Here is a 228,929-nt window from a genome sequence, read left to right as displayed (position 1 = left end):
GCCAGGACGCCGTCGACCCGGGCCGAAGCGGCATTCAGCCGCGTCATCATTTCACGCGCCTCGCGCACCACCGACTGCACGTCCTCGGCGCTCTGGCTGAACTTGTCGATCACATCGGAGTTCTTGGCCAGCGCATCGGTGAACTTCTTGGTGTTGTTGACCGTATCGACCAGCGGCCCCTTCACTTCGGTGATGAAACTTTCGATCGAGCTCATCGCCGTGTTGACGCGTTCGAGAATGTCCTGCGCCTTCTGCAGAAGGTTGTTGACCACCGACGGATCGGCGTCGATACGCGCGACAGCGCCATCCTTGTCGGCCTCTTCAAGCAGATTGGGTTCATAGACCTTGCCGCCCTTAAGCTCCACGAAAGCCAGACCGGTCAGGCCGGTAAAGCCGAGCGTTGCCTGGGTCGAGCGGGTGATCGGTGTCGTGCTGTCGATTTCCGCGGTGGCGATCACCGCGTCGGGATTGGTCTTGTCGATATTCAGGCGCCGCACGGTGCCCACCTTGATGCCGTTGAACAGCACCTGGCTGCCCTCGGCCAGGCCGGTAACCGAACCGGCAATACGGATTTCCAGCGTCGTCATTTCCTGCCTGTCGCCATAGCGGGCGATCCAGTACACGAAGACGAACGCCGCGACGCAAACCGCAAGCGTGAAAATCCCGACCAGAACGTAGTTGGCTTTGGTCTCCATCGATTATTCCACCTAACCCTGTTCCTTCAGCAACGGCCCGGATTGCCGGGCGCTTTGCATGCGATCAGACTTTCGCCTGCTGCTGCCGTTCGGCACGATCTGGCGCGCGCGCTTGCCATGAAAATATTCCTGAACCCACGGGTCATCAAACGTCAGCATGTCGTCGATGGTTCCTTCCACAAGAACCCTTTTCTTACCCAATACCGCGATTCGGTCGCAAACGGCGAACAGGCTATCGAGATCGTGCGTGACCATATAGACGGTCAAACCCATCGTATCGCGCAGATTTGCGATGAGTTCATCGAAATCGGCGGCGCCGATGGGATCGAGCCCCGATGTCGGCTCGTCGAGAAAGACGATGTCCGGATCAAGCGACAAAGCGCGGGCGAGCGCTGCACGCTTGATCATGCCGCCGGACAGTTCCGACGGAAATTTTTCGGCCGTATCCGGTTTCAATCCAACGAGATCGATCTTGAGGCGCGCCAGTTCGTCCATCAGGCTGTGCGGAATGTCGAGATATTCGCGCATCGGCACCTGGATGTTTTCGAGAACCGTCAGCGACGAGAACAGGGCGCCGTGCTGAAACAGAACGCCCATGCGCATGTCGACGCTGAGTTTTTCCTGTTCCGTCGCACGGTCGATGTCATGGCCGAAAATGCTGATATTGCCGTGCTGTTTCTGATTGAGACCGAGGATCGTCCGCATGAGGACAGACTTGCCTGTCCCCGATGCACCGACAAATCCCAGTATCTCGCCGCGATAAACATCGAGATTCAGGTGCTCCAGCACCGATGAACGGCCGAAGGACACGCTGACATCCTTGACCGAAAGGATGATATCGCCGGGCTCCTGCTCTCTGCTCTTGCCGTTGTCTGTCGAATTCATTCGCCTCGGGCGTCCCTGGATCTGAAAATCAGTACATAAGGCTTCTTAACCGCTGGCACCATCCACGCGTGCTCCGCATGACGTCCCGTAGCCTTAGAAGCACTTGAATTGTTTGCTCTATCAGTCAACATCCCCACACATATCGAGTCTCTGACTTGATGTCACTGTAGCAATTAGAGCCTTTCCTGCTTAAATAGAACCAGTTCTGTTTCCCGGATGGCGAGACAATCCACGCGGAAGGCAGCGAGGCCGATGTTTACCCATCGGACGACGCTGCCTGACAAAGTGGGTGTCCGCCAGCCGGAAACCCGGAGGGCCGGGTGAATTTGGCCCAATCCCATCGGGCTTCGGCTTCGCCCGATGGAAAGGCATCGGTCTCGCCAAACCCCTCGACCTTGAACCAAATTCCCTCCGGCAGAACGATTCTATTTAAGCAGGAAAGGCTCTAAGGCGCACATAATGACTGTTAATATGGAGATTACCGTTGAACGCTGGCCCATTGCCGGAACGTTCACCATCTCGCGGGGTTCCAAGACGGAAGCAGCCGTGGTGGTTTGTACCCTGCGCGACGGACCATATACCGGGCGCGGCGAATGCGTTCCCTATGCCCGCTATGGCGAAAGTCTCGATTCCGTCTGTGCCGAAATTGAAAAACTGCGCAGTGCACTTGCCGCCGGTGCAACGCGCGCTGACATTGCCGGCCTGATTGGCGCTGGTGCTGCCCGCAATGCCGTCGATTGCGCCCTCTGGGATCTCGAAGCCAGACGGGCCGGCCGGCGTGTTGCCGATCTCGTCGGTTTGCCGCCGCTCAAAGCCCTGACCACGGCCGTGACCGTTTCCTTCGGCGATGCGCAAACCATGGCTGCCTCGGCCCGTGCCCTGTCCGGCCGTCCGGTCATCAAGGTCAAGGTCGGCGGCGAGGATGACGAGGAACGCATATGGGCCGTGGCGCAAGCCGCGCCCGACAGCCGCATCATTCTCGACGCCAATGAGGGCTGGACCGACGAAAATATCGTCCGGCACATGCTGGCCGCCGCAAAGGCCGGGGTCGTGCTCATCGAACAGCCGCTTCCGGCTGGCAAGGACGGCATTCTCTCGGCAATCCCGCACCCCGTCCCCCTGTGTGCCGACGAGAGCGCCCACGGTACGGACGATCTGCACACCCTTCTCGGCCGCTATGACAGCATCAACATCAAGCTCGACAAGACAGGCGGGCTGACCGAAGCCCTGCGCATGCAGAAACGGGCGCGCGAACTCGGGTTCGGCATCATGGTCGGCTGCATGGTGGGCACGTCCCTGGCCATGGCGCCGGCTATGCTCGTGGCACAGGATGCCGACTTCGTCGATCTCGACGGCCCGCTGATCCTGAAAGAGGACCGCCAGCCCGGCCTCGTCTTTGAGGGCAGCCACGTGTCGCCGCCGCAATCGGAGCTTTGGGGCTAGCGCTCGCGCTGCTCCAGCTTCAGCGACACATTGGCAAGAACAAGTCCGGCCGCCGCCAGCACCACCATGGCATAGAAGCCATAGATGCCGGTGGCGCTGTACAGCGGTCCGGACACCATGGTGATGATGGCCAGCGACGTGCCGATGAAGAAGGTGGATATGCCCTGCGCCGTTCCACCCTTCTCCTCGGGAATGGTCATGGCGATCATTTTCTGCATGCCGAGGAAAGACAGGGCGAACGAGAAGGCGTGCAGGCTCTGCACGACGAAAAAGCCGGCGACGCCGAGACCTGCCGGCACGATCAGCGGGAAGACCGTCCAGCGGAATATGGCGACGGCTGAGCCGATCATCAGCACGCGTGCCGGATGCAGGCGTCCGAATACCCGGCGAAAGCAGGTGAACATGATCACCTCGGCCACCACGGCGATGGACCACAGCGCCCCGATCACCGTCTCCTCAATGCCGATGGACTTCCAGTAGATGGCCGAAAAACTGTAACCATAGGCGTGGCTTGCCTGGGTGATCCCCGTGGCGATCAGGAAGGTGACGAAGGCCGGACGGCGCAGCGCCCTGCCCGCATCGGCCATGTCGATATCCGACAGCGGCGACAGGCGGCGCGGCTTGCCGATGCGCGGCACCACGAAACTCATGCCGCATGCGGCAACCAGCGCGCCCAGCAGCACCGTCGGGATGATCCACTCGCCCGTATGCTGGATCAGCACGCCGCCGGCAAAGGAAGCCAGCAGGAACGCGATGGACCCCCACACGCGCATCCTGGCGAAATCCGCGCCGTAGCGGCGCACGCCCGAAAGCGCAATCGTATCGGCCAGCGGAACCTGCGATGTCCACGGTGCGGCAAGCAACAGCGACACGACCAGAATGCCGAAGAAATTGAACGGCAGAAAATAGAACGCCGCAACGATCACCGCCAGAATGGTGGCCATGGTCAGGATATGTGCGCGGTCGCTGGACTGGTCGGCCAGAATGGATACCAGCGGTGCGGCGATGACGCGCACGAACAGCGGCATGGACAGGACGATCGATATTTCCGTCGGCGACAGCGAACGGAATTCCAGCCACAGCGGAAAGTAAGGCAGATGCAGGCCGCTTGAGATGAAAATCGCAAAATAAGCCAGAGCCAGCCGAAACTCGAACCGAGACGGCTTGTCGTGAAAAGTGTCCGCAGTGGCGGCTGTCATGGAGGGACTTTCGGAGGATCGAGGAGCGGCGCACGAATATCAACTAACCGTATTCCGAAATATCACGATTTGCCGCAACTGCCTAGAAACACTGGAAGTTTTCCAACTCAATTATCATAAACGCAGAAAATATAGATTAGCCGGCAGACGCAATGCGCGCCGCCTTCGCTTCGTGGCCGAGCTGCGGCTTGGCACCGGCAATCGCCGTGAGAATATCCTCGAATATATCGGCGCAGGCTTCCCAGCTGAATCCCTGGAGAGTGGTGTCGGGATCGACGCTCCCCATGGCCAGGGCGCCCAGCGCCGCCTCGTGCAGATCGGCCGACAGAACGCCCGCGCCCGTCGCGCCGATGACATCCTTCGGCCCCGCCACCGGATAGGCGGCGACCGGCAGCCCGCAGGCAATCGCTTCCAGCAGCACCAGGCCGAACGTGTCGGTGCGGCTGGGGAAAACAAAGACATCGGCGCCCGCATAGTGGCGGGCAAGCTCCTCGCCCTCCTTCTTGCCGGCGAACACCGCGTCGGGGAATTTGCGCTTCAGCTCATCCATATCCGGCCCGTCGCCGACGACAAGTTTGGTACCCGGCAGATCGAGCGCCAGAAAGGCTTCAAGATTTTTTTCCGGCGCAACGCGGCCGACGCACAGGAAAACGGGATGCGCAAGGCCGAGATCGACATCCGCCTGCGGCCGGAACAGGTCGCGGTCGACACCGCGCGTCCACACGCGCAGCGTGTCGAAGCCGCGCTCGGTCAGTTCCTCATAGATGGACTGCGTCGGGACAAGGCAGGTTTCGGCGGCATTGTGGAACCGGCGCAGAAAGCCATAGGTCCAGGCCAGCGGAATGGGCAGGCGCTCGCGCAGATATTCGGGAAAGCGCGTATGAAAGCTGGTGGTGAAGCGCCACTTGTTCTTCAGGCAGGCGCGGCGCGCCATGATGCCGAGCGGGCCTTCCGTGGCGATATGCACGAAGGCAGGCTGCAATGCCTCGATCCGGGCCTTCACTGCGGCGGGATAGGTCAGTGCCAGACGGATTTCCGGATAGGTGGGACACGGAGCCGAGGGATAGTCCGCGGGCGAGATGATCGTCACCTCGACGCCCCGCGCCTCCATCTGCTCGCGCAATTGGGTCAGGGTGCGCACCACGCCATTGACCTGCGGATGCCAGGCATCGGAGACGATGACCAGCCTGTTCATCGGATCGATCCCTGCAGGAGACGCCATTCAGGCCGCATTCGCCGCCTTGGGACGCTTGTCCTCGAGTTTGACGACAGGCGCAAAGCCGGCCTTTTCCCCGATCAGATGCGTCCAGGAGATGAGTTCCATCTTGCCGTCGTGATGTTCGGCAATGGCGGTGCAGCTTTCAACCCAGTCGCCGGTGTTGATATATTCGATGCCATCGATTTGTTCGATGGTGGCGTGGTGGATGTGGCCGCAGATGACGCCATCGGCGCCGATGCGCCGGGCCTCGTCGGAAACGACGGTCTGGAAGGAACCGATGAAGTTGACGGCCTTCTTCACCCGGAATTTCGCCCAGGCGGAGAACGACCAGTAGCGCAGCCCGAGCATGCGCCGCACCTTGTTCATGATGGTGTTGATGGCCAGCGCCGCGTCATAGGCCCAGTCGCCGAGATAGGCGATGTGGCGGGCATTGCGCACGACGACGTCGAACTGGTCGCCATGGATCACGAGAAATTTACGGCCGTCAGCGGTTTCGTGCATCGTACGGTCCATGACCTCGATGCCGCCGAAATGCGTGCCCTGGAAATCGCGCAGGAATTCGTCGTGGTTGCCGGCGATGTAGAGGATGCGGGCGCCCTTGCGGCTCTTGCGCAGCAGCTTCTGCACGATGTCGTTGTGCTCCTGCGGCCAGTGCCAGCTGCGGCGCAGACGCCAGCCATCGACGATATCGCCGACCAGATAGATCGTATCCGCATCGTGATATTTCAGGAAGTCCAGGAGGAAGGTCGCCTTGGCGCCTTTGGAACCAAGATGCACATCGGACAAAAAGAGCGTGCGAAACTTACGTGTCTCTGGCTCAACCATGAGGCTGATCTCCGTTCAGCGCCGGTACGCATCGGTACCTCTGGCCTGACAGAAACCTGATTCATGTCACAGTCTTATGACGCCGCTAAAAAGTCTATGGTTTCCTGCGATAAACACTTGTAACAAAATGGACTTCATTTATGGCTCTTCATGTCATTTATGCATGCTAAAAAGATTGAATCGCAAATCCCAAGTTGCGACCAGCCAATTTCCGGAGGATCTTATCCATGGCCAAGGACAATTCGCCCAACCAGTCCGACCTCGAAGAAAGCGCCCTGTTTTACCACCGCTTTCCGCAGCCGGGGAAACTGGAGATCCAGGCGACGAAGCCGCTTGGAAATCAGCGCGATCTTGCCCTTGCCTATTCTCCCGGTGTCGCCGCTCCCTGCCTGGCCATTCATGAAAATCCCGCCACGGCAGCCGATTATACCAGCCGCGCCAATCTCGTCGCCGTCATCTCCAACGGCACCGCCGTCCTTGGCCTTGGCAATATCGGGCCCCTCGCCTCTAAGCCGGTGATGGAAGGCAAGGCGGTTCTGTTCAAGAAATTCGCCGACATCGACGTCTTTGACATCGAGATTGACGCGCAGGAGATCAACAAGATCGTCGATGTCGTTGCCGCGCTCGAACCGACCTTTGGCGGCATCAACCTTGAGGACATCAAGGCGCCGGAATGTTTTGACGTGGAGGAGATCCTGCGCGCCAGGATGAACATTCCGGTGTTCCACGACGACCAGCACGGCACGGCGATCATCGTCGCCGCCGCCATCCTCAACGGCATGGAGCTGGCCGGCAAGGATCTGTCGAAAGTCAAGATCGTCGCGTCCGGCGCCGGTGCGGCGGCGCTCGCCTGCCTCAACCTGCTGGTCAAGCTCGGCGCCAACCGCAACAACATCTGGGTCTGCGATCTCGACGGCGTCGTCTATGACGGCCGCAACACCCTGATGGACCGCTGGAAATCCGTCTATGCCCAGAAGACCGATGCGCGCGTGCTGGCCGATGTCATTGGCGGCGCCGACGTGTTCCTCGGCCTGTCCGCCGCAGGTGTCCTGAAGCCGGACCTTTTGAAGCAGATGGCGCCGAACCCGCTGATCATGGCGCTGGCCAATCCCAATCCGGAAATCATGCCGGAGGAAGCACGCGCCGCACGCCCCGACGCCATGATCTGCACCGGACGCTCCGATTTCCCCAACCAGGTCAACAACGTCCTCTGCTTCCCCTATATCTTCCGCGGCGCTCTGGATTGCGGTGCGCGGGCGATCAATGAGGAAATGAAGATGGCGGCGGTCAAGGCCATCGCGGCGCTTGCCCGCGAGGAGCCATCGGACGTGGCGGCGCGCGCCTACTCCGGCGAAACACCGACCTTCGGCCCCAATTATCTCATTCCCTCGCCGTTCGATCCGCGCCTGATCCTGCGCATCGCGCCTGCGGTGGCCAAGGCCGCCATGGAAACCGGTGTGGCCGACCGCCCCATCGAGGATTTCGAGACCTATCTCGACAAGCTGAACCGCTTTGTCTTCCGCTCCGGCCTGATCATGAAGCCGATCTTCACCGCCGCACGGACTGCCGAGAAGAAACGGGTGATCTATTCCGATGGCGAAGACGAGCGCGTTCTGCGCGCAGCCCAGGTCGTGCTTGAGGAAGGCACGGCCATCCCGACGCTGATCGGCCGCCCGCAGGTCATCGAGACACGTCTCAAGCGCTACGGCCTGAAGATCAAGCTCGGCACCGATTTTGACATCATCAATCCGGAAGACGATCCGCGCTACCGCGACTATGTCGACCTTCTGGTGAACCTCACCGGGCGGCGCGGCACCACGCCGGAAGTGGCACGCACCATGGTCCGCGCCAGCGGCACGGTGATTGCAGCCCTGGCCATCATGCGCGGTGAAGCCGACGCGATGATCTGTGGTCTCGAAGGCCGTTTCGAGCGCCATCTGCGCAATGTCGACCAGATCATCGGCAAGCTTGAAGGCATCCGCAATTTCTCGGCACTCAGCCTTTTGATTTCGCAGCGCGGCGTGCTGTTCCTGACCGATACCTATGTCAGCATCGATCCGACAGCCGAAGAGATCGCGGAAAAGACGGTTCTGGCTGCCAATGAAATCCGCCGCTTCGGCATCGAGCCCAAGGCAGCCCTGCTCTCGCATTCCAATTTCGGTTCGCGCGATTCCGAAAGTGCCGCCAAGATGCGCGCCGCTTCGGAAATCCTGCGCTCCAAGGCACCGGATCTGGAGCAGGATGGCGAAATGCATGGCGACTCCGCCCTGTCGGAAATCCTGCGCGAACGTGTCCTGCCTCATTCCCGCCTGAGCGGTGAAGCCAACCTCCTGGTCTTCCCCAATCTCGATGCGGCCAACATCACGCTCAACGTCGTCAAGACGGTCACCGATGCACTGCATGTCGGGCCCATTCTGCTCGGCGCCGCCAAGCCGGTGCATATTCTGACGCCGTCGGTGACATCGCGCGGTATCGTCAACATGACGGCTCTGGCCGTGGTCGAGGCTTCGCAGCGCGTGGAATAGCGCGCTGCCGTCTTATTGCTGCCGCACGTTCATGGATGGTTCATGCGCAGTCAGCCAGTTTGGCTGCGCATGATCTTGCAGGACTAGACGCTATGAAACGGTTCATACACTTCGCGGCACTCGCCATGGGCACGCTGCTGTTGTCAACACAGCTCGCGGCGGCCAAATCGGACGTTTGCAGCCGCATGGAACAGCGTCTGCGCGAACTCGACAATGATTTCGTCACCGACGAGTATGAGCTGAACCTGCGCCGCGACCGGGTGGAAGCTGCCATGGACGCCAACAATTGCTCGGCATCCTACGAACCCGACCGCGAAGTCCTGCCGCGTGAAGTCATGCCGCGCGATGCGGAGCCCCGGCGCCGTCCCTATGAAGTCCTCGGAGGTCAGCGGCCGGTTGAAGACGAACCGCTGGAGAGCACCGCGCCGGTCTATGGCGGGCAATACCAGACGCTCTGCGTGCGCACCTGCGACGGTTATTATTTCCCCATTTCCTATGCAACGGGCGCGGAGAATTTCGGCCGCGACGAGGCACAGTGCCAGGCGCAATGCCCGGGCGCCAAACTGTTCTATCATTCGACCACCGGCGAAACCGTCGATCAGATGATTTCCCTGCGCGGTCAGGCCTATACGGATATGCCCAATGCGTTCAAATTCAGGAAAGCCGGCGCCAACGGTACACCGCAATGCTCCTGCCAGCGCACGGCAGGCAATTACACCACGCTTGGAAATCCCAAGGAAATAGCCAAGCAACCCGCACCGGCGGCCCCCGCGAGCAAACCGGCGCCTGTACAAACACAGCCCGCGCTCAAACCAGCGGAACCGATCAAGCCGGTCGAACCCGTCAAGGCCGAACCGTTACCCCCTGCGGGGCCAGCGAAAAACCCCGAACCGGTCAAGCCGGCGGCACCGGCCGAGGCAAAGGCCGAACCGGCGGCGCCTGTGGTAGAGCCGGAGAAAAAACCGTCATCGATTATTCAGCTGGGCACACCCGCCGTGCCGAAAGTCGAAGCGGAACAGCCGAAGCCGCTGTCGCCGGACAGACCGATCGATCCCAACCGCAAGGTCAGGGTCGTCGGGCCAACGTTCCTTCCCGACCAAGAAGGGGCAGTAAATCTGCGAGCTCCGGGCCAGAAGCCAGCCCAGTAAGGGCAATGCGCAGGGGCATGAACAGCGGCTTGCCCTTGCGTCCGCTCTGGGTCTTCACCGCCTCCGTCCACTGCTTCCAGGTCTCGCGGTTCCATGGCTCCTGCGGCAGAACATCGAAGGCGGCCGCAACGAAGTCATGATCTTCTGCAGCCAATGGCTCGTCACTGACGGGACCGTCCTGAATGACCGTCCACCACAGCGCCGCATCGGCAACGCGCGTGAGATTGCCGCGCACCGCCAGCCAGAAGGCTTCGGCCTTGTCCCCGTCAATGCCCATCTCCCGCAAACGCTCCGCGGCCACGTCAAACGGCATGGCATGGATCAGCGTGCGGTTCAGCGTGTCGAGTTCCGCCGGATCGAATTTCGACGATGATTTCGATGTCGCCTTCGGATCGAAGACTGCGGCGAGCGACGCCATGTCGGGCATGGCGACCACATTCTCCGACGTTCCCGTCAGCACGGCGAGACTGACCACGGCCATCGGCTCATAGCCGTCGCGGCGCAGGCTGCCGACGGACAGGGCGCCGGTGCGCTTGGACAAGCCCTCGCCCGACACTGTCGTCAGCAGGTTATGATGGCCAAGCGCCGGCGCCTTCGCCCCAAGCGCTTCGAAAATGGAGATTTGCACGCCGCTGTTGGTGACGTGATCATCACCGCGGATGATGTGCGTAATGCCCATGTCGATATCATCGACCACGGAGGTCAGCGTATAGAGATAGGTACCGTCTTCGCGCACCAGCACCGGATCGGAAAGCGAAGCAAGATCGACGGTTTCCTCGCCGCGTACGATGTCGTCCCAATGCACAATCGTGCGGGCGGGCGCGAACGGATCGTCCTTGAAATTCGGAAGCAGGAAACGCCAGTGCGGGCGATGCCCCTCCGCCTCCAGCTTGGCGCGATCCTCCGCCGTCAGTTTCAGCGCGTCGCGGCCATAGACCGGCGGCAGGCGGCGCGCAAGGCGCAGCTTGCGCTTGCGTTCAAGCTCGTCCGGGGTCTCGTAGCAGGGATAAAGCACGCCGGCCGCTTTCAGCGCCGCGACGGCGGCATCATAAAAGGCAAAGCGTTTCGACTGGTACTCCACCCGCACCGGCTTGATGCCTAGCCAATCAATGTCAGCGGCGGTCGCTTCGGCATATTCGGCCTTCGAACGCTCCACGTCGGTGTCGTCGAAACGCAGGATCAATTGGCCATTGTGCTTCAGCGCGAACAGCCAGTTGAACAGGGCTGTGCGCGTGTTGCCGATGTGGATGTAGCCGGTCGGAGATGGTGCAAAACGGACGGTGATGGTCATGCGTCGGGCATATCGGAACGGCGCGTGAAGATCAATATGGGCCGCGCTTTCGCGCGGCCCACAGGATCAGTCGTCGGCCAGAACCAGGCCCTTGGTCAGTTCCAGCGCCTGCCGTTCGAACAGGCTGCGGTAGATACCGCCGTTCAGGCGGATCAGGGCTTCGTGATTGCCCTCTTCCACGATCTTGCCATGGTCGAACACCAGCAGCCGGTCGAGCGCCCGCACGGTGGACAGCCGGTGCGCGATCACCAGGGTCGTCCGGCCCAGCATCAGCCGTTCCATGGCCTGCTGGATCAGCACCTCCGATTCCGAATCGAGGCTCGACGTTGCCTCATCCAGGATCAGGACCGGCGCATCCGCGAGGAAAGCCCGGGCAATGGCCACGCGCTGACGCTCGCCGCCGGACAGCTTCACACCGCGTTCACCCACCAGCGTGCCATAGCCCTTCGGCAGGGCCATGATGAAGTCATGCGCGCTGGCCTGCCGGGCCGCTTCCTCGATCTCGCTTTGCGTGGCTGTCGGCCGCGCATAGGCGATGTTCTCGGCCAGCGTCCGGTGGAACAGGATCGGCTCCTGCTGCACGATGGCAATCTGCTGGCGCAGCGATGCCTGGGTGACATCGGAAATATCCTGACCGTCGATCAGGATATGCCCTGCCTTCACATCGTGCAGGCGCTGGATCAGCTTGACGAACGTCGTCTTGCCCGAGCCGGAATGGCCGACAAGGCCGACGCGCTCACCCGCCCGGATCGTCACCGAGAACCGGTCATAGAGCGGTGCCCGGTGCGCCCCGTAGTGGAACGTCACATTGTCGAACACGATCTTGCCATTGGTGATCTGGATCGGCTTGGCGCCGGGCCGGTCATCAATGCCGAGCGGCTGACTCTGGATGTCAACAAGCTCTTCCATATCGTTGATCGAACGCTGCAAATTGCGGATGTGCATGCCGACTTCCCGCAGGTAGCCCTGCAAGATGAAGAACGACGTCAGCACGAAGGTGATGTCACCCGCACTTGCCTGCCCCCTGGACCACAGCCACAGGGCGAAGCCGATGACCGATGCCCGCAGGATGAGCAGCAGCGAGCCCTGCGTCGTGCCGTTGCGGGTACCGCGGATCCACGTGCGCCGCGTCCGGTCCTGCCACTTGGCAAGAACTTTCAGCAGCCGTGCGTCCTCGCGCTTTTCCGCGCCGAAACCCTTCACCACCATGTTGCAGCTGACCGCATCCGCCAGCGAACCGCCGAGCTTGGTATCCCAGCGGTTGGCAAGGCTTGCCATCGGCGCGACATAGCCGAGCGACATCGCCACCGTGACGCCGACGAACACGAGGGATCCCAGGCCGATGATGACGCCCATCATGGGCCAGTACCAGGCCATCAGCACGGTCGAGCCGACAAGCATGACAACCGACGGAAACAGGGCCACCAGCAGCGTATCGTTGAGCAGGTCGAGCGCCCACATGCCGCGCGTGATCTTGCGCACCGTCGAGCCGGCAAAGCTGTTGGCATGCCAGTCCGTCGAGAAGCGCTGGACACGGAAGAAGGCGCCGGAAGCAATCTCCGACATCATTTTCAACGTCAGCTTGACGATCGTCATGAAGGTGACGTGCCGCAGGATGATGGCGCCGAGCGACAGGGCCATCAGGGTCCAGAACGCAGCCATCGCCGCATCCCAGGCGATGGCATCCGTTGCCGCGCCATTGACCACCGCGTCGACCAGCCGCCCCGAATAGAGCGGTGTCAGCACGTCGGCCAGTGTCGAGAGCAGCACTGCACCAAGAATGATAGCCAGACGCACCGGCTGCTTTTGCCAGTGAACCCAGGTGAATCCGAGAACGCTGCGGAAGGCTCCGCCGCGCAAGGCGTTACGTAAAAATGCCATGACGATCGTCCGGTGCCAAAACGCACCGGCCTCAAATATGAATTTCAGATGAGAATGCCGCGCAACAGAACGATAAAATCAATGCGGCATAATTGGCTTGGCGACTCGCCTGAATACAGGAAAGGCCAATATCGGCGATGAGTGTTCTTGACCGGTGAAGTCAATTGAAAAGCCTTGAGGCTTTTCATCATCACGTGTCAGGAACGGACGCCGCCCCGAGGGGACATTGGGAAAGCTGCCATTCTAAACCTCCCGGGCTTGATTGCCGGAGAGATGGCTTATAGGTGAATCGCCATCGGCCGCCAAGCGCCTATTTTTTGTGCAGCCGCTTTTCAAAATAGAGTGAGGCGCGATTGCAACACTAGACTTAAGTCGTAGTCAAAAACGATGGTTGCAGGGCGATCAGTGCGTGGTTCGAACCACGCACCCGGCACATGCAATCAGCCCTACCCCCGATCGCGGAACTTGTTGGTGATGGGATAGCGCCGGTCGCGGCCGAAGTTCTTGCGCGTCACCTTCACACCCGGCGCCGACTGCCGGCGCTTGTATTCGGCGAGATAGAGCAGGTGCTCGATCCGCTCGACCGTCTTGCGCTCATGACCGCGCTCGACAATCTCGTCCACGCCCATCTCGTTCTCGACGAGGCATTCGAGAATATCGTCGAGCACCGGATAGGGCGGCAGCGAGTCCTGGTCCGTCTGGTTTTCCCGCAGCTCGGCGGACGGTGCCTTGCTGATGATATTTTCCGGGATGACGATACCCGATGGACCGAGGCCGCCGGCGGGCACATTCCCGTTGCGCCATTCCGACATGGCATAGACCTGCATCTTGTAGATGTCCTTGATCGGGTTGTAGCCGCCGTTCATGTCGCCATAGAGCGTGGCATAGCCGACCGACATCTCCGATTTGTTGCCCGTCGTCACCACCATCGACCCGAACTTGTTGGAGATCGCCATCAGGATCGTGCCACGGGCCCGGCTTTGCAGATTTTCTTCGGTGATGCCTTCATTGGTGCCCTCGAACATCGGGCCCAGCGCCTTCAGGAAGCCTTCCACCGGTTCGAAGATCGGCACGATGTCATAGCGGCAGCCCAGCGCCTTGGCGCAGTCCTCGGCGTCCTTCAGCGAATCCTTCGACGTATAGGTATAGGGCATCATCACGGCGCGCAGACGCTCCTCGCCCAGCGCATCGACGGCCAGGGCCGCGCAGATCGCCGAGTCGATGCCGCCGGAAAGGCCGAGCACCACATCGTTGAAGCCGTTCTTGTTGACGTAGTCCCGCAGCCCCAGCATGCAGGCGCGGTACTGCGCCTCCTCACCCTCGGGGATTTTCGACATGGGGCCTCCCGAACAGGACCATCCGCCCTCGCCGCGCCGCCATGTCGTGACGATCAGTTGCTGTTCGAACTGCGACATCTGGAAAGCGATGGTCTTGTCCGGATTGAACGCAAATGACGCGCCGTCAAAAATCAGATCGTCCTGACCGCCAAGCTGGTTGGCGAAAATCAGCGGCAGACCGGTCTCGATCACCTGGCGCAGCACCACCTGATGGCGCACATCCACCTTGCCATTGTAATAGGGCGAGCCATTGGGCACGCACAATATCTCCGCGCCGCTCTCGGCCAGCGTTTCACACACACCAAGGTCGCCCCAGATATCCTCGCAGATCGGAATGCCGATGCGGATACCGCGGAAATTCACCGGTCCGGGCATCGGCCCCTGCTGGAATACCCGCTTCTCGTCGAACTCGCCATAGTTGGGCAGGTCCACCTTGAAGCGCTCAGCTATGACCTTGCCACCGTCCAGCACCATGACCGAATTGTGCAGGCCGCTGTCGCGCCGCAGCGGCGTGCCGATAATCACGCCCGGCCCGCCATCCGATGTGTCAGCCGCAAACGCCCGTACTGCCTTTTCACAGGCTTCGATGAAGGCTGCTTTCAACACCAGATCTTCCGGCGGATAACCGGAAATGAACAGCTCCGTGAACAGGATGAGATCGGCGCCCTGCCGCGCCGCATCCGCGCGCGCTTCGCGCGCTTTTGCCAGATTACCCTTGATGTCACCCAGGACAGGATTGAGCTGGGCGATGGCGATACGGAGGATGTCAGGATTTTTGCTCATATTGAACATATATCATTTCGCTGGAGATTGAACAATGCGACTCACACGCGGTTTCAGGAAAAAAATACGTGCCAGAGCGTATAGAACCAGACGATGGCGACGAGAACAACCGAGATCAGCACAGCCAGAGATCCACAATCCTTGGCGATCTGGATGTCGCGCTGGAAATCCCGCGACACGGCGTTGCACGCCGCTTCAATGCCGGTGTTCAACACCTCGATCATGATCAGGATAAGCACCGAGCCGGTCAGAATCAGGAAAACCAGCACGGACGGCGCGATGGCAGCTGCGATGGGGATCGACAGGATGAAAAGGATGAGTTCCTGCTGAACCGCCTTTTCATGCACCGCCAGATGTCTCAGTGCCCGCATGGAATTGACGAATGCCAGTATTAGCCGCTGCATGGTGTGCTCCCGTCCGTCCGTAACGGCAGCTATAAAGCCAGATCGGGCGGCGTCAATCCTTCACGCGTTCCCGGCCCCTCAGTCGCCTGCAACCACGATGCCGCCGCCGCTCGCCACGTATTTCGGCAGATCGTCGCCGATTTCGTAATAGTCGCCCTTGTCGCCGACGAAAATATGCACTTCTCCCTTGAGACTGGTCGGCTTGTCGAACGAACCGGCCATCACCGAGATGTAATCGAGATCATGGTGTTTCCAGAACATCACCGATCCGCAATTCCGGCAGAAGCCGCGCGCCGCATATTCGCTGGCGGCATACCATTTGATGTTTTCCTCGCCCGTGATGGTGATGGCATCCTTCTGTACATTCGTTGCCGCATAGAAATGGCCGGATTGCTTGCGGCACTGCGAACAGTGGCAATAGACAATCCCGCGCAGCTCGCCATGCGTCTTGAAGCGGATGCCTCCGCACAGACACGATCCATTATGCAATTCCGGCATCAGAACAGCCTCCCGCTCAACACGAAAAAGATCAGCTCTAGGCCTGGCGCCGGACGGTGCCTTGCGCAATCACGCCTTCGGCGCCCGCACCAGCGACACGCGCAGAAGCGCCGCGCCAATCACCGCCGACAGGAGCGATCCGAGCAGCACGCCCAGCTTTGTTTCATCCTGCAGCAAGGGCGAATTTGCATAGGCGAGAAGGCCAATGAACAGGCTCATGGTGAAGCCGATGCCGCAGAGCATCGCAACCCCGTAAATCTGGAACCAGCTTGCACCCGCCGGGCGCTCCGCCAGCCGCAATTTGATGGCAAGAACCGCGAAGGCAAAGACGCCGATCTGCTTGCCGGCGAACAGGCCTGCCGCCACCCCAAGGGGGACGGGATCGGCAAGATTGGACAGCGAGACGCCGCTGAAGGACACGCCAGCATTGGCGAAACCGAAGATCGGAACGATGGCGAAGCCCACCCAGGGCTGGATGGCATGTTCCAGTTTGAGCAGCGGCGATTCGGCCGAAGCCTGCCCATTCTTGGCCCCGCGCATCGGAATGGTCAGCGCCAGGAGGACACCGGCCACCGTGGCGTGAATGCCTGATTTGAACACCAGAATCCACAGGATGACGCTGAGGACGAGATAGGCCCAGAGCCGCACCATGCCGAGACGGTTCATGGCCATCAGGATGATGAAGACACCGGCGGCACCGGCAACGGCGGGAATATTCAGCCCTTCCGAGTAGAAGAGCGCAATGATGAGAACCGCACCCAGATCGTCGATGATGGCAAGCGCTGTCAGGAAAACCTTCAGGGACAAAGGCACGCGCGAGCCAAGCAGGGACAACACGCCGAGCGAGAAGGCGATATCCGTTGCCGACGGAATGGCCCAGCCCCGTGCCGTTTCGGTACCGGCGTTGAAGGCAAGGAAGATGGCGGCGGGCACCACCATGCCGCCGACCGCAGCGAAGCCCGGCAATGCGCGCCGCGACCAGCTCGACAACTGGCCACTGATCATTTCACGTTTGATTTCCAGCCCGACCAGCAGGAAGAAGATCGCCATCAGCGCATCATTCACCCAGTGAAGAATACTCAGGCCGCCGACATAGGTCTTCAGAAGGCCGAAATAACCGTCACTGAGCGGTGAATTGGCAATGACCAGCGCCAGCGCGGCCACCACCATCAGGATGATGCCACCGGAGGCTTCGCTCTCGATGAAGGAACGGAAAGACGCTGTCAGACGGATTCGGCGCGAAGGTTTTGTTGTCATGGAACCTTGATAGAATCCAAAGACATAAATTTCCAGCCAAAACGGCCCGGCGTTCTGACAGATGCGTGATCAGGCCGCCGCGGTCGCCCCATCGCCCAAAACGAAGGGCGGCCTTGGAAAGACCGCCCCTCACATTTCTTGACTGCCGTTCAGACGGATCAGCCGTTAACGGCGATCTTCTGCGGATGCGCATTGCGCTCCTTCTTGAGAAGCTCGGCAACGAGGAACGCCAGTTCCAGCGCCTGGTCGGCGTTGAGGCGCGGATCGCAATGGGTGTGGTAGCGGTCGGACAGATCTTCCGCCGAAATCGCCCGTGCACCACCGGTGCATTCCGTCACGTTCTTGCCGGTCATCTCGATGTGGATGCCACCCGGATAGGTGCCTTCCGCATGATGAACGGCGAAGAAGCCCTCGACTTCCTTCAGGATACGGTCGAAGGGCCGTGTCTTGTAGCCATTGGCCGTGATCGTGTTGCCATGCATCGGATCGCAGGACCAGACCACGTCGCGGCCTTCCTTCTGCACGGCACGGATCAGCTTGGGCAGATGGTCGCCCACCTTGTCATGGCCGAAACGGGCAATGAGGGTCAGACGGCCGGGCTCGTTCTCCGGGTTGAGCAGATCGATCAGCCTGATCAGGCCATCGGGCTCCAGCGAAGGGCCGCACTTCAGGCCAAGCGGGTTCTTGATGCCACGGCAGTATTCCACATGGGCATGGTCCGGCTGGCGCGTACGGTCGCCGATCCAGATCATATGGCCTGACGTGCCATACCAGTCGCCGGACGTGGAATCCACGCGGGTCAAGGCCTCTTCATAGCCAAGCAGCAAGGCTTCGTGGCTGGTGTAGAAATCCGTCTCGCGCAGCGTGTGGTTGGTTTCAGAGGTGATGCCGACGGCGCGCATGAAGTCCATCGTATCGGAGATGGTGCGGGCGAGTGACTCATAGCGCTCACCCTGCGGGCTGTCCGAAACGAAGCCGAGCATCCACTGGTGCACGTTCTCCAGGTTGGCATAGCCGCCCTGGGCGAAAGCGCGCAGAAGGTTCAGCGTTGCAGCCGACTGGCGATAGACCATTTCCTGGCGGTTCGGATCAGGAATGCGGGCAGCCTCGGTGAACTCCATGCCATTGATGATGTCACCGCGGTAGACCGGCAGCTCGATGCCATTCTTGGTTTCCGTATCGGCCGAGCGCGGCTTGGCGAACTGACCGGCAATGCGGCCGATCTTCACGACAGGCTGCGATGCACCGAAGGTCAGGACAACCGCCATCTGCAGGAACACGCGGAAAAAGTCGCGGATATTGTCTGCGCCATGCTCGGCAAAGCTCTCGGCGCAATCGCCGCCCTGCAACAGAAAACCCTGCCCTTTGGACACGGCTGCGAGCTGGCGCTTCAGCTTGCGCGCCTCACCTGCAAAAACCAGCGGCGGATAGGTACGAAGACGGCCCTCGACATCGCTCACAGCCTGAGCGTCCGGATAGAAAGGAGCCTGCTTGATTGGCTTGCCTCTCCAGGAAGTCGGTGTCCAGTTCTTCGTCATTATTGCACCTGTTTTCTATTGTCCGCACTGGGTAGCGGTGGTTTGCGTTTTCCGGTTGCTCCGGAAGGCGCTCATATAGTGGAAATATCCCCAATATACCAGTCCCGTTAAGGTTTGTGGCGCAAACACGAAATCGAGATTGTCGCTGGCGGCTTTTTGATTTACGTTAACGTCAAAGTCAAAATTGGAGCGGCCGATGCGCGACGTTGCCTTTCAAGCCTCTGATGGCTTTCCCCTGCATGGCAGCATGTTTGACGGAAATGGCGACGGGCCTGCCGTCCTGATCTCGTCCGCCGCTGCTGTTCCCAACTCGTTTTACCGGCACTTTGCCCACCAACTGCTCGATTGCGGCGCCTCCAGGGTGCTGACCTATGATTATCGCGGCGTCGCGAAATCCAGAACGCCGAAGGGATGGACCCCACGCCTCGGCATGAAAGACTGGGGCGTGCTCGACTTTCCCGCGGCGACCGATAGTCTCAGGCGCGCGGCCGGCGACCGGCCGCTGGTGGGCATCGGCCATTCCTATGGCGGCCTGGCGCTTGGCCTCAGCAACCGGTCTTCCGACTTTGCCCGCTATACATCGCTTGCCTCGCTCTCCGGCTATTACCGCTATACGGCCGAACCGTTTTCCGTCTTTGCCAAGATGAACTTCCTTGCCCTGCCCCTGGCACTCTCGCTCGGACGCGTGCCCAAATGGAGCGGCATCGGCGAGGAACTGCCCGGCAGCGTCTTCCAGGACTGGGCCCGCTGGTGCCGCAATCCCAACTTCCTTTTCGGCGATGCGAGAACACCGGAGTCGAAGCATTTTCACGCGGTGCGCACGCCCCTTCTTGCCGTCGGACTGACCGACGATCCCTGGGGAACGCCGAAGGCAATCGATCACCTTTTGACCCATTACAGCAATGCGCCGACAAACCAGCTGTGGCTATCCCCCGAACAATCGACCGGCGGCGCAATCGGTCACCTCGGCTTCTTCCGCAAACACCATGCCGCGACCCTGTGGCCGCCCGTCATCGACTGGCTGCTTCACGGGAAGGTGCCGCACGGCGCAACGCACCGCGCCGAACAACGCGTTGCCTGAAAGAACGGCTGTGCTTGTTCAGGCGTAGGGCGTGCCTGCCATCGCGGCTTTCAGGCCGAGGGTTCCCTGGTCGACAAGCCCGAGGAAGACGGCCGTCGCTTCCCGCGCATCCTGTTTCAACTGAAAGGAGCGGTGCGCCTGGACGAAAGCCGTGGTCCAAGTCGCCAGAAGCAGCCCGGCGGCCAGATCGGCATCGGGATCGGCTGGTTCCCGCCCCGCGCTCTCGGACAGGGCCAGACTGATGGTCTGCGCAAGCTCGTCGCGGATCGCCCTTGCCCGGGCCTTCAGGGTTTCACTGCCCTCGATCGTCGCCATGAAGGCCTGGCTCCTGACCGAAAACCTCAGATAAGGAACGTCCTCCGCAGCCAGCCGGTGTGCCAGCAGGCGCAATGTCTCGACCGGAGTGACGCCCGGCTCGCGCCGCTGCAAAGCATTGCGCAGCATCTCGCGCCCCTCTTCCTCGCGGTCGAAGAACATATCCTCCTTGCGGGGAAAGTGATTGAACACGGTCATCCGCCCGACATCGGCGGCAGACGCAATCTCGTCCACCGTCACATGATCGAAGCCGCGCTGCATGAAAAGCCGGGTGGCAGCGATGGAGATGCTTTGGCGGGTGGCGAGGCGCTTACGGGATCGGCGGTCGGATGGCACTGTCATGGCTGTGCTGATAGCACGATTTGTATACTGAGTACAATTTTGTATTGACACGAAGCGTCGGTTGATCCCATATAAATGTACTGAGTACATATTAGGATCAAGTATATGAAACATGCCATTGATGTTGTGGTCGTGGGCGCCGGACCCGTCGGGCTCCTAACCGCCATCGAACTGACTTTGGGCGGTGCGCGCGTTCTCGTTCTGGAGCGCCTGCCCAAGCCGAGCCTGGAAATGAAGGCCGGCGGGCTCGGACCATTGGGGCTTGAGGCGTTGCAGCGGCGCGGCATGACGGCCGCCATCGCCGCTGCGGAGGCGGCCAGTTTCGCCGCGATGGCGCAGTCCGGACTGGACCCGCGAGCCAAGGGGTCGAAATATAGCGGCCATTTCGCCGGCCTCTCGCTGATCCGCAAGGACGCGCAGAGCGAGCCGGAACGCCGCGCCCGCCCCGTGGACCAGCAGGCCCTTGAAGCCATGCTGGCCGACCGCGCATGTGCGCTTGGAATCGATGTCCGCCGCAGCTGCGATGTCACCCGCTTCATCGCGCAGACCGACGGCATTGACGTGGAATGGACATCTCCGGCAGGCGTGGACCGCATTCGCTGCGCCTATCTCGCCGGTTGCGACGGGGGACGCAGTTCGATCCGCAAGATGGCCGGTTTCGATTTCCCCGGAACGCCGCCCTCATCCACCTTCTACCAGGCTGTTGCCGATATCGATCATCCGGGCCGCCTGGCCCCGATGGGCTGGCGGCACACACCGGGCGGCATCTTCTCCTACGGGCCGTTCCCCGGCCGGCTGGTGATGATCGAGTTTGCAGGTCCGCCGCAGGACCGGCAGGCGCCGGTCACGCGGGAGGAGATCGAAGCGGTTCTGCGCCGTGTCAGCGGTGCCGATGTCCGCGTCAAGGCACTCGAAAGCGGGAGCCGGTGGACTGACAACACGCGGCTTGTCGACACCTACCGCAAGGAGCGGGTGCTGCTGGCTGGCGATGCCGCGCATATCCATACGCCATTCGGCGGTCAGGGCTTGAGCCTCGGGCTGGTGGATGCCGCCAATCTCGGCTGGAAGCTCGCCGCGGTCATTCGCGGCGAAATGCCCAAAAGCCTGCTTGATACCTATACGGATGAGCGGCGCCCCGTCGCCGAAGCCGTTCTGGCGAACACGCTTGCCCAGATGGCCATCATGCGGCCCGATCCGCAGGCGGGCGCGATGCGGGACATCATCGTCAAGCTCTTGCAGTTCGACGACGTCAACCGCTTCATCGGCGCGATGATGAGCGGCCTTTCCATCCGTTACGATCTCGGATCGGAACGGGACGAGGTAGGCCGGCTGACCGGCGACCGGCCGGTCAGCCACGGCAACGCCGGTATCGCGCTTTACGATCTGATGCAGGATGGGATGGGCGTTTTTCTCGATGCATCCGCCGGCGGCAAGGCCTCCAGCCTCGTTGCCGCCCGCACAGGAAGGGTGCGGTGCATCGCCGCCGATGCGGGGCCTTCCCTGCTGATCCGTCCGGATGCCTGCATTGCCTGGGCAGGTGATGGCGACAGCACGGATGGGTTGGAGCAGGCACTCCAGCGCTGGTTCGTGCCGCCGCTAGCGTGACCCCGTGAGCCTTGACCGGCGCAAGGCTCGATATCAGCCGGCACGCACTCCGTCGACGATCCGGTATGTCGGCTTGTACATCGTCACCAGTTCCTCGGCGGCCGTCGGGTGCACCGCCATGGTGCGGTCAAAATCGTCCTTGGTGCATCCGGCTTTCATGGGAATGGCCAGAAGCTGTGCCATTTCGCCCGCATCGGGCCCAAGAATGTGCGCACCAACCACTTTGCGGCTTGCCGCGTCGACAATCAGCTTCATCAGCATCTTTTCGGTACTGCCGGACAGTGTGTTGCGCATCGGACGGAACACGGCCCGGTAGACTTCGATCTCCTTGAACTGTCGTGCCGCATCCTGCTCGGTCAAGCCAACCGTTCCGATCTCCGGCTGCGAAAACACCGCCGTTGCAATCAGCGCGTGATCCGGCTGCATCGGGTTGTTCTTGAAGGCGGTCTCAAGAAAGCACATGGCTTCATGAATGGCGACCGGCGTCAACTGCACCCGGTTGGTGACATCGCCAACCGCCCAGATGTTTTGCCTGCTCGTGCGCGAGTAGCCGTCCACCTTGATTGCACCCGTCTCGTCAACGGTAACACCGGCAGCCTCGAGGCCGAGTGATGCCGTGTTCGGCACGCGGCCGATGGCCAGCATCACCTGATCGGCAACAAGGGCATCCCCGCCCGACAGATGCACCAGTTTGCGTCCGTCGTGCTGGCGTTCGACCTTGGTGATGATTTCCGTGCAACGGATATGAATGCCCTTCTCCGCCATGGCCGCATGCAGCATCTGGCGCAGATCCTGATCGAAGCGCGACAATATCTCCCTGCCGCGGTAGACAAGCGTCGTATCGACGCCAAGGCCATGGAAAATATTGGCGAATTCCACCGCGATGTAACCGCCGCCCTCGATGACAATGGCTTTCGGCAGTGTATCCAGGTGAAACGCTTCATTCGAGCTGATGCAGAATTCATTGCCCGGCAGCGAGGGGTGCGGGCTGGGATGGCCGCCGACAGCGATCAGAATCTGGTCAGCGGTCACCCGCTTGCCGGTCTTGAGGATTTCAATCGTGTGATCGTCGATCAGCACAGCGCGGCTTTCGAAAATCTCCACGTCGGAGTTTTCCAGCCCCTTGCGGTAAAGCCCTTCCAGACGGGCGATCTCGCGATCCTTGTTGGCGATCAGCGTCGGCCAGTCGAAGGTGCTCTTGCCGACGGTCCAGCCATAACCGGCCGCCGCATCGAAATGCTCCTGGAATTGCGAGGCATAGACAAAGAGCTTCTTGGGCACGCAACCGCGAATGACGCATGTACCGCCCATGCGGTATTCCTCCGCCAGCCCGACCCGCTTGCCCATGGCTCCCGCCAGGCGTCCCGCGCGGACACCGCCGGACCCGCCGCCGATGACAAAGAGGTCATAGTCATAGGTCGCCATTTACACGCACTCCGAATCTGTTCTGCTGCCGGTCACTTTACATGGGTTTTATCCCGTCGCTTTAAAAGAACAAAGCCCGGCTTTGACACCGGGCTTTGCAAACAGTCAGGAAGACAAAAGGATCAGGGCTTCGGCTTGGCAGGGGCTGCCGGCTTGGCCGGTGCCTTTGCCGGGGCCTTGGCAGGCGCTTCCGGCGCTGCCGGTGTTTCTGGCGCTGGCGTTACCGGTGCGGTCGCTGCGGCGGCTGCGACAACTTTCTCGGCGACGGCCTGCGCAAGATCGCGGGCAATGCCATTGCGCCAGATGGTGGCAGCCTTCATGACTTCGCGCGTCGCGATCGGGCCTTCGGACAGAAGCTTCTTGCCGGCCGGCGAATTGTAGAAGCCGGTGATGGCATTCAGCTCTTCCTCGGAAAAGGAAACGGCGTAGGCACGGGCGGCTTCATTTTCGAGATCGACACGGCGGGCGGCCAGGGCCAGAGCCTGCTCGTCAACGGTGGAACTGATGATGGACTCAAGATTGGGGTCCTTGTCGATCAATTGCGCTTTCAGGTTCTGCGCCGCGTCCGGCAGAATCGAGTCGAACGCATCGGTTGCCTTGATCGCTGCGATAGCGGCACGGGCAGCGGAGAGATGCGATGCGGTGATTTCCTGCGCCTGTGCAGTGTAAAGACTGCCCAGCATGATCGCGACAGACAGAGGTGCAATCAAACGGCGAAAGCCAGTTGCTCGGTTCATGGATTTATTGCTCCGTTTTTCTCAAGACTTTGCCTGTTAAGGCTGTGTTCGTGTTCGTATGCCGTCAGCACCGGCCAGAATAGCCACGCGCGCCAGCCCCAGAAATAGTCCATGCTCCACAACGCCCGGTATGGCGTGCAGAGCGTTTGACAACGCTCTTGTATCCGGAATGCGGCCAAAAGATGCATCCAGGATCAAATGCCCGCCGTCTGTAACAAATGCTTCGCCTCCCGTCATCCTCAATGTAAGGGAACCGGACAGATCAAGCGCGGCAGCCGCCTTTTCGATGGCGATTTTCGTTGCCGCAAGACCAAAACGGTTCACTTCGATCGGCAGCGGGAACTTGCCGAGCACCTCGACATTCTTCGACTCGTCCGCAATCACAACCATTTGCGCCGACGCGGCAGCCACGATCTTTTCGCGCAGCAGCGCGCCGCCGCCGCCCTTGATCAAGGCAAGCTCAGGGCCGATCTCGTCGGCGCCATCGATCGTCAGATCCAGAACCGGCGTTTCCTCCAGCGTGGTCAGCCTGACGCCAAGCTCCTGGCACAGCGCCGCCGTGCGTTCCGATGTCGGCACGCCGATGACATCAAGGCCAGCGGCGACCTTTTCCGCCAGAAGGCGAACAAACTCTTCAGCGGTGGAGCCGGTGCCGATACCCAGGCGCATGCCATTTTTCACATAGGTCAGCGCTTCGGCAGCCGCCTTGATCTTCAGTGTCCTGGCATCCATCCTCGGCGCCCTCTCCCTGCTTTGACTTGACACCAGTGGTCCGATTCTGACATTCGCATATGGTGCGTGATGTCAAAATGGGATGCGAATGTCACATTCGTTCCATTTGGCTCCCTAACACGTCAGACAGACGGGTCAAGGCTCGATACATGATTTCGCCCCAGACATTAGCGGATCGTACCACGCCTGAAATGCATAAATCGCTGATATCCTCATTCGAACCTCAAATTTGCAGGTGCACTTAATGTCCAAACCTATTGTTGTTTTCGATCTCGATGGCACCCTGGTCGATACCGCCCCGGACCTGCTCGACAGTCTCAACCACTGTCTTGAAGCGGCCGGCATGCACAAAGTCGATCCGGTTGCCCTGCGCCGCTACGTCGGCCAAGGCGGACGCGTGATGATCGAGCGGGCATTCGAGGCACAGCAGAAAATCCTCAGCCCGGAACAGCTCGACTGGCTGGTCGGTCTCTTCCTCGAGCACTACGGCAAGCACATGCCCGGTCATTCCGCGCTCTACGAGGGCGTGGAGGACGTGATGAACAATCTTGCCAAGGCCGGTTATCTGCTTGCCGTGTGCACGAACAAGTTCGAGGGCCTTTCCGTCAGCCTTTTGACAGCGCTCGGGCAGACGCAGCGCTTTGCCGCCATCTGCGGATCGGACACGTTCGCGTTCCGCAAACCCGATCCCCGCCACCTTTTCGAGACCATTGCCAAGGCGGGCGGCGACCGCGACCGCGCCCTGATGATCGGCGACAGCCGGACGGACATCGACACCGCCAAGGCCGCTGGCATTCCCGTGGTTGCCGTGGATTTCGGCTATTCGGACCTGCATGTGTCGAGCTATGGGCCGAGCAAGGTCATTTCACACTATCGTGAATTGAATGTTGACCTCGCCGAACGTCTGATCAATGCGGTCAACGCCTGATTTTGCTTGAATCGGAAAGACTTAGCTTTCTCGCCGGCACATTGTCCGAAGATTGCGAATGGAACAAAGTCTGCAATCATGCGTTGCATACTTTGATCGATACTACGCCAATAGGTGTATTATTTGGAGTTTCCACGCATTCATGAAAACGAGGATACGCATCTTCGGGATTTCAGGAGGAAATATGAGAAAGCTTGTTTCGTTGTTCACTGCCGCCGTCATGTCGGTTGGCATGGTTTCCGCAAGCTCCGTGGCCAGTTATTCCGCCCCTATGGTGCCCCTATCCATCGAAGGCTCGAATCCGGTCAAGGAAGTGCGCGATGGCGGCAATTGGCGGATGCGCCATGGCTGGCGCGGCGGTGGCGGCCATTGGCGCGGTGACCGCGGCTGGCGCGGCAATCGCGGCTGGCACGGTAACAGGGGATGGCGCGGCGACCGCTACTGGTACCGGGGGCATCGCGGATATCGCGACTACCGGCCCGGCTATCGCTATTATAATGGCGCCTGGTTCCCGCTCGCGGCGTTCGCAGGCGGCCTGATCATCGGCAACGCCATCAACAATGACCGCGTTGTCAGCCGCGGCTCGAGCTATCACACACGCTGGTGCTACAACCGCTACCGGTCGTACCGGGCCTATGACAATACATACCAGCCCAATAACGGCCCGCGCCGCCAGTGCGTTTCACGATAAGGCGAAACGGAACAGCTTGATTCACGAACCCGGCCGCATCAGCGGCCGGGTTCACTTTGGTGTGTTGCCGCCTATGCTTTAGACGAAAGCAGCGGCCCATTTGCCTCAAATCCGCAACCATTGCCCATTTTTTGGGCGATTATCCGCGTTGCAGCGTAAATAGCGGAATGTGCTTGCATTTTTTTCCCAACGCGCTTGAATGATCGTGCGTGAAGGGGATTATGAGTGAAGCCATTTGATGAAATGATCAAAACCGGCGGTCAGGTACGCCCGCCATATGAACAACTGCAATGCTGGCTTGATACCCAGAACCCGGAACGGTTTGCGCAGAAAGCGCGCGATGCAGAAAATGTCTTCCGCAAAACCGGGATCACCTTCGCCGTCTACGGCGATGAAGAAGCCGCAGAACGCCTGATCCCGTTCGATATCATCCCGCGCATCATCACCGGCAATGAATGGCGCCGCCTGTCGCAGGGCATCGAACAGCGCGTGATGGCGCTCAATGCCTTTCTCGACGATATCTACCACCGCCAGGAAATCATCCGCGCGGGCCGCATTCCCCGCGAATTGTTCACCCACAACGATGCCTACCTGCCGGAGATGGTCGGCTTCCGCCCGCCGGGGAATGTTTACACCCACATTATCGGCGTCGACATCGTGCGCACCGAAGAAAACCAGTTCTACGTCCTGGAGGACAATGCCCGCACGCCGTCGGGCGTGTCCTACATGCTGGAAAACCGCGAAACCATGATGCAGCTGTTTCCCGAGCTGTTCCAGCAGATCAAGGTGCGGCCGGTCGAGACCTATCCCAAACAGCTGCGCCAATCCCTGGCCGCCGTCGCCCCGCCCGGCTGCAACGGCACACCGACCATCGCCGTCCTGACCCCCGGCATCTACAATTCAGCCTATTTCGAACACGCCTTCCTGGCCGACCAGATGGGTGTCGAGCTTGTCGAGGGCAGCGATCTCAAGATCGAAAATGGCAAGGTGGTGATGCGGACCACGGAAGGCAACCGCGCCATCGACGTGCTGTACCGGCGCGTCGACGACTCCTTCCTCGATCCCCTCACCTTCCGCCGCGATTCAGCGCTCGGCGTTGCCGGCATCATGGATGTCTACCGCTCCGGCAACATCACCATCGCCAATGCTCCCGGCACAGGCATCGCCGACGACAAGGCGCTCTATTCCTATATGCCGGAGATCGTCGAGTTTTATACCGGGCGCAAGGCAATCCTCGAGAATGTGCCGACCCATCGCTGCTCCGAACCGGACACGCTGAAATACGTGCTGGAAAACCTCGCCGACCTTGTCGTCAAGGAGGTTCATGGCTCGGGCGGCTACGGCATGCTGGTCGGGCCGGCGGCCACCAAGCAGGAACGCGAGGATTTCGCGCTGAAACTGAAGGCCAATCCAAAAAACTACATCGCCCAGCCGACACTCGCCCTGTCGACGACGCCGATCATGACGGAAAAGGGCCTGGCCCCGCGCCACGTCGATCTGCGCCCCTTCGTCCTCGTGTCCGACCGCATCCGCATCACGCCGGGCGGCCTGACCCGCGTGGCGCTGAAGGAAGGCTCGCTCGTGGTCAATTCCAGCCAGGGAGGCGGGACAAAGGACACCTGGGTTCTCGACGACTGAGCATTTTGAATGGGCCTGAATGGGGAATAAGGGCTGCCACAGACGGCCCCACCAAGACATAAAAGAGGGATCAACCAAAACATGCTTCTTGGCCGCACCGCGAATGGTCTCTACTGGATGTTCCGCTATATCGAGCGGGCAGAGAATATGGCACGCCTGATCGATGCCGGTTTGCGGATGGCTTTGACGAAAACCTCCGATGCGCCGGAGGAATGGTCCTCCGTGCTGATGAGCGCGGGGGTGAAAATCGGCTATGACGCCAAATATGGCGAATACAATGCCAGCCTGGTCTCGGATTTTCTGCTGCGCGACCTTGGCAATCCGTCGAGCGTGATGTCCTGCATCGAAACGGCCCGGTCCAATGCCCGCATGGTGCGCACGGCCCTGACGCGCGAAGCCTGGGAAAGCGTCAACGAAACCTGGATGATCCTCAAATCGACGCTTGCCGCGGCGGTTCCCGAAACGGATCTTCCGCGCGTCCTCGACCAGATCAAGCGCGAAACCGCCATCATCCGCGGTGCCTTTCACGGCACGATGCTGCGCAACGAGATTTTTAATTTCGCCCGCATCGGCACGTTCATCGAACGGGCCGACAACACGGCGCGCATTCTCGACGTGAAATATTACGTGCTGCTGCCGTCGATTTCCTATGTCGGCACGACACTCGACAATTTTCAATGGGAGTCGATCCTGCGCTCGGTCTCGGCCCACCGCTCCTATCGCTGGGTCTATGACGTCGAATACAATCCGGTGAACATCGCCGATTACCTGATCCTCAACGCGCGCATGCCGCGGTCGCTGAACTTCTGTTACTCGAATATCGTCGACAATCTCAAATTTCTCGCCAATGATTACGGCACGCGGCATGCGTGCCATGACATGGCGGAAAGCATCATGACACGGCTCGAAAACAACGACATCCGCACCATCTTCGACAATGGCCTGCATGAGTTTCTCAGCGACCTGATCTATCAGACATACGGCCTGGGCAGCAAAATTGCCGAAGCCTACAATTTCGATTGAACGCCATGCTCCTGACCATCAAACACACCTCGCGCTATCAGTATGATTTCCCGGTGCAATATGCTGTCCAGCGTTTGCGCCTGCATCCCTCGAGCGCGCCCGGCCAGAAGGTCATCGACTGGACCGTGACGGTTCACGGGGCCGAGCAGGAGGCGAATTACCGCGATGGTTACGGCAACCGGACACAGCTCGTGCGGCTTAACCGCGACGCCACGGAACTGGTCATCGAGGCCGCGGGCCAGGTGGAGACGGAAGACCGTTCCGGCGTGCTCGGCAAGGTCTATAATTTCATGCCGACCTGGCTCTATGAGCGCGAAACGGCACTGACAAGACCGGGTGACGCCGTCCGCCAGCTTGCCGCCAGCCTGAACGTCAAGGGCGACAAGCTGGCGCTCATGCATGAGCTGATGGACACGCTGCACAGTGCCGTCGCCTATACGCCGGGCACCACCAACATCGCCACGACGGCCGAGGAAGCGCTGACGCTGGGAACGGGTGTGTGCCAGGACCACACCCATGTTTTCCTCGCCGTTGCCCGCGTCCTGAAAATTCCGGCCCGCTATGTCTCGGGCTATCTCATGATGCTCGACAGCATCGAACAGACCGCCACCCATGCCTGGGCGGAAGCCCATATTGACGGGCTCGGCTGGGTCGGTTTCGACGCGGCCAACAATATCTGCCCGAACGAACATTATGTGCGCATCGCCTGCGGTTTGGATTACAATGAAGCATCGCCCATTTCCGGCATGCGCTTCGGTCCGGGCATGGAATCACTTGCCGTGGACCTCAATGTAGAGCAGTAATCGCCGGGATTTTTTAAATTCGGGATTCGCGATGACCTATTGCGTCGGGCTTAAATTGGACCGTGGCCTTGTGTTCATGTCGGACACCAGAACGAATGCCGGTGTCGACAACATCTCCACGTTCAAGAAGATGTACACATGGGCAAAGCCCGGTGACCGCGTCATCACGCTTCTGTCCGCCGGAAATCTGGCCACCACGCAGACCGTGATCAGCATTCTCAACGAGCGCACCAAAATCCCGTCCGAGCGCGCGCCATCGATCTTCGACATGCCCTCGATGTTCCAGACGGCCAAGCTGGTGGGCGATACGATCAAGAATGTGATCCACGACGTGGATTCCAACGGCCAGCGCGCCGATTCCTTCGGCGCCTCGATCATTCTTGGCGGGCAGATCAAGGGCGGCGAGCCCCGCCTGTTCCTGATCTATCCCGAGGGCAACTTCATTGAATCGTCGCCCGACACGCCGTTCTTCCAGATCGGCGAACACAAATACGGCAAGCCGATCATCGTGCGTTCCTACGATCCGGCCATGACATTCGAGGAAGCAACCAAACTGCTGCTGGTGTCCTTCGATTCCACCCTGAAATCCAACCTGTCGGTCGGCCTGCCCCTGGACATGCAGTTTTACGCGGCCGACAGCCTCAAACTGGGCTTTGAAAAACGCATCGAGCGCAACGATCCCTATTACGAGGCCATTTCCGACGGCTGGTCGCAGGCGCTGAAACTGGCATTCCAGAGCCTGCCTTCCTTCGAGATCGATTAGCTGCAAACTGGTGCCCTAACCCCTTCCGCCCGCTTCACTTTCCCATTATGGTCCGCCATGAGGCCGGTCGAAACGGATCGGTCTTGGGGCTTCATAACCCCTCCAACAGCGGTCGGTGTCGACCGCAAAGGCACCTCCTCAGCTCTATGGCCGGGGGGGCCTCGGCGTATGTCCAGAGCTTCGGCTTAAAGGCCGTGGCGGTCGTCTGTTGGCGGCTTATGAACCTCCCGGTCACCAGAGGATAACCCTCGGGTGGCCACTTTCCTCGCGAAACAAGGGAGTGAACATGGACAATTACAATTTCTGGTCAAATCTGCTCGACACGTTCCAATCCTCACCCGACTGGATCAAGGCGCTCTGGCTGATCGTCCCGCCCGCCTTTCTGCTCGCCCTCGTGGCGCTGACGCTGCGTTTCCGCATCGAGAGCAGGAAGGTGGAAAGGCGTTTTGATGGTGAACTGGTTTATTCCATCCACCGCGATGCGGGCAACCAGCTGCATGTCGTCAGCCATCTCAAGCCGGCGGGACATAACCCGTCGCTGCTTTTTCTCGATCAGGGCGACGGCGATGCTTTTGAACACCCGCAGGTCGAACCGCCGTCCGAAAACCGGTAGCCTAGAGCTTTGCGGTCGTCTGCGGACCATCCGCCTGGCGGACGGCTGTCGTCTTGACGATGGCCTTCTCCATGTAGAGATCGCGCTGATAGACGTCGTCGAAATACTGGACGGCGCCCGTCCTGGCATCCGGCCACGCGGTGAAGTAGGAGACGTAGACCGGCAGCGGGTCCTTGACCCGGACGCTGCGCTCGTTCTTGCCAAAGTACTGGGTCAGTTCCTCGACCGGCACGCCGAGCACGGCCGCAGCCATGTCGCGCGGACGTTCCAGGCGGATACAGCCGTGGCTGAGCGCCCGCATATCCCGCTTGAAGTAGGACTTTGCCGGCGTGTCATGCATGTAGATGTCATGGCTGTTGGGGAACAGGATTTTCAGCTCGCCCAGCGCATTGTCGAGGCTCGGCTTCTGGCGGATGCCGACACCGCCGCCGCTCGAAGCCACCTGCGCCCAGTCCACCGCGCTTGATGGAATGACACGGCCGGACTTGTCATAGACCTCGTAGCCGCTGTTTTCGAGATAGGAGGGGTTATTGAGAATTTTCGGCATCATCTCATTGAGAATGATGGACCGCGGCACACCCCAGGAGGGGTTGAACACAACGGTCTGGATCGTGTTGTCGAAAAAATAAGTCTGGTTGGTCGGCGAACCCACCACGATGTTCATCGCCAGCTTTTCCGTATTGTCGTCAAAATACTGGGCGCGGTAGGCCGGCTGGTTGATGAAGACGTAGCGCTTGCCGAAATCGTGCGGCAGCCAGCGCAGGCGCTCCATGGAATAGAGAATGCGGTCACGCTTGGAACTGTTGGTCTCGCCCTGCAGCGCACTGATGGTGCCGCGCCCGATCACGCCATCGGGCTTCTTGCCCTGGCTGGTCTGGAAATCCTTGATCGCCTCGACCAGGCTCGGGTCGTAAACCGTCGCATTTTCATGCTCCTGCAGCACCGCCTCGTGCTTGGCGAGGAAATCCTTCGGCGCCTTCGCCTTGATCAAGGCGACCACGTTGCGGATTTCCGGGTTTTCTTCGCCCGGACGGATCATCGTACCGGCGGCAACGCGCACCGTCGGCTCGGAGCTTGCCCCGCCGAGTTCATGCAGATTCTGCTTCAGTTCCGCATACCATTTGTTCTGCGGCTCGAAGCTTTTGAGCAGCGCAGCGGCATCACTGGCCGACGCAAGCTGCTCGATCACCGCACGCGGCTTGACCCGGTCAACGGCGAAATCGTGGAACCCGCTCAGCCGGTTCGGATTGATGCGCCCATCGCCCTGGTCCATGGCATAGCGCAGTGCCCGTGCCGACATGGTCAGTTCGAAATCCGCCAGCTCCTTCAACCGCGCCGGGATGTTGGCCCGGTCATAGTCGTCGCTCGGCAGCTTAACCGCATAGTCCTTCGGATCAAGTCCGGCCTCGCCCGCCGCATTGAACAGCGCCGCGACTGCCTTGGCCTTGGCCGAGACATCATAGGATGAGGTCCAGATGGGCTGCTGTTTCAGGCCATAATAGGCAACGATGGCGTCCGCTATGTCCTTTTCCGCCAGGATATGGGCTTCCTTGATCTGCTCGAACTTCAGGCCGAACTGTTCCAGCGGTATCTGCGGCGCGGAATCGCGGCTCTGGTTGGCCGATGCCGTCAACTGCAGGTCGATCTTGGAAAAGTCCACCCGCACCAGCGCATCCGGTTTGTAATCGTAATTCTTCGGTGCGGTCACCGTCACGCGCTTGACCGGCGCGGCCCGGGCAACGGGCTGCTGCTGCCTCGGCAGATCGGGTTTCGGCGGATAGACCCGCTGGGCCTCGACGCGGCGGCTGCCGAACAGGAACTCCATCAAATTGTCGGCGGCCAGTGCCGGAGACATGGAAATGGCTGTGGCCGACAACATGGCAGCTACAAAAATCGCATGCTTTTTCGAATAGGAATTCATAATGCTCGCCCAGATGGTACAGTCACGCCCGCAACGGATGCAGGCCACGAATGGTGATTCACAGCCAGTTTCGCCGCATCCTATTTACAATCTTTTAACAATAACCCGCCCCCTCGATTTATATTCGCGTGCATCGATCGAACGCCGTCATGTCGGCTTTTGGCTCATTTAACGCGATTCACCGCAGCTTTCACAACGATTCGCACATCACGCCCCGAACACAATCAATTCTTTTGCAGAACATGCAATAATGTCACATCTCAAGTGACGCGAAACATTGACCGGGCGGCGGCATCGTAGAAATGTATCAAAGTAACTTTACTGTTATTTACTATAGCATCTATAAGTACTTCGAGCACACCAGCCAAAGCATATGATAGTCTTCTGGAGAAAATATTTCTACGGGAAAGCCTGAGCGGATAGCGATGCTATTGTCCAGCGGCAGCGATCAATGGCGATGACGGGCCACGGGCTCGCGGCTCAGGCCCTTGGCCGCCAGTTCATCGAGATAGGCCTGCCAGCGCTCATCGCGGTTGCGGCCGAGGTCGATCAGGTAGTCCCAGCTGAAAAGGCCGGTATCGTGCATGTCGTCGAAGGTGATGCGCACGGCATAATTGCCGACGGGGTCCATCTTGGCAATTTCGACATTCATCTTGCCCGGAACCGTGACGCGCTGTTCGGGCGAATGCCCCTGCACTTCCGCCGATGGCGAGGCCACACGCAGCAGTTCCGCACTCAAAGTGTAGCTTTCGCCGGTATCGAATGCGATCGTCAGGGAACGGCGATCCTTGCTTACCCGCAATTCCTTGGGCCAGGCATTGGTCATGGCAGATACTCCTTCATGTGCGCTTCTCTCTATGCGCCCCGGCATTTGGTCGCAAGTGGGCAATCCCCGCTCGCCATAACCCTATAGTGACTGGACAAGCCGCGGCCGCCACCCTATCTCTTCTCAAGGAGGTTGACTTGGACCACATCGCATTGCTTGAGAAACCGGCTGTACAAACACCGATGGTTGATCCTTTCGGCAGAACGATCAGCTATTTGCGCGTGTCAGTCACCGACCGCTGCGATTTCCGCTGCACCTATTGCATGTCCGAGCACATGACCTTCCTGCCCAAGAAAGACCTTCTCACACTGGAAGAACTGGACCGCCTTTGCACCGCCTTCATTGAAAAGGGCGTCAAAAAACTGCGGCTGACCGGCGGCGAACCGCTGGTGCGCAAGAACATCATGCACCTGATCGGTGAGCTGTCGCGCCATCTGCGCAGCGGTGCTCTCGAAGAATTGACCTTGACCACCAATGGCTCGCAGCTTGCCCGTTATGCGGCTGAACTGGCCGGTCACGGCGTCAAACGCATCAACGTATCGCTCGATACGCTCGATCCGGCAAAATTCCACGCCATCACCCGCTGGGGCGATCTGAACAGGGTCCTGGAAGGCATTGATGCCGCACAGGCGGCCGGCATCCGGGTCAAGCTGAATGCCGTGGCCCTCAAAGGGTTCAACGATCTGGAAATACCCGAGATGATCCGCTGGGCCCATGGCCGCGACATGGACCTGACGCTGATCGAAACCATGCCGATGGGCGAGATCGATCTGGACCGGACCGATCAGTATCTGCCGCTGTCCATGGTCAGGGCCGACCTTGCCCGGCAATTCACGCTGGATGACATTCCCTACAAGACCGGCGGCCCGGCGCGCTATGCCCAAATCCGCGAAACCGGCGGGCGCATCGGCTTCATCACGCCGATGACGCACAATTTCTGTGAAAGCTGCAACCGCGTTCGCCTCACCTGCACCGGCACGCTCTATATGTGCCTGGGCCAGGAAGACGCCGCCGACCTGCGCGCGCCGCTGCGCGCCTCGGAAGGCAATGACCTATTGAACGACGCCATTGACGAAGCCATCGGCCGCAAGCCGAAGGGACATGATTTCATCATCGACCGCCGCCACAACCGCCCGGCAGTGTCGCGCCACATGAGCGTCACCGGCGGTTAGAGCATTTTCCGGCCGTATTGATCTATTCTGACGGAGGCATGTTGTGCCAAGATCAAGCAAAGACAGGAAGACCCGCACTCTGCGTGCGGGCGAGTGGCTTTGCACCGAAATTGGCGCAACAGGCCCCGTCCCTTCGGGTTTCCGTCTGGCGGACACCCGCTTTGTCAGGCGCCTTCGTCCGATGAACCACATCGGCCTCGCCACCTTCCGCGCGGATTGTCTCGCCAGACGAGAAACAGAATACGGTCAATACGGCCGGAAAATGCTCTAGCCGTGCGTATGGCAGGGATTATTCTGGCCGGTGGCCGTTCCAGCCGCATGGACGGCCAAGACAAGGCGCTTCTGCCGTTCGGCGCGGCGCGGCTGATTGATTTCATCGCCGGGCGCCTGTCGCCCCAGCTCGAAGCCGTGGCCATCAACAGCAATGGCGATCCCTCGCAGTTTTCCGGCCTGCGCCTTCCCGTCGTCGCCGATAGCGTCACCGGGTTTGCCGGCCCTCTCGCGGGTATCGCTGCGGGTATGGAATGGGCGGCAGGCAGCCCTCTTGCCTTCACCCATATCCTGACCGTTGCCACCGATACGCCATTCTTCCCCCGTGATCTCGCCGCCAGGCTTGGCGGCGCCATCGCCGATGCCCCGGATCACATCGCCGTCGCGGTCTCCGATGGGACATGGCACCCGGTCTTCGGGCTCTGGCCGGTAGCGATGAAGGAGGACCTGAAGCAATGGCTGTGCGATCCGCACAACCGGCGGGTGCGGACCTGGATTGAAAACCACGCGCACCGCACGGTGGATTTTCCGCTGATGACGGCGCAATCAGGCGATTCATTCGATCCCTTCTTCAATATCAATCGTCCCGGCGATCTCGATCAGGCCCGAATGATGATTGCAGAACAGCAGAACGGGGAACCAGGCCTATGACCCACCGCATCTTCGGCATCACCGGCTGGAAGAACTCAGGCAAAACAACGCTGACGGTGAAGCTCGTCACGGAACTGACGCGGCGCGGCTGGAAGATTGCAACCGTGAAACACGCCCATCATGATTTCGACATCGATCAGGAAGGCACCGATTCCTTCCGCCACCGCAAGGCGGGCGCCGGCGAGGTGGCCATTGTTTCCGGCCGCCGCTGGGCGCTCATGCACGAACTGGCAGATGAGGCGGAGCCGACACTTCAGGAGATTGTCGCGCGGTTTGCCCCCTGCGATCTTGTTCTGGTCGAGGGCTACAAGCGCGAAAGCCACAAGAAGATCGAGACACGGCGGCGCGAAGGACGGTCCGGCGAGAACCTGGCCCAGAATGATCCCAGCGTGGTCGCCATCGCCAGCGATTTCCCGGTCGCAGGTGAGCGGATTCCCGTTTTCGACCTCGATAACACGACAGAATTGGCCGACTTTATCGAGCGCGAGATGGGACTTGCACGTTAAACGCGCCATGAAATGACGTTTCGCGCGGAAGCTGCGCAAGAAAAATATAATGCACAAACAATTATGTGGTTTTGCCGCCCTGAATCGCCTGCTGGTAAAAGATTCCCGGTTGCTTTTATCAGAAAACTAGTGGGAATATCGCCGGTCAGGAGCAGCGAAAAAACTGCGACCTTGCCCGGAAGGCTGTCCAAAAGAACAGGGGAACAGCCGGGCCACAAAAGAGAGGTTGAATAATGCGTATCACCAAGCGTCTCGCACTCGGCGTTGCCGCCGTTGCCTTTGCATTGTCCATGGGAGCGGCCCATGCGGAGGACGCCCTGAAGCTGACCATCGCTTCAGAGGGAGCCTACCCGCCCTTCAACAACCTGACGCCGGACGGCAAGCTGGAAGGCTTTGACATCGACATCGGCAAGGCGCTTTGCGAAGAGATGAAGGCGCAGTGCACCTTCGTTACCCAGGATTGGGATGGCATGATTCCCGCCCTGCAGGCCGGCAAGTTCGATGCCATCATCGCATCCATGTCCATCACGGATGAGCGCCTGAAGAAGGTCGATTTCTCCAAGAAGTACTACAACACCCCTCCCGGCATTGCCGTACCGAAGGATTCCAAGCTGAAGGACGTCACGCCGGAATCCCTGAAGGGCAAGACGCTGGGCGTGCAGGCATCGACCAGCCACTCCAACTTTGCCGAAGCCAAGTACAGCGGCGCCGACATCAAGATGTATCCGACCGCCGACGAATATAAGCTCGACCTGGCCAATGGCCGCATCGACGCTGCCATGGACGACTCCGTCGTGCTCGGCCAGTGGCTCGACAGCGATGCCGGCAAGTGCTGCAAGCTCCTCGGCACGATCACGCCGGATCCGGTCATCCATGGTCCGGGCGCCGGTGTAACCGTCAAGAAGGGCAACACGGCCCTGGCTGACAAATTCTCCGATGCCATCGCCGCGATCCGCAAGAACGGCAAGTACAAGCAGATCAACGACAAGTACTTCAAGCTTGACGTTTATGGCGCCGAGTAACTAAGGCTTCTTTTCAGAAGCGGCACTGGAGATGGCGGATTTCCGCCATCTCCGTCGATCTCTAAGTTCAAAATGACGGGCCGGCCCGAAAAATCGGGCACTGGGGAATGGTCCGCAAAAGAATGAAAGAAGCCTATGGGCTCAATTGCGTTGTTGGGATTTGGTGAAGGCGGCTGGGGCCTGAGCATAGCAAGCGGCATTCTGGTGACCGTCACTCTTGCGCTTGCGACATTGCCGGTCGGTCTGCTCATCGGATTTTTCGTAGCTCTCGGCAAGCAGGCCGAAGAACCGTCCATCCGGCTTGCGGCCAATATGTACACCACGATCTTTCGTGGCCTGCCCGAGCTGCTCACCCTGTTTCTCGTCTATTTCGGCGCACAGATCGGCATCCAGAAGCTCGGCGTGCTCTTGGGTTTTGCCGGAACCATTGAAATCAACTCGTTTCTGGCCGGCATGTTCGCCATGGGCGCCGTGTTTTCATCCTATGCCAGCGAGGTTTTTCTGTCCGCATTCCGCGCCATCCCGCGCGGCCAGTATGAGGGCGGTTATGCCATCGGCCTTTCCTACGGCCAGACGATGTGGAAGGTGGTCCTGCCGCAACTGATCCGTGTCGCCCTGCCCGGCCTTTCCAACCTCTGGATGATCCTTTTGAAGGATACGGCGCTGGTATCCGCCATCGGACTGGCCGATATCCTGCGCCAGACGGGCGTCGCGGCGCGCGTGACCAAGCACGCCTTCCTGTTCTACGGCACGGCGTGCCTGATCTACCTGGTGCTCGCCATTCTCTCGTCCTTCGTGATCAATGCCATTGAACGGCGCACGACAGCCAGTGGAGTGCGGCGATGACCGAAAGCTTCCTCAACGCCCGCACGGCCGTCGTGTCGCGTCCGCCTGCCCCGGCGAAACGCTGGACACGGACACGGATCATCGGCCATGTGCTTGTCGCATTCTGGGCCGCGCTGATCATCGGGCTCCTCCTCGATCTCTATGCCGCCTGGGATATCGTGCTCATCCAGACCTATGGCCCGAAATACTGGCAGGGCCTCGTCACCACGCTGACCCTGGTGTTCAGCTCCATTATTTTCGGGGCCATCCTGTCGGTCCCCGTGGCCTATGGCCGGATGACCAAGAACAGGATCGGCTCGGCGATCGCCTATGCCTATGTCTATTTCTTCCGCGGCACGCCGCTGATCGCCCAGGTTTTCCTGATGTATTACGGCGTCAGCGAGTTTCGCGGTTTCCTCGAAACAATCGGGCTGTGGTGGTTCTTCCGCGAAGCCTGGTATTGCGGCTTCCTGGCCTTCGCGCTCAATACGGCGGCCTATCAGGCGGAAATATTACGGGGCGCCATCCAGAGCGTGTCGGTCGGACAATGGGAAGGCGCAGCCTCCCTCGGCATCTCCAAATTCGTCACTTTCCGCAAGGTCATCCTGCCGCAGGCGCTGATCGTTGCCCTGCGCCCCTATGGCAACGAGGTCATCCTGATGATCAAGGGGTCGGCCATCGTCGCCCTGATCACCGTCTACGATCTCATGGGCTACACCAAACTCGCCTATTCACGGACTTTCGATTTCCAGGCCTATCTCTGGGCCGCTATCATCTATCTGCTGCTGGTGGAAATATTGCGTCACATCTGGGACTGGATGGAACGCCGCATCACCCGCCATCTCATACGCTGATTCAACTGACCGAAAAGAAACAATGATGCTGAAAATCTGGGGCCGCGGTAACTCGACCAATGTCAAAAAGGCGCTTTGGGCGGCCGAAGAACTGTCCATTCCCTATGAAAACATTCCCGCTGGCGGTGCCCATGGCATTGTGGCCAGCCCGGAATACCGCGCCATCAACCCCAACAGCCGCGTGCCCGCCATTGAAGACGACGGCTTCGCCCTGTGGGAAAGCAACACCATCGTGCGCTATCTCGCGGCCAAATACGGTGAGGCCCGCCTGCTCATCGCAGACCCCGCCGCCCGCGCCAGCGCCGAGAAATGGATGGACTGGACGACCTCAAGCATAGCCGGCCCCTTCCGCGACGTGTTCTGGAATACCGTCAGACTTGCGCCCGACCAGCAGGATCACGCCGCCAAGGCCAAGGGTCTGGCCGAATGCAGCGCAATGTTCGAAATCGCCGATGCGGCGCTGGCTTCCCAGCCCTATCTCTCCGGGGAAGACTTCGGTGTCGGCGACATCCCGCTCGGCTGTTTTGCCTATGCCTGGTTCGAGATGCCGATCACGCGCCCCGATCATCCGCATCTGTTCGCATGGTATGAACGCCTCAGGGCCCGCCCGGCTTACCGGAAGGCCGTGATGATACCGCTCACCTGACCGGCTTACTGCGGCTTCAACCGCCAGACCCCCAGCAATCCGTCCTGATAGGCCTTTTCGTCCGTCGGGATGGTAATTCCCTGCGTATCGGCCCATTTCTGCGCAAAATCGCGATAATTGGCTGAAAACACATTGCCGGACTGGCCGGTGGTCTGGATATAGGTAGACCGGTTGAGATCGGCCAGATCGAACAGCCCGCGATAGCTGCTGCCATGGGTGGCGCGGTACGGATTGCTTTCATCCGTGAGTTGCGACTTGGCACGGTCGAGCGTGAAAGCCCCGCCGGAGGCCGGTACGTCCACATTGAAGAGGCGGTCAAGCGGGCTGACCTGCGCAAACGGCCGGTGCGCTCCATAGGCATAGTGCAGCGCACCCCAGTTCCATTTCGAGCGGTCCGCGCCAAGGCGCCCGTCGAGATCTTTCAGGGCATCGGCCAGCGCCAGGGCAAGCACGTCGCCACAGCTTTCCTTCTCCGGCGTCCGCCCGTCGTCACACCAGTCGCGCGCCGGATTGGGCCCGAGCCAGCGCAGCATCGCCGATACCCGGACCTGCCAGTAGGTTGGGAACGCTTCGCCGAGATCATCCTCGACAATGCGTTTGGTGGCCGCGCGCAGCCAGGCATTGAACAGCAAGGGCTCGATGCGGTTGCGGTCCTCCACATAATCCCATTGGCTCAACTGTTTGAACGCGGCCTGATCGATGTCTTTTCGCCCTTCGATCAGCTTGAGCATCACCGGCCCCAGCACCGCATAGGCGTTGGAATAGGCATCGCCCTGCGCCTTGCGGTTGCTCTCCATCGATTGTCTGTCCGCGCCATAGATCAGCGCCTTGATCCGGTCCAGCCGCCATGTCTCGTCCCAGTCGAACGTCAGGAAATGCGGATAGGCCGCATCCACCATCTTGGTATTGGCCGTGCCGATGACATTCTCCGGTGGATTATAGCGGCGGGGCAGCTCCTCATAGGGAATAGTGCCCTTCCAGTCATAGGTTGCATCCCAGCCCGGCGACGGCGCACGCCCCATGATCCGGTTGGCCGGATCGCGGACCGGCACCCTGCCCGGTGCGATCAGTCCGATATTGCCGTCGACGTCGGCAATCACGATCGATTGCATCGGCGTGACGAAATCGCGCATCCCGTTCTGGAAATCCGCCACACTGGCAAAGTCCCAGAGTTTCAGGCCAGCCGATATGGTTCTGTCGTCCTCGGCAAGGGCGGTCCATGCCAGCGCTGCCACCGTGTTGTCAGGCAGATAATGATCAAGACCACGGTAATCCGCAGGCAGCACCGGCCCATGCCGCGTGACCAGCCGGTCGAAGGTCACATCACTGCCGCCCTTGACCTTGATGGTGACAGGCTGCCTGCGGAACGGCGCAAAGCCCTCCGGTGTCTGATATTCGTTGCGATTGGCCGGATTGATCCGTTCGACAAAAATATCCTGAACGTCGGCGCCGGTATTGGTGAAACCCCAGGCAATGCGATCATTGCGCCCCAGCAGTACCAAAGGCACGCCCGGAAGCGTCACGCCGACGAGATTCTTGCTGCTGCCATCGGCATTCTTCACTTCCAGATGCGCCAGGTACCAGACGGCAGGCGCCGTCAGCCCGAGGTGCGGATCGTTCTCCAGGATGGGCTTGCCGGTTTCGGTCTTCGCCCCGCCCACCACCCAGTTGTTCGATGCGCCGGTCGACATGACGGCGTTGAGCGAAGCAAACTGCTGTTCGGCTTGCAAAGCGCCTGTCCTGATCGGTCCGCTTGGCAGGCCCAGAAGCTGCTTCAGGTCCGGCAGCGGCGGCGGTGCGTCATCGGCCACGGGCGGCAAGAGATCGGTGATTTCCGCGTCCGTCATTCCCAGCCGGGCAAATTTAAGGCGCGAAACCTCCTGATCGATATTGGCCGCCAAGGTCACGGACATCATCTTCAGCGTCACGATCACATCGGCGGCTGTCCATTCATCCGGCTTGTAGCCGAGAATGACAAATTCAGGCGAATATTTCGAGGCGAACGGGCGCCCCTTGCTGTTGATGAAGGCGTTGATGCCGCGCACATAGGCATCGATGCGCTTGCGGTCGGCCGGATCGAGCGAAGCGGCGGAGGCGGCGGCCGCTTCATAGACGCCGAGCGAGCGCAGAAACCGGTCCGTGGAAACCGTCTTGTCGCCGAACATTTCTGACAGGCGTCCCTGCCCGGCCATACGGGTCACCTCCATCTGCCACAGGCGTTCCTGCGCATGGACAAAGCCGAGAGCGGTCAGGACATCCTCGACATTGCTGCCGACGATATGCGGCACCGCGTTCCTGTCCCGCGTCACCGTGACGGGCGCCGCAAGGTCCGTCAGCACCATCTCGCCGGTGGCCGGGGCCACCGAGCGCGCCAGCCAGACGTAACCCGCGCCTCCTGCGATCAGGGCGAGCGGTATGAGCGAAAAAACAATCCACAATAGGCCTTTGATGATCCGCCGCATTGTCCTAACCTCTCCCGCAATCCTTCGAACACATAGCCTATCTGACAGAGGAAATTACGGAATGGCAACAGTCACATTTATCGGTCTTGGCGTCATGGGTTACCCGATGGCGGGTCACCTGAAGACTCGTGGGGGCCATGACGTCACCGTCTTCAACCGCAATGGCGAAAAGGCGAAGAAGTGGGCTGATGCGTTTCACGGCAACCATGCACCGACCCCCGGAGAAGCCGCTGCCGACAAGGATTTTGTCTTCTGCTGCGTCGGAAACGATGACGATCTGCGGGCTGTCACCACAGGCGAGAACGGCGCGTTCCATACGATGAAGAAGGGCGCGATCTTTGTCGATCACACGACCGCATCGGCGGAAGTGGCGCGTGAACTCGATGCGGAAGCGCGCAAGCGCGGCTTCCATTTTCTCGACGCGCCGGTCTCCGGCGGCCAGGCCGGCGCCGAAAATGGTGTCCTCACCGTCATGGTCGGCGGCGAATCGGACGCCTTCGACCGGGCAAAGCCGGTCATCGAATCCTTTGCCAGAATGGTCGGCCTCATGGGTCCAGCCGGGGCGGGCCAGCTCACCAAGATGATCAACCAGATCTGCATTGCCGGTCTGGTGCAGGGGCTGGCCGAAGGCATTCATTTCGGCAAGAAGGCTGGCCTTGATATCGAGAAGGTCATCGAGGTCATTTCCAAGGGCGCCGCAGGCTCATGGCAGATGGAAAACCGCCACAAGACCATGAACGCCGGAAAATACGATTTCGGCTTTGCCGTCGACTGGATGCGCAAGGATCTGGGCATCTGCCTCGACGAGGCCGACCGCAACGGCGCGCAGCTGCCCGTCACCGCATTGGTCGACCAGTTCTACAAGCAGGTGCAGACCATGGGCGGGAACCGCTGGGATACATCGTCCCTGCTCGCACGGCTGGAGAAATAGCCGGACCGGGACATCGGCCTGAGAGATCGGGCCGATTCCCAGGCAGCGCCTACCGGGCGCGCGAAATATGCGCCGCCAGATCAAGGCAACGGCAGGCATAGCCCCATTCGTTGTCGTACCAGGCGACGAGCTTGGTCAACCCGCCCTCGATCTGCATGCCGGCAAGCGCGTCGAAGATCGACGAATGCGGATTGCCGCGCATGTCGGTGGAGACGACGGGTTCGTCGCAATAGGCGAGAATTCCGGCCATCGCATTCGCCGCCTGCGTGCGGATCATCGCGCAGATGTCCTTGTAGGACACGTTTTCCCTGAGACGGCATGTGAGATCGATCATCGATACGTCAGACACCGGCACACGCACCGCCATGCCGTTGATCCGCCCATTCAATTCGGGCACCACCCTGCCGACCATGCGCGCCGCACCTGTTGTCGCCGGGATGATGTTCTCGAGGATGCCGCGCCCGAAACGCCAGTCCTTGCGCGCCACGCCGTCGACCGTGTTCTGGCTTGACGTTGTGGCGTGAACCGTCAGCATCAGCGCTTCTTCGAGCCCGAAAGCGTCGTTTACCGCCTTGGCGAGTGGTGCCACGCAATTGGTCGTGCACGAGGCGTTCGAGACAATGCTCTGACCGGCATAGCCGGCCGCGTTGACGCCCATGACGAAGACCGGTGTGTCGTCCTCCGGCGGCGCCGAAAGCAGGACCTTGCCCGCACCTGCGGAAAGGTGTCCTTCCGCGGCTTTTCCTGTCAGGAACCGGCCGGTCGCTTCGATGACCAGATCGACACCCGCCTCGCCCCAGCCGATCGCGCCTGGCTCCCGTTCGCTGAACGCCCTGACCGTGCGGCCATTGATATCAAGCGTGCCGTCTGCGGCACTTATGCTGCCCCGGAAACCGCCATGCACGCTGTCATATTTGAGGAGATAAGCAAGATGATCGGTTGGCAGCAGGTCGTTGATCGCCACGATCTCAACGTCGTCGCGCGCCATCGCGGCCCGCAAAACCGTCCGGCCAATGCGGCCGAACCCGTTGATGCCGATACGGATTTTGTCAGTCATCGATTGTCCCTTTTGTCCAGGCGGAGAAATGGCGCGCCTCATCTTTGAAGAGGGATTGCTTTCCGTGCCGCTGAATTTTAGACTACTTCGCATAAAAATATTTGCAACGAATTTATTGCGATACGGTACAGAAATGAAAGAGAAGTCCGCCCGCGGCCGTCCGCGCCAATACGATGCCAAGGCTGCGCTCGGCGCCGCACTGCTCGAATTCCGGCATCGCGGCTACACCGCCACATCGCTCGACCACCTGTCGGAGGCGACGAAAATGGCGCGGCCAAGCCTGTATGCCGCCTTCGGCAACAAGCGCGCCATCTATCTGCGGGCCGTCGCACATTATGTCGATGACAGTGCCGAGCGCTGGAACCGCGCCCTCTTTGGCGAGCGCTCGCTGGCAAAGGCGCTCAATGACTATTTTTTGATGATTGTTGCCATCTATTCGGAAGGTGACGACCGCCCGCTCGGCTGCCCCGTGCTCAGCGTCATCACCGGCGAGGCCACGGCCGACCCATTGATCGGCGCCGAACTGTTTGCTGCTCTCGCACGCACCGACGCGCGTTTCCGCGACCGGATCGCGGCGGCGCGCGATGACGCCCAATTGCCTGACGCGACCGACATCGATGCCATCGCCGACATGCTTGCCGCCCTGCAGCACAGCCTTGCACAGCGCGCCCGCGCCGGGATGATCCGGGCCGACCTTGAGCGCATCGCCCGCAACAGCATCGCGCTGATCCTCAAGGCCGCAGGCGCGACCACGGCGCCGTAGGCGCCATGACGGGCCTATGCGCCTGGGGCGGTCAGGCCGATTCCTTTTCGATGCTCATATAATCGAGCGGCAGTTCCGTCGTGTACTTGATCTGCTCCATGGCAAAGGCCGAGGACACGTCGCGAATGTCGATCTTGGCGATCAGGCGCTTGTACACGGCATCATAGGCGGCAATGTCAGGCACGACGACCCGCAGGAGATAATCGACGTCGCCGCTCATGCGGTAGAACTCGACCACTTCGGGAAACTCCTGCACCACTTCCGAAAAACGCTTCAGCCATTCATTGTTGTGCGCCCCGGTGCGGATCGACACGAACACCGTGACACGCGTATTGACGCGGACCGGATCAAGGATGGCAACGCGGCGCTGGATCACGCCATCCTCTTCCAGTTTCTGGATACGGCGCCAGCACGGCGTCGTCGACAACCCTACCTTCTTGGCGACATCAGCCACCGCAAGCGTTGCATCCTCCTGGAGGAGGCGAAGAATTTTTCGGTCGAGTCTGTCCATGATCTCTTGTCCCTTTGGAATGGGATACTTTATGGTCCGTAATTCCCCCACCGTACAAGAAAATTATTCTAAACTTTATAAATCTGAAAAAAATTTCATCCGTAAACCTGTCAAATTAGAATCCTGACCTTCTGCCGGAGCACAGGGAGAACGTTCTGCTCGAACCAGGGATTCCGCCGCAGCCAGCCGCTGTTGCGCCAGGACGGGTGCGGCAGGGGCAGAATGGCCGGCCCGGACGCCGCATCGAAATAGTCCTGCCAGTGAAAAACCGTATCGGTCATGCTGGCGCGTCGGCGCTTTCCCAGGTGGTAGGCCTGTGCATACTGGCCGATTGTCAGGATAAGCTCGACTTGGCGCATGGCGGCGAAAACCCGGTCGTGCCAGACGTGGCGGCACTCCCTGCGCGGCGGCAGATCGCCGCCATGCGCATCATAGCCGGGGAAACAGAACCCCATCGGCACGATGGCAAATTTGTCCGGATCGTAAAATGCGGCGCGATCAACCCCGAGCCAGTCGCGCAGCCGGTCGCCCGAGGGATCGTTGAACGGCAGTCCGCTGTTGTGAACCCGGATACCGGGCGCCTGCCCGCAGATGACGATGCGCGCGGTCTGCGACAGCACGCAGACCGGATTGGGCTCATGCGGCAAAGGCGGCAGATAATGTGGCGCATCCCGGCACAGGCGGCACGCCTTGATCTGCGCTGCAAGGACGTCAAGCGCCGCCGCTGGCATGTTCAGTGCCTCATGCCTTGGCACTCGGCCGGCTTGCAACGGCGTCGTACCAGCGTTTCACATGGGTGACATGGCCCGGCATCTCAATCCGGGCAGGCTTGAAGAAGTCGATGGCCACAAGCCCGGTAATATCGGCGATGGAATAGTCATCGCCCGCGATGAAAGCGCTGGTTGCAAGCTGCCTGTCCAGAATATCCAGGAATGCCAGGGCCTTTGGCTTGTTTGCTTCGCCCCATGCGGGAATTTGCGGCACCTCCCATTCGATCATCGCCGGGTGGATATGGCGGAAGGCCGCGGCAACGCTGGCAAACAGGTGCAATTCCACCCGCCGCTGCCACATTTCCACCAGCGCCTTGCCAACCGCACCCCGGCCGAACAGGGCAGGTTCGGGATAGATTTCCTCGAAATAGCGGGAGATCGCCACGGACTCGGTGATGACAGTGCCGTCATTGAGTTCAAGCACGGGCAGACGCTGCATGGGATTGAGCGCGGTCACTTCGGCCGAGCGGTGCCCCAGCGCGCCCATGTCGACGGGCACGAGCGGCACCTCGACACCCTTCTCCGCCAAAAATATGCGCACGCGCCGCGGGTTCGGCGCCCGTCCTCCATCATATAGTTTCACCAGATCTCTCCCAATTTCTGACGCACCCAGTCATAGACGCCATTGACGATATCGGCCAGCCGGTTCCGCGCTTCCGGCGGTGTTTCGATGTCCTGCTGGTGCAGTTTCCGCCAATCCTGCGGCCTGTCGAAAGAACTTTTCCACAGACCCTTTCGTTCCGTCCGCGCCTGCATTTCCGCGTCGCGGTAGTCGCCATAGGCAACGGCCTGTCCGGTCTCGACCATGGCGCGGTTGAGATCGGCATCGCCTGCAAAACAGGTAGCGAGATCGCGCCTGTACTTGTCCTTCCCGCTTGTCTCACAGCGGATGAACCGGCCATCGATCAGCCTGACCAGCGCCTGCCGCGCCTCCTGCCCGCAGGCATAGCCGCCCTGCCCTTCGCCGCAACGCTGGGCAAGTTCCGGCGCATCGATCCCCTTGAGGCGGACATGCTGCCCCGTCACGACCACCGTGTCGCCATCGATGACATAGGCCCTGCCGGTTATCTCCCGCACCTCGCGCGGCACCGACAACCGCGCCGCCAACAGCGCCACCAGAGCGAAGAACACCAGCATCAGCAGATAGTCGGCCAGTTTCCTCGCCAGCGAACGCGGCGGCTGCGCGGGACGCCTCCAGCGCTGGCGGTAGCGGCCAAAACGCCCGTTCATCGCAGCCTCACATCCATGCCGGTTGATTCTCCTCGCCGATTTGGCAGATTTGAAGGTCTTTTAATCATTTATGAATAGGCTTGCGATGCAATGCTGCCGGAGTGCAGACAAAACGGCGATCTGGAACGGGGCGCATGGCATTACTCGACGCAATCAGTGCAGACAAAAACATTGTTGACCGGCGAAAACTGCCGCGCAACAAGGATTTGTCCGTTGTGGTTCGCCGTGCCCGCGACCGTTTGATGGAACATGCGGGCATCAGGCATTTCGAACGCGAACTGCTGTTCATGCATACCCGCGCGCTGATCGTCAATGCGGCGATGCTGCCGCTGTTCATCACGCTGATTGCCGTGGCCGGCGTCCTCGCCGGCTTTGGCCGGGACGTGGTGGTCTGGGCCGGCATCACGATTGGCCTCTATGTGATCCTGGGCCTTCTCGCCCGCCGGCTTGAGAAAATCGGCATCACCAATGAACAGGTCAAGAACTGGCAGATCATCTATCTCGGCGGCCACTTCCTCACCAGCATGGGCTGGGCCTATTTTTCATTTCTGAGCTGTTCCACCTGCGGTATCAGCCTGTTTCCGGTCATTCAGGCGGTCGTCCTGATCCTGGCCATGGCCATCACCGCCATCATCTGCTCGGCCCTGCGCGCCGCCATTCTCGCGGCATTCACCGTGCCGGTCATCACCTATACGATCCTCGCCACGAGCCATCTGCAGAGCCCGATACAGGCGACGATGGTTGTCATGCTGTTTGCGGGGCTGGCCTTCTTCTATCTTGTGGCGACACGGCTTAACCGCTCGGTATCCGTCTCTCTTGCCCTGCAGGCGGAGAAGGACGCCCTGATTGCCGAACTTGAAACGGCCAACGCCATGTCCGACGAAGGCCGCCGCCGCGCCGAGGAAGCCAATCTGGCCAAATCCCGCTTTCTCGCCTCCATGAGCCACGAGTTGCGCACGCCGCTCAACGCCATCCTCGGCTTTTCCGAAGTCATGGCCAAGGAAGTGCTCGGGCCCATCCAGAACAGCACCTATCGCGAATATGCCGGGGATATCCATGCCTCCGGCGTCCATCTGCTCAATCTCATCAACGAGATCCTCGATCTGAGCCGGATCGAAGCCGGCCGCTACTCCATCAATGAGGAGCCGCTGCTCCTGACCGACATCGCCGAAGAATGCATCCACATGATGGATCTGAAAGCCCGCAACAAGGGCATACGGCTGCTGCCGCAATTCGAAACCGGCATGTGGCCGATGCAAGCCGATGAGCGTTCGCTGCGGCAGATCATCCTCAACCTTCTGGCCAATGCGGTGAAATTCACCCCGCAGAACGGCCGCATCGACATCAAGGTCGGCTGGACGGCGGGTGGCGGGCAGTATGTCTCGGTGCGCGACAACGGCCCTGGCATCCCGCCGGAGGAAATCCCGGTGGTCCTGTCCGCCTTCGGACAGGGCTCCATTGCCATCAAGAACGCCGAACAGGGCACGGGCCTCGGTCTGCCCATCGTGCAGGCGCTTGTGCACATGCATGACGGCGAGTTCCACCTCTTCTCCAAATTGCGCGAAGGCACGGAAGCGCTTGCGGTTTTCCCGCGCGCGCGGGTCCTGCAAAACATGGATTCCGCACCGAAATCCGCCGCCGCCAAAAAAGTCGCCTAAAACACTCAGGTTCAATTTATTGTCATTTGCGCGTTATACGGCACCCCGCCATTGCTGGCCCATTGCAACAGGTTCACATGGGGAAGCTTTATGAACGCAAATGGAAACAACCGTCCTCTGATCATTCCGGCTCTTGGCGGAATCTACACCGGTCTCGCACAAGTCTCGGAAACCCTTCTGCGCGTCATCACAGGCGGCGCACTTGTCGTGCACGGTTCAGGCAAGATCACCAGCCCGTTCGGCGCCATCGACATGGTCGAGGGGCTGGGCTTTTATCCCGGCGTGTTCTGGTCGCCCTTGCTGGCGGCGACGGAGTTTTTCGGCGGCATCCTGCTGGTGCTCGGTTTGCTGACACGCCCGGCAGCCTTCGCCACCACAATCGTGCTGGCCGTGACGGTCTATTTCCACTGGATCGTGCAGGGACAGGGCTGGGCAGGGTCGGAAAAGTCCATCCTGTGGACGGCAATCCTGTTCTTCTTCGTCATCCGCGGCGCCAGCAATCATTCAGTCGACGCAAAAATCGGCAAGGAATTCTAGCCGCCATTATACCACCGGCACGCGCCTCGCGTGCCGGTGGCATCGTCCCGTTCACTCAGGCGGCAAACCGCGCGATCACCATGCAGACGGCGGTGACCGCCAGCAGACCGGCTGCGATGCGGTGGGATATTTCCGGCCTTCTGCGCAATGCACCCTGCACACCCGCGGCGGCAATGGCGGTGAATATGCCGATCCCGAGAACCGTCTCCGAGCCTGACAGCCAGCTGCCGTGGTAAAGCGCCAGCAGCGTGGCGCCGCTCAGAAAGGCCACGGTTGCCGCGCCCATTTGCGGCCGGAAGAACTGCTGGCTCCCCGCACCGCCGGTGCGCGCAAGCGTAAATGTCGACCCCGCCCAAAAGATTGATGACAAGACGTGAATGGCGAGCAAAATCATCAGAAAGACTGGCATGATGAACCTCCCTGTTGGTGATTGACGCGCTTGGGTACCTTGATGGACGCGTCCGGATAATATATAGATATCTAATCATTCGATGTCAAAGGAATATGATGGAACCCGCGCACACACCCATCGGATTGCTGCTGGCGCGCGCCGCCAAAACCGCCTCCCGTGCCTTCGACGACGCTCTGGCTGCCGAGGGCGGGTCGATACCGGTCTGGCTCGTCCTGCTGGCGCTGATGCGTGGCGGGCACCGGATGCAATCGGAATTGGCCGATGAGGTCGGCATTCAGGGACCGACGCTGACGCATCATTTGAATGGCATGGAGAATGCAGGTCTTTTGCTGCGCCAGCGCGCGCCGGACAACCGGCGTATCCACCGGATCGAGCTGACCGATACCGGGCGCGCCATGTTTCATCGCCTGCGGGGTGTCGCCATGGCCTATGATGCGCGGCTGCGCTCGGGCTTTACGGAAGCGGAACTGGACATGTTGCGGAATTTGCTGGAGCGGCTGGCGGCAAAGCAGGCATCCTGACATGGACCGCTTGAGGACGCCGCACCATGGCAAACCCAAGGGTCAATCTTCATTGCCCTTTGTTTGCTGATTGTGCATTCTTGATCGCGCCCAGTTCATCTGCCCGCCGTGATCCGTAATTTCTACTATCGGGAATAGAATGCGAATACCAAGCACAACCCTAAGCATGTAATTCTATGGATTTTCCGCCACGGACAGCAAAAACGGCGCAGGTTTTTCCAGGTTGCGCTTGAACTTCGCGTACTATTGTGAATTTGTAACTCTAGATTGCATATTACGACTGTTTTCCGATTGTATTTTTCGTTTCGACTGACGCCTGTATTGGGAACAATGTTTACTGGAAGTTATATTTCATGTCTTTTCACGCCGCAGTTGCGACCGTATTCGCACGTTTGACGCGCCGCTTTAGATTTCGCAACCATCTCCTGCACAGTGGATGCGCCGCCTTGCTGCTGGCCGGGTCAGGGGCGATCGCGCGGGCTGACAGCAGAATTGTCGGCATGAACGATGTGCTGCGGATCAATGCCATTGAAACAGCAGAGACCGTCACGGTCAATGCCGGCGGCCAGCTGGAGATTGAAGCTGAAGGCAAAGTCAGCGACGTCATCCTGAACGGCGGTTACACCGGAGCTGCCGGCGAAATCAACAATGGGGATGGTTATGCAGTGATCAGAGCCAAGGGAGCGGCAGAAAGCGTCACCATCAACATTGGCGGCAAGCTGGACGTCGAGGCCGGAGGACAAGCCGGCGACGTTACGGTGAATAGCGGCGATGTGTCTGTCTGGGGCAAAATCGGCACGAGCACGATCTATATGGGCGGCAAGCTCGCCGTCCTGACCGGAGGCATAGCCGACAACGTCATCGTGCACCAAGGCGGCCTGCTTGAAAGCAAGGGTAAAATCAACACGGTTACGATCGGTTCGGGCGGCTTGTTGCGGGTTCTGGCCGGGGGCGTCGTCGATGACATCACCGTGCACGGCGCGGGCGGCGCGTATATCACCGGCCGGATCGGAAAGAGCAGTGTCGATGATAAGGGCGTATTGAAGATCAAGGCCAAGGGAATGGCGGGCTCCATCACGGTCAATCCGGGTGGCAGGTTGAATGTCGAGACCAGCGGCGGGGCGGGCGATGTCACGCTGACCGGCGGCGCCTCAGATACCAATGCGAGCCATGCGGTTGTCAACGGCACCGCGGGCGACATCACACTCGGCGGGAACAGCACGCTCAGCGGCACCGGTCATATCCGCAATCTGCGGGTGCTTGCGGGCGGCACGGTTTCGCCGGGCAATTCGGCCGGGACATTGCATGCGGACGGCAATGTCCATTTTGACCAGCGCAGCACTTTCAATGTCGAGCTGTCGCCAGACCTGAGCCACTCGGACCAGCTGGCCGTAACCGGCAGTGCAACTCTGCTGGGCGGGGTGGTCGAGGTTCGCATGGAAGGCGCCGGGACATTGCTGAGCCAGGAGCAGAGCGAGAACCTCTTCGACAAACACTTTATCATCCTGACGGCCGAAAAAGGTGTGACCGGGCGGTTCGACGCTGTCTTTCCGCATTATAATTACATCACGCCGTCGCTTGCCTATACCGACAAGACCGTCAGCGTGACATTTAAGCTGACAGCCCCCGCCCGTCCCGAAACGGCAGAAAAACCGGCAGTCGCATTAACACCCGAACCGGTGGAAGCTGACGGCTTGAAAGTCGATCTGCAGGAGGCCGAAATCGCCCCCGCCGAGGCAAAGACACAACCGCGCGAGGAGCAGATCAAAAACATCGTTCTTGTCGATGCGGTCACGCCGAACCAGAAAAGCACCGGCCATGCTGTCCTGCAGCTTGGCCTCGGCAACCGCCTGCTTGACACCGTGCTGTTGTCGAAGAAGGGCGACGTGCTCAACTATGACGCCCTGTCGGGTGAAGCCCATGCCAGCCTGCGCGGCGCACTGTTGCAGGATGCCGGGCTGGTCAGCGCAGCAGCGTCCGGCCGGATACGCGCCGTTTCAACCACGGCGCTGTGGGGGCAAGGCTATGGTGGATGGAGCCATGGCGCCAGCGATGGCAATGCCGCAGCCTATGACCGGAACACCGGCGGCTTCGTTACCGGTGTGGATTCTCTGATCGCCGGGACATGGCGGCTTGGCGTGCTCGCCGGTTACGGGTCGACATCGCTGCATGGCGCCGCCTCGTCCACCTCCGCCGACAGCTATCAGCTCGGTGTCTATGGCGGCACCAGCATCAATGCGCTGAGCTTGAGCCTTGGCACCATCCTGGCGCATCACGCCATCGACACGCACCGCAAGGTTGCCTTCGGTACGCTTGATGAGACGGAAAGTGCCGGTTATTCCGCCAACACGGTGCAGCTGTTCGGTGAAGCCGCCTACCGCATCGATACGCCCTATGCCGCCTTCGAACCCTTTGCCGCGGCGGCCTATACCCATCTGAAGACCGATGGTTTTAGCGAAACCGGCGGTATCGCTGCCCTGTCGGCGCCAGCGGCAACGACGGATCTGACCACGACGACGCTGGGGCTGCGCGCCTCACGCGCCTTCACGCTTGGCAATGCCACCACCGTCACCGCGCGCGGCATGGCGGGCTGGCGCCATGCCTATGGCGATGTGGCACCGCAGGCGCAGTTTGCCTTTGCCAGCGGCGGCGAAAGCTTTGCCGTCAGCGGCCAGCCGATGGCGCAGGATACCGCGCTCATCGAAGCCGGGCTTGCCTTCGATGTCGGCAAGGCCACCACCATCGGCCTCACCTATACCGGCGCGTTTTCCGCCCGCGCCAGCGACAATGCCGTCAAGGCTGATTTGACGATAAGGTTCTGAGGCGGGAGCCGAATATCAGCTGTCAATCCCGGTTGCTGACACCCGCCTGGTCGAATGTCGCCATGCCGCTGTGGCAGAGCGCCGCCGCCTTGACGATCCCCGCCGCCAGCGCCGCGCCCGTCCCCTCGCCCAGCCGCATGCCAAGGTCGAGCAGCGGCTTCTTGCCCAGCTTTTCCAGAACCTTGCGATGGCCGGGTTCCGCCGAGACATGCCCGAACAGGCAGTGATCGATCGCTTCCGGGTTGGCCGCATGCAGGATCGCAGCGGCCGAGGTGGCGACATAGCCATCGATGATGACGGGGATTCGTTCCGCACGCGTCGCCAGGATGGCACCGGCCATCGCCGCGATCTCGCGCCCGCCCAGACGGCGCAGCACTTCCAGCGGGTCCTTCAGGTGCGCGCCATGCAGCGCCACCGCCGTGCGCACCGCTTCGGCCTTGCGCTTCATGCCGTCCGTGGTCGCGCCCGTGCCGGGTCCGACCCATTCCTCCGCCGTTCCGCCATAGAGCGCATGGAAAATCGCCGCTGCAATGGTGGTATTGCCGATGCCCATCTCGCCGATGCACAGAAGGTCCGTACCACCCGCGATGGATTCCATGCCGAAGGCCATGGTGGCGGCACAGGTCTTTTCGTCCATGGCCGCTTCTTCGGTGATGTCGGCGGTGGGATACTCCAGCGCCAGATCAAAAATTTTCAGGCCGAGATCATTGGCAATGCAGATCTGGTTGATTGCGGCACCGCCCGCCGCGAAATTTTCCACCATCTGCGCCGTCACCGACGACGGATAGGGCGAAACGCCCTTGGCGGTCACGCCATGGTTGCCGGCAAAAACCGCCACCAGCGGCCGCGTCACCTGCGGACGTGAACGGCCCGTCCATGCGGCCAGCCACTCGACGATCTCTTCCATGCGGCCCAGCGCGCCCGGCGGCTTGGTCAGCGTCGAATCGCGCTTGCGCACGGCAGCGACAGCCGCCTCGTCCGGTCCGGGCAGGGTTTCGATGAGGGTGCGAAAATCGTCAAATGGCAGGCCAGTGGTCATGATATTCCTTGAACCAAGTCTTCATGGCAAATTATCGATGCACGTCCTATAAGCTTTGGCAGACAAAACGCAAAGGCCATCGGGCGGCATTGAATGTCGCGCCCCCGGCCGCTGGCTTTGCTGAACGGGAACAGGTCATGGAACTGGTGAAGGAAACAATGCGGGCGCTGGCCTTTCTGTCGCGCTGGCCCGTCTCGCCGCAATGGTTCGAGGATTATCAGGGGTCACTGCACGACACCGTGCGCGGCTTTCCGCTGGCCGGGGTGCTGATTGCCCTGCCCACCGCGGTGGTCATCCTTGTCGGACACACCCTCGACCTGCCGGAATTCGTCACCGCGCTGTTGCTGGTCACCGTCTCGATCATTGTCACCGGCGCGCTGCACGAGGACGGCCTTGCCGACGTTGCCGACGGCTTCTATGGCGGGAAAACCAGCGCGCGGCGGCTGGAGATCATGAAGGATTCGGCCATCGGCTCCTATGGCACGCTCGCGCTGATCCTCTCCGTGCTCCTGCGCGTTGCCTTCTATATGGATATTCTCAGCGATCTCAGCCCCCTCGCCTCCGTCGCCGTTCTGGTGGTAACGGAGGCGGCAAGCCGGGCCATCCTGGTCAAATTCTGGCAGATGCTCCCCTCCGCCCGCTCCGGCGGCGTTGCCGACAGCGCGGGCACGCCGACCGAAGACGCCGCCAATTTCAGCCTGATCATCGGCGGGGTCATTCTCGTGATCGGCTATGGCGCAGCCGGAGGACCTTTTGCCGTGATTGTTCCCGCCTGCCTGGCCGGATTGGTGTTTTATGGTTTTGCGGCCCTCTGCCGCGACAAGATCGGCGGGCAGACCGGCGATACATTGGGCGCCATGCAGCAACTGGCAACGATTTCGCTTTTGCTCGGGCTTGTGATTGCGGTCTAACTGTACCAAATCTGGGATATGAGCACCATCGAGTCACCCTGCATCCTCGTCTGCGCCATCGACATGAAGACCGGCTATTGTTTCGGCTGCGGGCGCACGCGCGAGGAGATAGGCGCATGGCTTACGATGACGCCGGATGACCGCCGGACTGTCATGGCCGGCCTTCCCGCCCGTCTCGACAGCATCGAACGCCGCCCGCGCCGCGAAACCCGGCGCACCCGCATGGCCCGCGAAAAGGAGGGTGGCATCTGATGCCCCGCCTGTTCTGGATCATCATCGCCCTCATCGCCGGAACGACCCTGCTTCTCATCGCCAACACTGGCAGCGGCACGACGCTGGGGCTGGCCAATGACCAGTTCGCCCGCCTTGCCTATATGAGCATCTGGGGCATCGTGATTGCCGCGGGCCTGCTCGGGTCCGGTATTCCGCTCAGCCATTTCCTGCGCAATATGGCCATGTGGCTGGTTATCCTGATGGCCCTGGTTGCCGGTTACCAGTATCGCTATGAACTGCAGGACATCGGCCACCGCGTCACGGCGGGGCTCGTTCCCGGCAGCCCGGTTTCCGCAAGGGACGGCGATGGCGCCGTCACGGTGACGCTGGCCAAGGCGGAAAACGGCCATTTCGAGGTCAAGGGCTCGGTCAACAGCGCGTCTGTCAGCTTCATGGTCGATACCGGCGCGTCGTCCATCGTGCTCTCCTATGACGATGCGCGGCGGGCGGGCCTTAATCCGGACAGGCTGGCCTACAGGACGCCGATCATGACGGCGAACGGTTCTGCCACCGCAGCCATCGTCATGCTGGATGAAATCCGGATCGGCGCCATCGTGCGGCGCAACATCCGTGCCATGGTCGCGCAGGAGGGCCGCATGGACGGCAGCCTGCTCGGCATGAATTTCCTCAACACCCTCAGCGGTTTTTCCGTGCGCGGCGATCGCCTGATCCTGTCGGAATAGAACGCAATCAGGCGGCCTGATCAGCCGATCCGGCCTGCACGGCCGCATAGGCACGGCGGATGACGCCGCTGTCCGCATCCGGCCTGTTGGCTTCCGTCGACAGAATCTGGCGCCAGCGCCGCGCGCCGGCCGCGCCGTGAAACATGCCGACCATGTGGCGCGCAATATGCGAGACGCGTCCGCCCTGGCGCACATGCGCGTCGGCATAGGCGCACATATGGTCGATGATCGCATCGACCGGTGCCGCCGGACGGGCATCGCCATAAATCGCCCTGTCGACGTCGGCGAGCAGCATGGGATTGTTGTAGGCGGCGCGGCCGAGCATGACCCCATCCACATGATTCAAATGATGAAGCGCCTCATCGAGCGTCTGAATGCCGCCATTGATCCCGATGAATTGACTCGGGTTTTGCCGCTTGAGCCGGTAGACGCGATCATAATCCAGCGGCGGAATATCCCGGTTCTCCTTCGGTGAAAGCCCCTTGAGCCAGGCCTTGCGTGCATGCACCCACAGGGCGTCCGCACCGGCCGCGAACACGCCGCCAGCCAGATCGTCGAGCGCCGGTTCGATATCCTGATCATCGACACCGATGCGGCATTTGACCGTCACGGGAATGGATACCGACCGCTTCATCGCCGCGACGCAGTCGGCCACCAGACCGGGCGTCTTCATCAGGCAGGCACCGAAGGTGCCGGACTGCACGCGGTCCGACGGACAGCCGACATTCAGGTTGATCTCGCGGTAACCGAAGGTCTCTCCCACCCGCGCCGCCTCTGCGAGCTTGGCCGGATCGGAGCCGCCGAGCTGCAGGGCAACGGGATGCTCAGCGCTGGAAAAGCCCAGCAGGCGGTCACGGTTGCCGTGGATGGCCGCATCCGCGACGATCATTTCGGTGTAGAGCAAGGCATGACGCGTGAACTGGCGGTGCAGCGTCCGGCAATGGCGATCAGTCCAATCGATCATCGGCGCAACCGCAAAGCGGTTGTGCGTGTAGCCATTGTTCTGTTCAGCCGTCATTGCCACGTCCGCATGCTCTCGATTGGTTGTCTGGTCTGCCAGCGCAATTCACGATTGCGCGGCGTGGCGTCAAAGGGGCGGGATTTTCGCCGCCGCCGCCACGGTTTGCGCCGCCTCTCATAATGCCCGGCAGCCGTTTTGTCCACCGGAGCACGGCTTTCGCACAGCAGCGCCAGCAACCGGCATCATAATCTTAGTAGCGTGATAAAACCGCAACAAGGTCTATCGAACCGCCGGTTCGGCATTTTTTCAGTTTTACACCGCCGTAAAAAACGGCCTAAAACAGATTTATCGATTTGGATGGAGGTTCTCGATGAACATCAAAGGTTTTCTTCTTGGCTCAGCAGCAGCGTTGATTGCCGTTACTGGCGCCCGCGCAGCGGATGCTATTGTCGTGGCAGAGCCGGAACCAGTTGAGTATGTTCGCGTCTGCGATGCTTATGGCAAGGGCTTCTTCTACATCCCCGGCACTGAAACCTGCCTGAAGATTGGCGGTTATCTGCGTTACGACGTTGGCGCAGGCGACAACGTCTACAGCGGTGGCGAGTTCGGCACCTGGAACAAGCATCTGCGCACCGAAATCCGCTTCGATGCCCGTTCGGAAACCGAACTCGGCACATTGCGCTCCTACATCCAGACCCGTTTCGAATACACCAATGGCGTGAACAGCGGCGGCACCATTCCGCAGGCCTTCATCGAGCTTGGCGGCTTCCGCATCGGTGTTGCCGATGAAATCTTCGGCTCGTGGACCAATTATGCCGGCAACATCATCAATGACGATGTGATCAACTACAACAGCTGGGCAACCAATCAGGTCAGCTATACCTATGCTGCGGGCAATGGCTTGTCGCTGATCGTCGCCGCCGAACAGGGTTCGACCAATGACGGCTATTCCGGCTATGTCATCGACAGCTACCTGCCGCACCTGATGGGCGGTGTGAAGTTCGAGCAGGGCTGGGGCGGCGTCAGTGCCATCGGCGGTTATGACTCCAATGTGGAAGAATTCGCCGGCAAGCTGCGCTTTGACCTCAAGTTCACCGACACGTTCTCCGCTTTCGTCATGGGCGGCTATCAGTCCGGTTACGACACCACCCGCGTCAACCGCAACTTCCTTGCGCCATGGCATGGTGACTGGGCTGCCTGGGGCGGACTGGCCGCCAAGGTTTCCGACAAGGCAACCGTCAATGGCCTCGTGGGTTACGAATCGGAAGGCACCGTCGCTGCGGCTTTGAACGTTGCCTACGAACTCGTCCCCGGCTTCACGATCACGCCGGAAGTGAATTACACCAAGTTTGACGGCGACCGGAAGGACACCTCGCTGGCCAATGGCGGCAAGGATGATGCTTTCGGCGGCACGATCCGCTTCCAGCGCAATTTCTAAGGCGACTGAAGAATAGAAAAACCGGGGGCTTGCCCCCGGTTTTTGCTTTTCTCGATGGCGTCTTGTTCAGATCTGCTCGGAAACGGCGGCAAATGCCGATGATTTCCTCAGCACAGCGACAAAGGCGCTGCCCGCAACGGCAACCTCGCCCGAATTGTCGATCATGACGGCATCGGAGGGATCGCACGGATTGGGTGCTGCCCGCATCAGCCGGCGCTTGATTTCCTCGGCATCCTCGCGGCCGCGCGCGGCCAGACGCTGCGCCAGAACCTCGGGCGACGCGGTAATGTGCACGACGATGAAGTTGGCATAGGACTGGCGCAAGGCGGGCAGCACGCCGCGCGACACATTGGCAATGGCCACTGCGCCCTGTTCCACCTTCTGATCCACCGAGACGGGCAAGCCATAGCGCAAACCATGCGCTTCCCAGCAATGGCAGAACGCCCCTGCCCGCTGCGCAGCCAGAAACTCTTCCTCACCCAGGCTGTCATGGTCTTCCGCATCGACCGTTGACGGCCGTGTCACCACGCGGCGCACGAAATGAAAATCCGGCTGGCCGCGCAGCGCGTCGCGGGCAAAATCCATGATCGTGTCCTTGCCTGCGCCGCTCGGGCCGACAACGGCGACAAACACGCCGTTGCGCAACGGCGCCGATGCCGGGTTGAGTGCGCGCTCGATCGTTGCCGCTGCCATCAGACCACCCGGCGGCCTTCGCGCCACACCGTGCGGACGACCGGAATGTGCTCGTCAACGCGGACCCGCACCAGATCGGCGCGCTTGCCGATTTCGATGACGCCACGGTCGTCAAAACCAACCGCCTCGGCCGGGTTCTTGGTCACCAGCCGCACCGCATCCGGCAGGGTAATCCCCTCGACCACGTCGCTCAGGAAGAATGTCGACTGGATCAGGCTGAACGGAATGTAGTCGGAAGACAGGATGTCGAGGTGGCCATGTTCGACCAGCTCGCGCGCCGAGACATTGCCGGAATGCGAACCGCCGCGCACGACATTCGGCGCGCCCATCAGCACGGCAAGGCCAGCCTGCTTGGAGGCAGCCGCCGCTTCCAGCGTCGTCGGGAATTCCGCCACGTGGATGCCCTGCTCTACAGCCTCGTCCACATGGGCTGTCGTCGCGTCATCATGGCTGGCGAGCACGATGCCGCGCTCGCGGCACAATTCGGAAATGGCCTTCCGGTGCGGTGCGGAATGGCGCGCCGATTCCTCCATGCGCTGTTCGCAGAACACGTTGAACTCGAGATCGGACAGCTTCAGCTTGCGCTGGTAGTAATAGGCATAGGTTTCCAGATCGACGAACTGGCGCTGGCCCGGCGCATGATCCATCAGCGAGGCCAGCCGCACCCGGCTGTCATTGTCGAAGAATTTGAAGCCATCGAGACAGTCGGCCACCGACACTTCGCAGCGCAGGTGGAAATAGTGATCGGCGCGCAGGCGATCCTGCTGCACGCTGTCTTCGATCGCGTCGGCCAGCTTGCGGATTTCTTCGGCGGACATATCAGCATCGCGGTCGAGACCGATGCGCAGCGCATCGAGCACCGTGGTGATGCCCGACGTGGCGATCTGGGCGTCATGGGCGAGAACGGCGGCAATCGGGTTCCAGCGCACGCGCGGACGCGGCGCATAATGGCCTTCCAGATGGTCCGTGTGCAGCTCGACAAGTCCCGGAATGAGATAGTCACCGTCAAAATCTTCACCGCCCGCTGCGGTCCCCGTCGAGATATCGGCAATCTTGCCGTCACGGATCAGCACGGACCCCTTGATGACGTCATTTTCGAGCACGATTTGCGCGTTGTTCAGGATCAATTCGGCGGACATGATCAGGCAGTCTTTCTTCTGTTGGTTCCGGCCAGCGGATGCAGCGAGTGAATTTCAAAGGGGAAGCCCGGCTCGGCTTCCGTAAACAAAGCGAGATTGTTGATTTCGACTGGCTCTTCGAGGACTGGCTCCAAGAATTCACTCAGAATACGTTCGATTTTGGGCCGGTCACGCTCGGGAACCGGACCAGTCAGGGTCATGTGGAAGCGGAAGTCCTCGAAAACATAGGGATAGCCCCATTGTTCCAGATTGCGGCGCTGGGCCGGCGACAGGTTTTCCGGGTTGCGGCGCTTGATTTCGGCTTCGCTTGGCGGCGCGCGGAAACGGTCGAAAGCCACCGTCACGTCATTGGCCAGCTGGTTCAGCTTCTCCAGCGGTTCTTCGGGCACGAGGGCAAAAAACCCGTCAAGATTGGCGATGGTCAACTTGGGGATTTCCACCGGCTCGATCGAGGAGGCAAAATGCATGAGCGCCGAAAGAAGCTCGCGCTCTTCGATCCCCTCAGCCAGATGGAACGGCGCCTTCAGCGTGGCGTGAAAACCGTAGCGGCGCGCCGACTCCGTGAGCTGGGCAAAATCCTCATGCGCCAGATCGCGGATCTGCGGCGGCCGTACCGGCTGGCCGGTAAAGGCGTTGCGGCCAAGCCAGTTTGCAGCCACTTTCAATAGCGGGTCGGCCGATGGCGGCGTGAAATAGATTGCATAGCGCATGGATGATTCCTCTGGAACAGTCTCGCGTTACGCTTCAAATATGACAAGCCTTTGAACGTCGAGATTTAGAGCAAGTTTTATTTATTCGGAGCCATTCTGCCGGAGGGAATTTGGCTCAAGATCGAGGGGTTTGGCGAGACCGATGTCTGTCCATCGGGCGAAGCCGAAACCCAATGGAATTGGGCCAAATTCACCCGGCCCTTCGGGTTTCCGGCTGGCGGACACCCACTTTGTCAGATAGCGTCGTCCGATGGATAAACATCGGCCTCGCTGCCTTCCGCGTGGATTGTCTCGCCATCCGGGAAACAGAATTGGCTCCGCATAAACAAAATTTGCTCTAATGTTGCGTCTTCCCACTTAAACGCGAGCGCAGCGCATTCGATATGCCGTCAAAGATGAATATCACGACGAGGATGAGAACGACCATATAGGCGACATTGTGCCAGTTGGTGTTGGTGCGCATCGCTTCCCACAATTTCAGGCCGATGCCGCCCGCCCCCATGGCACCGATGATGGTGGCCGAGCGGGTGTTGGATTCCCAGAAATACAGCGCCTGGCTGGCAAAAACCGGCAATACCTGCGGCAGGACACCGTAGCGCTGCACATTGGCCGGCGACGCGCCGACGGATTTGACGCCCTCGCGCTGCTTGTCGTCGATGTTTTCAAGTGTTTCCGAATAGACCTTGCCGAGCGTGCCGGTGTCGGTGAAGAAGATCGCCGAAATACCGGCGAGCGGTCCGGGACCGAAAGCGCGGGTGAAGAACAGCGCCCAGATCAGCATGTCAACCGAACGCAGGAAATCAAAGAAGCGCTTGGTGATCTGGTTGGCGAAGACATTCGGCGTGATGTTGCGCGCGGCTATGAAGGCCAGCGGAAACGACAGCAGCGACGCCATCAGCGTGCCCATGAAGGCCATGACAATGGTCTGCAGCAGTTTTGTCCAGACATCGCCGTGCTGCCACGAGGCGTTGAACCAGATATTGTCGAAGGCAAGCGATGCATTCGACATTTCGGGCTTGATGCGCTCGCCGCTGACGATCAGCGAGGCCACCTCGCCGAAGGATTTCCCCCAGAACGGCGAACTCGTATCGAAGACGAAATTCGCCCAGCCGAGGAACCGGCGGCTCACCACGACCCGCTGCGGAATGATATCGGCCTGCCCGGCAAAGCCGAAACTCACCGTCACCTGGTCTTCCTTGAGGGTTGCCCAGCCTGGCAACGGTCCCTGCGGCTTGGCACCGTCTGCCGCCAGCAGCACCGTCAGGGTCTCGCCGCCGCGCGTGGCGATGACGCGCTGATCGTTGATGTCGAGCTTCTTGTCCGAACCGAAGAGGATGGCGACATTGTTGCCGTCCTTCACCACCCAGCTCGGGTTCGGATTGTCGCCCAGCTCGGAGAACCGGGGATAGCTGACGGTTGCGCCCGTCGGCCCCGGCCGAACCGTAGTCTTGATGGCATAGGACACCCAGTCGCGGGCATAGAGTTCGGCACGCTGCCACTGGCCGCCGGCAAGCACGGTGCCGATGGAAAAGAACCACCAGCAATAAAACACATAGGCCACGATGCCGGCTGCAATCAGCACAGGCATGAAACGGCGCCAGAACGGCGGATTGAAAACGGCGGGATACCGGGTTTCGAAATCGGCAATGGTGTCGGCTGTGATAGCGCTCATGATAATATCCTAACCACCGGCAGTGAAGGCCTGCTCGCCAACGAGGCGGCGGCGCAGCCATGCGGAAAACTGATCCACGGCAATGATGGTGACGAACAGGAGCAGGATGATCGCCAGCGTCTTGGCCTGGTGACCGCGCCCGATGGACAGGCGCAGCTCCTCGCCGATACCACCGCCGCCAACGGCGCCGATGATGGTCGAGGCGCGCACGTTGATCTCAAGCCGCAGCAGCGCATAGGACATGAAATTCGGCATGACCTGCGGCACGATGCCAAAACCGACGCGCTCGAACCAGTTGGCGCCGACGGCGCGCAACCCCTCATCCGCCTTCATGTCGGCATTCTCGACCACTTCGAAGAACAGTTTGCCGAGAGCGCCGATCGTATGGATGCCGACGGCGAACATGGCCGGAATCGGCCCGAGCGACAGGATGGCGGCGAAGAAGCCGGCAATGACGATTTCCGGAAAGGCGCGCAGGATTTCCATATAGCGGCGCGCGGCAAACCGGATGAAGCGGTTCTTCACGAGATTCTTGGCCGCCAGAAAGCAGATCATGAAGCCGAAGATGAAACCGGCGAGTGTCGCCAGAATCGCAATATTGAGCGTTTCCAGCATCTTGTAGAAATATTCGGGCATGTAGAAGCTGCCGAAGAGATAGACCCGCCCTTCCGGGTAGTCGTACTTCAGGCTTCCGTCGAAATAGGGCGACGGCAGGTCGAACATGGCGCGCCAGACTTCCCATCCGTCGCGCGGGATCAGATCCCCGGCAAAATCGAAGAGATGCGGCAAACGGTCGAAAAACTTGCCTGCATTGGATTCATTGGCAAACCACAGCGACCCGGCAATCGTCACCAGCAGCCCTATGGCGATGATCCAGCTATAGGCACGGCGGCGCCCGGCAAGCTCCTGCCAGTGCCGTTCGATCTGGATGCCGTCGGACGACAACTCAGGGGAAGCGGTTCTGCTCATTGCACACGTCCTTCAAGGTGCCCGCAAACAAAATCACGGCCAGATCCGCAGAACTGGCCGTGATGATGCGTGACAGGCTTATCCGCCGATCTGCGCTTTGCGGGCGTCGATGATGGGCTGATAGAACTGGGTGTTGACCTCAGTATAGCTCTTGAAATCGCCGCCCATGGTGGCTGCGAAGCAGGCAGGATCGCTCTTCGGCAGGTCGAGCATGAAGGCCTTGAACTTGTTCTTCAGGTCGGCATCCAGCGAGGTGCGGATAACGATCGGGCCGTTCGGGATCAGCGGCGACTTCCAGAGTTCAACGAAATCCTTCATGTCGATCAGACCCTTGTCGACCATCTTGCGCAGATTGCCTGACGTGTAGCCTTCATCGAAGGAACCGACGCCGGAGCCGAATGTCGTACCGGCATCGAACTTGCCGTCCTTGACGGCGAGAACGAGGTTTTCATGGCCGCCGCCAAAACCGGTTTCGGAAAAATACTCCTTGACCGAGGTCTTGATGTCTTTCGGCAGCGAGGTCACCGGAATGAGGTAGCCGGATGTGGAGTCTGGATCGGCAAAGCCGAGCTTCTTGCCCTTCATGTCGGCCAGCGTCTTGATGCCGCTGTCCTTGCGGGCAACCATGATCGAGTAGTAACCGGTTGCGCCATCGGTCTGGACGGTGGTCAGGATCGGCTCGACAGCCTTCGGATTGGTCAGATAGATTTTGGCAAAGCCAGAAGCGCCCAGTTCCGCATAGTCGAGGGTGCCGCCGAGCAGGCCCTGGATGACGCCATCATAATCCGTCGCCGGGAACAGTTTGACGTCCTTGACGCCGAGAACCTTTGGCAGCTTGTCGACGATGCACTGGTAGTTGCGCAGACGGTCTGCTTCGTTTTCGCCGCCGATGATACCGACGCGAAAGGTTTCAAGGTTTTCGGCACGAGCCATCGAGCCTGCAAACATGGCGCTGATTGCAATCGCACCCATAAGGGCTTTCTTAAGCAACATGACTATCTCTCCTGTCAAAGCTTCCAGAGTTTTTTATGTGGACTTGGGCCCGTTACGTGGGCAAGCCGATCCATTTGCTCTGCATTTTCCGGCCTGATGGCCGGAAAATGCTCAACGCGCGGCCAAAATGGCCTCTAATTCGGGGATGGGTGTCGGCGCATGGCGCGCAATGCTTGTCGATGTGATAGCTTCCGAGAAAGCATCCTTCAGGCCATCAGCACCATAGATGCGGCGGGCGGCAGCCTCGGTCAGATCGTCGGGTGTCCCGTCAAAAACCACCTTGCCGCCCTGCATGCCGATGATGCGCTCGCAGAAATGCCGCGCCGTATCGAGCGTATGCAGGTTGGTGATGACGGTAAGACCCTCTTTCTCATTGATATCACGCAAGGATTCCATCACCACCTGCGCATTGCGCGGATCAAGCGAAGCGATGGGTTCGTCGGCGAGAATGACTTTGGGGTTCTGCATCAGCGCCCGGGCGATGGCGACCCGCTGCTGCTGTCCGCCGGAGAGTGTTCCGGCCCGCTGCAGGGCGGTTTTGGCAATATCGAGCCGCTCAAGGGCGGCGATTGCCATGGCACGTTCTTCGCGTGAGAATATGCCGAGAAGGCTTTTGATGGTGGACCGGTGGTTCAGGCGTCCCAGGAGGACATTGGTCAGGACATCGAGGCGGGGAACAAGGTTGAACTGCTGAAAGATCATCGCGCAATCGCGCTGCCAGTTTCGCAGCGCCGGGCCGTTGAGCTTGGCCACATCCTTGCCGTCGAAAATGATCGACCCTTCCGAAGGGTCGATCAGGCGGTTGATCATGCGCAGCAGCGTCGACTTGCCGGCACCCGAGCGACCGATGACTCCGACCATCTGCCCTTGCGGGATTTCAACATTGACATTGTCGATGGCAATATTGCTGCCAAAGCGACGTGTCACGTTTTCAATCTTCAGCATAGGCCAATCCTTGTTGGTATTGCCCTGTCCTAAAGCCCTAGTGTGAAGGTGCGATGGCACTTTTGTTGCACTTACATGACAATTGTTGACAGCAGAAATCAGCCTGAATGTTTTTCGAGAAATGCCTCGATATCGAGGGCGCGAAAATCATCCAGAGCACCACGCAGGCGTGCATGATCCCAGTCCCACCATGCCAGTGTTTGCAGGCGTTCTGCCGTGTTTTTGTCGAAACGGTCGCGGATCTTGCGGGCGGGAACACCGCCGACAATCGTATAGGGATCCACATCGCGTGAAACGACCGCCCCTGCCCCGATCACCGCGCCATTGCCGACGGTAACGCCGGGCAAAACCGTCGCGCCATGGCCGATCCAGACGTCATGGCCGATACGCACCTGATTGGTGCGGCGCCATTCGAAAAATGACTCCTCCGGACCCGCGTCGTCCCAGTAGTCACCGGCACGATAGGTGAAGTGATGCAGCGTTGCCCGCCATGTCGGATGGTTGGTCGCGTTGATGCGCACGCTCGCCGCTATATTGGCGAACTTGCCGATGGTGGCGCACCAGACCGCACCGTCCTGCATGATGTAGGAATAGTCGTCGAGTTTGGTTTCACTGATGCGGCAGCGCTCGGAAATCTCGGTATAGCGGCCAAGTTCGCTGTCCTCGACATGGGCGGTCGCGTGAATGAGCGGTGTTGGGGAAAGCCGGGTCATGCCGCCTCGCTCTGCACGGCAAATGCAGTCACGTCGATGATGCGGTCGGCCACGGCCTCGCGCACATCCTCGTCGTGGAAAATCCCGAGCATGGCGATCCCCGCTGCCTTCTTGCCGCGGATCATCGAAACAACCACTTCGCGGTTTTTGGCATCGAGCGAAGCGGTGGGCTCGTCCAGAAGCAGGATCGGGTGATCGGTGATGAAACCGCGCGCAATGTTGACGCGCTGCTGTTCGCCGCCGGAGAAGGTGGCAGGCGGCAGCGACCAGAGCCGTTCCGGCAGATTGAGCCCGCCAAGCAGGGCCGCGGCCTTGTCACGGGCTTCGGTGCGGTCGATGCCGCGCGCCACCAGCGGTTCGGCGACCACATCGAGCGCCGACACGCGCGGCACGGTGCGCAGGAACTGGCTGACATAGCCGATCATGTCGCGGCGCACGCCAAGAACCGTACGCGGATCGGCGGTGGCAAGATCGACCAGCCGGTCGCCATAGGGCACGATGATCTGGCCATGATCCACGGCATAATTGCCATAGACCATTTTGAGGATCGAGCTTTTGCCCGCTCCGGACGGACCGCCGAGAACGGCGCATTCACCCGCCTTGATGGAAAACGACACATTCGCCACCACGGGCAGACGGATACCGTCGCGCAGATGCATGGTGAAGCTCTTGGCGACATCGGAAACAACGAGAGGTGTTGGCATGATGCTAGACCTGCAGAATGGAGGAAACGAGAAGCTGGGTGTAAGGCGCCTGCGGATCGTCAAGCACCCGGTCGGTCAGACCGGTTTCAACGATATGGCCGTCCTTCATCACCATCATCCGGTGCGAGAGCAGCCGGGCGACGGCGAGATCGTGGGTGACGACGATGGCCGCAAGCCCGAGATCGCTCACCAGCCCGCGCAACAGATCAAGCAGACGCGCCTGCACCGACACGTCGAGACCGCCGGTCGGCTCATCCATGAACACAAGCCGGGGATTGGTGACGAGGTTGCGCGCAATCTGCAGGCGCTGGCGCATGCCACCGGAAAAGGCGCGCGGCTGGTCATCGATGCGGTCGGAGGCGATTTCCACCCGGCCCAGCCAATCCGTCGCCGTCGCACGGATATTGCCATAATGCCGGTCGCCGATGGCCATCAGCCGCTCGCCGACATTGGCGCCGGCGGAAACGGTCATCCGCAACCCATCGGCCGGATTCTGATGCACGAAACCCCAGTCGGTGCGCATGAGAAAGCGGCGTTCCGCCTCGCTCAAGCGGTAGAGATCACGGAACTGGCCGTCGCGCATGCGGTACTCCACCGAGCCCGCCGATGGTGCAAGACGCGTGGCCAGGCAGTTGAGCAAGGTGGTCTTGCCCGATCCAGACTCGCCGACAATAGCGAGCACTTCGCCCGGCCACAGCTCGAACGAGACATTCTGGCAGCCGATGCGGCTGCCGTAGAATTTCGAAAGGTCCCTGACCTTCAAAAGGGGTGTATCGCTCATGATTATTCCGCTGCCTCCGCAGTATCTGCCGCCAGTGCACCGCGGTGCCCCTTGGCCTGCCGGTCTTCACAAAAATCCGTATCCGAACAGACGAACATGCTGCCGCCCTTGTCATCGAGAATGACCTCGTCCAGATAGCTGCCCTTCGCCCCGCACAGGGCGCAAGGCTGGGAAAATGTCTGGATTTCAAAGGGATGATCCTCGAAATCGAGGCTGACGACTTCCGTATGGGGCGGGACCGCATAGATGCGCTTTTCGCGCCCTGCCCCGAAAAGCTGCAATGCCGGGGACATATGCATCTTCGGGTTGTCGAACTTCGGCGTCGGCGACGGGTCCATCACATAGCGCCCCTCGACCTTCACCGGATAGGCATAGGTGGTGGCGATATGGCCGTGGCGGGCAATGTCCTCATAGAGCTTGACATGCATCAAGCCATATTCTTCGAGCGCATGCATCTTGCGGGTTTCGGTCTCGCGCGGCTCCAGGAACCGCAGCGGCTCGGGGATCGGCACCTGATAGACGAGAATTTGTCCCGCCTGCAGCTGCGCTTCGGGAATGCGGTGGCGCGTCTGGATGATCGTTGCTTCAGCTGTTTTCGTGGTCACGCGGACATTGGCGACTTTCTGGAAAAAAGCCCGGATCGACACGGCATTGGTCGTATCATCGGCGCCCTGGTCGATCACCTTCAACGTATCGTCAGGCCCAAGAACGGCGGCGGTCACCTGCACGCCGCCGGTGCCCCAGCCATAGGGCATCGGCATTTCGCGCGAGGCGAACGGCACCTGATATCCCGGAATGGCAATGGCTTTCAGGATGGCGCGGCGGATCATCCGCTTGGTCTGTTCATCCAGATAGGCAAAATTATAGGTCGCTAGATCGGTCATTCTGCTGCCTCTTTGGTTTCGACGCCGGCGAGCCGGTTGCGCTCATGTTCAGCGCGCATGCGCCGGATGAGATCGAGTTCGGCCTGGAAATCCACATAGTGCGGCAATTTCAGGTGCTCGACGAAGCCCGTCGACTGCACGTTGTCACTGTGGGAAATGACGAATTCCTCGTCCTGTGCGGTGGCGGTGATGTCTTCGCCCAGCTCCCTTGCCCGCAGGGCACGGTCGCACAGTGACATCGACATCGCCTTGCGCTCGCTCTGGCCGAACACCAGGCCGTAGCCTCGGGTGAACTGCGGCGGCTGCTTTGCCGACCCCTTGAACTGGTTGACCATCTGGCATTCCGTCACCCGGATGGTGCCGAGCGTCAGCGGGAAATCCAGCTCCGCGACTTCAAGTTCAACCTCGACCTCGCCGATGCGGATTTCACCGACGAAGGGATGGCTGCGGGCATAACCGCGCTGGGTCGAATAGGCGAGCCCCAGCAGAAAACCTTCATCGCCGCGTGCCAGCGCCTGCAGGCGCAGATCGCGCTCCAGCGGGAAGGTCAGCGGTTCGCGGGTCAAATCCCCGGCGACTGCGCCTTCCGGCAGCTCGCCATCTTCCTCGATCATGCCGTCATGGCCAAGAATATCGGTAACCCGCGGCGTGAAAACCTCCGGCTCATCACGCTGGCCGGGTGTTTCAATCGGTGCATCCACGGCAAGCTCAGGATCGAGCAGGCGGTGGGTGTAATCGAATGTCGGGCCCAGAAGCTGCCCGCCGGGAAGATCCTTGAACGTGGCGGAAATGCGCCGTTCGATCTGCATCTGCGCCGTTTCCAGCGCCTTGGTATAGCCGAAACGGGGCAATGTGGTCCGGTAGGCACGCACCAGGAAGATCGCCTCGATCAGATCGCCGCGCGCCTGCTTGATGGCGAGTGCCGCCAGTTCCGGATCGTAAAGCGAGCCCTCGGCCATGACCCGGTCGACGGCGAGCGACAGCTGCTCGACAATCTGGTCGAGCTGGACGGGCGCAACATCCCGGTCGCCGCGGCGCCGGTCGGCCAGAAGCTTGTGCGCATTGCGGATGGCGGCTTCACCGCCCTTGACTGCAACATACATGGTTCAGGCCTCCGTCTTCTTGATGCGCGTGGTGCGGGGCAGCGCGGCAAGCGCCCCCTTGCCGGCGAAGATCAGGTCGACACCGCGCGGGAAGGCCGCGCGGTTGGCGATCCATTGATCGATGAACATTTTCGGCAGCTGGCTGGGAGAGAAGCCCACGGAACCCTTGATCCCCGGTCCTTCGAGAACGAGCGTGTCCGCGCCGTCGAAACCATCGATCTGCAGGATCAGCGTCGTCGAACGGTCGGGATATTCCGACGTGCCGCGGCAGAAGGATTCAAGCGACGGCATGGTTGCCACATCGCTGATCAGGGCAAAATCCGCATCCGCCGGCTCACCGGTCAGTTCGAGACCCGTATGGAATTTCAGCCATCCGGTGCACGCCGCCGAACCGCTGATCGCCCGATCACACCACACAGTTGCGTCGTGATCGAACAGAGTTGCTGCAATCGATGCAGCCAGGGGAGTGAGCGGCGCAGGCGGCACGGCGAGATCATCAACCGCGACAATCCTGCCGGGATTGGCCATCGCATCCATCAGTGCGCGGAAAACGCTCTGCGCGTTGAGCACGCTGTCGCTGAAACCGCCCTCGAAGATTTGTGTGTCCGAATGCATCAGTCGTCACCCCGTACCATTGTGAAAAAATCGACCTTGGTCGCAGCGGTCTCGGCGCGTTTCGACGTGCGGTCGCGTTCAAGACGATCGGCAATCGGCGCAAGCACCGCACGCTCCACCGCATCGCGGCACTCCGGCTGCTGCCACAGCGCATCGAAAACCGCGGCAAGCCGCACCTTCTCGCGGTGGCGGCCAAGCGCATAGGCATGGCCGACGGCACCATTGCCGAGCCGCACCGTTGCGCGCGTCACGGTTGCCTCGCCGAGGTTGAACGGCGCGCCGCCGCCGCCGATGCGGCCGCGCAGCATGACGAGGCCGGTTTCCGGGCCGCGCAGGGTTTCGACATCGGGCTTGTCGCCCCATCCGGCCCACAGGGCCGCTATCTCAGGCGCCGTCGCCTGCGCCAGAAGGGCCATGGCGGCCTTGCGCTGCAGATCCGGGGCGCTGCCGGTTTGCGTGGACTGTATATTTTCTTTGATCATTGACATCTCGCTCATATTTGTCTATTTATCTATACAACTAGACAATAAACATACCTATAAATGCCGTCAATGACAGGAGCATGACAAAACGTGAAATCCGCGCGATTCATCACCCGCAACAGCGGCGTTGCCATCTGGCGGCAGATTGCCGACCAGATCCGCGGCGACATCACCGCGGGAAAAATGCCAAGCGGCGCCAAGCTGCCGCCGGAGGTCACCCTGGCCGAGCGCTTCGCGGTCAACCGCCACACCATCCGCAGCGCCATCGCCGCCCTGACCAAGGAAGGCGTGCTGCGCGCCGAACAGGGCCGCGGCACATTCGTGGCCAACAGCAGGAAACTGACCTACCGCATCGGCGAGCGGACGCGGTTTTCCGAAATCCTGTCGACGCAGGTGCGCGAGACCAGGGGCATATTGCTGGGGCACCGCATCGAGGACGCTGAGGGAGAAGTTGCCGCAGCCCTTGGCATGACCGGCGGCCAGGTGATCAGGATCGATTCCATGCACACGGCGGACGGCAATCCCGTTTCCTGCGCCACCGCATGGTTCGACGCGGCGCGGGTGCCCAATGTGGTCGAGGATTACCGGGTGTCAGGTTCCATCACCGCCGCCCTCAAGGCGGCCGGGATTGACGATTATCTGCGCAAATCGACCATCATCGCCGCGCGCCACGCGGATGCGGAGGATTTGCGGCACCTGCGCCTGTCGCCGGGCGCCATCGTTCTCGTCTCGACGGCGATCAATGTGGATATGGACGGCCATCCCATTGAATACGCCAGAAGCCGCTTTGCCGCCGACCGCATGGAGATCGCAATCGACGGCAAGTCGATGGTCTGACTAATCCGTCACCGACCCGCACCAGCCCGGCAGATAGCCGGCGGCATCGCCCTTGGCTTCCTTGAGGGCACGGTTGAGAGCGGCGTCAAAATCGGCTTCCACCGCCTTGCGGCCTATCCTGCGCCGCAGAAAATCCGCCCAGAGGAACTCGCTGAACGGTGTGGTGTCCTTGGCATAGCCACCGGCACGGCGCAACTCACCCGCAAGGCTGCGGAACGGATCGTCGTCCAGATCCTTGATCGCCTTGGGAATGGCTGAATAGTCACGGCGTTTGCCCTCCGCATCGAAGGGATGCATCCAGCCGCGATTGTCGAGAACCACCATGAACGCGTCCTTCTCAAGGGAAGACAGGTCGCTGACGACAGTCACGAGAATGTCCTTGACCCCCTCCTCATGCAGCGCGCGCGCCAGATGGTGATGGTCGATGACATAATTGCGCCTGTTCGGTCCAAGCACCACCGGGATCATGTGCTCGCCGAGAAACTTGCCGCCCTTCTCACCCTTCTGCTGGCGCCATTTCTTGCGTTTTTCATCCACTTCGCGCATCCCGACGGTGATCTGGGTCGGCCGCAGATCCTTGATCGCAACCGGCGTTACAATGGGTTCTCTTGCTCCGGATATCTGCATCATCGTTCCCCTTGGTTCGGTGCCAGTTTTCGGATGGCATCATCGACACTGTGAAAGATGTTGTCCTGTCCGAGCAAAGCGATAAGCCCGAACTGGGACAAAGCCTTCTGCGCCCGGACGGATTCCAGCCGGGCTATGGCAAATTTCACATCGGCGTTCCGGCAGTAGTTTATCACGTCGGTCAGGGCTTGCGATGCCGTATAATCGATCTCGATGATGCTGCTGGCTTCAAGGACGACAAGGTTGAGCGCCGGTCCGCTCGCATCGATGGTGCTGCACAGACCGCGCTTGAAATCATCCGCGTTGACAAAGGAAAGCGGCGCCTGGAACGCCACGACCAGCACACCGGGTATCTTCTCGCCGTCCTTGGCTGCGCCCGGCGGCCACCAGATCGAACTGCCGGGCACCTTTTCGAACTCGATGGGACGGGCGCGCATCACGGCCCACAGGCCATGCAGCAGCGACAGCCCGATGCCGATGGTCACCCCCGATTCAATGGGCAAGGCGACGATCGCTGCCATGGTGATGAGGATCAGGCCGAATTCGCCCCGCGCTTCGCGGTAGACGGCGATGATCGTCGGCCAGCGGATGATCCTCTGGGCGACAAAGAGCAGGATGCCCGCCAGGGCAGCGTGCGGCACGCTCGCCAGCAGCTGGCCGCCAAACGCCACCAGCGCCAGGACAATCGCCGCCGCAATCAGGCCGCTGACCTGCGATGTCCCGCCGGTTTCCGTGACAATCGCCGTGCGCGGCGGGCTGGCATTAACCGGAAAGGCGCCAAAAAGCCCCGACAGGATGCTGCCCGCCCCCACGCCGACGAAATCGCGGTTGACGTCGGGCGCCTCGCCGTTTTTTGCAACGAAGGAGCGTGTGGTGGCTGCCGTCTGCACCATCACCACCACCGCGACCAGCAATGCAAGGGGCAGCAGGCTGCGCAATTGCTCAAAACCGATTGTAGGCAGGGAAACATGCGGCAGGCTGTTGGGAAGCGGGCCGAGAACCGTCACGCCGCGGCTTTGCAGGCCGAGCAGCACCACCGCAAGAGTGGAGATGACAAGTCCCAGCAGCGCGCCGGGTATCCGTGCGTTGATCCGCTCGGACAGGAACACGATCAGGAACACGCCTGCCCCGATGGCAACGCTGTACGGGTTGATCTGTCCGGCGCTGGCAATGGTTGCCGAGACGCGCTGAAACACATCGCCCGACTGCGCGGCGATGCCCAGGAGGCCGGGCAATTGCGAGATGATGATGTGGATGGAAATACCGGCAAGAAACCCCGTCGTGACCGGCACCGACAGAAGATCGGCAATCCAGCCGAGCCGGAAAATACCGCTTGCCACGACGATCAGCCCGACGAGCAAACCGAGTGCCGCCGCCAAAAGGCCGAATTCGGGCGAGCCGCTGATGGCCAGCAATGCAAGGCTGCCGGCAAAGATCGGCGTGATGGTTGAATCGGCCCCGGCGGAGAGATGTCGGCTGGTACCGAAGATGGCAAAGGCCAGCGAACCGGCAATGAAGGCGAAAAACCCGATCTCGGGGGCAAAACCGCCGAGACGCGCCGTTGCCATCTGCTCGGGGATGGCGATGGCCGCCAGCGTCAGGCCTGCAATGACATCGCCGTTGAGGTCAGACGGCCTCCATCCCGCAAGCGAGCGGAACGGCAGCCAGTTCCTGCCGCTTGTCGCCGTATTGGAGGCACCCGCCTGTTTCATTGAACGCCTCCATTGGATTGATGTGGTCTACCACATGGTTTTGGCTGCGCGTGCGGCCCATTCGCTGTCATAGGTGTCACCGCCCACACGGTTTTCGCTCAGCGCCGCCAGCATCTGGCCCGGCGTCGGGAATTCCTTCGGCGAGCGGAATTTCTCCGGATTCCACAGTTCCGAGCGTATGAGAGCCCGCGCGCACTGAAAATAGGCTTCCTCGACTTCCATGACGAGCACGGAGCGCGGCGCCTTGCCATCCATGATGAAACTGTCCAGCAGCGCCTGATCCGTATCGATGAATGCGCGGCCGTTGACGCGGAACGTCGTGTTGAGGCCCGGTATGAGGAACAGCAGGGCAATGCGCGGATCGCGCACGATGTTGCGCAGCGAATCGATGCGGTTGTTGCCGCGCCGGTCGGGCATCATCAGCGTCCGCTCGTCGTGGATGCGGATGAATCCGGCAAGATCGCCGCGCGGCGAGCAGTCGAGCCCCTCCGGCCCGCTCGATGCCAGCGCCACGAAGGGCGAGCCCTCGATCAGTTGCCTATATTCCGGAATGATGCGGTCTGCCACCTTGGCGGTCGATGCTTCCGCCACCGCCCCATTGCCGTAAATGGCTTCAAGTTCGTCAATTGTCGTAACGCGAGACAACGAAACCTCCTTCTGGATCGTTCAAATGCGTTTGCCGCCTAACATTGCACGATTAAGCTACGATGACATCAGGCATTTTTTACAAATGACACAGCTGCCGCACTCGTATATCAGTCGCACCGAATGCATGTAGAGGAGGTTTTCATGGGCGGGTTTGCAGCCATCGGCGAGTGTATGATCGAGCTGTCGGGAGCCAATGGCGATCAATGGCGCATGGGATTTGCCGGGGATACGCTCAACACCAGCTGGTATGTGCGCGCCCTCACCGACGCCGACTTTGCCGTCGATTACGTCACCGCCTTCGGTGACGATCCCTTCTCGCTCAAGCAGCGGACCTTTCTTGCGGAAAACGGCATCAACACCGCCCATAGCCCGGTTATAACAGGCGCACGCCCGGGCCTTTATGCGATCACGCTGACAGACGCCGAACGCTCCTTCACCTATTGGCGCAACGATTCCGCCGCCCGCCATCTCGGCGACGATCCGCATGCCCTGGCGCTCAGCCTCGATGGGCGCAAGATCATCTATTTCTCCGGTATCACCATGGGCATCTTGAGCCCGAAGAGCCGCCAGAACGTGCTGAACGCCGTCAGCAATGCGCGCCGGCAGGGCACGCTTGTCGCCTTCGACGCCAATTACCGCCCGCGCCTGTGGGAAAACGCCGAGACGGCCAAACAGGCGCTGATCGATGCCTATCACGTCGCCGACATCGCCCTGCCGACCTTCCCCGACGAAAATGCCCTGTTCGGCGACGCGACGCCGGAAGAAACCGCCGTGCGCATCGCCAGCTATGGCGTGCGGGAAATCGTGGTGAAGGATGGCACGGAACCGGCGCTCGTCATCACCGGCGACCGGCAAAGCCGCGTCCCCGCCGTCCGCGCCAATGCCGTGGACACGACCGGGGCCGGCGACAGTTTCAACGGCGGTTACATCGCCTCGCGTCTGGCCGGTCTTGAGCCCGTTGACGCCGCCGCCCGCGCCCACCGGGTCGCGGCGCGGGTCGTTGAGTTCCACGGCGCGCTGGCGCCGATGGGTGAAGCACGCAAGGCATTCAGCAGCTAGAGCGGTTTGCCACCACGCACCACGACCTAAACCTTGTGTTTCCTGAAGGTGTAGCGGGTCATCTGGCTGTATGTGTCGTCCGGCCGCAGAATCGACTGCGGAAAATACGGAAAATGCGTCGAATCCGGCCAGTTCTGCGCTTCAAAGCAGAACCCGGCATAATTGGCATAGGTCTGCCCCGTCAGGCCGAGCGGCGGCCGGCCGCCCAGCGTATTGGCCGCGTAGAACTGCACACCCGGCTCCGTGGTCAGCACCTGCATCTCGATATTGCTGCGCGCACCCTTGGCCGATGCCACCCATTGCAATGGCCGGCGCTGGCTGGATACGCAGAAATTGTTGTCATAGACAACCTGCCTGCCGTCCTCTTCGCGCCGGATCGTCCGGTATGCGCGGAAATCATGCGCCGTTCCCGCCACGGGCAGGACGCGCCCGTCCGGAAGCAGGTCGCCATTGACGGCGAGGTAAGCCTCGGCGCCGATCTTGACCTGATGATCCAGCACGTCGGTCAGGCCGCCATCGTCGAGATTGAAATAGCTGTGATGCGCCAGATTGCAGATCGTCGGCTTGTCGGTCACCGCATCGAGGCGGATGGCCAGAGTGCCCTTGGATTCCAGCATATAGGTGCAGGTAATGGTCAGGTTGCCGGGAAAGCCCATCTCGCCATCGCCGAGCATGATCGTCAGCGTGACGTAGTCAGGACCGACGGCCACGACATTCCAGGTACGCCGCCCCGCCCCCGCATCGCCGCCATGGATATTGTGAATGCCATGGAAATTGCGCTGCAGGGCAAAGGTCTGGCCGTCAATGACGAGTTCGCCATCGCGTATCCGGTTGACCGTCCGCCCGATGGTCGCCCCAAGATAGGGCGAATGGGCGGGATAATCGGCGAAATCCCGATAGCCGAGAACCAGCGGATGATCATGATCCTTGAGGCGCAAATCCTGGATGACTGCGCCCCAGGTCAGGATTTTGGCGGTCAGCCCGCCGCCGGAGATGGTGATGCGGTGAACTGCCTCGCCATCGGGCGTGTGGCCGAAAATTTCGGTATGCATCGGACTTACAGCCCCAGTCCGCCGACGCAGACATATTTGGTGTCGAGATAGTCTTCGATGCCCTGATGTCCGCCTTCCTTGCCGAGGCCGGATTCCTTCAGGCCACCAAACGGCGCTTCCACCGTGGTGATAATGCCTTCATTGACGCCGACCATGCCGTATTTCAGGCCCTCGGAAACCCGGAACACCCGGCCAAGATCCTGCGTGTAGAAGTAGGAGGCGAGACCGAACTGGGTATTGTTGGCCAGATCGATCGCTTCCTGCTCGGTCTCGAACTTGTAGATGGGCGCAACAGGACCGAAAATCTCTTCCGTTGTGAAGAGCATGTCAGGCGTGGCGTCGCCGATCACCGTCGGTTCGAAGAAGCTGCCGCCCAGCGCATGACGCTTGCCGCCGGTCACGATCCGGCCGCCCTTCTCCTTGGCGTCGGCAATGAATTCCTCGACTTTGGCGACGGCCTTGTCATCGATCAGCGGGCCCTGCTGCGTCCCTGCATCGAGACCGTTGCCGACCTTCAGCTTGTCCGTTGCCTCAGCAAATTTCTCGACGAACGCATCATAGATGCCAGACTGCACGAGGAAACGGTTGGTGCATACGCAGGTCTGGCCGGAATTGCGGAATTTGGCCGCGATGGCCCCGTCCACGGCGCGGTTCAGATCCGCATCGTTGAACACGATGAACGGCGCATTGCCGCCCAGTTCCATCGACACCTTCTTTACGGTGTCGGCCGCCTGCTTGATCAGGATCTTGCCGATCTCCGTCGATCCGGTGAAAGTGATCTTGCGCACCAGCGGATTACTGGTGATCTCGCCGCCGATTTCCGAGGCCGAACCGGTGAGAATATTCACGACACCCTTGGGAATGCCGACTTCTTCGCACAGTGCGCCCCACACCAGGCCGGAATAGGGTGTCTGGGTTGCCGGCTTGACCACGGCCGTGCAGCCGGACGCCAGCGCCGGGCCGATCTTGCGGGCAAGCATCGAGGACGGGAAATTCCATGGCGTGATCGCACCGATGACGCCAAGCGGCTCTTTCGTCACGAGAATGCGCCGGTCGGCCCACGGAGACGGCACCACGTCGCCATAGGTGCGGCGCGCCTCTTCCGCATACCAGAGGATATAGGCCGCCGACATGCCGATCTCGCCCTTGGCTTCGGTCAGCGACTTGCCCTGCTCCAGCGTCAGAAGCTCGGCCAGCGCGTCCTGATTGTCGAGGAGGGCGTCGTGCAGCTTGCGCATCAGCTTGGAGCGTTCGAGCACGGATGTCTTGCGCCATGTCTTGAAGGCTTCGGCGGCGGCGTCGATGGCGCGCCGCGTTTCCGCCTTGCCGGAATTGGGGACGGTGCCGATCTTCAGGCCGGTTGCAGGGTTGATGACGTCAATCGTCTTGCCGGAATCTGCGGCCACCCATTCGCCATTGATCAGATTGGCCTGTTTCATGAACTGGCTGGATTTCTGCAACATCATGTTTCTCCCTGAAATGTAAGGCGGAGCGTTTGGTCCACTGATTTTGTGAGTTCCGTGAGCGGCGGCCCGGAATGGCGCCCGTGGCCGTCACCCTGCTCCTTTTTGGCAAAAGCTGCAACAGGCTTTGGCTAACCGAAAACGTGCGTTGCCACGGTCACCCAGAACACCATTGTCACCGCCGACAGCGCCGTGGCAATGACCATGGAGTTGGAAGCCAGGGCCTCGGCCGTCCTGAATTTGGTCGCGATAAGGTACGAATTCACGCCTGCCGGCAATGCTGCCGACACCACGGCGATCTTGGCGGTAAACGGCGGCAGGCCGATGACCAGCGCGAGCCCCAGCACGACCGCAGGCATGACGAAGAGCTTGATCGTCGCAATGACCAGCGACGCAGCGAGATGTCCGGATATGCCGAATTTCTTCAAGCCCATGCCCATGGCGAACAGCGCCACCGGCCCGGCAACGCTTCCCAGAAGCTGCACCAGCGCATCGACGACGGACGGCAGGTGCAGGCCGGTCGAGCGCCACAACCAGCCCGCGAGAATGCCGAGAACGAAGGGATTGCGCAGGAGGCTGCGAAAAAACGAAATGACGACCGTGCGCAGGCTCCCCTCTCCCTGGAACACGCCGTCCCGCCGCAGGGCGATCTCGTGCAGCGTGATCGAGGCGGCCATGACACTTGGCATGTGGATGGCGACGATCAGCGACAGGATGGCAAAACCCTCCTGGCCATAGGCTCCGAGCATGAGCGGCATGCCAAGAAACACCAGGTTGGAAAAGGCGCCGGAAACCCCGGCGACGACCCCCGCCCGGTTATCCCGGCCAAAAACCACCTTGATCGCCAGATCGGACAGCGCCCAGGCGGCGGCAAGCCCGCTGAAATAGGCGGTCCACAGGCCCCACGGCGCCACGCCGTGAAAATCTGCCGTCGCCATGGTGCGGAACAGCAGCATGGGGGCGGCGATCATGAAAACGAACTCGGAAAGCCCGTCTCCCACCCGTTCATCGAGCAGCTTGAAGTGCGCCGCGGCATAGGCGACGGCAATCACTCCAAAAACCACGATGATCGTTTGAACGAGACCCATTGTCTCCGCAATAAGCCCGCCGCACCGGCCGTGCAAGGCAATCAAACTCCTTCACTTTATTTTTTTTGGCCAAAGCCCCATCTCCACTGCTAAGGAGAACGAATGTTGAAGCAATTGCGATTTTACGTCCTTACGTCACTCTCGCTCGTTCTGGGCGTATTCCTGTCCATTCCAACGGCATCGGCAACCGATGCAGCCTGGGCGAGGCTGGCACGCGGCGGCTATACCGTTCTGCTGCAGGGTGCCGATGCGTCGGGCGCTTTGAGCCCCTCGACGGACACCTCCACCGGCTGCGCGCAGGTCCGCACGCTGTCCGACCGCGGCCATCAGCTGGCACAGAAGCTCGGCGCCCGTTTTGCCGCAAAGGCGGTGCGAATCGACAAGGTCCTGACCAGCCCCGTCTGCAATGCGCAGGAAACCGCCCGGCTGGCGTTCGGTGCGGCACCCGTTGAAATTGTCAGCGCGCTTGGACCTTTGGCGGATGACGACGCGGTGAAACAATCGCAGATTGATCAAATTCGCGCTATGATTGCTGAATTCAAAAGTTCCGGCAATCTGGTAATGATGACCGACCGTGCCAATATAACGGCACTGACCGGCATTGTTCCGCGCCCGACGGAAGCGGTGGTGGTCTCGCCTCCCGAAGCGGGTGAAACGGTTCATATTGCGGGCAGGATCATTTTCGACTGACGGCGGAATATGCTGGAGTAACAAGGGACAGGGCAATTCGGTCTTTCCCTTGGCCATGAAAAACGCTAGATACCGCGTCATCAGACATCAGTGCCCTTCCGGGGGCACCGGAAGCAAAAGGAAACTGAATTGACCTCAACATTTGACAAGGTCGCCGATATCATCGCTGAAACCAGTGAAATCGACCGCGATTCCATCACGCCGGAAAGCCACACGATTGACGATCTCGGCATCGATAGCCTTGACTTCCTCGACATCGTTTTTGCCATCGACAAGGCCTTCGGTATCAAGATCCCGCTCGAGCAGTGGACGCAGGAAGTCAATGACGGCAAGGTTCCGACCGAGGAATATTTCGTGTTGAAGAATCTGTGCGCCAAGATCGACGAACTCGTCGCCGCCAAGAAGGCCTGATTTCCGGATATCCATTCCAGTGGTCCGATTCTGACATTTTCGTTCCACTAGACTGATCCCATCCACCTAACCGGGTGCACCGTATAAGCGGTGTTGCGAGACAATGCAGAACAACACCGTCGTTATCACTGGCATCGGACTGATTTCATCCCTGGGTGAAGGCGCCGATGCCCATTGGCAGGCACTGAACGGTTCCGCCGGTCCGCGTATCGATAGCGAGACGTTCAAGCCCTATACGGTTCACCCGCTCGGTGAGGTCGACTGGAACAACCAGATCCCGAAGCGCGGCGATCAGCGTCAGATGGAGACCTGGCAGCGCCTGGGAACCTATGCTGCCGGCCTCGCCCTGCAGGACGCGGGCATCAAGGACGACGATGCCCTTTGCTCGACCATGGACATGGTTGTTGCCGCCGGCGGCGGCGAACGCGATGTCACCGTCGACACCCAGATTCTTGCCGAAGCGCGCGTGCGCAACGATCTCGGCACCATGCTCAACGAGAAGTTGACGACGGAACTGCGTCCGACGCTGTTCCTGGCGCAATTGTCCAACCTGCTCGCCGGCAATATTTCAATCGTTCACAAAGTGACCGGCTCCTCGCGCACATTCATGGGCGAAGAAGGCGCCGGCATTTCCGCGCTCGATACGGCTGCGGCGCGCATCCGCTCCGGCCAGAGCACGCATGCGCTTGTCGGCGGCTCCTATAATTCCGAACATCCCGACATGCTGCTCGGCTACGAACTCAACGGCATGCTGAAGGCCGACGGCTGGGCACCGCTCTGGCAGCGTGAAGGCACGTCTGGCGGCGGCATCGTCACCGGTTCCGGCGGCGCATTCCTCGTTCTGGAAAGCGCCGAGCATGCGGCCAAGCGCGGCGCCCGCGTCTATGCGGCCATCGATGGCATCTACAGCGCGCAGATCCGCCGCAAGCGCGAAGACCTGAAGGAAACCATTGCCAAGCTGGTTGGTGCCGCCAGCGCCGACAGGCCCGCCGGGCTGATTGTATCCGGCGCAACCGGCGCGCACGGCATCACAGCAACGGAAAAGGCAGCGCTCGATGTGTTCGCCTCGGCCGCTGTGCGCGGCGTTGCCGGCAGGATCGGCCATCTGCGCGAAGCACAGTTCCCGCTCGCCGTCGGCCTCGCTGCCCTCAGCCTGTTTCATGGCGCGGTGTTCCCGCCCATCGATGCGGCGAATGAAAAGGCCGCCTCAGGCGGTCTCGACACGGCACTGGCGACTTCCATCGGCGCAACCCGGGGCGAAGGCGTCGCTCGCCTCGTCAAAGTTTGAGAGACTGGCACATGTCCAAATACACTGACCATCTTGGCCGCCCGCTCGTTGCCGTCACCGGTCTTGGCGTCGTCTCCTCGCTCGGACAGGGCAAGGAAGATAACTGGGCCGCGCTGACATCGGGCACATCAGGCATTCACACGATCACCCGTTTTGCCCTCGACAATCTGCGCACGCAGATCGCCGGTACCGTGGATTTCCTCAAGGAAAGCGACGAAGGCGCGTCGGCTCTGTCGGAAAAACTGGCCTCGCTTGCCGCTGAGGAAGCCATTGCGCAGGCCGGTTTCGACACGGAGAATTTCGGCGGACCGCTGTTCCTCGCCGCTCCGCCGGTGGAACTCGAATGGCGCAACCGCTTCGCGCTCGACGCATTGGTGAAGAGCGAGGGCGAGCCGGGCTATGACCTGCTTCTCGCCGCCTGCCGCCGCGGAACGCAGGAAGCCATGTTCCACACGACCGAATTCGGCTACATCGCCGAGCGCCTTGCCGACACGTTCGGCACGCGCGGCCTGCCGATCACGCTGTCGACCGCCTGTGCATCGGGTGCCACCGCCATTCAGCTCGGCGTCGAGGCCATCCGGCGCGGCGAAAGCGACCGTGTCCTGTCCATCGGCACGGACGGTTCGGTCTCCGCCGAAGCGCTGGTGCGCTTTTCCCTGCTGTCGGCGCTGTCCACCCAGAACAATCCGGCCCACAAGGCGGCAAAGCCCTTCTCGAAGGATCGCGACGGTTTTGTCATGGCCGAAGGCTCCGGCGCGCTGGTCATGGAATCGCTGGAATCAGCCATTGCGCGCGGCGCCAACATTCTCGGCATCATGCGCGGCTGCGGCGAAAAGGCCGATGATTTCCACCGCACCCGGTCCAAGCCCGATGGCTCGCCCGCCATCGGTGCGGTGCGCGCCGCGCTTGACGATGCGGGCATCAAGGAAGATGCGATCGACTACATCAATGCGCATGGCACCTCGACGCCCGAGAACGACAAGATGGAATATCTCGCGCTCTCGACCGTCTTCGGCGAGCGCATTTCCACGCTGCCGCTCTCGTCCAACAAATCGATGATCGGTCATACGCTAACGGCTGCCGGTGCGATTGAAGCCGTGTTCTCGATGCTGACCATCGGGACGGGTACCATCCCGCCGACGATCAACTACGACAATCCGGATCCCGCTATCGTTCTCGATGTGGTGCCCAATGTGAAGCGCGAAGCCAGCGTCTCCGCCGTGCTTTCCAGCTCTTTTGGCTTCGGCGGGCAAAATACGTGTCTTGTCATGACGGCAGAACCGCACTAATCCGGGGCCTGAATTAGGAAAACGGATATGCGCGCATTACAGCTGATTGAAGACCGCAAGCTCGAGATTGTCGACATTGCACCCCCGCCCCCGCCCGGTCCCGGTGAAGTAACGGTCAATATCAGGGCTGTCGCGCTCAACCATATCGACGTCTGGGGCTGGCGCGGCATGGCTTTCGCCAAGCGCAAGATGCCGCTCACCATCGGCGCCGAAGCATCCGGCGTGGTCGATGCCATCGGTCCCGGCGTTGCCAATCTTTTGCCCGGCCAGCTCGTGTCGATCTATGGCGCGCAGACCTGCGGACTGTGCCGTCCCTGCCGCGAAGGCCGTGACAATCTCTGCGAGCATGTCTCCGGCGTGCACGGCTTCCATCTCGATGGTTTTGCCCAGGAAAAGGTGAACCTCAAGGCCCGCCTGCTGGTTCCCGCCCCTCCCGGTGTCGACGAGATCGGTGCTGCCGTTGCGCCCGTCACCTTCGGCACGGTCGAACATATGCTGTTCGACAACGCCAAGTTGGAGCCCGGCGAGACCATCCTCGTGCATGCGGGCGGTTCCGGCATCGGTTCGGCGGCGATCCAGCTCGCCAAAAAAATCGGCTGCACGGTCATCACCACCGTCGGCTCGGACGAAAAGATCGAAAGGGCCAAGGCACTTGGCGCCGATCATGTCATCAACTACCGCGAAGACCGCTTTGAAGGCGTCGTGCGCAAGCTGACCAAGAAGAAGGGCGTTGATGTCGTCTTCGAGCATGTCGGTGCCGATACCTGGGCCGGGTCCATGCTGTCGCTGCGGCGCGGCGGGCGCCTTGTCACCTGCGGTTCGACCTCGGGCGTTTCCACCAGCATGAACCTGATGATGCTGTTCCAGCAGCAGCTGAAGCTGCTCGGCTCCTTCGGCTGCCGCATGGAAAACATGGCCGATGCCATGCAGAAGATGGCGCGCGGCCTTGTCCATCCGGTCATCGACACGGAAGTCGGTTTCGATGATATCGATACGGCATTGAAGCGGATGGAAGGCCGGGACGTCTTCGGCAAGATCATCCTGCGCGTCAACTGAGCCGCGCATGAATCTGAAATTCAAACTTGCCCTGTTCCGCTGGGGCCAGAAGCTGAAGACATTCAACTACTGGCTGTCGGCGCATGCGATTTTCGGCGTGCTGTTCCTCCTGCGGCTGCTGCCGGCGAAGGCGGCAACCAATTTCATCGATGCCTCGGCACGCCGCATAGGCCCGCTGATGGGGCGTCATCGTGTCGCCATGACCAATCTGCGCCTGGCCTATCCGGAAAAACCGGAAGAAGAGCTGCAGCTCATCGCCCGCGACATGTGGAGCAGCATGGCCCGCCTCACCGCGGAGTATGTCTTTCTCGATGCAATCTTCGATTATGACCCGCACAGCGACACGCCGGGTCTGATCGAGGTGCAGGGCCGCGAAATCTTTGAGCGCATCCGCGACGAGAGCGACCGCCCGCATATCTTCTTCACTGCCCATACCGGCAATTTCGAGCTATTGCCGATCTGCGCCGCGACGTTCGATCTCAATGTCACCGCGCTGTTCCGCCCGCCGAACAATCCCTATGTCGCGAAGAAAATCCTAAGCGCGCGCCGCACCAATATGGGCCATCTCGTGCCGTCCAAGGCCGGTGCCGCATGGTCGCTGGCCAGCGTTCTCAACACCAATGGCAATGTCGGCATGCTGGTCGACCAGAAATTCCACCGTGGCATAGCCTCGACCTTCTTCAACCGCCCCTGCAAGACCAATCCGCTTCTGGCCAAGCTGGCACGGCAGTATGATTGCGATGTCTACCCGGCGCGCTGCGTCCGCCTGCCCGGCGGCCGTTTCCGGCTGGAGCTGGAAGAAAAGATGGAGCTGCCGCGCGATGAAACCGGCGCGGTCGATATCGCCCGGACGGTTCAGCTGGTCAATGACAAGGTCGAAACCTGGGTGCGGGAATATCCCGGCCAATGGATGTGGTTCCACAAGCGCTGGAACGCCTGAGCGGGCAGCATCAGTAGTAATTCATCACCGCGTGTTTCGCCTCGGCGAAAAACAGCCAGCGCTCGACGAACAGGCCGAGGAGATGGGTGAGAACGGCAAGGGCCGTCAGGCACAGGCCGAGCACACCGCCGACAACCATCGCCGCCAGCAGCGCCAGAACCGGCAGCACAATGCCGCTGGCAAAGGCGATGACCCAGAGTTTTTCAGCGTGTTTGCGCGCAACGCGAAATCCCATTTCCCGGGTGAGATAATTGTCCAGCGCATGCGGGCGTTCGAGCAGCCGCACTTTACCGATACTGCCTAGTCCGGTGGCGCTTTCCGGTGTTGACAGCGGAACCAGCGTCCTTGCCCGCTTGCGCCAGACCATTTTTGCGGCAAGCGCCAGAAGCAGAAGCAGCAGCGCCAGAAGCTGCAGCGGCAGTCCGTTCGCTCCAGAAAAAAGGGGGGCCAGCAGTGCCCCGCCAGCAAGGGAAAACAGCAAGAAGCAGAGCGGTGTCAGCCGCGTATGCCAGGAATCCACGGTTTTCAGCGAGGCATAGATCATCGAGGTGCAATAGACGGTCACCAGCGCGCCGAGCACGGTGATCAGGCCGAGAATGCCATCCTGCCGGTTCATGAAGAGACAGAGAGCAGCGTTCGACGTCAGCGGCACGAAGGTGGCAATCGCCATCACGCCTTCGCGCGACAGCCAGCTTGACCGCCATTGGCTCAGCGCCCGCCACGCCCGCTGCGGGTTGCCGAGATGCAGAAGCGATGCCAGCAGCCCGGTGCTGATCAGCGCGAGGGCCGCGAGATAGGCGATTTTGGTGGTTGGAGCTGATGGGTCGAGAAACCCCAGCCCCAGCATGACGGCAAGGCCATAGCCAAGCCCCGACAGCGTGGTGAAGATAATGATCGAATAGGCCGGATGCATTCAGTGCATCCTCGGGGATGAATATTCACCCCCCTCTGTCCTGCCGGACATCTCCCCCACAAGGGGGGAGATCACATCGGCATCAATGTATGCACTCAACATGCAAGGTTTCAAATTTCGCGGGAGCGGCAATGTAGGCTGATCTCCCCCCTTGTGGGGGAGATGGGCGGTAGCCCAGAGGGGGGTGTCAAAAAACAAATGCATGTTCAAATCCGGTCCAGCGTTTTGTCGAGCCAGGCAAAGAAGCCGCGTGCGCCTTCGGTGTTTTCAGCAAGTGGAATCATCGGCGCGGCGCTGGCCAGCGATGTGCGGGCGCGCGGCGGCAGATATTTGTTGGTCGGCCGCGTCTCCTGCTCCGGCATCAGGTCAAAACCGCCCCGTTCCGCCACCATGACTGACACATGGGACGCGGGATCACCGAGATCGCCGTAGTGGCGGGCATTGGCCGGGCATGTGCGCACGCAGGACGGCACCCGGTCCTCCTGCTGCAGGGTTTCATTGTAGATGCGGTCGACGCACAGCGTGCATTTCTTCATCACGCCCGCCGCCAGGTCCATTTCGCGTGCCCCGTAGGCACAGGACCACGCGCACAGGCCGCAGCCGATGCACTTGTCCTCGTCGACTAGCACGATGCCATCCCCGGCGCGCTTGTAGGACGCGCCGGTCGGACAGACGGTGACACAGGGTGCATCCTCGCAATGCAGGCAGGATTTCGGAAAATGCACCACCCGCGCCTCGCCCGCCTCGCCGATCACCTGTCCGCCTTCAGGCACCACCTCAAAACTATGAATGCGGTTGAGAAAAGTGCCGGAAACATCGTCGCCATAGGGGTGCTGATCCGACAGCGCATTGCCATAGGCGCCGGTGTTCCACTCCTTGCAACTGATGACGCAAGCATGGCAGCCGACACAGACATCGAGATCGATGACAAGGCCAAGTTTTTTGGCACTGCGGGTTTGCGGCAGACTGGTCATGCCGTCCACTCCTGTCCGTAGCGTAGCTGGTCCACCGGTTCCGGCTGGCTGCCGGGCCGATGCAAGGTGCTGAAATGCGGCTCGCTCACCGCGTCCCCCGCCTCCGCCTTCTCGATGCGCACGCGCAAATCGTACCAGGCTGCCTGCCCGGTGATCGGATCGGAATTCGACCAGCGCATGCCATCGGCTTTCGGCGGCAGCAGTTCATGGATGAGATGGTTGAGCAGAAAGCCCTTGGTCGCCTCCGGTGCATTTTTATCAAGCGCCCAGGCGCCGCTGCGCTTGCCGATGGCGTTCCAGGTCCACATGGTCCTGTCGTTCACCGCATCGGTGCGCGCGATCTCGCACTTGATGCGGCCGTGATGCGACGTCACCCAGACCCAGTCACCATCCTTGAGCCCCAGCTCATCGCAAATGCCGCCGGGCACATAGAGCGGGTTCTTCGTGTGGATCTGCCGCAGCCAGGCATTCTGCGAGCCCCAGGAATGATACATCGCCATGGGGCGCTGCGTGATCGCATGGTACGGAAAAGCCCCGGTATCGACACCCTGTTCCTCGAACGGCCGGTACCACAGGGGCAGCGGATCGAAACATTCGAGCAGCCGCTGCCGGTATTGTTCTGGTGCGACCGGCTGGCGGACGCCCAGCGCCGACAGCCGGAATTTTTGCAGCGTCTCCACATAGAGCTGGATCGTCACCGGCTGCGGCGTATCGAAGAAACCGGTATCGATGGCGAATTGCTGGTAGGCGGCATTGTGATGCTTGAAATACAACGCCTCCTCCGGGATATGCTTCATCCAGAAGGCACCGTTATCGATATAGTTTTTCAGCTGGTCCGGGTTCGGCGCACCGCGCCCCTCGCCGGCTCCATCCGTATCGCGCCAACCCGACAGCGGCCCAATGCCCGGCTTGCGCTGGTGATTGACGATGTAGTCGGCGTAATCCTTGTACAGCGCCCCGCCCTGTGCATCGACGAAACCCGGCAATTTCAGCCGCGCACCCAGATCGATCAGCACCGACTGGAAACCGCGCACATTGCGGTCCGGCTCCAGCACCGGCCAGCGGATGGCATCGCAGGCAGCTTCCGGTTCGGAAATCGGCCGGTCGAGCAGCGAGATGCAATCGTGGCGTTCCAGATAGGTGGTGTCGGGCAGCACCAGATCGGCATAGGCGACCATTTCCGAGGAATAGGCATCGGAATAGATGATTTTTGGAATCTTGTATTCGCCGGTCGCCTCGTCGCGCGCTTCCAGCATCTTGATGGTGCCGCGCGTGTTCATCGACGAGTTCCACGCCATGTTCGCCATGTAGAGGAACAGCACGTCCACCGGATAGGGATCGCCCGCATGGGCATTGGCGATCACCATATGCATCATGCCGTGGGCGGACAGCGGCGCTTCCCACGAAAAAGCCTTGTCGATGCGCTGCGGCTTGCCATCCGCATCGACCAGCAGGTCTTCCGGCCCGAGTGGATAGCCGAGATGCGGCCCGGCGAGCGGCTTGCCTGGTGTCACATGCTCCGCCCGTCCGTGCGGGCGCGGATGCGCGGTGGCCGGTTTCGGATAGGGCGGCTTGTAGCGATAACCGCCGGGGCAATCGATGGAACCGATGATGGTCTGCAGCACATGCAGCGCCCGCGCCGACTGAAAGCCGTTGGAATGGGCCGAGATACCGCGCATGGCATGGAAGGTCACGGGGCGGCCGATCATGACCTCGTGCTGCTCACCCTTCATGTCGGTCCACGGCTGCTCGAGGATGATCTCCTCTTCGAACGCCACCCGCGCGATTTCCGCCGCCAGCCCTTTGATGGTGGCTGCCGGTACGCCGGTTTCAGCCGCGACGGCATCGGGCGCGTATTGCGCATCGAGATATTTTTCCGCCATCAGCCGCAGGACGCTGCGCACCCTGCGGCCTGCATCCGTAGTGAAATCGGCGTTGAGATCAGCGATATGTCCGGGCTCGTCAAAACGCACCAGTGCACCGGTTTTGCGATCACGCACCAGCGCCTTGCCGAGATCATCACGCAGGAACAGGCCGTGATCCTCCTTGCCCTCGTCGTCGATCACCAGCCACGGCGCATTGGTGTAGCGCTGGAGATAATCGAGATCGATCTGGCCGTTGCGGAACAGTTCATGGATGATCGCAAGGATCAGCAGCCCGTCAGTGCCGGGCCTGATCCCGATCCAGTTATCGGCAACGGCGGAATAGCCCGTGCGCACCGGATTGACCGAGACGAACCGCGCCCCGTTCTGCTTGAGCTTGGAAATGCCCATCTTGATCGGGTTGGAATCATGATCCTCGGCCACACCGAACAGCACGAACAGTTTGGTCTTGTCCCAGTCGGGCGCACCGAATTCCCAGAAGGCACCGCCGATCGTGTAGATGCCCGCCGCCGCCATGTTGACCGAACAGAAGCCGCCATGGGCGGCGTAATTGGGCGTGCCGAAATTCTGCGCCCAGAAGCTGGTCAGGGCCTGCGACTGGTCGCGGCCGGTAAAGAACGCCAGCTTCTGCGGCGCGCTCTCACGCACCGGCTGCAGCCAGTCGACGGCAAGCGACAGCGCCTCTTCCCAGCTGATTTCCTTGAATTCGCCCGAGCCGCGCGGGCCGGTGCGCAACAGCGGCGCCCGCAACCGTGCGGGCGAATAATGCTGCATGATTCCGGCCGAACCCTTGGCGCACAGCACGCCCTTGTTGATCGGGTGATCGCGGTTGCCTTCGATATAACGGACCTTGCCGTCCTTCAGATGCACATTGATGCCGCAGCGGCAGGCGCACATGTAGCAGGTTGTCTTGGCAATTGTGTCACCCACCGGCGCCGACAGGGCAATGTACGGTTCGGTTTGCATGGGGTGATTGCCTCGCTTGTCACAGAATCCCTGTTTTATAAGAACAATTCCAATCTACCAAACACACTGATGGTCCGATTCTGACATTTGCACGACTTTGATACCAGCTACTCAGGCAAATGTCAGAATCAAAGGACCATCAGCAAGCATATGTTTCTAGAGGAACTTTGAATTTGACATTCGCCTGATGTGCTTGATGTCAAATTCGTTCCTCTGGTGACATTGCACAGGGAAAACGTCATTCGCGATTGCAACAAGTTGCTACTTGCCAAATCGTCGCCAAGGCTGATTTGATATACCAATGGATGAAAAGCTCTCCCGTGCCATTGAAAAACGCCGTGACGATCTTGTCGCGCTGACCCGTGATCTCATACGCTTTCCCACGGTCAATCCGCCCGGCGAAGCCTACACGCCCTGTGCCGAATTTATCGCGCAACGGTTGAAGAAGAGCGGTTTCGAGACCCAGCTGATTCGCGGCGAAGGCACGCCAGGCGACACTGACCGCTACCCGCGCACCAATATCGTCGCACGCTTTGACGGCCGCACGCATGGCCAGACCGTGCATTTCAATTCGCATATCGACGTGGTCGATGCGGGCGAAGGCTGGACGGTCGACCCGTTCGAGGGCGTCGTCAGGGACGGCAAGGTCTATGGGCGCGGCGCCTGCGACATGAAGGGCGGGCTCGCCGCGTCGATCATCGCCGCCGAAGCCTTTCTTGAAGTCTATCCCGACTTTGCCGGCTCGATCGAGATTTCCGGCACAGTGGACGAGGAATCCGGCGGTTTCGGCGGCGTCGCCTATCTCGCCAGCAAGGGTTTTTTCTCAAAACCGCGCGTCGACCACGTCATCATTCCCGAACCGCTGAACAAGGACCGCATCTGCCTTGGCCATCGCGGCGTCTGGTGGGCCGAGATCGAGACCAAGGGCGAGATTGCCCATGGCTCCATGCCGTTTCTCGGCGATTGCGCCGTGCGCCACATGGGCGCGGTGCTCGACGCCTTCGAAAAGGAGCTGTTTCCGGCGCTCGACCGCAAGCAGACCCGCATGCCCGTGGTGCCGGACGGCGCCAAACGCTCGACCATGAACATCAATTCGATCCATGGCGGCCAGACCGATGATTATTCCGGCCTGCCCTCGCCCAATGTGCCGGATTCCTGCCGCCTGACCATCGACCGGCGCTTCCTGCTCGAAGAGGACATCGCCGAGGTCAAGCGCGAGGTGACGTCGATCCTCGACCGGCTGCAATGGGAACGGCCGAAATTCCACTACAACATCCGCGACATCATGGAGGTGCAGCCGCTGATGACCGAGCGCGATGCACCCGTGGTCACCGCCGTTGCACAGGGCATCCGCGACGTCTTCGGCAAGGAGCCGGAATATGTCATTTCGCCCGGCACCTATGACCAGAAGCACATTGCCCGCATCGGCCTGCTGCATGACTGCATCGCCTATGGGCCGGGGATTCTCGACCTCGCCCACCGGCCTGACGAATATGTGGGCATCGAAGACATGGTCGAATCGGCAAAGGTCATGGCGCTCGGCCTGAAAGTTCTGCTATCCGGTTCTATCTAGACCAATAAAAATATGCTGATCTGCATGGGGTTTACCGCAAAGATTTGGGGAGAGTTGAGTGAACACATTCTGGAAGTCGGCCCTTGCGGCCAGCGCGCTTGTCCTGCTTTCCGCCACCGCATCCCTTGCCGCCAAAACCGATCTCGTGCTGGGCGTCGTGCTGGAGCCGCCGCATCTCGATCCGACGGCCGGTGCGGCCACTGCGATTGGCGAAGTCGTCTACGCCAATGTGTTCGAGGGGCTGACGCGCATCAATGCCAAGGGCGAGGTTCTGCCCGCCCTTGCCGAGAGCTGGACCGTGTCGGAAGACGGCAAGGTCTACACCTTCAAGCTGCATAAGGACGTGAAATTCCACGACGGCACGGCCTTTGACGCGCAGGATGTCAAATTCTCGCTCGACCGGGCGCGGGACGACAAATCCGTCAATCCGCAAAAGCCGCTCTTTGCCGCCATCGATACGGTGGAGGTTGTCGATCCGCTGACCGTCAAGGTCACGCTCAAGCAGCCCAATGGCGATTTCCTCTACAATATGGGCTGGGCCGCCGCAGTCATCGTCGCGCCGGAAAGCGCCGACACCAACAAGGAAAAGCCCATCGGCACCGGGCCTTTCAAGTTTGATACCTGGGCCAAGGGCTCACAGATCGTCATCTCCAGAAATCCGGCCTATTGGGGCACGCCGGTTGCCCTTGATAAGGCGACGTTCCGCATCATCCCCGATCCGGCCGCGGCAACGGCCGCGCTGCTTGCCGGTGACGTACAGGCGTTTCCCGTCTTTCCGAGCTATGAGGCCGTACCGCAGTTTCAGGCCGATCCGCGCTTCAAGGTGGTCATCGGCACCACGGAAGGTGAGACCGTCCTTGGCATGAACAACCAGAAGCCGCCCTTCGACAATCTCAAGGTCAGGCAGGCCATCGGCCACGCCATCGACCGCAAGACCCTGATCGACGGCGCCATGTTCGGCCTGGGAACACCCATCGGCTCGTTTTTTCCGCCGCACCACCCCGCCTATATCGACCTGACCGCCGAGTCCGCCTATGATCCCGCACTGTCGAAGAAACTGCTGGCGGAGGCCGGTCATCCCAACGGTTTCAAAACCACGCTGAAACTGCCGCCTCCTGTCTATGCCCGGCGCGGCGGCGAGATCATTGCCGCCGAATTGCGTGAAATCGGCGTTGAAGCCGAGATCATTCCGGTGGAATGGGCGCAGTGGCTGGAGCAGGTGTTCAAGGGCCGGGATTACGACATGACCATCGTGTCGCACACCGAGCCGAACGATCTCAACATTTTTGCCCGCGACAATTATTATTTCAACTACACCAGCCCGGCCTTCCGCGAGGTGATCAAGCAGATCGAGGCGACCTCCGATACGGCCAAACGCACGCAACTCTACCAGCAGGCGCAGAAAATTCTCGCCGCCGATGCGCCGGTCGCCTTTCTCTTCCAGCTGCCGAAAACCGGCATCTGGGATGCCAAGGTCGAAGGACTGTGGGAAAACGGCCCCATTCCGGCCAATGACCTGACGGCCGTGAAATGGGCCGAGTAACCCTGCATGGTTCTTTCACCCCCCTCTGGGCTGCCGCCCATCTCCCCCACAAGGGGGGAGATCAGCTTTCACAGCTGTTTCGAATGGTTCTGAGACATTGCAATATCAGCGAAAGCGCGCGTGCCGATGTGATCTCCCCCCTTGTGGGGGAGATGTCCGGCAGGACAGAGGGGGGTGAGCACCCCTATCCAGGGTCAAAGAGCCCATGCTGAACTACGTGTCGAAGCGGATTCTGATCGGCATCCTGACGCTGCTGGCCGCTTCCATCGTCGTGTTCATCGTGCTGGAAATCGTGCCGGGTGATCCGGCCCGGCTCATGCTTGGCATGAACGCCACCGAGGATGCCGTGCGGGCCCTGCAGCAGCAGATGGGGCTCGACCAGCCCCTGCTCGTGCGCTATTTCAGCTGGATCGGCGGGCTCCTCACCGGCGATTTCGGCAAGTCCTATACCTATTCGGTTCCGGTCCTGAACCTCATCTCCGAACGCGTCGCCGTTTCCCTGCCGCTGGCGCTCATCTCGCTGTTCCTGTCGACAATCATTGCTATTCCCGTCGGCCTGTTTTCCGCGTCACGGCGCGGCACAATGGCCGACAGCGGCACGATGGCGATTGCCCAGGTCGGCGTTGCCATTCCCAATTTCTGGTTCGCGCTGCTGCTGGTCTATGTCTTCGCCGTCAGCCTGCGCCTCGTTCCGGCGGGTGGCTTTCCCGGCTGGAATGCCGGTATCTGGGCCGGGTTCAAATCGCTGATCCTGCCCTCCATCGCGCTGGGCCTGCCGCAGGCTGCCATTCTTGCCCGCGTCACCCGTTCCGCGCTGCTCGACGTGCTTGGCGAGGACTATATCCGCACGGCCCGCGCCAAGGGCCTCACCCGCCGCAAGGTGCTGTACCGGCATGCCCTGCGCAACGCCCTGATCCCGGTCCTGACCATTCTCGGCCTGCAGTTCGCCTTCCTGCTGGCGGGTACGATCATCATCGAAAATGTCTTCTATCTGCCCGGATTGGGCCGCCTGGTGTTCCAGGCCATCACCCAGCGCGATCTCATCGTGGTCGAGGGCGTGGTCATGCTGCTGGTTGCTACCGTCATTCTGGTCAATCTTCTGGTTGATCTCTCCTATGCGCTGGTCGATCCGCGCCTGCGGGGCCGCCCATGAGCGCGCCCACAGAATGGCAGGCCAATATCTCGAAAGCCTTTTCCAACCGGTCCTTCGTCATCGGCCTGATCATTACCGTCCTGCTGGGGTTGATGGCGGCGCTCTCCTTCGTCTGGACACCCTATGCCGTCGGTTCCTTCGACATTCTCGGCAAGCTGAAACCGCCATCCCCGGCCCATTGGCTCGGCACTGACCATTTCGGCCGCGATATCCTGTCGATGATCATGGTCGGCAGCCGCAATTCCATTGCCGTTGCCTTTGTGTCGGTCGTCATCGGTGCCGGTATCGGCGTGCCGCTCGGCCTGTGGGCAGCGGCGCGCGGCGGCATCATCGACGAAGCCCTGATGCGCTTCAACGATCTCGTCTTCGCCTTTCCGGCCCTCCTCTCCGCCGTCATGATCACGGCCGTGTTCGGTCCCGGCGCGATCAACGCCATCATCGCCATCGGCATCTTCAACATTCCGGTCTTCGCCCGCGTCGCCCGTGGCGCGGCGCTGTCGCTGTGGCCGCGCGAATATATTCTGGCCGCCAAGGCAGCGGGCAAAAGCAGCCTGCTCATCACGGTCGAGCACATCCTGCCCAACATGATGAACATTCTTGTGGTGCAGGGCACCATCCAGTTCTCGCTCGGCATTCTGGCGGAAGCGGGCCTGTCCTATGTCGGCCTCGGCTCGCAGCCGCCCATGCCGAGCTGGGGGCGGATGCTGTTCGAGGCACAGACCATGATCGGCATGGCACCGCACATGGCGCTCTATCCCGGCCTCGCCATCGTCATCACTGTGCTCGGGCTCAATCTTCTGGGCGATGGCCTGCGCGATGTTCTCGACCCGAAAATGCGGCGGGAGCGGTCATGAACCTGCTTGAAATCAGCAAGCTGACCCTGCGCAGCGGTGCGTTCGAGGCCCTGAAAGGCATCGACCTTTCGGTCAGGACAGGCGAAATCCGCGCGCTTGTCGGCGAATCCGGTTCAGGCAAATCCATGACGGCGCTGAGCATCATGAAGCTCTTGCCGGGCGGCGCGCGGACCGGCGGCCACATCCGCTTCGACGGCAAGGATCTGCTCACAGCCAGCGAAGCGGAGATGTGCCGCCTGCGCGGCAACGAGATCGGCATGGTGTTTCAGGAGCCGATGACCGCCCTCAACCCGGTCAAGACAATCGGCGAACAGGTAGCCGAAGGCATCAGGCTGCACACCGGCGCAACCCGCGCCATCGCCGAGGAACAGACGCGTGCCATCCTCGACCGGGTCGGCCTGCCCCCGGAAAAATTTCCGCTCAGCCGCTATCCGCATGAACTGTCCGGCGGCCAGCGCCAGCGCGTGGTGATTGCCATTGCCTGCGCGCTCAAACCCCGCCTGCTGATTGCCGACGAACCCACCACCGCACTCGATGTCGTCCTGCAGGCACAGATTCTCGACCTCCTGCAAAGCCTCGTCGACGAGGAACGGATGGGCCTGCTGCTGATCAGCCACGACCTTGCCGTGGTCGCCGGCATGGCCCATTCGATCACCGTGCTGCGGCATGGCGAGGTCATGGACACCGGCGAAACCACGCAAATCCTGAGCGAACAGACGCATCCCTATACGCGCCAGCTGGCACAGGCATCGATGCATGTGCCGGAACGCACCCCGCACCATCTCGTGCACACCACGCCGGATGGGCCGTTATTGGCGATCCGCAACCTCACGCGCACCTATCCGGGGCGCCGCAAGGGACTGTTTGGCCGCGACCCGGATTTCCGGGCGGTGGACGACGTCACCTTCGATATCAAGCCGGGGCAATCCACGGCCCTTGTCGGGCGGTCGGGCTGCGGCAAGTCCACCCTCGCCCGCATGGTGCTCGCCCTTGACCATCCGACGGACGGCCAGATTCATTTCGCCGGGCGGCGTATCGACAAGCTGGCGCCGGACGATCTGCGCCCGGTGCGGCGCAACATGCAGGTTGTGTTCCAGGACCCCTACGGTTCCTTCAATCCGCGCCACAAGGCCGAGCGCCTGATCGCGGAGCCGCTCTATCTGCTCGACCGCGAATTGTCCGATGGCGAGCGGCGCGACCGGGTGCACCGCGCGCTGGAGCGGGTCGGCATCCCGCGCGCCGACAAGGACAAATATCCGCACGAATTCTCAGGCGGCCAGCGCCAGCGGCTCGCCATCGCCCGCGCCATCATCACCGAGCCGAAACTCATCGTCGCCGACGAGCCGGTGTCCGCCCTCGACGTGTCGATCCGTGCGCAGATTCTCGATCTCTTTGCCGACCTCAACGACCGGCTGGGCATCGCCTATCTGTTCATCACCCACGATCTCGCCGTGGCGCGGGCCATCACCGATACGGTCATGGTGATGTCGGAGGGCAAGATCGTCGAGCGCGGCAAGACGGAGGAAATCCTGCGCCAGCCGCTGTCGGAAGCCGGCCGGGCGCTGGTCCGGGCCTCACCCGACCTGCACAAGGCCCTTGCCCGCCGGATCACCGAACAGGGCTAAAACAGTCCAAGAAAAAACAGAACGAGCAACACGCCCATGAAAAGCGCAGTTGCAACGCTGTAGACGCGCAGCGCCGCATCGATGTGCGCGGCACCGGCATCGCGATGACCTGACCCGTTGAGCATCGGCTCGTTGGCAACCACGCCGCCATAGATGCGCGGTCCGGCAAGCGCGACATCGATGGCCCCGGCCATGGCCGCCTCGGGCCAGCCGGCATTGGGCGAGCGATGCAGCCGCGCATCGCGCATCATCACGTCGAACGAGCGGGCGGCAGCCTTGCCGCCGTGCACGATCCATGCGGCCGCGGCGATCAGCAATCCGGTCAGGCGGGCCGGAATCCAGTTGGCGACATCATCGAGCTTGGCGGCAAACCGGCCAAAGTCGCGATGCCGGTCATTGAGATGGCCGATCATCGAATCCGCCGTGTTCAGCATCTTGTAGGCGAGAAGCCCCGGCAGGCCGAGCAGCGCAAACCAGAAGGCCGGGGCAATGATCCCGTCTGACGTGTTCTCTGCAAGACTTTCAATCGCAGCGCGTGAAATGGCCGCCTCGTCGAGCACCTGCGGATCGCGCCCGACGATCATCGACACGGCGCGGCGCGCGCCCACCAGCCCGTCATTGCGCAGCGCGTCGGCAACCCGCGCGACGTGCTCGCCCAGGCTTTTCTGCACCAGGAATATGGCGACGATCAGCGCCTCGATCAGGCCACCGAACGGCGGGATCATCGTCAGCGCCCAATGGATCAGCACGCCGATACCTGCCGCCGCAAGCAGCAAGGCAAGCATGGCGAGGAAACCGTTGCGGCGCTTTTCCTCGTCTGTATGTCCAGACCGGTTGAAGCGCTTGTCGATGAAGCTGATGGCCTTGCCGAACAGCACGACGGGATGCGGCACCCGCTGCCACAACCAGTCGGGATCGCCGACATAACGGTCCGCCAAGAGGGCAAGAAACAGAATCAAAAGGTTGATTTCCATGGATGATTCGATCCCGTTGATTCAAAATCTCAGCTGCGCACAGCGTCCATTGCTATAACGGCCCGCTGCCGGAATGTCTCTGCGTCATTCTCATCCAATGGCAGGCCAAAGCGCAACCACTGCGGCGCATAGGCGAATTTGCGCACCAGTACATGCTGCGCGCACAAGGCCTCGAACAGGGCATGGGCGCGCCCGTGCTCGACCAGCGCGAACAGATCGGTACCGGCGATTTCCTTCAGGCCCACCCCGGAAAAAACCGCGGAGAGACGCGTGCGCCGCCGGGTCAGGCGGGTGCTGAAGGCGCCGAGCGCCGACGTGTCGGTAAAGGCGTGCCGGGCAATCGCCAGCGCCGGACCGGACACAGCCCATGGCCCCATGCGCTGCGTCAGTTTCGCCGCAAGCAGCGGGCTGGTCAGGGCAAAACCCAGCCGCAGGCCGGCAAGGCCAAAAAACTTGCCGAAGGATTTGAGCACGATCAGGCCATCGCGCCCGCACTGCGCGGCAATGCTTGTTTCGGGATGCGGATCGGCAAAGGCTTCGTCGACGATCAGGAAACCGCCGCGCGCCTGCAAGGTCCCGGCAAGCGCCAGCAGCGTGTCCTTTGCAACGATGCGGCCGTCCGGATTGTTGGGATTGACGATGACGGCGACCCGGGCCGAATGCGGGATGGCGGAGACGTCAGCGCACGGCGTTACCGTCCAGCCAGCCCGCTCGAACGAGGACTGGTGTTCCTGATAGGTCGGACCGACGATGGCCACCTCGCCGCGATCCGTCAGTTCAGGCATGATCTGGATCAGCGCCTGCGTGCCGGGCGCAGCGGCAATGCCCGCGTCCGCCGAGGTGCGGTAATAGACGCGGGCTGCCGCGAGCGCCGCAGCCAGCAGGTTTTCATCGGGTAAACGGTTCCACAGATCCGGATGCATGGACGGCAGCGGAAAAACCTCCGGATTGATGCCGGTGGACAGGTCGATCCAGTCTTCGCGCCGACCGCCAAACCGGTCCATGGCGCGATCAAGCGCGCCGCCATGCTCAATCTGCATCATCCGGCCATATCGATCATGTGCATGTAGGACCCCGACACCGAGCCGACCCGCAGACCCGCCTCGCCAAGATCCCCGCCCAGCGCATCGCGGACGCGAAACAGCCGCGCGGCATCGCCTTCGCGCACAATGCTGGCATAGTGGAATTCATGCGCGGTGAAGGGAAACGGGAACGGCGAGGCCGCCAGCGGTTCGATCCGCCGGTAGCCCAGATGCATCCGGCGCTCGGCAAAGCTGGTCTGCAGCGGCAGCAGCCCGAGCATGCCATGGGTTTTCCCGGCGGCATCCTCGATGCTTTCGCCCAGCACCATGTAGCCGCCGCATTCCCCATAGACCGGGATGCCGCGCTGCGCCGCCTGGCGGATACCGGCGGTAAAATTGGCGGCGGCGGCCAACTGTGCCGCATAGAGTTCGGGATAGCCGCCGGGCAGATAGACCGCATCGCTGTCCGCTGCCGGAGCTTCGTCGTTCAGCGGCGAAAAGAAGCTGATCTGCGCGCCGCGCCGCCGCCAGCCATCGAGCAGATGCAGATAGGAAAAGGCGAAGGCATTGTCGCGCGCCACCGCAATGTGCTGGCCGAGCGGCGGCACCCGCGCAATATTGGCCATGGAGGCGGCGGGGCCCAGACGCCCGGCGATCTGCTGCAGCGCGGCAAGATCGATCTGCGCACCCATGACCGCGCCCGCATGGGCCATGAACGCATCGAGTTCGCAATGTTCCCCCGCCTGCACCAGCCCGAGATGGCGCTCCGGCAGATGCAGCCTCGGATCGCGCGCGATGGCGCCGAGAACCGGAATGCCGACCGGCTGCAGCGCGGCGCGCAGCATGGCCTCGTGCCGGGCACTGCCGACGCGGTTGAGCACCAGCCCGGCAATCATCAAGGTGCGGCGGAAATCCCGGAAACCGCTGACCACGGCGGCAATCGAATGCGACTGTTTTGCGCAGTCAAGCACCAGAATGACCGGCAGCGACAGGCGCACGGCAAGATCGGCCGCCGATCCCTTGCCATCCAGCGCGCCGTCGAAAAGCCCCATCATGCCCTCGACCACCAGCGTCTTGCCGCCTTCCGCATGACGCGATGCCAGGGCGCTGATCAGGTCCGGCCGCATGGCCCAGGGATCGAGATTGATGCAGGGCACATCGCTGGCCACGCTGTGATAGGCCGGATCGATATAGTCGGGCCCCGCCTTGGCGGGCGCAATCTTCACGCCGCTGTCGCGCAGCGCGCGCAGCAAACCCAGGGTGATCGTGGTCTTGCCGCTTCCCGAAGCCGGGGCGGCGATGACAAAGCCCTTCATCCCGCATCCTTTTCGCGGCGTGTTCCCAGCGGGTCGACCTGCAGGACGCGCCCGTCGAGCGCCCCCAGCCAGTCCAGCGCGTTGCGCAGCCGCACCACCTCGCCGATGACAACGATGGCGGGCGGGCGCAGTCCCGCCTGCTCCACCGCATTCTCGGCCTTTTCCAATGTCGTCTCCAGCACTGTCTGCGCGCCCGTCGTGGCGTTGCAGACAAAGGCCATAGGTTCGTCCTTCGCGCGGCCCGCCGCCATCAATTTGGCGGCGATGACACCAATATGCTTCATCGCCATATACATGACGATGACGGATGAACCCTTGGCAATGCTCGTCCAGTCCATCGTATCGGGAATGAGGCCCGTCGCGTCGTGTCCGGTCAGGAAGGTCACGCTCTGGTTGGTCTCACGGTGGGTCACCGGAATGCCCGCATAGGCGAGCCCGCCAATACCCGCGGTGATTCCCGGCACGATGCGGAAAGGAATGCCGTGTTCGACCAGTGTCAGCGCTTCCTCGCCGCCCCGGCCGAAAACGAAGGGATCACCGCCCTTCAGGCGCAGCACCCGTTTGCCGGCCTTGGCCAGTTCCACCAGGCGCAAGGAGATATCGCGCTGCTGGGGCGACGGCTTGCCGCCGCGCTTGCCGGCATATTCGAGTTCCGCGTCCGCACGGGCAAAGGAAAGGCATTCCTCATTGACCAGCGCGTCATAGACAATGGCATCCGCCTGTTCGAGCGCATTGACCGCATGCAGCGTCAAGAGCCCAGGATCACCCGGCCCGGCCCCGACAAGCCAGACATGGCCCGCTTCGAACTTCGGCAATTTTGACGTCACTGCGCTCATCGCGCTCCCCGTATCTGTTGCATCGCGCATAGCATAATTTTCCGCGTCGCAAGCATGAACTTATCGGAAAAATCATGCAACTCTATCCCAAGCTGGTCTATAAGACGCGCATGAGCGACGAACCCGATGCCGGATTGCGAAAACCAGACGATGCCAGCCCTGCCCCTTTGCGCCGGGGCTGGACCACGGGCGCCTGCGCCACCGCCGCAACCAAGGCCGCGCTGATTGCCCTGATCACGGGCGAGTTTCCCGATCCGGTCGCCATCATCCTACCGAAGGGCGAGGTCCCGCATTTTCCGCTGGCGCTCGAATCAATCGGCGACGGCTATGCCATTGCCGGGATCGTCAAGGATGCCGGTGATGACCCTGACGTTACCCATGGCGCCACCATCATCTCCACGGTCTATCCTGCGGCCCCCGGCAGCGGCATTCAGTTTGTCGCAGGCGAAGGCGTTGGCACGGTCACCCTGCCGGGCCTGCCGATCCCGCCGGGTGAAGCCGCGATCAATCCCGTCCCGCGCGCCATGATGACCGCGATCTGCACGGAAATCTGCGCCCAGTACGACCTGCCCGCCGATCTTGTCGTGACGATCTCCGTGCCGGAAGGCGAGGAACTGGCCAAGAAAACCTGGAACCCGCGCCTCGGCATCATCGGCGGCATCTCCATTCTCGGCACCACGGGCATCGTCCACCCCTTCTCCTGCGCCGCATGGATCCACTCGATCCATCGCGGCATCGACGTATCGCGCGCCGCCGGGCTCACCCATGTGCTGGCGGCGACAGGCTCGACCTCGGAAGATGCGGCGCAGGCCATCTACGATCTGCCGGACATTGCGCTCCTCGACATGGGCGATTTCGCCGGCGGCCTGCTCAAATATCTGCGGGTCCACCCCATCGACAGGCTGACCATCGCGGGCGGCTTTGCCAAGCTGACCAAGCTGGCGCAGGGCGCGCTTGACCTGCATTCCGCCCGCAGCCAGGTCAGCATGGCATTTCTGGCCGACGAAGCGGAAAAGCTTGGATTCGACAAGAACATGAGGGAGCGGATTCTGAATGCCAACACCGCGCAGGAAGTGCTTGAAATGACTCAAGGGCTCGGCATCGACCTGCCGAAATCCATCGCGGAAAAAGCGAAAGCCGTGGCGCTTGCCACCCTCAAGGGTGCGCCCGTCGAGGTGGAGATGATCGTCACGGACCGCAAGGGAACAATCCTTGCGCGCCTGTAACCGTCCCGTCCTCATCCTCGGCGGCACGGCGGAAGCGGTCAAACTCGCCGCTGCGCTCGTTGCCCTTGGCTACCGCACGATCTCATCGCTCGCGGGGCGCACCAGCAATCCCGGCAGGATCGACGGCGAGGTGCGCAGCGGCGGTTTTGGCGGCGCGGACGGCCTTGCCGCCTATATGCGCGCCCAAGATATCGCCCTGCTCGTCGATGCGACCCACCCCTTCGCCACGCAGATATCGGACAATGCGCGCGCGGCGGCGGATGCTACGGAGGTCCCCTTCGTCCGGCTGGAGCGGCCGGACTGGCAGCGCAAACCCGGCGATGCCTGGACCAGCGTCGCAAGCCTCGACGAAGCGGTTGCCGCCATTCCTGCAAAGGCGCGGGTGCTGCTGGCGCTCGGCCGCCAGCACATCGCGCCGTTCTCCAGACGGCACGACATCCACTTCGTCGTGCGCATGATCGATCCGCCGGAAACGCCGCTGGACCTCTTCGATTTCGAGCTGGAACTGTCCAAACCGGGCAAAAAGGAGGAGGAAGCGGCGTTTCTCACCGGCAAACGCCTCACCCACATCGTGTGCCGCAACTCCGGCGGCGCCGCATCCTATGCCAAGATCGCCGCGGCGCGTGAGCTTGGCCTTCCCGTCATCATGATCGAGCGGCCGCACCGCCCCGCCGGTCACACCCTGCCCGACACACCGGACGTTCTGCGGTTTATCGAGGAAACGCTGGGCTCACTCCGGACGTGACCGCAAGGTATGGCTGTGGTCCTTGTGATAAAGCGCGGAATCGCGGAATGCATCCGCCGACAGGCCCTTGCCGACAAAGATCATGGCCGAGCGCGTCAGGCCCGACTCCCGCACTTTCCCGGCAATATCCGCCAGCGTGCCATGAATGAACTGCTCGTCCGGCCAGCCGACGCGGTAGGCCACGATGACGGGGCAATCGGCGCCATAGAGCGGCGTCAGATCGGTCTCGATCCGCTGGAGATTGCGGATGGAGAGGTGAATGACAAGCGTCGCGCCGGATTTACCCAATGTCACGAGATCCTCGCCCTCCGGCATGGCCGAGGACTTCATCGAGGTGCGCGTGAGAATGATGGTCTGGCACACTTCGGGAACCGTCAGTTCCTTTTTCAGCGCGGCAGCGGCAGCGGCAAAGGCCGGAACGCCCGGCGTCACGTCGTAGTCGATGCCAAGCGCATCGAGGCGGCGCATCTGCTCGGCCACCGCGCCATAGATGGAGGGATCGCCGGAATGCACCCGCGCCACGTCCTTGCCTTGCGCATGCGCCAATTCGAATTCGGCAATGATCTCGTCCAGCGTCAGCGACGAGGTATCGACAACCCGCGCGTCCTCCGGCACTTCGGCCACCATTTCCGGCGGCACCAGCGATCCCGCATAGAGGCAGACCGGGCAGGACTGGATCAGTTTCAGGCCGCGCACGGTGATGAGATCGGGGGCGCCGGGTCCGGCACCAATAAAATGAACCGTCATTGTCTATCTCTTTCTTGCCAATGCAGCCGTTGCATGGGCGGATTTTGTCTTGCCGATCACCAGCGCACCGTCCGGTCCCGCAGCGGCAAGCGCTGCCGCTTCCGCGACGCCGTGGCTGCCTGTCAGTTCGAAGACGCGTCGGGAGGGGTTGGCAAGGCGGGGCGTTTCGCGCTCCAGTGTTGCCGCATCGAAGCACAGGAAAGGCAATTGCCAAAGCGCGGCAAGCGCAACCATCGCCGGTTCATCCGCGCGGGCATCGAGGGAATAGATGCCTGCGAGATCCCGAGGCTCTGCTGCGGCCGCATGCAGGACAGATTCGGCGAGGCTACGCAGTTCCGCCGGATCGCATCCCCGCTCGCATCCAAGGCCCAGCGTGTAGCGGGCAGCGCTCCCCGGTTCTTCAATCATCAATGCTGCTTGTGAAGCTCTTCCGGCGTCACGCCCAGGAGATCGGCGGTGCGGCGGATGAGATTGGCTTCCTTCGGATCAAGATCGTCATCGGCATTGGCGATGGTCAGCAGGTGCCGCAGCAGCATGACCTTGCGCTCGAACGGCACATCGGCAAACGCCAGCGCCGCCTGCTCGCTGGAGGTCTCGTAACCGAAATCCTTCAGATAGTCGGCCACTTCGCCGAATTCGTCTGGCGCGATGCCAAAATCATTGGAGGCAATGCGCAGGATCGCCGCATATTCCGACTTTTCGGTCTTGCCGTCAGCCAGCGCCACATGCATCAGAAGCAGCAGCTCCGCCGTCAGGACCGGGTCATCGGCAACCTTCTGCACGGCGCTCTTGGTGCCGAGAAATGCGGTGATGCGATCAAAGATGCTCTCGCTCATTGTACCCCCAAAACTGTGTTCACGCGATAGATCGCAGCCCCGGCGGCTGAATTCAAGTGCGCAAACAACACACTAGAATGCGATTCGCACAAGCGGATTGGCTCAGCATTGAAATGTTCTCGCCAAACCGGAAATTGTCTCTATGGTCCGGCACGTTCTCCAAAGAGTCTCCCGCCATGTCCGCCTTCTTCGACAATATTCCCATGCTTCTGATCATCGCCGGCTTTGCCGCCGGTTTCATCGATTCCATTGCCGGCGGCGGCGGCCTGATCACCGTTCCGGCCCTGCTTCTGGCCGGCCTCTCACCGGTGGAATCTCTGGGGACCAACAAGCTGCAATCGCTGTTCGGCTCCACCTCGGCAACCATAGCCTACGCCCAGAAAGGCCATGTGAACCTGAAGAAGCAGCTGCCGTCGGCGTTCATGTCGTTTCTCGGCGCGGTGGCGGGCGCCCTCCTCGCCGGCTTTCTGCCCGGCGACGTCCTGCGCGCCTTCCTGCCGGTCCTGCTGATCGCCATCGCGCTGTATTTTGCCCTGAAGCCCAACATGGGCGATATTGACCGCGCCCACCGGATGACGCCGTTCCTGTTCGGTCTCGCAATCGTTCCGCTGATCGGATTTTACGACGGCGTGTTCGGACCGGGCGCCGGTTCGTTCTTCATGCTCAGCTTTGTCTCACTGGCCGGTTACGGCCTGCTGAAGGCGACGGCCCACACGAAGCTGCTCAACCTCGCATCCAATCTCGGCGGCTTCGCCACCTTCGCCTTTCTCGGCGTCATCAACTGGAAGGTCGGCCTGTGCATGGGTGTCGCCCAGTTCATCGGCGCGCGGGTCGGCGCGGGGCTGGCGATGAAGAACGGCGCAAAAATCATCAAGCCGCTGCTGGTGATCGTCTGCCTGGCTCTGGCGACAAAGCTGCTTCTGGACCCGAGCAATCCCATCCGCCTGTGGCTGGCCACGCTGCTTTAGCAACAGCGCGGTGCAGCGGCATGAACATCGCCTTTAAAACTCGATGCCCTTCTGCGCCTTGATGCCGGAACGGAACGGGTGCTTGATCATTTCCATCTCGGTGACGAGATCGGCAAACTCGATGAGTTCGTCCTTGGCACTACGCCCGGTGATGATGACATGTTTCATGTGCGGCTTCTGCTTGAGCACATCGATGATTTCCTCCACCGGCAGATAGTCGTAGCGCAGGGCGATATTCAACTCGTCGCACAGGACAAGGTCGGTTTCCTCATCAAGGATCAGTGTTTTCGCCTGCTCCCAGGCATCGCGGGCCATGGCGATATCGCGGGCCCGGTCCTGGGTTTCCCAGGTAAAGCCCTCACCCATGGCCGAGATGGTCACCTGCTCGGGGAATTTCTCCAGAACCCAGCGCTCGCCGGTATCCCACGAACCCTTGACGAACTGGATCACGCCGATCTTCATGCCGTGGCCGAGTGCCCGAAATACGACGCCGAAACCCGCGGTCGACTTGCCCTTGCCCTTGCCGGTATTGACGATGACCAGTCCCTTTTCATCGGTCTTGGTGGCGAGAATCTTGTCGCGCACCACCTTCTTCTTGCGCATCTTGTCGGCGTGGCGCGCGTTGACTTCCTCTTCGGTCAGGTTCAACAGTTTCTCTGATTTTTCAGCCATTTGGCGTCTCCTTCCGAATCATTGTCTCAAGCGGCAAGCGTGCCGAGTTCATAGCGCGCCGAATTCGACCGCGGGGTCCAGAAGCCACGCTGCACGGCCTCCTCCAGCTTTTCGGCGATATCCCGCAGCGCATGCGGGTTCTTGTCTTTCAGGAATGTCCGCACATCCTCGTCCATCAGGAACGCCTGATAGACCGCCTCGAAATGATGCGTGCGCACGGCGCCTGTCGTCGCGGCGAAGGCAAAGAGATAATCGACCGTCGCCGCCATCTCGAAGGCGCCCTTGTAGCCATGGCGCATCACCCCGGCGATCCATTTCGGATTGGTCACCCGGCCGCGCACGGTGCGCCCAATCTCTTCCTCGAGCGTGCGGATCACGGGCTTTTCCGGGCGCGAATGATCATTGTGGTAGATGGCCGGACGGTCACCCGACAGTTGCTCGACCGCCGCCGACATGCCGCCTTCGAACTGGTAGTAATCGTCGGAGTCGAGCAGGTCGTGCTCGCGGTTGTCCTGATTCTGCACCACGGCCTCGACAGTGCGCAGCCGCTCTTCGAGCAGACCGCGCTCCGCCTTGCCCTCTTCACCCGCGCCATAGGCATAGCCGCCCCAGACGAGCCATGCCTCGGCAAGATCGTCGCGCTTGTCCCAGGCCTTTTCATCGATCAGCGTCTGCAGACCGGCACCATAGGCGCCGGGCTTGGAACCGAACACGCGAAAACCCGCCCGCTGCTTCGCCGTCTTCTCGTCAGCACCCTCCGCCACAAGCCGCGCCTGTTCGGTGCGCATGCGCAGGGCGATGGGATTGTCCTCCGCATCCTCAGGCAGTGCGCCAACCGCCCGCACAGCCGTGTCGAACAGTGCAATCTGGTCCGGAAAAGCATCGCGGAAAAAGCCGGATATGCGCAGGGTCACGTCGACGCGTGGACGGCCAAGCACGGCAGGCGGGATGATCTCGTACCCGGTGACGCGCCGCGAGGCCATGTCCCAGACCGGTTTGACGCCAATCAGGGCCAGCGCCTGCGCAATATCGTCGCCGCCGGTGCGCATATTCGACGTGCCCCAGGCGGTCAGCCCCAGCGAGGTCGGCCATTCGCCATGATCCTGCGTGTAGCGGCGGATCAAGAGTTCGGCCGATTTCAGCCCGAGTTCCCATGCGGCGGGTGTCGGCACGGCGCGGCTGTCGACGGAAAAGAAGTTGCGTCCGGTCGGCAGCACATCGGGGCGGCCGCGTGTCGGCGCCCCTGACGGTCCCGGTGCAATGAAGCGTCCATCCAGAGCCGTCATGAGCCCGGTCATTTCGGCTGCGCCGCAGGCCATCACAGCCGGATGCAGGGTCGTGCGAATACCGTCCAGAACCGTTTGCGTTGCCTGCCATTCAGCCGGACAGGCGCTGTCACCGGCCACCAGCCTGGCGGCCAGCAACTCGATACGCTCCACCGTATCGCCGGCAATACGCCACGGATCGTTGGCGACGGCGTTCAGAATTGCGGGCCGTTCCGCATTCCAGGGCGCAGCCATGTCGCAATCCAGCGGATCGAAACCGGCAAAGCCGAGATCAGCGGCGATGGCGCGCTGCAGGCTTTGATCGGCGCCAACGCCCGAACCGCGCGGCACCCGCGCCAGCGCAACCACCAGATCGGTCAGCAGGCGCCCCTCCGGCGACAGGCCGAAAATATGCAACCCGTCGCGGATCTGCATTTCCTTGAGATCGCAGAGATAGGCATCGAGTTTTTGCAGGGCGAGATCGTCAGGATCGTGATCGTGAATGCCCGCATCGCTGTCGAGACCGATATCGCGCACCAGATCAAGAATCTGCACCTTGAGGCGCACGAGCCGGCGCGGATCAACCCCGGAAGCCTCGTAATATTCGTCGACCAGCGCTTCGAGGTCCTTCAGCGGTCCGTAGCTTTCGGCCCGGGTCAAAGGGGGCGTCAGGTGATCGATAATGACAGCGGCGGAGCGGCGTTTCGCCTGCGTGCCCTCGCCCGGATCATTGACGATGAACGGATAGATATGCGGTACCGGCCCCAGCACCGCCTCGGGAAAACAGGTTTCCGACAGCGCCAGCGCCTTGCCCGGCAGCCATTCGAGATTGCCGTGCTTGCCGACATGCACGATGGCATGCGCATCATAGACGCCGCGCAGATAGGCATAAAAGGCGAGATAGCCATGCGGCGGCACCAGATCGGGTGAGTGATAGGTGTCCTTCGGATCGATATTGTAGCCGCGTGCCGGCTGGATACCGACGAGAATGCCGCCGAATCGGCTGAGCGGCAGCGCAAAGCCGCGCGCCGCATCGAGGAAGAACGGATCACCATCCGGCGCACCCCAGCGCGCCGTGACCTTCTCCTGAATCACCTGGGGAAGCGATTGAAAGAAGCTGTTGTATTGATTGAGCGAAATCGTCTCGCGGATGGCGCGCCCGTCGCTGGCGGCATTGGTCGGCCCGGCCATCAGATGGTTGATCAGCGCTTCGCCATCGGCAGGCATACCGGCGATATCATATCCGGCTTCCTGCATCGATTTCAGCACCTGCCATGTACCCGCAGGGGTATCGAGCCCGACGCCGTTGCCAAGCCGTCCGTCCCGGTTGGGGTAGTTGGCCATGACGAGCGCAACCCGCCGCTCCTCCGGTTTGCACGTGCGCAGCCGCGCCCAGTTCGTCGCGAGATCGGCAACGAAGGCGACACGGTCGGCCTGCGGTTCGTGCATGACGATATTGGCCTGCACCGCCTCGTCGAAATGCTGCGCCGACTTGAACGAGACGGCGCGCGACAAAACCCGGCCATCGACTTCCGGCAAGGCCACATTCATCGCCAGGTCGCGGGCGGAAAGCCCCTGATCCGACTGGCGCCACTGCTCGGCGCTGGAGCCGGAGAAGATGACCTGCAGCACCATTGCGCCATCATGTTCAAGCACCGTCGGCTTGCGCGCGGAGCCCGGCGCAGACACGGCAAATCCCGTGGCATTCAGCACCACGGCGGGCGGCGCTTCGGCAAAGATGCTCTCCAGCGTGGCGATGGACACCGGGTCCTTCAAACTCGACACAAACACCGGCAGCGGATTGAGCCCCTTGGCGCGCAACGCATCGAGCAAAGCGGCAACGGGCTGGGTCTGGCCGCTCTGCACCAGCGCCCGGTAGAAGCAGATGGCAATGACAGGCGCGCCATCCGTCCAGTCATGGCGCATTTCTTCTAGCGAAGGTGCTGGATTGCCGGGCCACCACAACCCCGCCTTGAGCAAAGGCGCCGCTTCCTGCGGTTTTTCACCCGAAGAAATCAGAGCCGCGCAATAATCGAGAAAGCGCTGGGCATTCTGCGCTCCGCCCTCCAGCAGATAATGCCAGAGCGCATCGCGGTCATGCCGCGCAACGGTCGAAAACCGGTCGAGCCCCGGATCGGGCTTGTCGTCTCCCGGCAGCACCGCAAGCTGCACCTTGTGGTTGACCGCGCAGGCATGCAGCGCTTCGAGTCCATAGGGCCAGTAGCTCTCGCCGCCGATCACCCGGACGACGATGAGCCTGGCATGGCGCGCCGTCCGCTCGACATAGGCGTCGACGGACATCGGATGCGACAGGCTCATCATATTGGCAAGGCGCAGCGAAACTGCACCATCGCCCTGCCGCCGTGCAGCGGCAAGGCTGGCCAGCTCCGTATCGGCGGCGGACAGGAACAGCACATCTCCCGGCGTCTGGCCGAGGTCGATGGCCTCGGTGCCTTCAGCGATGGTGCCTTTCTGGGCAAGCAGGAGATGCATTCAATATCCTATCGTCAGGCAGCGGCAGCGGCGGTTACCGCCGATGTAATGGCGTCATTGTCGATGTCGTGCAGTCCGATGACGACGAGACGGGTCTGCCGCTCTTCGCCCGGATTCCATGCGCGGTCGAAGTAATGCTCGATGCGCGTGCCGACCGCCTGCACCACCAGCCGCATCGGCTTGCCGGGAACATCGGCAAAGCCTTTCAGACGCAGGATGTCATGATCGGCAATCACGGTTTTCAGCTTTTCAACAAAGCTCTTGGGTTCAGTCACCGGACCAAGCCCGACAACAAAGCTCTCGAACTCGTCATGGTCGTGCTCTTCGCCCGCTTCATGGTCCATTTCATGGTGCGACTTGCGGTTGGCGATATCCTCTTCGGTGCCAACGCCGAGGCCGAGCAGCAGTTCGTTGCTGAGCTTGCCGAAGCTGGCCGGGACCATGTTGAGCGCGCGCGACGAGCGGCTCTGCACATCGCCGCGCACGCCATCGAGCTGCGCGTCGCTGATCAGGTCGCTCTTGTTCAGCACGATCAGGTCGGCGGCGCGGATCTGGTCCTCGAACAGTTCTTCGAGCGGGCTGTCATGGTCGAGCGATTCGTCCTGGATGCGCTGGGCATCCACCTTGTCGTGGTCATCGGCAAAGCGGCCTTCGGACACGGCGGAAGCGTCGATCACCGTGACGACACCGTCAACCGTCACCTGCGTCTTGATCTCCGGCCAGTTGAAGGCAGCAACCAGAGGCTGCGGCAGCGCGAGGCCCGAGGTCTCGATGACGATATGATCCGGACGGTCAGGACGGTCGAGCAGCTTGGTCATGGTCGGGATGAAATCATCGGCGACGGTGCAGCAGATGCAGCCATTGTTCAATTCGATCACATCCTCGTCGCGGCAGGCTTCGATGCCGCAGCCCTTGAGCAGGCCGCCATCGACGCCGAGATCGCCAAACTCGTTGATGATCAGCGCGATGCGCTTGCCATTGGCATTTTCGAGCAGATTGCGGATCATCGTGGTTTTGCCCGAACCGAGAAAACCGGTGATGACTGTTGCTGGAATCTTCTGACCCTGCATATTCCTATCCCTTCATGGTGAGCGGCAGCCCGGCTGCCACGAAATAGACTGTTGCCGCGGCCTGCGCCACGGCCTGATGGAGACGTCCGGCATGGTCGCGAAAATCGCGCGCCATGCGGTTCTCCGGTACGATACCGAGACCCACTTCGTTCGAGACCAGAACGATCGAGCCCGGAAGTTTTGGCAGCGCTTGCACCAGCTGCCGCGTCTCGGCGGTGATGTCGCGCCCGGCCATCATCAGATTGGTCAGCCAGAGCGTCAGGCAATCGACGAGGATCGCCTTGCCCGCGGCGGCAGCCCCTTGCAGGGTGTCGACCAGATCGAGCGGTTCTTCGATGGTGTGCCAGGATGAACCGCGCTGCGCCTTGTGCAGGTCGATGCGCACCGACATTTCCTCGTCCCAGGACCTGCCGGTTGCGAGATAAACGGGGTCAAGGCCGGAAGCCATGATCAGGCCTTCGGCAAAGCTGGACTTGCCCGAGCGGGCACCGCCGAGAATGAAGGTCACGCCGTGATTCAGCCGGGGCATCGCCGTCACTGCAATCGCGATGATCCGTCAGGTACGATCAAGCGGAATGCGGGCGGGGAAACGAGCGCGTATACAATGCGAGCAGCCATAACAACCTCCGTGCTGGGCCTGAAGGGACACGACCCTTCGGTTCTTGGGCAGGATTGCCCCGAGCGTTTCCTGGGAAACGCTCTATGACTGGCAGGTCTCCTGGCTCGCGGGTCACAGGATGAATGCCGCCTTCCCGGTTTCCCAGTGGCTGCCTTCTGCATATGCGTCAGGCTTTGCATTGATCCTCGCCGCTCTACAGTCGCGGGGTCGGCTGCGGTGGGGTCGCCCTTGAGGGTACAACCGTCGCATTCCCTTTTGATCCCTTGGCCTTTGGCCAATATGGGAACCAATCATGGCGTGGACGTTATTCACCCCCCACGGGAAATGTCAATGGAATGCGCGCGGTTTGCTCAGGGAGCGGCACATGCGAGCAGCGCATCCACATCCAGCACTGTTTCAAGATCGGCGGCGATACTGTCGAGCGCGGCATCGACCCCGGCCTTGTAGTCGAATGCCTCGGCGGCAATGCCCATCGTGCCCAGAAGCGCGGCGCGAAACCGGTCTGCCCCGAAAAGCCCGTGCAGATAGGTGCCGAACACCTTGCCATCCGCCGATATGGCGCCGTCGTTGACGCCGTTGATGCGCACGGCCGGGCGCGAACAGTCCGGGCCTGTCGTCCGGCCCAGATGAATCTCGTAGCCATCGAGCGGCAGGTCGAACGGCAGCGACTGCGCCGCCACATTGCGCACGGTCTTTTCCGGCTCCATCACCGTATCGATATCGAGATGCCCGAGCCCTGCCGTCTCCGTCACGCTGCCCTCGATGCCATCGGGATCGCGCACCGTTCTGCCCAGCATCTGGAACCCGCCGCAGATGCCGATGATATGGCCGCCGCGCCGCCGGTGCAGGTCGAGATCCCTGTCCCAGCCGTTCTCGCGGAAGCGCAGGAGGTCGCCGATGGTGGATTTGGAACCGGGAATGATGACCAGCCCCGCATCGGCGGGCAGGCGTTCGCCGCTGCGCACCATCACCACATCCACCTGCGGTTCGGCCATCAGCGGGTCGAGATCATCGAAATTGGCGATGCGGTCGAGCACCGGCACGGCGATCTTCAGCGCGCGGCCCTCGCCCTTCACCAGCCGTTCCAAGACGACGGAATCCTCGGCCGGCAGCCGGGCCGCATCCTTCAGCCATGGCACCACGCCGAATGACGGCCAGCCGGTGAACTGCGTTATGGCTTTGAGGCCATCGTCGAACAGCGAGACGTCGCCGCGAAACTTGTTGATGATGTAACCCGCGATCATCTCGCGGTCCTCCCTTTGCAGGATTGCATGGGTGCCGGCGAGCGAGGCGATCACCCCGCCGCGATCGATATCGCCGACCAGAACGACAGGCACATTGGCGCGGATGGCAAAGCCCATATTGGCGATATCACCGGCCCGCAGGTTGATTTCGGCGGGGGAACCCGCCCCCTCGACGATGACCAGATCGGCGCCCTCACGGACAATGTCCCACGACGCCATGACAGCATCGAGCAGCTGCGCCTTGAATGCCTGGTAATCGCGCCCCTTGGCCTGTCCCCAGACTTTCCCCTGCACGATGATCTGGCTGCCGGTCTCCGACTGCGGCTTCAGCAGCACCGGATTCATGTGCACCGAGGACGGCACGCCGCAGGCAACAGCCTGCAGCCACTGCGCCCGCCCGATCTCGCCGCCATCGTCGCTGACCGCCGCATTGTTCGACATGTTCTGCGGTTTGAACGGGCGAACCGTCAATCCACGGTTGCGCGCAAGCCGGCAAAGTCCGGCCACCAGGACGGATTTACCAACATCTGACCCTGTTCCCTGCAACATGATTGCGTGCGTCATGGGCTTTGAGTAGCGGATATGTCTTTCTCTTCCTAGCCCCCGGCAAAACTGATCTGAATCGTTGCGCGGCCCCGCGCTTGCGATAGAGTGGAAATCAAGAGGAATACAGGGAGGTTATCATGGATGCGGTCGTTGATACGGCGTCCGGCCAGTTCGAACTCAACGAGGATCAGCTGGCCATTCAGGACATGGCGCGCGCCTTTGCGGCGGACCGCGTGGCGCCGAACGCGCTGGCCTGGGACCGGGACAAGCATTTTCCCGCCGATGTGATTCGCGAGACCGGGCCGCTCGGCATGGGCGGTATCTACACCAAGGAAGAGTTCGGCGGTTCGGGACTGAAACGCTTGGATGCGGTGCTGATCTTCGAAGCCCTGTCGGCCGCCTGCCCGGCCTTCTCCGCCTTCATCTCGATCCACAACATGGCGACATGGATGATCGATCTCTACGGCAATGACGAGCAGCGCCAGCGCTTCGTGCCGCAGCTGACCTCGATGGAATGGCTGGCGAGCTATTGCCTGACCGAGCCCAATTCCGGCTCGGATGCCGCAGCGCTCAAGACCCGCGCGGTCCGCGACGGCGGCCATTACGTCCTCAACGGCGCCAAGCAGTTCATTTCAGGCGCAGGCGACACCGACCTTTACGTCACCATGGTGCGTACCGGCGAGGACGGCCCCAAGGGCATTTCGACCCTGATCATCCCGAAGGACGCGCCCGGCCTGTCCTTTGGCGCCAATGAACATAAGATGGGCTGGAACGCCCAGTCCACCCGGCAGGTGATTTTCGACAATTGCCGCGTTCCCGTGGAAAACCGGCTCGGCGCGGAGGGCGACGGCTTCAAGATCGCCATGGGCGGGCTCGATGGCGGACGTCTCAACATTGCCGCCTGCTCGCTCGGCGGCGCCCAGTCCGCGCTCGACAAGGCGGTCGGCTATGCCTCCGAGCGCAAGGCATTCGGCAAGGCGATCAACCAGTTCCAGGCGCTGCAGTTCAAGCTGGCCGACATGGAAACCGAGCTTTCCGCCGCCCGCGTCCTGCTTTACACGGCCGCCTCGAAGCTTGACCGCAAGGCGCATGATGCGTCGAAATGGTCTGCCATGGCCAAGCGCTTCGTCACCGATACCGGCTTCAATGTTGCCAATGATGCGCTGCAGATTCATGGCGGCTACGGTTATCTCCACGATTACGGCGTGGAGAAGCTGGTGCGCGACCTGCGCGTCCACCAGATTCTGGAAGGCACCAATGAAATCATGCGGGTGATCATTTCCCGCTCGATGATGGGCCGCTGAGCCACACCGCATCCGATACACAAAATACTATCAGGGAGAACGCTGCGATGACGACAGTCGCTTTTATCGGTCTTGGCCATATGGGCAACCCCATGGCCGCCAATCTGGTCAAATCGGGCCATACGGTGCTGGGTTTTGATCTCCTGCCGGACAATCTCGAAACCGCCAGGGCAAACGGCGTGACCATTGCTGCCAGCGCCGCAGCGGCGGCCGCTGGAGCCGATGTCGTCATCACCATGCTGCCCGCAGGCAAGCACGTCCTGTCGGTCTATGAGGAGATTGCCGGAAAGGCCAAACCGGGTGCGCTGTTCATCGATTCCTCGACCATTGACGTCGATTCCGCCCGCAAGGCGCACGACGTCGCCAAAGCCCATGGCCTGCTCTCCGTCGATGCGCCGGTCTCCGGCGGTATCGGCGGCGCGGCGGCGGGAACCCTGACCTTCATGGTGGGCGGCGCAGCCGATGCGTTCGCCGTTGCCGAACCGGTCCTGAAGCCCATGGCAGGCCGCATCGTACATTGCGGCGAGCCCGGCGCCGGTCAGGCCGCCAAGATCTGCAACAACATGATCCTCGGCATTTCCATGATCGGCGTCAGCGAAGCCTTCACGCTCGCGGAAAAACTCGGCCTGTCGCATCAGGCGCTGTTTGACGTCGCCTCGACGTCGTCGGGCCAGTGCTGGTCGCTGACCACCTATTGCCCCGTCCCCGGCCCCGTGCCGACATCGCCTGCCAACAACAGCTACAAGCCGGGCTTCGCCGCCGCGCTGATGCTGAAGGATCTGAAGCTGTCGCAGGAAGCCGCCCGCAGCGTGGGCGCCGCGACGCCGCTCGGCCAGCACGCGGAAGAAATCTACGCGGCCTTCGGCGCCGCCGGAAACGAAGGTTCGGATTTCTCCGGCATCATCAATTACCTGCGCGATGCCACGCGCGAAGGCTGACCGCACCGGCAAAGCTTTGGAAATTTCCAAAATTTAGATTTGCTTAAGCTCTCGCTAACCTCGCGGTAACGATGTCCGGTTAAAACTTTGCATGGAGCAGACAAGACCCTGCTTCATGCTCCGGATCAGGTACTGCGTACCGGGGCTGTAATCTCTGCCAGCGTATTGTACGGCAGAAAGCCATGCGTCATTTGGCAAAAAACCGCACTGCTCCTCACGGACAGGGCGGTTTTTGACTTGGGTCTTCATCAGACAAGAGCACAAAGAAAAACCGCCGCCCTGACCGGACAGCGGTTTCAGAAAGCCTGGGGCGTCTGGACGATCAGCCGGCCGAACGGGTCCAGATGAAGGAAACCGCCGATGCGATGCCGCTCCTGGCATTGCTGGATGGCGCATTGCGCTTTTCCGTGGCATTCCAGGCAATGTGGACGCGATTGTTGCGATTGAAGATGTAAAGCATTTGGGCACCTAAGGGGTAAAACGTCTGTTGCCGCTCAAATGCGCTTTTTGCCTAAAGTTTGATCACGTTTTTTCGTCATGGCGTGTCGCATTTACAGCAACGACCCGTGCAAATTTGCATGGCAGCTATGCTTAAATGCTGCTTCGACCGCCACAATTGCTGGCGTTTCGCGCAAAGCACCAGCAAAATCAACGATGGCGCAGACAGCAAAGCCGAAAACCTGCCTTAATTCAGCCTCCGCCGCTCAAACGCTTGTAATTGGCCCGCAGTGTTTTCCGGCCGGGCCGCAGTGCCGCCCGTGTCGCTTTATCGACGGTGGCCTGGGCGATGGCGGCGGGCGACTTGCCGCTCCACACATCCAGCCAGAAGGTCGCTGCCGAATTGATCACCGACAGCTGCGCCGCAACGACGCCATTGGTCACGGCAGCCATTTTTTCGGTGACGGCCCGCGTCGATTCCGGCTTGGAAGACGTCTCCGTCATCCCCTCGAGCATCAGCATCGGCAGACGCATGGCGATGACCATCGACGCCATCTGCATGTCATGGGGTGTTCGGCTCTTCGTCGGAGATTTCATGGTTTGGGCCCTTTGCGTTTGAACGCCGCATCAACCGGCGGTTTCAGGGCATTGTACCACAGATGGAATGCAGTTCTGTTTCACGGACAGTGGAGGGTTCAACCCCGGATTGCGGCTGACGACCGGGGAAAGTCCATTGGAATTCCTTCACAGGAAAATCCGGCGCTTAGAGCCAGTAAAACCGGGAAAAACCGCAGGACAGTGAATGAATTGATGAAGAAAAATCACCTAAAGCATTGATCTTTCATCATCCGGCTTGTTACACTTCCCCCATGAACATTGTGACATTCGGCTTCACAATTGGTTTTCCCGCGTCGTTAAATCGACAGGTGCTGTCGCGATATACCGCATTAATTCCATGAAACCATTGCATTCTGATACGATAAGGATGCCAAATGGCACGCAAGCGAACAACTGGGTAAGGCAGTACCAAGTTAAGATTCGTACCGGGTGAACTGTCAAAACGAGTGGGAGACAAAACTGATGAAGAAGCTGCTTGCTTCAACTTTACTGGCCGCAGGGTTTTTCGGCTTTGCCGGAGCCGCTTCGGCTGCAGGATGCGGTTCGGTTACCATTGCCAATATGAACTGGCCATCGGCGGAAGCCCTGGCCAATCTGGACAAGCTGGTCCTGACCGCAGGTTATGGCTGTGATGCGGAACTGGTTGCCGGCGACACGGTGCCGACCTTCACATCGATGATCGAAAAAGGACAGCCTGATATCGCGCCTGAAGGCTGGCTCAATTCCGTTCGTGAGCCGCTTGAAAAGGCAGTCAAGGAAAACAAGCTGGTCTACGCTGCGCCTGCCATCACCGAAGGCGGCACGGAAAGCTGGTGGATCCCCAAATATTTCGCCGATGCGCATCCGGATATCAAGACGATCGCCGATGCCATGAAGCATCCCGAGCTTTTCCCGTCGCCGGAAGACCCCAAGAAGGGCGCCGTGTTCAACTGCCCGTCGGGCTGGGCCTGCCAGATCACGACGACCAATTTTTACAAGGCCTATGAAGGCGACAAACACGGTTTCACTCTTGTTGATACCGGTTCTGCCGCTGGCCTCGACGGCTCGATTGCCAAGGCCTATGAGCGCAAGGAGCCCTGGCTCGGCTATTACTGGGGCCCGACCGCGATCCTTGGAAAATACCCCATGGTCAAGCTCGACAACGGCGTACCGTTTGACGAGAAGGAATGGCAGCGCTGCACGACCATTGCCGATTGTCCGGATCCAAAGCCGAACGGATGGGCAAAATCCGACATCTATACCATCGTCACCAAGAAATTCGCCGACAAGTCGGGGCCTGCATTCGATTATCTGAAGCAGCGTCAGCTTTCCACGGTCGAATTCAACAAGCTCCTCGCCTGGATGGTCGACAACCAGGCCACCGGCGAAGACGGTGCAAAATACTACCTGAAGAACAACGAAGCCACCTGGTCGAAGTGGGTTTCTCCGGAAGCCGCTGAAAAGATCAAGGCCGCGATCAAGTAACCGATGGATGCGGCGGAGACCTGCTTCGCCGCATCGCACCATCCCGAATGGGCCGAACGTTGCCGCGTCCGGTCGCGATGGTCATTTGATGACCCACAAAGAAGGGGACGCACCATATGGATTGGTTCTACTCATTCCCGAAAATGAATGACGAGACACTCCGCAATTTGAAAAAAGCCATGGATGAAGGCTTCAAGGCTTTCACCCGCAGTTACGGCGATGTGATCGAGTCATTTTTCCAGCCGCTGCAATATTTCCTGATCCAGGCCGAAAAATTCATGACGACGACGCCCTGGCCGGTCATGGTTCTCCTGATCGCCGGCATTGCCTGGCTCGCCAGCCGCAACTGGAAGATCGTGGCCGGAACGGTCATCACCCTGCTCCTGATCGGTTATTTCGATATGTGGAGCGATGCGATGAAGACCATCGCGATGATTTTTGTCGGCACCGTCGTCTCCGTCGTCGTCGGCATTCCCATCGGCATCATCATGGCGCGCTCCGACGGCTTCCAGCGCATCGTCAATCCCATTCTTGACGTCATGCAGACCATGCCGAGCTTCGTCTACCTCATTCCCGTGGTCATGCTGCTCGGCATCGGCAAGGTTCCCGGCCTCATCGCGGTGGTGATCTACGCCATTCCGCCGATGATCCGCCTGACCAATCTCGGCATACGGCTCGTTGACAAGGACGTGCTCGAGGCCGCCGATGCCTTCGGCTCATCGAGCTGGCAGCGCCTGAAGAACGTGCAGATTCCCCTCGCCCTGCCCACCATCATGGCCGGTATCAACCAGACGATCATGATGGCGCTCGCCATGGTGGTCATTGCCTCGATGATCGGCGTCCAGGGTCTCGGCCAGCCGGTCCTGCGCTCGGTCAACGGCCAGTTCTTCTCACTTGGACTTTTCAACGGTCTTGCCATTGTCGGCATTGCCATCATTTTTGACCGCGTCAGCCAGGCCTATGGCATGCGCCTTCAAAAGCACCAGGAGGTGGTTCATGGCTGATCGTTCCGTTCAGGGCGCCGGTATCCAGATCAAGAATCTCTACAAGATTTTCGGCCAGAAACCGGCAAGTTTTGTCGATGCCGTTAAAAAGGGCATGACCAAGACCGAACTCAATGAAAAACACAACCACGTGCTCGGCCTGCGCGATATCAACATCGACATGCCGGCCGGCTGCATCCAGGTGGTCATGGGTCTCTCGGGTTCGGGCAAATCCACGCTGATCCGCCACATCAACCGGCTGATCGATCCGACGGTCGGCGAGGTCATCATCGGCAACGCCGATGTCTGCAAGATGAACCAGAACGACCTGCGCGAATTTCGCCGCCACAAGACAGCGATGGTTTTCCAGAAGTTTGCGCTGCTTCCCCACCGCACGGTGCTCGACAACACGGTCTATGGCCTGGAAATCCAGGGCCTGAGCCGGGCAAAGCAGGAAGAACAGGCCCGCCGCTGGATCGAACGGGTCGGCCTGAAGGGCTTTGAGGAGAATTATCCCAACCAGCTGTCGGGCGGCATGCAGCAGCGCGTCGGCCTTGCCCGTGCGCTGACCAATGACGCGCCCATCCTGTTGATGGACGAAGCCTTTTCCGCCCTTGACCCGCTGATCCGCATGGACATGCAGTCCGTGCTTCTCGACCTGCAGAAGGAAATCAAGAAGACCATCGTGTTCATCACCCACGATCTTGATGAAGCGCTGCGGCTCGGCGACCGGATTGCCATCCTGCGCGACGGCGAGGTGGTCCAGCAGGGCACCGGACAGGATATCGTGCTGAAACCTGCCGATGAGTACATTTCAAGCTTTGTCAAGGAAGTGAACCGCGGCCGGGTGATCATGGTGGACACTATCTCGACCAAGGGCGACGGTTCGGCCAATGCCGGCGGCGTGACGGTCAAGACCGGCACGATCCTCGAGGAAGCGGCCAAGACCATGACCGACGCCAACCAGCAGCACGCAACCGTGGTGGACGAGGCCGGCAAACCGCTTGGCGTCATCAGCATGAACAACCTGATCCAGGCGATGGTCACCCCCATCAGCCATCTGACCCATCAGGCGGCGGAGTAGGCGCTCTCACCCCCCTCTGGGCTGCCGCCCTCCGGGGCGAGCCACGGGTCTCGCCCGTCCTTCGGACCCCCCACAAGGGGGGAGATCACATCGGCATGAACGCTTTTGCGTTGTTTTCAATGTTGAAGACTGGCTGAAGCAGCAATGACAGCTGATCTCCCCCCTTGTGGGGGAGATGTCCGGCAGGACAGAGGGGGGTGAAAGACCCCCATCACAAAAAAAATCACACCAACTTATCCACGTTCTCCCAACCCAAGTTATCCTTCTCCTCGTCCTTTCCGGCGGGAATGCTTCCGGAAACCTTCGAAAGTCGGGAAAGGATCGGCGCTTCGGCTTCACGAGGGAAAACCTCGTGCGGCTGGGGAGGTTTGGCCCGGTGGTGAAACATCGGGCAAAAACCTGAAAACGCCGGGGCGGGTGGTCCTTGGATCGCAAGCATCGCATATAGACTACCCCAAGACCCGCGTTCCAAGGACCGCCCGTCATTCTCCTCTTTCAACAGCCAGACGCATTTGCGGGCGTGGCAAGGGGAACAAACGGGCTGCGCAGGCGCGCGCCCTTTTCCGCCCATGTCACCCGTCCGCCAGCCATGTCGCTTCCCTTGCGCTCGGCGTCGCTCAGGCCGCGCACGATTGCCGCGTCTGTGGCGATAGTGGCACCATCGCAAGTGAAGGGCATGAGCTATGAGTGAACCGGCAGCAGACATCGAAATCCCCGCAACGGCACGCGATCACGGCCGGCGTGGCGGACGCTCCCGCCCCCGCAGCGTCGAAAGCGGCGCCTTCGACCAGCCGCCGTTCCGGCAGTTGAAAATCCCGTTCACGCCGACAAAAATCATTTCCGACGACGAACTGGAATCGATCCACAACGCCTCGCTGCGCGTGCTGCAGGAGATCGGCGTCGACGTGCTGCATGATGGCGCGCGCGAGATCATGAAGGCGGCAGGCGCCGACGTGCGCCCCGGCTCCCAGCGCGTGCATTTCGACAAGGACATGATCCTCGACTATGTCAGCCATGCGCCGTCGGAATTCACCCTGCATGCGCGCAATCCCGCCCACAATGTACGCTTCGGCGGCAACAACCTGATTTTCGCACAGATGGGTTCGGCGCCCAATTGCTCCGATACGGACAATGGCCGGCGCTCCGGCAATCAGGCGGATTTCCGCAACTTCGTCAAACTGGCGCAGATGCACAACATCGTCAACACCACGGGCGGCTATCCCGTCGAGCCGATCGACATTCATCCCTCGGTGCGCCACCTCGAATGCATCCGCGATCTCGCCACGCTCTCCGACAAGGCCTTCCACATCTATTCGCTCGGCAAGGAGCGCAACCTCGACGGCATCGAGATCGCCCGCCTCGCCCGCGGCATCAGCCAGGAGCAGCTGCAGAACGAGGCCTCCTGCTACACCATCATCAACACCAATTCGCCCTTGAAGCTCGACGTGCCGATGATGGAAGGCATCATCCATATGTCAGGCAATGGCCAGATCGTCATCGTCACGCCGTTCACGCTAGCGGGCGCCATGGCGCCGGTGACCATCGCCGGGGCGCTGGTGCAGCAGAATGCCGAAGCGCTCGCCGGCATCTCCTTCACCCAGATGGTCAAAAAGGGCGCGCCGGTCGGCTATGGCGGCTTTACCTCCAATGTCGACATGAAATCCGGGGCGCCCGCTTTCGGCACGCCCGAGTACATGAAGGCGCAGATGGTCGGCGGCCAGCTTGCCCGCCGCTACAAGATCCCCTACCGCACCTCCAATGTCTGCGCCGCCAACACGGTCGACGCGCAGGCGGCCTATGAATCCGTCTTCTCCCTGTGGGGCGCGATCCAGGGCGGCGGCAATTTCATGCTGCATTCCGCCGGCTGGCTGGAAGGTGGCCTGTGCTGCTCCTATGAAAAGATGATCCTCGATTTCGACCTGCTGCAGATGGTGGCCGAATTCCTGACACCGCTCGACCTGTCGGACGACGCGCTCGGCATTGAAGCCATGCGTGATGTCGGCCCCGGCGGCCATTTCTTCGGCACCGCCCATACCCAGTCGCGCTACAAGACGGCCTTCTACGCGCCGATCCTTTCCGACTGGCGCAATTACGAAACGTGGCAGGAGGCAGGTTCACCCACGGCCATCGAGCGCGCCAACCGGGTCTGGAAGGAACGGCTCGCCACCTATGAGAAGCCCGCCATCGACCCGGCCATCGAAGAAGAGATCAATGCCTTCGTCGCCCGGCGCAAGGCTGAAGGCGGCGCGCCGACGGATTTCTGACCGCCGCACCGGACTCAAACGCACAACACGTTGAATCACATTTTTACACATGAGGCATAAGTGAATGAAATCGCACGTTAAAGCAGTGGTCATTGGCGGCGGCGTAGTCGGATGCTCGATCCTCTACCATCTCGCCCGCGCCGGCTGGACCGACGTCATGCTGATCGAACGCTCGGAGCTGACATCCGGTTCATCCTGGCATGCGGCAGGCGGTTTCCACACGCTGAACGGCGATCCGAACGTCGCCAAGCTGCAGGCCTATACGGTCAGCCTCTACAAGGAAATCGAGGAGCTTTCCGGCCAGTCCTGCGGCCTGCACCTGACCGGCGGCGTGATGATGGCCGACAGTCCCGAGCGCATGGATTTTCTGCGTCTTGCCCATGCGCGCGGCCGCTATCTCGGCATGGACACGGAACTCATCACCCCCTCCGAAGCCAAGGCCATGTTCCCGCTGATGGACGAAACCAACTTCGTCGGCGCCATGTGGGATCCGGTCGAAGGCCATCTTGACCCCTCCGGCACCACCCATGCCTATGCCAAGGCCGCCCGCAAGCTGGGCGCTGAAATCTCCCTGCGCAACCGCGTCGTCGAACTGACGCAGGAGGTCGACGGCACCTGGAACGTGGTCACCGAACAGGGGACCGTGAAGGCCGAGCATGTGGTCAATTGCGGCGGCCTGTGGGCGCGCGAAGTCGGCCGCATGGTCGGCCTCGAACTGCCGGTTCTGGCCATGGAGCACATGTATCTCCTCACCGAAGACGTTCCGGAAGTGATGGAATTCAACCAGTCGACCGGGCGCGAGCTGATCGGCGTCATGGATTTCAAGGGCGAAATCTACACGCGGCAGGAACGCAACGGCATCCTGCTCGGCACCTATGAAAAGGCCGCCAAGCCATGGTCGCCGGTCAACACGCCATGGGATTTCGGCCATGAACTGCTGGCGCCGGATATCGACCGCATCGCTCCATCGCTTGAAGTTGGCTTCAAGCATTTCCCCGGCATCGAAAAGGCCGGCATCAAGCAGATCATCAACGGCCCCTTCACCTTCGCGCCGGATGGCAACCCGTTGGTCGGCCCTGTCCCCGGCCTGACCAATTACTGGACCGCCTGCGCCGTCATGGCCGGGTTCAGCCAGGGTGGCGGCGTCGGCCTCGCGCTTTCCAACTGGATGGTGCACGGCGAACCCGGCTTCGACGTCTGGGGCATGGATGTCGCCCGCTTCGGCGAATGGGCCACGCTGCGCTATACCAACGCAAAAGTGCGCGAAAACTATTCGCGCCGCTTCTCCATCCGCTTCCCCAACGAGGAACTGCCCGCCGCACGGCCGCAGCAGACGACGCCGCTCTATGACACCATGCTGGCGCAGAACGCCGTCATGGGCGATTCCTGGGGTCTGGAAACCCCGCTCTGGTTCGCCCCGAAGGGAACTGAGGCCAGGGATATCGTTTCCTACCACCGCTCCAACGATTTCGAGCATATCGGTAACGAAGTCCGCGCCACGCGTGAGCGGGTCGGCGTCACCGAAATCGCCAACTTCGCCAAATACGAAGTCACCGGCAGCGGCGCGGAGGCCTTCCTGTCGCGCCTGATGACCAACACGATGCCGAAAGTCGGGCGTCTGGTCCTCACCCCCATGCTGAACGAGAAGGGCAAGCTGATCGGCGATTTCACCATCGCCAAGGCGGCCGAAGACCGCTTCCTCATCTGGGGCTCGTCCGCCGCCCAGCGCTATCACATGCGCTGGTTCCAGAAGCATCAGCCGAAAGACGGGTCGGTGCATATCCACCGCTTCGATCAGACGCTGGTCGGCCTGTCCATTGCCGGACCGAAAGCGCGCGACCTGCTTGCCAAGCTTGTTGACGAAGACGTGTCCAACACCGCCTTCCGGTTCATGGATTTCCGCGAAATGGCGGTCGGCGGCGCGCCGTGCAAGGTCAACCGCATTTCCTATACCGGCGATCTCGGCTACGAAATCTGGATGGAACCGGCCTATCAGCGGCTGGTCTACACCGCCATCAAGGCCGCGGGCGAGGAATTCGGTATTGTCGATTTCGGCATGCGCGCCCTGCTCTCCATGCGGCTTGAGAAGAATTTCCCGACCTGGTTCCGCGAACTGCGCCCGATCTACGGCCCCTATGAAGGCTCGATGGATCGTTTCATCAAGCTCGGCAAGAACGACTTCATCGGCCGCGAGGCGGCTGCGCAGGAAAAGGCCGAATTCGATGCCGGGACCAGCAAGAAGCTGCGGCGCGTCTCGCTGATCATCGATGTGCCTGATGGCAATGGCGCTGCCGATGTCATGGGCGACGAGCCGATCTGGGCCAGGGTCAGCAAGGATTATGGCGTCGTCGAGGCCGGACACGGCATCGGCGCACCGCGCTTCAACGATGCGGGCGCGGTCGTGTCCTTCGAGGGCGACAAGGGCGCGGTGCAGGGTGAATGGCGCGTGGTCGGCTGGGTCACATCGGGCGGTTACGCCCATTATGTCGGCCATTCCATGGCGCAGGGCTATGTGCCCGCCGAGCTTGCCGGGAACGAGAATGCCGGGCTGTTCGAGGTCGAGATCTTGGGTCTTCGCCGCGCCGCCCGCATCAACATCGAGCCGCCCTTCGACCCATCCGGTGCCAAAATGCGCGGGTGATTGGATCGCTGCAGAACTTGTGGTGCGTGGTTCGTGGATCTAAACAGCCACACCTTCAAACGCCGAGACAAAGGGCAGGCCCTTGCGCCTGCCTGTCCAGCCCACGACAATGAGGGCGCTGGCGGCTTCGTGGTGACGCTGGGCGAGCGCCCACGACTTGCAGTCGATTGCTGCGACATCGGCGCGGCCTGACGCCACCGCCTCGATGGACAGGCGGTGACCGCCGGTCTCGACAAGGCGCGCGAACAGTGCGAACCCCTCACCCTGCAGCGCCAGGTCGCGCTCCATGGCAAGATAGCCCGACATGGAATCAGGACTGTTGAAGGCAAAGCGCTTGCCCCGCAGGCGATCCACCGGCAGCACCGGTTCACCGCCACGCGGCGGCGCAACCGCCAGCCCCTCGCCCCGGCGCATGACAATCGCGCTGGAATAGAACGCCTCGTCGCCGCCCGCCACGCCGGAATAATCGTCCTGCCCCGCCACATGCACGTGGGCGGCAAGGCCGAGCTCCATCGGTCCCCAGCAGGTCTGGGCGAGCAGCAATGCCGGATGGCGCCACAGCGCCGGCAGGTCGAGTTCATCGGGCGGCAGCGTCGCCGGATCGGGCGCAATCACCGCGCCCGAGGCATCGCGGATTCCGCCGGGAACGGGCGGCAGGTCGCCATTGCGCCGCGTCAGGTAATCCGGCGCATCGAACCCCCTTGCCCGCAACCTGTCGCGCAGGACAATCCACTGCGCATCCACTTCGGCGCGCCGTTCCGGCCAATCATACATCGGCAAGGCTGCAACAGGGGTCATGCGGGGATGTTACTCTGTCGGAGGTTCGGCGGGAATAGGCACGCTGGTGCCGCCCTGCAGGGAAATGCCGTGACGGCGCGGATGAAAAGCCCGGGCCGTTGCCGGTTCACGCCGCAGCACCGGATGCACGACCTCTTCCTTGCTGCGGAAAGCATAGGCGCGCAGGATCTCAAAATAGTTGCGGAAGACATAGCCGCCATTCATGGCTTTCCACTCTTCACGTTGCTCGCTGTAGAGCTTCGGCAGCTTGTACCACGGAACGGTCGGCCGCTTGTGATGGACGAAATGCAGGTTGTTGTTGAGGAACAGCAGCGCCAGCGGCGATGTCTCGACGATAATCGTGCGGCCATCCGGACGCTCGGACCATTGATGCTCGCAATAGGTGCGGATGGCGATGATCGACAACCCGGCATAGGCCGATGTCACGGCATAGAGCCAGAGCGGAATGCCGAACCCCAGCAACAAAGCAACCAGAACGACAAGCCCGGCAGCATGTGACAACCAGGCATTGCGGACCTTGCGGTCGCCGCCCGAAATCAGCCTGGCCTCGCTGATGAGGAAGCCGATCACCATGAGAACCGGCCCGATGACAACCCGGCCAATGAGCGTATTGTTCCAGCGCAGCAGGGTTTTCAGGATGCCCGGCAGCTTATCCCAGTCGCCCAGCGCCCGGTAATAGCTCTCCGGATCGTCATAGGGATCGGTCAGCCGCTCATCCGCATGGTGCTTCAGGTGCAGATGCTTGTAGCGGCGATAGGGATAGAACAGGCCGAGCGGCAGGGAGACGAGAAGTTCGTTCAGCCAGCCGCTGCGCGTGGGATGTCCATGCAGGGCTTCGTGCTGCAGCGAGGAGTGAAACGCCACCGCCACCGCCATCAGCGCCAAAGCCGCGAACGGCATGACGGAATAGAGGTATGCGCCGGCCGCGAACCACAGTCCGTAGCAGACAAGCATCAAGCCGATGGTTGGCCATTCGATGCCGGGGTGCTTGCGCTCCCGGCCTGATTTGTCAGTTGGTTCTGTTGTATGTGCTTCTGATTCCATGATTTTCATGGTCTCACTGTCCAAAACTGTCAGCAATGATATTATTGTGAGAAACCGTTGATTTTGCGCACCAAATCTTGCATTTGTTGTACTCAGTAAACAAAGAGGCGGAAAAATGGACAAACGCGATCTGTCGCGCCTGTTTCAGGAGCGGATCAGGAGCCTGCTCAACCGCAGCGGCGACAACCAGTCGTCCTTTGCGGCAGCGGTCGGCATCGACCGCTCCGCCCTCTCCCAGCTCCTGTCCGGCCAGTCCACCCGCCTGCCGCGCGTGGAAACGCTGCTCAACATTGCCGAGCGCTATGCGGTGTCGCTGGACTGGCTACTGGGCCTCAGCCAGGACGAGGGCATCATCGGCGAACTGCGCGCCAGCATGGAGATCGAGGAAGGCGTCGACGGCTTCGAGCGCACGCTGCTGGTCCGCTGGCATGCGGAGGCCTCGGGCAGCAAGATCCGCTATGTCCCGGCCCGCATTCCCGACCTCCTGCGCACCCAGGCGGTGATCGCCTATGAGACATCGCTGGTGCACCGCGATCCCGTCACCCAGATCGCCGAAACCGCGTTCCGGCTGGATTACAACCGCCAGCCCGGCACGGACATGGAAGTGTGCATGCCCTACCAGACCCTGCGCGATTTCGCCAAGGGCGGCGGCATCTGGGGCGACCTGTCGCGCGATATCCGGGAAGAACAGCTGCAACGGATGAGTGCGCTGATCGACGAGCTCTACCCGTCCTTCCGGCTCTATCTGTTCGACGGGCGCGAGCGCTTCTCGGTGCCCTATACCGTCTTCGGCCCCTACCGCGCCGCAATCTTCGTCGGCGAGATGTATCTCGTCCTCAATACGACGGAGGCGGTCTTGACCATGCAGCGGCATTTCGACGGGCTGATCCGCGTGGCAAAGATCAACGCCCACGAGGTTGCCGCCTATGTCTCCGCGCTCAAGGCCGAATGATGCGTCAGCGCTTGTCGCAAATGAAGATTGACCACATATAAAGACTTCCTTATATCGTTATCTAAATAGCACCAAAGGAACGCGCCATGACCACAGCCAATCCGCTTGCCGATCTTCTTGCTGAAAAAGGTGTCCTTTTGGCTGACGGCGCGACCGGCACAAACCTGTTCGCCGCAGGCCTGGAGGCCGGTGAAGCGCCGGAACTGTGGAATGAAGCCCAGCCGGAAAAGATCATTGCCCTGCATCAGGGTTTCGTCGATGCCGGGGCTGACATCATCCTCACCAATTCCTTCGGCGGCACGCGGCATCGCCTGAAACTGCATCACGCGCAGGACCGGGTTTTCGAGCTGAACAGGAAGGCCGCCGAGCTCGCGCGCACCGTGGCCGACAAGGCCGGGCGCAAGGTGATTGTCGCCGGATCGGTCGGGCCGACCGGCGAACTGCTGGTGCCGCTTGGCGCGCTGACCGAAGAGGATGCCGTTGCCGCCTTCACCGAACAGCTGGAAGGCCTGAAGGCCGGCGGCGTCGATGTCGCCTGGATCGAAACCATGTCGGCGCCCGGCGAAATCCGGGCCGCTGCAGAAGCTGCCGTCAAGGTTGGCCTGCCCTATGTCTATACCGGCTCGTTCGATACGGCGGGGAAGACCATGATGGGCCTGCCGCCGAAAGATATTCACGCCGTCGTCGACGGGCTTGCCGCGCGCCCTGTCGCCGTGGGCGCCAATTGCGGTGTCGGCGCCTCGGATATCCTCGCTTCGCTGCTTGACATGTCGGAGGCCGATCCGCAGGCCACCATCGTCATCAAGGGCAATTGCGGCATTCCGGAATTCCGCGGCGCGGAGATTTTCTATTCCGGCACGCCGGAACTCATGGCCAATTATGCGCATATGGCGATTGACGGCGGCGCAAAGATCATCGGCGGCTGCTGCGGCACCTCGTTCGTGCACCTGGCCGCCATGCGCAAGGCACTCGACAGCCATGTCAACGGCACCCGGCCGACGGTGGAGACCATCATCGAAACCATCGGGCCGATGCGCAACAAGCTCTCCGCCCATGCCGATGACCTGCCCAAGCGCGAGCGCCGCGGCCGCCGGGGCTGAGATCGGGCCATTTGGCATGTGAGACAAAAATGGCCGGGAAATCCCGGCCATTTGCTTTTCAACCATGCAACTACCTTATTTCTTAGCTTCCAGCGCATCGGCCAGCCGCACCAGCGACAGGAATTCGCTGCGATAGCCAAAAGCATCGTCGCCGCGCGATCCCGCGCCGAGCCTGGCAATGTCGGCATAGCTGTAGGTCGCCAGACTGTCCGTCCCGCGCAGCTTTTGACCGAAGGCGGCAACGGCCGTCGAGAACCGCACATCATCCGATGCGGCTGCCGAAACCTCATTGGCCTTGGTCACCGGCGTCGTGATCAGCTTGCTCACATCTTCGTTCGGCAGCTTGTAGCGGATCTTGAAGAAGGCATATTCATCCGATCCCGCTTTCGCATCGGCAGTTGCTGCGTTGGGCTTGGCGTAGCGCAGGTCATCGGTCAGCACGGCCGGACTGTTCTTCGGCGTAATCTCGTAAATGGCCGTCACCGTATGTCCCGAACCGATTTCACCGGCATCGATGCGGTCATTGTTGAAATCCTCGCGCTTGAGGGCACGGGTTTCGTAGCCAATCAGCCGGTATTCCGCCACCACAGCCGGATTGAACTCGACCTGGATTTTCACATCCTTGGCAATCGGAAACAGCGTCGAGGTTGCTTCCTGCACCAGCGTCTTTTCCGCTTCGGCCAGCGTATCGATATAGGCGGCGGTGCCATTGCCGTTCTGCGCCAGAACCTGCATCATCTCATCGTTGTAATTGCCCTCGCCGAACCCGAAGACCGACAGGAACACGCCGGATTTGCGCTCATCCTCGATCAGTGTCTTCAGCTCATCGTCGCTGGACTGGCCGACGTTGAAATCGCCGTCGGTGGCCAGCATCACGCGGTTGACGCCGTCCTTGACGAAATTGGCCTTGGCGAGGCGATAGGCCTCCTTGATACCCGCTTCGCCCGCCGTCGACCCGCCCGCCTCCAGCCGGTTCAATGCGTCAAAGATTTTTGCCTTGTCCTTCACCTCCGTCGGTTCCAGTACGGTTCCGGCATTGCCCGCATAGGTGACGATCGACACCTTGTCCTTCGGGTCGAGCTTGCCCACCAGCATGTGGAAGGCGGATTTCAGCAGCGGCAGCTTGTCCGGCTCATCCATCGATCCCGAGACATCGATCAGGAACACCAGATTGGCGCGCGGCTTTTCCGCCGGGATGACGTCATAGCCCTTGATGCCGATATGCATCAGCTTGGTGTTCTGGTTCCACGGGGTGGGCGTTACGGTGATCGTGGTGTTGAACGGCGTCTCGCGGCTCTGCGGCCCTTTCCAGTCATAGGGGAAATAATTGATCATCTCCTCGACACGCACGCTGTCGGGATCGGGCAAGGCACCGTCCTTCAGCGAACGGCGCACCATGGCGTAGGAGGCCGTGTCCACATCGATCGAGAAGGTCGACACCGGATCATCGGCCACACGCTTGACGGGATTGGTATCGAACCGCTGGACCCGGTCGCCCGAGGGTTGCTGCGGCGCAATGGCGGCCTCGCTATCGAGCCTGGTGAAACTTTGATTGGCCATGGGAGCCGGTGCAGCGAGGCTGTCCTGCGCCATTTCCACGGCAGGCGCGGGCATGGGGGCCGCGGGAACGGGCTTTTCCGCCGCCTGCCCGATGGTTTTCGAACTGCTGAGCGCTTCAACCTGCCCGGCAAGCGGCGCCCGCTTGACAGGCAACGGGCTCGGCGCCGCCGGTTCAACCGTTGGCACGGGCTGCGGCTGCACGGGCTTCGGCTCGTCAACCTGCGGCGGCTGCGCTTCTATCGTGACGGGAGCCTGCTGATCCCCCGCCAGCATGCGCGGGTCGTGCATCATGTTCCAGGAGACATACCCCGCAATCGGCAGGATCAGCAGGCCGCCGAGGGCCGATGTCGACAACAGCAATTTCTTTTCCATCGTTTCACTCCACAATTGGGTTGCGATGGAACTGAGACGCCGGATGAATCCGCTTCCTTGGGTCTGCACGGCGGTATTTTTTGCATCGGCAGTGTCGAACGCCCGCATGGCCGCCTGCAGCGCGGCGCGCTTGGCCGCATCGGATGGCGGTGGCGGCGTCATGCGGCCGAGCTGGTTCAAGTCTTGATCGTCGGTCATGTCAAAAGCCCTCCGGCGCGCGCAGGATGCGCTTCAGCCGTTTCTTGGCATCGTGGATGTGCCACGAAACCGTGGCTTCGGCGCAATCGAGCACTTGGGCTGCATGCGCATGATTCAAGCCCTCCCCATAGACCAGCAGGACGGCGTCCGCGGTCTTGTCAGGCAATGTCTTGACCGCCGCCCACAGCGCGCTGACACCGGCCTCGGCATCCGCGCCATCGGCAACCGGGGCATCGTTGAGCAGTTCGCGGTGATAGGCTTCGGCCTTGTGCTTTTCCCGCGCATGGCGGCGCAGGTGATCACGCGCGGCATTCAGCGTCATCCGGTAGAGCCAGGTCCGCAGCAGCCCCTCGCCGCGCCACTGGCGGATGGCACTGCCAAGCTTGATGCAGACATCCTGGGCGATATCCTCCGCATCGTTGCGGTTGCCCGACCAGCGCCAAGCAATGCGGTGGATGAAGTCGTAATTCTGCTCGATCAGAAGCCCGAATGCGCTGCGATCCCCCGCGCGCGCCTGCGCCACAAGGGTTGAAACATCCGCCATGTCATCCGTCAAACGGGAAGTGTCCAAAATGCCTGTCACCCTGTTCATCGCAGCTTTGACGATGCGACGGCGTCAATCCTTGGGTGAAAAAATGCAATCAATCAAAATATTTTTTGGCTGACGTCAGGCAGAGGCGAATGCCGCCATGTGAAAGCGCTGCTGTTCCGGGGTATAGGCGTGTTCGCGCCCGATGGGACAGGCCAGCCGGGCAAGACAGCCGCCATCCCTGCAAAGTGCGCCTTCCGGCACCGCAAGATGCCCCCGGCACCGCCCGACAGCAAAGCCGGTCCCGTCGAAAGCATCGACCGGACAGGCATGCAGGCAGGGCTTGTCGATGCAGCTATCGCAGGGATGATTGTTCAGGGGAACAGCGGGAAAACCGATTGCCCTGTCAAACAGCAGCGCGCCGCGAAACGCCTGCCAGAGACCATATTCGGGATGAATCAGCAGCCCCAGCGGCGAAGCAGACAGACTTTCCGCCCGCTTTGCCCATTGCTGGAAAGGCAGATAGGGCTTGTCCGACGGAAACACCGCCTGCCCGCCGAGTTTGTCCGCAACCTGCGTCAGCACCGCCTTGGACCATGCATCCAGCAGATCGGGCTGACCGCTGTGTGCCTGCCGCCACCGTGTAAAATGCGGCCAGATCGATGAACCGAAATGGCCAGCGAGAACGATGCTGCGCGCTGCAGCATCGTGGCGCAGGCAAGGCGCTGCCTCGCCGGGTCCAAACACGAAACCGCCGCGCGGAACGAGACCATGCGGTTCCAGCGCGGCGGTGATCTGGTCAAGGAGCGGATCGGCAACAATCATCCGGGGCCTGGACCCTTCACAGCAGAGGCCCAGACTTCCTGATGGATCAGACTGGCCACTTTAGCCCGGCCGTCCTCGGGCTTCTTTCAGGTGAATGCGTCGGGCATCGACGCCTTCTTCTTGGCGATGAATTCCTTCAGCGATTCGTCGATGGCCGGATCGAGATACGGCGCCTCGTAGCTTTCGAGCCAGCGCCGTGCCAGCTCGTTGCCGCGCTGGTCGGCACGTTTTTCGCCTTCGGCCAGCCACTGTTCGTAGGAATTGTTGTCGGCAATGTTGGAGCGGTAGAACGCCGTCTGGAAATTCGCCTGCGTGTGGTCGCAGCCGAGATAGTGGCTGCCCGGCCCCACCTGGCGGATGGCATCCATCGCCTGGCCGTTCTCCGAGAGATCGACGCCCTCGGCGAATTTCTGCGCCATGCCGAGTTGGTCGATGTCCATCATGAACTTTTCATAGGAAGAGACGAGACCGCCCTCGAGCCAGCCGGCCGAATGCAGCACGAAGTTTGTCCCGGCCAGCAGCGTCGAGTTCAGTGTATTGGCGCTTTCATAGGCCGCCTGTGCATCGGAAACTTTTGAGGCGCAGAGCGAACCGCCGGTGCGGAACGGCAGCCCGAGACGGCGCGCCAGCTGTGCCGCGCCGTAGGAGACCAGCGAGGGTTCCGGCGTGCCGAATGTCGGCGCACCCGACTGCATCGAGATCGACGAGGCGAAGGTGCCGAAAATGACCGGAGCGCCCGGACGGATCAGCTGGGTGAAGGAGGCACCGGCCAGTACCTCAGCCAGAACCTGCGTCAGCGTACCGGCAACGGTCACCGGGCTCATGGCGCCGGCAAGAATGAACGGCGTGACGATGCAGGCCTGGTTGTTGCGGGCATAGACCTTCAGCGCGCCGACCATGGTTTCATCGAAGACCATGGGGGAGTTGGCATTGATCAGGCTGGTCAGGACCGTGTTCTGGTCGAGATAGTCCTCGCCGAAGACGAGCTTGCACATGGCAATCGTGTCTTCCGCCCGCTCGGGCGCGGTGACCGAGCCCATGAACGGCTTGTCGGAATATTTGATATGCGCATAGACCATGTCGAGATGGCGCTTGTTGACGGGCACGTCGACCGGCTCGCACACGGTGCCGCCGGAGTGGTGGATCGACGGCGCCATATAGGCAAGCTTCACGAAATTGTTGAAGTCCTCGATGGTCGCATAGCGGCGGTTGCCTTCCAGATCACGCACGAAGGGCGGCCCGTACACCGGCGCGAACACCGTGGCCTTGCCGCCGATCTGGACAGACCGTTCGGGATTGCGGGCATGCTGGGTGTAGATCGAGGGCGCTGTCTTCAAAAGCGACCGCGGAAGCCCCTTGGGGAAATGCACCCGTTCGCCTTTGACGTCGGCGCCGGCTTCGCGCCAGAGCTGCAGGGCTTCCGCATCATCGCGGAACTCGATACCGACCTCTTCGAGAACGGTATCGGCATTGGCTTCGATCAACGCCAGCCCTTCCTCATCCAGCACTTCATATTCGCGAATCTTGCGGGTGATAAAGGTGAGCGACTTGCCGGGGCCGCCGCCGGAACGGGCGGCGCGGCGGGCGGCAGCGCCCGCACCAGCACCGCGTCCGCGGCGTCCGCCGCCTTCTGCAGTGTCCACGGGTGCGTCGACTGGCGTTTCCTGATTCATTTTCTCTCTCCAGGCGCTTGATGCGCGGATTGGTTCTTCGGTCATGACCTCAACGATCAAATCCTACCCGCGACACGTATCGGGGCGTTCCCGTGTGCGTCAAACAATGGCGCATGGAAGACAAACAGACAGTCGTTTTCGTCATTTACGAGGTCGCATTTAAGCAATGCGTTTTCAGCAACTTGCCCGATATGTTAAGGGAATGCCAGTACCGGTACAAAGCTGTGCATAACGCTTGAGAGGAAGAGCACCCATGGCCGACGATGAAATCATTCTTTCGGAGCTTTCGGACGACGAACTCGTCGAACAAATGCACGACGATCTCTATGACGGATTGAAGGAAGAAATCGAGGAAGGCACCAACATCCTGCTCGAGCGCGGCTGGGCGCCCTACAAGGTGCTGACCGAAGCGCTGGTTGAAGGCATGCGCATTGTCGGCGAGGATTTCCGCGACGGCATCCTCTTCGTGCCGGAAGTCCTCTTGTCGGCCAATGCGATGAAAGCCGGCATGTTCATTTTGCGCCCGCTCCTCGCCGCCACCGGTGCGCCGAAACAGGGCAAACTCGTCATCGGCACGGTGAAGGGCGACATTCACGACATCGGCAAGAATCTCGTCGGCATGATGATGGAAGGCGCGGGCTTCGACGTCATCGATCTCGGCATCAACAACCCGGTTGAAAACTATCTGGCCGCCATCGAAGAGCACAAGCCCGACATTCTCGGCATGTCCGCCCTGCTGACGACGACGATGCCCTACATGAAGGTCGTCATCGACACGATGAAGGAAAAGGGCATTCGCGACGATTACATCGTGCTTGTCGGCGGCGCGCCGCTCAACGAGGAATTCGGCAAGGCCGTCGGCGCCGATGCCTATTGCCGCGACGCGGCCGTCGCGGTGGAAACCGCCAAGGACTACATGAAGCGCAAGCACAACCAGATGTCCGGCGCCTGAACCAAAACAAAACGGCCGCATCCAAATGCGGCCGTTTTTCAAATATATGTTTGCTGAAATGGGCCGGTTGCGGCCCAAAAATGCCAAGCCGGGAAATTACTTGGCAGCCCGTGCCACCTTGTGACCAGCGGACTGGGTCGCATTCACCGTATTGGCTGTATCGGCACCCATGCCACGGATGGTGTTGGCGCAGCCCGCAAGAGCGACGACAGCCAGGACAGCGGCAATGGGCACAACGCGTGATAGTTTCATAGACAGTGTCTCCCGTTCTGATAGAATTTAATCAACATTCGCATAACGCGATGGAGCGAAATCAGTTCCATGAATATGAGCCGGAACTCGAAGAATACGCCGGAAAAGATCCGGGTGATCGCCTGCGGCATGATTGCCCGTGAAATACTGGCTATCCGTGAACAGTTCGGCCTTGATCATATCGAGCTGAAATGCCTGCCCGCCGTCTATCACCATTACCCCCAGAAGATCGCCCCATCGGTTGACCGGGCCATTGTACGGGCCAAGGCTGAAGGCATCAAGCGCATCTTCGTCGGCTATGCCGATTGCGGCACCGGCGGCCTGCTCGACCAGGTCTGCGCCAAGCATGGCGTGGAGCGCATCGAAGGGCCGCATTGCTTCTCCTTCTATGCCGGCAACGCGGCCTTTGCCTCCCGATGGGAGGACGACATGACGTCGTTTTTCATGACCGATTTCCTTGCCCGGCATTTCCAGGCCTTCATGGTCAAGCCGCTTGGCCTCGACCGCCATCCGGAACTGCGCGACATGTATTTCGGCAATTATACCAAGATGATCTATCTCGCCCAGACCGACGACCCCAAGCTCAATGCCAATGCGGAGCGGGCGGCGGAATTTCTCGGGCTTGCCTATGAGCGGCGCTTTACCGCCTATGGCGACCTGATCCCGGCCCTGACACGGGCGGCAGCACCGGCCACGCCCTGACGCTTTCCTTTCTGTCCCCAAATCGGCATGCTGCCGTCAACGGAATCGAAAACAAAGGACAGTTTCATGGTGTCTCGAAGCCTTTTTGCCGTCATGATCGGCCTGAGCATGCTGACTGCCGCCCATGCGGATGGCGCAATCACCAGGATCATCACCGCGCCGGACAGCAAGCGCCTCGAACAGTACGAGCAGACAAACGCCAAAGCCTTGGCGCAGGCCAGGGCGAGCGGGACTGCGGCCGATGTGCGCCTGGTCGAAAACCTCTTGAAACAGCCCGGCCTGCCCTTCAGCCAGGATTTCGACATGACCGGAAACTGGCAGTGCCGGACGATCAAGCTTGGCGGCATGGCCCCGGCGCTCGTCGTCTATGGCTGGTTCAAGTGCAAGGTCACCGATGACGGTTCGGGCTGGGCGCTGGAAAAGGTGACGGGCTCGCAGCGCACAAAGGGCCGGTTCTACACCGAAAGCGACACCCGCCTGACCTATCTCGGCACCGGCTATGTCGCGGATCAGAAACCGCTGAAATACGGCGCAGGCCCGAAAACCGACGAGGCTGGCTATGCCTACCGCACCGGTAAAAATGCCTTCCGCATCGAATTCCCGGCGCCCTATTACGAATCCCTGCTCAACGTCATGGAATTCAAGCGCTGAAGGCAACGTGTCATTGCAATGTCACGCAATGTCACCTCGGGCATCCACAGGAGGTCCGGGGTTGAATAGCGATACCGCCACTAAAATCCCTGTCGCAAAAGCAACAATGATGCACGTCGCATTTGAGGGCGCGCACGTCGTGAGATAGCAAGCTTAACCCCTGATTTTCCGGCAAAACGGTCCTCATTGGAGGATAAAGTGCATGGCCGATCTTATTGTCGTTTATTGGCGGGACATTCCTGCTCAGGTGACCGTCAAAAAGGGACGCCAGGCCGCAAAACGCGAACTTCCTCTTCGATTTACTGAGGCCATCGACATGTGTGCGATGCGCATAGGCGCCAAGGATTCGGACGCCTATCTGGCAGAATGGCGCCGGGGAACACCGGTGCCGGTGAGTGATGATCTGGACGCGGAGGCTGATGCAGCCCTCGCCCGTATCGACAGCGAATATCATCGGGAGCGCCTTGTAGCGCTGGTAAAGGCAGGCGGACATGACAATTCATGAATTGAAAGCAAAGCCCATGACAAAGATCGCAGCATCCATCGAAGTGGCCGCGCGCCAGGCGATTGATTCACAGGACCTGCCGGGTCTGTTCCCCGAGGGGACGCGTGTTTACATCACCGACATGGGCACCGATGGCGTGGACACGCTCACCGCTGCCGCCAAGCGCATTCATGATCTCGGCTACAAGCCCGTGCCGCATTTCGCCTCCCGCCGCCTTGGAACTCGCGCAGCGCTGGAAACCCGCATCCGCCGCGCCGCTGAAGAAGCCGGCGTGACCGATGTTCTGGTCATCGGCGGCGGCCTCGAACGGCAGGCCGGCGAGTTCTCCTCCACCATGGAAGTGCTGGAAACCGGCTTTTTCGACAAATACGGCATCACCGAGATGGGCGTTGCCGGCCATCCCGAAGGCAGCCCGGAATTTTCCGAGGCCGTGGCGCTGGAAGCCCTGCGCCTGAAGCAGAATTTCGGCGAACGCACCGGCGCCCGCCTGCGCGTGGTCACGCAGTTCGGTTTCGATGCCGAGCGTTTCATCCGCTATTCGGAATCCCTGCGCGAACATGGCGTTGATCTGCCCGTGCATCTCGGCGTTGCCGGTCCCGCCAAGATCACCACGCTGATCAAATATGCCGCCATGTGCGGCGTCGGCAACTCGATCAGCTTCCTGAAGAAGAACGCCCTGTCGCTGACAGCGCTTGCCACCAGCCATTCGCCGGAAGGCGTGGTCGGCCCGATCGAGCAGCACGTCATCAACAATCCGGCCTCGGCCATCAAGCAGATCCACATTTTCCCGTTCGGCGGCCTGAAGAAGTCCTCCGAATGGCTGGTCGATCGCGGCTCCTGGACCGTCGCATCGGCCCAATACGCATCCGCAGCATCCAAGTAAGGATTTCCTGAATGACCCGCACCATCGTTGCCTCGGCGACCAGAGAAATCATCATCGGATTTGATCAGCCCTTCTGCGTGATCGGCGAGCGCATCAATCCGACCGGCCGCAAGAAGCTTGCAGCCGAGATGATCGAAGGCAATTTCGACACGGTCATCAAGGACGCGCTGGAACAGGTTGCCGCCGGCGCGACCATGCTCGACGTCAATGCGGGCGTCACCGCCGTCGATCCCAATGCGACGGAACCGGGTCTTCTCGTCAAGACCCTGGAAATCGTGCAGAACCTTGTCGATGTTCCCCTGTCCATCGACAGTTCAGTCACCGCCGCCATCGAAGCGGCGCTGAAAGTGGCCAAGGGCCGCCCGCTGGTCAATTCCGTCACCGGCGAGGAGGAAAAGCTTGAAGCCATCCTGCCGCTGATCAAGAAATACAATGTTCCCGTCGTCGCCATCTCGAACGACGAGACCGGCATTTCCATGGACCCGGACGTGCGTTTCGCCGTTGCCAAGAAGATCGTGCAGCGCGCCGCCGATTTCGGCATTCCGGCGCATGATATCGTCGTCGATCCTCTGGTCATGCCCATCGGCGCTCTCGGCGATGCGGGCCGCCAGGTTTTCGCATTGCTGCGCCGCCTGCGCGAGGAACTGAAGGTCAACACCACCTGCGGTCTGTCCAACATCTCCTTCGGCCTGCCGCATCGGCACGGCATCAATGCCGGGTTCATTCCCATGGTGATCGGCGCCGGCATGACTTCGGCGATCATGAATCCCTGCCGCCCGCAGGAAATGGAAGCGGTGCACGCCGCCAACGTCCTCAACGGCACCGACGCCAACTGCACCTACTGGATCAAGAAATACCGCGACCACCAGCCGGCCGCGGCCGGGGCAGCGCCTGCTGTTTCCGTACCTGCCGACGCCAATGGCGGCGGACGCCGGCGCGGTGGCCGTGAAGCGCGGCGCGGCGCCGCAGGCTGACTGTTTGCACCGGGCCAACCGCTCGGCATAGAAAGGCGGCGGGCGTGAATGCCCTTCGCCTTGAAGTCTTGGAGCATTGATCGTGGACGCACCCGTGAAAGACACTGAAGCATCGGCAAAGGACGCACTTGTCCTGTTCATGCCGTCGGGCAAACGCGGGCATTTTCCGGTCGGCACGACCGTGCTGGAAGCCGCCCGAACCCTGGGTGTCTATGTGGAAAGCGTGTGCGGCGGGCGCGGCATCTGCGGGCGCTGCCAGATCGACGTGCAGGAAGGCCGCTTCGCCAAGCACGGCATCACTTCCTCCAACGACCACATCTCCGAATTCGGCCCGAAGGAAAAGCGCTATGCCGAAAAGCGCGACCTGAAGGACGGGCGCCGTCTTTCCTGCTCGGCCACCATTCTCGGCGATCTCGTTGTCGACGTGCCGCAGGACGTCCAGGTCAATGCGCAGGTCGTGCGCAAGGATGCCGATACGCGCATCATCGAGCGCAACCCCGCCGTGCACATGTGCTATGTCGAGGTGGAAGAGCCCGACATGCACAAGCCGCTTGGCGATCTCGATCGCCTGAAGGCGGCGCTGGAAAAGGAATGGGGCATCCGCAATCTCGACGTGGACGCCTATCTCCTGCCGCAGATCCAAAAGATCCTGCGCAAGGGCGAATGGTCGGTCACCGCCGCCATCCACCATGACGAGGAAACATCGCGGCCGGTGATGATCGGCCTGTGGCCGGGCCTGAAGAACGAGGCCTATGGCATCGCCTGCGATATCGGTTCCACCACCATTGCCATGCATCTGTCGTCCCTGTTGTCGGTGCGCACCATTGCTTCGGCCGGGACGTCCAACCCGCAGATCCGCTTCGGCGAAGATCTGATGAGCCGCGTCTCCTACGTCATGATGAACCCGGACGGGCGCGAAGGCATGACCAATGCGGTGCGCGAAGCCATCAACGAGCTGATCGGCAGGGTCTGCGCCGAGGGCAATGTGGCGCGCGAAGACATTCTCGATGCGGTCTTTGTCGGCAATCCGATCATGCACCACCTCTTCCTCGGCATTGACCCCACGGAGCTGGGCGGCGCCCCCTTTGCGCTTGCCGTGTCCGGCGCGGTGCACCTGAAAGCCAGCGAGATCGGCCTTGCCATGAATCCCGGCTCGCGGGTCTACATGCTGCCCTGTATCGCCGGTCATGTCGGCGCCGATGCGGCCGCCGCGACGCTCGCGGAAGGCCCGCACCGGCAGGATGAAATGATGCTGCTCGTCGATGTCGGCACCAATGCCGAAATCGTGCTCGGCAACCGCCAGCGCACCGTTGCCGCCTCCTCCCCGACCGGCCCCGCCTTCGAAGGCGCTGAAATTTCCGGCGGCCAGCGCGCCGCGCCCGGCGCCATCGAGCGCGTGCGCATCGATCCCGTCACGCTGGAGCCGCGTTTCCGCGTCATCGGCACGGAACAATGGTCGGATGAGGCAGGCTTTGCCGAAGCGGTGCAGGCCAGCGGCATCACCGGCATCTGCGGCTCGGCCATCATCGAAGTCGTCGCGGAAATGTACCTTTCCGGCATCATTTCCGAAGACGGCGTGGTGGATGGCAGCTTTGCCGCCACATCACCGCGCATCCGGCCAACGGGCCGCACCTTCTCCTATCTCTTGCACGAGGGATCGCCGACCATCATCATCACGCAGAACGACGTGCGGGCGATCCAGCTGGCCAAGGCCGCGCTCTATGCCGGCGTCAAGCTGCTGATGGACAAGCAGGGCATCGACCATGTCGACCAGATCCGCTTTGCCGGGGCTTTTGGCTCCTTCATCGACCCGAAATATGCCATGGTGCTCGGGCTCATCCCCGATTGCGACCTCGACAAGGTGAAGGCCGTCGGCAATGCGGCAGGCACGGGCGCGCGCATGGCGCTGCTCAACCGCGACTACCGCCGCGAAATCGAAGACACGGTCACCCGCATCGAAAAGATCGAGACGGCGCTGGAGCCAAAATTCCAGGAGCACTTCGTCTATGCCATGGCCATGCCCAACAAGGTCGACCCCTTCCCCAAGCTGTCGCTGGCCGTCACGCTGCCGCCGCGCAAGAACGTGGGCGAGGATGGCCAGACGGGCGATGCCACCCCGCGCCGCCGCTCGCGCGAGGACAGGGCCGCCCGCCGCTCGCGGGAATAGAATAAATCCAGCCGCTTGAGTTTGCCACGCGGGGAAATTCCGCTATCAACATCCACCATGATTGATTCCGGACCTGTTTTCCCATGATTGCCTGTTTTGACATCGGTGGCTCGGCCATCAAGGGTGCAATGGCCTATGCGCCCGAAGACATACGGCCGCTGCCCAAAGTGCCGACGCCCCTGCATGATTTCGACGCCTTTGCCGCTGCCATCGAAAAAATCGCGGCGGATGGCGGCGCCGATCCGAAATCGCTGATCTCGATTTCCATCGCCGGTGTGGTCGATGCCGACAGCGGCAGGATCACCTGCGCCAATATTCCCTGCATCCACAACCGCCCGCTGGTAAACGACCTCAGCGAGAAACTCGGACGTCCGGTGCTGGTCGCCAACGATGCCGACTGCTTTGCCCTGTCGGAAGCCGTTGTCGGCGCCGGACGCGGCCACCGCGTGGTGTTCGGCATCATTCTTGGCACCGGCGTCGGCGGCGGCCTCGTCATCAACGGCAAGATCCATGAAGGCGCTGGCGGTTTTGCCGGAGAATGGGGCCATGGCCCGATTTCTGCGACCTGGGCGGGCAATCCGCCCATCGCCATTCCGCGCTATGCCTGCGGCTGCGGCCAGGTGGGCTGTGTCGACGCGGTGGGCGCAGCGCGCGGCATGGAGCGGCTGCATGCCCATATCCACGGCGTCGACCTGCCGAGCACCGAAATCATCGCCGCCTGGAACAAGGGCGACGCGGCAGCCGAGCGCACCATCGACTGCTACATCGACATCGTCAGCGGGCCGCTGGCCATGACGCTCAATGTCGTCGGCGCATCGGTTGTGCCGGTCGGCGGCGGTCTCGCCAATGCCGTTCCGCTGATCGAGCGGCTGGACCGGGCGGTGCGCGAGCGCATCCTGTGGAAGACCGGCAAACCGCTGGTCATTCCCGGAGAATTGAAAATCGAACCCGGCCTGATCGGCGCAGGCGTTCTCGGATTGATGGGCGAAACACGATGAGCGGCATTCTCCTGGAAGTCTGCGTCGATGATTCCAGCGGCCTTGCCGCCGCCATAACAGGCGGCGCCGACCGGGTGGAGCTGTGCTCGGCGCTGGAACTGGGCGGCCTGACGCCAACGCCGGGCCTGATCGGCCAGGCAATTGCCTCACCCATTCCGATCTATGCGATGATCCGCCCGCGCCCCGGCAATTTCGTCTTCGGTGAAGCCGATATCGATGCCATGCTGCGGGAAATCGACATGATCCGCAGTGCGGGCCTTGCGGGCGTCGTTCTCGGCGCGAACCACGCCAATGGCAGCCTCGACCATGCCACGCTGGAACGGCTCATGCGCAATTGCGATGGGCTGGGCGTGACGCTGCACCGGGCCTTCGATCTCGTGCCCGACCTCGGCGAAGCCGTTGAAACCGCTGTCGGACTGGGTTTCGAGCGCATTCTCACATCCGGCCGGATGCCGACCTCGGCGCAGGGGATCGGCGATCTGGAAACGACGTTCGCGTTTGCCGCCGGGCGGATCACGATCATGCCCGGCTCCGGTGTCAATATCGGCAATGCGGATGCGCTTTTGCAGCGCATTGCGTTCCGGGAAATCCATTCGTCCTGCGCTGTCCCGGCGGAACCGGTCAGCGCCGCCGCGCAGCGGCTCGGTTTCGAAACCGCCACGCAGAAACGCACCAGCGTTGAGCTGGTCAAAGCGTTGAAAGCATTTTGCCTGACGCGTTGAGGTGTTGGGTGAATTGACACCCCCCTCTGGGCTTCCGCCCATCTCCCCCACAAGGGGGGAGATCACATCGACATCAACGCTTTAGCCTACTTTGCAATGTTTCAGAACTGATCGAAACAGTAGTAAAAGCTGATCTCCCCCCTTGTGGGGGAGATGCCCGGCAGGGCAGAGGGGGGTGAAAATATCGCCGCCCTAAAGCTTGCCCGTCCGCTCGTAGCCCTCGAAATACACCCGGAGATGCTGGGCGACGGCTTTGACATGTGCGCCCGCATTCTTGGCCACCAGCATGCCGAGTTTCGATTCGCCCAGCGGCGGCAGACCGTGTTCTGCGCCGAGTTCAACCATGTTGTCCTCGAGCAGGAATTTTGAAAACGGTGCCACGGCCAGATCGGCCACGATGGCGGCGCGCTGCCCCATCGTATGGGCGCTCATATAGGCAACGCGATAATCCCTGCCCGCGCTTTCCAGCGCGCTGATGGCATTGGCGCGCCAGATGCAGCCCTCTTCCCACATGGACAGCGGCAAGGGATTGCGTTCATGCGCCGTGCCGCATTTCGCTCCGGCCCAGATGATATCCTCGGTCATCAGAACTTCGATCTCGTCGAGCTTGGCCAGCGTTTCATTGACATTGACCAGCGTCACGTCGAGCCTTTGCTCGTCGAGACGCTTGCGCAGGCTGTTGCTCTGGTCGATGACCACATCCACGGTGACATCCGGGTGCGATTCGGCAAAGCGCTTGAGCACGAAGGGCAGCACCTTTTCACCGACATCGTCGGGTGCGCCCAGCCGTACCACACCGGACACCGTTGGCGTGATGAACTTGGCAACGGTTTCGCGGTTGAGCGCGAGCATGCGGCGGGCATAACCGAGCAAAAGCTCGCCGCTTGGCGTCAGCTTGACCGACCGCGCGTCGCGCTCGAGCAGCACATGCCCCAGCGTCTCCTCCAGTTTCTTGATCTGCATGGAGACCGCCGACGGCGTGCGGAACACCGCATTGGCCGCGCTGGAAAAGCTGCCGGTTTCGGCAATCATGGCAAAGGTGCGCAACACATCGAGATCGAGGATGGGAATGGGGTGCTGCATCGGTGCTGACATTGCGGCGTCTCCTTGATCAATTTTTCTGAAACATAGTGTTCTGTAATTTCGTTTGATTGAACATCAACTTGGGCAGATAGTCAAGATCGTAGAACAGGCGGACCGCAGAAAACGGCTGCCTTCATGACAAGGAGCAGGAAAATGAGTGTCTGCAACGACCATTACATCGAACACAGGGCCAGCTTGAGCGAACGCCTGTTTGCCGCCGTCAGCCGCACGGCGGGGACCGTGGCATCCATCGCCGAGGCCTCGCGCAACACCATTGTCCGCCAGCGGCGTCTGCGGGCAACGGAAGCCGCGCTGGACAGTCTGCCGGAAAGCATCCGTGAAGACATCGGCTGGCCGGATCTCTATGAACGCCAGATTGCGGCGGGCAATGACATCAACCGCACGCGCCAATAAATCATGAGAATACAATCGTAGAGGGAGCAGACCGGGCCACGTCTGCTCCCTTTCCCATGCGTCCTACCTGCGCTTTTGCGACACAGGCAGGCGCCCTTCCCTTTAGAATAATTCTATGGTTCTATCTGTAAAAAAGCTTAAGAGACCATGCCTGTAATTTGAAGACTCTACTTCAGGTGCGACATGGCCTCGTGGTAAAAAACGGGAACCTAGAGACATCATGAACCAGACAGGCCTCAACAAGCGGTCTTTTGTTTTTTTCCTCGTGCCGAACTTTTCGATGATCGCGTTTGCGACCGCCATCGAACCGCTCCGCATTGCCAATCGCATGCTCGGCTACGAGGCCTATCGCTGGCGCCTGGCGTCGGTGGACGGCAAGCCGGTCACCGCATCCAACGGTGTCGAATGCGCCGCCAATTCCTCGCTTGAGGACGAGCGCCGCTTCCTGACCGGCGAAGACCGCCCGTCGATGGTGTTCGTCTGCTCCGGCGTGCATGTGGAAAAATTCCAGAACAAATCGGTCTATGCCTGGCTGCGCGAAGAGTTCAACCGCGGCGTGGCCGTCGGCGGCCTGTGCACCGGTGCGCATATACTCGCCGCCGCCGGACTGCTTTCAGGCAAGCGCTGCGCCATTCATTGGGAAAATCTGCCCGGTTTTGCCGAAGCGTTTCCGAAGGCCGATGTCTATGCCGACCTCTTCGAGGTCGACGGCAACATCTATACCTGCGCGGGCGGCACCGCAGCCCTCGACATGATGCTGAAGCTGATCGGCGACGATTTCGGCGACAACATCGTCAACCGCGTCTGCGAGCAGGCGCTGACCGACCGGGTCCGCAGCCCGCATGACCGCCAGCGACTTCCCCTGCGCGCCCGCCTAGGCGTGCAGAATTCCAAGGTTCTGACCATCATCGAGCTGATGGAGGCGCGGCTTTCCGAACCGTTGTCGCTGATCGAGATTGCCGACCATGTCGGCCTGTCGCGCCGCCAGATCGAGCGCCTGTTCCGCCAGGAGATGGGCCGGTCCCCGGCGCGCTACTACCTGGAAATCCGGCTCGACCGTGCCCGCCATCTCCTGATCCAGTCGTCCATGCCGATTGTGGAAGTGGCGGTCGCCTGCGGGTTCGTCTCGGCCTCGCATTTCTCCAAATGCTACCGCGAGCTTTATGGCCGCTCGCCGCAGCAGGAACGGGCCGACCGCAAGCAGCTGATGGCCGCTTAGGAGCGAGATAGACTGTGGTGCGTGCAACGCACCACCCAAAAGAAATGGCGCCCGTTCAGGCGCCATTTTCATTTCTCCATGCAGGCGGAACCGGCTTAAGCCCGGAGACGCTCGTTCTCGGTATCGAACGGGGCTTCGGGGATGACGGTCGCCTTGTGCGTCTTGCCGAGAATCTTGATCTCGAGCTGCGTGCCGAGCGCCGAATAGTCCGGCTTGACCATGGCGAGCGCCAGGCTCTTGCCGAGGCGCCAGCCATAGCCGCCATGGGTCGCACGGCCGATGAGCTGGCCATTGGCGTAGATCGGCTCGCTGCCGCGCGCATCGACATCCGACACGCCGGGCACATGCACTTCGAGCGTGACGAAATTCCACTTCAGGCCATCCTCGCGCGCTTTCACAACCGCATCGCGGCCGATAAAATCGCCCTTGTTGGGATGGACAAAGCGATCAAGCCCGCTTTCGAAGGCATTATATTCGATCGACAGTTCGCGCGGGATCAGGCGATAGGACTTTTCCACCGCCATCGCCGTCATGGCGCGGATGCCGAACGGCTTGATGCCGAACTCCGCCCCGGCCTCGAGCAGCAGGTCATAAAGGGTGTTCTGCTGTTCGATGGGGTGATGCAGTTCCCAGCCGAGTTCACCGACGAAGTTGACGCGCAGCGCATGCGCCGTTGCCGTGCCGACGCTGATTTCCTTGCCCGACAGCCAGGGGAAGGCTTCATTGGACAGGTCCGCACGGGTGATCTTCTGCAGGACTTCGCGGCTGCGCGGGCCAGCCAGCACCAGCACGCCATACATCTGCGTGATCGGGCGGAGGGTTACGGAGCCGTCAGCCGGCAGGAGTTTGACCAGATAGTCATGATCATGGTTCTCGTAGGCACCGGCGGACACCAGATAGAATTTGCCGGGCGCCCATTCATAGACCGTGAATTCGGAGCGCACGCCGCCCTGCTTGGTCAGGAGGTGGCAGAGCGCAATGCGGCCCTGCTTCTTGGGGATGCGGTTGGCCAGGATGGAATCGAGCCATTCGCGCGCACCGGGGCCCGTCACCTCCATCTTGGCGAAGGCCGACATGTCGAGCAGGCCGACATTGCTGGTCACGTTCTTGATCTCGTTGCCGACATGCTCGAAATAGTTGGACCGGTGGAAGGACCAGAGTTCCTTGACCTTGCCATCCTTGTCCGGCTTCGGATGGTTGTGGTTGAGCAGCACATCCGGCTTGTCGAGTTTCGCAACCTCAAGGCCATAGCCCTGCGGCGCGAACCAGTTGGCGCGTTCCCAGCCATAGACCGTGCCGAACACGGCGCCGAGCGCCTTCTGGCGGTCATAGGACGGCGACCGCTTGAGCGGACGCGCCGCGCCGCGCTCTTCATCCGGGTAGTGCACCGAGAACACCTCGGCATAGGCTTCCTCGTTCTTTTCCTTCAGGTAGCCTTCCGTTGCATAGGGGCCGAAGCGGCGCGGATCGACGCCCATCATGTCAATGGAGGGCTCGCCCTCGACAATCCATTCGGCCAGCTGCCAGCCGGCGCCGCCAGCGGCGGTCACGCCGAAGGAATGGCCCTCGTTGAGCCAGAAATTCTTCAGGCGCGGGGCTGGACCGATAATGGGCGAACCATCCGGCGTATAGGCGATGGCGCCGTTATAGACCTTCTTGATGCCGACTTCGCCAAAAGCGGGAACGCGGGCAATGGCGGTTTCGATATAGGGTTCGAGCCGTTCGAGATCTTCCTGGAACAGCTCGTATTCGCTGGCATCGGACGGGCCGTCGACATAGCAGACGGGCGCGCCCTTTTCATAGGGTCCGAGCAAAAGGCCGCCATTTTCCTCGCGCATGTACCAGGACGAATCGCTCTCGCGCAGCACGCCCATCTCCGGCAGGCCCTTGGCCTTGCGCTCAAGAATGGCCGGATGCGGCTCGGTGACGATGTACTGGTGCTCCACCGGAATGACCGGCACGTCGAGGCCGACCATCTTGCCGGTCTTGCGGGCGAAATTGCCGGTTGCCGAGACGACGTGTTCGGCGGTGATATCGCCCTTGTCGGTCTTGACGAGCCATTCGCCCGATGGCAGCTGCTCGATGCCGAGAACAGTGGTGTAGCGATAGATGGTTGCACCGCGATCGCGCGCACCCTTGGCAAGCGCCTGGGTCAGGTCGGCGGGCTGGATATAGCCGTCTTCCGGATGCTGGATGGCGCCGAGAACGCCGTCCATTTCCGCCAGCGGCCAGATTTCCTTGACCTGTTCCGGCGTCAAAAGCTTGACCGGCACGCCGATCGTCTCGGCGACACCGGCATAGTACATATATTCGTCCCAGCGGTCCTTGGTGCGGGCGAGACGGATATTGCTGCAATTGGTGAAGCCAACATTCATGCCGGTTTCCTCTTGCAGCTCCTGATAGAATTTCACCGAGTATTTGTGAATCTGGCCGACGGAATAGCTCATGTTGAACAGCGGCAGCAGCCCGGCCGCATGCCAGGTCGAGCCGGAGGTCAGTTCCTTGCGCTCGATGAGCACGACATCGCTCCAGCCCTTCTTGGCCAGATGATAGAGTGTCGACACACCCACCACACCACCGCCGATCACAACTACACGCGCTTGGGTCTTCATTTCATTCTATCCTCTGATATCAACCGGTGGTCAGGCGGCACGCGCCATTTTCTGCACTATGCCGTTCGCACTGCCGATTGCTAAGGCCTGTTTGCGACATGGCCAAAACATGCCGCGACGCGCGGCAAACTGGTCGCATTTTGCGGGATTTTCCAGTCAGGCGGAAGGAATGATCGAAGGCGTGGCCGCCGGGGACCGTCCAAAAACGAACAGGCCCGGACTGTTTTGCACAGTCCGGGCCTTTATCCCGGCGATCAGCGGTGGCCGGGTTACTTGATCGAAACCTTGCCGCCCTTGATTTCGATGCTTTCCGCACCGGTCAGGGCTTCGCGGTCACCATTGGGAAAGGTGACGAAACAGCCGCCGCTGCAAAATTCGACCGTGTCACCGGCCGCAACCTGCAGCTGGGTCTTGCTCGACCCTTCGGTCACGACGATGGTCTGAGCGCTGGCATCGCTGTTCTTCAGGCTGGCAGCAAATGCGGGTCCGGCCAGAATAGTGCTCGTAAGCATGACAACTGCAAACTTGTTCATATCACCCCGGTGCTTCCACCGCCCCTGTTGCCTCGGGCTCAACCGGCCCTTTTCGACACCAGTTATAACGGGGTGAAACTGAACGGCAACTGAACGTCCCGTTATTTTTCCGTGATTTAGACGAAAGTGGGGCACTGGCCCCACACACCGCCTCTCAGGACTTGGCCGTCTTCTTCACCGGCGCTTTCAACTCGGCCTTCACCCGCTCGGTGATCATCTGCACGATCGCATCCGCGTCATCGAGATGAATATTGACATCGCGCTGCGGGAACGGAATCTCGATCCCCTCCTCGGCAAAACGGTCGACCAGTGCAAAGCGGATTTCATTCTGTACCGTGCCGGAATTCGAAAGATCAGCCAGATGCACGCGCATTTCGAAATCCATGGTCGAGTCCGCCAGTGCCTTGAACGCAACGAAAGGTTCGGGATTCTTCAGAACCAGCGGATGGCTGCGCGCAATGTCCATCAAAATGGCATGCACGCGGCGCGGATCGACCTTGTAGGAAACGCCGATCGGAATTTCCACGCGCCCCAGCTTGTTGCGGTGGGTCCAGTTGCCGACATTGCCGTTGATGAAGGACGAGTTGGGGATGATGATCGACTGGCGCTGGAAGGTTTCAACCTCGGTCGCGCGCACGCTGATCTTCTTGACAATGCCGCCGACGCCGCTGGTTTCGATCCAGTCGCCCACCTTGAACGGACGCTCGGCCAGAAGGATCAGACCGGAGACGAAGTTGGAAACAATCGCCTGCATGCCGAAACCGATACCAAGCGACAGACCACCGGCCACCAGCGCGAGGCTGGAGAGATTGATGCCCGCCGCCGAGATGCCGATGAGCCCGGCTATCCCGAGGCCAAGATAGCCGACCGCCGTGCGGATCGAGTTGCGCACGCCCGAATCCAGCTTGCCGCGCGCCATCACCCGCACATCCAGCCAGCCCTGAAACCAACGGGTGAAGAAGTAGAACAGCGCGAACAGCAAAATGCCGACGGCAATGGCCACCAGCGAGATCGTCACCGAGCCGATCTGGAAACCGGTGGCTATGGTGAGGAACCAGACGGTCATCTCGCTCCACTGGAACCCCCAGAGCAGCAGGATCACCGGAATACCGAGAAGCAGCACGAAAATATTGATGATGATGCTGGCGATCAGGCCGAGCTGGTCGAGTGTCGAATCGTCGATGCCGAACCGCGTCTGCACCGCGCGCCCGAGCACCGTGCCGCCGAGCGCATTCTCGTCCGCCACCGCCCGCGCCGTGAGGAAGCCCAGATACATCGTCACCAGCACGGCGCCATTGATGACGATCTGCTGCGAGACGAAACGGGCAAAACCGATATAGCCCAGCAATGCGGCGATGATCGGGATGAGGCCGATGGCATAAAGAAACAGCCGCAGCGGTCTCGGCCAGCGCCTGGCTTCACCGGTCTCCTCATTCTCAAGCGGTTTCAGAAATGCCATGGCGAGGATCAGCAGCCCGACCAGAACCGTTGCAAACAGGCTCTTGGCCACGGTCAGCGACAGGGGTGAGGATGCGATCTGGTTGACCGTATTGGCGAGATAATCGAGCCCGGTGATGGTCGCCGTGGCCGTGACCAGAACCATGAGAATGCGGCCCGGACGCGGTGCAACGCGCACCAGACGCCAGTTGGGTGCGCCGGGGCAAATGACGGCCTGGGCCAGCGCATGCACGAAATAGACGATGCCGATCACCGAAAACAGCGTGTAGATCAGCGACGCGATATCCGGGCGCAGCACATTGAAATAGCCGAGGAAAAAGTAGGTCGTGGCCAGAAACACGCCGACGGTCAAAGACCGCATCAGGGTCGACCAGAAGGCAACGGCCAGACGGCTGAGATAGGACGGTTCCTCCACCGCCGGATCGCGCAGATAGAGATGTCCCAGCAATCGCTGGCCGCCGATGAGAAGCACCAGCGCGGTGATCACGGCAAAGAAGGCGGCCGCCAGCAGGGACTGCCATTTGAATGCGATGACGAAGCGCCACCAGGACGAGATGAGCTGGTTCATCGTGCCCATTTCCCGGCCATAGGCGTCGATGACTTCGCTGCCAAGCGAGTAGTTGATGTCGACACGCTGCGACAATGTACTGGCAAACAGCTCGCGCCGGGCATCGCTGATCGCGTCGATCATCTTGTTGACTTCAAGCAGCTGATCTTCGGTTTCGCCCAGAACCGCGTTGATTTCGGCCTTTTCCGTCGTCAGGCGGGTGCGTTCATCCGTGACGATCTTCGCTTCGGCCGGCTGTCCCTGCGCGGGCGGTGCGCCCAGCTGTTCCAGGCGCGCATTGATCTCGGTGATGCGCGGCCGGAACGAAACGCCGATATCCAGGAGTTTCTTGGCGCTTGCTTCCAGATCGAGGCGCAGATTGGCGAGTGCCGCGTCGGCATCGGCCTTCTGCTTGAATTTCTGTTCATAGGTCGCGATCTGCTTCTTCAGCGCATCGATGGCCGGACGCTGTTCAGCGACAATGTTCGACTTGACCGGGGGTGCCGGGGCCGCAGGCGCCACGGGTGCCGGTTCCGCTGCGGCAGGCGCAGGCTCCGGTGCCGGGGCTGGTGCAGGCGATGTGGCTGCCGGGGCCGGTGCTGGTGCTGGCGCCGGGGTCTGCGCCAAAGCCAATTGCACCGGGGCCGCCAGAAACAGAACGGCGGCAATCGTCAGAAGAATCTGCCGAAGGAAAGATGAGATCACGGGTTCAGGTCCATTTATGAACAGTTTGCTTCGCCGATTTGCCCGTTCATGTCGGCACAATCAAGGCACTTTCTGCTTTCATTCTCGCCACTGGTCGGCTTGTTGACAGTGCTCGCCGCTATCGTGATGACCATTCCAGCGATGCGACAGTAGCATAAACCAGGGGTAATCATGCATCGTCACACCTGCGGCAGGCCCGAAACTTGCCAAAGTCACAATTTTGCTCGTCTTCACCTCGCGCTCATCTTGACCAGTACAGATGCACACTGTTGACTGGCACAATCGGGAAATAAACGTCCAACCGCAACAGATTCGCTTTCGAGACCAGAAGACCATGATCATCAAATGCCCCTATTGCGGCCCGCGCGACGTCATCGAATTCACCTATCAGGGCGACGCCACGCGCCAGCGTCCAGACCCGGCCTCGACCGATCAGGCCGCATGGAACGCCTATGTCTATGACCGCGCCAACCCCATGGGCGGCCACCGCGAATTCTGGCTGCACAGCGGCGGCTGCCGCCAGCATCTGGTCGTCACCCGCGATATGGCGACCCACGTCATTTCATCCGTGGGTTTTGCCCGCGATGCCGTTGCATCAGGGAAAGGCGGTGATCGCCCATGACCGCGTCACGGCTTTCCAAGGGCGGGCGGATCGACCGCGCCAAGACGGTGCGGTTCACCTTCGACGGCAGGGCCTATAGCGGCCATCCCGGCGATACGCTGGCCTCGGCCCTCCTCGCCAATGGCGTGACGCTGTTCGGCCGCTCGTTCAAATATCACCGGCCGCGCGGTGTCTTTGCCGCGGGCAGCGACGAACCCAATGCGCTCGTCACCGTTCTGTCAGGCGAGGTGCGCGAGCCGAATGTCCGCGCCACGGAACTGGAAATCCATGACGGTCTCGTCACCGAAAGCCAGAACCGCTTTCCCTCGCTCGAACACGATGTCATGGCCATCAACCAGCTGGCCGGGCCGATATTATCGGCGGGTTTCTACTACAAGACCTTCATGGGACCGGCCATCGGCCCGCTGCGCAGCACCAGGGTCTGGATGTTCTTCGAAAAATTCATCCGCCGCGCCGCCGGTCTCGGCAAGGCGGGCATTGCTGCCGATCCCGACCACTACGAGCGCATGAATGCCTTCTGCGACGTGCTGGTGGTGGGTACCGGCCCGGCCGGACTGCTGGCAGCGGAAGCGGCGGCGGAAACCGGCGCGCAGGTGATCATCGCCGAGGAACGACCGGTTGCCGGCGGCGCGCTGCTCGCATCGGCCGAACTGATCGACGGGCGCAATGCCGCGGTCTGGGCGCGGGAAAAGGCGGCCGCGCTCGCGGGCCTGCCCAATGTGCGCTTCCTCACCCGGACTTCCGTCTGGGGCTATTACGATGGCAATGTCCTGACCGCCCTCGAGCATGTCTCGGATTTCAAGCCGAACCGCACCAAGGGACAGGCGCGCCAGCGCCACTGGGTCATCCGCACCGGCAAGACCATTTTGGCGACAGGTGCCTTCGAGCGGCCCATCGTCTTTCCCGGCAATGACTGCCCCGGTGTCATGCTGGCCGATGCGGTCAGGCGCTATGCCATCGAATACGGCGTGGCTGCGGGAAACAATGTCACGCTGTTCACCAACAATGACAGCGCCTACGAAGCGGCCCGCGCCATGGCGCAGGCAGGCGTCAACATCGTTGCCATCGTCGATGTGCGCGCGGACATATCCGGCGCCTGCATCGAGATTGCCTCGGCTGCCGGAGCGGAACTGGTTCTCGGCCATGCCGTCACCGGCACCCATGCGGGCAAGACGCTCAGCTCCATCACCGTGCAGCATTTCAATGCGCAGACCGGCCATGTCTCCGGCGCGGCGCGGGAAATCAAGACCGATTGCCTCGGCGTATCCGGCGGCTGGTCTCCGGCGATCCATCTTGCCAGCCAGGCGGGCGGCAAGCCGGAGTGGGACGAGGATTTGCAGGCCTTCCTGCCGCCGGAAGCCAACCAGAACTGGGTGACGGCGGGATCGGCGGCCGGGTACATGGATACGGTCAGCGTCTTCTCCGATGGCGCGACCAAGGGCACCTCCTCCAAGACCAAGCCAAAGCTGCCTGCGGTCGACGCCCCGATGTTCGATGCATCGCCCGCCCCGGTGTTTGAAATCGAGCCTGCGGCCAAATCGCAAAAGGCATTTGTCGATTTCCAGCACGATGTCACCGCCGACGATATCCGCCTCGCCTATCGCGAAGGCTTCCATTCGGTCGAACACCTGAAGCGCTACACCACGCTGGGCATGGCGACCGACCAGGGCAAGACATCGAATATTCCCGGCCTTGCCATCATGGCGGATGTGCGCGGCATCAGCATTCCCGAAGCTGGCACGACCCGCTTCCGCCCGCCCTTCACCCCGGTATCCTTCGGTGCGATTGCCGGAGAGCGTTATGGCGACCTGCGGCCGCACCGGCTGACCCCGATGCATGACTGGCATCTGGCCAACAGCGCCAGGACCTACGAGGCAGGCCTGTGGCACCGCCCGATGATCTATGGCAGCCACGGTGAAACCGTCGAACAGGCCTATGTGCGCGAAGCGCGCGCCGTGCGGCAGAGCGTCGGGATTGTCGATGTCTCGACGCTCGGGAAGATCGACATTCAGGGCCCCGACGCGGCTGCATTCCTCGACCGCGTCTACACCAACATGTTTTCCACCCTGCCGGTTGGCAAGGCGCGCTACGGTCTGATGCTGCGCGAGGACGGCATTGTCTATGATGACGGCACCACATGGCGCCTCAGCGAAACGCAGTTCCTGATGACAACGACAACGGCGAATGCCGGGAACGTCATGCAGCATCTGGAGTTCTATCTGGATTGCGTCTGGCCGGACCTGCGCGTGCACCTGACCTCGGTGACCGATGTCTGGGCCGGGACGGCCGTATCCGGTCCGAAAGCCCGCGCGGTGCTGGAAGCCTGCGTCACGGGCACCGGCGTCGACAATGCAACCCTGCCGTTCATGGGCATCGTGCACGGCTTTATCGGCGACGTGCCGGTCATGATCTGTCGCCTCTCCTTCTCGGGCGAGCTTGCCTATGAAGTCTATTGCGGCGCCGGTTTCGGCACGCAGGTCTGGGAAGCGCTGCTCGAAGCGGGCAAGCCCTTTGACATCATGCCCTACGGGCTGGAAGCGCTGGGCACGCTGCGCATTGAAAAGGGCCACGTCACCGGCGCCGAAATCGACGGCCGCACCACCGCACACGACCTGCATCTCGACTGGATGCTGTCGAAGAAGAAGCCCTATATCGGCTCCGGCATGAAGGACCGCGCGGGATTGAACGATGAAAACCGCCTGTCGCTGGTCGGCCTGATCTCGCTCGACAACCAGTCGATCAATGGCGGCAGCCATATCGTCAGCGATGCGGCGCCGCGTGAACCCGCCGACAGTTTCGGCCACGTCACTGCGGCCTGCTATTCCCCGGCGCTCGGCAAATATATCGCGCTGGCGCTGGTCAAGCACGGCACGTCGATGATCGGCAACCGCGCCTATGCGACGGACCTTCTGCGCGGCAAGCACGGCGCCGTCGAAATCGTCAGTCACCACATGTTTGATCCAGAGGGGAGCCGGATGCATGGCTGAACCACAATCTCCCCTCGGCCATACCTTTGTTCCGGGTGACCATGGCAACTCCGCCGGCGGCATCGGTCTTGTCCTGACCGAGCGCAGGGATGTTTCCATCGTGCAGGTCACCGCATGGCGCGGAACCATCCCCGCCGTGCTGACCGCCATCGGCGATGTGACCGGATTGAACCTTGCCGACAAACCCGGCGCGGGGCGCAGCGCAGGCGAAAAATCCGCCTTCGGCTTCGCGCCCGGACGTTATTTCGTCGTGGCTCCGTCCGCTGATCTGGAAGACCGCCTGCGCAGGGCCATCCCTCTGGAAACCGGCACGATCATTGACCTTACCCATGGCCGCACCGCCATTCGCGTCAAGGGCCCGTGGTCGGAATGGGTGTTGTCGAAGCTGTTTGCCATCGACTTTTCCGAACACGGCTTTCCGGTTGGCTTCGGCCGCGCCACGCTGCACCACGACATCCACGCCAATATCCAGCGGACCGACGCGGAAACCTTCGATCTCTACGTGTTCCGCACCTTTGCCCGCTCGTTCTGGCAGACGCTGGGACATGCGGCGGCGGAAGTCGGCTACCGCGTCGAATAAGCCGCTTCCGGCTTGTCGCTCGTTATGATGCGAGCAGGCTCTTTGCCGGTTTTCCCGCGATATAGACTTCCGCAATCGTGCGGTCGTCGCCCATGGTCTGCATCAGGAACAGTTCTTCGACGAGGGTTTCCACCGTTTCCATGCGCAGGCGCATGGCCGGGGTCGAACGGGCATTGAGCACGATGCAGTCGGCTTCCGCGCCCGGCGTCAAGGCGCCGATGATGCCCTGCAGCGACAGGGCGCGGGCATTGCCGAGCGTCGCCTGATAATACGAGCGCAGCGGGTGATAGCGCTGGCCCTGAATGTTCAGGATCTTGTAGCCCTCATCCAGCGTGCGCAGCATGGAATAAGAGGTGCCGCCGCCGATATCGGTGGCAATGGCATGGCGCACCGGCGGATGGGACGCCTCGAGGCGCGCCAGATTGAACAGGCCGCTGCCGATGAACAGATTGGAGGTCGGGCAGAAGACCGCGACGGACCCGCTATTGGCGATGGCAGCAATTTCCGCATCGGTCAGATGGATGCAATGGCCAAGCAGCGTCTTGGGGCCAAGCAGGCCGTAATGCTCATAAACCTGCGTGTAATCCCGACTCCACGGGAACAGCTCGGCGACAAAGGCGATCTCGGCGGTGTTTTCGCACAGATGCGTCTGCACGTGCAGATCGGGATATTCGCGGGCGAGCAGCCCGCTCAATTCAAGCTGTTCCGGCGTCGATGTCGGTGCAAAGCGCGGCGTGATGGCATAGAGCTGACGCCCGGTGCCGTGCCATTTGCCGATCAGCTCCTTGCTGTCGTCATAGCCCGACTGAGCCGTGTCGAGAAGACCTGATGGCGCGTTGCGGTCCATCATCACCTTGCCTGCGATCATGCGCATGTTGCGCCGGTCCGCCTCGGTGAAAAACGCTTCGACCGACGCCTTGTGCACGGTGCAATAGGCGGCGGCCGTGGTGGTGCCGTGGCGGATCAACTCATCGAAGAAGGCCGAGGCGATGCGCTCGGGATGGCCCTGATTGGAAAACTTCTGTTCCTCGACAAAGGTGTATTTGTTCAGCCATTCCATCAGTTCGCCCGCATAGGAGGCGACAACCTGCATCTGCGGGTAATGGATGTGCGTGTCGATGAAGCCCGGCATGATCAAATGCGGGCGATGGTCGATGACCTCGACATTCCTGCCTTCGCCGGCGCGCAACCGGCCATAGTCGCCGATAGCCCGGATCTTGCCGTCGCGGATCAGCAGTCCGCCATCCTCGATATAGGTAAAAGCGTCCGGGCTGGCATCGCCAGCCAGCGGCTCGTCATGAAACGTCAGCAGACGTCCGCGTAACAGAAGTTCGGTCATTGCGTGGATTTTCCCGATGCGGCGGCGCGGTACCACGCCACGATCCGGGACCGCTCGGCATCTGTCATCTGCGTCAGGTTGCCCGGCGGCATGGCGTGGCTGGCTCCGGCGAAAAGATAGACCTGGCTGGCATGAGTCGCAATCAGTTCATCCGTATCGAGGCGAATTCCCTTGGGCGCGTGCATGATGCCCTCAAAGGACGGCTCCGCCGCATGGCACATGGAACAGCGCCCCATCACAGTGTCGCGCACCTCCTGAAAGTTCTGCGCGGCAAGAAACGGCGCGGCAGCGTTCGAGACTTTTTCCGGTCCCTGCAGCACCTTCGGCACCGTCGACAGCCAGATGATGACGATGAACAGCACGGCCGAGGCCAGCCATGTCCAGTGCGGATTGCCGGTTCCGGCGTGTTTCGAGTTGAAATAGTGGCGAATGAGCACGCCGATGATGAAAATCAGCGCCGCGATGATCCAGTTGAATTCCGTCGAACTCGCCAGCGGATAATGATTGGACAGCATCAGGAAAATCACAGGCAGTGTCAGATAATTGTTGTGCGTCGAGCGCTGCTTCGCCTGCTTGCCGAGCTTCGGATCGGGCGTCTTGCCGGCGATCAGATCGGCAACGACCTTCTTCTGGTTCGGAATGATCAGAAGGAATACATTGCCCGACATGATCGTGGCGGTGAACGCACCGAGATGCAGGAAAGCGGCGCGCCCGGTGAACAGATGCGTATAGCCCCACGCCATGAAGACGATGACCGCATAGAGAATGAGCATCAGCGCCGTGTCATTGTTCGCCAGCGGCGACTTGCACAGGAGATCGTAAATCAGCCAGCCGAGGCCGATCGACGCCAGCGAAATCAGGATGGCGACCGGCGTCGAAACGTCAAGGACATTGCGGTCGATGAGATAGAGGTCAGCGCCCGCGTAGTAGACGATGCACAGAAGCGCAAAGCCGGAAAGCCAGGTGGCATAGGACTCCCATTTGAACCAGATCAGATGTTCCGGCATGTTGGGCGGCGCGACCATATATTTCTGAATGTGGTAGAAGCCGCCGCCATGCACCTGCCATTCCTCGCCATTCACCCCCTGCGGCAGGCCCTGATGGCGGCGTAGCCCCAGATCGAGCGCGATGAAATAGAAGGATGAGCCGATCCAGGCGATTGCAGTGATCACATGCAACCAGCGGGCGGCAAAGCTGAGCCATTCCCAGAAAATAAGATAATCCATCGGGGCCTCATGCAAAGCATCACAATGCGTGTGTTCGCGGCCCGATGCAAGGTGATGAACTACTTGGAATCGTGAAAGATAATCCCGAGTGTATGGCGCTGGCCGCTGCGCACGCGGCTCACACCATGGCGCATGTTGACCCGGTAATAGCCGCGCGATCCCTTGACGGGGCGCTGGCTCACCGGAAAGACCACGCCATCCCCCTGCCGCAGCGGCACCACCTCCGCCCGCGACTGCATGCGCGGGCGCTGCTCGGTCAGCACGAACTCACCCCCGGTGAAATCCGTCCCGGGCTCTTTCAGCAGAAACGCCACCTGCAGCGGGAACACGTGAATGCCATAGATATCCTGATGCAGGCAGTTGTAGTCGCCCGCGCCATATTCCAGCAGCAGCGGCGTCGGCCGGTCCTGCCCGGCGGCATGGCAACGCGCGATGAAAGCCGGATGCGCCTCGGGATAGCGGATGTCGATGCCCATCTGCCCGTTCCAGCGATTGGCGATATCGGCCAGCGGCGGATAGAGCGCGTCCCGCAACCCATGGACAATGTCCGGGAGCGGATAGGAGAAATATTTGTACTCCCCCTGCCCGAAGCCATGCCGGGCCATGACGATGCGCTTGCGGAAGATGGTATCGTCGGGATAGGCATCCGCCAGCATCCGGCATTCGGTCTGCGACAGGACATTGCGCAGGATGGTGCAGCCGGAAGCCTCCATCTCCGTTTGTGCGGCGGTCCAATCAATCGGGCTCAGCTCTGGCATTGCGGCATCCTTACTCACGCAGAAAGTCCTGCACAGGAGACAGCAACGCGAGCTGATCGACCACCCGTTTCCTGCGCAGAGCAGGATGAAAGGCCCTGCGCTTCACAAAAACGACGGTTTTTTTGGCCATGAAGCCGGGCGCACGACGATTTTAAGTGACTCAGCATCCCGGACTTCATAAATAGAGTCGCAACGGGGTCTGACAGACCGCGAACGGGAAATGCTGGAAACGCATATGGGCTTGAACAGAAATGGCAAATCAGAAAGGCGTGGATCCGCTCCGCTGCTGATTTCTATCTTCTGGCTCATTGCGACCCTCGGAGCCGTCTATATCGCCGCTCCCGAAACGGACCTGCGCAACAACCGCGCCAGCGCGCCGGTGCGCGACGATGCCCGCCTCGCCCATGAGAGCGACAATCGCTCCGCCCCCGTGCAGAACTCCATGCGCATCGCAGCGCTCGAAGCCCTGCACCTGAAGATCAAAAGCGGCCTGCGCGCGGATACGAATTCCCATGACGGCATTGTGCCGGACGGGAATGCCCTGATTCTGGCCGGCGCACAGTCCGCCGCCCCCTCCGAAACCGGTTCACGCCTGGCGCTGGACCGGATCAGCGTTTTCAGCGCCCGGGCTCCACCCCTCGCGCTTGCCTGAGGCAATCCGTTGCTCGGCAACGGTTCCAACGCAACACCATCGGCAGCCGCCCGGAACAGACGTGACCATTTCCCGGCAGCCCGCCGCAATTCATGACGGAACACTGATATGCGCACTTCGAAATGGGTTCTGGGAACCTATATTTTCATCATTCTTGCGGGCATCATTCTCGCACTGCCCAATATTTTCACCAAAGCACAGCTTGATGCCTTGCCCAACTGGCTGCCGAAAAAGCAGATTTCGCTCGGTCTCGATCTTCGCGGCGGTTCCTATCTCGTTCTTGAAGTCGACGCGGCGGCCCTGAAGAAGGACCGCGTCCGTGCCATGCTGGACGATGCGCGCAACAAGCTGCGCACCGAACGCATTCAGGCGCAGTCGGTGCGCATCGCCGGTGATTCCGTCATCGTGACCATTGCCGACCAGGCTCAGCGCGACCGCGCCGTGACCGTTCTGAAGGAACTGACGGCCCAGGTCGCACAGGTCGGCTTCGCCGCCCCGGTCAGCGACATCGACATCACCTCGGCCGACAACACGATCCGTCTCACCCTGACGGATGCCGGCATGAAGGACAGGCTCGACAACGCCCTGCAGCAGAGCCTTGAAATCGTCCGCCGCCGCGTCGATCAGGTCGGCGTGGCCGAACCGTCGATCCAGCGCGTCGGCTCCGACCGTATCGTCGTCCAGCTTCCCGGCCTGCAGGATCCGTCCCAGCTGCGCGCGCTGCTCGGCAGCACGGCCAAGATGACGTTCCACATGGTCGCCGACCGCAATTTCGGCGACACGCCGCCGCCCGGCATTTCCATCCTGCCGGATGCCAAGAATCCCGGCCAGACCTATCCCGTCGAGGACCGCGTTGCGCTCAGCGGCGAACGCCTGACCGACGCCCGCGCCGCCTTCGACCCGCAGACCAACCAGCCGATCATCTCGTTCCGCTTCGACAATGTCGGTGCACGCCAGTTTGCCGAAATCACCAGCCAGAATGTCGGCCGTCCCTTTGCCATCGTTCTCGACGGCAAGGTGCTGACCGCGCCAGTCATTCAGGTGCCGATCACCGGCGGTTCCGGCCAGATTACCGGCAATTTCACGGTGCAGGACACGGTGACAACCGCCGCCCTGCTGCGCGCCGGTGCCCTGCCCGCGCCATTGACGGTCATCGAAGAACGCACGGTTGGTCCTGATCTCGGCGGCGACGTCATCAAGATGGGCATCCTGACCGGTCTTGTCGGCTTCGCCCTCGTCGTCGGCTTCATCTTCGTGCTCTATGGTGCATGGGGCTTCATCGCCAACCTGGCGCTGGCGCTCAATGTCATCCTGACATTCGGCGTGCTCAGCCTCATCGGCGCCACCCTCACCCTGCCCGGCATCGCCGCCATCATCCTTGGCATCGGCTTTGCCGTGGATGCGAACATTCTCATCAACGAGCGTATCCGCGAAGAAGCCCGCAAGGGCATCGGCGCCATGGCCGCCGTCGACCGCGGCTTCAAGCACGCCTACGCCACCATCGTCGATGCGAACGTCACCCACCTGATTTCCACGCTGCTGCTGTTCCTGTTCGGCACCGGCCCGATCCGCGGCTTCGCGGTCACCATGGTCATCGGCACGCTGATTTCGATGTTCACCGCCGTGACCGTCGTGCGCATCGTCATGACGGCCATCGTCCGCCGCCGCAAGATGAAGACCATCCACATCGAGCACGTGGTCAAGCTGGTTCCGGAGACGACGAAAATCTCCTTCATGAACGCCCGCTTCTTCGGTATCGGCGTCTCGATCTTCCTGTCGATCGCCTCGGTGATCCTGTTCATCCACCCGGGCCTCAACTACGGCATCGACTTCAAGGGCGGTATCCAGGTTGCCGTCACCACGTCGAAACCCGCTGACCTCGCCACCATGCGCAGTTCGCTGGAAGCACTCGGCCTCGGAGAGGTCGTGCTGCAGCAGGCCGGCGGCGACAATCAGGTCCTGATTCGCGTCCAGCGCCAGGATGGCGGCGAAGAAGCCCAGACGGCTGCCGTGACCAAGGTCAAGGCCGCGGTCGAACAGCTCGATGCCGGCGTGAAGATCGAAAGCTCGGAAGTCGTCGGACCGAAGGTCAGCCAGGAACTGGCGCGCTCGGGTGTCCTGGCGGTCATCCTCGCCAGTATCGCCATGCTGCTCTATATCTGGTGGCGGTTCGAGTGGCACTTTGCCCTCGGCGCGATTGCAACGCTCATCCTCGACACGACGAAAACGGTGGGCTTCTTCGCCCTGATGGGGCTGGATTTCAACCTCACCGCCATCGCCGCGCTTCTGACGATGATCGGCTACTCCGTCAACGACAAGGTGGTGGTCTATGACCGCATGCGCGAGAACCTGCGCATTCACAAGAAGATGCCGCTGCGCGAAATCATCGACATGAGTATCAACCAGACGCTGGCCCGTTGTATCTACACCTCGGTCACCATCTTCCTTGCCATGCTGCCCATGGCAATCTGGGGTGGCAAGGCCGTGGAAAACTTCGCGCTGCCGATGCTTTTCGGCGTCGTGATCGCCACAAGCTCGTCGATCTTTATCGCCGCGCCGATCCTTCTGCTTCTGGGAACCTGGTGGGAAAAGAACCACCAGCACCGCATCGGATCGAGCGAGACACCGGCGGTGAAGAGCTGAGCGGAGCCTGATCTGAGCTCTCCAGGCTAAATATCTGCGGCGTATGAAAAAAATTGCATTTCATGCGCCGCAGAACGACAAAAGTTGTTTGCAAGACATCATGTGTACGCAATACTGAGGCAGTCATTAGCTGTTCGCAGTTTGATTTCATTATTTTTCATCACGACCCAGGGGGAGACACCGACATATGCCTCATGAAACGCCGCTGATTGCGACAATCGTTGTGGGCCTTGTGGTGGCCTTCATCTTCGGTGCGATTGCCAACCGTCTGCGCGTTCCTCCCCTTGTCGGTTACCTGCTCGCCGGTGTCCTTGCCGGCTCCCATACACCCGGTTTTGTCGCCGATCAGGAACTTGCAGCCGAACTCGCGGAGATCGGCGTCATTCTGCTGATGTTCGGCGTCGGACTGCATTTTTCCCTGAAAGACCTGCTGTCGGTGCGGGCGATCGCCATTCCCGGTGCGATCGTGCAGATCGTCGTGGCAACCCTGCTCGGCGCCGGGCTTGCCTGGATTCTCGGCTGGAGCATGCAGGCGGGGTTTGTCTTCGGTCTCGCTTTGTCCGTTGCCAGTACCGTCGTGCTTCTGCGCGCCATGCAGGAGCGCCGCCTGATCGAAACGGAGCGCGGACGCATCGCCGTCGGCTGGCTGATCGTCGAAGACCTGGCCATGGTTCTGGCGCTGGTGCTGCTGCCAGCCATTGCCGACGCCGTCAACGGCAAGAACCCGGCGGCCGAAGCCGCTGCCCATATCGCCAGCGATCCCATCGCCGCCTATTTCAACCTCGGCATCGGCGGCATCATCGGGCTGACCCTCGGCAAGGTTGCCGCCTTCGTCGCCGTGATGCTGATCGTCGGCCGCCGCGTCATCCCGTGGACACTGCATGCCATTGCCCATACCGGCTCGCGCGAACTGTTCCGGCTCGCCGTGCTGGCCATTGCGCTGGGTGTCGCCTTCGGTGCGTCGAAACTCTTCGGCGTGTCGCTGGCGCTCGGCGCCTTCTTCGCCGGCATGATCATGAGCGAATCCGAACTCAGCCACCGGGCGGCGGAGGAATCCCTGCCGCTGCGCGATGCATTCGCCGTGCTGTTCTTCGTCTCCGTCGGCATGCTGTTCGATCCGATGACCATCATCAACGATCCGCTGCCGCTTCTGGCAACGCTGGCGATCATCGTGGTGGGCAAATCGCTGGCAGCCTTCTTCATCGTGCTGGCATTCGGTTATCCCACCGGTACCGCCCTGATCATTTCGGCCAGTCTGGCGCAGATCGGCGAGTTCTCGTTCATTCTGGCGGAGCTGGGTGTCGGGCTTGGCATGCTGCCGCAGGAGGGGCGTGATCTCATTCTTGGCGGCGCCATCCTGTCGATCCTGCTCAATCCGGTTGTCTTTGCCGGGGTGGGATATCTGAAACCCTGGCTGGAAAAACGCTCCGCCTCGGCAACCGAAGCCAGCCCCGAGACGACGGTCGTCGAAGAACCCGACGTGGAAGAGCTGCATCCCACCACCCTCACCAACCACGCGGTTCTGATCGGCTACGGCCGTGTCGGCAGTCTGGTGGGCGATGCGCTGAAGGAGGTCGGCAAGCCGTTTCTGGTGATCGAAGATGCCGACAAGACGGTGGCAAGGCTGCGCGACGACGAGGTGGAAACCATCGTCGGCAATGCCGCCAATGGCGATGTGCTGGCCGCGGCCAACCTTGCCGAAGCCAGGCAGCTCATCATCGCCATTCCCAACGCCTTCGAAGCCGGCCAGATCGTCGTCAAGGCGCGTGCCGCCAACCCGGCGATCAGCATCCTGGCGCGGGCCCATTCGGACGCCGAGGTCCAGCACCTGCAGGATCTGGGTGCCGACGCGGTGATCATGGGCGAGCGGGAAATTGCCCGGGGAATTGTCGCGCATATTCTCGATCTCGACAAACCGAAGCCGGAGGAGCCGTTATCGGCATAAGCAAAGAAAAAACGGGGTTCGCGGCGCAAGCCAGGTGAGAATGATTGGACGGGAATAGGTATGAAGTTAAAGGATTATATATGGCCGGTGATCGGGTTGGCCGCTGTTGCTGTCTCCGCATGGCTCCTCTACCGGGAGTTGCGGAGCATATCCCTTGAGGATGTGATCCACAGTCTCTATGCGATTCCGACCCACCGCTGGATTCTGGCCGCCCTTGCCTCCCTGCTCGCCTATGCCGCCCTTGCAGGCTATGACCGGATTGCGCTCCTGCATCTGCGCCGCAAGATTTCCTGGCTGTTCATCACCCTATGCTCCTTCACCACCTATGCACTCTCGCACAATATCGGCGCGTCGGTGATCTCGGGTGCGGTGGTGCGCTATCGCGCCTATTCTTCGCAAGGGATGAGCGCAGCGGAAATCGCCCTGCTCATTGCCTTCTGCTCCTTTACCTTCATGCTCGGCACCATTACGCTCAGCGCGTTCGTGCTTCTGATCGAACCGGAAATCCTGCAGCGCTTCAACAATGAGTGGCCGCTCTCCCTCAGCTATATCCTTGGTTTCGGCGCCCTCGCCTTCGTGCTGCTCTATGTCTTCGGCAGCTGGCTGCAATTGCGGCCGCTGCGCATCCGCAAGTTCACGCTCGAATATCCGCGTCTGACCGTTGTCGCCCAGCAATTGATCGTCGGACCGCTCGAACTGATCGGCGCCGCCGCCATCATCTATTTCACCCTGCCCGAAGCGGGTAATCCCGGCTTTCTCATCGTGCTCGGGATTTTCCTCATCTCGTTTTCCGCCGCCCTCATTTCCCATGCACCGGGCGGCCTCGGCGTGCTGGAACTGGTCTTCCTGACCGGGCTTCCCGACATGAACCAGGCCGATGTGCTGGCGGCCCTCATCATCTTCCGCCTGTTCTACCTGCTGATCCCCTTTGCCCTGTCGTTGCTCGTCGTTCTGTTTTTCGAGCGCTCGCAATTGCTGTTGCGCTGGTACAAGAAAGACAGCGAGAGCTGAGCAGCCAACGCCGGGCCGATTTCACGATTCCGGATTTTCGCATTGGAATTTTTTTCCAATACACCCCGACTTTAGACCCCCATTCCTTCAAAGGATGGGGGCTGGCACCTATTTTCAGGCTGTGATTTCAACATTTCCTCCCAACCTGGAAGGATGAGCGCCTGATGACAACATTGATCATTCCCGGATATCTCGGCTCCGGGAAAGGCCATTGGCAACGGCAGTGGCTGGCCGATGACGACACCGCCCGCCTCGTCGAACAGGATGACTGGGAAAATCCCGTTCTGTCGCAGTGGCTGCATGTGCTTGAAGCGGCGATCTCGGAAACACCCGGTGCCATTCTCGTTGCCCATAGCCTCGGCTGCGTGCTCGTCGCCCATCTGGCCAGCCGCCCCTCCGCCGCCCATGTGGCGGGCGCCGTGCTGGTGGCGCCCGCCGATGCCGAGCGCATGGCGGTGCAGGACCCGAAATTCCGCAGCTTTGCCCCGCTGCCGCGTCACGATTTCGGCTTTCCCTCCATCGTCGCCGCCAGCCGCGACGATCCCTACATGTCCTTCAACAAGGCGCAGGCGCTGGCAGACATCTGGGGCTCGGGATTTGTCGACATGCGCCATGCCGGCCACATCAATGTTGCCAGCGGTTTCGGCGCATGGCCGGAAGGCTATATCCTGGCGCAGTCCATGCGGCGGCCGGACGATGCCCTTCGCACCAGGCGGGCGGCCTAGCCCGCCTGCTTGCGTTCCAGAAGATATTTGAGGATGAGGGTGACCACCGCAATCAGCGCCAGGGTCGATGCGGCGGCAAAGGCCCCGGTGACGTTGTAATCGTTGAACAGCAGTTCGATCTGCAGCGGCAGCGTGTTGGTCTGGCCGCGAATGGCGCCCGACACCACCGACACGGCACCGAACTCGCCCATGACGCGTGCATTGCACAGCACCGCGCCGTAGAGCAGCGCCCAGCGGATATTCGGCAGCGTCACATAGAAGAATGTCTGCAGCCCCGACGCTCCAAGGGTGATGGCCGCTTCCTCATCCTCGCTGCCCTGCGCCTGCATCAGCGGAATGAGTTCGCGCGCCACGAACGGGCTGGTGACAAACAGGCTGACCAGAAAGATCGCGGGCACCGTGAACATGATCTTGATGTCATGGCTCTCCAGCAGCGGACCGAGCAGGCCCTGGCTGCCATAGAGGAAGAGATAGGTCACACCCGCGACAATCGGCGAAACGGAAAACGGAATCTCGATGAAGGTGATCAGCAGCCGGCGGCCGGGAAAGCGGAAACGCGTGACCAGCCAGGCAACGCAGATGCCGAAGACCATGTTGATCGGCACCACGACGATGGCCGTCAGCACGGTCAGCCAGATCGCATGCCATGTCGCAGGCTGGGTGATCTGCGCGATATAGACGGAGATGCCCTCGCGCAGCGCATAGGTAAAAATCACCGCAATCGGCACGCCGATGAACAGCGCCGACAGCGCCAGGGCGGCGAGGATCAGCAGCCAGTGCGCCGTGCGTGCCGGGCGCTGGCCATGCCGCCGGGATGACTGCATTTTTGCGGGCGCGGCGGGCTCAGCTGCGGTCTGCATAACGAAGCTGCCAGGCTTGGATGGAATTGGTGACAAAGAGCATGAGGAACGCCAACACCAGCATCACGGTGGCGATGGCCGCCGCCGCCGGATAGTCATATTCATCGAGGCGGATGAACACGAGCAGCGACATCACCTCGGTCTCGAACGGCAGATTGCCTGAGATGAAGACGATGGCGCCGAATTCACCGAGGCTGCGGGCAAAGGATAGGCTGCATCCGGCAATGAATGCCGGGAAGATTGCCGGCCAGATCACCCGCGCAAAAATCTGCCAGTTCGTCGCCCCCAGCGACCGCGCCGCTTCCTCGACATCGACAGCCACATCCTCCAGCACCGGCTGTACGGTGCGGATGACAAAGGGAATGCTGGTGAACATCATGGCGATGGCGATGCCGAGCGGCGCATAGGCGACCTTGATGCCCAGCGGCTCCAGATAGCGGCCAAACCAGCCATTGGCGGAAAAGACGGTGACGAGCGCAAGACCGGCAACGGCTGTCGGCAGGGCGAACGGCAGGTCAACCACTGCGTCCAGCAGCCGCCGCCCCGGAAACTCATAGCGCACCAGCACCCAGGCAAGCAGCAGGCCGAACAGTGCATTGAACAGCGTGGCAAGCAGCGCCGCCCCGACGGTAATCTTGTAGGTTGCAACCGCGCGCTCGGACGAAATGATCGCCCAGAAATCCGGCCAGCCGAGATTGACCGATTTGTACAGCATCGCCAGCAAGGGCAAAGCCACGATGACGGCGAAGTACAGCAGCGTCACACCGAGGGTCAGGCTGAACCCCGGCAACAATCCGCGCTGGCTGGATTTTGAAAACAACGGCATGCTCGGGTTCTAAAGCCTGTTCGCGTGAAAGCAAGCAGAGGTTGAAAAAATGCGGCGCAGCTTGGAGGCCGCGCCGCTTTTTGGATTTCTTAGCCGCTGATCAGCGCTTGGTGAAAACCTTGTCGAGGATACCGCCTTCGCTAAAATGCTCCTTGGAGAGCTTGTCCCAGCCGCCGAAAACGTCCTCAACAGTCACCAGACGCGTTTCCGGGAATTGCGCGGCATATTTCGCCTTGATGGTCTCGTCATGCACGCGGTTGAAATTCTGGGCGAGAATGTCCTGCCCTTCCGGCGTGTAGAGGAATTTCAGATAGGTTTCGGCAATGGCCCGCGATCCGCGCTTGTCGACGACCTTGTCGACAACAGTGACGGGGAACTCCGCCAGCAGGCTGACCGGCGGCACCACCGCTTCATACTTGTCTTCGCCCAGCTGCTTGCGCGTGCCCAGCACTTCCGCCTCGAAGGTGATCAGCACATCGCCGATGCCGCGTTCGGCGAAGGTCGTGGTGGCGGCACGGCCGCCCGTGTCGAACACCGGCACGTTGGCGAAGAGCTTCTTGACGAAATCCTGCGCCTTGGCCTCATCCTTGTTGTTGGCCTCAAGCGCATAGGCATAGGCCGCCAGATAGGTGTAGCGCGCATTGCCCGAGGTTTTCGGATTGGGGAAAATCACCTTCACATCGTCGCGGACGAGATCATCCCAGTTCTTGATGTGCTTCGGGTTGCCCGCACGCACCAGAAAGGCCGGTAGGGAATAATAGGGCGAGGAATTGTTCGGCAGGCGCGACTGCCAGTCAGCGGGAATGAAATTGCCCTTGTCATGCAGCACCTGCACGTCGGTGACCTGGTTGAAGGTCACGACATCGGCTTCCAGCCCTTCCAGGATCGAGCGCGCCTGTTTTGACGATCCCGCATGCGACTGGCTGACGGTGATGTCCTTGCCCGCCTCTTTCTTGTAGGCGGCCGTAAAGGCCTTGTTGACCTGTTCGTACAGCTCGCGCGAAATGTCGTAGGATACGTTGAGGATTGCGGTGGGCTCGGCGGCATTCACCGGCCCGAGGCCGAGCGCCAGAGCGACCGTGGCATAAACGAACAGTTTCTTCATTGCATTCTCCCAAGCAGCCAGCACGGATCGTGCTGTCGAAATGAACCCAGCCCCATCCAACCCAGCGATGTCATAGGAGAACGGATATTTTTTCCGAGAATGCCGTCAATTTTCCGGGAGAGGAAGAATTGCAATTCCAACAATCACTTGCTTCTTAAAATTTTATTCTAAGAAATACCCAAAATGAAATATTCGCCCGGTCTATCGGGACCGGTTCCGCAATCTGCTTCCACCCCGCGATGCCGCGAGGCAGCGTCTCGATCAAAAGCGTCTTACCAGAAGCCGCGATGCTGCCAGCACCAGAGGAAATCCTCTTCGGTCCAGTTGCGGTGGCGCTTGGCCGAGGCCTCGTCGCTGTCCCGCTTCTTCGCATCGCGTGTCCCGGTATCGAGGGTTTCCGAAGCAAATACCTCGCGCCACAGGCGTTCCGCCCGATTAAAGATGCCGGATACTTCACTGTACATTGCGACCTCCAGGAAACAGTTGGGTTGCAGAGTGCAGCTGTCTCCACGAGACAACCAATACCCGATGATGACCGGTTGTAAAAATTTGTCAACAATCACTACCTGTTTAATCGTGTATCGATTTTAACGCTTTTGCAACTTTTAGAATGCTTAATTCTTTATGAATGATTATTTTTCAGGGCCTTAACAGCCATTTTTAAGACATTTGGCCGCCATGAAAAAACTCCATTTTTTAACACTTTAGCACTAGAAAATGTGGAGCGAGGGACTATGACTGCATCTCATAGGGTGGTCAGGCAACAATCATGATTTCGCAGAAAGCCAAATATGCGCTCCGGGCGCTTGTCGTTCTCGCCAGAGCCGATGCCGAAAAGGCCCTCTTCATTTCGGATATCGCTGAAGAACAGAACATTCCGAAGAAATTCCTGGAACAGATCCTGCTTGACCTGAAACACCAGGGCATCGTCATGAGCCGCCGCGGCAAGATGGGCGGCTATCTCCTGCTCAAGCAGGCAGAGGACATCACCTTCGGCGAGGTCCTCAGACTGATCGACGGGCCGATTGCGCCCCTGCCGTGCCTCAGCAAGATTGCCTACCGGCGCTGCGAAGACTGCGACAGCGAAGACAAGTGCGAAATCCGCCATGTCTTCAGCGAGGTCGCCAATGTGACGCGCGGCGTGCTCGATAAGACCACGATTGCCGATTGCCTCGCCTATGGCAACGGCGGCAAGCTGGCAGCCGTGCTCGACAGTTAGAGCGGTTTGCGGCCATATTGAATCGTTCTGCCGGCGGGAATTTGCGGACAAGGTCAAGGGGTTTGACGAGACCGATGTTCTCCATCGGACGAAGTCAAAACCCGCAGGAATTGGGCCAAATTCACCCGGCCCTTCGGGTTTCCGGCTGGCGGACACCCACTTTGTCAGGCAGCTTCGTCCGATGGATAAACATCGGCCTTGCTACCTTCCGCGTGGATTGTCTCGCCATCCGGGAAACAGAACTGATCCAATATGGCCGCAAACCGCTCTAACCCCTCGGGAAACACCATGACCGCCAATGATCCGGAAACACTGGCTTTTTACGCCGATGAAGCCGTACGTTACGCCAAACGGCCCTGATCAGGTAAAGACAGCTTTTCCGATAACTGGCGTTGACGGCACCGCCACATCGCGCGGCTCCAGCATGCCCGCATGAAAGGCCATGTGCCCGGCATCCGCCGCCTTGGCGAAGGCAGCGGCCATGGCAACCGGGTCCGCCGCCTTGGCAACCGCCGTGTTGAGCAGGATCGCGTCAAAGCCCAGCTCCATCACCGTGGCGGCATGAGACGGACGGCCGAGCCCGGCATCGACGATGAGCGGAACCTCGGGAAAATGCCCGCGCAGGGCACGCAGCGCGTGCAGATTGAGCGGGCCGAGCGCCGATCCAATCGGAGCACACCACGGCATCAGCACCTCGCACCCCGCCTCGAGCAGGCGCTCCGCCACGACCAGATCGTCCGTCATGTAGGGAAACACCTTGAAACCATCCGCGTTGAGGATGCGCGCCGCCTCCACCAGCGCAAACACATCCGGCTGCAGTGTGTCGTGATTGCCGATGACTTCGAGCTTGATCCAGTCGGTGGCAAAAATATCCCGGGCCATCTGGGCGGTCAGCACTGCCTCCTTGACCGTGTGGCAGCCCGCCGTGTTGGGTAGCACATGCACGCCGAGCGACTGGATCAGCGACCAGAACCTGTCGCCGGATTTGCCGCCCGCCATTTCGCGCCGCAGGGACACGGTGACGATTTTGGTTTCCGACGCCTTCACCGCGTCCATCAGGATCGCCGGTGACGGATATTGCGCGGTGCCAAGCAGGAGGCGCGAGGACAGTTCGGTGCCATAAAGGGTCAGCATGGCTCAGCCTCCCTGCCGCGGGGTGAGGATTTCCACCCGGTCGCCGTCATTCAGGCCCACGGCAGCACGCGCGGTCGCTCGCACCAGTTCGCCATTGAGCGCGGTCGCCAGCCATTCGCCATCATACTCCAATTCGCCGAGCAAATCGGCCAGTGTTTTGGCCGCAACCTCGTGCGGTTCTCCATTGACGATCAGTCTCATGATCAAGCTACCTCCTGCGAGTCAAAAGCCATCGCTGCCGCCCGCATCGCCATGGCAGGCGCCAGCAAAAATCCGTGCCGGTACATTCCGTTGATGCTGATCACCCGGCCATCGCGCGTCACGCGCGGAAAATTATCCGCATAGGCGGGGCGCACGCCCACGCCGGTCTCGATGATCGCTGCCTCGCCAAAGGCCGGGTGCAGGCTGTAGGCGGCATTGAGCAGTTCCATCATCGACCGCGCGGTGACCGGCCCCGTCGCATCGCTTTCGATCATCGTCGCGCCGACCATGAAGAGGTGATCGGCGCGCGGGACGATGTAGACGGGAAAACGCGGATGGATCAGCCGGACAGGCCGGGCCAGCGCGATGTCGCGGGTTTGCAGGATGAGCATTTCACCGCGCACCCCGCGCAGGTCCGGCTTGGCCGTGGAATAGCCGGTGCAGTCGACAATGCGATCGAATTTGCCCTCGTCCCGCTCGTTTTCAAAGCGAACGCCGGACGCGGCCAGCTTCGCCGCCAGCGCCGTCAGGGCGCGGCGCGGATCGAGATGCGCTTCGTCCCGGAAAAACAGCCCCCGGCGGAACCGTCCCGCAAGGTCAGGTTCGAGACTGCCCAGTTCCTGCGCGTCCACACCAGAAAAACCCGATGTGCGCGAACCAAAACGGTCGAGTTCCCCGGCATCACGCGCTGGCGCCAGCACCAGCGTGCCGTTGCGCGTGACACGTCCAGGCAGGGCCGCCTCCCACCAGGAGGCAGCCGCCAGGCCGAGTTCCAGCACCCGCTCCTCCGCGCTTTCCCGCTCGCAATAGGGGGCGAGCATGCCGCCCGCATACCATGAGGCGGTCGAGGACGTATCGCGGCGCGGGTCGAAGACGGTCACGTCTGCGCCCCGCGCCATCAGTTCATGCGCGGCGGTAAGTCCGGCCACGCCAGCGCCTTTGACAAGGATAAGCATCAGAAATCGTCACCCGATGCCGGGATGGGCACGCTAGCCGATTTCAGCGGCATATAGAGATCGCCGCCCTGCCGGAATTTTTCCGCCATGGCTGACATGCCCTCCTTCTGCGCTTCGGCGCGGATATCGTGGGAAATCCGCATCGAACAGAATTTCGGCCCGCACATCGAGCAGAAATGCGCCACCTTGTGCGCCTCCTTCGGCAATGTCTCGTCGTGGAACAGCCGCGCCGTTTCGGGATCGAGCGACAGGTTGAACTGATCCTCCCAGCGGAATTCGAAGCGCGCGCGCGACAGGGCATCGTCCCGCACCTGCGCCGCCGGATGGCCCTTGGCAAGATCAGCCGCATGGGCGGCGATCTTGTAGGTGATCACCCCGATCTTCACATCGTCGCGGTTGGGCAGGCCGAGATGCTCCTTCGGCGTGACATAGCAAAGCATGGCGGTGCCGAACCAGCCGATCATCGCCGCACCGATCCCCGAGGTGATGTGATCATAACCCGGTGCGATATCGGTGGTGAGCGGTCCCAGCGTGTAGAACGGCGCCTCGCCGCAGACGGCCAGCTGCTTGTCCATGTTCGCCTTGATCTTGTGCATCGGTACATGGCCGGGGCCCTCGATCATCACCTGGCAGCCCTTGGCCCAGGCAATCTGCGTCAGTTCCCCCAGCGTTTCCAGTTCGGCAAATTGCGCCGCATCATTGGCATCGGCGATGGAACCCGGACGCAGGCCGTCGCCAAGCGAGAAGCTGACATCATAGGCGCGGCAGATATCGCAGATTTCCTCGAAATGCTCGTAGAGGAAACTTTCCCGGTGATGATGCAGACACCACTTGGCCATGATCGAGCCGCCGCGCGACACAATGCCGGTGACGCGGTCGACGGTCAGCGGGATATAATGCAACCGAACACCCGCATGGATGGTGAAATAATCCACGCCCTGCTCCGCCTGCTCGATCAGCGTGTCGCGATAGACCTCCCATGTCAGGTCTTCTGCGATGCCGCCGACCTTTTCCAGCGCCTGATAGAGCGGCACCGTTCCGATCGGCACCGGGGCGTTGCGGATGATCCATTCGCGGATATTGTGGATGTTGCGGCCGGTCGACAGGTCCATCACCGTATCGGCACCCCAGCGAATGGCCCAGACCATTTTCTCTACTTCCTCCGCCATGGAGGAGGTGACCGCCGAATTGCCGATATTGGCGTTGATCTTGACCAGAAAGTTGCGGCCGATGATCATCGGTTCGAGTTCGGGATGATTGACATTGGCCGGAATGATCGCCCTGCCCCGGGCAATCTCCTCACGGACGAATTCCGGCGTGACATGATCCGGCACCGACGCGCCGAAGGAATTGCCGTCGCGCTCCAACTGCGCTCTTGCGGCGTCGCGGCCGAGATTTTCGCGGATCGCCACATATTCCATCTCGGGCGTGATGATCCCCGCCCGGGCATAGGCAAGCTGGGTGACGGCTTTATCGCCTTTCGCCCGCAGCGGCCGGTTGCGCACCGGAAATTCCGGTGTCAGCCGTTCGCCGGTGACGAAGCCATTGTCTTCAAGCTTGACGTGGCGGCCGTCATAGGCGGCAAGGTCCGCATGACCGGAGAGCCAGCTCGCACGGAGGCGCGGCAGGCCTTTGGCAATGTCGATGACAGCATCGGCATCCGTATATGGCCCGGACGAATCGTACACCATCACCGGCGGCTCGCCCGCCGTCGGGTGCACCGATATCTGGCGCAGCGGCACGCGCAAATCCGGATGGATATGGCCCGGTTTGTATATCTTGATCGAAGCCGGCAGCGGTCCTGCCGAAACGGTTGGGGTAATTGCGGTCATCATCAGGCTCCTAGGCGGTTAAGCGTGGAAACCCAGTTCTGTGCCGGAAGGATGAAAAGAGATTGCGAATCCGGATACGGATGTGCCGAGGCTGACTCGCATGACTTTCGCACCGTCCCTACGCCAGTATGAACTGGATCAGGTTCAACGGGTCACTGCGCTGCAAAAGCCAGCAGAATCTCAGCCCCTTGTCGGGACCCCCCTGGTGAATGTCTTGAATTGAACGCCCGATCCGCCATTTGTCAAGCGGATCGGTAAAATCGTGTGCGTGGCGCCCTGCTGTTTCCGGACGCCTTTACCGGATCAGGACGCGCGCAACGGCTTCAACGCATTGCTCCACTTGAGCAATTCGCCAAGCATGGTGTTGGCACTCGCCGTCACCAGTTCATTGGCCTGGAACACGCCTTCATCGTTGATGAACTGCTGATACGCCGGAACGGGAACGCCTTCGGGGATGGGAACCATGCGCAGGCCGGCGATGAGGCCCTTGACCGATTCGACCGAGCGCAGGCCGCCCGACACGCCGCCATAGCTGACGAAACCGACCGGCTTGTAGTTCCACTCCTGCCAGAGATAGATGATCGCATTGGTCAGGGATGGCGGGGCGAAATAGTCATATTCCGGCGTCACGAAAACGATTGCATCGCCCGCTTCGATCAGCGCGCTCCACTTTTTCGTGTGCGCATGCTCATACTTCTTGGCGCGCGGGTGGTTGGGTTCGTCGAAAACCGGCAGGTTGAGATCGGCCAGGTCAATCAGGACGGGTTCGAACTGGCCATCCTGTTTGACGAAGTCATGGAACCATTTCGAAACCGGCGAACCGGCGCGGCCCGGGCGGGTGCTGACATGGACGATGTTGAGCTTGGGTGCCATTGAAAGGTCTCCATAAGGCTTGAATATCATGGAGCATGCATAGGCGCGGCGTGATGCAACGCACAAGAAGGCACTTTTTTGAAACCGGGTAATATCGATGTGAAGACGACAGTTACGGCGGAGTCTTCATAAAACGAAACCCGCTCCAGCATGGCGTGCTGTGCGGGTTCTGTCGCGTTTTGCAAGGACCGGAAACTCCGGTCATTGATTATCGGTTGTTGTTGAAATCGCTGGAAGCGGCACCTGGACGGGCAACGCGTTCTTTCTTCTTCGGACCAGGAAGCAGACCTTCACGCTGTGCCTGCTTGCGCGCTGCCTTGCGGGCGCGGCTGACGGCTTCAGCCTTTTCACGGACACGGCGCTCGGATGGCTTTTCAAAAGCCTGGCGCGCCTTCATTTCGCGAAAGAGACCTTCGCGCTGCATCTTCTTTTTCAGGACCCGGAGGGCCTGTTCAACATTGTTATCACGGACGAGAACTTGCAATCGTTTTCCTTACCCATGCTTGTCTCGTCTTGCGGACCTAAGCGCCACAATCAGACAAGCGTTTGATGAATTACCACAACGGCAATCCCGAGAAGCGCGGACTTTATTCATTCCCGCGCTAAAAATCCAGTGCACGGGCGCAGTTTTACTGACATGCACTGTATTTCATCCCGGCAAATTCAATATTTCCGCCGGGATGAACCTGTCATTCTGCCAAATCCGCCCTATCGGACGGATTTTCCGCAGGGAATCAGATGGCAGCGGTGATGATGATTTCGACGAGGTAGTCCGGTGTCGCCAGCTTGGCTTCGCCGGTGGCGCGCGCAGGCGTGTTGGCCGGATCAACCCAGGCATCCCAAACCGCATTCATTTCAGCAAAGTCCTTCATGTCGGCCATCCAGATGATGGCCTGCAGGATCTTGGACTTGTCGGAACCGGCTTCCTTCAACAGGCGCTCGACCGAAGCCAGAACGTCCTTGGTCTGCTCGGTGACGCTTTTGCCCGGCGTGCCGACCTGTCCTGCAAGATAAACCGTGTTGCCATGGATAACGGCCTGGCTCATGCGTGGGCCGACTTCAATACGACGAATGCTCATGGAAAGCTCCTCTAGCAGTTTGGATAGATCGATACTGGACAGGCATATAAGAAAAAAGGGCCATCCGGCCCTGTTCAAGGCGTTATAGTTGGGACCCGCCGGAAAGCAACAGAAATCATCGTTCAACCCGTGGTTTTCACGTGCCTTGCCCTCTGACACGAGCCGCCCGCGGCCGTTTGCATCTGCGTTCGCTGCACCGGTATTAACCACGGGAAAGAAGGGCAAACGATCTGACGCAAATGGGCTTATTCTGTCGCTATGTGTCTTGCAGCATCACCGCGCCGCTGCATACTCGGCCATGCGGCGGCAGCAGCGCTCTTGACGGCGACGACCTGCACCAACCAACTGCAAATCACTATTAATTCAACTTTATACTTGCATCACTAGACAACATTACGATTATGTAAGAGACTCTTAAACAAAATTCGACGGGAGTGATAAGTAATTGATATATCCATTCGTTGAAAACATAAGATATGGCGACAGATCTTTACCGTTTTGTATCGCCGATGAGATCGGATATCATTGGTACGTTGCAGTTGGTAACAACTATACTGGATTTCGCGAGCGTTGCATTTACTTGATCGAACCAGGCTCGCATGTTGTTGACTGCGGCTCCCATCATGGATTGATGACTGTGCTGTTCGGCCAAAAGGCGGGTCCCGCCGGCAGGGTGACCGCTTTTGACGCGCTGCCATTCAATGCGGGTGTCGTGCAGCGCAATGCCGAGCTGAACGGGCTGGCAAATGTGGTGACGCATGGCAAGGCCGTCGGGCAGAAGACGGGCACCCACAAGGTGCTGGCCCCGCACAGCAACGTCATCCTCAACGATATCAATGTGCATGCTCCCGATGGTGATCTGGTCGTCGAGGTCATCGCGCTTGACGATGCGGATCTCGGCAAGGTGGATTTTCTCAAGATCGACGTGGAAGGACATGAGGTTGCCGCCCTGAAGGGCGCCCGCGGCGTGTTGCAGCAGCTGCCGTTTATCGACATCGAAATTCACAACTTCATGCAGGTCGACGCGCGTGCCCACTGCTTTGCCATCATGGAAGCCCTGCCGGCCGGCGGATATGTTTTTTCCATCGACGAGGATCCCGAATGGCACGAGGCGCATGAGATCGACATGAATTACCTCATCGGTCTGCCCAACCCTCATCTTCTGGCCAAGCCAAAACAGCGGATGCTCTAAAATCGCGGTAAAATGAGAAAACCCCAAGTCATTGACATGACCTGGGGTTCTGATTGGTGGGCACAGTAGGGATCGAACCTACGACCCGCTGATTAAGAGTCAGCTGCTCTACCAACTGAGCTATGTGCCCGTCAGCCGCTTTGACGACCGAAGGTGGGGGCTCTATAACGGGGCAAATCCGGCCTGTCCAGCCCTTCTTGAAAACTTTATGTCAGCTTTGAACAATAAGTTGTTTAAACAAAAAGCTGTCCCTCTGCCGTCTTGACCGCCGAACCACCGATACGCCCGCCGGCAAGCTTCTGGTCGGCGATATCCAGCTCCAGCCGCAAGCGCGATGGACGGCCCATTTCCTGGCCCTGCTCCAGCCACAGCCGCAGCAATCCGTCGAGCGGCCGGTCAAAGTGCTGGATGGCGCCAGCAAAAGCTGCCGTGGCGGAACCCGTTGCCGGGTCCTCATAGGTGCCTTCGTCGCTGACAAACATCCGCGCATGAAAATTGCTGTCGTGCAGCGTCGTTTCGCGGCAATAGACATAAGCGGGCAGCTGACGCCCGTCGATCACAGGCGCAGCCTTTTTCATGGCGTCCTGATTGATTCGAATCCGCCCGGCGGCGGCCAGCCCGTGAATCGGGATCAGCAGGTAAGGCACGCCCGCATCCCAGACGGTCGGAACGTGATTCTCGAAGCCGATCTCCCTTGGCTCCAGGCGCAGGGCATTGGCCAATGCGATCCTGTCGTGATTGTACGGCACCTGTTCCGGCAGCTTGGGAAGATCGAATTCGGCAAATGCTCCCGCCTTGCTGAGCTTCACGCCGCAGCGGACCGGGCCGACCTTCTCTTCCAGAATGATCAGCGTTTCCTGATCCCCCGCAACATCGGGAAAGCGGCTTTGCGCCAGGGCAATGGCGGAGCCAACGGTCGGATGACCGGCAAAAGGCATTTCGTAGTCGGGCGTGAAAATCCTGATCTGCGCCGTATGGGCGGGGTTCTGCGCCGGCAGCACAAACACCGTCTCGGACAGATTGAATTGCCCGGCAATGCGCTGCATGGCGGCATCATCCAGTCCGGCCGCATCGTGCACAACCGCGAGGGGATTGCCCGTCAGGACCTCGTCGGTGAAAACATCATAGACTTGATAATGCCGGCCGCTCATTTGCTTACTCCTCGTCAAACCTTTGGCGAAAGTAGAGACTGGAGAGAGCTGTTCAAGATAAACCTTGTGACGGTGACATTCCAGCCTGCAGGCCATGTGGTGCGTGGTTCGACAAGCTCAAGATCCAAAATGCCAGTCGCCAAAAGTGGCGAAGGTGCGCGGCGTCGCCTCGCCCATCTCGCCCGCAGCCGCAATGGCACAAACACCATCCAGTTCCGGATCGGCCTGGGCGGCAATGGCTGCACGGATCGACGCGAGCAGTTCATCGCCGGTCTGCCGGAAATAGTAACGCCGGAACACGGCAATGCTCCGTTCCACCTTGACGAGATAGGCCATGGTGTCCCGGCGCAATGCGCTGCCAAGATCAATGCCGGTTTCCTCGGCCACCTCGCGCTGGGCATTGCCGTCGAAGTCGACCTGATCGCCAACAAGATCACCCGCATCGAAGGAGCCTGCCGGGAAATATACCCGTCCGGCCGCCGATGTCGTTGCGCCCATCTGCCCGGCAATCAGCCTGTTGTCGGCCGATACCATGACCCCGACGCTGAAGATGTGCCACGGCTTTGCGTCCGTGCGGTTGCGCTTCCAGTGCATCATGGTGGCAAAGCTCGTCCGCCTGTAGGCCGCGCGGAAAATACCCGCATCGATCGCAGCCCGTTCAGCCAGGAAGAACGAGCCGTCGAAAAGCGAGGGATTGGCCGCCAGTTCGCGTGTCCAGTTCGCAATTATGCCGGCACGGTGCTGAACATCATAGGCGAGAGGCCCCTCCTCCACGCGCACAATGGCCTGACGGATCGGGATGACGGTTGCTTCGGCAATGGTGTGCATGGGTCAGACGACGTTGAACGTGACGGCAACGGGGCAATGATCGCTTGCCTTGGGGCGATCCCAGCCAATTCTTGGAAACAGCTCGACCTTCTGATCAGGCGGGAAAATCGTGCGGTATGGCTGGCCGCGCCGGATGATGTCGGGCACTACCTTGCTGTTGGTCCGGGCCAATGCGGGAGACGCCAGGATGTAATCGAGCTGGCACAGGTGCCGCTCCTCCGGGCCGCGCGTATGGTACAGCGTCCAGCGATCCATCACCGGGCGCCGTTCCACCAGATTTTCGCAGAAGCCGCCTTCCAGCAGCACATCGACGCTGCTCGTCGCCTCGCGCACCGGATCGAACCTGTATCCGGCCAGCGAATCGCCGCCAATGACGATCCGTTCGCGATAATCGTTGAAATCGCCGCAGATCACCCAATGCTTGCTGGCTGCACCGCCGCTGTTCGCAAACCGGTCCTCGATGATGCGCCGCACCGCCTTGGCCTCGGCCACGCGCACCGGCATGGAGGCCGTGCGCCCGTCCAGCCCGTTGCGCGGCGGCCCCATGGACTTGAAGTGGCTGACGAACAGTGTCAGCGGCCGCCCGCCAATACGCACGTCAATCTCCAGGCAGTCGCGCTTGAAAATGCGCTCATGCGGCTCAAGCCCGAGCGCAGCGATCTCGGCGTTGTAAAGCCCGAAATCATTGTAGGTCACGTGGGCATGGCTGGTCATTTCGATGAATTCGATCGGCTCGCCATGCCGGGTCTGGTCGCGCATGAGCACTGCCACGTCGATACCGCGGCTGTCATTGCCTTCCAGCATGTATTTGTGCCGGTAGCCCTCGCCGACCATCTTGAAGAGATAGCCGAACTCGAAGGCGTTCAGCGCACCGATATTATCGACTTCCTGCAGGCAGAGAATATCCGCGTGGGTTTCGGCAATGGCAAGCGCCGTCAGCTGGCGCGTATCGTCCGCATGGGCGATCGCCCGTGCCTGTTCCAGCTGCCGGTACTGTTCCTCATCATTGATCTGGAACAGCTGCAGCGTCCGGTCCTTGTTCAGATTGTTCTTGAAGCCGGAGAAATCGAACCTGTTCATCAGATTTTCGACATTGAACGTGGCGATGCGTACAGACATTCACAGACCCTGAATTATGAAAACCGGCGGCCGAAGCAGGACGCTGGTGTGAACCTAGCCTGATTGGCTGGCCACAACCAGTGCCGAAACCGTTACCGCGGGGATTTCCGCTTGGCGGTAGCGATAGGGAATACAAAGGCCTATATTAGGGGAAACAGCATGGACATGACGATGATGAAGACCCTGATCACAGCCCTCGCCGCCTTCGGCCTTGCCCTGACCGTCGGCCTTAGCGCCGCATCGGCGCAGGTGCAGCCCTATCGCCCGGCTCCGCGCGGCAATGATGTGGTGCCAAAACAGCCGCTGATCCTCGGCACCGACAGCCCCGCCAACCTTGCAGGCCCCAATTGCACGGGCTCGGCGCGCTGCAACGATTTCCGCACCAGCCGGCCCATCATCTCGCCGCCGACCCGCACCCAGGCGCAGATCTGCCAGGACCGCTATCAATCCTACCGCGCCTTCGACAACACCTATCAGCCCCTGAGCGGGCCGCGCCGCACCTGCACGCTGCAATGAAAAAGGCCGATAGATCGCTCTATCGGCCTTTTATTCGAACGGTCCGGAGACCTTAGTTCTTGGCTTTGTCGACCAGCTTGTTGCTGCCGATCCATGGCATCATGCCGCGTAGCTTTTCACCGACTTCTTCAATCTGGTGCTTGTCATTGTTGCGGCGGATGGCCTTGAAGCGCGATGCGCCGGCCTTGTATTCCTGCATCCAGTCGGAGGTGAACTTGCCGGTCTGGATGTCGGTCAGGACACGCTTCATCTCGGCCTTTGTTTCGGCGGTGATGATGCGCGGGCCGGAAACGTATTCGCCCCACTCGGCCGTGTTGGAGATCGAGTAGTTCATGTTGGCGATGCCGCCTTCATAGATCAGGTCGACGATCAGCTTCACTTCGTGCAGGCATTCGAAATAGGCCATTTCAGGGGCATAGCCGCCTTCAACCAGCGTTTCGAAACCGGCGCGGATCAGTTCGACCAGGCCGCCGCACAGAACCACCTGTTCGCCGAACAGATCGGTTTCGCACTCTTCGCGGAAATTGGTTTCGATGACGCCCGAACGGCCGCCGCCAACACCGCAGGCATAGGACAGTGCGAGATCATGCGCATTGCCCGATGCATCCTGGTGGATGGCGATGAGGCAGGGAACGCCGCCGCCCTTCTGGTATTCGCCGCGAACCGTGTGGCCGGGGCCCTTCGGCGCGATCATGACCACGTCAACGGTCTTCTTTGGCTCGATCAGGCCGAAATGCACGTTGAGGCCGTGGGCGAAGGCAATCGCGGCACCGTCACGGATATTGTCGGCGATGTGATCCTTGTAGATGTCGGCCTGCAGTTCGTCCGGGGTCGCCATCATCATCAGGTCGGCCCATTTTGCCGCTTCGGCAACGCTGACGACCTGGAAGCCGTCGGCTTCGGCCTTCTTGGCGGTGGCAGAGCCCTGACGCAGGGCAATGCGCACGTCCTTGGCACCGGAGTCCTTCAGGTTCAGCGCATGGGCGCGGCCCTGCGAACCGTAACCGATAATGGCAACCTTCTTCGACTTGATCAGGTTGATGTCTGCATCGCGGTCATAATATACGCGCATTGATTTCTTCCCTTCAGCGTTGCGTACAGCGGCCTTAACCGGCCGCGTTGGTATGAGCTCCATAAAGAGCGAAAAACTGCTGTGTCGCGCGCCGGGCCTCGCCGTCGATTGCCACATCAGTCAACTCGAACCGGTCGCCGAGCAGCAACCGGATTTGCACATCCCGGACGACCAGTCCGAAAAAAGTGCGAAATGCGTCTTCCGTATCGTCGAACGCCAGCAGCCCGGCGTCGCGCCCGACCTCAAGCAGCGGCATCAGGCGGCGCGCCATGGCAAACGGCCCGTTCTCCAGCACGATGGCGCCGAGATCGCGCTTGTCGCTGCCCGCATGGCTGACGGCCACGCGGTTGAGCGCCACGGAAATCTTGCCGGAGAGAACGCGCAGCCAATCCGACGCAAAGCGCTCCAGCCCGCTTGTCAGCGATGCGAGATCAAGACCGTCGCGCCTGACCGTGACGCCGCGCACCTTCGACGCCTGCCACTGGACCGTCGCGGTCAGGAGCCCGTCCCGGTCACCGAACCATTTGTAGAGGGTTTCCTTGGAGCAGCTGGCGCGGCGCGCCACGCTCGTCATCGTCAGGGCATCGCCCGCTTCCACCAGCAGGCCAAGCGCCGCATCGAGAACGTCGCGCTGACGCTCTGTCAATGGGCTGTCACTGGCTTCCGCAGCGGATTGCACGAGGCTTCTTCCCTTCGATTTCACGGCTTCAATTGCCGTACCGTACGTTACGGTTCGGTTCTAGTGCGGTGAAAATCATTTGGCAAGTGGGCGTGAAAAAGATTCCTAAATCCAGGCCTTTTCCCGCAAACCGATTGGCCGGAACGGGTCGATCAGGGTACCCGATACCATGGATGCCAGAAGCTGCGGCGCCGGCGGAATGCGCGCCACGGTCGGAACCACCCAGTCGCGCGCGAAGGGCAACAGGGTCGAATCCGACTGGTAGAACGGGGTGAATGCCCGCGACAGGGCCTGGAAACCGCGCACATGCGCCCGGCGGGAAGCGGCATAGGCTGATAGTGCCGCATCGATCTCCGTGGATGTGGCAAGGGCATGGGCAAGCGCCCGCGCGTCCAGCAGCGCCATATTGGCACCCTGCCCGAGCTGCGGGCTGGTGGAATGGGCGGCATCGCCAATGACGGCAAGATGGCGCCCGGCAGGCATGGCCAGCGTATGATGGCCATAGCGCGCCAGCGTCATGTCGTCGAAACCATTGATCTGACCGGTATAGGCGGAACATTCCGGCCAGAGCGACAATACCCGGTCTTTCCAGCTTTCGATCCCTGCCGCGCGCAAGGCCTCCGCCTCATCCGGTTTTGTACTCCAGAAGAAAGCGGCCATCGGATCTCCGGCGGCATCTGTTCTGCCAATCGGCAGCACGCCGATCATCACGCCAGCCCTACGGTAGCGCTGCAGCAGCGAGCGTGTGTCAAACCCCTCCCCGCACCATTTCAGCGATGTCCAGAAAGCGCCGTACGTCAGGGGCTCCGGTTCGCAGGGATGGATCGCAAACTGCTTGAGCCGCGAGCGCGATCCGCTGGCATCGATGACCAGATCGAACGTGCCGATGCTGCGGCCCGTATTGGTCATCAGCCATGCCCGGCCATTGCCCGTGTGCATCGTGATGACGTCGACATTGGTCGTGATATCGATACGCTCCTGCAGCACCGCCTGATACAGCACATCGAACAGGGCGGCGCGATGCACGGCAATGCCGTAGCGCCCGCTTTTCAACGCGGCATACCGGACATCCAGCACTGCCCGCCCGGACAGGGCATCGGCGCCGTAGAGCCGGTCGATCCGGTTGCCGAGGGATGCGATGCGATCAAACAGCCCGAGATCGTCGAGCACCGTCAGGCCGGTGGGTTGCAGGATGAGGCCGGAGCCGAGGGGCGACGGGGCGGCAAACCGTTCAAGCAGTTTGACATCATGCCCGGCGCGATGAAGGTAGAGCGCGGCGGCAAGCCCGGCCGGCCCTGCGCCAACAATGGCGATCTGCTGTTTTTTCAATCTGCCCCCTGCCCGTTTTCTGCTACGGGCATACAGACGCAATATGGGTCTTTCAACCCGATATCGCGTCTCACTGGTTCAGATATTCACTTGCGTGCCAATTTCGACGACGCGGCCGGTCGGAATCTGGAAATACTCCGTGGCATCGCTGGCGGTACGCGCCAGCGCGATGAACAGCCGGTCCTGCCAATGCGGCATTTCCGAACGGGCCGACGCTTTCAGCGAGCGGCGCGACAGGAAGAAGGACGTGGTCATGATGTCGAACTTCCAGCCCTGCTTGCGGCAGATCGCCAGCGTGCGCGGTATGTTCGGGCGCTCCATATAGCCGAAGGTCAGCGTGACGCGCATGAACAGGTCGTTGATCGGCTCGATCTTGACCCGCTCGCTCTTCTTGACCAGCGGCGACGGCGCGGTGATAACGGTCAGGATCACATTGTTCTGATGCAGCACCTTGTAGTGTTTCAGGCTGTGCATGAGAGCTGTCGGCGTGCTCTTGGGATCGCCCGTCAGGAACACGGCGGTTCCCGGCACCAGCGGCGGCGGGTTCTGCGCCATCTTCTTCGAGATCAGATCGAGCGGCACTTCGCCCTTGCGGGTCTTTTCGAACAGCTGACGGCTGCCGCGGACCCAGGTGAACATCACCAGGATGATGAGGAACGCCACCACGAGGGAGGCCCAGCCGCCATCGACGACCTTGATCAGGTTGGCGCTGACGAATGTCAGGTCAACGATGATGAAAGAGACGGTCAGGCTCACGGCCACCCAGAGGCGCCACTTCCAGATGCGGCTCATGACGATGAAGAGCAGGATCGTCGTCACCAGCATGTTGCCGGTCACGGCAATGCCATAGGCGGAAGCCAGGTTGGTCGAGCGTTCGAAGCCAAGGACCAGCAGAATGACCACCAGGCCGAGCAGCATGTTGACCCGCGGCAGGTAGACCTGGCCGGACTGCTTCTCCGAGGTGTGCTCGATGTTGAGGCGCGGCAGGAGATTGAGCTGCACCGCCTGGCGTGACAGTGAATAGGCGCCCGAGATAACAGCCTGACTGGCGATGACGGTGGCGGCGGTGGCAAGCAGCACCATCGGCAGCAGCGCCCAATGCGGGAACATTTCAAAGAACGGGTTCTTGGCCGACTCGCCATGCGCCAGGATGAACGCGCCCTGGCCGAAATAGTTCAGGAGCAGACAGGGGAAGACGACCCAGACCCAGGCCGTGGCAATCGGTTTGCGGCCGAAATGCCCGAGATCCGCATAGAGTGCTTCCGCACCGGTCACCGCCAGGAACACCGTGCCGATGGTCGGGAAGGCCGTTGCCGGGTTCTCGAGGATGTAATCCACCGCATAATACGGGTTGGCGGCGGCAAAGATGCTGACATCGTCGAACAGGTGCCATGCGCCGAAAAAGCCGATGGCCAGAAACCACAACAGGGTGATCGGGCCGAAAATCGTGGCAACACGCGCCGTCCCGAAGCGCTGGACGGAAAACAGGGTCAGGAGAATGACCAAAGTGATGGGAACCACAAAGGGTTCCAGCGACGGGGTAACGATCTCCAGGCCTTCAACCGCCGAAAGCACCGAGATGGCCGGGGTGATCACCGCATCGCCGTAAAACAGCGACGCACCGACAATGCCGAGACCGAGAATGAGCTGTGGCCGGGATTTGAAACTCGACCGCGCCAGCGCCATCAGCGAAAGAATGCCGCCCTCGCCGTCATTGTCGGCGCGCAGCACGAAGAAAACATATTTGATGGTCACGATCAGGGTCAGCGCCCAGAAGATCATCGAGACCACGCCGAGAATATCGGTGCGGCTCAGGACTCCATCGAGCGATGCGGCATGCAACGCTTCGCGGAAAGCGTAGATCGGGCTTGTCCCGATGTCGCCATAGACAACGCCGAGGGCGCCTAGCACAAGAACCGGAAATGCTTCTTTGTGATGCGGTTCCGGTTCATAGGCGGCGGTACCGTTTAAACAGTTCTCGTCGCCAACTTGCTGGTCACTCATACAGGTTTTCCCTCGCTCCGACAGCGTGGGCGGACGAGTTAGTCGTGTTGCACCGCAATATCAATCGCCATTTTAACATAGCTGTCATCCCACGTTATGCAAAAACGCATGGCAACGCAAATCATGCACGCGAATCAAGGCGCTACGCCTGCAACGCATTCATGAATCTTTCCACAGCCCGCGACATACCGTGCGTCAAAGCATCAGCTGTCAGCCCGTGACCGATTGAAACTTCCACCAGATTTGGCACTTTTCTGACGAGAGCAGGCAGATTGGCGACTGTCAGATCGTGCCCGGCATTGACCGCAACGCCTGCCCTTGCCGCCGCTTCCGCGGTCTTTGCCAGCCTGTCCAGTTCCAGCGCCTCGCGGTGCGGATCGTCATGCGCGCCGCCATAGGGGCCGGTATAGAGTTCGACACGATCCGCCCCGAGCGCCTTGGCCAGCGCCGGTGCGTCCGGATCGGCATCGACGAACAGCGACACCCGCGCCGACTGGTGTTTCAGCTGCCGGATGATCGGCGCCAGGAAATCGCCGGTCTTGTTCAGATCCCAGCCATGATCTGATGTGGCCTGTGCCGGATCGTCCGGCACCAGCGTGACCTGTTCGGGCTCGTTCTTGGCGACAAGATCGAGGAATTGCGCCGTCGGATACCCCTCGATGTTGAATTCGGCCTGCGGAAACTCGTCATCGATCAGGGCGCGAATTTCAGGCAGGTCGGAAAAGCGGATATGCCGCTCGTCCGGCCGCGGATGCACGGTCAGGCCCGCGGCGCCGCCAGCCAAGGCCACGCGGCCAAGCCCGATCACACTGGGCCAGGGCAGGTCGCGGCGGTTGCGCAACATGGCGATTGCATTGAGGTTCACGGAAAGGGAAGCTGTCATGCTGAAGTCCAATGTTTCTTGCTGTCCTGATCTTTACAGCAGAAAGCGAACATTAAACATTGGAATCTGGCCTGTCCCGAAAGATGTTCGCAGGTCAGCCCTCGCCTCGCAAGTTCTTGCCCGCAAAGAGTATGGTTTCATGAGCCCATCCGATTTTTCCTCCCCGGTTTTTGCCCAATGGCGTGCGCATGCCGCATCCGACTGGTCCGCTTATGTCGACCACGCCTTTGTGCGCGGCCTGGGCGATGGTTCCCTGCCCGAAACGGCCTTTCTGCACTATCTGGTCCAGGACTACATCTTTCTGTTCCACTTCTCGCGGGCCTGGGGCATGGCTGTCCTGAAAGCGGAAAGCCATGAAGAACTGGAGCTGGCATCGGCAACAGTGCATGCATTGGTCAATCATGAAATGCCGCTGCATATCGAGATATGCGCGAAGGCCGGGATTTCCCGCCAGATGCTGCTGCAGACCGACGAGGAGCCGGAGAACCTCTCCTATACCCGCTACGTCATCGATGCCGGGCTGTCCGGCGACTTTCTCGACCTCATTGCCGCGCTTGCCCCTTGCGTGATGGGCTATGGCGAAATCGGCACCCGCCTTGCCGCTGTCCCGGCGCAAGGCAATCCGTACCGACCATGGATCGATACCTATGCGGGCAAGGACTATCAGGGGGCATGCCACGCGGTCGGGCGGCTCATCGAAAGCAGCGTCCGCACCCGGCTCGGCTCATCGCCTGAAACATCCGGGCGCTGGAAGACGCTCAACCGCCGGTTTCGCGTGGCGACGCGGCTGGAAGCCGGGTTCTGGTCGATGGGATTGCGCGGCGCACGGCTTGCTCAATAGACCGGGGCAAGCGCGTGGTCGGCCCACTCCTCGCGCGGAATGGGTTTACCCACCGTGAACTCAAAGGATTGGACTTCCTGCGTTTCCGGCGAAATTCCGCAGTTGAACGCCAGATTGTACCAGTTTCCGCCGCTGCGCATGGCCGCACCTGGTGCGGTTATAATACCTGATTTCACCTTCGTACTGGCCATGGCATAGGCGATCACCCGGTCCGGCTTGAAGCTTTTGTCCCATTGCGCCACCTGTGCCATGGCTTCAAGATTGCAGATCTGTTCGAGCCTTGTGCCAAGTTCCAGCGTCGGCAGCGCTTCGCGCGTCTGCCGGCTGCGCGGATCGGCCAGCACCTTCGCCGACAGCATGGTCGTCGCCCGGTGCATGCCCGGTTGCTCTGTTGCAGCGGCAGCAGCCGGCGGCGGTGATGCAGAAGGGCGCGCCGGCTGACTGGCAGGCTCCGGTTCGGCAGGCACTGCCGGTACGATTTGGAGGTCGATGATCTCTTCTACAGGCTCATTGAAACGAAACGGTCGCGCCAGGGCGATCAGTGCAAGCACAAGCAGGAGATGAAACACTGCAGAGGCGATCACGCCGCTGGCGCTCGCTTCCCGCCGTGGCGGGCATGCAAAGATGTCACCTGCGACCACGCTCACCGAAAATTGTCTCCCGACAGCTGTTTCCGTTGCGCCGAACAAAGACACGCTCTTGCCGCGAAGGCAACTCCGGGATAAGCGATCCCGGTAATATCCTAACGCACCACCGTCAGCCGTTCGGCCGCGCGCGTGATAGCCGTGTAGAGCCAGCGGTCGCGCGTATCGCGGAAAGCAAAGCTCTCGTCGAACAGCACCACTTCGTTCCATTGCGAGCCCTGCGCCTTGTGGGTTGTCAGCGCGTAGCCATAGTCGAAATCGTCATAGCGCTTCTTGGTCTGCCACGGAATTTCCGTGTCGGGGTCCTCGAACTGCGCCTTGAGCAGCTTGATCTTGGCAACGCCCCTGCCCGGCTCCTCATCCTCCGGCGCCACCAGCAGGTTGATGCCGGGTTTGACCGTCTCGCGCGAGGAGGTCATGACCTTCCACAGCGAACCGTTGAGCAGCCCCTTGGCCGGATCGTTGCGCAGGCACACCAGCTTGTCGCCAGCCTGCGGGAAGGAGGCGGAAAAACCCTTGAGCTCGCGCAGGCGCTGATTGTAGCGACGGCGGGTGCGGTTGGTGCCCACCAGCACCTGATCGGCGCCGAGCACCAGATCCTGCGTCACCTCGTTCTTGGAGATGACCTTGGCCGCACCGAAATCGCCATAGCCGAACTCGCGTCCCTCGCGCACGTCGAGCGCAAGCCGGAGAATAGGATTGTCGCGCGCCTGCCGGTGGATTTCGCTGAGCAGGAAATCCGGCTCGTGTTCGGTGAAGAAGCCGCCGCCGGATATGGGCGGCAGCTGGCCGGGATCGCCCAGCACCAGAATGGGCGTGCCGAAGCTCATGAGATCGCGGCCGAGCTGTTCGTCCACCATCGAGCACTCGTCGACGACGATGAGCTTGGCCTTGGCGACCGGGCTCTGCCGGTTAAGCGAGAAGGTCGGGGCGATGCTGGTCTTGCCGGTGGTTTCATCCTCGACCGCCTCTTCGCCGCGCGGGCGATAGATCAGCGAATGCAGCGTCCGCGCATTGGCGGCGCCCTTCGAGCGCAGGACCTGCGCGGCCTTGCCGGTGAAAGCGGCGAACTGCACATCGCCGTCAATATGCTCGGCGAAATAGCGGGCCAGCGTCGTCTTGCCCGTACCGGCATAGCCGAAAAGCCGAAAAATCGGGCTGCGCCCGTCTTTCAGCCATTTGGAAACGGCGCCGAGCGCCTCATCCTGTTGTGGTGATAATTGCATTGCCCTGACTGACAGGATTCGCCCGCAAAGGGCAAGGAAAATGGGTGAATGACACCTTATACTATAGATTATCCGGGTTTCCCGGCCGGATTTTTCCCGTTCCGGAATAGCCGGTTTCCGTATCGGTCATACGGAATTCATCACCCTTCACCTGCAGGCGCCAGCAGACCTTCTGCTCCTCGCCCTCATAAAGCAGGCAGAGCGTGTCGTTCTCCAGCGTCCACTCGCCCGCATAGGCCATGCCATTGGTCAGCACCTTGTCCGGCTTACAGCATTCAATCAGCTTGCCGCGCGATTTGCCGTCTGTACCCAGAAACTCGGTGAAATTGAAAGGCGGCTGCGCCTTGACTTCACCGGTGATCGTCGCGCCGGTCAGGAGCTTGCGCAGGTCCTGTTCGGTGGTGGCGGGCCAGGACGCGTCCTGTGCCCGGACAGGCACGGAAAAAATGGCCGCTGCCACAAGCATCCATGCAATCGCTGCGCGGCGGACCGTCAAAGCTCCATGCATCTCAAGACCTTTCCGGATCATTTTCCAGCCTGATCGGCTGACCATGCGGGGTTGCGTGGGCAGCACGTTGCCATGAAGCGGCGAGATCATCAATATCCGCAGAATTCGTCACGTTCTTTGCCGCAATGAGGGATTCCAGCGCCGCGACCCAGTGATGGTAGTAATCGCTGCCATCCGCGCGTGCGCCAGGGCGTTTCAGCTGTGTGGAGAGCGCCTGCGCCCACTCATCCCAGCCGAACAGTCCGCGGCTGTGCAGGGCCAGCACCATGGCAAAGGCTTCCGCCTGCCAGGGTTCGGCAAAAACCGGCGCATCGATCCCATCACCCAGCCCTTGCGAATGCGCGATCAGCTCACGCAGGCTCAAGATAGCTCTCCCAGGCGTCGATGCTGACGGTCAAGGCCGGATCGGCGCCCTCACCCCAGATCTCCGCCGCCGTGAACACGACCGTATAGACATATTGCGGGTTCTCACCTTGGCCACGGGCATTGGTATCCGGGAAGACGAAGCCGTCATGCACTGCTTCCACGACACCGGTTTTCCCGCGGGCATAGCGCGGCAGTCGCGTATGCGTCTGCGGGTTGAAGTTGCGGGTTTTGACACGACTTCCCGGCTGGAAACGCGGCGTTTGCCCGACCGGACGGTCGCAGGGACCGCCCTTGGCCAGCACGGCGGCAACGTTCTCCGCTTTCAGGACGCGTTTGGGCTCGGCTCCCTTGCCAAGCGAATGTCCCTTTGCCAATTCCGCATCGGTGACGAAACCGTGGCGCTTCAGCAGCACTTCCAGCGCCTTGGTCCAGATTTCGTAATAGCTCGAGGAATAATAGTCCGCCGGATGCAGGCTTTCCCGCGCATGGCGGCTTTCATCGATGTTCCAGTGCCCCATGGCTCCGGCGGCGAGCGTCAGGCCGAGTGCCCGCTTTTCCCATGCGGCATGGAAATAGGGCTCGTCCTTCTCCGGATTGACCGGGCCGAAACCCATCTGCCCGCCAAGATCCTGCGGCCCGTTCATGCCACCTCCGGCACACGGGCGAGCCCCGTGCCGATCATCGAATCGCGCGTCACCAGCGTGGCAAGCTGTTCTTCGCTCCAGCCATCGGTGCCTTGCGGGCGCAGCGGTATGATGAGGTAGCGCAGTTCGGCGGTCGAATCCCACACGCGGATGTTGGTGGTGTCAGGCAGAACCAGATCAAACTCCGCCAGCACACCGCGCGGATCGATGACGGCGCGCGAGCGGTAAGGTGGCGATTTATACCAGACCGGCGGCAAGCCAAGCACCGACCACGGGTAGCAGGAACACAGCGTGCACACGACGAGATTGTGGGTTTCCGGCGTATTGAACACCGCCTGCATATGCTCGCCCTGACGGCCGGTATAGCTCAGCGACGCAATAGCTGCGGTCGCATCGCGCCTCAACCAGGCATTGAACTCCGCATCGACCCACGCCTTGGCCACAACCCTCGCACCGTTGCGGGGGCCGACTTTGGTTTCGTAGGTGTCGACAATGGCATTGATTGCATCGGGATCGACAAGACCTTTTTCAGTCAGGATCGTTTCCAGTGCCCGCACCCGCGCGGCCATGGGATCAAGCTCATTATCGTGGTCGTGGTGATCATGATCATGGGACATGGTGGAAACTTATGCGCCTCCGGCATTTCGTGCAAGATCAGCGCAGCATCGGCCAGAGACTGACGACAAGCAAGGCGGCCATGCTGATATTGAACCATTTCAGCCGCGTGGGGTCCGACAGCCAGCCGCGCATGAACTGGCCGAAAGCCGCCCAGCTCGACACCGAGGGCACATTGACCAGGGCAAAGGCGATACCGACAATCAGCACCGTGACGAGATAGGCCTGCGGCGCGGTATAGGTCGCCATCGCCGTCACCGCCATGACCCAGGCCTTGGGGTTGACCCACTGGAAGGCGGCGGCCTCCAGGAACGTCATGGGGCGGGCATTGCCATCAACCGTGCCGAGTGAGCGCGACGTCGCGATCTTGTAGGCGAGATAGACCAGATAGGCGCCGCCGGCGAATTTCAGGATCGTGTAGACCAGCGGGATGGTCTGGATCAGGGCGCCCAGGCCAAGACCGACGCCGATCAGCAGCGAAAAGAAGCCGCTGCCGATACCCAGCATATGCGGGATGGTGCGCCGGAAGCCGAAATTCACGCCCGACGCGAGCAGCATCAGATTGTTGGGCCCCGGCGTGATCGACGTGACGAAGGCAAAAACAAGAAGCGTGAAAAAGATTTCGAGCGACATGACAAACCGGATCTGATGCGTGGGGAAGATTTAAGCTTCGGGTCCATGCCGCTCAATCGCAATCTTGTCAGGGATACAATTGCGCATCCCTGAGTTTGACCGCTGCCGAAGCCTACATGCCCAATGGACCGCGATTCATCGCGGCAACGCCAGTGCGGCAGATTTCAACCAGCCCAAGCGGCTTCATGATGGCGATGAACTGATCGATCTTGGAACCCTTGCCGGTGATTTCGAAGATGAAATGTTCCGTCGTCGCGTCCGCCACCTTGGCGTGGAAGGCATCGGCCAGACGCAGCGCCTCGTTGCGGTTCTCGCCGAGCCCCGCCACCTTGACCAGCGCCAGCTCGCGCTGGATCGGCTTTTCATTGCCAAGCTCGTCGGCACGCACAGAAAGATCGACCACCCGGTGCACCGGCACGATGCGTTCGAGCTGGTGGCGGATCTGGTCGAGCACATGCGGCGTGCCGCGCGTCACGATGGTGATGCGCGACAGATGCTGCTCATGCTCGGTTTCCGAGACGGTCAGGCTTTCAATGTTGTAGCCGCGGCCGGAAAACAGGCCGATCACCCGGGCTAGGACGCCGGGTTCGTTGTCAACGAGAACCGATAGCACCGTGGTGATCGGTAGCTCCGTCTCCTTGGCAATGAAATATGCCGAGCCGGAGGCTAGATTTTGAGCGTTCATTATAGTGTTTCCTCTCCGGTTTCTTAAACGAGCTGCCGTCCCTTGGCATCGATGGCATTGGCAACGGCTTCATCCGTCGCTTCGTCGGGCAGGAGCATTTCATTATGCGCCTTCCCCGACGGAATCATCGGGAAGCAGTTTGCCAGATTGGCCACGCGGCAATCGAACAGAACCGGTTTCTTCACGTCGATCATTTCCTGGATGGCATCATCCAGCTGGTCGGGCTTCTCGCAGCGGATACCGTGGCCGCCATAGGCTTCCGCCAGCTTGACGAAATCGGGCAAGGCTTCCGTATAGGAGTGCGACAGGCGGTTGCCATGCAGCAATTGCTGCCACTGGCGCACCATGCCCATATACTGGTTGTTGAGGATGAAGATCTTGATCGGCGCTTCATACTGCACCGCCGCGCTCATCTCCTGCATCGTCATCTGCACCGAAGCATCGCCGGCAATGTCGATGACGAGCGAATTGGGATGGGCAATCTGCACGCCCAATGCCGCCGGCAGGCCGTAACCCATGGTGCCGAGGCCGCCGGAGGTCATCCAGCGGTTCGGCTTTTCAAAGCCATAGAACTGCGCCGCCCACATCTGGTGCTGGCCGACTTCCGTGGTGATGAAGGTGTCACGGTCCTTGGTCAGTTCATACAGCCGCTCCAGGGCATATTGCGGCATGATCACGTCCTTGTTGCGCGTGTAGGACAAGGATTTGCGCGAACGCCATTTGTCGATCTGCGCCCACCATTCGCCCATCGCCTTCTTCTCGGGCTTTTCAGACGATGCGCGCCACAGCCGCACCATATCTTCAAGGACGCGGGCAACGTCACCAATGACGGGAACATCGACGCGAACCGCCTTGTTGATCGAAGACGGGTCGATATCGATGTGGATTTTCTTCGAATTGGGCGAGAAACCATTGAGGCGCCCGGTGATGCGGTCATCGAAGCGCGCGCCGATGCAGACCATGACGTCGCAATCATGCATCGTCATATTGGCCTCATAGGTGCCGTGCATGCCCAGCATGCCGAGCCAGTTCTTGCCCGATGCCGGATAGGCGCCGAGGCCCATCAGGGTCGAGGTAATCGGGAAATTGGTCAGTTCCACCAATTCGCGCAGCAGATGGCTGGCCTGCGGACCGGAGTTGATGACACCGCCGCCGGAATAGATAACCGGGCGCTTGGCGGTAGCCATCAGGGCAACGGCCTGCTTGATCGCTTCGATATCGCCCTCGACCTTGGGCCGGTAGCTGGTGCGCGGCGCGGTTTCCGGCGGCGTATAGAAGCCGGTGGCGAACTGCACGTCCTTCGGCACGTCAACGAGAACCGGGCCTGGGCGGCCGGTGCGCGCCACGTGGAAGGCCTCGTGCAGGACGCGCGCGAGATCGTTGACGTCCTTCACCAGCCAGTTGTGCTTGGTGCACGGACGCGTGATGCCGATCGTATCGCATTCCTGAAACGCGTCCGAACCGATGAGCGTGGTCGGAACCTGGCCGCTGATGCAGACCAGCGGGATCGAGTCCATCAATGCATCCTGCAGCGGCGTCACCGCATTGGTCGCACCGGGGCCGGATGTGACCAGCATGACGCCAACCTTGCCGGTGGAGCGGGCATAGCCCTCGGCCGCATGACCGGCACCCTGCTCATGGCGGACCAGCACGTGATTGATCTTGTCCTGCTGATGCAACTCGTCATAAATGGGAAGGACCGCACCACCCGGATAGCCGAAAATATCCGTCACGCCCTGATCGATGAGTGCCTGAATGACCATTTCGGCACCGGTCATCTCCCGTCGTTGCGATGTGTGGTTGTCACTATCCTGCTTGTCTGCGGTCATCGATCTCTTCCCGTGTATTCTGCGGCTCTCGGCCTTCCAGAAGGTGTTTTCGTTTAGCGTAAGGTTTGGAAATAAAAAAGGCCCCCGAAGGAGCCTGTGTTTCGCGCATGGGAGCTTCCGCCGGGTGCTTACAACACCCTGCCCATGCGCGGTCCCACGACGATAAGAACTGTTTTCATGGTCGCGGACGATAATTAAGCAAATTCTATCCGTCAACGGCAAAATTCAGGAAATTGAAATGTTCGCAAACAAAGCAATGCTTTGGCGCAACATCCTTCAAATGCGAAATGCATCGCTAAGATATTCTCAATGCCTTGCGCTTAAGGTTCAATCCCGTTGCCAAGTCCCAGGATTGACCACGACCCATGAGCGCCGAAGCCCTGTCCTCCGCACAAGAAAGACCAATGGTCCGCAACCGGACGGATGGGCACGTCATCGAATGCAACGGCGACAAGGCCATCATCCATGCCAAGACCGGACCGTCGATCACCGCTTCGGACGATTACTGGTCCGTCGGCCAGCTCATCTCCATCCAGGTTGCCGGCAACCGGGTGGTCGGCCTCGTCTACAAGGTTGACCTGCCCCATGCCGAATGGCAGCAGGACGCCGATCAAAGCATCCATATCCATGTCGAACTCGTCGGCCAGGTCGACACGCAGCTCGACGGCAAATTGCGCTTTTCCTCCGGCATTACGACCTATCCGCATATGGGCGCCATCGCCCATCGCATCCGCGCCGCCGATCTCGCCACCATCTACACCACCTCGCTGAAGAACACGGTTTCCATCGGCCATCTCTCGCAGAACGCCGATATTCCGGCGCTGATCTCGGTCGACAGCCTGATCTCCCGGCATTTCGCCGTTCTGGGCAGCACCGGTGTCGGCAAATCCAGCGCCGTGACCCTGCTTTTGCGCAAAATCATTGCGCAGCGCCCCGATCTGCGCATCCTCATTCTTGACCCGCACAACGAATTTGCCAGCGCCTTTCCCGACCTCGCCATCTCCATCGACTACAGCAGCTTCGACCTGCCCTACTGGATGTTCAAGCTGGAGGAATTCGGCGAAGCCGTCTTCCGCGGACGCCCGCAAATCGCGGCTGAAATCGACATTCTGCGCGATCTTATTCCGCTGGCGAAAGAGCGCTTTGCCAATGTCGAAGCCGCCGCCACCTCTTCGCTGCTGAAGCGTGAGCGCGATGCCGCCTCCATGACCGCCGATACGCCGACGCCCTACCGGATGACGGATCTGATCAAGCTGCTGGAAGAGCGCATCGGCCAGCTCGACGGCAAGACGGACCGGCCGACCATGAAGGCGCTGCGCTACCGCCTGCAGGCCCTTGTCGCCGATCCGCGCTACCGCTTCATGTTCTCGGCCCCGGCAACCCTCGACACGATGCGCCAGACCGTTGGCCACATTTTCCGCGTTCCGAAAAACGACCGGCCCATCTGCGTCTTTCAACTGGCGGGATTGCCGTCGGAAGTGGTGAACTCCGTCGCCTCGGTTCTTTGCCGCATGGCCTTTGACCTCGCCGTTTCCAGCGACGGCAATGTGCAGACGCTCGTCGTCTGCGAGGAAGCGCACCGCTACATCCCCGCCGATACCAGCGCCGGTTTCTGGCCGACACGCCAGGCTATTGCGCGCATCGCCAAGGAAGGCCGCAAATACGGCGTCTATCTCTCCGTCATCACCCAGCGTCCGGGCGAGCTGGACCCGACGATCCTCTCCCAGTGCAGCACGGTCTTTGCCATGCGGCTCGGCAATGAACGCGACCAGGAAATCATCCGCGGCGCTATCAGCGGCGCATCGCAAAGTGCCGTCGGCTTCCTCTCGTCAATCGCCAACCGCGAGGCGATCGCCTTCGGCGAAGCCGTGCCAACGCCAATGCGCATGATGTTCGAGACCATTGCGCCGGAACATCTGCCCGCCGCCCACATGACGCAGCAGCAGGAAGCCATGCGCAGCGGTGACAGCCATGTTTCGCTCGACATGATCCTCGGCCGGATGCGCCAGCTCAATGCGGCCGACAACACCGCAACGGACCATGCTTCGGCCGGTTTTCACACCCCGGAAAAACCGGCAATGGTTCAACGTCCTGCCACACCTCTGCCGCCGCCGGTGCGGAGCCAATGGCGTGCAGCGGAGTCCGTCCCGATCATCGAGGAGCCGCGCAAACCGGCGCGATCCGAGACCGAAGGGTTTCGCGCCAGCGACCTCATCCGCAGCTTCCGTACCGACAAGACTTAAGCGCCGGGATAGGCGATCCGCTCCCAGTCATCGCCGAGCTGGTTGCGGAACCAGGTCATCTGCCGCTTGGCATATTGCCGCGTCGCAATGGCCGACAGCTCCGCTGCCTGAGCGGGGGTGATCGTGCCTGCCAGCATCCGGGCGATTTCGCCAACCCCGATGGCACGCATGGCGGGCAGATCGGATGGCAGTCCGAGCGCCAGCAGGGCCTTGACCTCCCCGGCCGCTCCCTTTTCCAGCATGGTTGCAAACCGCAGCGCAATCCGTTCGCCGAGCCAGGCCCGGTCCGGATCGATGACGATCTTGCGGGCCGAGGCCGCATCGATCAGCGGGGTACCGGCCTGCTTCTGCCAATCGATGATCGAGCGCCCCGATGCATCGATCACTTCCAGCGCCCGCACGATGCGCTGGCTGTCGGTCGGGCGCAGCACCGCTGCCGCCTGCGGGTCTTTTTCGCTCAAAATGGCGTGCAATTGCTGCGCCCCGGCCTGCGCATCCTGCGCGCGCCAATAGGCCCGCACATCATCGGGAATATCAGGCATGGCCGAAAGGCCGCCGAGCAGTGCGCGGAAATACAGCCCGGTGCCGCCGACGAAGATCAGCGGACGGTCACCCGCAGCCCCGGTTTTCAGAAAATGCTCGACATCGGCAAACCAGCGGCCGGTCGAATAGGCCTCGGACGGCGGCACGTGACCATAAAGGAAATGCGGGGCCTGCCGAAGGTCATCCGGGCCGGGCCGCGCGGTCAGCACATCGAGCACGCCGTAGACCTGCATCGAATCGGTATTGACGATCCAGCCGCCGGTCTCTTCGGCAAAGCGCAGCGCCAATGCCGACTTGCCGCTTGCCGTCGGTCCGGCTATCAGGATTGTCTGTCTTCTTGTCACACCAATCGTCCAATCGGGAAATGCTCATGCCCTTGATGGCCACGCTTATCGCCAATCCGGCTTCACCCCGTCTCAGCGCATCGCTCGGGATTAAAGCCTCAGCGGCAGTCAATGCAACAGGACTTTACTGGCTGGCCGACGGAATTGCCTGCGATCTCGCGCTGCGGACCGGCTCGGACCCCGTCGAGGCCCATGCGGAACTGGCGCGGATCGTCGATGGCGAGCCCATCGACATCGTCGTGCAGGAACAGGATACGCGGCGCAAGAAAATCCTGATCGCCGACATGGATTCCACCATGATCCAGCAGGAATGCATTGACGAACTGGCCGAAGAGGCTGGCCTGCGCGACAAGGTGGCGGCCATCACCGCCCGCGCCATGAATGGCGAGATTGCCTTCGAGCCCGCCTTGCGCGAACGGGTTGCACTGCTCAAGGGCCTGCCCTATTCCGTCATCGACAAGGTCATTGCCAGCCGCATCACGCTGATGCCCGGCGGACCGGAGCTTGTCCGCACCATGCGAAAACACGGGGCCTATACCGCACTCGTTTCGGGCGGGTTTACCGTTTTCACCCAGCGCATCGCCGCCATGATCGGCTTTCACGAGAATAGCGCCAATACACTCCTCGACGATGGCGAGGTACTGACCGGCGAAGTCACCGAGCCCATTCTCGGCCGCGAGGCCAAGGTCGCAGCCCTCAACTCCATCTGCGAGCGCTTCAATCTTTCCCCGGCAGAGGCCCTTGCCGTCGGTGACGGCGCCAATGATCTCGGCATGCTGCAGCTTGCTGGAACAGGCGTGGCGCTGCACGCCAAGCCGTCCGTCGCTGCACAGGCGAAGGTCCGGGTGGATCATGGCGATCTGACCGCGCTGCTTTACATCCAGGGCTATCGCAAAACCGACTTCGTCATCTGACAGGGGCGGAAACGAAAAAGGCGGCCGATGGCCGCCTTTTTGCTGTTTGGTGTGGAAATCAGTTCATCTGCAGCGTCACGAAACGCAGCTCGCCCGTTTTGGATGCCACCATCAAAAGGGCATTCTTGCGGCCTTCGTCGCGCAGCTTTTCAATGCGGGCCGCCACGTCTTCAGGCGTCTTGACGGCTTCCTGAGCGATATCGACGATCACGTCGCCCGCTTCGATGCGCTTGTTCGCGGCAACCGACTGGGCCTGCACTTCGGTGATCAGCACGCCTTCGACTTCCTTGGCGATGCCGAATTCCTTCCTGGTGTCATCATCGAGCACGCCAAGCGTCATGCCGAGAACATCCACGTCCTGGGCACTGTCTTCGTCCTGATCGGTCTGCGACTGGGATTTCTCCTTGGTCTTGGCGTCTGCCGTATCTTCCAGTCGGCCGAGTGTGATCTTGACCGTCTGTTCCTTGCCCTTGCGGACCACGACGACGTCGACTTCCTTGCCGACAGGGCTTTCCGCCACAGCGCGCGGCAGGTCCTTCACATTGTTCACCGGCTTGCCGTCGAACTTGGTGATGACATCGCCGGCAAGGATCGCCCCATTGGCCACGGGACCGCCGTCAATGATGCCGGCGACCAGCGCGCCCTTGCTCGACGTCATCCCCAGACTTTCGGCGATATCGTCGGTAACCGGCTGGATGCGCACGCCAAGCCAGCCGCGCTGCACTTCGCCGTGGTCGCGCAGTTGCTGGATGACGCCCGCCGCCAGTTCCGCCGGAATGGCGAAGCCGATGCCGATCGATCCGCCGGTCGGCGAAATGATCGCCGTGTTGATGCCGATGACCTGCCCGTACATGTCGAACAGCGGGCCGCCGGAATTACCCCGGTTGATCGCTGCATCCGTCTGGATGAAATTGTCATAGGGGCCGGAATTGATGTCGCGGTTGCGGGCCGAAACGATGCCGACTGTCACCGTGCCGCCCAGACCGAAGGGATTGCCGATGGCCATGACCCAGTCGCCGATACGGGCTTTCGAGGAATCGCCGAATTTGACAGCGACCAGCTTGTGCTTCTTCGGATCGACCTTGAGCACCGCCAGATCGGTCTTGGTGTCCTTGCCGACCAGCTCCGCCTTCAGCTTCGACCCGTCGGTGAAATTCACCTCGATATCGTCGGCATCGGCGATCACGTGATTGTTGGTCACGACAATGCCCTGCTCCGCATCGATGACGAAGCCCGAGCCGAGCGATTGGACCTTGCGGGACGGATTGTTCTTGCCCGGTTCCTGCTTGCCGAAATATTCGTCAAAAAACTCCTGGAACGGCGATCCCTCGGGGACTTTCGGCATGGGAACAGGACCGGAATCCCCGTCCTGTCCCTTGACTGTCTGCGAGGTCGAAATATTGACCACTGCGTCCAGCAGGCCCTCGGCGAGATCAGCGACGGAGGCCGGGCCCTGCGCGCGCGGCTGTGCCGATTGGGCTGGCTGTGCCGATTGCGCCACTGCGACGGTTACAAAGGCCGGTGTCACGCTCGTGGCGGACAAGGCAATCAGCGCGATTGCCGCGGTAGCAGAACGGAAAATCGGGCGACGAGGGGTGAAAACCATGCGTTCGGGCCTTTGTCAGTGTACTCGGATTAAAAAATAAATGGCATTGAATTACAACAGAGCCGCGAGAGTAGACGAAAATATGGCCATCGGCTGCACGTCTGATCAAGTTTGGTAATGGCGGGGCCCGCCATTACCCCCGGGCGAGCCAGACGACACCCACGCCGATTGCAACCGATGCGACACCGGCCATGCGCAGGAAGCCATCCGGCTGTCCGCTGACATCCCGCGCGACGCGTTTGGCGATCAGCGGGAAACAGCCGTAGAGCAGCCCCTCGAAGACGAGGAACAGCCCTACGGCATCCAGAAAGTCGATCATCCCGGCCTGCCCCTATTGCGGGGCAGGTTTTGCGGCGGCCGGCGCCGCCGGAGCGGCACCGCCATTGGCATCCTGGAAATACCGGAAGAACTCGGAATTGGGCGAAAGCACCATCGTTGTTCCGGCATTGTCGAGGGCCGTGCCATAGGCGGCCATGGACCGGTAGAATGCGAAGAAATCCGGATCCTTGGAGAACGCATCGGCAAAAATCCGGCTGCGCTCGCCTTCGCCCTCACCGCGGGCGATTTCCGATTCCTTGCGGGCTTCCGCAATGATCTCGACCACCTGGCGATCGGCGATCGCCTTGATGCGCTGGGCAGCTTCACGGCCGCGGGCGCGCAGGAATTCAGCCTGGGCAAGACGCTCGGCCTTCATGCGCTCAAAAGTCTGCTGCGACACTTCCTGGGTTAGGTCGGTCCGGCGAACGCGCACGTCCGCAATTTCGAGACCCAGCGATTCCGCGTCCGGGCGCAGCTGTTCGCGCACTTCACGCATCATGCCGGCGCGCTCGTCGGATAGGGCGGCTTCAAATCCACGCAGACCGTAAACGCTACGCAAGGATGCATCGAGACGCGTGCGCAAACGGGCCTGTGCAAATTCCACGTCGCCCGACACCGTCTGGCGGAACTTGCGCGGATCGGTGATCCGGTAGACCAGGAAGGCATCCACTTCGTAGAATTTACCGCCCGAAACCTGAACACGGATATTGTCGAGTTCAAAGCTCAGCAGGCGATCTTCGATCATCTGGACGTTGTCGGCTTCAAGAAAGCCGAACGGCAGCTTGAAATAAATGCCGGGCTGGGTCTTCACATCGACGATCTGGCCAAAGCGCAGGACAATGGCCTGCTGGCGTTCGTTGACGACGAAAACCGAGGAATAAACCAAAAGGGCGACGAATGCGATGAGACCCGCAATCAGAGGGAGACGGTTCTGGCTCATTACTTTGTCCCCTCAGTCGGGCGCTGCTGTTTTGTGATCTCAGACAGGGGCAGATAGGGCACGACCCCCTGACCGTTCTTCTGGTCGACAATCACCTTGTTCGAGTCCTTCAGCACACGTTCCATCGTTTCGAGGAAAAGACGCTTACGGGTCACTTCCGGCGCCTTCACATACTGGTCATAGACCGATGTGAAACGCTGGGCCTCACCCTGTGCTTCCTGCACGATGCGGTTCTTGTAGGCGGCCGCATCTTCGCGAATCTGCGCGCCTTCACCGCGGGCCTGACCGAGTTTCTGGTTGGAATACTGGTTCGACTCTTCGACGAAGCGGTCTTCGTCCTGCTCCGCACGCTGCACTTCATCGAAAGCATCGGCCACTTCGCGCGGCGGCGACGCATCCTCGATGGAGACGGCATTGACCTGAACGCCGGCGCCGTAGTCATCCAGTGTCTTCTGGATGATGCCGCGCACGTCATTGGCGATACCAGCACGATTGTCGCGGAAAATATCCTGTGCCGGGCTGCGGCCAACGATTTCACGCATGGCGCTCTCGGAAACCTGCTGGACCATGTTTTCCGGGCTCTGCACGTGGAAGAGATAAGCAACCGGGTCAGAAACGCGGTAAAGAATGGAGAACTGAACGTTGACGATGTTCTGATCGCCGGTCAGCATCAGGCCTTCCTTGGCGCCCGATACGCCCTGCCCGCCGATGTTCTTCTGCTTCTCGACGATCTGGACCTTTTCATAGGTCTCGATGGGCCAGAGATGGAAATGCAGGCCCGGTTCGGAAATATCCGCCTTCGGCTTGCCGAAGCGCAGCTCGACAGCGCGTTCGTCCGGCTGGACCGTATAGATCGACTGGAACAGCCAGAAGGCAACCAGCGCAAGCGCCGCCAATCCGAAGATGGTCGAGCTGCTGCCGGTGCCGCCGGGCAAAGCCTGGCGCAGACGGTCCTGGCCGCGGCGGATGATGTCTTCAAGGTCGGGCGGATTGCCGCCGGGCCCTCCGCCTTGCGGCTTCTGGCCCCATGGACCACCGCCGCCGCCATTGTTGTTACCGCCGCCACCCCAAGGGCCGCCGCCACCGTTCTGATTACTCCAGGGCATTCCTACCTCATGTTTTGGAACGAGATTCGCCACCCCATGGCAACGTCCCGCTGACCCGATATCCCGTTTATAGGGATCGCAAGGCGCGCTTTCAACGCGCAGCGCGGTTTTTCATGCGAATTTGGTAAAAAGTCGAACGATTATGCCCGCTTATCACGAAATTTTCATATCGATTGCCGGATAACCGGCAATTTCTAGCGCCGCTCGTAAATCGTGTATCGGGTCGGATAATTGTCTTTTTCACCCGCCGGGAATTCCTCCTGGAACACTTCGTTCCAGTTCTTCGGATCGATGGGCGGAAAAGACGCGTCGCCCTCGATATTGGCCAGAACCCAGGTGACATGGAGCCGGTCCGCCCGGTCCAGAAGCTGGCGGTAAATCTCGCCGCCGCCAATAATGCAGATTTCATCCACCTTGTCCGCCGCCGCATGGCTGCCGGCAATCATCAGCGCCTCATCCACCGACCGCACGGCAATGACGCCGTCCACGGCAAAGGCGGGATCGCGGGTGATGACAATATTGGTGCGTCCCGGCAGCGGCTTGCCGAGCGTATCCCAGGTCTTGCGCCCCATGATGATGGGCTTGCCCATGGTGACGGCCTTGAACCGCTTGAGGTCGGAAGACAGGCGCCACGGCAGGCCGTTGTCACGGCCGATAACCCCGTTCTGTGCGACGGCAACAACAAAACTGATCATTGGACCCATTCCTTCCGGGAAAGCAGACAGCGTAAACCACAAGTCACGAGCAATCAGACCAGACCAACGGCTCCCGATCCTAGACGGCGATCGGCGCCTTGATGCTCGCGCCGGCCACGTAGTTCTCAAGATTGAAATCATCGAATGTGAAAGCAAAGAGGTCTTTCACGTCGGGATTAAGGCGCATGACCGGCAAAGGACCCGGTGTGCGGCTCAATTGCAGCCGCGCCTGCTCGAAATGGTTGGCATAGAGATGCGCATCGCCCAGCGTATGGACGAAATCACCCGGCTGCAGCCCGGTGACCTGCGCCACCATGAGGGTCAGCAGCGCATAGGACGCGATATTGAAAGGTACGCCGAGAAAAATATCGGCGGAGCGCTGGTAGAGCTGGCAGGAAAGTTTTCCGTCGGCCACATAGAACTGGAACAGGCAGTGACAGGGCGGCAGCGCCATTTCATCGACGAGCGCCGGATTCCATGCGGAAACGATCAAGCGCCGCGAGTAAGGATTTTGCTTTATCGCACTGACAAGATTCGCGATCTGGTCGATATGCCGGCCATCGGGCGCGGGCCAGGAGCGCCACTGATAGCCATAGACCGGCCCGAGATCGCCGTTTTCGTCGGCCCATTCATCCCAGATCGTCACGCCGTTTTCCTTCAGATAGGCGATGTTGGTTTCGCCCTTCAGGAACCACAGCAGCTCGTGGATGATGGATTTGAGATGCAGTTTCTTGGTCGTCAGGACAGGAAAACCCGCCGACAGATCGAATCGCATCTGATAGCCGAAAACGGAACGTGTGCCTGTCCCGGTACGGTCGCCGCGGTCGACGCCGGTATCAAGCACATGCTGAAGAAGATCAAGATAAGCGCGCATGGCTTCTCTTTAGCAGATTCGTTTCACGAAGCAGTAAAACTTCTGTGTGATCCACAAGCACAGATGGCAAAATCCCCGGCGAATCACCGGGGATTGTGCTCAACGCATAAAACGCTCAGAGGCTGCCGAGCAGTCCGAGTTCTTTTGCCGTCAGATAATAGAAGGTAACCCGGCCCTTGGAACGGTGATCTTTCATCTTTTCGCAGACGGCGTGAATGGCTGCATCCGCCTTGGCGGCATCGGTGACGCCGAGCTTCTTGCCAACCCAACTGGTACGAACGCGGGCCAATTCTTCCGGATCCGAGCAGGAAACCAGCGAAGAATCCCTGTTGCGCAGGGCAATTCCGAGATGTTTGACGATTTTGGCGACAATCGCCTCGTCCGCACCCGCATCGTAATGACGTACATCTGCTAGATAGTCACTCATGGAAAAATCCCCTGATTGTAAGGCTCGATGCTCAGGCACCGAGACCCTCCCTGACACAAAAGACATCGCACAACCGGCAGCTGCATAAGGCGATGACTCATTAGACACAGGAAACATTCCTCAGCTGCAGGAACCTGTCAATGCCGCTCTTTCATTTCGTCGCGACACCACTTATATAGGTCTTGCTGGTTTCGGCCAGCTATGGTGATAAACGGACGATACAATAAGCCTATTGGACCCGGGGGCGGTACCCGGCGCCTCCACCAGAGTGCAGTTGCAGGACTGCATTGTGGCGGGGGCGAAATAGGATCGACAAGGGTGTAAAAATCGCTCTTTTGCCCGGCATAGTACCACCGTTATCGGGCTAACTCAGTAGTTGCAAACGACAACTATGCGGAAGCACGTCTCGCTGCTTAATTGCGGTGTGATCGCTTCAAATTAAGTCCTAGGGGTTCGCACTTCTAGGCGGGGTTCGGAGGTACCTGGCAACAGAAACCTCCACTTTTCCCCCTTTTGAAAATCCACCACGCTGCAAGCCATCTTCAGGCTTTGCGCACGCTTTCCTCAACCGCTGCGCCGCGCGGCAGCGCCGCACCGCGTCATCAGGAGTTCCCTTCATGCATGAAAACAATAACCGCTACGTGATTCTGACCGGCGGACCGGGTGCCGGCAAAACCACGCTCATCGCAGCACTCAAGCAGCGCGGTTATGCCACCGCGCCGGAGGCCGGCCGCGCGATCATCCAGAATTATCAGGCGATTGAGGGACCCGCCCTGCCCTGGCGCGACCGGGGGTTGTTTGCCGAGTTGATGCTGTCGTGGGAATTGCGCTCCTACGGCGCCGCTGCGGAGCAGGAAGGCACGGTCTTCTTCGACCGAGGCGTACCCGATGTCCTCGGCTATCTCGATCTTGTCGGGCTTCCCGTCCCCGAACACGCGAAGCGGGCGGCAGAACTGTACCGCTATCATCGCACCGTGTTCATCCTGCCGCCCTGGCCGGAGATTTTTGCACAGGATGCGCAGCGCAAACAGACACTGGAAGAAGCCGGACAAACCTGTGACGCCCTTGCCAAAGCCTATGCGCAGGCAGGCTATGCGCTCACCGAAGTTCCAAGGGGCACGGTGGCGCAACGCACCGATTTCATTCTCGCGAATCTCGGCGCCTGAAATGCAGAAGGCCCGGAACTGCGGTTCCGGGCCTTCGCCTGATGGATTGAGCGGGCCGCTTACTCCGCGGCGGCTTCCGCTTCGGCAACGCGGCGGCGCGCGATGGTCACCTGCGTGAGAATGAATGCCGCCACGGCGCACAGACCGATACCCGCCGCCATCGGCAAGGCCGTACCGTCAAAGAACAGACCGGCGATTACCATCGCAACGGCTGCCGTCACGAAGTGCAACGTTCCCATCAGGGCGGACGCCGTACCGGCAATCTCGCCATGGTCTTCAAGGGCAAGCACCGCGGTCGTCGGAATAACCAGACCGAGGAAGCCGTAGCCGATGAACAGGAATGTCGCCAAGACCGGCAGCTGGTTAAAGCCCAGCGCCATGACGACAACCATGGCCGCCATGGTGAACGAGAAGGCCGTCAGTGCCATGCGCATCACCCGCACCAGGCCGAAACGGTCGCCGAGCCAGCCAGTCAGCTGCGATACCGTGAAAAACGACACCGCATTGATCGAGAAAGCGATGCTGTACTGTGTCGGCGTCAGGCCGTAGTGGTCGATCAGCACGAAGGGCGAGTTGGCGAGGTAAACGAGGAAGCTCGAAATGCCCAGCCCGCCGATGAAAGTCAGCGTCAGAAAATTGCGATCGCTCAGCAGCAGGCGGTAGGCCGCCATGGCACTGCCAAGGCTGCTTTCCACGCGCGCGGCTTTGGGCCGGGTTTCCTTCAGCTGCGTCGACAGCAGGATCAGGCCGATGAAGGCGGCAATCGTCACCGCCCAGAACACGCCGCGCCAGCCGTAGAAGCTGATGACGGCACTGCCGGTGAGCGGCGCCAGGATCGGCGAAATGCTGAAGACCAGCATCAGCAGCGACATCAGCCGCGCAGCCTGGACACCCGTGTGCATGTCGCGAACGATGGCACGCGGAATGACCATGCCTGCGGCACCGCCGATGCCCTGCAGGAAGCGGAAGGCGATCAGCGTTTCGATGTCATTGGACAGCGCGCAGCCGACGCTGGCCAGGGCAAACAGGCCGATGCCCATATAAAGCGGTGCCTTGCGGCCCCACATGTCGGAAAGCGGTCCGTAGATCAGCTGGAAGATCGCGAACGAAATGAAGAAGGCCAGAAGGCTCATCTGCACGACATTGTTTTCAGCGCTGAGATCCTTGCCGATGGATGGCAGCGCCGGGAGATACATGTCGATCGCAAATGGTCCGATGGCCGACAGGAGACCAAGAATGAGGGCCGTACGAAAGAAAGAGGTCGTCATGGTGTTCATCTTTCAGAAAACGGCAGCGCGAAGCTCATCGGCTTCTGCGCCGCATTGCTCTCAGGAGAGGTTCAGAATTTTTCACCTGCGATGGAGCGGCGCGGCTTGGGAGGACGCTCTCTCCATCACAAAACAGTGTGTCAATGTTTTTAGACACAACTGTCAAATTAGACACTATTGTCTAAAACGTCAATGCGCATTATCTTTGGTTCATGACAAATCCAAAAGAAGCAGCGCCCAAGGCGACCGGTCATACCCAGCGCGGTCAATGTTCAAAACGGCTATCGATATTGGATGCAGCGGCCGAGGTATTTTGCCGGGAAGGCTTTGCCGGAGCGAGTATTGACGAAATCGCTGTGGAAGCAGGCGTTTCGCGCCAGACTATATACAACCACTACCGGGAAAAGGAAACACTCTTCACCGCCGTGGTCGAAGATGTGATGAACCGCACCAATGCCAGCCTCTTCTCGATATTGGCGACATTTCCCGGCACGCCCGGCAATCTGGAAGACGATCTGACCGCTTTTGCGGTGCGGCTCACCAAGAACTGCCTGTGCAATCAGGACGGAAAAATCCTGCGCAAACTGGTTCAGTCCGAGGGCGAGCGCTATCCGCAGCTGTTCGAGGGCTGGCGCAAACACGGCCCCGGCAGGATCGGAACCGCCCTCGCTGCGCTCTTTGCCCGCCTCTCCCATGGCGGCGCCCTGCAGATGGACGATTTCGACCTGGCGGCGCGGCAGTTCCTGGCCCTGGTCAATGCCGATCTGCAGATGCTGATGCTCTTCGGCGAATCGCCGACCGCGGAACAGCTCGACAATGCCGCACGCAACGCCGTGCATACCTTCCTGAGGGCCTATTCCGCTCCCGCAGCCAATCCGGCAACCCGCCTGCCAATGCGTGCGGACAGCGATCCCCGGCGGACAGGGCAAGCTTAATTTAAGCATGGAGCTTACAACCAGTCGCAATTCCTTTATCCATGCGCCATAATGGCTCAAACGCGTTTGTCATCTCTGCTTGACAGAGAGGGGCGAATCCATGGGATAAGAGTGCATGCCACAAGATATGATCCGTTACGATATACTGGCCCAGGAAGCGCTGCGCGGCGTTATCCGCAAAGTCCTTGGCGAAGTTGCCAAGGCTGGTCTTCCTGGCAACCATCATTTTTTCGTCACGTTCCTGACCGGTGCGGCAGGCGTGCGCATTTCGACGCGCCTGCACGAAAAATATCCCGAGCAGATGACCATCGTCCTGCAGCACCAGTTCTGGGACCTGCAGGTCACGGACACCCTGTTTGAGGTCGGCCTGTCCTTCGGCGATGTGCCCGAACGCCTCGTGGTGCCATTCTCCGCCATTCGCGGCTTCTACGATCCCTCCGTCAACTTCGAACTGGAGTTCGACGTTGAGGTGGAAGAAACCGTCGGCGACAATGATCAGGGCGTAACCAGCATTGCGCCGGTACAGCCCGCCGAAAAGCCGAAGACCGTAACGTCCGGCACCAAGCCGAAACCCGCGGCCAAACCCGCCAAGAAGCCTGCCAAGGCGGGCGGCGACAAAGCCGATGCTCCGCGCGACGAAGCCGGCGAGAAGGCATCGGCGTCGGTAGTATCCCTGGATTCATTCCGGAAGAAGAAGTAACGCGTGCCCATGGCCGACATCGTCAACCTGCGGCAATTCAAAAAGCGCAAGGCGAAGGACGCGAAGGAACAGAGTGCGGCCGAGAACCGGATTGTGTTTGGCCGCACCAAAACCGAGAAGCAGTTTGACCGCAATGTGAGCCGCAGGACGGAGCTGTTTCTCGACGGCAACCGGCTTGAGACCGATGTGCCGCCCGGCAAGGACAAGCCTTGAGTCTTGTCCGCAAACGCTCCGTGACGATCCGCGGGCATCGCACCAGTTTTTCCCTCGAAGACCCCTTTTATGCGATCATCACGTCCATCGCGGACGACCGTAAGATCACGCTGGCCCGCCTGATTGCCGAGATCGACGAGGGCCGCGACCGCAATTCCAACCTGTCCTCGGCCCTGCGCATCTACGTGCTCGACTGGGTAATGAACGGGATGAAGACGGCTCCCTAAGATTCTGATTTGATTCGCGGTGCCGTACTCACCCCCCTCTGGGCTGCCGCCCATCTCCCCCACAAGGGGGGGAGATCAGCTTTCACAGCTATTTCAGCTAATCTTCAACATTGAAAATTGCGTAAAACCATTGATGCCGATGTGATCTCCCCCCTTGTGGGGGAGATGTCCAGCAGGACAGAGGGGGGTGAAAACGCATCCACAATCCGCCAGCCTCTACTCGACCGTTGGCCCCAGCGTCTTCAGGAAATCGTCCACGGACTGCTTGTTGAGGGCACCGCTTCCCTGCTGCTGCGGCGGCGGCATCTGCGCCCCGCCGCTGGGAGGGGGCGTCTGCTCGCGCGCCTTCCGGGCCGCCTCTTCCGCGGCGTGCTTTTCGGCGGCCGCCTTTTCCGCCGCGGCTTTCTCGGCCGCAGCCCGTTCCGCCGCCTGCCGCTCGGCTTCGGCCTTGTCAGCCGCTTCCTGTTCCGCCTTCACCCGTGCTTCTTCCGCAAGCCTTTGCCGCTCCGTGGCCTTGCTCTGGTACAAGAGGGCCTCGCGGCGCAGCCGCTGCTTTTCAACCAGCGATGCCTGCATGGTTTCGACGCGCTGCTGCTCGCGCTCCAGCGTGCGCTGCGTCAGGAACTGTTCCAGCGGCTGACGGTTCAGCGTCCATTTCGGCGCACGCCACGGCCCCTCGCCCTTGAACTCGACGACCGGCTCGGCACCGGCAACCACCAGCTTGCCCGGATCGAACGAGAAACGGCCCTGAGAAGCCATGGTCATGTCGGGAAGGTTGAGCCGCAGATCGGCATTCAGGGTTGCGCCGGGGCTTTTCAGCTGGAACGTCGATGTCCGCGCCGTGCCGCCGGCAATGGTAAAGGCAAACTCCGCCGCGCCCGCATTGAACGGTCCCGCATGCAGATATTTGCCGATCACGCCGTTCACCGCATCGGCGGTGATCGGGCCCGACAGCCCATCGGCATCGCCCAGAATGGGCTTGAGCGCGCCGGGATTGATAGTGTCAATGGCCAGATCATCCACGGAAACAACGCCCGAACCGGCGACCGACGCCATCATGTCGGCGATGGAGGTGCCGGTTGCATTGACCGAGGCGACGATCTTGGCTGTCCCCATCAGCGGCTCATGGTCGTCAGGCGTGTAGAGATCATCGAGAGAGGCCTGCTCCAGCGTGAACTGGCCGGCCGCAAGACCGGTGCCGCTGGTGTTGCGCAGCTCGAATGTTCCCTTGACGTTGCCGCCGAGAACCTCTCCCTGCGTATCGTCGAGGCGCAGATAGCCGTCTTTCAGCGATACCGTGGATTGAAGCTTGCCAACCCGCCCGAGAACACCGGCATCGGCCTCATCGGCCTTGATCTTGAGATTGAAATCGGCCGGGAACAGCGGCGCCTTGGCAAAGGTTTCCTTCGGCCAGTGCGTTTGCCCGCCCGCATCGAGGGCGCCGGTGCCGAGCATGAACTGTACCACCGCGGGAAGATCGGCCCTGCCAAGCGTCAGATTGCCCTGCGCATCGGGAATGCCGTTGTTCACGCCGAGATCGAGACGGCCGGCAATCTTTGTATCATGCACCTTGCCGTTCAGATCCGGCAGCACCAGCCGGCCCTTGGCAAGCTGGAAGCTGCTGGCCATGTCGACGGGCATGCCACTGCCAAATCCCGGCAGTGAATAGCCGACCGTGGCAAGATACGGTTCCAGATCGCTGGCCTTGATCGACGCCCGCCCTTCGCCGTTCAACAGGCCGTTGGTGCTGCGCAAACTGCCATCGACGAGCGCCTGGCCATCCGGCGCTTTGAGCGCAAGCTGTGTCTGGATGCCGTCCTTGCCATTGCCTTTCAGGGCCAGGTCCGCCTCCAGCTCACCGGCAAGGCCGAGCGGCAGCGCCGGAAGCCCCATCAGGGCCATCACATTCTCGCCGTGATCCGTGCGCGCATTCATCGTCAGTTCGAGCACGCGCGACTTGCCGGTGCCCTGGCTGGTGGTGCCGGAAAGCGTGATATCCATGCCGCCGGTTTTCCCCGCCGCACTCAGCGAAAACTCATCGGCGGCATCCTTGCCATGCAGCGCATTGGCGATGATGCTCAGCTCCGTTGCCTCAAACAGTCCAGGAAATCTGGCCGCATGCTCATTGAGGGCCGTCAGGAAGGGGAAGTCGGGAAACTGCGCCGCCAGTGCCGCAACGAAAGGCGCCATGTCATCCGAGAGAACCGTTGCATCGAGCGAACCGGAAGGCTCGGCCTTGAACGGCGCGATCTTGCCGGTTGCAGTAATCGTCGCCCCGGACACATTGCCCACGGTCAGGCGGTCGATGTCGAAGACGCCGTCGCGCAGGCGAAAGCCCGTATCGAGCGTTTCGGCCACCAGCCCGCCATGACTGACCGGCCCGGCCTTCACGCGCACATCGAGATCTTCACCCGCCAGTTGCGGCGCGCCCTTGCCCGCCTCTGACGGCGTGTTGCGGCCGAAGATGGCGGCGAAAGCTTCCAGCGCATCGCCATCCAGCGCACCGCCGTCCAGTGTCAGCTGGGTTAGCGGCACCGATTCGCCCTTGGCGCTGCGGATCAGCGATCCCTTCAGCGAGGCGCCGCCAAGCGCCACTTCCAGATTGTCGATGCGCTGCAGGTCGTCGTGCAGTTTCACATCGCCGGAAAAACCCGCCCCCGCCAGCCGCCGGATCGATTCATCCACCGTATCGGTCAGCCAGGCAGCCAGGCCCGAGGGCTGGCGCGATGCGACGAGCAGTTTTCCGTCAAAGCCGAAATCCTTGCCGATCTGCAGCATGCCGCTGGCCTCGAACTGGGTTCGTCCGGGCAGTTCCGCGCGCAGCTGGTTGATCTTCCAGGCGCCGCCGGAGGGCTCCGCATCGATCCGCACCGAACGGATGGTGGTGTCGCCCGCCACGATGGCCGGAAGTTTCAGATCGATGCTGCCCGGAACCGTCGGAATGGGCAGCTGGTCCATCAGGCGGCGGAACACGCCCAGCCGCTGCGCCGCCGTGTGCGGCGTCGGCTTGCTGCCCTTGCTGTCCTCGTTCTGGTTGTCGAACGTGACCTGCTGGCCATCCGCCTTGATTTCAAACCGGGGGTTGTTGCCATAGTCGAAAAGCGCGTTGCCATTGACGATGTAGGGGTCGTCAACCGTCCCCTGCTCCATGCGGAACTCCGGAATTGTCACGCTGGCATGATCGGCTTCGAAGCGCCCGCTCACACGCACACTGGAGAGAAGCGGCTTGTCTTCGGCTGGCGTCCCCTTGCCAGCTGCCACTGCCTTGGGCGCTGTCTCGTCAGCCGAACGGATATTGATGCTGCCGGCATATTTCAGCGCGCCCTTGTCAAGCGTCACCCCGCCATCGGTTTCAAGCACCGCCGGAATGCCATCCGGTGTCAGACGGGCATGCACGTTGAGCGAGCCATCCGGCTTCAACTGCCCGGTGGAAGCGGAGACGCTGGTCCGCTCCCCGTTGAACAGCAGCGTGCCGTCGAATTTCCATGGCCCGCTGAGCTTGGTCGCCGACACCGTCGCATTGAGGTCGTTCACGGTGCGCACCGTCGCGGTTGAGGCATCGCGCACCACCACGGACCCATTGGTGATCTGCACGTTTTCCAGCTTGACCTGCGTGGAGCCGAACGATGTCTGCGGCCGGATAGCCCAGTCGATCACACCGTTGCGGTCGATGTTGACTGACGCGGTCGGTTTCTCCAGCCGCATGTCGAAAATGAGAATCTCGCCGCGCAGGAACGGCGCAAGTTCCGCATCCATCGAAAACTTGTCGATCGTCATGACCGGCGCCGATCCGGGATCGCCAACCTTGACGTCGGAGAAGGTCACCGACGGAAACGGCAGGAGCCGCGCACTGGCCGTTCCGGCAACCGTGACACGCCGCCCGAGAAGCGCCGATGCCTCCCGTTCAAACGAAGAGCGGTAACCGGCCCAGTCGACAAAATACGGCACCACCAGTGCCGCCGTCAGCACCAGTACCAGTAATCCGCCGATCAGAACAAAAAGGCGCGCCAGTGTTTCAGCTCCATTCCTACGCGTTGAGCACCATATACACCGCACCGTTCACAAATTGGGCGAAGATGCGGAATCAACGTGCAAAGTTACAGGCGTAAGATCTTGCCGGGATTCATGATATTGCCCGGATCGATCGCCCGCTTGATCGATTCCATCACGTCAACCGCGCCGCCAAGCTCGAGCCGGAGGAATTTTATCTTGCCCTGGCCGATGCCGTGCTCGCCGGTGCAGGTTCCATCCATGGCAATCGCCCTGAGATTGAGACGCTCGACAAAGGCTTCCACGTTCTGGATTTCCTCCGGATTCTTGTCGTCAAACAGGATCAGCACGTGGAAATTGCCGTCGCCCGCATGGCCGACAATCGGTGCGATCAGCCCGCTCGCTGCAATATCCTTCTCCGTTGCGACAATACATTCGGCCAGGCGCGAAATCGGCACGCACACATCTGTCGACAGCGACTGCTTTCCGGGCGCCAGCGTCATGCAGGCGAAGTAGGAATTGTGCCGCGCCGACCACAGCTTTTCCCGCTCTTCCAGATTGGCCGTCCATTTGAATGCGCCGCCGCCATTGGCCGCTGCAATCTCGCCGAAAAGTTCCGCCTGTTCGGCCACACCGGCGTCACTGCCATGGAACTCGACAAAGAGATAGGGAGCAACCGGATAATCAAGCTTGGAATAATTGATCATCGCCTGCATCTGCAGGCTGTTGACCAGCTCGATACGCGCCACGGGAATGCCCATCTGGATGGTCTCGATCACCGCATTGCAGGCGCTTTCGAGATCCGGAAACGCACAGATTCCGCCGGAGATCGCCTGCGGAATGCCATAGAGCTTCAGCGTCAGTTCGGTGATGATGCCGAGCGTGCCTTCGGAGCCGACGAGCAGCCGGGTCAGATCGTACCCGGCCGAGGTCTTCTTGACCCGCTTTGCCGTGCTGATCAGGCGCCCGTCCGGCATGACGGCTTTCAGCGCCAGCACGTTTTCGCGCATGGTGCCGTAGCGCACGGCATTGGTGCCCGAAGCGCGGGTGGCGGCCATGCCGCCAAGGCTGGCATTGGCGCCCGGATCGATCGGGAAGAACAGGCCGGTATCGCGCAGATATTCGTTGAGTTCCTTGCGGGTAATGCCCGGCTCAACCACGACGTTAAGGTCTTCCGTATAGACCTTGAGAATGCGGTTCATCCGCGACAGATCGATGGAAACACCGCCCGCCGGCGCATTCACATGGCCTTCCAGCGACGTACCGGTGCCGAACGGAATGACCGGCACCTGCCACTCGCTGCACAGACGCACCACTTCCTGAACGTCTTCGGTCGTTTCGGCGAAAACCACGAGATCGGGGGCCTGGTTGGGGACATAGCTGGTGGTGTGGCCATGCTGTTCGCGGATGGATTTGCCCGTCTGCGCGTTGTCACCAAACCTTTTCTTAAGAATCGAAACAACGGTCGCAATACCATTTTCATTGCGCGCCATTGCTCCTGCATCAGCCAATGCCATTCCGGTCTCCAGAATTCCAATCGAGGATTCGTCCAATTCGCGTGCATTTTCAGTCAGTGCACGCGACTTGTCCAGTTGTAACTCTGTGTGAGAGAACCGCAAGGGTTAGGGAAGAAAGTCAGTGAGATAATCAATGCAATATTGTTATGCCGGTTGATCCGGGCACCGCCCTTCACTCCTCATCGTCATCGCTGGGTTCCCAGTCGGTGACCCGGACAAAGCGCTCCTGTTCGCCGGTCCGCTCGAACACGCTGCCAACAGGCGAGTCGAGCAGAGGGATGATGCTGGGATCGTAATTGGCGATAGTGTTGACGTCGAAAATCCCGCTGTTCTCCGGGTCTTCCATATAGTCGTCACTTTCGAAGCCCGAGAGAAAACGCCAGCCGCTGTCCAGTGGGTTGTCGGGATCCTCGCGGTACATGAAGCGCACGGGATAGCCGTCAATTGTGATCGTATCGGTTGCAATACAGCCGCCGTAATTGCGGACCAATGGCCGTATCTCGTCTTTGCTGAGTCGATAGGTTTTATCCATGCCCGATTTTAATTGATCGTCAGCGACTTGGCCAGCCTGCGGAAACGCTCGGCAAATTTATCCTTCTCGCTGGCGCGCACGATCAGGATCGCGCGAACGTAGCGGTCACCGGCGAACCGGGCGACCTGGGCAACATAGAGCGGGTCGCCGCCCGTCGCATCCTTGGCGCTGCCGTCAATATCCACCCATTCCCCGCCATCGGCCGGCGCGCTGCTTTCATTGTCCGAGCGGACATCCTTGATCCCGGTCAGCGATGCAAAGGCCTTTCTGGCAAAATCCATGCGTGCGGGAGCCTCGGGCGCATTGCCGAGATTGGACGCGATGATGATCACCGGCTGCGCTGCGCTGGCGGGAACGTCCTGCGGTCCGTCGGTCAGGAGATAGGTTGCCCCGGCAATGGCGCGGATCGGACGAAATCCGGCGAGATCACCCACCTTGAACGGCAGAGCCGCGATCTGTTCCTCAAGGGTTGGCGGGGTGCGCACGGCAATCGAGCGCAATGTGTCTTCGACATCCGCATCCGATGGGGCGCCGGCAACGCCGTCGGGAATTTGCATGGTGACCATCGTGGTGGTTGTCGGTGCCTGCGACAGGACAATCCATTTGCGGTATTTGATACCGGAGGCAATCTGGCTGCCATGAATATATTTGGCCGCCGACGCGCCCTTGACCTGCCAGTCCTGTGCGGCACCGCTGACAACGATGCCCGTGGGCGCCAGACCTTCCGCATTGAACTTGGCGGAGATTTGCGCATAGGCATCCACCGGCAGTTCGGTCAGGACAATGGTCGCGCCCATAGCCGGGTCTTCAAAGCCGCTGAATGTCGACGACGGCTGCATGTTCCTGGGGACAACCAGGCCGACGCTGGAGCCTTCCGGGAAAACAGCCTCCTGCGCAAAGCCCGCCTGCATATGCGCAAGCGATATCACCATGAAGACCAGAAAGGCAGTTATATAGCGCATGAAGGCATTTCCCGTCGCGTTCCGTTGTTGTGACTAGCAGTGCCCGGAACGGTCTGGCAAGCCATTGGTTTCACGGGGACGGGAAATGTGCGGTGCCGTCAGCTCAGATATTTCTTGAAGAACGCGACCGTGCGGCCCCAGGCGAGATCGGCCGCTTCCTTGCTGTAGCGGGCGGTGGACGTATCATTATTGAACGCGTGGTTGACGCCGTCATAGACCTCGATGTCAAACGTCTTGCCGTTGTTCTCAAGCGCTTTTCTGTAGCCGTCAATGCCCGCATTGATCCGCGTATCGAGGCCCGCATAGTGCAGCAGCAGCGGCGCCTTGATTTTTGCGACATCCTCGGCCTTGGGCTGGCGGCCGTAATAGGCCACCCCGGCATCGAGATCCGGCGAATGCACGGCCAGATCGTTGACCAGTCCGCCGCCCCAGCAAAAGCCCATGACGCCGACCTTGCCATTGGCATACTTGACCGCCTTGAGATAGGAGATCGTCTCGACGCCTTCGGCAATGGTCTTTTCGGGGTCGAGATTGGCAATCAGGTCGCGCGCCTTGTCTTCGTCCGAAGGCGTGCCGCCGGCCGAGGACAGAAAGTCCGGTGCAAAAACCGTAAAGCCTTCCAGCGCCATGCGCCGGGCGACATCGCGGATATGGCCGTTGAGACCGCGATTCTCGTGAATGACCACGACCACCGGCAGTTTCGCCGTCGTGTCGGTCGGGCGTACGCTATAGCCCTTCATGTCTCCCGCCGGGCCGGAATGAATGACGTCCTTGGTGAGCAGCCGCGGATCGTCGGATGCGACAACCGCAGCCTGTGCCGAATTGGCCGCCAGCATCGGTGCGATGACAGCGGCAGCGGCGCCGGACCCCGCCAGTTTGGCGAGCTTGTCCATGAAGGAGCGGCGGTCGAGGGTCAGGTGCGTGTATTCATCATAGGCATCGACCATGGCCTGACTGATCGTAGGAGTTTTCTTCGGCTTGTCCATTGTGGCTCTTTCCATCGAAAAGGACTGCCGGGCCATCAAACCCCCGCCGTTTCCCATCACCCTTTCAGGCGATGGGAAAGGACACCGGTGGAGAGCGCAACGCCGAGTCCAGTCATCACTGCGGCGGTAATTTCCCAGACGCCGACCGCCTCGTCAAGGAAGATGGCGCCACCAAATGCTGCAAGGACAGGCGTGAGGGCGCTGAAGGCCGCTGCCTGGCTGCCGCCGAGGGCCCGAACCGCGATGCCGTAGGCCAGCATGGCGGCAAGTCCGGAGAGCACGCCCTGACTGAGAAACTGCAGGCCGATTTCAGCCAGCGGCACACTGGCAAGCGTCGTGCCGAAAACCAGGGCAAGCCCCGCATGGATGATGAACGACCATACGGCGATGAGCGCCCCGCCCTCCAGGGCACTGAGGCCGGAACGGCGGAAGGCGTGGGTGTAGCCGGCCCACAGCAAGGCGCCAAGCGGGAGAAACACGAAACTGATCCAGGTGATGTCCTGTCCGGCAATGGCGCGGGTCAAAAGGATGGCGAGGCCGCCGACAATGGCCGCAAGCCCGAGACTGCGCGACAGGTCGGGCCGCTCGCCGAAAACAACCATGCCGATCAGGGCGGCGGCCAGCGGCATCGATCCGCCGAGCAGCACGCCGACGGCGGATGCCGGTGTGGAATGGATGGCAAAGGTGGTGATCTGGAAGAACAGGGCGCCCGCGCCGCAAACCATGACCGCAAGGAGGAGCGGCGGCACATTGCGCGGGATAAGCCCAGTGCGCAACCAGACGGGAGACAGGACCAGCGCCGGCACGCCATAGCGGATCAGGCCAAGGTCGACCGTGCCGAGAGGCGTGCCGCTGCTGTGACGCGTGGCGACGATCCATGTGGCCCAGATGAAAACAGTAACCAGCGCACCGGCATAGCCGGCGCCGGAGGAAGGGGATGTCTTGTAGTCCTGAACAAGGGCGACCATCGTAATATCCTTTCAAAATCAGTCCCGTGGACTGCTGTTGACAGGAGATTAGCGCGGGATGCCGGGGCATGTCCTTGCAAGTTCATGCCACTTTGACTAGCATTTCAGCAATATTCAGGAAGATATGCCTGACAAAAAGGTGACTTATGCCAAATCTGGATAAATTCGACATCGGCATCCTCGAAGCGTTGCAGACCGATGCGCGGGCAAGCAATGTCGAGATCGCCGACAAGGTGAACCTGTCACCCTCGCCCTGCCTGCGCCGCATCCGCAACCTGGAAAAATCCGGCGTCATCCGCGGTTACCGTGCCGATATCGACCGCAAGGAGGTCGGGCTTGGCCTGACCGTATTCGTCGAGATCAAGGTCGGCCAGCACAGCCGGGAAAATTCCGATGCCCAGCAGGCCGCTCTCATTGCCATGCCGGAAGTGACGGGCGCGTTCCTGATATCGGGAACAGCGGATTTTCTGGCTGAGGTGGTGGTGGAGGATCTGAGCGCCTATGAGCGCTTTTTGACGGAAAAACTGCTTGTGCTGCCCGGCATTGCCGATATCCGCTCCAACTTCGCCATCCGCACCATTAAAGCGGGCAGCCCGTTGAAACTGCCGCAGCGTTAACGAATGTGAGACAGCGCCGGACTGCTCCGGCGCTGCCTCGCAGCAAAACCTACTTGTCTTCGCAAAAGCTGATCCGGTTGCTGAACGGATCGATCACGTGCACTTCGCGCCCCCAGGGCGCTTCCTCAAGACCTGGCTTCATGAAGCGGTAGTTTCTGGAATGAAGCTCCTTATGAAAGGCTTCAATCCCCGTCATGCGCACGAAAACCCGGGCGCCGGGGCTGGCGTCGCCGGAGTGTTCGCTCAGATGCAGCGTCAGGCCGGAGCGTGTCACCTGACAGTAAAGCGGCATGTTGTCCTCGAACCGGTGCTCCCAGTCGAGGGTGAAGCCGAGATAGTCCAGGTAAAACTCCTTGGCCTTGTCAACGTCGAAAATCCGCAGGATCGGGTTGGCCGCTCCAAAAGAGATGGCTCCCTTCGGCACAGGCCCGTCCTCCGCGATCTTTGCCGCAAGCACGTTCCAATTGTCGAGACCGAACCCGGCCGCAACAAGTTCCAGACCGTCGCTGTGTGAAATCTCGATATTTTTGGCGGCAAGCGCCTGTCGCAGCGATTTGGCCATCGCCTTGGCGTCATGAAATGTGCGCATCGTCTATCCTTCATAGGGGTGAACGCGGAAAGTCAGTGCCCGCATTGCCGACCCGTTCACCATGCAAAGGATGAAACGCAGCTTTGTCCGATACATTCACCATGGGTTAAAACCCCGCGAGCGGCTGGCCGTATCTGCCGCATCAATTGATATAAGCAGTTTTGTGCAGCGTCAACGGGATAAGAATAGTCGCCAGAGGCCTCCCCGGACCTGGCCGGGAAGGCTCCTGTCGTGTGCCCTGCTTATTTCGGCAGGGTGTAGGCGATGACGTAGTCGCCCGCCTTGGTGTTGATCGAGCCATGCCCGCCCGCAACGATGACAACGAACTGCCGTCCATCACCCAGCGCATAGGACATGGGCGTGGATTGTCCGCCCGCCGGAAGACGCCCTTCCCACAGCTGCTTGCCGTTGGTCACGTCATAGGCGCGCAGATAGTTATCGACCGTTGCGCCGAGGAACGCGACGCCGCCCGCCGTGATGATCGGGCCGCCCAGCCCCGGCACCCCGACCTTGAGCGGCAGGGGCAGCGGCGAGGAATCATACACCGTTCCATTGCGGTGCTTCCAGGCGATCTTGCCGGTCCGCAGGTCCGCCCCCGCCACATAGCCCCAGGGCGGGGTCTGGCACGGCAGGCCGAGCGGCGAGACGAACGGGCCCATCACCACCGCATAGGGCGCGCCTTCATTGCGGTTGAGCCCCTGCTCGCTGCCCTTTGTACCGGCACCCGGTGCCGGGACATCGGCGCGCGGCACGAGCCGCGAGGTGAAGGCCAGATAGGTCGGCATGCCGAACATCACCTGCCGCTCCGGATCGACCGCCACGCCGCCCCAGTTGAACACGCCGAAATTGCCGGGATAGATCAGTGAGCCCTGCAGCGATGGCGGTGTGTAGCGTCCCTCATACCGCAGCTTGAGGAAATTGATGCGGCAGGCCAGCTGGTCGAACAGCGTCACACCCCACATATCCTTGCCCTGCAGCGGGCGCGGCATGAATGTCAGGCCGGAAACCGGCTGGGTCGGTGAGGTGTGATCCCCCTCGATGGCACCGCCGGGCGCAGGCACCTCCTCGACCGGAATGATCGGCTCGCCCGAGCGCCGGTCGAGCACATAGATATCGCCCTGTTTTGTCGGACCGACCAGCGCCGGGACCGGCCCGCTTGCGGTGTTGATGTCGACAAGGCTTGGCTGCGAGGGCACATCCATGTCCCAGAGATCGTGATGCACCGTCTGGCGCACCCAGCGCATCTGCCCGGTATTGAGATCGAGTGCCACGATGGAGGAGGAGAATTTCTCCACATTGGCCGACCGCCCGGCGCCAAGCTGGTCTGGCGTCTGGTTGCCGAGCGGCACATAGATGAGCCCGAGCTTTTCATCGGCGCTGGAGATCGACCAGCTGTTGGGCGAATTGGCCGTGTATTTCTGCCCTTCCGGCAGCGGCGTCGTCACATCGGGATTGCCGGAGTCCCAGTTCCACACCAGCGCGCCCGTATTGATATCGAAGGCGCGGATGACGCCCGATTGTTCGTGGATCGAGTAATTGTCATTGACCGCGCCGCCGACAATGATCTTGCCGGCGGCAATGACCGGCGGCGAGGTCGAATAGTAATACCCGGCGGGATTGTAGGGCATGCCGGTTTCAAGATGGATGGTGCCCTTGTCGCCAAAGGCTGGGCAGACCTGACCATTGGCCGCGTCAAGCGCGATCAGCCGGGCATCTGCTGTGGGCATGTAGACCCGTTCGGCACAGGGCTGGCCGGCCGCGACGGTGGCATCGGCATAATAGGACACGCCGCGGCAGGTCTGGTGCTGCCGGTCGTCATTGTCCTTCACCTGCGGATCGAAGCGCCATTTTTCCTTGCCGCTCGCGGCATCGAGCGCAATGACGAAATTATGCGGCGTGCAGATGTAGAGCGTGTCGCGCACCTTGAGCGGTGTGACCTGATAGGTCGTCTCGGGCACATCGGTGGAACGGCGCACGTCGCCAGTCTGGTAGGTCCAGGCAACCTGCAGCTTGCCGACATTGTCCGGCGTGATCTGTTTCAAGGGCGAATAGCGCTGGCCGTAGAGGCTGCGGCCGTAGAAATGCCAGTCATCATTAGGCACCCCGCCGAGATCGGGCGTGGTGGTGACCGCCTCCCGGCTCAGCTGTCCGGGAAGATCGAGCGGGTCCTGGGTCATGGAATAACCGGCAACCCCGAGTGCCACCAGAACGGCCAGCCACAACGGCGCTGCCCCCAGCGAGGCAGTTTCAGCATCGGCACGGGTCAGCCGCCCGCGCACCCAGGGCGTCAGAAGCCACAGCGCCAGCAGGATGATCACGCCGCCGCGCGGGGCCAGCTGCCACCAGTCGAAGCGGATTTCCCAGATGGCCCAGCCCAGCGTGCCGATCACCAGCAGCGCGTAGACCAGCAAAGCAGACGAGCGCCGCCGGAACAGAAGAATGGACGTGACGAGAAAGGCGAGCGCCGCGATGACATAATACCAGCTGCCGCCGAGGATGGCGAGCCAGACACCGCCCGCACCAAGGGCAGCCGCAATGATCAGAAAAAGGAGAGCCGTCAGAGTGATTGCCATGGTAGGGGTCCTTTCCAAGCTCAATCAAGATCGAATGGTCCTGACATGAGGCTGCGAACGGGCCATCGGCTGCCAGATTCCTCTCTAACCTAGGCGTATGCCTTAATTCAGAACGGTGCAATATCAACGATTGCAAATTTCAATCGCAAGTTTCAGGGGAAACTCTGCGCTAAATGCTGTATGTTCTTGCTTTGTATCGGATCGGTCTGGTTTTTCGATACCGAATCACTACATTGGAGTGACATGTCCGGATTGCCCGACGATATACCGTTCTTCGATGAACCTGATGCGCCTCGCCAGCCCCAGGGCATAGCTGCACGCGCCATGCAGGCACGCGCCGCCCCGCCCTATCTCAATGGCCTCAACCCCGAACAGCGCCTTGCGGTTGAAACCACCGAAGGGCCTGTGCTGGTTCTTGCGGGTGCGGGCACCGGCAAGACGCGCGTGCTGACCTCGCGCATCGCCCATATCCTCTCCCTCGGCAAGGCCTATCCCAGCCAGATTCTTGCGGTGACCTTCACCAACAAGGCGGCGCGCGAGATGAAGGAGCGCATCGGCGTTCTCGTCGGCGGTGCCGTCGAAGGCATGCCGTGGCTCGGCACGTTCCACTCCATCGGCGTCAAGCTCTTGCGCCGCCATGCCGAGCTGGTCGGCCTGCGTTCGGATTTCACCATTCTCGACACCGATGACGTCATCCGCCTGATCAAGCAGATCATTCAGGCCGAAGGGCTCGACGACAAGCGCTGGCCCGCCAAGCAGTTCGCGCTGATGATCGACGGCTGGAAGAACAAGGGCCTCGGCCCGGAGGAAATTCCCGAGGGCGATGCCCGCGCCTTTGCCAATGGCAAGGGCCGCGAACTCTATACGGCCTATCAGAACCGCCTGAAGACACTCAATGCCTGCGATTTCGGCGACCTGCTCTGCCACCCCATCCGCATGTTCCGCGCCTATCCGGATGTGCTGAAGGAATATCACGCCAAATTCCGCTACATCCTCGTCGACGAGTATCAGGACACCAACACCGCCCAGTACATGTGGCTGCGCCTGATCGCGCAGGGCTCGAAGAATGTCTGCTGCGTCGGTGACGACGACCAGTCGATCTATGGCTGGCGCGGTGCGGAAGTCGACAATATCCTGCGCTTCGAAAAGGATTTTCCCGGTGCGGTGGTGATCCGGCTGGAGCGCAATTACCGCTCGACGGCGCATATTCTCGGCGCGGCGTCCTTCCTCATTTCCCACAATGAGGGCCGCCTCGGCAAAACCCTGTTCACCGATGCGCCGAATGCCGAAGACGCCAAGGTCAATGTCCACGCCGCCTGGGATTCCGAAGAGGAAGCCCGCGCGGTCGGCGAGGAAATCGAGCAGGCACAGCGCCGGGGCCACAATCTCAATGACATGTCGATCCTCGTGCGCGCCTCCTTCCAGATGCGCGAGTTCGAAGACCGTTTCGTCACCCTCGGCCTGAATTACCGCGTCGTTGGTGGCCCGCGGTTCTACGAGCGCCTCGAAATCCGCGATGCCCTCGCCTATTTCCGCGTCGTGGCCCAGGGGTCCGATGACCTTGCGCTGGAGCGCATCATCAACACACCCAAGCGCGGCCTCGGTGAAGCCGCCGTGCGGCAGGTGCATGACTATGCCCGCGCCCGCGATATCGGCATGCTCGATGCCGCCGCCGATCTGGTGCAGACGGAAGAACTGAAGCCCAAACCCCGTTCCGCGCTGCGCGAAGTGGTTGAAAATTTTCATCGCTGGCAATCACTGATTGATTCAACACCGCACACCCAGCTGGCCGAGATGATTCTGGACGAATCCGGCTACACCGCCATGTGGCAGGCCGACCGCTCGGCGGAAGCGCCGGGCCGGCTGGAAAACCTCAAAGAACTCATCCGCTCCATGGAGGAGTATGAGTCGCTGCGGTCCTTCCTCGAACACGTGGCTTTGGTCATGGATGCCGAGCAGAACGAAAATCTCGATGCAGTCAACATCATGACGCTGCATTCGGCCAAGGGGCTGGAATTCGAAACCGTCTTCTTGCCCGGCTGGGAGGAAGGCCTGTTCCCGCACCAGCGTGCGCTGGATGAGGGCGGGCGCTCGGGTCTTGAGGAAGAGCGGCGGCTTGCCTATGTCGGCCTGACCCGCGCCAAGAAGAACCTGCATATCTGGTTCGTCTCCAATCGGCGCATCCATGGCCTCTGGCAGTCGACCATCCCCTCCCGTTTCCTCGAGGAACTGCCGGAAGCGCATGTGGAAGTTGTTGCAACGGGCAATTCCTATGGCGGATACGGCTCCGGCGGTGGCTATGGCCAGTCACGCTTCGACCGCGCCGATCCGTTCGAGAATACCTATTCGACCCCCGGCTGGCAGCGCGCCCAGCAGAACCGCTCCGATGCCACGCGCAACAATTGGGGCTCGCGCTCCGGCGCAAAGGTCGAGCGCATAGGCTATGGCGAGACGGATTCCGGCCACGGTGCCGGACGCGGCTCGGTCAAAGGCCGCATGATCGACGGCGAGCTGGTTGCCAAATCCGTCAGCGAAACCCCGTCGAATTTCGATGTCGGCGACCGGGTGTTCCACATCAAGTTCGGCAACGGCAATGTCTCGTCCATCGAAGGCAACAAGCTGACCATCGATTTCGACAAGGCCGGACAGAAACGCGTGCTCGACAGTTTTGTGAAGCAGATCTGAGGGGGGTGGGTTCCTTCACCCCCCTCTGGGCTGCCGCCCATCTCCCCCACAAGGGGGGAGATCACATCGGCATCAGTGATTTTACGTAATTTTCAATGTTGAAGATTAGCTGATCTCCCCCCTTGTGGGGGAGATGTCCGGCAGGACAGAGGGGGGTGTAAACCCAACGAAAACACCCCAAACCTATTCCGGCTTGCCCTTGGTCCAGGTGACATTCCCTGCAAACAACGGAATGGTCGAGATCGAGGTTTTGGCCGAACCGTCCTGCACCTGGCTGGCATGGGCGAGATAGATCAGCGAATTGTTCTGCTTGTCGTAGATGCGGGTGATGTTCAGCTTCTTCCAGATCAGGCTGGTGCGCTCGGAAAACACCCGCTCGCCGCCCTCGCCCAGCTTGATGTCGCCGATGACGATCGGGCCGGTCTGCTGGCAGGAGATCGAGGCATTGGACGGGTCCTCGAACCAGTTGCCCTTCTGCAGCCGGTCGATCACGCCGCGTGAGAACGAGGCGAGATGGCAGGTCACGCCCTGGATCTTCGGGTCGGCGACCGCATCGATGACGATGTCATTGCCCAGCCAGTCGACACCGACCTTGCCGACCTCCTCCGCCTGAGCCGGCAGGATGGCGGCGCCCAGAAGGGCCAGAGCAGCGAGCATATGCTTCATCGAGAATCTCCTGAAAGGGTTGGGCTTGCCAGACACAGTTGGATATGGCGGCGTGGAATTGCAAGCAGAACGGCCCGCCGCGCCTATCGTTCCCACTTCGCCAGAAAATCCTCGATGCTCAGCGACTGGATGTCGGGGATAGCCTCGAAAATCGTCGTCGCGGGCCAGTCCCACCACGCCAGCGCCATCAGGCGCTCGGCAATGGTGGCTGGAAAACGCGGACGGATCAGGCGTGCCGGATTGCCCGCGACGATGGTGTAGGGCGCCACGTTTTTGGTCACCACCGCATTGGCGCCGATCACTGCGCCATGGCCGATGCTGATGCCGGGCATGATGACGGCGCCATGGCCGATCCACACATCGTGGCCGATGCTGACGCGCTTGGCCTGCCGCCGGGCGCGGAAACCGAAATCGACGCCCTGATAGCGGAAGAACTCATTGGGGCGATAGCTCACCTTGTGAGTGGTCAACCGTTCCATCGGATGTTCCAGCGCGTTGATGCGCACATTCGACGCAATGGAGCAGAAGCGGCCGATATCCGCATAGATGCCTTCGCTGTGGCGTTCGATGTAGGAAAAATCCCCCATCGTCACGTCGCGCAGGATCACCCTTTCGCTCACCTCGGCAAAACGGCCGAGCTTGACGCCCTTGAGCTGTGCCGTCGGGTGGATGCGCGGTTCGGGATTCTGGAAACGGAGGTCGTCGGGATCAGCCATCGTGCTTTCTCAAATAAGGGTGCGGCAATTCTTTTGCATAAATGCCGGTGAAATCCTATAATCCCCGCATGAAATCATCCTATTCCATCAGCCCATCGCAATTGACGCTTTATACCACCCTGGCGCTTGTTGCAGCCGCGGCGACGGGCGCGACCTTTGCCGCATGGTTCAACCATGGCGATACGATCTTCCTGTCGCTGATCCAGGCTGGTCTTTCCTGGTGCATGTAGCTGCATCCACCCTGCCCCCGGAGGAAATATCCCTATGAACAGACGTCTGATGCCATTTCTTGTCGTGGCGATCATGCTCCTGGCTGCCGCGGCCGGATGGATCACGTTCCAGTCCTACCGCCACCAGCCGGGCTCTGCCAATGCCGGCCCCTTCGGCGTACCCTTTCAGCTCGTGACCATGAACGGCGAGCCTGTGACCGAGGCTGCGTTCCGGCAAAAGCCGTCGGCGGTGTTCTTCGGCTTCACCCATTGCCCGGAAATCTGCCCCACCACCCTGTTCGAACTCGATGCATGGCTGAAGCAGCTCGGGCCCGAAGGCCAGAACATCAACGCCTATTTCGTCACCGTCGATCCCGAACGCGATACCGCTGACGTCATGAAAACCTATGTTGGCAATGTCTCGGACCGTATCACCGGCATAACAGGCGATCCCGACAAGATGGCGGCAATGCTGAAAGGCTATAGCGTCTATGCGCGCAAGGTACCGACCGAGGGCAGCGACTACACCATGGACCACACCGCCTCGGTCTTTCTTCTGGATAGCAAGGGCGGTTTCTTCGGCACCATTGCCTATGGCGAAAATCCTGATACGGCTGTCGCCAAGCTGAAACGTCTGGCCAAGAGCTAGAGACCATCCCGAAAGTACACGACCCGATGACCCAGACCCGCCTGTTCCTCACCGCTGGCAAGATCGAAGCCGACCGCGTGTTCGATCTGTTGCAGCTCGCCTTTGAAGAGGATGGCCTGCCGATTTCCACTTTCGAAGTGGACGAAGATGCGGAAATCTTCGAGGTCTCGGTCTATACGTTCGAACCTGACGAGATCGAGCCGCGCATTCAAGACATTCTGGCCGCCGATGCCTTCGGTCTCGATGTACAGCGCGAACAGGTACCCGATATAGACTGGGTCGCCCATTCGCTCGAAGGCCTTTCGCCGGTGCGCGCCGGACGGTTCTTCGTGCATGGATCGCATGACCGCGACAAGCGCCGCATCAACGATCTTGGCATCGAGATCGACGCCGGTCTTGCCTTCGGCACCGGCCACCACGGCACGACCTCCGGCTGCCTCGACATGATCGGCGAGGTAATCCGCCGCGAACATCCGCGCAATGCGCTGGATCTGGGCACCGGCAGCGCAGTCCTGGCCATCGGCATTGCCAAGCTTGCCCCCATTCCGGTTCTAGCCACCGATATCGATCCGGTGGCCGTCGCGGTGGCGCAGGACAATGTGGTGAAGAACGGGGTTGCTGCACGCGTCCAGACCGAGACCGCCACAGGCTTCCATCACCCGGCCATGCGCTTTGCCGCGCCGTTCGACCTGATCGTCGCCAATATTCTCGCCCGCCCGCTGATGCAGCTCGCGCCCGAGATGCGCAAGCATCTGGCCTGGGGCGGCTCGCTCATTCTCTCGGGCATTCTGGAAACCCAGCGCGACAAGGTGCTGGCTGCCTATCGCGTGCAGGGCCTGTTCCACCAGAAGACGCTGCGGCGCGAGGGCTGGGTCACCCTGCACCTCAAGGCAAAATCGACGTATTGAACAAAAAGGGCAGCGAAAGCTGCCCTTTATCCCAGACATCGTGGATGATGTGCTTGGTTCTTCGGCGCATGCCGTCCTGAAAAACCCAGTGCAAACTGCGCGCCTCCATTGCCTCCGCCGTGATCGAAAGATAGGTTCCATCACCCAACAGCAGAGGTTTGCATCACCATGTTCCAGTCGTTTGAGGTCGTCAGTAATCCGGCCACCGGCGCCCCGCGCATCGCCAAGCTGCGCGCCGAACTCGAAGCCCACAACCTTGACGGTTTTCTTGTTCCCCGTGCCGACGAACACCAGGGCGAATACGTACCGCCGCGTGCGCAGCGCCTGGCCTGGCTGACCGGCTTCACCGGCTCTGCCGGTGTTGTGCTTGTTCTCAGGAAACAGGCGCATCTGTTTGTCGACGGGCGCTACACGCTGCAGGC

General features: G+C 61.0%; 216 protein-coding genes, 1 tRNA gene, 1 other RNA gene and 2 riboswitches (2 of these 220 only partly in view). Of the genes, 91 read left to right on the top strand and 127 right to left on the bottom strand.

The annotated features are described in order from the left end of the window. Together C5750_RS03235 and C5750_RS03230 are read right to left on the bottom strand one after the other, a co-directional pair. Positions 1-695 carry the 5' portion of an MlaD family protein gene (locus C5750_RS03235; RefSeq protein WP_105732406.1) on the bottom strand. Its footprint begins 298 nt before the window's first position, so the window shows 695 of its 993 coding nt (coding positions 1-695); the start codon lies at positions 693-695; its stop codon lies off the left edge, out of view. Between the two features lie 12 nt (positions 696-707). Then, a complete protein-coding gene (locus C5750_RS03230) occupies positions 708-1,580 on the bottom strand; it encodes an ABC transporter ATP-binding protein (protein ID WP_105732405.1) in 873 nt (290 codons plus the stop codon). Between the two features lie 459 nt (positions 1,581-2,039). On the opposite strand from C5750_RS03230, the gene dgcA reads away from it, so the two are divergent. Continuing rightward, a complete protein-coding gene (gene dgcA, locus C5750_RS03225) occupies positions 2,040-3,023 on the top strand; it encodes an N-acetyl-D-Glu racemase DgcA (RefSeq protein WP_105732404.1) in 984 nt (327 codons plus the stop codon). Here the strand turns inward: dgcA and C5750_RS03220 are convergent. The 3 genes from C5750_RS03220 to C5750_RS03210 all read right to left on the bottom strand — a co-directional run bounded on the left by C5750_RS03220 (position 3,020) and on the right by C5750_RS03210 (position 6,266). Next, entirely contained in the window at positions 3,020-4,222 is a 1,203-nt protein-coding gene (locus C5750_RS03220) for an MFS transporter (RefSeq protein ID WP_105732403.1), read from the bottom strand. The two genes, dgcA and C5750_RS03220, sit on opposite strands and share 4 nt — an antisense overlap. 136 nt (positions 4,223-4,358) lie before the next feature. Next, positions 4,359-5,444 (bottom strand): glycosyltransferase family 4 protein, encoded by a 1,086-nt coding sequence (locus C5750_RS03215; protein ID WP_342588449.1) that lies wholly within the window; start codon positions 5,442-5,444, stop codon positions 4,359-4,361. After that, entirely contained in the window at positions 5,445-6,266 is an 822-nt protein-coding gene (locus tag C5750_RS03210) for a UDP-2,3-diacylglucosamine diphosphatase (protein ID WP_105732402.1), read from the bottom strand. A 227-nt stretch (positions 6,267-6,493) separates the two neighbouring features. On the opposite strand from C5750_RS03210, the gene C5750_RS03205 reads away from it, so the two are divergent. Together C5750_RS03205 and C5750_RS26895 are read left to right on the top strand one after the other, a co-directional pair. Next, on the top strand, positions 6,494-8,791 hold the full coding sequence (locus tag C5750_RS03205) for an NADP-dependent malic enzyme (RefSeq protein ID WP_105732401.1): 2,298 nt from the start codon (positions 6,494-6,496) through the stop codon (positions 8,789-8,791). A gap of 92 nt (positions 8,792-8,883) precedes the next feature. Further along, positions 8,884-9,939, top strand: a complete 1,056-nt coding sequence (locus C5750_RS26895) for a DUF2865 domain-containing protein (RefSeq protein WP_158531236.1) — start codon at positions 8,884-8,886, stop codon at positions 9,937-9,939. On the opposite strand, the gene gltX is transcribed toward C5750_RS26895, so the two are convergent. The 7 genes from gltX to C5750_RS03165 all read right to left on the bottom strand — a co-directional run bounded on the left by gltX (position 9,857) and on the right by C5750_RS03165 (position 18,928). Beyond that, a complete protein-coding gene (gltX, locus tag C5750_RS03195) occupies positions 9,857-11,230 on the bottom strand; it encodes a glutamate--tRNA ligase (RefSeq protein ID WP_105732399.1) in 1,374 nt (457 codons plus the stop codon). The two genes, C5750_RS26895 and gltX, sit on opposite strands and share 83 nt — an antisense overlap. A gap of 66 nt (positions 11,231-11,296) precedes the next feature. Next, the gene (locus C5750_RS03190; protein ID WP_105732398.1) at positions 11,297-13,111 is read right to left on the bottom strand and encodes an ABC transporter ATP-binding protein; all 1,815 of its coding nucleotides are present in this window, start codon (positions 13,109-13,111) and stop codon (positions 11,297-11,299) included. 446 nt (positions 13,112-13,557) lie between these two features. Then, entirely contained in the window at positions 13,558-15,231 is a 1,674-nt protein-coding gene (locus tag C5750_RS03185; RefSeq protein ID WP_105733086.1) for an NAD+ synthase, read from the bottom strand. Between the two features lie 53 nt (positions 15,232-15,284). Next, positions 15,285-15,635 (bottom strand): diacylglycerol kinase, encoded by a 351-nt coding sequence (locus tag C5750_RS03180; RefSeq protein ID WP_105732397.1) that lies wholly within the window; start codon positions 15,633-15,635, stop codon positions 15,285-15,287. Positions 15,636-15,713: 78 nt separating this feature from the next. Further along, entirely contained in the window at positions 15,714-16,133 is a 420-nt protein-coding gene (locus tag C5750_RS03175) for a GFA family protein (RefSeq protein ID WP_105732396.1), read from the bottom strand. Between the two features lie 69 nt (positions 16,134-16,202). Beyond that, positions 16,203-17,390 carry a Na+/H+ antiporter NhaA gene (gene nhaA, locus C5750_RS03170; RefSeq protein WP_105732395.1) on the bottom strand — a complete coding sequence of 396 codons (1,188 nt, stop codon included), beginning with the start codon at positions 17,388-17,390 and terminating at the stop codon, positions 16,203-16,205. 158 nt (positions 17,391-17,548) lie between these two features. Further along, positions 17,549-18,928 carry a class II 3-deoxy-7-phosphoheptulonate synthase gene (locus C5750_RS03165; RefSeq protein WP_105732394.1) on the bottom strand — a complete coding sequence of 460 codons (1,380 nt, stop codon included), beginning with the start codon at positions 18,926-18,928 and terminating at the stop codon, positions 17,549-17,551. 196 nt (positions 18,929-19,124) lie between these two features. Between C5750_RS03165 and C5750_RS03160 the strand changes: the two genes are divergently transcribed. Continuing rightward, entirely contained in the window at positions 19,125-20,009 is an 885-nt protein-coding gene (locus tag C5750_RS03160; RefSeq protein ID WP_105732393.1) for an alpha/beta hydrolase family protein, read from the top strand. Between the two features lie 18 nt (positions 20,010-20,027). Here the strand turns inward: C5750_RS03160 and C5750_RS03155 are convergent, their stop codons facing one another. After that, a complete protein-coding gene (locus C5750_RS03155; RefSeq protein WP_105732392.1) occupies positions 20,028-20,666 on the bottom strand; it encodes a TetR/AcrR family transcriptional regulator in 639 nt (212 codons plus the stop codon). 105 nt (positions 20,667-20,771) lie between these two features. Here C5750_RS03155 and C5750_RS03150 point away from each other — a divergent pair, with 105 nt between their 5' ends. Continuing rightward, a complete protein-coding gene (locus tag C5750_RS03150) occupies positions 20,772-22,271 on the top strand; it encodes an FAD-dependent monooxygenase (RefSeq protein ID WP_105732391.1) in 1,500 nt (499 codons plus the stop codon). Positions 22,272-22,304: 33 nt separating this feature from the next. Here the strand turns inward: C5750_RS03150 and gor are convergent, their stop codons facing one another. The 3 genes from gor to rpiA form a co-directional block, all read right to left on the bottom strand. Next, entirely contained in the window at positions 22,305-23,696 is a 1,392-nt protein-coding gene (gene gor, locus C5750_RS03145; protein WP_105732390.1) for a glutathione-disulfide reductase, read from the bottom strand. Positions 23,697-23,818: 122 nt separating this feature from the next. Continuing rightward, on the bottom strand, positions 23,819-24,433 hold the full coding sequence (locus tag C5750_RS03140; RefSeq protein WP_105732389.1) for a DUF2059 domain-containing protein: 615 nt from the start codon (positions 24,431-24,433) through the stop codon (positions 23,819-23,821). A 36-nt stretch (positions 24,434-24,469) separates the two neighbouring features. Beyond that, entirely contained in the window at positions 24,470-25,165 is a 696-nt protein-coding gene (rpiA, locus tag C5750_RS03135) for a ribose-5-phosphate isomerase RpiA (protein ID WP_105732388.1), read from the bottom strand. A gap of 244 nt (positions 25,166-25,409) precedes the next feature. Here rpiA and C5750_RS03130 point away from each other — a divergent pair, with 244 nt between their 5' ends. The 7 genes from C5750_RS03130 to C5750_RS03100 all read left to right on the top strand — a co-directional run bounded on the left by C5750_RS03130 (position 25,410) and on the right by C5750_RS03100 (position 31,624). Further along, positions 25,410-26,093 (top strand): HAD family hydrolase, encoded by a 684-nt coding sequence (locus tag C5750_RS03130; RefSeq protein ID WP_105732387.1) that lies wholly within the window; start codon positions 25,410-25,412, stop codon positions 26,091-26,093. A 184-nt stretch (positions 26,094-26,277) separates the two neighbouring features. Then, a complete protein-coding gene (locus C5750_RS03125) occupies positions 26,278-26,784 on the top strand; it encodes a BA14K family protein (RefSeq protein ID WP_105732386.1) in 507 nt (168 codons plus the stop codon). 225 nt (positions 26,785-27,009) lie between these two features. Beyond that, the gene (locus C5750_RS03120; protein WP_105732385.1) at positions 27,010-28,422 is read left to right on the top strand and encodes a circularly permuted type 2 ATP-grasp protein; all 1,413 of its coding nucleotides are present in this window, start codon (positions 27,010-27,012) and stop codon (positions 28,420-28,422) included. Positions 28,423-28,503: 81 nt separating this feature from the next. Next, positions 28,504-29,445, top strand: a complete 942-nt coding sequence (locus C5750_RS03115; protein WP_105732384.1) for an alpha-E domain-containing protein — start codon at positions 28,504-28,506, stop codon at positions 29,443-29,445. Between the two features lie 5 nt (positions 29,446-29,450). Then, a complete protein-coding gene (locus C5750_RS03110; protein ID WP_105732383.1) occupies positions 29,451-30,248 on the top strand; it encodes a transglutaminase family protein in 798 nt (265 codons plus the stop codon). 31 nt (positions 30,249-30,279) lie between these two features. Next, positions 30,280-31,011: a proteasome-type protease gene (locus C5750_RS03105; RefSeq protein ID WP_105732382.1), complete on the top strand. Its 732-nt coding sequence runs from the start codon at positions 30,280-30,282 to the stop codon at positions 31,009-31,011. 286 nt (positions 31,012-31,297) lie between these two features. After that, positions 31,298-31,624: a hypothetical protein gene (locus tag C5750_RS03100; RefSeq protein ID WP_105732381.1), complete on the top strand. Its 327-nt coding sequence runs from the start codon at positions 31,298-31,300 to the stop codon at positions 31,622-31,624. A gap of 1 nt (position 31,625) precedes the next feature. Here C5750_RS03100 and C5750_RS03095 read toward each other — a convergent pair whose 3' ends face one another. Together C5750_RS03095 and C5750_RS03090 are read right to left on the bottom strand one after the other, a co-directional pair. Beyond that, positions 31,626-33,503, bottom strand: a complete 1,878-nt coding sequence (locus C5750_RS03095) for a L,D-transpeptidase family protein (RefSeq protein ID WP_245420960.1) — start codon at positions 33,501-33,503, stop codon at positions 31,626-31,628. Positions 33,504-33,993: 490 nt separating this feature from the next. Then, positions 33,994-34,371: a gamma-butyrobetaine hydroxylase family protein gene (locus C5750_RS03090; protein ID WP_105732379.1), complete on the bottom strand. Its 378-nt coding sequence runs from the start codon at positions 34,369-34,371 to the stop codon at positions 33,994-33,996. 182 nt (positions 34,372-34,553) lie between these two features. On the opposite strand from C5750_RS03090, the gene moaA reads away from it, so the two are divergent. The 7 genes from moaA (at position 34,554) to C5750_RS03055 (ending at position 40,317) form a co-directional block, all read left to right on the top strand. Then, positions 34,554-35,543 carry a GTP 3',8-cyclase MoaA gene (moaA, locus tag C5750_RS03085; protein WP_105732378.1) on the top strand — a complete coding sequence of 330 codons (990 nt, stop codon included), beginning with the start codon at positions 34,554-34,556 and terminating at the stop codon, positions 35,541-35,543. A gap of 279 nt (positions 35,544-35,822) precedes the next feature. Beyond that, positions 35,823-36,464: a molybdenum cofactor guanylyltransferase MobA gene (gene mobA / locus C5750_RS03080; protein ID WP_105732377.1), complete on the top strand. Its 642-nt coding sequence runs from the start codon at positions 35,823-35,825 to the stop codon at positions 36,462-36,464. Continuing rightward, a complete protein-coding gene (gene mobB, locus C5750_RS03075) occupies positions 36,461-36,970 on the top strand; it encodes a molybdopterin-guanine dinucleotide biosynthesis protein B (RefSeq protein WP_105732376.1) in 510 nt (169 codons plus the stop codon). Before mobA ends, mobB begins: the two co-directional genes overlap by 4 nt. A 233-nt stretch (positions 36,971-37,203) precedes the next feature. Further along, the gene (locus C5750_RS03070) at positions 37,204-37,992 is read left to right on the top strand and encodes an ABC transporter substrate-binding protein (protein ID WP_105732375.1); all 789 of its coding nucleotides are present in this window, start codon (positions 37,204-37,206) and stop codon (positions 37,990-37,992) included. Positions 37,993-38,127: 135 nt separating this feature from the next. Beyond that, complete coding sequence (locus tag C5750_RS03065; protein WP_105732374.1) at positions 38,128-38,838, top strand: ABC transporter permease; 711 nt, start codon at positions 38,128-38,130, stop codon at positions 38,836-38,838. Beyond that, positions 38,835-39,671 carry an ABC transporter permease gene (locus C5750_RS03060; RefSeq protein ID WP_105732373.1) on the top strand — a complete coding sequence of 279 codons (837 nt, stop codon included), beginning with the start codon at positions 38,835-38,837 and terminating at the stop codon, positions 39,669-39,671. Before C5750_RS03065 ends, C5750_RS03060 begins: the two co-directional genes overlap by 4 nt. 25 nt (positions 39,672-39,696) lie before the next feature. Further along, on the top strand, positions 39,697-40,317 hold the full coding sequence (locus C5750_RS03055) for a glutathione S-transferase family protein (RefSeq protein WP_105733085.1): 621 nt from the start codon (positions 39,697-39,699) through the stop codon (positions 40,315-40,317). Between the two features lie 5 nt (positions 40,318-40,322). On the opposite strand, the gene C5750_RS03050 is transcribed toward C5750_RS03055, so the two are convergent. Next, entirely contained in the window at positions 40,323-42,779 is a 2,457-nt protein-coding gene (locus tag C5750_RS03050) for a penicillin acylase family protein (RefSeq protein ID WP_105732372.1), read from the bottom strand. 61 nt (positions 42,780-42,840) lie between these two features. Here C5750_RS03050 and C5750_RS03045 point away from each other — a divergent pair, with 61 nt between their 5' ends. After that, positions 42,841-43,710, top strand: a complete 870-nt coding sequence (locus C5750_RS03045) for an NAD(P)-dependent oxidoreductase (protein ID WP_105732371.1) — start codon at positions 42,841-42,843, stop codon at positions 43,708-43,710. Between the two features lie 49 nt (positions 43,711-43,759). Here the strand turns inward: C5750_RS03045 and gap are convergent, their stop codons facing one another. Continuing rightward, positions 43,760-44,767, bottom strand: a complete 1,008-nt coding sequence (gap, locus tag C5750_RS03040) for a type I glyceraldehyde-3-phosphate dehydrogenase (protein ID WP_105732370.1) — start codon at positions 44,765-44,767, stop codon at positions 43,760-43,762. 133 nt (positions 44,768-44,900) lie between these two features. Here gap and C5750_RS03035 point away from each other — a divergent pair, with 133 nt between their 5' ends. Continuing rightward, on the top strand, positions 44,901-45,530 hold the full coding sequence (locus C5750_RS03035; protein ID WP_158531235.1) for a TetR/AcrR family transcriptional regulator: 630 nt from the start codon (positions 44,901-44,903) through the stop codon (positions 45,528-45,530). Between the two features lie 31 nt (positions 45,531-45,561). On the opposite strand, the gene C5750_RS03030 is transcribed toward C5750_RS03035, so the two are convergent. The 4 genes from C5750_RS03030 to C5750_RS03015 all read right to left on the bottom strand — a co-directional run bounded on the left by C5750_RS03030 (position 45,562) and on the right by C5750_RS03015 (position 48,041). Then, positions 45,562-46,041 (bottom strand): Lrp/AsnC family transcriptional regulator, encoded by a 480-nt coding sequence (locus C5750_RS03030; RefSeq protein ID WP_105732368.1) that lies wholly within the window; start codon positions 46,039-46,041, stop codon positions 45,562-45,564. Positions 46,042-46,151: 110 nt separating this feature from the next. Next, the gene (locus tag C5750_RS03025; RefSeq protein WP_105732367.1) at positions 46,152-46,772 is read right to left on the bottom strand and encodes a uracil-DNA glycosylase family protein; all 621 of its coding nucleotides are present in this window, start codon (positions 46,770-46,772) and stop codon (positions 46,152-46,154) included. Positions 46,773-46,782: 10 nt separating this feature from the next. Continuing rightward, positions 46,783-47,394 carry a glutathione S-transferase family protein gene (locus tag C5750_RS03020; RefSeq protein ID WP_105732366.1) on the bottom strand — a complete coding sequence of 204 codons (612 nt, stop codon included), beginning with the start codon at positions 47,392-47,394 and terminating at the stop codon, positions 46,783-46,785. Beyond that, a complete protein-coding gene (locus C5750_RS03015; protein ID WP_105732365.1) occupies positions 47,391-48,041 on the bottom strand; it encodes a thermonuclease family protein in 651 nt (216 codons plus the stop codon). Before C5750_RS03015 ends, C5750_RS03020 begins: the two co-directional genes overlap by 4 nt. A gap of 134 nt (positions 48,042-48,175) precedes the next feature. Between C5750_RS03015 and C5750_RS03010 the strand changes: the two genes are divergently transcribed. Next, positions 48,176-49,699 (top strand): sensor histidine kinase, encoded by a 1,524-nt coding sequence (locus tag C5750_RS03010; RefSeq protein WP_105732364.1) that lies wholly within the window; start codon positions 48,176-48,178, stop codon positions 49,697-49,699. A 90-nt stretch (positions 49,700-49,789) separates the two neighbouring features. Beyond that, positions 49,790-50,236, top strand: coding sequence for a DoxX family protein (locus tag C5750_RS03005; RefSeq protein WP_105732363.1), 447 nt, complete (start codon positions 49,790-49,792; stop codon positions 50,234-50,236). Positions 50,237-50,291: 55 nt separating this feature from the next. On the opposite strand, the gene C5750_RS03000 is transcribed toward C5750_RS03005, so the two are convergent. Beyond that, complete coding sequence (locus C5750_RS03000; protein WP_105732362.1) at positions 50,292-50,645, bottom strand: hypothetical protein; 354 nt, start codon at positions 50,643-50,645, stop codon at positions 50,292-50,294. Between the two features lie 95 nt (positions 50,646-50,740). Between C5750_RS03000 and C5750_RS02995 the strand changes: the two genes are divergently transcribed. Together C5750_RS02995 and C5750_RS02990 are read left to right on the top strand one after the other, a co-directional pair. After that, a complete protein-coding gene (locus C5750_RS02995) occupies positions 50,741-51,169 on the top strand; it encodes a MarR family winged helix-turn-helix transcriptional regulator (RefSeq protein ID WP_105732361.1) in 429 nt (142 codons plus the stop codon). Between the two features lie 353 nt (positions 51,170-51,522). Further along, positions 51,523-53,991 carry an autotransporter family protein gene (locus tag C5750_RS02990; RefSeq protein WP_105732360.1) on the top strand — a complete coding sequence of 823 codons (2,469 nt, stop codon included), beginning with the start codon at positions 51,523-51,525 and terminating at the stop codon, positions 53,989-53,991. A gap of 22 nt (positions 53,992-54,013) precedes the next feature. On the opposite strand, the gene cobT is transcribed toward C5750_RS02990, so the two are convergent. Then, complete coding sequence (gene cobT, locus C5750_RS02985) at positions 54,014-55,033, bottom strand: nicotinate-nucleotide--dimethylbenzimidazole phosphoribosyltransferase (protein ID WP_105732359.1); 1,020 nt, start codon at positions 55,031-55,033, stop codon at positions 54,014-54,016. A gap of 20 nt (positions 55,034-55,053) precedes the next feature. Here cobT and C5750_RS02980 point away from each other — a divergent pair, with 20 nt between their 5' ends. Genes C5750_RS02980 through C5750_RS02970 form a run of 3 tightly spaced genes read left to right on the top strand, consistent with a single transcriptional unit; the run spans position 55,054 to position 56,897 of the window. Next, the gene (locus tag C5750_RS02980; protein ID WP_105732358.1) at positions 55,054-55,941 is read left to right on the top strand and encodes an adenosylcobinamide-GDP ribazoletransferase; all 888 of its coding nucleotides are present in this window, start codon (positions 55,054-55,056) and stop codon (positions 55,939-55,941) included. Between the two features lie 18 nt (positions 55,942-55,959). Further along, on the top strand, positions 55,960-56,193 hold the full coding sequence (locus tag C5750_RS02975) for a DUF1289 domain-containing protein (RefSeq protein WP_105732357.1): 234 nt from the start codon (positions 55,960-55,962) through the stop codon (positions 56,191-56,193). Beyond that, positions 56,193-56,897 carry a retropepsin-like aspartic protease family protein gene (locus C5750_RS02970; RefSeq protein ID WP_105732356.1) on the top strand — a complete coding sequence of 235 codons (705 nt, stop codon included), beginning with the start codon at positions 56,193-56,195 and terminating at the stop codon, positions 56,895-56,897. The genes C5750_RS02975 and C5750_RS02970 overlap by 1 nt, the downstream gene beginning before the upstream one ends. A 7-nt stretch (positions 56,898-56,904) precedes the next feature. Here C5750_RS02970 and dusA read toward each other — a convergent pair whose 3' ends face one another. Next, positions 56,905-57,915: a tRNA dihydrouridine(20/20a) synthase DusA gene (gene dusA / locus C5750_RS02965; RefSeq protein ID WP_105732355.1), complete on the bottom strand. Its 1,011-nt coding sequence runs from the start codon at positions 57,913-57,915 to the stop codon at positions 56,905-56,907. Between the two features lie 313 nt (positions 57,916-58,228). Here dusA and C5750_RS02960 point away from each other — a divergent pair, with 313 nt between their 5' ends. Then, positions 58,229-59,296: a porin gene (locus C5750_RS02960; RefSeq protein WP_105732354.1), complete on the top strand. Its 1,068-nt coding sequence runs from the start codon at positions 58,229-58,231 to the stop codon at positions 59,294-59,296. 66 nt (positions 59,297-59,362) lie between these two features. Here the strand turns inward: C5750_RS02960 and phnN are convergent, their stop codons facing one another. The 14 genes from phnN to phnG all read right to left on the bottom strand — a co-directional run bounded on the left by phnN (position 59,363) and on the right by phnG (position 71,705). Beyond that, complete coding sequence (gene phnN, locus C5750_RS02955) at positions 59,363-59,992, bottom strand: phosphonate metabolism protein/1,5-bisphosphokinase (PRPP-forming) PhnN (protein ID WP_105733084.1); 630 nt, start codon at positions 59,990-59,992, stop codon at positions 59,363-59,365. Continuing rightward, the gene (locus C5750_RS02950) at positions 59,989-61,128 is read right to left on the bottom strand and encodes an alpha-D-ribose 1-methylphosphonate 5-triphosphate diphosphatase (protein WP_105732353.1); all 1,140 of its coding nucleotides are present in this window, start codon (positions 61,126-61,128) and stop codon (positions 59,989-59,991) included. Before C5750_RS02950 ends, phnN begins: the two co-directional genes overlap by 4 nt. Before the next feature lie 2 nt (positions 61,129-61,130). Continuing rightward, on the bottom strand, positions 61,131-61,838 hold the full coding sequence (locus C5750_RS02945; RefSeq protein WP_105732352.1) for a DUF1045 domain-containing protein: 708 nt from the start codon (positions 61,836-61,838) through the stop codon (positions 61,131-61,133). Between the two features lie 337 nt (positions 61,839-62,175). After that, positions 62,176-63,510: a phosphonate ABC transporter, permease protein PhnE gene (phnE, locus tag C5750_RS02940; protein ID WP_105732351.1), complete on the bottom strand. Its 1,335-nt coding sequence runs from the start codon at positions 63,508-63,510 to the stop codon at positions 62,176-62,178. A 9-nt stretch (positions 63,511-63,519) separates the two neighbouring features. Then, positions 63,520-64,479, bottom strand: coding sequence for a phosphonate ABC transporter, permease protein PhnE (gene phnE / locus C5750_RS02935; protein WP_105732350.1), 960 nt, complete (start codon positions 64,477-64,479; stop codon positions 63,520-63,522). A 78-nt stretch (positions 64,480-64,557) separates the two neighbouring features. Next, entirely contained in the window at positions 64,558-65,469 is a 912-nt protein-coding gene (gene phnD, locus C5750_RS02930; protein ID WP_105733083.1) for a phosphonate ABC transporter substrate-binding protein, read from the bottom strand. A 114-nt stretch (positions 65,470-65,583) separates the two neighbouring features. Then, the gene (gene phnC / locus C5750_RS02925) at positions 65,584-66,417 is read right to left on the bottom strand and encodes a phosphonate ABC transporter ATP-binding protein (RefSeq protein ID WP_105732349.1); all 834 of its coding nucleotides are present in this window, start codon (positions 66,415-66,417) and stop codon (positions 65,584-65,586) included. Positions 66,418-66,515: 98 nt separating this feature from the next. After that, entirely contained in the window at positions 66,516-67,130 is a 615-nt protein-coding gene (locus C5750_RS02920; protein ID WP_105732348.1) for a DapH/DapD/GlmU-related protein, read from the bottom strand. Further along, entirely contained in the window at positions 67,127-67,834 is a 708-nt protein-coding gene (gene phnL, locus C5750_RS02915; protein ID WP_105732347.1) for a phosphonate C-P lyase system protein PhnL, read from the bottom strand. The genes C5750_RS02920 and phnL overlap by 4 nt, the downstream gene beginning before the upstream one ends. A gap of 4 nt (positions 67,835-67,838) precedes the next feature. Continuing rightward, positions 67,839-68,615 (bottom strand): phosphonate C-P lyase system protein PhnK, encoded by a 777-nt coding sequence (gene phnK / locus C5750_RS02910; protein ID WP_105732346.1) that lies wholly within the window; start codon positions 68,613-68,615, stop codon positions 67,839-67,841. Positions 68,616-68,617: 2 nt separating this feature from the next. After that, positions 68,618-69,499 carry an alpha-D-ribose 1-methylphosphonate 5-phosphate C-P-lyase PhnJ gene (locus C5750_RS02905; RefSeq protein WP_105732345.1) on the bottom strand — a complete coding sequence of 294 codons (882 nt, stop codon included), beginning with the start codon at positions 69,497-69,499 and terminating at the stop codon, positions 68,618-68,620. Beyond that, the gene (locus C5750_RS02900) at positions 69,496-70,602 is read right to left on the bottom strand and encodes a carbon-phosphorus lyase complex subunit (protein WP_105732344.1); all 1,107 of its coding nucleotides are present in this window, start codon (positions 70,600-70,602) and stop codon (positions 69,496-69,498) included. The genes C5750_RS02905 and C5750_RS02900 overlap by 4 nt, the downstream gene beginning before the upstream one ends. A gap of 3 nt (positions 70,603-70,605) precedes the next feature. Beyond that, complete coding sequence (gene phnH, locus C5750_RS02895) at positions 70,606-71,217, bottom strand: phosphonate C-P lyase system protein PhnH (protein WP_105732343.1); 612 nt, start codon at positions 71,215-71,217, stop codon at positions 70,606-70,608. Further along, positions 71,217-71,705, bottom strand: coding sequence for a phosphonate C-P lyase system protein PhnG (gene phnG, locus C5750_RS02890; RefSeq protein ID WP_105732342.1), 489 nt, complete (start codon positions 71,703-71,705; stop codon positions 71,217-71,219). Before phnG ends, phnH begins: the two co-directional genes overlap by 1 nt. 84 nt (positions 71,706-71,789) lie before the next feature. Here phnG and phnF point away from each other — a divergent pair, with 84 nt between their 5' ends. Then, positions 71,790-72,536 (top strand): phosphonate metabolism transcriptional regulator PhnF, encoded by a 747-nt coding sequence (gene phnF / locus C5750_RS02885; RefSeq protein WP_105732341.1) that lies wholly within the window; start codon positions 71,790-71,792, stop codon positions 72,534-72,536. On the opposite strand, the gene C5750_RS02880 is transcribed toward phnF, so the two are convergent. From C5750_RS02880 to C5750_RS02870, 3 genes are read right to left on the bottom strand one after another with little or no spacing between them, the layout of a single operon-like run. Next, a complete protein-coding gene (locus C5750_RS02880; protein WP_425350404.1) occupies positions 72,537-73,163 on the bottom strand; it encodes a ParB-like protein in 627 nt (208 codons plus the stop codon). After that, positions 73,163-74,875 (bottom strand): SulP family inorganic anion transporter, encoded by a 1,713-nt coding sequence (locus C5750_RS02875; protein WP_105732340.1) that lies wholly within the window; start codon positions 74,873-74,875, stop codon positions 73,163-73,165. The genes C5750_RS02880 and C5750_RS02875 overlap by 1 nt, the downstream gene beginning before the upstream one ends. Positions 74,876-74,902: 27 nt before the next feature. Beyond that, positions 74,903-75,520, bottom strand: a complete 618-nt coding sequence (locus C5750_RS02870; RefSeq protein ID WP_105732339.1) for a pyridoxamine 5'-phosphate oxidase family protein — start codon at positions 75,518-75,520, stop codon at positions 74,903-74,905. Between the two features lie 144 nt (positions 75,521-75,664). Between C5750_RS02870 and C5750_RS02865 the strand changes: the two genes are divergently transcribed. Then, positions 75,665-76,582, top strand: coding sequence for a sugar kinase (locus tag C5750_RS02865; protein WP_105732338.1), 918 nt, complete (start codon positions 75,665-75,667; stop codon positions 76,580-76,582). 26 nt (positions 76,583-76,608) lie between these two features. On the opposite strand, the gene C5750_RS02860 is transcribed toward C5750_RS02865, so the two are convergent. The 3 genes from C5750_RS02860 to C5750_RS02850 form a co-directional block, all read right to left on the bottom strand. After that, on the bottom strand, positions 76,609-77,634 hold the full coding sequence (locus tag C5750_RS02860) for an aldose epimerase family protein (protein ID WP_105732337.1): 1,026 nt from the start codon (positions 77,632-77,634) through the stop codon (positions 76,609-76,611). A gap of 5 nt (positions 77,635-77,639) precedes the next feature. Continuing rightward, positions 77,640-79,097, bottom strand: coding sequence for an NAD-dependent succinate-semialdehyde dehydrogenase (locus C5750_RS02855; protein ID WP_105732336.1), 1,458 nt, complete (start codon positions 79,095-79,097; stop codon positions 77,640-77,642). A 131-nt stretch (positions 79,098-79,228) separates the two neighbouring features. Continuing rightward, entirely contained in the window at positions 79,229-80,185 is a 957-nt protein-coding gene (locus C5750_RS02850) for an AEC family transporter (protein WP_105732335.1), read from the bottom strand. Positions 80,186-80,287: 102 nt separating this feature from the next. Here C5750_RS02850 and C5750_RS02845 point away from each other — a divergent pair, with 102 nt between their 5' ends. From C5750_RS02845 to C5750_RS02820, 6 genes are all read left to right on the top strand, one after another. Further along, on the top strand, positions 80,288-80,875 hold the full coding sequence (locus C5750_RS02845) for a histidine phosphatase family protein (protein ID WP_105732334.1): 588 nt from the start codon (positions 80,288-80,290) through the stop codon (positions 80,873-80,875). A 129-nt stretch (positions 80,876-81,004) separates the two neighbouring features. Further along, complete coding sequence (locus tag C5750_RS02840; protein WP_105732333.1) at positions 81,005-81,286, top strand: acyl carrier protein; 282 nt, start codon at positions 81,005-81,007, stop codon at positions 81,284-81,286. Between the two features lie 103 nt (positions 81,287-81,389). Then, the gene (locus tag C5750_RS02835; RefSeq protein WP_105732332.1) at positions 81,390-82,574 is read left to right on the top strand and encodes a beta-ketoacyl-ACP synthase; all 1,185 of its coding nucleotides are present in this window, start codon (positions 81,390-81,392) and stop codon (positions 82,572-82,574) included. Between the two features lie 11 nt (positions 82,575-82,585). Beyond that, the gene (locus tag C5750_RS02830) at positions 82,586-83,863 is read left to right on the top strand and encodes a beta-ketoacyl-ACP synthase (protein WP_105732331.1); all 1,278 of its coding nucleotides are present in this window, start codon (positions 82,586-82,588) and stop codon (positions 83,861-83,863) included. Between the two features lie 27 nt (positions 83,864-83,890). Further along, positions 83,891-84,919 carry a zinc-binding dehydrogenase gene (locus C5750_RS02825; RefSeq protein WP_105732330.1) on the top strand — a complete coding sequence of 343 codons (1,029 nt, stop codon included), beginning with the start codon at positions 83,891-83,893 and terminating at the stop codon, positions 84,917-84,919. Between the two features lie 7 nt (positions 84,920-84,926). After that, positions 84,927-85,859 (top strand): lipid A biosynthesis lauroyl acyltransferase, encoded by a 933-nt coding sequence (locus C5750_RS02820; RefSeq protein WP_105732329.1) that lies wholly within the window; start codon positions 84,927-84,929, stop codon positions 85,857-85,859. Positions 85,860-85,869: 10 nt separating this feature from the next. Here C5750_RS02820 and C5750_RS02815 read toward each other — a convergent pair whose 3' ends face one another. The 3 genes from C5750_RS02815 to C5750_RS02800 all read right to left on the bottom strand — a co-directional run bounded on the left by C5750_RS02815 (position 85,870) and on the right by C5750_RS02800 (position 90,595). Then, positions 85,870-86,772, bottom strand: coding sequence for a dimethyl sulfoxide reductase anchor subunit family protein (locus C5750_RS02815; RefSeq protein ID WP_105732328.1), 903 nt, complete (start codon positions 86,770-86,772; stop codon positions 85,870-85,872). 206 nt (positions 86,773-86,978) lie between these two features. Beyond that, complete coding sequence (locus tag C5750_RS02805) at positions 86,979-87,746, bottom strand: 4Fe-4S dicluster domain-containing protein (protein WP_105732327.1); 768 nt, start codon at positions 87,744-87,746, stop codon at positions 86,979-86,981. Continuing rightward, on the bottom strand, positions 87,743-90,595 hold the full coding sequence (locus C5750_RS02800; RefSeq protein ID WP_105732326.1) for a molybdopterin oxidoreductase family protein: 2,853 nt from the start codon (positions 90,593-90,595) through the stop codon (positions 87,743-87,745). The genes C5750_RS02805 and C5750_RS02800 overlap by 4 nt, the downstream gene beginning before the upstream one ends. Before the next feature lie 301 nt (positions 90,596-90,896). Here C5750_RS02800 and C5750_RS02795 point away from each other — a divergent pair, with 301 nt between their 5' ends. From C5750_RS02795 to C5750_RS02770, 5 genes are all read left to right on the top strand, one after another. Further along, complete coding sequence (locus tag C5750_RS02795; protein ID WP_105732325.1) at positions 90,897-92,168, top strand: acetylornithine deacetylase/succinyl-diaminopimelate desuccinylase family protein; 1,272 nt, start codon at positions 90,897-90,899, stop codon at positions 92,166-92,168. Between the two features lie 58 nt (positions 92,169-92,226). After that, positions 92,227-93,711 carry an ABC transporter substrate-binding protein gene (locus tag C5750_RS02790; RefSeq protein ID WP_105732324.1) on the top strand — a complete coding sequence of 495 codons (1,485 nt, stop codon included), beginning with the start codon at positions 92,227-92,229 and terminating at the stop codon, positions 93,709-93,711. A gap of 205 nt (positions 93,712-93,916) precedes the next feature. Further along, complete coding sequence (locus C5750_RS02780; RefSeq protein WP_105732322.1) at positions 93,917-94,864, top strand: ABC transporter permease; 948 nt, start codon at positions 93,917-93,919, stop codon at positions 94,862-94,864. Further along, positions 94,861-95,718 (top strand): ABC transporter permease, encoded by an 858-nt coding sequence (locus C5750_RS02775; protein ID WP_105732321.1) that lies wholly within the window; start codon positions 94,861-94,863, stop codon positions 95,716-95,718. The genes C5750_RS02780 and C5750_RS02775 overlap by 4 nt, the downstream gene beginning before the upstream one ends. Further along, positions 95,715-97,343: an ABC transporter ATP-binding protein gene (locus tag C5750_RS02770; protein ID WP_105732320.1), complete on the top strand. Its 1,629-nt coding sequence runs from the start codon at positions 95,715-95,717 to the stop codon at positions 97,341-97,343. Before C5750_RS02775 ends, C5750_RS02770 begins: the two co-directional genes overlap by 4 nt. On the opposite strand, the gene cbiB is transcribed toward C5750_RS02770, so the two are convergent. Genes cbiB through cobA form a run of 4 tightly spaced genes read right to left on the bottom strand, consistent with a single transcriptional unit; the run spans position 97,340 to position 101,491 of the window. Continuing rightward, positions 97,340-98,317: an adenosylcobinamide-phosphate synthase CbiB gene (gene cbiB / locus C5750_RS02765; protein WP_105732319.1), complete on the bottom strand. Its 978-nt coding sequence runs from the start codon at positions 98,315-98,317 to the stop codon at positions 97,340-97,342. The genes C5750_RS02770 and cbiB overlap by 4 nt on opposite strands. A gap of 29 nt (positions 98,318-98,346) precedes the next feature. Then, on the bottom strand, positions 98,347-99,357 hold the full coding sequence (gene cobD / locus C5750_RS02760; RefSeq protein ID WP_105733081.1) for a threonine-phosphate decarboxylase CobD: 1,011 nt from the start codon (positions 99,355-99,357) through the stop codon (positions 98,347-98,349). After that, positions 99,357-100,655 (bottom strand): cobyrinic acid a,c-diamide synthase CobB, encoded by a 1,299-nt coding sequence (locus tag C5750_RS02755; RefSeq protein ID WP_105732318.1) that lies wholly within the window; start codon positions 100,653-100,655, stop codon positions 99,357-99,359. Before C5750_RS02755 ends, cobD begins: the two co-directional genes overlap by 1 nt. Next, complete coding sequence (cobA, locus tag C5750_RS02750) at positions 100,652-101,491, bottom strand: uroporphyrinogen-III C-methyltransferase (RefSeq protein ID WP_105733080.1); 840 nt, start codon at positions 101,489-101,491, stop codon at positions 100,652-100,654. The genes C5750_RS02755 and cobA overlap by 4 nt, the downstream gene beginning before the upstream one ends. 110 nt (positions 101,492-101,601) lie before the next feature. Here cobA and C5750_RS02745 point away from each other — a divergent pair, with 110 nt between their 5' ends. Together C5750_RS02745 and C5750_RS02740 are read left to right on the top strand one after the other, a co-directional pair. Further along, a complete protein-coding gene (locus C5750_RS02745; RefSeq protein WP_105733079.1) occupies positions 101,602-102,717 on the top strand; it encodes a cobalt-precorrin-5B (C(1))-methyltransferase in 1,116 nt (371 codons plus the stop codon). After that, complete coding sequence (locus C5750_RS02740) at positions 102,704-103,462, top strand: cobalt-precorrin-6A reductase (RefSeq protein WP_105732317.1); 759 nt, start codon at positions 102,704-102,706, stop codon at positions 103,460-103,462. Before C5750_RS02745 ends, C5750_RS02740 begins: the two co-directional genes overlap by 14 nt. Here the strand turns inward: C5750_RS02740 and cobM are convergent. From cobM to C5750_RS02725, 3 genes are read right to left on the bottom strand one after another with little or no spacing between them, the layout of a single operon-like run. Next, positions 103,448-104,209: a precorrin-4 C(11)-methyltransferase gene (gene cobM / locus C5750_RS02735; RefSeq protein ID WP_105732316.1), complete on the bottom strand. Its 762-nt coding sequence runs from the start codon at positions 104,207-104,209 to the stop codon at positions 103,448-103,450. The two genes, C5750_RS02740 and cobM, sit on opposite strands and share 15 nt — an antisense overlap. Positions 104,210-104,212: 3 nt before the next feature. Beyond that, complete coding sequence (locus tag C5750_RS02730; RefSeq protein ID WP_105732315.1) at positions 104,213-104,617, bottom strand: cobalamin biosynthesis protein; 405 nt, start codon at positions 104,615-104,617, stop codon at positions 104,213-104,215. Further along, complete coding sequence (locus tag C5750_RS02725) at positions 104,617-105,045, bottom strand: tellurite resistance TerB family protein (protein ID WP_105732314.1); 429 nt, start codon at positions 105,043-105,045, stop codon at positions 104,617-104,619. The genes C5750_RS02730 and C5750_RS02725 overlap by 1 nt, the downstream gene beginning before the upstream one ends. A 176-nt stretch (positions 105,046-105,221) precedes the next feature. Here C5750_RS02725 and C5750_RS02720 point away from each other — a divergent pair, with 176 nt between their 5' ends. Next, positions 105,222-106,013, top strand: coding sequence for a TSUP family transporter (locus C5750_RS02720; RefSeq protein WP_105732313.1), 792 nt, complete (start codon positions 105,222-105,224; stop codon positions 106,011-106,013). A gap of 33 nt (positions 106,014-106,046) precedes the next feature. On the opposite strand, the gene cobO is transcribed toward C5750_RS02720, so the two are convergent. The 5 genes from cobO to C5750_RS02695 form a co-directional block, all read right to left on the bottom strand. Beyond that, entirely contained in the window at positions 106,047-106,685 is a 639-nt protein-coding gene (gene cobO / locus C5750_RS02715; protein ID WP_105732312.1) for a cob(I)yrinic acid a,c-diamide adenosyltransferase, read from the bottom strand. Positions 106,686-106,711: 26 nt separating this feature from the next. Then, positions 106,712-110,443, bottom strand: a complete 3,732-nt coding sequence (cobN, locus tag C5750_RS02710) for a cobaltochelatase subunit CobN (RefSeq protein ID WP_105732311.1) — start codon at positions 110,441-110,443, stop codon at positions 106,712-106,714. A 14-nt stretch (positions 110,444-110,457) separates the two neighbouring features. Next, positions 110,458-111,513: a cobalamin biosynthesis protein CobW gene (gene cobW / locus C5750_RS02705; RefSeq protein WP_105732310.1), complete on the bottom strand. Its 1,056-nt coding sequence runs from the start codon at positions 111,511-111,513 to the stop codon at positions 110,458-110,460. 4 nt (positions 111,514-111,517) lie between these two features. Further along, positions 111,518-112,042: a bifunctional adenosylcobinamide kinase/adenosylcobinamide-phosphate guanylyltransferase gene (cobU, locus tag C5750_RS02700; protein WP_105732309.1), complete on the bottom strand. Its 525-nt coding sequence runs from the start codon at positions 112,040-112,042 to the stop codon at positions 111,518-111,520. Positions 112,043-112,204: 162 nt separating this feature from the next. Beyond that, positions 112,205-112,438: riboswitch (cobalamin riboswitch) on the bottom strand. A gap of 44 nt (positions 112,439-112,482) precedes the next feature. Then, positions 112,483-113,940, bottom strand: coding sequence for a cobyric acid synthase (locus C5750_RS02695; protein WP_105732308.1), 1,458 nt, complete (start codon positions 113,938-113,940; stop codon positions 112,483-112,485). Positions 113,941-114,059: 119 nt separating this feature from the next. On the opposite strand from C5750_RS02695, the gene C5750_RS02690 reads away from it, so the two are divergent. Both C5750_RS02690 and mmsB read left to right on the top strand, forming a co-directional pair. After that, a complete protein-coding gene (locus tag C5750_RS02690; RefSeq protein WP_105732307.1) occupies positions 114,060-115,226 on the top strand; it encodes an isobutyryl-CoA dehydrogenase in 1,167 nt (388 codons plus the stop codon). Between the two features lie 29 nt (positions 115,227-115,255). Then, positions 115,256-116,164, top strand: a complete 909-nt coding sequence (gene mmsB / locus C5750_RS02685) for a 3-hydroxyisobutyrate dehydrogenase (RefSeq protein ID WP_342588455.1) — start codon at positions 115,256-115,258, stop codon at positions 116,162-116,164. Positions 116,165-116,486: 322 nt separating this feature from the next. Here mmsB and C5750_RS26485 read toward each other — a convergent pair whose 3' ends face one another. After that, positions 116,487-116,624: a hypothetical protein gene (locus tag C5750_RS26485; protein WP_158531234.1), complete on the bottom strand. Its 138-nt coding sequence runs from the start codon at positions 116,622-116,624 to the stop codon at positions 116,487-116,489. A gap of 230 nt (positions 116,625-116,854) precedes the next feature. Continuing rightward, positions 116,855-117,199, bottom strand: coding sequence for a hypothetical protein (locus tag C5750_RS02680; RefSeq protein ID WP_130270133.1), 345 nt, complete (start codon positions 117,197-117,199; stop codon positions 116,855-116,857). A 483-nt stretch (positions 117,200-117,682) separates the two neighbouring features. Between C5750_RS02680 and C5750_RS02675 the strand changes: the two genes are divergently transcribed. The 3 genes from C5750_RS02675 (at position 117,683) to C5750_RS02665 (ending at position 120,751) form a co-directional block, all read left to right on the top strand. Continuing rightward, positions 117,683-118,684, top strand: coding sequence for an ABC transporter substrate-binding protein (locus C5750_RS02675; RefSeq protein ID WP_105732304.1), 1,002 nt, complete (start codon positions 117,683-117,685; stop codon positions 118,682-118,684). A 116-nt stretch (positions 118,685-118,800) separates the two neighbouring features. Further along, the gene (locus tag C5750_RS02670; protein WP_105732303.1) at positions 118,801-119,688 is read left to right on the top strand and encodes an ABC transporter permease; all 888 of its coding nucleotides are present in this window, start codon (positions 118,801-118,803) and stop codon (positions 119,686-119,688) included. Beyond that, positions 119,681-120,751 carry a quaternary amine ABC transporter ATP-binding protein gene (locus C5750_RS02665; protein ID WP_105732302.1) on the top strand — a complete coding sequence of 357 codons (1,071 nt, stop codon included), beginning with the start codon at positions 119,681-119,683 and terminating at the stop codon, positions 120,749-120,751. Before C5750_RS02670 ends, C5750_RS02665 begins: the two co-directional genes overlap by 8 nt. Before the next feature lie 495 nt (positions 120,752-121,246). Here C5750_RS02665 and C5750_RS02655 read toward each other — a convergent pair whose 3' ends face one another. After that, positions 121,247-121,429 (bottom strand): hypothetical protein, encoded by a 183-nt coding sequence (locus tag C5750_RS02655; RefSeq protein WP_105732300.1) that lies wholly within the window; start codon positions 121,427-121,429, stop codon positions 121,247-121,249. 5 nt (positions 121,430-121,434) lie between these two features. Between C5750_RS02655 and C5750_RS02650 the strand changes: the two genes are divergently transcribed. Both C5750_RS02650 and C5750_RS02645 read left to right on the top strand, forming a co-directional pair. After that, positions 121,435-123,015: a trimethylamine methyltransferase family protein gene (locus C5750_RS02650; protein WP_105732299.1), complete on the top strand. Its 1,581-nt coding sequence runs from the start codon at positions 121,435-121,437 to the stop codon at positions 123,013-123,015. Positions 123,016-123,079: 64 nt separating this feature from the next. Further along, positions 123,080-125,656: a GcvT family protein gene (locus C5750_RS02645; RefSeq protein WP_105732298.1), complete on the top strand. Its 2,577-nt coding sequence runs from the start codon at positions 123,080-123,082 to the stop codon at positions 125,654-125,656. A gap of 39 nt (positions 125,657-125,695) precedes the next feature. Here the strand turns inward: C5750_RS02645 and C5750_RS02640 are convergent, their stop codons facing one another. Together C5750_RS02640 and C5750_RS02635 are read right to left on the bottom strand one after the other, a co-directional pair. Continuing rightward, the gene (locus C5750_RS02640; protein ID WP_105732297.1) at positions 125,696-126,454 is read right to left on the bottom strand and encodes a phosphate/phosphite/phosphonate ABC transporter substrate-binding protein; all 759 of its coding nucleotides are present in this window, start codon (positions 126,452-126,454) and stop codon (positions 125,696-125,698) included. Positions 126,455-126,463: 9 nt separating this feature from the next. Then, positions 126,464-127,498: a fatty acid desaturase gene (locus tag C5750_RS02635; protein WP_105732296.1), complete on the bottom strand. Its 1,035-nt coding sequence runs from the start codon at positions 127,496-127,498 to the stop codon at positions 126,464-126,466. Between the two features lie 115 nt (positions 127,499-127,613). Here C5750_RS02635 and C5750_RS02630 point away from each other — a divergent pair, with 115 nt between their 5' ends. Both C5750_RS02630 and bmt read left to right on the top strand, forming a co-directional pair. After that, positions 127,614-128,450 carry a helix-turn-helix domain-containing protein gene (locus tag C5750_RS02630; protein ID WP_105732295.1) on the top strand — a complete coding sequence of 279 codons (837 nt, stop codon included), beginning with the start codon at positions 127,614-127,616 and terminating at the stop codon, positions 128,448-128,450. A gap of 86 nt (positions 128,451-128,536) precedes the next feature. Further along, positions 128,537-129,550: a betaine--homocysteine S-methyltransferase gene (gene bmt, locus C5750_RS02625; RefSeq protein WP_105732294.1), complete on the top strand. Its 1,014-nt coding sequence runs from the start codon at positions 128,537-128,539 to the stop codon at positions 129,548-129,550. A 75-nt stretch (positions 129,551-129,625) separates the two neighbouring features. Here bmt and C5750_RS02620 read toward each other — a convergent pair whose 3' ends face one another. The 4 genes from C5750_RS02620 to C5750_RS02605 form a co-directional block, all read right to left on the bottom strand. Continuing rightward, positions 129,626-131,680 (bottom strand): vWA domain-containing protein, encoded by a 2,055-nt coding sequence (locus tag C5750_RS02620; RefSeq protein WP_105732293.1) that lies wholly within the window; start codon positions 131,678-131,680, stop codon positions 129,626-129,628. Position 131,681: 1 nt separating this feature from the next. After that, positions 131,682-132,224 carry an RNA polymerase sigma factor gene (locus C5750_RS02615; RefSeq protein WP_105733078.1) on the bottom strand — a complete coding sequence of 181 codons (543 nt, stop codon included), beginning with the start codon at positions 132,222-132,224 and terminating at the stop codon, positions 131,682-131,684. Positions 132,225-132,347: 123 nt separating this feature from the next. Further along, positions 132,348-133,034, bottom strand: a complete 687-nt coding sequence (locus C5750_RS02610; protein ID WP_105732292.1) for a 4Fe-4S dicluster domain-containing protein — start codon at positions 133,032-133,034, stop codon at positions 132,348-132,350. Positions 133,035-133,120: 86 nt separating this feature from the next. Next, the gene (locus C5750_RS02605) at positions 133,121-134,707 is read right to left on the bottom strand and encodes a trimethylamine methyltransferase family protein (RefSeq protein WP_105732291.1); all 1,587 of its coding nucleotides are present in this window, start codon (positions 134,705-134,707) and stop codon (positions 133,121-133,123) included. Between the two features lie 253 nt (positions 134,708-134,960). Between C5750_RS02605 and C5750_RS02600 the strand changes: the two genes are divergently transcribed. Then, positions 134,961-135,659, top strand: coding sequence for a corrinoid protein (locus C5750_RS02600; RefSeq protein ID WP_105732290.1), 699 nt, complete (start codon positions 134,961-134,963; stop codon positions 135,657-135,659). A gap of 96 nt (positions 135,660-135,755) precedes the next feature. Here the strand turns inward: C5750_RS02600 and C5750_RS02595 are convergent, their stop codons facing one another. Then, the gene (locus C5750_RS02595; protein WP_105732289.1) at positions 135,756-135,911 is read right to left on the bottom strand and encodes an entericidin domain-containing protein; all 156 of its coding nucleotides are present in this window, start codon (positions 135,909-135,911) and stop codon (positions 135,756-135,758) included. 69 nt (positions 135,912-135,980) lie between these two features. On the opposite strand from C5750_RS02595, the gene C5750_RS02590 reads away from it, so the two are divergent. The 8 genes from C5750_RS02590 to C5750_RS02555 all read left to right on the top strand — a co-directional run bounded on the left by C5750_RS02590 (position 135,981) and on the right by C5750_RS02555 (position 143,513). Further along, positions 135,981-136,613 (top strand): DUF1638 domain-containing protein, encoded by a 633-nt coding sequence (locus tag C5750_RS02590; RefSeq protein ID WP_105732288.1) that lies wholly within the window; start codon positions 135,981-135,983, stop codon positions 136,611-136,613. Positions 136,614-136,679: 66 nt separating this feature from the next. Next, complete coding sequence (locus C5750_RS02585) at positions 136,680-137,264, top strand: DUF4893 domain-containing protein (protein ID WP_105733077.1); 585 nt, start codon at positions 136,680-136,682, stop codon at positions 137,262-137,264. 202 nt (positions 137,265-137,466) lie between these two features. Further along, the gene (locus C5750_RS02580) at positions 137,467-137,769 is read left to right on the top strand and encodes a virulence factor (RefSeq protein ID WP_105732287.1); all 303 of its coding nucleotides are present in this window, start codon (positions 137,467-137,469) and stop codon (positions 137,767-137,769) included. A 16-nt stretch (positions 137,770-137,785) separates the two neighbouring features. Next, the gene (locus tag C5750_RS02575) at positions 137,786-138,652 is read left to right on the top strand and encodes a methylenetetrahydrofolate reductase (RefSeq protein ID WP_105732286.1); all 867 of its coding nucleotides are present in this window, start codon (positions 137,786-137,788) and stop codon (positions 138,650-138,652) included. A gap of 11 nt (positions 138,653-138,663) precedes the next feature. Further along, positions 138,664-139,626: a methyltetrahydrofolate cobalamin methyltransferase gene (locus tag C5750_RS02570; protein ID WP_105732285.1), complete on the top strand. Its 963-nt coding sequence runs from the start codon at positions 138,664-138,666 to the stop codon at positions 139,624-139,626. Positions 139,627-139,765: 139 nt separating this feature from the next. Further along, complete coding sequence (locus tag C5750_RS02565) at positions 139,766-141,793, top strand: ASKHA domain-containing protein (protein WP_245421007.1); 2,028 nt, start codon at positions 139,766-139,768, stop codon at positions 141,791-141,793. An 83-nt stretch (positions 141,794-141,876) separates the two neighbouring features. After that, on the top strand, positions 141,877-142,791 hold the full coding sequence (locus C5750_RS02560; protein WP_105732283.1) for an ROK family protein: 915 nt from the start codon (positions 141,877-141,879) through the stop codon (positions 142,789-142,791). After that, positions 142,788-143,513, top strand: coding sequence for a copper homeostasis protein CutC (locus tag C5750_RS02555; protein ID WP_105732282.1), 726 nt, complete (start codon positions 142,788-142,790; stop codon positions 143,511-143,513). Before C5750_RS02560 ends, C5750_RS02555 begins: the two co-directional genes overlap by 4 nt. A 192-nt stretch (positions 143,514-143,705) precedes the next feature. Here C5750_RS02555 and C5750_RS02545 read toward each other — a convergent pair whose 3' ends face one another. Continuing rightward, the gene (locus C5750_RS02545) at positions 143,706-144,608 is read right to left on the bottom strand and encodes a LysR family transcriptional regulator (RefSeq protein WP_105732281.1); all 903 of its coding nucleotides are present in this window, start codon (positions 144,606-144,608) and stop codon (positions 143,706-143,708) included. Between the two features lie 141 nt (positions 144,609-144,749). On the opposite strand from C5750_RS02545, the gene C5750_RS02540 reads away from it, so the two are divergent. Then, positions 144,750-145,010 carry a hypothetical protein gene (locus tag C5750_RS02540; protein ID WP_105732280.1) on the top strand — a complete coding sequence of 87 codons (261 nt, stop codon included), beginning with the start codon at positions 144,750-144,752 and terminating at the stop codon, positions 145,008-145,010. 220 nt (positions 145,011-145,230) lie between these two features. Continuing rightward, positions 145,231-146,229, top strand: coding sequence for a GlxA family transcriptional regulator (locus tag C5750_RS02535; RefSeq protein WP_105732279.1), 999 nt, complete (start codon positions 145,231-145,233; stop codon positions 146,227-146,229). Between the two features lie 95 nt (positions 146,230-146,324). Here the strand turns inward: C5750_RS02535 and C5750_RS02530 are convergent, their stop codons facing one another. The 3 genes from C5750_RS02530 to C5750_RS02520 all read right to left on the bottom strand — a co-directional run bounded on the left by C5750_RS02530 (position 146,325) and on the right by C5750_RS02520 (position 152,084). Continuing rightward, entirely contained in the window at positions 146,325-148,841 is a 2,517-nt protein-coding gene (locus C5750_RS02530; RefSeq protein ID WP_105732278.1) for a GcvT family protein, read from the bottom strand. Between the two features lie 269 nt (positions 148,842-149,110). Beyond that, complete coding sequence (locus C5750_RS02525) at positions 149,111-149,374, bottom strand: hypothetical protein (RefSeq protein ID WP_105732277.1); 264 nt, start codon at positions 149,372-149,374, stop codon at positions 149,111-149,113. 154 nt (positions 149,375-149,528) lie between these two features. Then, positions 149,529-152,084, bottom strand: a complete 2,556-nt coding sequence (locus tag C5750_RS02520; RefSeq protein ID WP_425350403.1) for a mechanosensitive ion channel family protein — start codon at positions 152,082-152,084, stop codon at positions 149,529-149,531. Positions 152,085-152,418: 334 nt separating this feature from the next. Between C5750_RS02520 and C5750_RS02515 the strand changes: the two genes are divergently transcribed. The 3 genes from C5750_RS02515 to C5750_RS02505 are packed head-to-tail and all read left to right on the top strand — an operon-like array spanning position 152,419 to position 156,273. Further along, positions 152,419-152,706, top strand: a complete 288-nt coding sequence (locus tag C5750_RS02515) for a sarcosine oxidase subunit delta (RefSeq protein WP_105732276.1) — start codon at positions 152,419-152,421, stop codon at positions 152,704-152,706. Next, on the top strand, positions 152,703-155,693 hold the full coding sequence (locus C5750_RS02510) for a sarcosine oxidase subunit alpha family protein (protein ID WP_105732275.1): 2,991 nt from the start codon (positions 152,703-152,705) through the stop codon (positions 155,691-155,693). Before C5750_RS02515 ends, C5750_RS02510 begins: the two co-directional genes overlap by 4 nt. Then, entirely contained in the window at positions 155,686-156,273 is a 588-nt protein-coding gene (locus C5750_RS02505; protein WP_105732274.1) for a sarcosine oxidase subunit gamma, read from the top strand. The genes C5750_RS02510 and C5750_RS02505 overlap by 8 nt, the downstream gene beginning before the upstream one ends. Positions 156,274-156,295: 22 nt before the next feature. On the opposite strand, the gene guaD is transcribed toward C5750_RS02505, so the two are convergent. From guaD to C5750_RS02490, 3 genes are read right to left on the bottom strand one after another with little or no spacing between them, the layout of a single operon-like run. Then, positions 156,296-157,612 (bottom strand): guanine deaminase, encoded by a 1,317-nt coding sequence (gene guaD / locus C5750_RS02500; RefSeq protein ID WP_105732273.1) that lies wholly within the window; start codon positions 157,610-157,612, stop codon positions 156,296-156,298. Next, positions 157,609-158,838, bottom strand: a complete 1,230-nt coding sequence (locus tag C5750_RS02495; RefSeq protein WP_105732272.1) for a urate hydroxylase PuuD — start codon at positions 158,836-158,838, stop codon at positions 157,609-157,611. The genes guaD and C5750_RS02495 overlap by 4 nt, the downstream gene beginning before the upstream one ends. Positions 158,839-158,897: 59 nt before the next feature. Continuing rightward, entirely contained in the window at positions 158,898-159,551 is a 654-nt protein-coding gene (locus C5750_RS02490) for a 2OG-Fe(II) oxygenase (RefSeq protein ID WP_425350420.1), read from the bottom strand. 280 nt (positions 159,552-159,831) lie between these two features. On the opposite strand from C5750_RS02490, the gene C5750_RS02485 reads away from it, so the two are divergent. The 5 genes from C5750_RS02485 (at position 159,832) to C5750_RS02465 (ending at position 166,572) form a co-directional block, all read left to right on the top strand. Beyond that, on the top strand, positions 159,832-160,248 hold the full coding sequence (locus tag C5750_RS02485; RefSeq protein WP_105732270.1) for a hypothetical protein: 417 nt from the start codon (positions 159,832-159,834) through the stop codon (positions 160,246-160,248). 108 nt (positions 160,249-160,356) lie between these two features. Continuing rightward, entirely contained in the window at positions 160,357-162,891 is a 2,535-nt protein-coding gene (gene secD, locus C5750_RS02480) for a protein translocase subunit SecD (protein ID WP_105732269.1), read from the top strand. Between the two features lie 187 nt (positions 162,892-163,078). After that, entirely contained in the window at positions 163,079-164,836 is a 1,758-nt protein-coding gene (gene ybaL, locus C5750_RS02475; RefSeq protein ID WP_105732268.1) for a YbaL family putative K(+) efflux transporter, read from the top strand. A gap of 60 nt (positions 164,837-164,896) precedes the next feature. Next, positions 164,897-165,847, top strand: a complete 951-nt coding sequence (locus C5750_RS02470; RefSeq protein ID WP_105732267.1) for a lysylphosphatidylglycerol synthase domain-containing protein — start codon at positions 164,897-164,899, stop codon at positions 165,845-165,847. Positions 165,848-166,011: 164 nt separating this feature from the next. Continuing rightward, complete coding sequence (locus C5750_RS02465; RefSeq protein ID WP_245420959.1) at positions 166,012-166,572, top strand: RBBP9/YdeN family alpha/beta hydrolase; 561 nt, start codon at positions 166,012-166,014, stop codon at positions 166,570-166,572. On the opposite strand, the gene cysW is transcribed toward C5750_RS02465, so the two are convergent. The 4 genes from cysW to C5750_RS02445 all read right to left on the bottom strand — a co-directional run bounded on the left by cysW (position 166,569) and on the right by C5750_RS02445 (position 169,827). Next, positions 166,569-167,396, bottom strand: a complete 828-nt coding sequence (gene cysW / locus C5750_RS02460; RefSeq protein WP_105733075.1) for a sulfate ABC transporter permease subunit CysW — start codon at positions 167,394-167,396, stop codon at positions 166,569-166,571. The genes C5750_RS02465 and cysW overlap by 4 nt on opposite strands. Positions 167,397-167,415: 19 nt before the next feature. Further along, positions 167,416-168,258 carry a sulfate ABC transporter permease subunit CysT gene (gene cysT / locus C5750_RS02455; protein ID WP_105732265.1) on the bottom strand — a complete coding sequence of 281 codons (843 nt, stop codon included), beginning with the start codon at positions 168,256-168,258 and terminating at the stop codon, positions 167,416-167,418. Between the two features lie 100 nt (positions 168,259-168,358). Continuing rightward, a complete protein-coding gene (locus C5750_RS02450; RefSeq protein ID WP_105732264.1) occupies positions 168,359-169,363 on the bottom strand; it encodes a sulfate ABC transporter substrate-binding protein in 1,005 nt (334 codons plus the stop codon). 272 nt (positions 169,364-169,635) lie between these two features. Further along, on the bottom strand, positions 169,636-169,827 hold the full coding sequence (locus C5750_RS02445; protein WP_105732263.1) for a hypothetical protein: 192 nt from the start codon (positions 169,825-169,827) through the stop codon (positions 169,636-169,638). A gap of 305 nt (positions 169,828-170,132) precedes the next feature. Between C5750_RS02445 and C5750_RS02440 the strand changes: the two genes are divergently transcribed. Next, positions 170,133-170,582, top strand: coding sequence for an RrF2 family transcriptional regulator (locus C5750_RS02440; RefSeq protein WP_105732262.1), 450 nt, complete (start codon positions 170,133-170,135; stop codon positions 170,580-170,582). Positions 170,583-170,942: 360 nt separating this feature from the next. Here C5750_RS02440 and C5750_RS02435 read toward each other — a convergent pair whose 3' ends face one another. The 7 genes from C5750_RS02435 to C5750_RS02405 form a co-directional block, all read right to left on the bottom strand. Then, positions 170,943-171,716: a thiazole synthase gene (locus tag C5750_RS02435; RefSeq protein ID WP_105732261.1), complete on the bottom strand. Its 774-nt coding sequence runs from the start codon at positions 171,714-171,716 to the stop codon at positions 170,943-170,945. 3 nt (positions 171,717-171,719) lie between these two features. After that, a complete protein-coding gene (thiS, locus tag C5750_RS02430; RefSeq protein ID WP_105732260.1) occupies positions 171,720-171,917 on the bottom strand; it encodes a sulfur carrier protein ThiS in 198 nt (65 codons plus the stop codon). A gap of 2 nt (positions 171,918-171,919) precedes the next feature. Beyond that, positions 171,920-172,873, bottom strand: coding sequence for a glycine oxidase ThiO (thiO, locus tag C5750_RS02425; protein ID WP_105732259.1), 954 nt, complete (start codon positions 172,871-172,873; stop codon positions 171,920-171,922). Continuing rightward, positions 172,873-174,705, bottom strand: coding sequence for a phosphomethylpyrimidine synthase ThiC (thiC, locus tag C5750_RS02420; protein WP_105733074.1), 1,833 nt, complete (start codon positions 174,703-174,705; stop codon positions 172,873-172,875). Before thiC ends, thiO begins: the two co-directional genes overlap by 1 nt. A 97-nt stretch (positions 174,706-174,802) precedes the next feature. Next, positions 174,803-174,919, bottom strand: a riboswitch (TPP riboswitch). 89 nt (positions 174,920-175,008) lie between these two features. After that, positions 175,009-175,578 (bottom strand): NADPH-dependent FMN reductase, encoded by a 570-nt coding sequence (locus C5750_RS02415; protein WP_105732258.1) that lies wholly within the window; start codon positions 175,576-175,578, stop codon positions 175,009-175,011. Between the two features lie 208 nt (positions 175,579-175,786). Next, on the bottom strand, positions 175,787-176,062 hold the full coding sequence (rpsU, locus tag C5750_RS02410; protein ID WP_105732257.1) for a 30S ribosomal protein S21: 276 nt from the start codon (positions 176,060-176,062) through the stop codon (positions 175,787-175,789). A 250-nt stretch (positions 176,063-176,312) separates the two neighbouring features. After that, a complete protein-coding gene (locus C5750_RS02405) occupies positions 176,313-176,657 on the bottom strand; it encodes a RidA family protein (RefSeq protein WP_105732256.1) in 345 nt (114 codons plus the stop codon). A gap of 445 nt (positions 176,658-177,102) precedes the next feature. Here C5750_RS02405 and C5750_RS02400 point away from each other — a divergent pair, with 445 nt between their 5' ends. Continuing rightward, positions 177,103-177,849, top strand: coding sequence for an FkbM family methyltransferase (locus tag C5750_RS02400; protein WP_342588448.1), 747 nt, complete (start codon positions 177,103-177,105; stop codon positions 177,847-177,849). 54 nt (positions 177,850-177,903) lie between these two features. Here the strand turns inward: C5750_RS02400 and C5750_RS02395 are convergent. The 4 genes from C5750_RS02395 to C5750_RS02380 form a co-directional block, all read right to left on the bottom strand. Then, positions 177,904-177,979, bottom strand: a tRNA-Lys gene (locus tag C5750_RS02395). A 103-nt stretch (positions 177,980-178,082) separates the two neighbouring features. Continuing rightward, complete coding sequence (locus tag C5750_RS02390) at positions 178,083-179,000, bottom strand: PhzF family phenazine biosynthesis protein (protein WP_105732254.1); 918 nt, start codon at positions 178,998-179,000, stop codon at positions 178,083-178,085. 117 nt (positions 179,001-179,117) lie between these two features. After that, complete coding sequence (locus tag C5750_RS02385) at positions 179,118-179,828, bottom strand: NUDIX hydrolase (protein ID WP_105732253.1); 711 nt, start codon at positions 179,826-179,828, stop codon at positions 179,118-179,120. A 3-nt stretch (positions 179,829-179,831) separates the two neighbouring features. Then, the gene (locus tag C5750_RS02380) at positions 179,832-180,947 is read right to left on the bottom strand and encodes an endonuclease/exonuclease/phosphatase family protein (RefSeq protein ID WP_105732252.1); all 1,116 of its coding nucleotides are present in this window, start codon (positions 180,945-180,947) and stop codon (positions 179,832-179,834) included. Positions 180,948-181,106: 159 nt separating this feature from the next. Here C5750_RS02380 and C5750_RS02375 point away from each other — a divergent pair, with 159 nt between their 5' ends. Further along, entirely contained in the window at positions 181,107-181,463 is a 357-nt protein-coding gene (locus C5750_RS02375) for a BA14K family protein (RefSeq protein WP_105732251.1), read from the top strand. Positions 181,464-181,515: 52 nt separating this feature from the next. Here the strand turns inward: C5750_RS02375 and ilvC are convergent, their stop codons facing one another. The 5 genes from ilvC to C5750_RS02350 form a co-directional block, all read right to left on the bottom strand. Beyond that, the gene (gene ilvC / locus C5750_RS02370) at positions 181,516-182,535 is read right to left on the bottom strand and encodes a ketol-acid reductoisomerase (protein ID WP_105732250.1); all 1,020 of its coding nucleotides are present in this window, start codon (positions 182,533-182,535) and stop codon (positions 181,516-181,518) included. A 34-nt stretch (positions 182,536-182,569) separates the two neighbouring features. After that, a complete protein-coding gene (locus C5750_RS02365) occupies positions 182,570-183,214 on the bottom strand; it encodes a TetR/AcrR family transcriptional regulator (protein WP_105732249.1) in 645 nt (214 codons plus the stop codon). 105 nt (positions 183,215-183,319) lie between these two features. After that, complete coding sequence (locus C5750_RS02360) at positions 183,320-184,543, bottom strand: FAD-dependent oxidoreductase (RefSeq protein WP_105732248.1); 1,224 nt, start codon at positions 184,541-184,543, stop codon at positions 183,320-183,322. Positions 184,544-184,621: 78 nt separating this feature from the next. Next, on the bottom strand, positions 184,622-186,547 hold the full coding sequence (locus tag C5750_RS02355) for a potassium transporter Kup (protein ID WP_105732247.1): 1,926 nt from the start codon (positions 186,545-186,547) through the stop codon (positions 184,622-184,624). A gap of 142 nt (positions 186,548-186,689) precedes the next feature. Then, positions 186,690-187,430: a pyridoxine 5'-phosphate synthase gene (locus C5750_RS02350; protein WP_105733073.1), complete on the bottom strand. Its 741-nt coding sequence runs from the start codon at positions 187,428-187,430 to the stop codon at positions 186,690-186,692. Between the two features lie 139 nt (positions 187,431-187,569). Between C5750_RS02350 and C5750_RS02345 the strand changes: the two genes are divergently transcribed. Further along, a complete protein-coding gene (locus tag C5750_RS02345) occupies positions 187,570-188,271 on the top strand; it encodes a TenA family protein (RefSeq protein ID WP_105732246.1) in 702 nt (233 codons plus the stop codon). On the opposite strand, the gene C5750_RS26790 is transcribed toward C5750_RS02345, so the two are convergent. The 9 genes from C5750_RS26790 to C5750_RS02300 form a co-directional block, all read right to left on the bottom strand. Then, on the bottom strand, positions 188,265-188,918 hold the full coding sequence (locus C5750_RS26790; RefSeq protein ID WP_245420958.1) for a DUF930 domain-containing protein: 654 nt from the start codon (positions 188,916-188,918) through the stop codon (positions 188,265-188,267). The genes C5750_RS02345 and C5750_RS26790 overlap by 7 nt on opposite strands. Positions 188,919-189,013: 95 nt before the next feature. Further along, the gene (locus C5750_RS02335; RefSeq protein ID WP_105732245.1) at positions 189,014-190,141 is read right to left on the bottom strand and encodes an ATP-dependent DNA helicase; all 1,128 of its coding nucleotides are present in this window, start codon (positions 190,139-190,141) and stop codon (positions 189,014-189,016) included. A 61-nt stretch (positions 190,142-190,202) separates the two neighbouring features. Then, positions 190,203-190,670 carry a hypothetical protein gene (locus C5750_RS02330; RefSeq protein WP_130270054.1) on the bottom strand — a complete coding sequence of 156 codons (468 nt, stop codon included), beginning with the start codon at positions 190,668-190,670 and terminating at the stop codon, positions 190,203-190,205. Continuing rightward, positions 190,651-191,013, bottom strand: a complete 363-nt coding sequence (locus tag C5750_RS02325; protein WP_280952384.1) for a nitrile hydratase accessory protein — start codon at positions 191,011-191,013, stop codon at positions 190,651-190,653. Before C5750_RS02325 ends, C5750_RS02330 begins: the two co-directional genes overlap by 20 nt. Further along, entirely contained in the window at positions 191,000-191,659 is a 660-nt protein-coding gene (gene nthB / locus C5750_RS02320; protein ID WP_105732243.1) for a nitrile hydratase subunit beta, read from the bottom strand. The genes C5750_RS02325 and nthB overlap by 14 nt, the downstream gene beginning before the upstream one ends. After that, complete coding sequence (nthA, locus tag C5750_RS02315) at positions 191,656-192,276, bottom strand: nitrile hydratase subunit alpha (RefSeq protein ID WP_105732242.1); 621 nt, start codon at positions 192,274-192,276, stop codon at positions 191,656-191,658. The genes nthB and nthA overlap by 4 nt, the downstream gene beginning before the upstream one ends. Before the next feature lie 37 nt (positions 192,277-192,313). After that, positions 192,314-192,907 carry a LysE family translocator gene (locus C5750_RS02310; RefSeq protein ID WP_105732241.1) on the bottom strand — a complete coding sequence of 198 codons (594 nt, stop codon included), beginning with the start codon at positions 192,905-192,907 and terminating at the stop codon, positions 192,314-192,316. A 112-nt stretch (positions 192,908-193,019) separates the two neighbouring features. After that, entirely contained in the window at positions 193,020-193,592 is a 573-nt protein-coding gene (gene ilvN / locus C5750_RS02305) for an acetolactate synthase small subunit (protein WP_105732240.1), read from the bottom strand. A gap of 23 nt (positions 193,593-193,615) precedes the next feature. Beyond that, positions 193,616-195,421, bottom strand: a complete 1,806-nt coding sequence (locus C5750_RS02300; RefSeq protein WP_105732239.1) for an acetolactate synthase 3 large subunit — start codon at positions 195,419-195,421, stop codon at positions 193,616-193,618. 365 nt (positions 195,422-195,786) lie between these two features. Between C5750_RS02300 and C5750_RS02295 the strand changes: the two genes are divergently transcribed. After that, positions 195,787-197,664, top strand: a complete 1,878-nt coding sequence (locus C5750_RS02295; RefSeq protein ID WP_105732238.1) for an ATP-binding protein — start codon at positions 195,787-195,789, stop codon at positions 197,662-197,664. Here C5750_RS02295 and miaA read toward each other — a convergent pair. After that, positions 197,661-198,557 (bottom strand): tRNA (adenosine(37)-N6)-dimethylallyltransferase MiaA, encoded by an 897-nt coding sequence (gene miaA, locus C5750_RS02290; RefSeq protein WP_105732237.1) that lies wholly within the window; start codon positions 198,555-198,557, stop codon positions 197,661-197,663. The genes C5750_RS02295 and miaA overlap by 4 nt on opposite strands. Before the next feature lie 20 nt (positions 198,558-198,577). On the opposite strand from miaA, the gene serB reads away from it, so the two are divergent. Then, positions 198,578-199,465, top strand: coding sequence for a phosphoserine phosphatase SerB (gene serB / locus C5750_RS02285; protein ID WP_105732236.1), 888 nt, complete (start codon positions 198,578-198,580; stop codon positions 199,463-199,465). A 58-nt stretch (positions 199,466-199,523) separates the two neighbouring features. Here serB and C5750_RS02280 read toward each other — a convergent pair whose 3' ends face one another. The 7 genes from C5750_RS02280 to C5750_RS02250 form a co-directional block, all read right to left on the bottom strand. Beyond that, the gene (locus C5750_RS02280) at positions 199,524-201,071 is read right to left on the bottom strand and encodes a DegQ family serine endoprotease (RefSeq protein ID WP_105732235.1); all 1,548 of its coding nucleotides are present in this window, start codon (positions 201,069-201,071) and stop codon (positions 199,524-199,526) included. 133 nt (positions 201,072-201,204) lie between these two features. Then, on the bottom strand, positions 201,205-201,390 hold the full coding sequence (locus C5750_RS02275; RefSeq protein ID WP_105732234.1) for a DUF2065 domain-containing protein: 186 nt from the start codon (positions 201,388-201,390) through the stop codon (positions 201,205-201,207). 12 nt (positions 201,391-201,402) lie between these two features. Next, entirely contained in the window at positions 201,403-202,329 is a 927-nt protein-coding gene (gene hflC, locus C5750_RS02270) for a protease modulator HflC (protein WP_105732233.1), read from the bottom strand. Continuing rightward, the gene (hflK, locus tag C5750_RS02265; protein WP_105732232.1) at positions 202,329-203,435 is read right to left on the bottom strand and encodes an FtsH protease activity modulator HflK; all 1,107 of its coding nucleotides are present in this window, start codon (positions 203,433-203,435) and stop codon (positions 202,329-202,331) included. The genes hflC and hflK overlap by 1 nt, the downstream gene beginning before the upstream one ends. A gap of 194 nt (positions 203,436-203,629) precedes the next feature. Further along, entirely contained in the window at positions 203,630-204,139 is a 510-nt protein-coding gene (locus tag C5750_RS02260; protein ID WP_165403423.1) for a dihydrofolate reductase, read from the bottom strand. Positions 204,140-204,209: 70 nt separating this feature from the next. After that, positions 204,210-205,004, bottom strand: a complete 795-nt coding sequence (locus C5750_RS02255) for a thymidylate synthase (RefSeq protein ID WP_105732230.1) — start codon at positions 205,002-205,004, stop codon at positions 204,210-204,212. Positions 205,005-205,119: 115 nt separating this feature from the next. Beyond that, positions 205,120-205,431, bottom strand: coding sequence for a DUF2853 family protein (locus C5750_RS02250; RefSeq protein ID WP_105732229.1), 312 nt, complete (start codon positions 205,429-205,431; stop codon positions 205,120-205,122). Positions 205,432-205,576: 145 nt separating this feature from the next. Between C5750_RS02250 and ssrA the strand changes: the two genes are divergently transcribed. Beyond that, positions 205,577-205,934: a transfer-messenger RNA gene (ssrA, locus tag C5750_RS02245) on the top strand. A 114-nt stretch (positions 205,935-206,048) separates the two neighbouring features. Next, entirely contained in the window at positions 206,049-206,597 is a 549-nt protein-coding gene (locus tag C5750_RS02240; RefSeq protein WP_105732228.1) for an AAA family ATPase, read from the top strand. Between the two features lie 59 nt (positions 206,598-206,656). Here C5750_RS02240 and C5750_RS02235 read toward each other — a convergent pair whose 3' ends face one another. Beyond that, positions 206,657-207,865, bottom strand: a complete 1,209-nt coding sequence (locus C5750_RS02235) for a multidrug effflux MFS transporter (protein ID WP_105733070.1) — start codon at positions 207,863-207,865, stop codon at positions 206,657-206,659. A gap of 212 nt (positions 207,866-208,077) precedes the next feature. Between C5750_RS02235 and C5750_RS02230 the strand changes: the two genes are divergently transcribed. From C5750_RS02230 to C5750_RS02215, 4 genes are all read left to right on the top strand, one after another. Beyond that, the gene (locus C5750_RS02230) at positions 208,078-208,800 is read left to right on the top strand and encodes a TetR/AcrR family transcriptional regulator (protein WP_105732227.1); all 723 of its coding nucleotides are present in this window, start codon (positions 208,078-208,080) and stop codon (positions 208,798-208,800) included. Positions 208,801-208,915: 115 nt separating this feature from the next. After that, positions 208,916-209,500: an SspB family protein gene (locus tag C5750_RS02225; protein ID WP_105732226.1), complete on the top strand. Its 585-nt coding sequence runs from the start codon at positions 208,916-208,918 to the stop codon at positions 209,498-209,500. A gap of 9 nt (positions 209,501-209,509) precedes the next feature. Next, positions 209,510-209,713, top strand: a complete 204-nt coding sequence (locus tag C5750_RS02220) for a DUF4169 family protein (RefSeq protein ID WP_105732225.1) — start codon at positions 209,510-209,512, stop codon at positions 209,711-209,713. Next, positions 209,710-209,940: a ribbon-helix-helix domain-containing protein gene (locus C5750_RS02215; RefSeq protein WP_105732224.1), complete on the top strand. Its 231-nt coding sequence runs from the start codon at positions 209,710-209,712 to the stop codon at positions 209,938-209,940. Before C5750_RS02220 ends, C5750_RS02215 begins: the two co-directional genes overlap by 4 nt. A 216-nt stretch (positions 209,941-210,156) precedes the next feature. Here the strand turns inward: C5750_RS02215 and C5750_RS02210 are convergent, their stop codons facing one another. The 6 genes from C5750_RS02210 to C5750_RS02185 form a co-directional block, all read right to left on the bottom strand. Further along, positions 210,157-213,996: an AsmA family protein gene (locus C5750_RS02210; RefSeq protein ID WP_105732223.1), complete on the bottom strand. Its 3,840-nt coding sequence runs from the start codon at positions 213,994-213,996 to the stop codon at positions 210,157-210,159. 41 nt (positions 213,997-214,037) lie between these two features. Continuing rightward, a complete protein-coding gene (locus tag C5750_RS02205) occupies positions 214,038-215,447 on the bottom strand; it encodes an FAD-binding oxidoreductase (protein WP_105733069.1) in 1,410 nt (469 codons plus the stop codon). A gap of 172 nt (positions 215,448-215,619) precedes the next feature. After that, on the bottom strand, positions 215,620-215,979 hold the full coding sequence (locus C5750_RS02200; RefSeq protein ID WP_105732222.1) for a DUF2185 domain-containing protein: 360 nt from the start codon (positions 215,977-215,979) through the stop codon (positions 215,620-215,622). 8 nt (positions 215,980-215,987) lie between these two features. After that, positions 215,988-216,941, bottom strand: a complete 954-nt coding sequence (locus tag C5750_RS02195) for a hypothetical protein (protein WP_105732221.1) — start codon at positions 216,939-216,941, stop codon at positions 215,988-215,990. Positions 216,942-217,039: 98 nt separating this feature from the next. Beyond that, complete coding sequence (locus C5750_RS02190; RefSeq protein ID WP_105733068.1) at positions 217,040-217,927, bottom strand: dienelactone hydrolase family protein; 888 nt, start codon at positions 217,925-217,927, stop codon at positions 217,040-217,042. Between the two features lie 56 nt (positions 217,928-217,983). Next, complete coding sequence (locus C5750_RS02185) at positions 217,984-218,901, bottom strand: DMT family transporter (protein WP_425350419.1); 918 nt, start codon at positions 218,899-218,901, stop codon at positions 217,984-217,986. A 140-nt stretch (positions 218,902-219,041) separates the two neighbouring features. Here C5750_RS02185 and C5750_RS02180 point away from each other — a divergent pair, with 140 nt between their 5' ends. Further along, entirely contained in the window at positions 219,042-219,512 is a 471-nt protein-coding gene (locus C5750_RS02180) for an Lrp/AsnC family transcriptional regulator (RefSeq protein WP_105732219.1), read from the top strand. A gap of 49 nt (positions 219,513-219,561) precedes the next feature. Here C5750_RS02180 and C5750_RS02175 read toward each other — a convergent pair whose 3' ends face one another. Together C5750_RS02175 and C5750_RS02170 are read right to left on the bottom strand one after the other, a co-directional pair. Beyond that, positions 219,562-220,101, bottom strand: coding sequence for a glyoxalase superfamily protein (locus tag C5750_RS02175; protein ID WP_105732218.1), 540 nt, complete (start codon positions 220,099-220,101; stop codon positions 219,562-219,564). Positions 220,102-220,343: 242 nt separating this feature from the next. After that, positions 220,344-222,674 carry a glucose/quinate/shikimate family membrane-bound PQQ-dependent dehydrogenase gene (locus C5750_RS02170; RefSeq protein ID WP_105732217.1) on the bottom strand — a complete coding sequence of 777 codons (2,331 nt, stop codon included), beginning with the start codon at positions 222,672-222,674 and terminating at the stop codon, positions 220,344-220,346. Between the two features lie 243 nt (positions 222,675-222,917). On the opposite strand from C5750_RS02170, the gene C5750_RS02165 reads away from it, so the two are divergent. Continuing rightward, complete coding sequence (locus C5750_RS02165) at positions 222,918-225,359, top strand: ATP-dependent helicase (protein WP_105733067.1); 2,442 nt, start codon at positions 222,918-222,920, stop codon at positions 225,357-225,359. A gap of 183 nt (positions 225,360-225,542) precedes the next feature. Here the strand turns inward: C5750_RS02165 and C5750_RS02160 are convergent, their stop codons facing one another. Beyond that, a complete protein-coding gene (locus tag C5750_RS02160) occupies positions 225,543-226,025 on the bottom strand; it encodes a CreA family protein (RefSeq protein ID WP_105732216.1) in 483 nt (160 codons plus the stop codon). An 83-nt stretch (positions 226,026-226,108) separates the two neighbouring features. Beyond that, the gene (locus C5750_RS02155) at positions 226,109-226,741 is read right to left on the bottom strand and encodes a DapH/DapD/GlmU-related protein (protein ID WP_105732215.1); all 633 of its coding nucleotides are present in this window, start codon (positions 226,739-226,741) and stop codon (positions 226,109-226,111) included. A 68-nt stretch (positions 226,742-226,809) separates the two neighbouring features. Between C5750_RS02155 and C5750_RS26480 the strand changes: the two genes are divergently transcribed. The 4 genes from C5750_RS26480 to C5750_RS02135 all read left to right on the top strand — a co-directional run. Continuing rightward, entirely contained in the window at positions 226,810-226,971 is a 162-nt protein-coding gene (locus C5750_RS26480; protein WP_165403424.1) for a hypothetical protein, read from the top strand. 34 nt (positions 226,972-227,005) lie between these two features. Further along, a complete protein-coding gene (locus tag C5750_RS02145; protein ID WP_245420956.1) occupies positions 227,006-227,599 on the top strand; it encodes an SCO family protein in 594 nt (197 codons plus the stop codon). A 26-nt stretch (positions 227,600-227,625) separates the two neighbouring features. Further along, positions 227,626-228,507 carry a 50S ribosomal protein L11 methyltransferase gene (locus C5750_RS02140; RefSeq protein ID WP_105732213.1) on the top strand — a complete coding sequence of 294 codons (882 nt, stop codon included), beginning with the start codon at positions 227,626-227,628 and terminating at the stop codon, positions 228,505-228,507. A 168-nt stretch (positions 228,508-228,675) separates the two neighbouring features. Continuing rightward, positions 228,676-228,929, top strand: partial view of an aminopeptidase P family protein gene (locus tag C5750_RS02135; protein ID WP_105732212.1) — the start only. It continues 1,573 nt past the right edge of the window; only the first 254 of its 1,827 coding nucleotides appear in the window; its start codon is at positions 228,676-228,678; its stop codon lies beyond the right edge, outside the window.

The organism is Phyllobacterium myrsinacearum, assembly GCF_002980555.1.
Taxonomy (GTDB): domain Bacteria; phylum Pseudomonadota; class Alphaproteobacteria; order Rhizobiales; family Rhizobiaceae; genus Phyllobacterium; species Phyllobacterium myrsinacearum.
The sequence above is the reverse complement of the archived record's forward strand: the minus strand, read 5'-3'. Positions and strand labels throughout refer to the sequence as shown.

Excerpts from the sequence above, each read along its gene's own strand:
- C5750_RS03230 (WP_105732405.1), bottom strand. The coding sequence starts at position 1,580 with ATGAATTCGACAGACAACGGCAAGAGCAGAGAGCAGGAGCCCGGCGAT.
- dgcA (WP_105732404.1), top strand. The coding sequence starts at position 2,040 with ATGACTGTTAATATGGAGATTACCGTTGAACGCTGGCCCATTGCCGGA.
- C5750_RS03220 (WP_105732403.1), bottom strand. The coding sequence starts at position 4,222 with ATGACAGCCGCCACTGCGGACACTTTTCACGACAAGCCGTCTCGGTTC.
- C5750_RS03215 (WP_342588449.1), bottom strand. The coding sequence starts at position 5,444 with ATGGCGTCTCCTGCAGGGATCGATCCGATGAACAGGCTGGTCATCGTC.
- C5750_RS03210 (WP_105732402.1), bottom strand. The coding sequence starts at position 6,266 with ATGGTTGAGCCAGAGACACGTAAGTTTCGCACGCTCTTTTTGTCCGAT.
- C5750_RS03205 (WP_105732401.1), top strand. The coding sequence starts at position 6,494 with ATGGCCAAGGACAATTCGCCCAACCAGTCCGACCTCGAAGAAAGCGCC.
- C5750_RS26895 (WP_158531236.1), top strand. The coding sequence starts at position 8,884 with ATGAAACGGTTCATACACTTCGCGGCACTCGCCATGGGCACGCTGCTG.
- gltX (WP_105732399.1), bottom strand. The coding sequence starts at position 11,230 with ATGACCATCACCGTCCGTTTTGCACCATCTCCGACCGGCTACATCCAC.
- C5750_RS03190 (WP_105732398.1), bottom strand. The coding sequence starts at position 13,111 with ATGGCATTTTTACGTAACGCCTTGCGCGGCGGAGCCTTCCGCAGCGTT.
- C5750_RS03185 (WP_105733086.1), bottom strand. The coding sequence starts at position 15,231 with ATGAGCAAAAATCCTGACATCCTCCGTATCGCCATCGCCCAGCTCAAT.
- C5750_RS03180 (WP_105732397.1), bottom strand. The coding sequence starts at position 15,635 with ATGCAGCGGCTAATACTGGCATTCGTCAATTCCATGCGGGCACTGAGA.
- C5750_RS03175 (WP_105732396.1), bottom strand. The coding sequence starts at position 16,133 with ATGCCGGAATTGCATAATGGATCGTGTCTGTGCGGAGGCATCCGCTTC.
- nhaA (WP_105732395.1), bottom strand. The coding sequence starts at position 17,390 with ATGACAACAAAACCTTCGCGCCGAATCCGTCTGACAGCGTCTTTCCGT.
- C5750_RS03165 (WP_105732394.1), bottom strand. The coding sequence starts at position 18,928 with ATGACGAAGAACTGGACACCGACTTCCTGGAGAGGCAAGCCAATCAAG.
- C5750_RS03160 (WP_105732393.1), top strand. The coding sequence starts at position 19,125 with ATGCGCGACGTTGCCTTTCAAGCCTCTGATGGCTTTCCCCTGCATGGC.
- C5750_RS03155 (WP_105732392.1), bottom strand. The coding sequence starts at position 20,666 with ATGACAGTGCCATCCGACCGCCGATCCCGTAAGCGCCTCGCCACCCGC.
- C5750_RS03150 (WP_105732391.1), top strand. The coding sequence starts at position 20,772 with ATGAAACATGCCATTGATGTTGTGGTCGTGGGCGCCGGACCCGTCGGG.
- gor (WP_105732390.1), bottom strand. The coding sequence starts at position 23,696 with ATGGCGACCTATGACTATGACCTCTTTGTCATCGGCGGCGGGTCCGGC.
- C5750_RS03140 (WP_105732389.1), bottom strand. The coding sequence starts at position 24,433 with ATGAACCGAGCAACTGGCTTTCGCCGTTTGATTGCACCTCTGTCTGTC.
- rpiA (WP_105732388.1), bottom strand. The coding sequence starts at position 25,165 with ATGGATGCCAGGACACTGAAGATCAAGGCGGCTGCCGAAGCGCTGACC.
- C5750_RS03130 (WP_105732387.1), top strand. The coding sequence starts at position 25,410 with ATGTCCAAACCTATTGTTGTTTTCGATCTCGATGGCACCCTGGTCGAT.
- C5750_RS03125 (WP_105732386.1), top strand. The coding sequence starts at position 26,278 with ATGAGAAAGCTTGTTTCGTTGTTCACTGCCGCCGTCATGTCGGTTGGC.
- C5750_RS03115 (WP_105732384.1), top strand. The coding sequence starts at position 28,504 with ATGCTTCTTGGCCGCACCGCGAATGGTCTCTACTGGATGTTCCGCTAT.
- C5750_RS03110 (WP_105732383.1), top strand. The coding sequence starts at position 29,451 with ATGCTCCTGACCATCAAACACACCTCGCGCTATCAGTATGATTTCCCG.
- C5750_RS03105 (WP_105732382.1), top strand. The coding sequence starts at position 30,280 with ATGACCTATTGCGTCGGGCTTAAATTGGACCGTGGCCTTGTGTTCATG.
- C5750_RS03100 (WP_105732381.1), top strand. The coding sequence starts at position 31,298 with ATGGACAATTACAATTTCTGGTCAAATCTGCTCGACACGTTCCAATCC.
- C5750_RS03095 (WP_245420960.1), bottom strand. The coding sequence starts at position 33,503 with ATGTTGTCGGCCACAGCCATTTCCATGTCTCCGGCACTGGCCGCCGAC.
- C5750_RS03090 (WP_105732379.1), bottom strand. The coding sequence starts at position 34,371 with ATGACCAATGCCTGGCCCAAGGAATTGCGGGTAAGCAAGGATCGCCGT.
- moaA (WP_105732378.1), top strand. The coding sequence starts at position 34,554 with ATGGTTGATCCTTTCGGCAGAACGATCAGCTATTTGCGCGTGTCAGTC.
- mobA (WP_105732377.1), top strand. The coding sequence starts at position 35,823 with ATGGCAGGGATTATTCTGGCCGGTGGCCGTTCCAGCCGCATGGACGGC.
- mobB (WP_105732376.1), top strand. The coding sequence starts at position 36,461 with ATGACCCACCGCATCTTCGGCATCACCGGCTGGAAGAACTCAGGCAAA.
- C5750_RS03070 (WP_105732375.1), top strand. The coding sequence starts at position 37,204 with ATGCGTATCACCAAGCGTCTCGCACTCGGCGTTGCCGCCGTTGCCTTT.
- C5750_RS03065 (WP_105732374.1), top strand. The coding sequence starts at position 38,128 with ATGGGCTCAATTGCGTTGTTGGGATTTGGTGAAGGCGGCTGGGGCCTG.
- C5750_RS03060 (WP_105732373.1), top strand. The coding sequence starts at position 38,835 with ATGACCGAAAGCTTCCTCAACGCCCGCACGGCCGTCGTGTCGCGTCCG.
- C5750_RS03055 (WP_105733085.1), top strand. The coding sequence starts at position 39,697 with ATGCTGAAAATCTGGGGCCGCGGTAACTCGACCAATGTCAAAAAGGCG.
- C5750_RS03050 (WP_105732372.1), bottom strand. The coding sequence starts at position 42,779 with ATGCGGCGGATCATCAAAGGCCTATTGTGGATTGTTTTTTCGCTCATA.
- C5750_RS03045 (WP_105732371.1), top strand. The coding sequence starts at position 42,841 with ATGGCAACAGTCACATTTATCGGTCTTGGCGTCATGGGTTACCCGATG.
- gap (WP_105732370.1), bottom strand. The coding sequence starts at position 44,767 with ATGACTGACAAAATCCGTATCGGCATCAACGGGTTCGGCCGCATTGGC.
- C5750_RS03035 (WP_158531235.1), top strand. The coding sequence starts at position 44,901 with ATGAAAGAGAAGTCCGCCCGCGGCCGTCCGCGCCAATACGATGCCAAG.
- C5750_RS03030 (WP_105732368.1), bottom strand. The coding sequence starts at position 46,041 with ATGGACAGACTCGACCGAAAAATTCTTCGCCTCCTCCAGGAGGATGCA.
- C5750_RS03025 (WP_105732367.1), bottom strand. The coding sequence starts at position 46,772 with ATGCCAGCGGCGGCGCTTGACGTCCTTGCAGCGCAGATCAAGGCGTGC.
- C5750_RS03015 (WP_105732365.1), bottom strand. The coding sequence starts at position 48,041 with ATGAACGGGCGTTTTGGCCGCTACCGCCAGCGCTGGAGGCGTCCCGCG.
- C5750_RS03010 (WP_105732364.1), top strand. The coding sequence starts at position 48,176 with ATGGCATTACTCGACGCAATCAGTGCAGACAAAAACATTGTTGACCGG.
- C5750_RS03005 (WP_105732363.1), top strand. The coding sequence starts at position 49,790 with ATGAACGCAAATGGAAACAACCGTCCTCTGATCATTCCGGCTCTTGGC.
- C5750_RS03000 (WP_105732362.1), bottom strand. The coding sequence starts at position 50,645 with ATGCCAGTCTTTCTGATGATTTTGCTCGCCATTCACGTCTTGTCATCA.
- C5750_RS02995 (WP_105732361.1), top strand. The coding sequence starts at position 50,741 with ATGATGGAACCCGCGCACACACCCATCGGATTGCTGCTGGCGCGCGCC.
- C5750_RS02990 (WP_105732360.1), top strand. The coding sequence starts at position 51,523 with ATGTCTTTTCACGCCGCAGTTGCGACCGTATTCGCACGTTTGACGCGC.
- C5750_RS02980 (WP_105732358.1), top strand. The coding sequence starts at position 55,054 with ATGGCAAATTATCGATGCACGTCCTATAAGCTTTGGCAGACAAAACGC.
- C5750_RS02975 (WP_105732357.1), top strand. The coding sequence starts at position 55,960 with ATGAGCACCATCGAGTCACCCTGCATCCTCGTCTGCGCCATCGACATG.
- C5750_RS02970 (WP_105732356.1), top strand. The coding sequence starts at position 56,193 with ATGCCCCGCCTGTTCTGGATCATCATCGCCCTCATCGCCGGAACGACC.
- dusA (WP_105732355.1), bottom strand. The coding sequence starts at position 57,915 with ATGACGGCTGAACAGAACAATGGCTACACGCACAACCGCTTTGCGGTT.
- C5750_RS02960 (WP_105732354.1), top strand. The coding sequence starts at position 58,229 with ATGAACATCAAAGGTTTTCTTCTTGGCTCAGCAGCAGCGTTGATTGCC.
- C5750_RS02950 (WP_105732353.1), bottom strand. The coding sequence starts at position 61,128 with ATGTCCGCCGAATTGATCCTGAACAACGCGCAAATCGTGCTCGAAAAT.
- C5750_RS02945 (WP_105732352.1), bottom strand. The coding sequence starts at position 61,838 with ATGCGCTATGCAATCTATTTCACGCCGCCATCGGCCGACCCGCTATTG.
- phnE (WP_105732351.1), bottom strand. The coding sequence starts at position 63,510 with ATGAGCGCTATCACAGCCGACACCATTGCCGATTTCGAAACCCGGTAT.
- phnE (WP_105732350.1), bottom strand. The coding sequence starts at position 64,479 with ATGAGCAGAACCGCTTCCCCTGAGTTGTCGTCCGACGGCATCCAGATC.
- phnC (WP_105732349.1), bottom strand. The coding sequence starts at position 66,417 with ATGCTGAAGATTGAAAACGTGACACGTCGCTTTGGCAGCAATATTGCC.
- C5750_RS02920 (WP_105732348.1), bottom strand. The coding sequence starts at position 67,130 with ATGACCCGGCTTTCCCCAACACCGCTCATTCACGCGACCGCCCATGTC.
- phnL (WP_105732347.1), bottom strand. The coding sequence starts at position 67,834 with ATGCCAACACCTCTCGTTGTTTCCGATGTCGCCAAGAGCTTCACCATG.
- phnK (WP_105732346.1), bottom strand. The coding sequence starts at position 68,615 with ATGAGCGATACACCCCTTTTGAAGGTCAGGGACCTTTCGAAATTCTAC.
- C5750_RS02905 (WP_105732345.1), bottom strand. The coding sequence starts at position 69,499 with ATGACCGATCTAGCGACCTATAATTTTGCCTATCTGGATGAACAGACC.
- C5750_RS02900 (WP_105732344.1), bottom strand. The coding sequence starts at position 70,602 with ATGTATGTTGCAGTCAAGGGCGGTGAAGCCGCCATCCGCAATGCGCAC.
- phnH (WP_105732343.1), bottom strand. The coding sequence starts at position 71,217 with ATGCATTCGGACACACAAATCTTCGAGGGCGGTTTCAGCGACAGCGTG.
- phnG (WP_105732342.1), bottom strand. The coding sequence starts at position 71,705 with ATGTCAATGATCAAAGAAAATATACAGTCCACGCAAACCGGCAGCGCC.
- C5750_RS02880 (WP_425350404.1), bottom strand. The coding sequence starts at position 73,163 with ATGCAGATATCCGGAGCAAGAGAACCCATTGTAACGCCGGTTGCGATC.
- C5750_RS02875 (WP_105732340.1), bottom strand. The coding sequence starts at position 74,875 with ATGAAACAGGCGGGTGCCTCCAATACGGCGACAAGCGGCAGGAACTGG.
- C5750_RS02865 (WP_105732338.1), top strand. The coding sequence starts at position 75,665 with ATGGGCGGGTTTGCAGCCATCGGCGAGTGTATGATCGAGCTGTCGGGA.
- C5750_RS02860 (WP_105732337.1), bottom strand. The coding sequence starts at position 77,634 with ATGCATACCGAAATTTTCGGCCACACGCCCGATGGCGAGGCAGTTCAC.
- C5750_RS02855 (WP_105732336.1), bottom strand. The coding sequence starts at position 79,097 with ATGTTGCAGAAATCCAGCCAGTTCATGAAACAGGCCAATCTGATCAAT.
- C5750_RS02850 (WP_105732335.1), bottom strand. The coding sequence starts at position 80,185 with ATGGGTCTCGTTCAAACGATCATCGTGGTTTTTGGAGTGATTGCCGTC.
- C5750_RS02845 (WP_105732334.1), top strand. The coding sequence starts at position 80,288 with ATGTTGAAGCAATTGCGATTTTACGTCCTTACGTCACTCTCGCTCGTT.
- C5750_RS02835 (WP_105732332.1), top strand. The coding sequence starts at position 81,390 with ATGCAGAACAACACCGTCGTTATCACTGGCATCGGACTGATTTCATCC.
- C5750_RS02830 (WP_105732331.1), top strand. The coding sequence starts at position 82,586 with ATGTCCAAATACACTGACCATCTTGGCCGCCCGCTCGTTGCCGTCACC.
- C5750_RS02825 (WP_105732330.1), top strand. The coding sequence starts at position 83,891 with ATGCGCGCATTACAGCTGATTGAAGACCGCAAGCTCGAGATTGTCGAC.
- C5750_RS02820 (WP_105732329.1), top strand. The coding sequence starts at position 84,927 with ATGAATCTGAAATTCAAACTTGCCCTGTTCCGCTGGGGCCAGAAGCTG.
- C5750_RS02815 (WP_105732328.1), bottom strand. The coding sequence starts at position 86,772 with ATGCATCCGGCCTATTCGATCATTATCTTCACCACGCTGTCGGGGCTT.
- C5750_RS02805 (WP_105732327.1), bottom strand. The coding sequence starts at position 87,746 with ATGACCAGTCTGCCGCAAACCCGCAGTGCCAAAAAACTTGGCCTTGTC.
- C5750_RS02800 (WP_105732326.1), bottom strand. The coding sequence starts at position 90,595 with ATGCAAACCGAACCGTACATTGCCCTGTCGGCGCCGGTGGGTGACACA.
- C5750_RS02795 (WP_105732325.1), top strand. The coding sequence starts at position 90,897 with ATGGATGAAAAGCTCTCCCGTGCCATTGAAAAACGCCGTGACGATCTT.
- C5750_RS02780 (WP_105732322.1), top strand. The coding sequence starts at position 93,917 with ATGCTGAACTACGTGTCGAAGCGGATTCTGATCGGCATCCTGACGCTG.
- C5750_RS02775 (WP_105732321.1), top strand. The coding sequence starts at position 94,861 with ATGAGCGCGCCCACAGAATGGCAGGCCAATATCTCGAAAGCCTTTTCC.
- C5750_RS02770 (WP_105732320.1), top strand. The coding sequence starts at position 95,715 with ATGAACCTGCTTGAAATCAGCAAGCTGACCCTGCGCAGCGGTGCGTTC.
- cbiB (WP_105732319.1), bottom strand. The coding sequence starts at position 98,317 with ATGGAAATCAACCTTTTGATTCTGTTTCTTGCCCTCTTGGCGGACCGT.
- cobD (WP_105733081.1), bottom strand. The coding sequence starts at position 99,357 with ATGCAGATTGAGCATGGCGGCGCGCTTGATCGCGCCATGGACCGGTTT.
- C5750_RS02755 (WP_105732318.1), bottom strand. The coding sequence starts at position 100,655 with ATGAAGGGCTTTGTCATCGCCGCCCCGGCTTCGGGAAGCGGCAAGACC.
- cobA (WP_105733080.1), bottom strand. The coding sequence starts at position 101,491 with ATGAGCGCAGTGACGTCAAAATTGCCGAAGTTCGAAGCGGGCCATGTC.
- C5750_RS02745 (WP_105733079.1), top strand. The coding sequence starts at position 101,602 with ATGAGCGACGAACCCGATGCCGGATTGCGAAAACCAGACGATGCCAGC.
- cobM (WP_105732316.1), bottom strand. The coding sequence starts at position 104,209 with ATGACGGTTCATTTTATTGGTGCCGGACCCGGCGCCCCCGATCTCATC.
- C5750_RS02730 (WP_105732315.1), bottom strand. The coding sequence starts at position 104,617 with ATGATTGAAGAACCGGGGAGCGCTGCCCGCTACACGCTGGGCCTTGGA.
- C5750_RS02725 (WP_105732314.1), bottom strand. The coding sequence starts at position 105,045 with ATGAGCGAGAGCATCTTTGATCGCATCACCGCATTTCTCGGCACCAAG.
- C5750_RS02720 (WP_105732313.1), top strand. The coding sequence starts at position 105,222 with ATGTCCGCCTTCTTCGACAATATTCCCATGCTTCTGATCATCGCCGGC.
- cobO (WP_105732312.1), bottom strand. The coding sequence starts at position 106,685 with ATGGCTGAAAAATCAGAGAAACTGTTGAACCTGACCGAAGAGGAAGTC.
- cobN (WP_105732311.1), bottom strand. The coding sequence starts at position 110,443 with ATGCATCTCCTGCTTGCCCAGAAAGGCACCATCGCTGAAGGCACCGAG.
- cobW (WP_105732310.1), bottom strand. The coding sequence starts at position 111,513 with ATGCAGGGTCAGAAGATTCCAGCAACAGTCATCACCGGTTTTCTCGGT.
- cobU (WP_105732309.1), bottom strand. The coding sequence starts at position 112,042 with ATGCCCCGGCTGAATCACGGCGTGACCTTCATTCTCGGCGGTGCCCGC.
- C5750_RS02695 (WP_105732308.1), bottom strand. The coding sequence starts at position 113,940 with ATGACGCACGCAATCATGTTGCAGGGAACAGGGTCAGATGTTGGTAAA.
- C5750_RS02690 (WP_105732307.1), top strand. The coding sequence starts at position 114,060 with ATGGATGCGGTCGTTGATACGGCGTCCGGCCAGTTCGAACTCAACGAG.
- C5750_RS26485 (WP_158531234.1), bottom strand. The coding sequence starts at position 116,624 with ATGCTTTACATCTTCAATCGCAACAATCGCGTCCACATTGCCTGGAAT.
- C5750_RS02680 (WP_130270133.1), bottom strand. The coding sequence starts at position 117,199 with ATGAAATCTCCGACGAAGAGCCGAACACCCCATGACATGCAGATGGCG.
- C5750_RS02675 (WP_105732304.1), top strand. The coding sequence starts at position 117,683 with ATGAAGAAGCTGCTTGCTTCAACTTTACTGGCCGCAGGGTTTTTCGGC.
- C5750_RS02670 (WP_105732303.1), top strand. The coding sequence starts at position 118,801 with ATGGATTGGTTCTACTCATTCCCGAAAATGAATGACGAGACACTCCGC.
- C5750_RS02665 (WP_105732302.1), top strand. The coding sequence starts at position 119,681 with ATGGCTGATCGTTCCGTTCAGGGCGCCGGTATCCAGATCAAGAATCTC.
- C5750_RS02655 (WP_105732300.1), bottom strand. The coding sequence starts at position 121,429 with ATGCCCTTCACTTGCGATGGTGCCACTATCGCCACAGACGCGGCAATC.
- C5750_RS02650 (WP_105732299.1), top strand. The coding sequence starts at position 121,435 with ATGAGTGAACCGGCAGCAGACATCGAAATCCCCGCAACGGCACGCGAT.
- C5750_RS02645 (WP_105732298.1), top strand. The coding sequence starts at position 123,080 with ATGAAATCGCACGTTAAAGCAGTGGTCATTGGCGGCGGCGTAGTCGGA.
- C5750_RS02640 (WP_105732297.1), bottom strand. The coding sequence starts at position 126,454 with ATGACCCCTGTTGCAGCCTTGCCGATGTATGATTGGCCGGAACGGCGC.
- C5750_RS02635 (WP_105732296.1), bottom strand. The coding sequence starts at position 127,498 with ATGGAATCAGAAGCACATACAACAGAACCAACTGACAAATCAGGCCGG.
- C5750_RS02630 (WP_105732295.1), top strand. The coding sequence starts at position 127,614 with ATGGACAAACGCGATCTGTCGCGCCTGTTTCAGGAGCGGATCAGGAGC.
- bmt (WP_105732294.1), top strand. The coding sequence starts at position 128,537 with ATGACCACAGCCAATCCGCTTGCCGATCTTCTTGCTGAAAAAGGTGTC.
- C5750_RS02620 (WP_105732293.1), bottom strand. The coding sequence starts at position 131,680 with ATGACCGACGATCAAGACTTGAACCAGCTCGGCCGCATGACGCCGCCA.
- C5750_RS02615 (WP_105733078.1), bottom strand. The coding sequence starts at position 132,224 with ATGGCGGATGTTTCAACCCTTGTGGCGCAGGCGCGCGCGGGGGATCGC.
- C5750_RS02610 (WP_105732292.1), bottom strand. The coding sequence starts at position 133,034 with ATGATTGTTGCCGATCCGCTCCTTGACCAGATCACCGCCGCGCTGGAA.
- C5750_RS02605 (WP_105732291.1), bottom strand. The coding sequence starts at position 134,707 with ATGAATCAGGAAACGCCAGTCGACGCACCCGTGGACACTGCAGAAGGC.
- C5750_RS02600 (WP_105732290.1), top strand. The coding sequence starts at position 134,961 with ATGGCCGACGATGAAATCATTCTTTCGGAGCTTTCGGACGACGAACTC.
- C5750_RS02595 (WP_105732289.1), bottom strand. The coding sequence starts at position 135,911 with ATGAAACTATCACGCGTTGTGCCCATTGCCGCTGTCCTGGCTGTCGTC.
- C5750_RS02590 (WP_105732288.1), top strand. The coding sequence starts at position 135,981 with ATGAATATGAGCCGGAACTCGAAGAATACGCCGGAAAAGATCCGGGTG.
- C5750_RS02585 (WP_105733077.1), top strand. The coding sequence starts at position 136,680 with ATGGTGTCTCGAAGCCTTTTTGCCGTCATGATCGGCCTGAGCATGCTG.
- C5750_RS02580 (WP_105732287.1), top strand. The coding sequence starts at position 137,467 with ATGGCCGATCTTATTGTCGTTTATTGGCGGGACATTCCTGCTCAGGTG.
- C5750_RS02575 (WP_105732286.1), top strand. The coding sequence starts at position 137,786 with ATGACAAAGATCGCAGCATCCATCGAAGTGGCCGCGCGCCAGGCGATT.
- C5750_RS02570 (WP_105732285.1), top strand. The coding sequence starts at position 138,664 with ATGACCCGCACCATCGTTGCCTCGGCGACCAGAGAAATCATCATCGGA.
- C5750_RS02565 (WP_245421007.1), top strand. The coding sequence starts at position 139,766 with ATGCCGTCGGGCAAACGCGGGCATTTTCCGGTCGGCACGACCGTGCTG.
- C5750_RS02560 (WP_105732283.1), top strand. The coding sequence starts at position 141,877 with ATGATTGCCTGTTTTGACATCGGTGGCTCGGCCATCAAGGGTGCAATG.
- C5750_RS02555 (WP_105732282.1), top strand. The coding sequence starts at position 142,788 with ATGAGCGGCATTCTCCTGGAAGTCTGCGTCGATGATTCCAGCGGCCTT.
- C5750_RS02545 (WP_105732281.1), bottom strand. The coding sequence starts at position 144,608 with ATGTCAGCACCGATGCAGCACCCCATTCCCATCCTCGATCTCGATGTG.
- C5750_RS02540 (WP_105732280.1), top strand. The coding sequence starts at position 144,750 with ATGAGTGTCTGCAACGACCATTACATCGAACACAGGGCCAGCTTGAGC.
- C5750_RS02535 (WP_105732279.1), top strand. The coding sequence starts at position 145,231 with ATGAACCAGACAGGCCTCAACAAGCGGTCTTTTGTTTTTTTCCTCGTG.
- C5750_RS02530 (WP_105732278.1), bottom strand. The coding sequence starts at position 148,841 with ATGAAGACCCAAGCGCGTGTAGTTGTGATCGGCGGTGGTGTGGTGGGT.
- C5750_RS02525 (WP_105732277.1), bottom strand. The coding sequence starts at position 149,374 with ATGAACAAGTTTGCAGTTGTCATGCTTACGAGCACTATTCTGGCCGGA.
- C5750_RS02515 (WP_105732276.1), top strand. The coding sequence starts at position 152,419 with ATGATCATCAAATGCCCCTATTGCGGCCCGCGCGACGTCATCGAATTC.
- C5750_RS02510 (WP_105732275.1), top strand. The coding sequence starts at position 152,703 with ATGACCGCGTCACGGCTTTCCAAGGGCGGGCGGATCGACCGCGCCAAG.
- C5750_RS02505 (WP_105732274.1), top strand. The coding sequence starts at position 155,686 with ATGGCTGAACCACAATCTCCCCTCGGCCATACCTTTGTTCCGGGTGAC.
- guaD (WP_105732273.1), bottom strand. The coding sequence starts at position 157,612 with ATGACCGAACTTCTGTTACGCGGACGTCTGCTGACGTTTCATGACGAG.
- C5750_RS02495 (WP_105732272.1), bottom strand. The coding sequence starts at position 158,838 with ATGGATTATCTTATTTTCTGGGAATGGCTCAGCTTTGCCGCCCGCTGG.
- C5750_RS02490 (WP_425350420.1), bottom strand. The coding sequence starts at position 159,551 with ATGGAGGCTTCCGGCTGCACCATCCTGCGCAATGTCCTGTCGCAGACC.
- C5750_RS02485 (WP_105732270.1), top strand. The coding sequence starts at position 159,832 with ATGGGCTTGAACAGAAATGGCAAATCAGAAAGGCGTGGATCCGCTCCG.
- secD (WP_105732269.1), top strand. The coding sequence starts at position 160,357 with ATGCGCACTTCGAAATGGGTTCTGGGAACCTATATTTTCATCATTCTT.
- ybaL (WP_105732268.1), top strand. The coding sequence starts at position 163,079 with ATGCCTCATGAAACGCCGCTGATTGCGACAATCGTTGTGGGCCTTGTG.
- C5750_RS02470 (WP_105732267.1), top strand. The coding sequence starts at position 164,897 with ATGAAGTTAAAGGATTATATATGGCCGGTGATCGGGTTGGCCGCTGTT.
- C5750_RS02465 (WP_245420959.1), top strand. The coding sequence starts at position 166,012 with ATGACAACATTGATCATTCCCGGATATCTCGGCTCCGGGAAAGGCCAT.
- cysW (WP_105733075.1), bottom strand. The coding sequence starts at position 167,396 with ATGCAGTCATCCCGGCGGCATGGCCAGCGCCCGGCACGCACGGCGCAC.
- cysT (WP_105732265.1), bottom strand. The coding sequence starts at position 168,258 with ATGCCGTTGTTTTCAAAATCCAGCCAGCGCGGATTGTTGCCGGGGTTC.
- C5750_RS02450 (WP_105732264.1), bottom strand. The coding sequence starts at position 169,363 with ATGAAGAAACTGTTCGTTTATGCCACGGTCGCTCTGGCGCTCGGCCTC.
- C5750_RS02445 (WP_105732263.1), bottom strand. The coding sequence starts at position 169,827 with ATGTACAGTGAAGTATCCGGCATCTTTAATCGGGCGGAACGCCTGTGG.
- C5750_RS02440 (WP_105732262.1), top strand. The coding sequence starts at position 170,133 with ATGATTTCGCAGAAAGCCAAATATGCGCTCCGGGCGCTTGTCGTTCTC.
- C5750_RS02435 (WP_105732261.1), bottom strand. The coding sequence starts at position 171,716 with ATGCTGACCCTTTATGGCACCGAACTGTCCTCGCGCCTCCTGCTTGGC.
- thiS (WP_105732260.1), bottom strand. The coding sequence starts at position 171,917 with ATGAGACTGATCGTCAATGGAGAACCGCACGAGGTTGCGGCCAAAACA.
- thiO (WP_105732259.1), bottom strand. The coding sequence starts at position 172,873 with ATGCTTATCCTTGTCAAAGGCGCTGGCGTGGCCGGACTTACCGCCGCG.
- thiC (WP_105733074.1), bottom strand. The coding sequence starts at position 174,705 with ATGACCGCAATTACCCCAACCGTTTCGGCAGGACCGCTGCCGGCTTCG.
- C5750_RS02415 (WP_105732258.1), bottom strand. The coding sequence starts at position 175,578 with ATGGCACCCAAGCTCAACATCGTCCATGTCAGCACCCGCCCGGGCCGC.
- C5750_RS02405 (WP_105732256.1), bottom strand. The coding sequence starts at position 176,657 with ATGAGCATTCGTCGTATTGAAGTCGGCCCACGCATGAGCCAGGCCGTT.
- C5750_RS02390 (WP_105732254.1), bottom strand. The coding sequence starts at position 179,000 with ATGAGCGGCCGGCATTATCAAGTCTATGATGTTTTCACCGACGAGGTC.
- C5750_RS02385 (WP_105732253.1), bottom strand. The coding sequence starts at position 179,828 with ATGCACACCATTGCCGAAGCAACCGTCATCCCGATCCGTCAGGCCATT.
- C5750_RS02380 (WP_105732252.1), bottom strand. The coding sequence starts at position 180,947 with ATGTCTGTACGCATCGCCACGTTCAATGTCGAAAATCTGATGAACAGG.
- C5750_RS02375 (WP_105732251.1), top strand. The coding sequence starts at position 181,107 with ATGGACATGACGATGATGAAGACCCTGATCACAGCCCTCGCCGCCTTC.
- ilvC (WP_105732250.1), bottom strand. The coding sequence starts at position 182,535 with ATGCGCGTATATTATGACCGCGATGCAGACATCAACCTGATCAAGTCG.
- C5750_RS02355 (WP_105732247.1), bottom strand. The coding sequence starts at position 186,547 with ATGAGTGACCAGCAAGTTGGCGACGAGAACTGTTTAAACGGTACCGCC.
- C5750_RS02350 (WP_105733073.1), bottom strand. The coding sequence starts at position 187,430 with ATGACAGCTTCCCTTTCCGTGAACCTCAATGCAATCGCCATGTTGCGC.
- C5750_RS02345 (WP_105732246.1), top strand. The coding sequence starts at position 187,570 with ATGAGCCCATCCGATTTTTCCTCCCCGGTTTTTGCCCAATGGCGTGCG.
- C5750_RS02335 (WP_105732245.1), bottom strand. The coding sequence starts at position 190,141 with ATGCAATTATCACCACAACAGGATGAGGCGCTCGGCGCCGTTTCCAAA.
- C5750_RS02330 (WP_130270054.1), bottom strand. The coding sequence starts at position 190,670 with ATGATCCGGAAAGGTCTTGAGATGCATGGAGCTTTGACGGTCCGCCGC.
- nthB (WP_105732243.1), bottom strand. The coding sequence starts at position 191,659 with ATGAACGGGCCGCAGGATCTTGGCGGGCAGATGGGTTTCGGCCCGGTC.
- nthA (WP_105732242.1), bottom strand. The coding sequence starts at position 192,276 with ATGTCCCATGATCATGATCACCACGACCACGATAATGAGCTTGATCCC.
- C5750_RS02310 (WP_105732241.1), bottom strand. The coding sequence starts at position 192,907 with ATGTCGCTCGAAATCTTTTTCACGCTTCTTGTTTTTGCCTTCGTCACG.
- ilvN (WP_105732240.1), bottom strand. The coding sequence starts at position 193,592 with ATGAACGCTCAAAATCTAGCCTCCGGCTCGGCATATTTCATTGCCAAG.
- C5750_RS02300 (WP_105732239.1), bottom strand. The coding sequence starts at position 195,421 with ATGACCGCAGACAAGCAGGATAGTGACAACCACACATCGCAACGACGG.
- C5750_RS02295 (WP_105732238.1), top strand. The coding sequence starts at position 195,787 with ATGAGCGCCGAAGCCCTGTCCTCCGCACAAGAAAGACCAATGGTCCGC.
- serB (WP_105732236.1), top strand. The coding sequence starts at position 198,578 with ATGCCCTTGATGGCCACGCTTATCGCCAATCCGGCTTCACCCCGTCTC.
- C5750_RS02280 (WP_105732235.1), bottom strand. The coding sequence starts at position 201,071 with ATGGTTTTCACCCCTCGTCGCCCGATTTTCCGTTCTGCTACCGCGGCA.
- C5750_RS02275 (WP_105732234.1), bottom strand. The coding sequence starts at position 201,390 with ATGATCGACTTTCTGGATGCCGTAGGGCTGTTCCTCGTCTTCGAGGGG.
- hflC (WP_105732233.1), bottom strand. The coding sequence starts at position 202,329 with ATGAGCCAGAACCGTCTCCCTCTGATTGCGGGTCTCATCGCATTCGTC.
- hflK (WP_105732232.1), bottom strand. The coding sequence starts at position 203,435 with ATGCCCTGGAGTAATCAGAACGGTGGCGGCGGCCCTTGGGGTGGCGGC.
- C5750_RS02260 (WP_165403423.1), bottom strand. The coding sequence starts at position 204,139 with ATGGGTCCAATGATCAGTTTTGTTGTTGCCGTCGCACAGAACGGGGTT.
- C5750_RS02255 (WP_105732230.1), bottom strand. The coding sequence starts at position 205,004 with ATGCGCGCTTATCTTGATCTTCTTCAGCATGTGCTTGATACCGGCGTC.
- C5750_RS02250 (WP_105732229.1), bottom strand. The coding sequence starts at position 205,431 with ATGAGTGACTATCTAGCAGATGTACGTCATTACGATGCGGGTGCGGAC.
- C5750_RS02240 (WP_105732228.1), top strand. The coding sequence starts at position 206,049 with ATGCATGAAAACAATAACCGCTACGTGATTCTGACCGGCGGACCGGGT.
- C5750_RS02235 (WP_105733070.1), bottom strand. The coding sequence starts at position 207,865 with ATGACGACCTCTTTCTTTCGTACGGCCCTCATTCTTGGTCTCCTGTCG.
- C5750_RS02230 (WP_105732227.1), top strand. The coding sequence starts at position 208,078 with ATGACAAATCCAAAAGAAGCAGCGCCCAAGGCGACCGGTCATACCCAG.
- C5750_RS02225 (WP_105732226.1), top strand. The coding sequence starts at position 208,916 with ATGCCACAAGATATGATCCGTTACGATATACTGGCCCAGGAAGCGCTG.
- C5750_RS02220 (WP_105732225.1), top strand. The coding sequence starts at position 209,510 with ATGGCCGACATCGTCAACCTGCGGCAATTCAAAAAGCGCAAGGCGAAG.
- C5750_RS02205 (WP_105733069.1), bottom strand. The coding sequence starts at position 215,447 with ATGGCATTGGCTGATGCAGGAGCAATGGCGCGCAATGAAAATGGTATT.
- C5750_RS02200 (WP_105732222.1), bottom strand. The coding sequence starts at position 215,979 with ATGGATAAAACCTATCGACTCAGCAAAGACGAGATACGGCCATTGGTC.
- C5750_RS02195 (WP_105732221.1), bottom strand. The coding sequence starts at position 216,941 with ATGCGCTATATAACTGCCTTTCTGGTCTTCATGGTGATATCGCTTGCG.
- C5750_RS02190 (WP_105733068.1), bottom strand. The coding sequence starts at position 217,927 with ATGGACAAGCCGAAGAAAACTCCTACGATCAGTCAGGCCATGGTCGAT.
- C5750_RS02180 (WP_105732219.1), top strand. The coding sequence starts at position 219,042 with ATGCCAAATCTGGATAAATTCGACATCGGCATCCTCGAAGCGTTGCAG.
- C5750_RS02175 (WP_105732218.1), bottom strand. The coding sequence starts at position 220,101 with ATGCGCACATTTCATGACGCCAAGGCGATGGCCAAATCGCTGCGACAG.
- C5750_RS02170 (WP_105732217.1), bottom strand. The coding sequence starts at position 222,674 with ATGGCAATCACTCTGACGGCTCTCCTTTTTCTGATCATTGCGGCTGCC.
- C5750_RS02165 (WP_105733067.1), top strand. The coding sequence starts at position 222,918 with ATGTCCGGATTGCCCGACGATATACCGTTCTTCGATGAACCTGATGCG.
- C5750_RS02160 (WP_105732216.1), bottom strand. The coding sequence starts at position 226,025 with ATGAAGCATATGCTCGCTGCTCTGGCCCTTCTGGGCGCCGCCATCCTG.
- C5750_RS02155 (WP_105732215.1), bottom strand. The coding sequence starts at position 226,741 with ATGGCTGATCCCGACGACCTCCGTTTCCAGAATCCCGAACCGCGCATC.
- C5750_RS26480 (WP_165403424.1), top strand. The coding sequence starts at position 226,810 with ATGAAATCATCCTATTCCATCAGCCCATCGCAATTGACGCTTTATACC.
- C5750_RS02145 (WP_245420956.1), top strand. The coding sequence starts at position 227,006 with ATGAACAGACGTCTGATGCCATTTCTTGTCGTGGCGATCATGCTCCTG.
- C5750_RS02140 (WP_105732213.1), top strand. The coding sequence starts at position 227,626 with ATGACCCAGACCCGCCTGTTCCTCACCGCTGGCAAGATCGAAGCCGAC.